Below are 226,001 nucleotides of genomic sequence, written 5' to 3' on the forward strand. Positions count from 1 at the left end.
CCAGCCGAGGTTCAGCCCGTAGTTCAGCGAGGCGCGGGCGAAGTCGGCGATGGAATCGTCAAGGTTGTACATGCCCATGAACACGCCGGCCGAAGGGGCCTCGTAGACCTCGCGCTCGATGGTGGTGCCGTCCTCGCCGACGAATTTCATCGTCAGTTTGCCCTTGCCGGGAAAGCGGAAATCGGTGGCCTTGTACTGGTCGCCGAAGGCATGGCGGCCGACCACGATCGGCTGCGTCCAGCCCGGCACGAGGCGCGGCACGTTGCGGCAGATGATCGGCTGGCGGAAGATCACGCCGCCGAGGATGTTGCGGATGGTGCCGTTAGGCGATTTCCACATCTGCTTCAGGCCGAATTCCTCGACCCGCTGCTCGTCCGGCGTGATGGTGGCGCATTTGACGCCCACGCCGTACTTCTTGATCGCATGAGCCGCGTCGATCGTGATCTGGTCGTTGGTGCGGTCGCGTTCCTCGATGCCGAGATCGTAGTATTTCAGATCGATGTCGAGATAGGGCAGGATCAGCTTCTGCTTGATGAAATCCCAGATGATCCGGGTCATCTCGTCGCCGTCAAGCTCTACCACCGGGTTCGCGACTTTGATCTTCGACATGCGGGCCTCTTGGGTTGGGGTTGGGGATTCGGACTGGGGTGTTCATAACGGAAACCGAGGCCGCGGGAAAGGTGGTATGCGATGGCATACCGAAAATGTCGCGGGCCATCAGGGGCCGAAGTAGGCCTCGGTGCGGGCGCGGACCCAGGCCCAGAGGTCGGGGGCGCCGCGGGCGACCCTGGTTCCGACCCGGGACTCGAGTTGTTCGGCGGTGACGGAATAGGTCGCCCAGGTGCCGCCGCCACTGGCGATGTTGTGCATCACCGGCTGCACCCGGTCGAGCGCCTTGGCGAACACCGCGTCGGGGGTGGCCGCGGCCTCGAACTCCTCCCACAGCGCGCGCAGGTCGCGGGCAAGGTCGGGCGGCAGCAGGCCGAAGATGCGGTCGGCGGCGCGGGCCTCGGCGGCGGCGGTGCCGGGCGAGCCGTGGGCGGAGCCGTTCTGCGCATGGATCGGCACGTCGCCGGTGTCGATCTCGACCAGATCATGCAGGATCAGCATGCGGATCACCCGGTTGATGTCGACCCCTGGTGCTGCGTGGTCTGCCAGCACCAGCGCGTAAAGCGCCAGATGCCAGGAATGCTCGCCCGAATTCTCGCGCCGCGACCCGTCGCAGAGCGTGGTGGCGCGCAGCACGGACTTCAGCTTGTCGGCCTCGGTCAGGAAGGCGAACTGGGCGGCAAGCCGGTCGGTCACGCCTTGCGCACCCGGGCGGCGGCCAGCCTGTCGTCGAGGAAGCGGCGGGCGCGGCGTTCCGAGATCCGCACCTTGACACTGGTCATGAAGGCTTCCTGCGTGGTGGACGAGGTGGCGATCAGGATCTTCGAGACCTGATCGACCAGCGTGTCGTCGCCAAGTTCGTCCATCGCCGCGATCACGTCGCGGGCCAGCGCATCGGCAAGGTCTTCGGCGATGCCCATGGCGCGCTACCGCGTGACCTCGGTCAGCCGCCGCTTCACATAGTCGGAAACGGTGCCGATCATCGGCTTCATGTGCGCCTCGTCATCCTTGAAGAAGTGGTCGGCACCTTCGATCTGGGTATGGGTGATCGTGATACCCTTCTGTTCGTGCAGCTTGTTCACCAGGCCGACGGTGTCCTTCGGCTGCGCCACGCGGTCGGCGGTGCCGTTGATGATCAGCCCCGAAGCCGGGCAGGGCGCGAGGAAGCTGAAATCATACATGTTGGCGGGCGGCGCGACCGAGATGAAGCCGGTGATTTCCGGGCGGCGCATCAGCAGTTGCATCCCGATCCAGGCCCCGAAGGAAAAGCCCGCGACCCAGCAATGCTTGGCGTTCTGGTTCATCGACTGCAGGTAATCCAGCGCCGAGGCGGCGTCGGACAACTCGCCGATGCCCATGTCGTATTCGCCCTGGCTGCGCCCGACGCCGCGGAAGTTGAACCGAAGCACGGTGAAGCCAAGGTTGTAGAAAGCATAGTGCAGGTTGTAGACGACCTTGTTGTTCATCGTGCCGCCGAATTGCGGATGGGGGTGCAGCACGATGGCAATGGGGGCGTCGCGGTCCTTTTGCGGATGGTAGCGGCCTTCGAGCCGACCCTCTGGGCCTGCGAAAATAACTTCGGGCATGGCGCCTGTCTCTTTCCTTCCGGGCGATTTGGTGACAAATTCGCTCGGACAACTTAGAACACTTCCAAACGCGGCTTTTGCCGCATGGACTCGTCGTGAGTTAAGCGGCCTGCTGCTTGACGTCAATGGAATTGGAGATCGCAGCCATGAAACTCTCGACCAAGGGGCGTTATGCCGTGGTGGCGCTGGCCGATCTGGCGCTGGCGCAAAAGCCGGCGGGCAGCGAAGAATTGGTATCGTTGTCGGAAGTGTCCAAGCGGCAGGACATTTCGCTTCCCTATCTGGAGCAGTTGTTCGTCAAGCTGCGCCGCGCCGGGCTGGTCGAGGCGGTGCGGGGGCCGGGCGGTGGCTACCGGCTGGCGCGCAGCCCCGACGCGATAAGGCTGAGCGAGGTTATGGAAGCGGTGGAGGAAACCGTGTCTGCCATGCACTCCGGGGCCGGGGCCACGGGGGGCGTGTCGGGCACGCGGGCGCAATCTTTGTCGAACCGGCTGTGGGAGGGGCTGTCGGCGCATGTCTATGTTTTCCTGCACCAGACCCGGCTGTCGGACGTGATCCGCAACGAGATGCGGCCCTGCCCGGCAGTGCCTGCGCTGTTCCGGGTGGTGGACGACGAATGAGCCGGGGGCGACCATCGGACTTGCCGACGGGGTTTCCGCGCGGCCAGGGACCGAGTGGATGTTTGGGCCAAGATGAAAGCGGCAGGGGGGCAGGGTCTTGAGGCTGCGCGCCTATCTGGACTGGAACGCCACCGCGCCGTTGCGCCCCGAGGCGCGGGCGGCGATGCTTGCAGCGATGGATGTTGCGGGCAATCCGTCTTCGATCCATGCCGAGGGGCGGGCGGCGAAGGGCCTGATCGAACGGGCGCGGGCGCAGGTGGCGGCGGCGCTGGGGGCGGAAGGGGCCGACATCGTCTTCACCTCGGGCGCGACCGAGGCGGCGGCGCTGGCCTGCGCCGGGCGCGGGCTGGCCTGCGCCGGTGTGGAGCACGAGGCAGTGCTGGCCTGGTGCGACGATGCGCTTGCGGTGGATGGTGCGGGCGCGGTGACGGTGCCCGACCCGGGGCGCGCGGCGCTGCAACTGGCCAATTCGGAAACCGGGGTGATGCAGGTCTTGCCCGCGGGCTTGGCGGTCTGCGATCTGACGCAGGCCTTCGGCAAGGTGCCCTTTGCCTTCAACTGGCTCGGCTGCGACATGGGCCTTGTGTCGGCGCACAAACTCGGCGGGCCGAAGGGCGTGGGCGCGCTGGTGCTGCGCCGGGGCTTGGACGTGGCGGCGCAGATTAGGGGCGGCGGGCAGGAGATGGGGCGGCGCGCGGGCACCGAAAACCTGATCGGCATCGCCGGATTCGGGGCGGCGGCCGAGGCGGCTGCGCGCGATCTGGCCGATGGCGTCTGGGACAATGTGGCGCAACTTAGAAATATTCTAGAAAGCGCATTGTCGAGCGCGGCAAATAAGACTATTTCTGTCGGGAACACCGGCGCCCGCCTGCCGAACACGACTTGCCTGGTGACTCCGGGCTGGAAGGGCGAGACGCAGGTGATGCAGATGGACCTTGCGGGATTTGCAGTCTCGGCCGGGTCGGCCTGTTCATCGGGCAAGGTGCGCGCCAGTCGCGCGCTGCGTGCGATGGGGTTTGACGAAGGGGCGGCGGCCTCGGCGATCCGGGTATCGCTGGGACCGGCCACCACCCAGGACGACGTGCTGCGCTTTGCCGAAGCGTGGTTGGCGCAAGCCCGGAAGTTCGGGGAGCGCGTATCAGGATGACAGCGGGAACACCCCGGAAAAGCGGAGACGGAGCACAGATGGCAGCCCTAGACACCGAGGTTCGCGACGGCGTTGACCGCGAGACGATCGAGACCGTTCAGGCGATGGCCGGCAAGTACAAGTACGGCTGGGAAACCGACATCGAGATGGACTATGCCCCCAAGGGCCTGTCGGAAGACATCGTGCGCCTGATTTCCGGCAAGAACGACGAACCCGAATGGCTGCTGGAATGGCGGTTGGCCGCCTACCGGCGCTGGCTGAAGCTGGAAGAGCCGCGTTGGGCGATGCTCAACTATCCCGAGATCGACTACCAGGACCAGTATTACTACGCCAGCCCCAAGAGCATGGACTCCAAGCCGAAAAGCCTGGACGAGGTTGACCCCAAGCTGCTGGCCACCTATGCCAAGCTGGGGATTCCGCTGGAAGAACAGAAGCTTCTGGCCGGTGTCGAAGGGGCGGAACTGCCGCGCCGGGTGGCGGTCGATGCGGTGTTCGATTCGGTTTCGGTCGGCACCACCTTCAAGGCCGAACTGGCGAAGGCCGGGGTGATCTTCTGCTCGATCTCGGAGGCGGTGCGCGAACACCCCGAACTGGTGCGCAGGTATCTGGGCACCGTGGTGCCGCAATCGGACAACTTCTTCGCCACGCTGAACTCGGCCGTCTTCACCGACGGGTCTTTCGTCTACATTCCCGAAGGCGTGCGCTGCCCGATGGAGCTTTCGACCTATTTCCGCATCAACGCCGAAAACACCGGCCAGTTCGAGCGCACCCTGATCATCGCCGACAAGGGCGCCTATGTAAGCTATCTGGAAGGCTGCACCGCGCCAAAGCGCGACACCAACCAGCTTCATGCCGCAGTGGTCGAAATCGTGATCCTCGACGATGCCGAGGTGAAATATTCGACCGTGCAGAACTGGTATCCCGGCGACGAGAACGGCGTCGGCGGCATCTACAACTTTGTCACCAAGCGCGCCGACTGCCGGGGCGACCGGGCCAAGGTGATGTGGACGCAGGTCGAGACCGGCTCGGCCATCACCTGGAAATATCCAAGCTGCATCCTGCGAGGCGACGACAGCCAGGGCGAGTTCTACTCCATCGCCATTGCCAACAATGCCCAGCAGGCCGACACCGGCACCAAGATGATCCACCTTGGCAAGAACACCAAGAGCCGGATCGTCTCGAAGGGCATCAGCGCGGGCAGGGCGCAGAACACCTATCGCGGGCTGGTGTCGATGCACCCGCGCGCGACCAACAGCCGCAACTACACCCAATGCGACAGCCTGCTGATCGGTGACAAATGCGGCGCCCATACCGTGCCCTATATCGAGGTTCGGAACAATTCGAGCCGGGTCGAGCACGAGGCGACCACCTCCAAGGTCGATGACGACCAGCTGTTCTACTGCCGCTCGCGCGGGATGAACGAGGAAGAGGCGGTGGCGCTGGTGGTCAACGGCTTCTGCCGGGACGTGCTGCAGGCCCTGCCGATGGAGTTTGCGATGGAGGCGCAGGCGCTGGTGGCAATCTCGCTGGAAGGCTCGGTCGGCTGAGCCGGCCCTCGGGTGGAGCATGTGATGGAATCCGGGACCAAGGGTCTGTTGGCATTGCTGGCGGCGCGGCTGGTGCCTCTGCGCCCGCTGCGCATCGTCGATGTCGGGGCGAACCCGATCGACACGCCGGTCTATGCCGATCTGGCGGCAGCGGGTCTGGCCGAGGTCTGGGGCTTCGAGCCGAACCCGCAGGCCTTTGCCCGGCTGATGGCCGACAAGCCGGACCATGCGCAGTTCCTGCCGATGGCGGTGGGCATTCCCGGCCGGGTGGTGCTGAACGCCTACCCAGCGTCGGAGATGTCGTCCGTCTACAAGCTCAGCCGCCGCAGCACCGCCTATCTGGGCCAGTTCCGCCGCCACATCGGCACCGAAACGGAAATACCGCTGAGGATGCATGCGCTGGACGACATCGACCTCTTGCCCGCCATCGACCTGCTGAAGGTCGATGCCCAGGGGGCCGAGCGCGACGTGATCGCGGGCGGGCGCGACCGGCTGGCGCGCGCAGTGGCGGTGGTGGCCGAGATGCGCTTTTACCGGCTGTATGACGGCGAGCCGATGTTGCACGAGCTTGACGCCGAACTGCGCGCACAAGGGTTCGTGCTGCACCGCTTCCTGCATCAGAAGGCGCGGATGCTGCCGCATTCGCAGGGCGCGCGGGTCAACCGCAAGACCCTTGCCAGCCAGTTGATCGACGGCGACGCGGTATATATCCGGTCGCTGGAGGACAAGGCTGACTGGAGCGACACGCAGCTCAAGCATCTGGCGCTGCTGGCATCGGGGATCTTCGGCAGTCACGATCTGGCGTTATTCTGCCTGGATCAGTTGATCCAGCGCAAGTCGATCGACGCGGAAACGGCGGCCGACTATGTCGATCTCTTGCCCGACAAGTTGCGCGCCTAGCAGGCATTCATCGGCCACCGCAGGGCGGGCGGCCATCCGGGACCGAACAGGAAAGACGAAAACATGTTGAAGATCAGCAACCTGCACGTGAAACTTGAAACCGAGGACAAGGCGATCCTGAAGGGGGTCGACCTCACGATCGGCTCTGGCGAGGTTCATGCCATCATGGGGCCGAACGGGTCGGGCAAATCGACCCTTTCCTATGTGCTTGCCGGGCGCGAAGGCTACACCGTCACCGACGGCTCGGCGCTGCTGGGCGGCGTGGACCTGCTGGGGATGGACCCCGAGGCGCGGGCGGCGGCGGGCCTGTTTCTGGCCTTCCAGTATCCGGTGGAGATTCCTGGCGTCGGCAACATGACCTTCCTGCGCACGGCGGTGAACGCGCAGCGCAAGGCGCGCGGCGAAGAGGAAATGTCGGCGGCCGACTTCCTCAAGGTGGTGCGCGCCAAGGCCAAGGCGCTGCAGATCGACGCCGACATGATGAAGCGTCCGGTCAACGTGGGCTTCTCGGGCGGCGAGAAGAAGCGCAACGAGATCCTGCAGATGGCGATGCTTGAACCGAAGATGTGCATTCTGGACGAGACCGATTCCGGGCTGGATGTCGATGCGATGAAGCTGGTGGCCGACGGCGTGAACGCTTTGCGCGACAAGGGCCGGTCTTTCCTGGTCATCACGCATTATCAACGGCTTCTGGACCATATCGCACCTGATGTGGTGCATATCATGGCAGCGGGCCGCATCGTGCGCAGCGGCGGGCCGGAACTGGCGCTGGAGGTCGAGAAGAACGGCTATGCCGACATCCTGTCGGAGGGGGTGTGATGGCGCTGGCGCAGGCACGGCAGGATGCGCTGGCCGCCCGCATCGGCGGCCTTGATCTGCCAGCAGGCGGCTGGTCCGGTGCGACACGCGCCGAGGCGCTGGCCCGGCTGGGCGCCATGGGGCTGCCGGGGCGGCGCGACGAATACTGGCGCTACACCGATGCCGCCACCCTGACCGCCCCCGAATCCAGCCCCGCCGCGCTGTTCGACTACGCCGATGAACCGATGGTTTTTTCCGGGCTTGACCGGCTGAAGCTGGTGTTCGTCGATGGCGTGTTCGATGCAGCCGCGTCGGACGATCCGGCACTGGCGGGGGTCGAGATCAGCCTGCTGTCGCAGGTGGCGGGGGCCGACATTCACTGGGCGCAGGGGCTTTTCGGCGTGCTGGAGGCGCGGGGGCAGACCCCTGTGCAGCGCCCGTTCGCCACGCTGGCCACCGCCTTTGCCACCGAAGGCGTGCTGATCCGCGTCACCGGGCGGGCGGCGAAGCCTGTAAGTCTGGTTTACCTCCACAAATCAACCACATCCGACGCGATCCTGCACCATTGCATCAAGGTCGAGGCCGGGGCGGAGTTGACGCTGCTGGAAAACGGCCCCGCCGCCGCCCGCCTGACCTCGGTGATGGAGGTCGAGGTGGCCGAGGGCGGCCGCTTCCACCACATCCGCTCGCAGGGGCGCGACCATGAACGCCGGGCCGCGACGCATGTCTTTGCCCGGCTGGCGGCGGAGGCGCTGTTCAAGTCGTTCACCGTGACCGTCAACGGCGCGCTGACGCGCAACGAGATGGTGATCGAACTGGCCGGCGACGACGCGGTGGCGCATGTGGCCGGTGCCGTGGCGGGCGACGGCGCGTTTCATCAGGACGACACGGTGTTCATCACCCATGTCGGCCAGCGTTGCGAAAGCCGGCAGGTGTTCAAGAAGGTGCTGAAGAACGGCGCGGTCGGGGTCTTTCAGGGCAAGATCCTGGTGAAGCAGGGCGCGCAGAAGACAGACGGCTACCAGACCAGCCAGGCGCTGCTGCTGGACGGGGACAGCACGTTCCTTGCCAAGCCGGAACTGGAAATCTATGCCGACGACGTGAAATGCAGCCACGGCTCGACCTCGGGCGCGATCGACGACACGGCGCTGTTCTACCTGCGCTCGCGCGGGGTGCCGCTGGTGGCGGCGCAGGCGCTGCTGGTTCTGGCGTTTCTGGCCGAGGCGCTGGCCGAGATCGACGATGCGGCGATTGCCGAGGATGTCCGGCTGCGGCTGGAAAACTGGCTGGCCCGGCACGGAGGCGCGCGCGCGGCATGACGATCACCGGCGACATCCTGCAAACCTATCGGCGGCCGCGCGCGGTGATCCTGCGCAAGCTGGCGGCCGGACAGCGCGAGGATCGCGCGCTGGCAACCCTGATGGCGGCCTGCGTGCTGAACTTCGTCGCGCAATGGCCCGCCCTGTCGCGGGCGGCCCATCTTGACCCCGACACGCCGCTCGACGCGCGGCTGGGCGGGGCGCTGATGGGGGCGGTGTTTCTGGTGCCGCTGATCGCCTATGCGATTGCGGGCATCAGCCACCTTGTCGCCCGTGCCTTCGGCGGCAAGGGCACGCCCTATGGCGCGCGTCTGGCGCTGTTCTGGTCGATGCTGGCGATCAGCCCGCTGCTGCTGCTGCACGGTCTGGTCGAGGGAATGATGGGCAGCGGCGGCGTGTCGCTGCTGCTTGGGCTGGGGGTGCTGGCCGCTTTCCTGTATCTTTGGTCGCAGGCCCTGATGGCCGTGGAGAGCTGAGCGATGGAACTGACCTTGGCATCCTTCTGGCAACTGGTGCGCCACACCCTGCAAAAGCCGCGTCAGGCGGCAAGCTATGTGATGTCGCTGGGCGTGCCGATGGCCGCCCGCTGGGCCGGCATGTGGCTGATGGCGGCGGCGTCCGCGCTGATCATGTTCGTCAGCTTCAGCCTGATGCCGATTTCCCTGCCGCCGATGGTTGCGGCCATCGTGGCCAACCCGCTGCAACTGGCGGCGGTGCAGGTGGCGGGCCTGATCGGCACTGTGCTGGCGATCCATTTCTTCGGGCGGCTGTTCGGTGGCACCGGCAGTCTGGCCGATGCGCTGCTGCTGGTGGTCTGGTTGCAGGTCATCCTGCTGGGAATGCAGCTGGTGCAGCTGGCGACCGACATCCTGCTGCCGCCGCTGGCCGGGGTGGTCGCGATCATGAGCATGTTGCTGTCGCCATGGCTGCTGACCAATTTCGTGGCCGAATTGCACGGTTTCCGGTCGCTGTTCCTGGTGTTTCTCGGCATCATCGCGGCCACCTTCCTGTTGATGGTCGGGCTGGCCTTCCTTATGGCGCTGGTGATGGCGCCGGGCCAGGTGGGGATATGACCGATGTATGACGTTGCAGCGGTTCGCCGCGATTTCCCCATCCTGTCGCGACAGGTCAACGGCAAGCCGCTGGTCTATCTGGACAATGGCGCTTCGGCGCAGAAGCCGCAGGTGGTAATAGATGCGGTGACGCAGGCGTATTCGATGGAATATGCCAACGTTCACCGTGGCTTGCACTACCTTTCCAACCTTGCGACCGACAGGTTCGAAGCGGTGCGCGGCACGGTCGCGCGCTTTCTGAACGCCCCGTCCGAGGATCACATCGTCTTCACCTCGGGCACCACCGAGGGCATCAACCTGGTGGCCTATGCCTGGGCCGCGCCGCGCCTGCAACCGGGCGACGAGATCGTGCTGTCGATCATGGAGCATCACGCAAACATCGTGCCCTGGCATTTCCTGCGCGAACGGCAGGGCGTGGTGCTGAAATGGGTCGAGGTCGATGCCAACGGCGATCTGGACCCGCAGGCGGTGCTGGATGCCATCGGGCCGCGCACGCGGCTGGTGGCCATCACCCAGATGTCGAACGTGCTGGGCACCGTGGTCGATGTCGCGGCCATCTGTGCGGGCGCGCATGACAGGGGCGTGCCGGTGCTGGTCGATGGCAGCCAGGGGGCGGTGCACATGGCGGTGGACGTGGCGGCGATGGGCTGCGACTTCTATGCCATCACCGGACACAAGCTATACGGGCCAAGCGGTTCCGGGGCGATCTTCATCCGCCCGGAACGGATGGCCGAAATGCGCCCCTTCCTTGGCGGCGGCGACATGATCCGCGAGGTCACGCGCGACACCGTGACCTACAACGACCCGCCGATGAAGTTCGAGGCGGGCACGCCGGGCATCGTGCAGCAGATCGGCATGGGCGTCGCGCTCGACTACATGATGGGCCTGGGCATGGACAACATCGCGGCCCATGAGCGCAGCCTTCGCGATTACGCCCGCGCCCGGCTGGACGGGCTGAAATGGCTGTCGGTTCAGGGCCGGTCGGCGGGCAAGGGCGCGATCTTTTCCTTCACGCTCGACGGGGCGGCACACGCGCACGACATCTCGACCGTGCTGGACAAGAAGGGCGTTGCGGTGCGGGCGGGCACCCATTGCGCCATGCCGCTGATGGCGCACATGGGGGTCGGCGCCACCTGCCGCGCCTCGTTCGGTCTATACAACACCACCGCCGAGGTCGACGTGCTGATCGACGCGCTGGAACTTTGCCACGACCTGTTCGGCTGACCGCCCGCACCGGGAGAAACCCGCGCATTTGCCGTTGCGGTGTGCCCGGCCATTGGCTATAGACCGCGACAGGCACCCGTAGCTCAGCTGGATAGAGCGCTGCCCTCCGAAGGCAGAGGCCACACGTTCGAATCGTGTCGGGTGCACCAGACATCAATCGTTCGACGGACCGCCGACCCTCGCGGGGCGGGCGGTCTGTTCAACCCGGAGCGTCTGTCGGGCGGCGGCGAACTGCGTCGGCCGCGTTGCGTCGGCAAGGCGCCGGGTCCGGGATTCACGCCCTTTTCCCAATTATGAATCTATGATCTTGTAATCCTGACACTGGTTCCGGGCCTGCAGGGGCCGGCCGCAGAAAGCGCAGGGCGACAGATGAACGACGTGGACCAATCGGGCGCGCGCCCGGATTTCCTGTCAGGCGGCGGCGAGATGGCGGCCCTGGTGCGGGCCTTCGACTGGTCGGCCACCAGCCTCGGCCCGCTTGCGGACTGGCCGGTGGAGGTCAAGTCCGTCGTCGCCATGATGATGCGCTCGCCGCTGCCGATGGTCGCGCTGTTCGGTGAAGTCGGCACCATGATCTACAACGACAGCTATTCCGACTTTGCCGGGGCGCGCCATCCCAGGCTTCTGGGGTCCGAGGTGCGCAAGGGCTGGCCCGAGGTGGCGGATTTCAACGATCATGTGATCCGGACCGTCTATTGCGCGGGCCAGACCCTGTCGTTCAAGGATCAGGGGCGGAATGCCGGTGCCGGTGTCGGTCACCGACAGCATGACATACTGGCCGGGTGTCACGTCGAAGGTCGTCTGGGCATAGGTATCGTCGAGACAGGCGTTGCCGACCTCGATCGTCAGGCTGCCCTGCCCCTCCATCGCATCGCGGGCGTTGATCGCCAGGTTGAGCAGCGCATTCTCGACATTGCCCGGATCGACGAGGGTGTTCCACAAGCCGCCCGCCACGACGGTCTCGACCTCGATGGCCTCGCCAAGCGCGCGCCGCAGGATCTCGTCCATGCTGCGGACCAGCCTGCCAAGGTTGACCACCTTGGGTGCCAGCGGCTGGCGCCGCGCGAAGGCCAGCAGTTGCGAGGCAAGCCGGGCACCGCCGGTCACCGCCTCCATCGCGTTGGAGATGCGGCGCTCGGCCTTTTCGTTGCCGGCGATTTCCCGCATCAGCAGTTGCAGGTTGCCGCTGATCACCTGCAACAGGTTGTTGAAGTCATGCGCGACGCCGCCGGTCAGCTGCCCGATCGCCTCCAGCTTCTGCACCTGGCGCAGCGTGGCCTGGCTGCTGGCCAGCGCGGCGGCGGCTATACCCGCGAGGCCCTGGCGCGGAAAGTGCGCCAGCAACTTGCGGGCGCGGCGCCAGGGGGGGCTGTCGAGCCTAGGCCGGTTGCGCCCAAGCCTGCCGGGCTGACGCTGCTCTTGTGCGAGGATGACGTTCTGATCCGCATGGCGACGGCGGACATGCTGGAAGACCTCGGCCACCGGGTGATCGCCACCGGCACGGCAAGGTCGGCGCTCGATGCCCTGTCGAAAGATGAAATCGACATCCTGATCACCGACATCGGCCTGCCCGACATGCCCGGCACCAGCCTCGCCGCCCTTGCGCGCACGCAGTTCCCCGGGCTTGCGGTGATCTTTGCCACGGGACACGCCAAGGTCGAGGGCTTCCCGCCCGACGATTCGACCGGGATCGTGCAGAAACCCTACGACAGCAGCTTTCTGGCGGAGGTGATCGCAACCCTGCGGCGGGGGCAGGGCCCGGGCGCGTGAAACGCAATCCGCACCGGTCCGCCTTGCGCCGGGCCGGTGCGGTGTCAGGCTTCGGGTCGCAGGTCAGGCTGCCTTGGAAACCGCCGCCTTGTTGACAGAGCCATCCGCGAGCTTGACCAGCGCGGTGTCGGTCGCGGTTTCTTCCGCAAGCGTTTCCTGCAGCAGCATCGCCGCCTCTTTCATCCCGAGCACCTTTGCCCAGCCGTTCAGCGCGCGGTAGCGGGCGATTTCGTAATGTTCCACCGCCTGCGCCGCCGCGATCAGCCCCGCGTCGAGCGCGGGCGAGCCTTCGAAGGATGCCATCACTTCTTCGCCTTCCTCGAGGATGCCGTCGATCGCCGGGCAGGTCTTGCCCTGCGCGCGCTTGCCGATCAGTTCGAACACCTGCTGGAGGCGCTCGATCTGGCCGTCGGTTTCCATGCGGTGCTTCTCGAACGCCGCCCCCAGTTCGGCAGATTGCGCGGCCCGGGCCATCTTGGGCAGGGCCTTGAGGATCTTGCGCTCGGCATACAGGATGTCTCGCAGGGTGTCGTGGAACAGGTCTTCGATCGATCTGGTTTTCATGGGTTGCTCCGTCCATTGCCGTTTCGGGCCATTGTCGCCGTTTCGGGCCGTTGCCGTTTCGGAAGCCGGCCGAAACCGGTCCGGATGCTGAACCAGCCGGCCCTGCAAATGTTCCGGCCGCCGCGCGATTGTCTCCTGCCACCCCGGACGGCCGCGCCGGATCGGCAGGGTCTTGCCGCGCCACCGCAAGATGCGGCCCGCGCAGGGAACCTTAGCCTTCGGACCGGGTTCAGGTGTCACATCGCTCATCAGGCTGCACGGCCCTTGTTCCGGGACAGGTTCATGAAAATCCACATCGGTTTCGACATTGTCATCGAACGGCGTTTTGCCACCACCGTCTTGCTGGCCCTGCTGCCGCGCCCCGAGGAAGAATGGCGCATCGAGGCCTCTGGCGGCATCCGGCTTTCTCCGGACAGCCCGGCCCGGCCGTTCTCCGACGCTTTCGGGAACCGCCGTGTGCGGGTGGCCGAAGGCGTCGGACCGATGCGCCTGCAATGGGAGGCGATGGTCCATGACGACGGGCAGCCCGATGCCGTCGACCCCCTGGCGCTGCCCACGCCGATCTTCGATCTGCCGCAGGAGACGCTGCAGTATCTGGCCCCCAGCCGCTACTGCCAGTCCGATCTGCTGACGCCGGATGCGTGGGCGCTGTTCGGCCATGTGCCCGACGGCTGGGCGCGGGTGCAGGCGGTCTGCGATTTCGTGCACCGGCACATCACCTTCGGCTACGGCCACGCGGACATGAGCAAGACCGCGCTCGACGTGTTTCGCGATGGCCGTGGCGTGTGCCGCGACTTTGCGCATCTGACGATTGCCTTCTGCCGCGCGCTGAACCTGCCCGCCCGCTATGTCAGCGGCTACCTTGGCGACATCGGCGTGCCCCATGGCGGGCCGGGCGACTTCTGCGCCTGGGTCGAGGTCTTCATCGGCGGCGCATGGCGCACCATCGATGCGCGCTACAACATGCCCCGCATCGGCCGGGTTGCGATGGTGCATGGCCGCGACGCGGTGGATGTGCCGATGCTCACCTCGTTCGGGGCGATGGACCTGAGCCATTTCAGCGTGTGGTGCGACGAGGTGATCGAAAATGAAGAAAGCGGCGCCGGTCGCCGCTTCGCCGCGCAATGAAGGCCCGGTGCGCGGCCCGTTGTCCTGCCGCCCGCCGCACACGCCAGGGAACAAACTGCCCCCCGACAGGTTGATCCCTGCGCAGTGCGCCCCCGCCGCGCGATGCGCCCCTCCGAAGGGCCCCCCCGACGCCCTCTCCGCCGTGAAAGGCCAACCCATGAAGAAGCCTCCCCAACCGTCCGATCTGACCGACCTGATCTCTGCCCAGGGCGCCGGCGGAGAAATCCATCAGCACGCCGGAGAGTCGGACGAGCGTCTGACCACCGCGCAGGGCGTGGTGATCGCGGACAACCAGAACTCGCTGCGCGTCGGCGCGCCCGGCCCGACGCTGCTGGAGGACTTCGTCCTGCGCGAGAAGATTTTCCATTTCGACCATGAGCGCATCCCGGAGCGCGTCGTCCATGCCCGTGGCTACGGTGCGCACGGCACGTTCGAATGCAGCCGCGCGCTGACCGATGTGACCCGCGCCGCCCCCTTTGCCATGGTCGGCAAGCAGACCGAGGTCTTCGTGCGGTTTTCGACCGTGGTCGGCAGCAAGGGCTCGCCCGACCTGCCGCGCGACGTGCGCGGCTTTGCGGTGAAATTCTACACCGACGAGGGCAACTGGGATCTGGTCGGCAACAACATCCCGGTGTTCTTCATCCAGGACGCGATCAAGTTCCCCGATCTGGTTCACGCCGTGAAGCCAGAGCCGGACCGCGATTTTCCGCAGGCGGCCAGCGCGCATGACAACTTCTGGGATTTCATCTCGCTGACGCCCGAATCGATGCACATGATCATGTGGGTCATGTCCGACCGCGCCATTCCACGCTCTTTCACCACGATGGAAGGCTTCGGGGTCCACACCTTCCGCTTCGTGAATGCGGCAGGCGGGTCGACCTTCGTCAAGTTCCACTGGAAGCCGAAGATGGGCCTGCAATCGGTGGTATGGGACGAGGCGCTGAAGACCAACGGCGCCGACCCCGACCGCCACCGCCGCGACCTGTGGGACGCGATCGACCGGGGCGATTTTCCGGCGTGGGATCTGGGCGTGCAGCTGTTCGACCAGGCCTTTGCCGACAGCTTTGCCTTCGACGTGCTCGACCCGACCAAGCTCATACCGGAAGAGGACTGCCCGGTGGAAATCGTCGGCACCCTGACGCTGGACCGCGCGGTGGACAACTTCTTTGCCGAAACCGAACAGGTGGCGTTCTGCACCCAGAACGTCGTGCCGGGGATCGATTTCAGCGATGACCCACTGCTGCAGGGGCGCAACTTCTCCTATCTCGACACGCAGTTGAAACGGCTTGGGTCGCCCAACTTCACCAGGATTCCGGTCAATGCGCCGAAGGGCTGCCCCGTCCACAACTACCAGCAGGACGGCCACATGCAGACCAGTGCCCGCAAGGGCCGGGTGAACTATGAACCAAACGGCTGGGGCGAGGGGCCGCGCGCGCATCCGCTGGAAGGCTATGTCAGCTTCAAGGCCCCGGTGACCGGCGAAAAGGCGCGGCTGCGACCGGAAAGCTTTGCCGACCACTACAGCCAGGCGCGCCAGTTCTACACCAGCCAGACGCCGGTGGAACAGGGCCACATCCGCGCGGCCATCGTGTTCGAGCTGTCGAAATGCGCCGAACCCGGCATTCGTGCCCGGATCGTGTCGCACCTGCTGAACATCGACGACGCCCTTGCCCAGGATGTGGCCGACCGTCTGGGCCTGACCGCGATGCCGGCACCCGCCCCCGCCGCGCAGCCGACCCGGATGGACCTGCCACCGTCGGATGCGCTGAGCATCCAGCTCAACCCGCCCGCAAGCTTCAAGGGCCGGACGATCGGTGTTCTGGCCAGCGACGGCATCGACGCGGGGCTGCTGGCGGAACTGCGCGAGGCGACTGCCGAGGCGGGCGTGGTGATGAAGATCATCGCACCGAAGATCGGCGGCGTCACCGACAGCGACGGCACCCTTCATCCGGCCGACGAACGGCTGGGCGGTGCGCCCTCGGTGCTGTTCGATGCGGTGGCGATCCTGCCGGGGGACGACATGCTTGCCACCAGCAAGCCCGCGCAGGACTTCCTGTCGGATGCCTACGCGCATTGCAAGTTCATCGGCTGCAATGACGCAAGCAACGCGCTGTTCGACGCCTGCGGGCTGGCAGAGGCGGACGACAAGGGGCTGTGGGTGCTGAGCACCTCGACCTCGATCCAGGCATTCCTGACCGCCTGCACCGCGCTGCGGTTCTGGCCGCGCGAGGCGACCCTGAGCACCTGAAAGCAGAGGCCGCGCGGGCACGTCCCGCGCGGCCGTTCCGTCTGAATGCCCCATGGTCTTGAGTCCGGTCGCGCGCGGCCGGACCCGGGCGATCCCCCTTCCCGCGATCCAGAAAGACCCCATGTTCAACCAAGTTCGACGAGCCGTCACGAGGGCCACGAAGCTGTCCCGCGCGGGCAAGCTGATTGCCGCCACACTGGTGATGCGCGACGCCGTCGCGGCCAGCGTAAAACCACCGCGCAAGAAGCGGGCGGCCGTGCCCAAGCCGCGCAAGGCCACGACCGCCAAGGCAAGGGCATTGCCTGCACCGGCCAAACCGCGTGCGACTCTGGGCGAAACCGTGCGCCGCATCTCGGCAGGCGGAATGCCCGCCATTGCCGCCAAGACGGCGACCAAGGCGGCGGTGGCGCGGGGGGCGTCATTCCGGCTGGGCAGCTTTTCCGGCGAGTCCGGCAAGCGCAGCTACAAGCTTTACATTCCGGCGCGACCGGCCGGGGCGGCGGGGCAGGGCGCCCTGATGCCGCTGGTGGTGATGCTGCACGGCTGCACCCAGACGCCCGACGATTTCGCCACCGGAACCGGGATGAACCGGCTGGCCGATGCGCAGGGATTCATGGTGGTGTATCCGGCGCAGCCGAGGGGAGCGAACAACAACCGGTGCTGGAACTGGTTCAAGCCCGCCGATCAGGGACGCGATCAGGGCGAACCCGCGCTGATTGCGGGCATCACGCGCAAGATTCTGCACGACCATCCTGCCGACCCGAAGCGGGTCTATGTCGCGGGCCTGTCGGCGGGCGGAGCCGCGGCCGCCATCCTGGCCCATGCCTACCCCGACCTGTTCGCGGCGGCCGGCGTGCATTCGGGTGTGCCGATCGGCGCGGCGGGCGATGCGACACAGGCGTTCCTGGCAATGCGGGCCGGGTCGCCGGGCAGCAGACTCGGCGTGGCGATGCCGACGATCATCTTTCACGGCGATGCCGACAGCGTGGTGCATCCGCGCAACGGCCGCGCGCTGGCGGCCCGGTCGCTGGCAACCTTTCCCCGGCTGAAGGAAACGGTCCGGCCGGGTCGCAGGGCGGATGGCCGCGCCTTCAGCCAGACCACGCACAGCGCGGCCAGCGGCAAGTCCTTTTGCGAATACTGGGCGGTGCAGGATGCGGGCCACGCCTGGTCGGGCGGTGCGGCAGCGGGCAGCTTCACCGACCCGGCCGGCCCCGACGCCTCGGGCGAGATGCTCCGGTTCTTCCTGCAGCATCGGCTGGGCCAGAAGGTCTGATTGCGAACAAGCGTTCGGTAACCGCTTCCGGGCGCAAGGCCGGCCATGCGGCTTGGCCCGCCATCCCGCTTCGCCTGACCCGTCACCGGTCGCCTCAACCGGGTCGCGCGCACCCGATTGCAAGAAAGGCGGGAACATGGCGCGGACAAGACGGTTGTTCGGGTGTCGTCAATCATGCAGCAGCCAAATGAACCGATACCCTGCCCTTTCCCGGAACACGTCGCTGAACGGAACGCTGGCGCGTGGGCTCGCATTGGCCATGGTGGCCGGCCTTGCCGTGGTGCCCCTGTTCACCGCCATCGCTGCGGCGGCGGTTCTGGTGGCCCAGTCGGTGCTGGCGCTGGTGTGCAACGGACACCAGTTCCGCAAGACCGCTGCCGCGCCCCGGGCGACCCGGCCGGGGGCGATGGCGGCCTCGGGCATCAAGCTGTCGGTGCATGTGCCCGCGCACAAGGAACCGGCCCCGGTGCTGATCGCCACCCTTGCCAGCCTGCGGCACCAGCCCGGCGCCCCGCCGCACGAGATCGTCGTGATTGTCAACAACACCTCCGATCCCGCCCTCTGGCAGCCGGTGCAGGCGTGGTGCGCCGGGGCGGGCCCTCAGTTCCGCTTTCTGCGGCGCGACGGCGTGACGGGGGCGAAGGCCGGGGCGCTGAACATCGCGCTGGCCGCCACCGACCCCGCCACCAGCCATGTCGTGGTCGTGGATGCCGACTATCAGGTAACCCCCGGTTTCCTCGCCACCGTTGCTTCCGAACTGGCCAGGACGAAAGCCGACTTCATCCAGTTTCCGCAAGCCTACCGCCACCTGACCCCCGCCACCGAGGGCCTGTCGTTCGAGCTTGCCGACTATTTCAACCGCCATGCCCGCGCCGCCAACCTTGCCCATGCCATGCTGCTGACCGGCACGCTGAGCGTGATCAGCCGCCCGGCCCTGACCGCGGTCGGCGGCTGGCCCGGCGAAAGCTGCACCGAAGACGCCGCCCTTGGCTGCGGCCTGATCGCCGCAGGATACACGGGCGTCTTCATCGACCGGGTGGTCGGGCGCGGCCTGATGCCGCTGGATCTGGCGGGCCTGCACACCCAACGCCACCGCTGGGCGGCCGGCAATGCGCGGGTGCTGGTTGCGACGGCGTGGCGCTGGACCGCGGCCGGCCGACGGGCGGCATCGCCGCTGCACAGGTCGCTGGTGGTGTCGCAGCTTGCGGCATGGCTCAATCTTGGCGCTCTGGCCTGTGCGCTGCTGGTTGCGGGGCTGGTGCAGACCGGGCTGGGCCTGTCGCCCGCGCAAGGCTTTGACGCGCCCGCGGCCACCATCACCCTTTCGGTCGGCACTCTTGCGCTGATCCTGTGCGGGGCGGTGGTGCCGCTGCTGCGGCCGGATGATCTGCGCACCCGCTGGCCGGTGCGGTTCGGGGCGCTGCTGTCGCGCGTGGCTATGCTGCCGGTGTCGGCCGGCGCCACCCTGTCGGGGCTTTCGACGCGGCCACAGGCCTTTCGCGTGACGCCCAAGCATGTCGTCCGGTCACGCAGGGACCGGGTCAACGTGCCGCTGTTGGTGGCAGGGATTGCCGCCGTCCTGGTCATGGCGCTGGGGCTTTGGCAGCGGGACGGGGCGGCGGTCTGCGCCGGGGCGCTGTTGCTGCTGCCGCCGGCCTGCGCCCGGTTCCCGCGCCGGTCGCTGGCAACCTATGCCGAAACTGTCGCCGCGAAGGAGCGTTGAGATGGATATGCCGGTCTGCATCGTGATTCCCACCTTCAACCGCGCGCACTGCATCGCGCAGGCGGTCACGGCGGCGCTGGACCAGTCGCACCCCGATGCGGTGGTGCTGGTGGTGGACGACGGCTCCACCGATGCCACGGCGGCGGTGCTGGCGCGGTTCCTGGATCATCCGCGACTGTGCTACCTGCGTCTTGCCGCCAACCTTGGCACGGCGGGCGCCAAGAATGCGGGCATCCTGCTGGCCGGCGACCGGGCGGTAACCTTCCACGATTCCGACGACATTCCGCACCGTGACAAGGTGCTGCGCCAGTCGCGGGTGCTGAATGCGAAGGACATCGCGGCCGACCCCCACCTGAACTGGGCACTGGCGCACCAGGTGGCGGGCAGCACCCTGCGGATGGGCGCGGTGCTGACCCATCATGATCTGGTGCTGCCAGACGGGCGGCGGGTCGAGATCCGCCGCGCCATCTCGCTGATCGACGATGTGTTCCCGAACCTGCAACTGGGGCCGACGGTGCCCGGCGACTGGATGCATGTCAATTCCGGCCTGTTCCACCCCGAGGTGTTCCGCCGTCTTGGCGGGTTCTCCGACTGCATCGAGGAAGACCGCGAGTTCCGCAACCGTCTGATCCTTGGCGGCGAGATCGTCCGGGTGATCGACGAGATCCTGCTGACCAAGATCGAAACGCCGGATTCGCTGACCCAGTCGCCCGCGACCGACTATCAAAGCGCCCGGCGGGCCGCAGACCGCCTGCGCGTCTGGCAGAAGGTCGATCACTGGCTGCTGACCCGCGAGGTGACCCCCGAGCCGATCGACCTGCCGGGGCTGGAGTTCACCGCGATCTCGCGCCCCGACCTTCTTGCTCCGTCGGGTGCCCTTGCCACCCCGGCAACCCGTCACCGGCTGGCCGCGATGTTCGGCGCCGAGATGCGGCGGGCAGGCTGATGCGGACGGAATTGCGCTTCATCGACCCCTGCGCGCCGCACGCCTATGCCCGGGATGCCGACCTCCGCGGTCTGGGCGGCACCGAGGCGACGCTGCTGCGCATCGCCGTCGCCCTTGCCGGGAACGGCGCGGTGACGGTGGAACAGGCGGCGCGGCACAGCCCGGCCATGCGCGGCGAGATCGCCTTCCTGCCGATGGATCTGACCCGGCAGGCGGGCAGCACGATCATCGTCATCAACTCGTGGAAGGTGGCGCTGATCTGCGCCCGCCGCAACCCCGGCGCCCGGATCTGGGTCTGGCAGCATGTGTTTCCCGGCAGGCACAACCGGGTTCTGGCGCCCGACATGGCGGCGGCGGGGATCGGGATCATCTGCGTCTCGGAAAGCCATGCCGCGATGGTGCGGGCCCTTCTGGGCGGGCAGGTGGAGGTTCTGGCGATTCCCAACCCTATTGCCGACGACCTGCACCCCGATGCCACGCCGCGCGACCCCGACCTGCTGTTCTTCGCCAGTTCGCCGCACAAGGGGCTGGATCAGGTGCTGGCGGCCTTTGCCACCCTGCGCGAAACGCTGCCCGGCCTGCGGCTGGAACTGGCCGACCCCGGCTATCTGGTCTGCGACAGCGGGGTCATGCCGCCCGGCGTGGTGGTGCTTGGCACGCTGAGCCGCGCAGAGGTCATTGCCCGGATGCGCAGGGCGCTCTGCCTGTTCTATCCGCAGTGGCGGTTCGAGGAAACCTTCGGGCTGGTGATTGCCGAGGCGAATGCCGTGGGTTGCCCCGCGCTGGTGCACCGCGGCCTCGGCGCGAATGACGAGGTGACATGGGACGCCTCGCAACGGATCGACGCCACCAGCCCGCACCAGATCGCCGCCCGGATCGCCGCATGGCGCAGCGCCCCGCCGCTTGTCTCGCTCTGGCCGCGGTTCCGGTTCTCGGCGGTGCTGGCGCAGTGGGTGGCGCTGCTGGCGCCGGGTGCGTCGGCATCCCCTTTCGCGTCTGCGCCCGCAAGACCGGCGCCCGCCCGTCATCTGTCGGAGGCCAGCGCATGACCCGGACCGCAGCACCGCTGCCGACCCGTTGCACGATGACCCGCTTCGGCACCGAGGCCGGGTGGGAGGCCGCCATCGTCATCCCCGCCAGGGACGAAGACCGGCGCATCACGCGCTGTCTGGCGGCGGCGGCCCGGGCGATCGACCATGGCCTGCGCGAGGCCGGCATCGTCGTCGTCGTCAACAACAGCCGCGACGGCACGGCTTCCCGCGTCGCGGACTGGGCCGCGCTGCATCCGTCGCACGCGCTGGTCCTGCTCGATTGCGAATTCGGCGAAAGCCATGCAGGCGTCGGGGCCTCGCGGCGGCTGGGGCTCGATCTGGCGTGCCGGACGGTCGCGCCCGACGGCGTCTTGCTGACCACCGACGCGGATACCTGCGTCCACCCCGACTGGGTCGCGCAGAACCTGGCCGAATTGCAGGGCGCCGACCTGATCTGCGGCACCGTGCTGGGCGACCCCGACGAGGCCGCCCTGCTGCCGAAGGAAATCGCGGCGCATGGCAGCGCCGAGGGCGACTATGTGGCGGCGTCGGTTGCCCTTGCCGCCATGCTAGACCCGCTGGCGCATGATCCGGACCCGGCGCATCACAATCCGGCCGGCGCCAGCCTGGCCTTTCCGCGCCGCGTCTACACGGCGGTCGGCGGAATGCCGGTGATGCGGGTTGGCGAGGACCGCGCCTTTGCCGAAGCGGTCGAGGCGATGGACTTCCGGTTGCGCTTTTCGCGGCGGGCGATCGTGGAAACCTCGTGCCGCATGACCGGGCGCACCGATGGCGGGATGGCGGGGGCGCTGCGTTCCCGCGCCCGCGATGCCGATCCGTTTGCCGATGAATGGCTGGAACCGGCGGCCACCTTTGCCCTGCGCCACAGCCTGCGCGGCAGGTTGCGCGACGCCTGGCCCAACTTGCGCGCGCTGCGCGACGGGCTTGCCGCGCTGCTGGGCGACGCCGAGGCCGACCGTCTGGCAGAGGCGGCCCGGCCGCGCCAGTTCGGCATGTTCTTCGCCGGAATCGAGGCATCTGCCCCGGCGCTTGCCCGTGTCCGCCTGCGCCTGAGCGATTGCCGCCGCGAACTGCCGCGCCTGCGGGCGCTTCTGTCGGCGGCCCGCGAGGCCCGCATCCGATACCCGGCGGCGGCGCAACCCGTGTTGCGTCCTGCCAGAACCTGCGGTGGCTCATGACCCTTTCCCCCCCGACCGACGGCAAGCTGATGGAAACGGCGGTGTTGCAGGGCATCCGCGAACGTGCGGCTGCCGCCGACCGGGGCGAGGCCACGCTGGCGGCCGACCTTTCGGCGCTTCATGCGGCGGGGATGCTGGCGGCGGTGGTCGGACACACTTCGGTCGGCGGCGATACCCTGGCCGGCGCGCGGCTGCTGCGCCGGATCGGCCGGGTCAGCCTGCCGGTCGGCAGGATCGTCGAGGGCCATGCCAATGCGCTGCGGCTGATCGGGCTTTACGGCAGCCATGGCCAACGCCGTCAGGCGGCCGATGCCACCGCCCTTGGCGCGGTCTTCGGGGTCTGGGGGGCAGAGGGCAAGGAGCCCGTGGTGATCGCCGGAACCTCGGGGGCGCAGGTCACGCTGCGCGGCGCCAAGCACTTCTGTTCCGGGCTGGGCCTGCTGACCCATGCCGTGGTGCCGGTGCAGACCGGGGATGGCCCGCAGCTGCTGCTGGCCGACGTGCGCGACCCGGCGCGTGCCGATGCCTCGGTCTGGCAGGTCAGCGGGATGCGGGCCACCGCATCGGGGCGCTATGATCTGACCGGGGTTGCCGCGCAAAGGCTGGGCTCCCCGGGCGACTACCTGCGCGAGCCGCATTTCGAGGGCGGAATCTGGCGCTACTGCGCGCTGCACTGCGGCGGGCTGGAGGCGCTGGCCGAAGCGGTGCGCCAGCACATCCTGGCCCGCGGGCAGGGCGGCGATTCCGATCAGACCGGGCGGCTGGCGCAGCTGGTGATCCTGTGCCATGGCGCGCGGCTCTGGGTCGAGGCGGCCGCTCTGGCGGTCGAAAGCGGTCGCAACGTGGCCGCGGCGGTGGCGCAGGGGCTGCTGGCCCGCGAAGCGGTCGAGCAGGCCTGTCTGTCGGGCATGGCGCTGGCCGAACGCGCGCTCGGCACCGCCGCCTTCGGGGCCTCGGGCGAGGCGGACCGCGTGCGGCGCGATCTGGCGTTCTTCCTGCGGCAGGCCAATCTGGATGGCAAGCGCGCGGCGGCGGTGCGGCACCTGCTGGCCGACCCGGCAATGATCGGAGACATGTGGTGAGAACGCCCGTCCTGATGGCCGCGCAAGATGCGCCCGAGGTGTCGCTGGACGACCTGTCGGGCGGGGGCGACGTGGTCGTTCTGGCGCCGCATCCCGATGACGAGACGCTGGGCTGCGGCGGGGCCATCGCCGCGCTGGCCGCACGGGGCCGGCGCTGCCAGGTGATCGTCGTGACCGACGGGGCCCGTTCGCATCCGGCATCGCGGGCCTGGCCCGGCGAGCGTCTGGCCCGGCTGCGAGCCGACGAGGTTCGCCGGGCGGTGACGATCCTGACCGGCGGTCGCGGCCCCGCGCCGATCCTGCTGGGCTATCCCGACGGCGCCGCCCCGGATGGTGACGCCGCCGCCGAGGCAGCCGCGGTCGCCATCCTGCCGCTGATCAGCCCGTCGACCACGGCGCTCTGGTCAACCTGGGCGGGCGATCCGCATCACGATCATGGCCGCACCGCCCGCATCGCAGCACGGATCTGCCGGCACCGGCCGGACCTTTTGCCTTGGTCCTATCCAATCTGGGGCCGCTTCACCGATGCTGCGGACGGCTTCGACCCCAAGTCCCTGATGCAGTTTGCCACAGCCCCCTGGCAGGCCCGCAAGGCCGGGGCGGTCGCCGCCCATGCGTCGCAGATGACCGGGCTGATCAGCGACGATCCGGGCGGTTTCCGCATGATCGACGCGCATCAGCACCATTTCATCACCGCCCCCGAACTGTTCCTGAAAGGGCTTTAGCCATGCCGAATGCAGCGATCCATTTCGACTCCCTCTACCGCGCCAACCCCGACCCCTGGGACTACCAGACCAGCGCCTACGAGGCGCGCAAGTATGATGCGACCCTCGGGGCGCTGACCCGCCCCCGCTATCCCTCCGCGCTGGAGGCCGGGTGTTCGATCGGCGTGCTCAGCGCCCGCCTCGCCGCCCGCTGCGATCGTCTGGTCGCGGTCGATTTCTCGGCCCGGGCCGTCGCACGGGCGGCGGACCGGCTGGCGCCGTTTTCGGGCGCCGCAGCGATGCGCGCGACCCTGCCGCAGGATTGGCCGGTCGGCAGCTATGACCTGATCATGCTGTCCGAAATGATCTATTACCTGTCGTCCCAGGACATCGTGACCCTTGCGGCACGGGTGGCCCGCGATGCGCTGCCGGGGGCCGAATGCGTGCTGGTGCACTGGCAGGGCAATACCCAGACCGAGATCAGACCCGATGCCGCCCGCCACCTGTTCTGCCAGTCGCTTGCCGCCCTGCGGGAATTCGTCATCACCGATCATCCGACCACCGGCGAATACAACCACCGCACGCTTCTGTTCGCGCAGGCATAGCCGCCCGGCCTCAGCCGGAAACGGCTGTGGCGTTCAGCCCGACAGCCCGGTCAGCCGATACAGCCAGGTTTCCGAGACCGGCCGGCCATGCTGCCGGATGACCGCGCTCAGTTCCGCCAGATCGTCCTGCGGCTCTACCAGGAACGACAGCCGCAGGCCGCCGATCCCGCTGTTGAGGCCAAGCGCAACGGCGTGGACCCTGGCACCCCGCGCCGTGACCTCGGGCGCGAAAGCCTGGATGTCGCCGGCGGCGAAAGCGGTTCCGGGCGGTCTTTCGTCGGCGCTGCGGGCAAAATCGACCACGATCTGGCGCCATCCCCGACCGTTGGACCCCGATTGGCTGGTCACCGCCTGCAGCAGGCCAAGCCCCGAGGCGGGCTGCTGCGACCATACGAGGTCATAGCCGAACACCGCCTGCACCCCGGCCTTCAGCGTGGCAGAGGGCCGCCAGTAGGCCACGATGTTGTCGTGGTATTCACTGTCCGTCGGAATCTCGATCAGTTCGACCCGGCCCTGCGGCCATTCCGCATGGGGTTCCACCCAGCAGCTCGGGCGCAGGTGATAGTCGGCGCCCATGTCCTGATACATGGTCCAGTCGCGCGCCCGTTGCGACAGCCCGAAGCCGCTGACCCTGCCATCCGCCCCCGGTCCGAAAGAAGACACCTGCAGTCGCGCGGGGTTGGCCAGCGGCCGCCACTGCCATTCGCCGCTTTCGGTGCAGATCGACAGACCGTCGGAATCGTGGACCCGCTGGCGGTAATCGTCCACGGCGCGCCGTTCCAGCGGCGCATACCAGTACATCGAGGTCAGCGGCGCAAGCCCGAGATGATCAAGATCGACCCGCGGAAAAAGCGTCACGTTGACGCCCATCCGCGTGGCTTTCGGCGCGCCTTCGGGGGCGTCGATGCCGGTGCGGACGGTGAACATGTAGGCGCCCGTGACCGACGGGCCGTCAAGCAGCGCATGGATGATGATCTCGCGCGCCGCGTAATCGGGACGTTCCACCCAAAGCTCGGTGAAGGCGGGAAACTCCTCGCCCGCCGGATCGGCGGTCCGCACGGCCAGCCCGCGCGCCGACAGGCCATAGGCGCTGCCTGCGGCCAGCGCGCGGAAGTAGCTGGCCCCCTGAAACACCAGAAACTCGCGCGCTACCGTGGTGTCGCCAAGATGCCCCAGAATGCGCGCGCCGGAAAAGCCGATGTCACCCGCCGTGACAGGCGGTGGCGACATGCCGAAGAAGCTGAACAGCGACGGATCATAGGCAAGGGGCCGGATCACGCCATCCTCGACGGCATTCAGCACCATGTCTCCGGTCTGGATATAGCCGCGATGCATCGGCTGCATCTCGAAGCCGGACGGGTTGTCGCGCCAAAGCCCGCGATGGTTGTTGAACTCGATGCGCCGGTATCCGTCATAGTCCAGCGCCTCGAGCCCCGGCGGCAGCGACCGGCTCCGGGCGAGGAATGGCGCGCGGGAGAGGGCCTCGGCCCGGGCGGTGACCATGGTGCGCAGGTCGGCCGTGGCGCTTGTGGCCCGGGCTTGCACCCGCTCCGGCAGGGCGGTGAAGGCGGCCGCTGTCAGGCCCCGGGCCGCGACGCCCGCTGAAAGTCCGGCGAGAAATGAACGCCTCATCATGATCGAATGTCCCGGTCACCCCGTGCGCCCCCGGATGACCCGTGCGCACCGGGAGAAACGGCTGTTCCGCCGATTGGTTCCAGCCTGGCCGAAATTGCCGCAGGCAGCGGTCAATCGCGACGCCATTTCAGCCCGCCGACGTTATTCCGGGAACATTTGGCGTTTCCGGGAGTCTTTCCTGCATCACATAACGGAGGACCATCCTGTGAAACACATCCTTTTGACGACCGCGCTCGTCGCTTTCGCCACCGTTCCGGCATTTGCGCAGACCGCCGCCCCGGCTGAAGGCCAGACAGCGCCCGCACCGGCAGAAATGGCTGCCACCGGCGGCGGGATGACCGACGGCAACGTCTACATCACCCAGTCCGGCGAGGCTACGGTGTTCGGCAGCGAGTTCATCGGCAAGAGCGTCTATGTGACCGAAAGCTCCGGCTGGGGCACGTCGATCGATGCGGTGCCCGCCGACTGGGACAACATCGCCAAGGTCCAGGACATCCTGATGACGGCAGACGGCGAGATCCGGGGCGTGCTGGTCGATGTCGGCGGCTTTCTGGGCCTTGGCGCGCGGTCGGTCGCGCTCGACATGAAGGCGCTCGATATCGTCTATGACCGCACGGCGGACGATTTCTATGTCGTGTTCACCTCGAATCGCGAAGCACTGGAAGGCGCCCCCGCCTATGATCAGGCTGCCGATACCGCCGGGCGCCGCGACCGCTGGGACATGCCGCGCAACACCGGCACCGCGGGCCAGGCGGCCAGCGGCGGTCTGTCCGACGTTCAGCCGGGCGATCCGGCACCCCAGGGCGGCTTGTCCGACAACCAGCCGCCGGTTGTGGCCGACAACGGCCAGACCGGCGCCGCCAGCACCCCGATGGCGGCTGACGGCAACGGCGTCACGATCGCGCCGATGGACGGCTATGCCGATGCCGACCGTGCCGTGCTGACGGCCGAAGACGTGCAGGACGCCAACGTCTATGATGCCAACAATGCCGACATCGCCTCGGTGTCCGAGGTGCTGCTGACGGCCGACGGTCAGATCGACCGGGTGATCATCGATGTGGGCGGGTTTCTTGGCATGGGTGCAAAGCCCGTCGCCATTCCCTTTGCAGACCTTACCCTGTGGCAGAACGCCGACCAGAATGATCTGCGGATTTACCTTCCGATGACGCGCGAACAGATGGAAGCCCTGCCGACCCACGAAAGCTGACCGGCACCCGCCAGAGGCTGAAACTGCGGCCCGCTCCTTTCGAGGAGCGGGCCTTTTTCATTCCGAACCCCTCACGGCTGGGGATCGCCAGCATCCTCTGCCGCGACCGGCGGGCCCTTGGCCCCGGCGGCCGCCAGCGCCTGTTGCAGGTTGAGCGCGGCATCGGCAATGCCCGCGGGCACGGGTTCTGCCGCGATGGCTTTCAGCAGCGCCGCCGCCAGGGCCCGAAGATCGGCGTCGGGCGTTTCGGGGTGGTCATTGGCGTGGTCCGATGCGGGCATTCCGCCTCCTGTAAGGTAGATGGCCGGTCACGGCACAGGCCGCGACGGAACCAGAACGGTCAGGCTTACGTTGACCCGTGCAGCAGTCAGGATTGGTGGCGACCGGATGGATCAGATGACCGACAACCCGGTAATCCCGGACGTGATGAAAGTGGTTCCCGCCCTTCGCATCTATGCCAGGTCTCTTTGCCGCAATGCCGCAGACGCCGACGACCTGGTTCAGGATACTCTGGTGAAAGCGTTGGCGAACATACACAGATTCGTTCCCGGCACCAACCTGCGTGCGTGGCTGTTTACCATAATGCGCAACACTTTCCTGACAAGAATCAAAAAGCAGAAACGCGAGCCGACCGGGGATGCAGACTGCGTCTCGGGGCTCAGGTCGGTGGAGCCGACACAGGAATGGACCGTGTTCGGACGCCAGCTGATGGCCGCCGTCGATCGCCTGCCCGCGCAATACCGCGAGATGATCATCCTGGTGGTGATGCTGGGAGAGAGCTATCAGGACGCGGCTGAGTTGTGCGGCTGCGCCGTCGGCACGGTGAAAAGCCGCGTCAACCGCGCACGCGGCCTGCTGATCGAGGATCTGGGCGCCGACGCCCTGTGACGGCGCCCGCGTGTCGCGCGCGAACCAAAGAGCTACAGGATCGGGCGCTGTTCCTCGCGGTGGTCGGCCTGCCCTGCCGCGCGGGCGAGCCTGTCGGGGTCGGGCACGGACAGGCGCCCACCCGACCAGTTCGCCAGCCCTTCTGCGCGCAGTCGTGCCACCGTCTTGTTGGTGTGGACCAGCGACAGGCCCAGCGCATCGGCCATGTCCTGCTGGCGATAGGGCAGCGGAACCGAGCCATCGCGCATGAGGCCCACCGCCGACAACTTGCGATACATCCGCAGCAACGCCCAGGACAGGCGCTCCATCGCGTCGCGCTGGCCGAGGGTGGCAATCGTCTCGCCCAGGAAATGCTCTTCTACCGCGGCGATCCAGGTCAGGTCGTAGGCCCGTTCCGCCTGATCGCGAAAGACTTCCCAAAGGCGCGCGCGCTCGAAGGTGCACAGCACCATCGGCGTCGTCGCCTGGACGGTATGCTTCATCTCGCCCATCAGGCTTGACTGCAACCCGATGAAATCACCGGGAAACACGAAGTTGATCACCTGCCGCCGACCATCCGGCAGCAGCATCGAACGCGTGCCGAGGCCCGACAGGACGGTATAGAGCAGGGGCGAGCGTTCGCCCTCGTGCAGCACGATGCCGTTGCGGTCGACCTGCGTCTCGGCGCTCTTGAAGCTGCGCATGAAGGCCAGATCTTCCGGGGAGAAGGGTATGAACAGCGGCATTTTCCGCAGCGGGCAGTTGGCGCAGTCCGTCATCAGCTTCGACATTTTTTCTTTCCCGCTATGTCACAGTTGAATGCGCCGCCGCGCCTCGCATGGCAAGGATTGGTTTGCGAGTTTGTGGGGATAAGCAATGTTCCAGCGTATCTATCTGATTGTCGAGGCAATGGGCCCCGTGGCCGAAGACCTGCGGATGAGCATCGAGGAAGTCGATGACTCTGCCGCAAGTCTGGTGGCCAGAACGCCCGACGCCGCGCTGGCGCTGGTCGGCGACAACCGGATATCGGTCGCGTTCGTACATGCCGATCCGGCGCGCTTTGCCGCCACGGCGCTGGAGCCGGTGCTTGCCGCACAGGGCACGCGGATCATCTTCATGGGCAATGCCGCCGAAGAAAGCAGGGCGCCGGGCCGACTGATCATGCAGCGCCCGTTCTCGTCCGAAACGGTTGCCGAGATCGTGCGTCCGCTTCTGCAATCGCGGGTGGCCTGAACGCGGGTCGCACAGGGCGTGACGCCCGGCTGGCGGGCCTGCTTCTGAAACGGAACGCCGCGCGGACCCTGTCTGCGCGGCGTTCCTGCATGAAACGCGGGCGCCGTCAGCCCACCAGGGATTCGGTGGAGGCAAAGAACATCGCCTGGCTGACCGCCGAGCAGACCTGATCCTCGGTGAAGGGCTTGGTGATCAGGAAGGCCGGTTCGGGCCGTTCGCCCGACAGGAAACGCTCGGGGAAGGCGGTGATGAAGATCACCGGAATGCCGGGAAAGCGGGCGAGGATGTCGTTCACGGCGTCGATGCCGGACGAACTGTCGGCCAGATGGATGTCGGCGAGGATGAGGTCCGGCCGGTCGCGCATCGCCAGTTTGACCGCCTCGTCGCGGGTGCGGGCGGTTCCGGTCACGCGGTGGCCGATGCCCTTGACGATATCGACGATGTCCATCGCGATGATCGCGTCATCCTCGATCACCATCACCCGGCCTTCGACCGAATCTTCCATTTCGCGCAGGGCGGCGGCAATCAGGAGGCCCACGTCGTCGGTGGTCCGGTCGATGATCGCGGCGATGTCGTCGGGCGAGAAGCCTTCGATCACATGCAGCAGAAGCGCCTCGCGCGACTGCGGCGTAAGGTGCATCATGTGCGACTGCGCACTGGCCGACAGACGGTTGTCGGGGTCGCCCAGGGGTGCGCCGACGCTTTGCCACACCAGGTGAAAGGCGCGAAACAGCGCGACCTTGGGGGAAACATCGGCATCAAGCGCCTGCTCGTCGTGCAGGATCGCCTCGAGCGTGGCCGCCGCATACCTGTCACCGCTGTCCTGGCTGCCGGTCAGGGCGCGGCCGTAGCGGCGCAGGTAGGGCAGGGCGGCGCGGATCGCGGCAGCTTTGGACGTGTGCATGGGCAGGCTCCGGTTTTTTGACATTCCCGTGGAACAAACTCTCTGGCGTCGCGTTTGGTTCCAAGACAAAGTGCGCAAGGTAGAAAATGTCGGGTGACATGACAAAGAAGATAAAGCGCGATGAAGAATCGCAGGGATCGAGACCGGCGCGCTCGGCATTGGCGAAGGAAATAGACGCGAACCTCAAGCGCGTCTATGCCGCAACGCTCAACGAAGAGGTGCCCGAACGGTTTCGCGCCCTGCTCGCGCAATTGCGGGAAAAGGAGGGCAAGCCGTGAGCGCCTCCGGCGCCGATCCGCGGGACGAAATCGTTATCCACATTCCGGCCCTGCGGGCATTCGCAATTTCCCTGACGCGCAATCCGACTGCTGCAGACGATCTGGTACAGGATACCATCGTCAAGGCCTGGAGCAAGATCGACAGGTTCACGGCCGGAACCGACCTCAGGGCCTGGCTCTTCACCATTCTGCGCAACACGTTCTTTTCCGACCGCCGCAAGGTCCGCCGCGAGGTGCCCGATCCCGACGGGCTGCACGCGGCCACGCTCAGCGTCAAGCCGGATCACGACTCGCGCATTGCCTTCAGCGAGTTTCTCAAGGCCTTCAACGTCCTGTCGCCCGAGCACCGCGAGGTGCTGATCCTGGTCGGGGCGAATGGCTATTCCTATGCCGAGGCGGCCGACATGATGGGCGTGGCCACCGGGACGGTGAAAAGCCGCGCGAACCGGGCACGGTCGCGGCTGTGCGAATTGCTGGGCATGTCCGGCACGGATGACGATCAGGCGCGGGCCGATGGCGCGACTTTTGCGGTGGTGCTTCGCTCGGGGCTGTCGTTGGCATGACGCCGGATGCGCCGCGCGGGCCGCTGCTCGGGCGCCTCGGGTTCAGATTGATGGTTGCCGTGGGGGTGGCGCTGACGCCGCTGGCGGTGGTTGCGTATTTTCAGGCCAGCGCGGTCGAGGGCGAGGCGCAGGCGCGCGCGCGGGCGGCGCTGTTCGGTGAAACGCTGCGGGCCGCGGCACCCCGGGTCGAGGCGATCACGCGGACCCGCGGGCTCGCCTCGGCGCTGGCGATGCGGCTGCCCGACGTGCTGGGCGACCCGGTTCGCTGTGGCGACGCGATGCGACAGCTTCTTGCGGCAGAGAAGAACCTGAGCTTTGCCGGGTTCATCGACACCGAAGGCCGGATGACCTGCACCTCAAACGGCGGGTCGGCCGATTTTTCGGAAAGCCCGCGCTTCAAGGCGCTTCTGGCCGACCCGAAAGAGACGATGACCGTCAACCCGCGCGGACCGATGAGCGGGGTATCGGTGCTGTTGGTCACCAACCCGGTCCGCGACCCGGCCGGAGGTCTGCTTGGCTTCCTGTCGCTGTCGATGCCGCATCAGGAGATGCAGCCGATCGCCGGCGGCGGCAGGGGCATCGATCATCTGCCGCTGGATCTGGTGACGTTCAACGGCGAAGGCGTGCCGCTGACCACGACGCTCGATCTTGCCACGGTGGAGACGCGCCTGCCGGTCGGCCGGCCGCTGGCCTCGCTGACGGGCGGGGTGCCGCTGATCTTCAACGGCACCATCGGCAGCGGGGCCGATCGCCTGTTCGCCGTGGTGCCGATCGTGCCGGAGGTGCTTTACGTTCTCAGTTCCTGGGCGCCGATCACCTCGCAGACCATGACCTTTGACGGGCTGGTGCCGCTCTGGGCCTTTCCGGCCGCGATGTGGCTGGCCAGCCTGCTGGTGGCCTGGCTCGCGGCCGAACGGCAGACAATGCGCCACATCCGCGCCCTGCGCCGGTCGATCACGGCCTTTGCCGACGGCAACCGGATGGTGAAGCCGCCGTCAATGCTCCATGCCCCCAACGAACTGCGGGACGTGGGCGATGCCTATGAACGTCTGGTCGAAAGCGTGCTGCATGACGAGGCGAGGCTGGAAGACACCATCCACCAGAAAGAGGTGCTGCTGCGCGAGGTGCATCACCGCGTGAAGAACAACCTGCAACTCATTGCATCCATAATGAATATCCAGATGCGCAAGGCGTTTAGCCCCGAGGCCAAGCTGCTGGTGAAGGGTCTGCACGACCGGGTGATGAGCCTTGCGACCGTGCACCGCGAGCTTTACCAGACCAGCGGCCTTACCGATGTCAGCGCGGACGAGCTGCTGTCCACCATCGTGGCGCAGGTGTTGCGGATGGGCAGCGCCCCCGACCGCCAGATCGAGACCTCGGCCAGTTTCGACCCGATCCGGCTGACACCCGACCAGGCGGTGCCGCTGTCGCTGATCCTGACCGAGGCGCTGACCAACGTGCTGAAACATGCGGGCAAGGATGCCGACGGCCGGATCCGGCTTTCGGTGACGCTGCGCAGCGGCGGCGAAGGGCGCGCCATCCTGCGGGTGTCGAACAGCCTGCGCGACCTGCCGTCGAACGCCACGCCCGTGCCGGACATGGACAGCACCAACCTCGGCGAGCAGCTTCTGGCCGCCTTTGCGACGCAGCTTGGCGGCGACCTGTCCTTCACGCGCGCCGATGGCCAGTTCATCGTGACGCTCGATTTTCCGCTGCGGTCGCTGACCGAAGGCGAAGACCGCTTCACCGACGGCTGACCCCGGCCCGGCCGCACCGCCAGGCCCGGGGTCGGGGCGCTCTGGCTGCGCCGGGGCACGGCACCACCGGGGCAGCGTGGCACCGGCGAACGCCTGCCGGGCAAGCCCTCCGCCCCCCTTGGACCAGGGAACTTTTCGTGCCTGCCTGCGTTTTGTCGGCGATCCCGGGCCGAATGCACGCCCCGGGCCATGCAAGATGGAGACGACTCTGATGGCAGACATCGAAGACGACATGGCGAAACTTCTGACCCAGGTGGTCGATGCCGAAGACGGCTACCGCGAGGGCGCCGAACTTGCCAAGACGCCGGACATGAAGGCCATGTTCGAGACACTGCGCAGCACCCACGCCGATCACATCATTGGCCTGAAGGCCGAGATGCGGGCGCTCGGGCTTGCCGCAGACGACGACACCTCGGCGCTGGCCGTCGTGCACAAGGCCATCCTGAACATCCGGTCGGTCTTCTCGGGTCTGGATCACGATGTTGTGCCTGGCCTGATCGACGGCGAGCGGCGCATCATCGAATCCTATGACGACCTGATCGCCAGGGTCGGCGCGGGGCAGACCCTGCGTCAGGTTCTCGAATCCCAGCGCAACGCGCTGAACGAGCGGATCGCGAACCTTCAGGCATTCGGTCAGGCCGGATAACCGCCCGAGGGCACAACCACCGGGTCGGTCCGACGGCACGGCCCGGTTTCCTTCCCCGTTTCCCCTCACCACCACCGTCATCCATGGGAGAGCAGAATGTTCATCGAAATCCTCATCGCCCTGATAATCTTCGGTCTTCTGGGCAGCATCACCTACTACGGTTTCCGCGAGTCCAATCAGTCCGCCGAACGCCTTGCAAAGCACAGGCGCGAAGCCGAAGGCGGGCAGCCGCAGCATCCGGCCCCGAATCCCGCCCCGACTACGGCCCCGTCCATGAGTTCGGCCCCGACTCCGGCCCCGAATCCATCCATGGCTCCGGCGGTCAACCCGGCACAACAGCCCGCGCAGGATCCGGTGCGGAACCCGGTCCAGTAACAGCGGCACCGCGCCGCAACCCGGCGCCAGAGCCTTGCGGCAACCCCGCGCGATGCCCATCGCGCGGGGTTTTTCGTGGGCACCGGCGCGCCCCGGCCTGTGCATCCGGCCGGAGCCGCCCTCTGCCCGCATCGCGGACGGCCGCGCGCCGGGCCGCGCGCGCGGGTCACGGCCTGCGGCGCGTGGCCGGCCGGGCAGCACCCGCCAGCGCCGCCACAGGCAAGGCGCTGCCCGCACCGGGGCAAATCCGCGCCCCGAAGACCGAATTTGCCGCACTGCGGCGGATTCCGGCCGCCGGGCATTGCCGGCCCCGGGTCCGGTCCGCTAGGACCGACTCTCCGCAGGCCGATGCCGACCCGACATCGGGCCTTCGGACAAGCGAGTGGTCCCGTGAGCGATATCGGCTTTTCCATCTTCCTGCTGTCGGTCATCGCCATCCTCGGCCTGCTGATCGGCGCGGTGCGCTTCAGGGGGGTGGGGCTGGGGATCGGCGGCGTGCTGTTCGGCGGCATCCTGGTCGGGCATGTCGTCCACCGCGGCGGCTGGGCGGTCGATCACGAGGCGCTGCGGTTCATCAAGGAATTCGGGCTGATCCTGTTTGTCTATGCGATCGGCAATCAGGTCGGACCGGGATTCTTTGCCTCGCTGCGCCGGGTCGGGTTCAGGCTCAACGCCCTTGCCGCCGCGATCGTGCTGATGGGCGCGCTGACCACGCTGGCGCTGCATTTCGGCCTCGGGGTCGCGCCGGAAATCCTGCTGGGGGTCTACTCGGGAGCCGTGACCAATACGCCGTCGCTTGCCGCCGGGCAGCAGATCATGGCCGAGCTTGGTCAGTCGGCCGCCAGCACCGGCACGCTGGCGCTGGGATATGCCATGGCCTATCCCTTCGGGATCGTGGGCATCCTTCTGTCGATGTGGCTGATCCGGGTCGGGTTCGGCATCCGGATCGAGGCCGAGGCGGCGGCGGAAAGGGTGGCGGACGAGGGCGGGCATGGCGGGTTGCTGGCGGCCAATGCGGCTGTCTGCAATGCCGTTCTCGACGGCATGACCTGCGCCGATCTGGCCGGGCTTGTCGGCGACACGGTGATCTGCTCGCGGCTCAAGTCGGGGGGCGTGCTGCGGGTGCCGGGCCCCGGGGTGCGCCTTGCGATGGGCGACGTGCTGCATCTGGTCGGGTCCGATCCGGCAGCCTTGCAGCGCGCGGTGCGGCTGATCGGGCAAGAGGTGGCGGACTCGCTGTCCACCCGGGGCACCGGCTTCCGGTCGGAACGCGTGGTGGTCACCAGCGACGCAATCCTGGGCAGGCGGATCTCGGATCTCATGGCGCAGTCGCAGGGCAGCGTGGTGATCTCGCGGCTGCACCGCGCCGGGGTCGAGCTGGTGGCGCGCCCCGCCGCCGTGCTGCAGTTCGGCGACATCCTCAACATCGTCGGCCCCCGGGAGGAGATCGAGCGGCTTGCGGTGCGGGTCGGCAACGTGCCGTCCCGGCTCAACCAGGTGCAGATGCTGCCGATCTTCATCGGGATCTGCCTTGGCGTGCTGCTGGGGTCGCTGCCGATCGTGCTGCCGGGCATCCCGGCGCCGCTGCGGCTGGGGCTGGCGGGCGGGCCGCTGATCGTGGCGATCCTGCTGGCGCGTCTGGGCAGTCTGGGGCGGCTGCACTGGTTCATGCCGCCCAGCGCCAATCTGGCCCTTCGCGAACTGGGGATCGTGCTGTTCCTGGCCGTGGTCGGGTTCCAGTCCGGCGCGACCTTCGTGGCGACACTGCTGGATGGCGGCGTGGTCTGGATGGGCTATGGCGTGGCGATCACCCTGATCCCGCTGCTGAGCGTGGGCATCTTCGCGCGCCGGGTGCTGGGAATGAACTACCTCAGCCTGTGCGGGCTGCTGGCCGGCGCCACGACCAACCCGCCCGCGCTTGCCTTTGCCAATGCCGCGCACCCCGACTCGGATGCACCGGCGCAGGCCTATGCCGCGGTTTACCCGCTGGTGATGTTCCTGCGCATCCTCTCGCCCCAGATCCTGGCGATCATCCTGCTGATGGGGGCATAGGGCGCAGCGCCGCCCCGCACCGCGCGACCGGCGCGCAACACCGCCGGACGGCCAGCAACACCGCGCGACCGGCACGCATCGCGGCAAGGAAGATCGGGCGGGTGCCCCGCAGCGCGCTTTGCCCGGCGCGGCCGATGGGCTACCATTCCTGCGACCATGCACTGCGGCACCCCGGCAGACATCGGCCGGACAGCCCGTCCTTCGATGGCAGATATGCACCGGCAGGGGAGGTGCGGTTGATCTGGGTCAAAACGTCCGGTCCGCCAACCGGGCAGGATCGCGGCAAGCCGCATCGAACCGGAAGGCCAGGATGACCCCCGATCCGCGTTCCCCTGCGCACAGCGACCCGGTCGGCCAGCCCCCCGCCGCCGCGCGCGCGGTCGTGTTCCGGACCGAAGGGGTGACCAAGGTCTATGCCAGCGGCAAGGTGACGGTGCGCGCCCTCGACGGGGTCGATCTGGTGCTTTACGCGGGCGAGCTGACGGTTCTGCTCGGCCCCTCGGGCAGCGGCAAGTCGACCCTGCTGAACATCCTCGGCGGGCTTGACCATGCCACCGCAGGCCGCGTGTGGTTCCGCGACACCGAGCTGACCACGCTGGGGGACCGCGCGCTGACCCGCTACCGGCGCGACCATGTCGGCTTCGTGTTCCAGTTCTACAACCTGGTGCCCAGCCTGACCGCGCGCGAGAACGTGCAGCTGGTCACCGATGTCGCCCGCGACCCGATGCCCGCGGAAGAGGCGCTGGACCTCGTGGGCCTCGGCCCGCGGATGGACCATTTCCCAGCGGAAATGTCGGGCGGCGAGCAGCAGCGGGTGGCCATTGCCCGCGCCATCGCCAAGCGCCCGGAGATCCTTCTGTGCGACGAACCCACCGGCGCGCTGGACAGCAAGACCGGCGTGCAGGTGCTGGAGGCGCTGCAGCAGATCAACGACCGCTTCGGCACCACCACGGTGGTGATCACCCATAACGCCGAGATCCGGCGCATGGCGCATCGGGTGATCCGGTTCCAGGATGGCCGGATCGTGCAGGTCGAGGTCAACGCCGAACGCCTGGCCCCCGGCCAGATCGTGTGGTGAGGGCCATGGATGCCATCGACCGCAAGCTGATCCGCGACTTCCGCAGGCTCTGGGCGCAGGCGCTGGCGATCGCTCTGGTGCTGGCCTGCGGGGTGGCGATCCTGCTGACCTCGCTGGGGATGTATCGCGCGCTGGACGAAACCCGAACCGCCTATTACGAGCGCAACCGCTTTGCCGATGTCTTTGCCGCCGCGCGCCGTGCGCCGCTGGGGCTCCTGCGCGAGATCGGGGCGATCGACGGGGTGCAGACGGTCGTGGCGCGGGTGGCGGGCGATGTCATCCTGGATGTGCCGGGGCTGGCAGAGGCTGCGGTCGGGCGCGTGCTGTCGCTGCCCGAAACCGGCGCGCCGGTGCTGAACGTGCCGATCCTGCTTACCGGCCGCCTGCCGGAAACCGCGGCCGAGGTCGCGGTCAACCGGCCCTTCGCGCTTGCCAACCGCCTGCTGCCCGGCGACCGCATCGCGGCCAACCTGAACGGGCAGAAGCGGGTGCTGACCATCACCGGAACCCTGTTGTCGCCGGAATTCATCTATACCGTGGGGCCGGGGGCCCTGATGCCCGACAACCGCCGCTTCGGCATCCTGTGGATGCCGCGCGATGCGGCGGCGGCGGCGTTCGACATGTCGGGCGCCTTCAACGACCTGGCGCTGAAGCTGGACCGGCACACCCGGCTTGCCCCGGTGCTAGAGGCGGTGGACGATCTGCTTGCCCCCCATGGCGGGCTGGGCGCCCATGGGCGCGACCGGCACCTGTCGAACAGCTTTCTCGATGCCGAGATCAAGCAGTTGCGCAGCATGGCACTGGTGCTGCCGCCGGTGTTCTTTGCCATCTCGGCCTTTCTGGTCGCGATGGTGATGGGCCGCATCGTGGCGCTGGAGCGCAGCGAGATCGGGCTGCTGAAGGCACTGGGCTATTCCGATCTGGAAATCTGCATCCATTACCTGATGCTGGCGGGCCTGATCGCCCTGACGGGCACCCTGATCGGCTGGCTGGCCGGGACGTGGCTGGCGCGCGGCCTGTCGCGGGAATATGCCGATTTCTTCGACTTTCCGTTCCTGATCTTTCGCGTCCCGTCCTGGGTCTATGGCGCGTCGGGCGGCCTTGCGCTGGTCGCCACCACGCTGGGCGCCGCCCGGAGCGCGCTGGTCGCCGCGCGCCTGGCCCCGGCCGTGGCCATGCAGCCGCCGGCCCCGCCGCGGTTCCGCCGGACCTGGATCGACATCGCGATGGCGCGGGCGCGGCTGGCGCAGCCCACCGTGATGATCCTGCGCAGCGTGACCCGCTGGCCGGGGCGGTCGGCGCTGACGGCGCTGGGCCTTTCGCTGGCGGTTGCGGCGGTGATGGCCGCGTCGTTCATGCGCGATGCGCTGGACGAGATCGTCGATGCGGCGTTCTACCAGTCGAACCGGCAGGACGCGATTCTGGTCTTTGCCCGGGACGTGCCGCTTTCGGTGCTGGCCGAGGTGGCGCGCCTGCCGGGGGTCAGGCAGGTCGAAGGCCAGCAGGTCCATGCCGCGATCCTGCGCAACGGGCGGTTCGAGAAGCACGTCTCGGTCGAGGGCCGGTTTCCCGGCGCCGACCTCAGCCGGGTAATCGCACGCGACGGGCGCGCGCTGGATGCGCCGCCCGGCGGCATCCTGCTGTCGGACGTGCTGGCCGCGCAGCTTCACCTGACGGTGGGCGACACGGTCGAGGCCGAATTCCTGACCGGCAGGCGCGGCACCCACCAGATGCGGGTGACCGGCCTCGTGACCCAGTATTTCGGACTCGGCGCCTATGTCGATCTGGAAGACCTGAACCGGCTGTTCGGGCAGTCGCCGCAGCTGTCGCTGGCCAACGTCACGCTGGACGGGGCGCGGATTGACGACCTGCACCTGGCCCTCAAGTCGGTGCCCGGACTGGCCGCGATGAACATGCTGACCGAAACCCGCCGCTCTTTCGAGGCCACCATCAGCCGCAACGTCACCATCATGACGACGGTCTATGTCACCATCGCGCTGCTGATCACCATCGGGGTGGCCTACAACGGCGCGCGCATCCAGCTTTCGGAACGCGCGCGCGAACTGGCGTCGCTGCGCATCCTGGGGTTTTCGCGCTGGCAGGTGTCGTACATCCTGATCGGGGAAACCATGCTGCTGGCCGTGCTGGCCCAGCCGCCGGGCTGGCTGCTGGGGCGGGCACTGGCCTGGTCGATGACCAGCGGCTTTTCCAGCGATCTCTACCGCCTGCCGCTGGTGCTGGAACCTGCCACATTTGCGGTGGCGAGCCTTGTGGTGCTGGCCGCGGCGCTGGGGTCGGCGCTGGTCGTGCGGCGCAGGCTCGACAGGCTCGATCTGGTGGCCGTGATGAAAACGAGGGAGTGATCCGATGCCGACGAAGCCGCGCACCATCCTGGTCCTTGCCATCGGCGCCGCGCTGCTGGGCGGGCTGATCCATGTCGGGTTCCGCAGCGACCCGGTGCCGGTCGATCTGCACCGGGTGGCGCGCGGACCGATGCAGGTGACCGTCGATGTCGAGGGCCGCACCCGCATCCGCGACATCTACGAGATCGCGGCTCCGATTTCCGGCGTTGCCCGCCGGTCGCCGGTCGCGGTCGGTGACCCGGTGATCCGCGGCCAGACCGTGGTGGCGGTGGTCGAGCCCATCGCCCCCGGCCTGCTGGACGCCCGCAGCCGTATGCAGGCCGATGCCGCCATCAAGGAGGCCGAGGCGGCCCTGCAGGTGGCCGAGACCGACCTGACCCGGCTGGAGCAGGAACGCACCCACCGTCAGACGCAGTTCGAGCGCACCCGCACCCTGGTCACGCGCGGCGTCAGCAGCCTGACCCAGCTTGAAGACGCCGCGCAGGATCTGGCGATTGCCGAAACCGCAGTCGAGAATGCGCGTGCCCGCGTCGGCATGGCGCACGGCGCGCTGGCCCGGGCGGCGGCGGCGGTGATCGAACCCGACGGCGGCCCGCTGGCCGGACCCGCCGCCTGCTGCGTGACGCTGACGGCGCCGGTGGACGGCGTGGTGCTGGCGGTCGACACGATCAGCGCCCGCCCGGTCGCTGCCGGGGCGCGGCTGGCCACGGTCGGAGATCCGGCCGATCTGGTGATCGTGGCGGACCTGCTGTCGTCCGATGCCGTCCGCCTGCCTGCCCGTGCCGGGGCGGTGGTGGAACGCTGGGGCGGCGAGCCCGCGCTGAGCGCGCTGCTGCACCATGTCGAGCCGACCGCCCGCACCCATGTCTCGGCCCTGGGGATCGAGGAGCAGCGGGTGGATGCGCTGTTCGACATGACCTCGCCGCCGCAGGACCGGCCGGGGCTGGGCGACGGATTTTCGGTGTTCCTGCGCATCATCGAATGGCAGGGCGACCATGTGCTTCAGGTGCCGCTTTCGGCCACGTTCCGCGATGGCGGGGCGTGGTCGGTGTTCGTGGTGGCCGAGGGCCGGGCCTGGCTGCGCCCCGTGACCCTCGGGCGGCGCAACGCCCGCTTTGCCGCGGTGACCGGCGGGCTGACCGAAGGCGATCTGGTCGTGACGCATCCCGGCGACGCGCTTGCGGATGGTGTCCGCGTGGCCGAACGCGACGCCGGCTAGGGCGGCCAGGGCGCCCGACCGCGATGCTCAGCCCTTCAGCCGGTCGTGCATCCTCGCCGCCATGTCCCGATTCATCGCGACCAGTTTTCCGGTTCTGGCCGCATACTGATCAAGGGCGCGCAGCAGGTATTGGGCCTGGATCTGCCAGACCTGTGCCGGCGATCGGCAATGCAGAAGGGCCTGCCCGGCCGCTGTGTCCTCGCGGATGCGGTCGGCGGCAAAGCTGGTGATTTCGCAGCCGATCTGCGTCAGGCCGTCAAGCCATTCGGCGTTCATCTCTCCGATCGGCGCCATGAACTTCAGCGAGAGTGCATGGTCGGGGGCCGGGATGGCGGTCCGGCGTGAAGCTGCCTCGTCAAGCATCGGTTTTCTCCTTGTTGGCGGATACGGCTTTTCTCCTGATCGCGGACGGGTGCGGGCGCAGTCTAGCCCGTGCGCCACCCGAAAGGGTTGATCAGGATCAAACGGCGCACGTCAGGGCAGAGTGGTCCGCACGGCCATGCGCGCCATCTGCATCAGGGCGGCAAGCCTTGCGGCACATTTGCCTGCGATACTGAATGCATTGGCGCGGGCGCGGACCGGGCGTAAGCTTGGGCCTGGCAAGGGCCGGTCGGGCCGTTGGGTTCGGCCAGGCGGATCGGGGGGGCGAGATGCGGAGAATATCAGGATTGGTCGTGGCGGCGGGGCTGCTGGCAGGGCAGACCGCGGCACAGGATGCCGACAAGGGGCGGGATCTGTATCTGCGGCATTGTGCAAGCTGCCATGGCGAGGCGGGGCAGGGCAACGGCCCGATGGCACCGACGCTGACGCTTCAACCCCCCGACCTGACCGCGCTGACCGAGCGGAACAACGGGGTCTTCCCGACGGTGCGGGTGGTGATGCGGATCGACGGGCGCGAACCGCTGGTGGCGCACGGCAGCCCGATGCCGGTCTATGGCCCGTTCTTCGAAGGCATCTTTGCGGCGATGAAGGCCCCCGACGGAATGCCGATCATCACCAGCCAGCCGGTCGTCGATCTGGTCGCCTGGCTGGAAAGCGTGCAGAAGTGACCCCCCGGCCGGGCTGACCACCCGGGCCGGGCCCCCTGACCGAACGCGCCGCGGCTCCTGCCCGCCGGGCCGGTCCGGCAGCCCGCCGGGCCGGGACGCCTTCGGGCAATCAGTCCAGGGCGTCGGTGGTGACGACCGCGCCGGGCAGGACTGCGGCAAGCGCGGCCCGGGCGGCGGCGGCGGTGGCCTCGGGGGTGCGGCTGGCGTCGATCTGCGTCCAGTCGGGCGCGGCGGGTTGCCCTGCCAGTTGTGCGCGCACCACCGGGGCATCGGCGTCGGACGCATCGCCCTGGCGCGCCCCGACCCGCGCCAGCAGCGTGGCCTCGGGTGCCGCCAGCCACAGGCCATGAAACGGCAGGCCGAGGGACTGCGCAAGGCTGCGGGCCGCCGCGCGCTGTTCGGGGTCAAGGAAGGTGGCATCCAGCACCACGCTCTGCCGCGCCGACAGGATCGTGCGGGCGCGCGCCAGCATCGCCGCATAGACCGCCGCGCGGGCCCCGGGGTCATACTGCGGCGCTGCATCCCCGGCCTTGCGCAGGGTATCGCTGCGCAGGTGGACAGCCCCGGGGCAGGCGCCGGCCAGCGGGGCGACCCCGCGTGCCAGCACGGTCTTGCCGGTGCCCGACACCCCGCCGATGGCAATCAGGCAGGGCCGGGCAGGCGCCAGGGCGGCGACAGCCTCGGCCAGATAGCGGCGGGCCTCGGGCGTGCCGGTGCCTGCGGCTTGGGTGGCGCGGTCGGTCTGCAGCGTCACCATCGCCCGGATCGCCGCCCGCACCGCCAGAAACAGCGGCAGGGTGACAAGCCCCGCATCCTGCCTGCCCCCCGCGTGCAGCAGCCAGGCCGACAGCACCCCGTTGGCCTGCGCACGCAGGTCGCGGTGCCACAGGTCCATCACGAGAAACGCCAGATCATACAGCACGTCGCAGGTGCCCAGCGTTTCGTCGAACTCCAGCGCATCGAACAGCACGGGCTGGCCGTCCAGCAGCACGATGTTGCGCAGGTGCAGATCGCCATGCACCCGTCGCACGTCACCGGCGCCGGTGCGGGCGCGCAGCGTCGGGCGCAGCGTCTCCAGCGACCCGCGCGCCGCGTCGAGGAAGGCCGCAATCGCCCCTTCCCCCACCTCCGCCCCGAAACCGGCGAACACCCGCGCCAGTTCGGCAAGAATGTCCTCGATCAACCGATCCCCCGGTAGGTCGCGCTTTGGTGCCTGCGCATGATAGGCGGCGATCACCCGGCCCAGGTCGGCCACGATGGCATCGGTCAGCCCGCCCCGTTCGGCAATCGCGGTCAACTCGCACTCGGCCGGAAAGCGGTGCATCCGCAACGCCCATTCGACCGCCTCGCCTTCGCCCGCAATGCCCAGCCGACCGCCCTTGTCGCGGGTGATCGCCACCACGTCGCGGTAGATCATCGGTGCCGCGTCGCGGTTCAGCGCCAGTTCGCGCCGCAGCATCGCCTCGCGCCGGGCCAGCGTGGAAAGGTCCATGTAATCATAGCGCACCGCCCGCTTGATCTTGATCGCATCGGTGCCACTCAGAAAGACATGCGCGCCATGGGTTTCGATGTGGCTGACCGGCGCGCCGCCCGGCCACGCGGCCGCCGACTGCAGAAAGGCGGTCACCTCGGACTGGGTGTCGGGGGCTTGGGGCTGCATGGCTGACGGCTCCGCTTGCTGGGGTGACGCAGCCCATTCTGGCCCCGGCGACCCCGGCGCGACATGGTCTTTTCGGCGCTGCGACGAAAAAACCCCGGCAAGGGGCTTTCGGGCCGCCGCGCCCCGTCAACCCTCCGCCCTGCCGGACCGGGTTTCTGCGGCGCCGATAGGGTGCTAGACTTGGCGCGACTGAGGGGTTAGAACGCTCTTCGTTAGCGCTAACATCATCCTGCGGGATGCAAGTGCGGAGAGAGAGCCATGGTTTCGCGCGTCATCCCGGTCGATCCCTTCGATCTGGTCATCTTCGGGGGCACCGGCGATCTTGCGCAGCGCAAGATCCTTCCCGGCCTCTACCGCCGTTACCGGGCCGGCCAGATGACCGACGACTGCACCATCATCGGCGCCGCGCGCAGCGAGCTTGACAGTGCGGCGTTCCGCGATCAGGTGCGCGCCTCGATCCACCAATACGTCAAGGCCGACAAGCACGATGATGCGCTGATCGCGGCCTTCCTCGACCGCATCCAGTATGTCGCCATCGACGCCACGGGCGAGGGTGGCTGGGCCACGCTGAAGGCCCTGCTGCGCGAGGGCATGGTGCATGTGTTCTATTTCTCGGTGGCCCCCAGCCTGTTCGGCGATCTGGCGGAACGGCTGCACGCGCATGGCATCGCGCATGGCGAAAGCCGGATCGTGGTGGAAAAGCCGTTCGGGCGCGACCTGGCCTCGGCGCGGGCGCTGAACGGCGTGCTGGCCCAGCATTTCCGCGAGGATCAGATCTACCGGATCGACCATTACCTCGGCAAGGAAACCGTGCAGAACCTGATGGCGGTGCGCTTTGCCAACATCCTGTTCGAGCCGCTGTGGAAATCGGAATACGTCGATCACGTCCAGATCACCGTGGCCGAAACCGTGGGGGTGGACGGGCGCGGCGCCTATTATGACAAGTCGGGCGCAATGCGCGACATGGTGCAGAACCACATGATGCAGCTTCTGTGCCTGATCGCGATGGAGCCGCCCTATCACTTCGACCCCAACGCGGTTCGCGACGAAAAGCTGAAGGTGATCCGGGCGCTGGACGCGGTGCGCCCAGAGGACATCGTGCGCGGCCAGTATCTCGCCGGGGGCGGGCAGGCGGGGTATATCGAGCACAGCGAAAACCCCTCCAGCCGGACCGAAAGCTACATCGCGCTGAAGCTGTCGATCTCCAACTGGCGCTGGAAGGGCACGCCCTTCTACCTGCGCACCGGCAAGCGCCTGCGGGCGCGCGAATCGGAAATCGTCATCACCTTCCGCGAGCCGCCGCATTCGATCTTCGACGATGCCGAAGGCTGGCGCGAAAACGTGCTGGTGATCCGGCTGCAACCCAACGAGGGCATGAACCTGAAGGTCATGATCAAGGAACCGGGGCCGGGCGGAATGCGGCTGGTGCAGGTGCCGCTCGACATGTCCTTCGCCGAGGCGCTGGGCGAGGACGGGGCCGACATCCCCGACGCTTACGAGCGGCTGATCATGGATGTGGTGCGCGGCAACCAGACGCTGTTCATGCGCGGCGACGAGGTCGAGGCCGCCTGGGCCTGGACAGACCCCGTCATCGCCGGATGGGAATCCCGCGGCGACCGGCCGCACACCTACGACCCCGGAACCTCGGGGCCGGAAGATGCGTTGATGCTGCTGCACCGTGACGGGCGGCGCTGGCGCGAGATCCGCGAATGACCTTTCTCGAATATCCCGACCGCGAACTGATGATGCTGGCGCTGGCCGATACCATCGCGGGCCAGCTTGGCGATTTTCTGCGCCGCGACGGCCGGGCGAGTTTCTGCGTGCCGGGCGGCACCACGCCGGGGCCGATCTTCGACACCCTGTCGGGAGTCGATCTCGACTGGGGCAATGTCGCGGTGTTCCTTGGCGACGAACGCTGGGTGCCCGAGGACAGCCCGCGATCGAATACCCGGATGCTGCGCGACCGCCTGCTGCGCGGCCATGCCCGGGCGGCGCAGCTCATCCCGCTGCGGACCGATGCCGCCACGCCCGAGGAAAGCCTTGACGCGCTGGCGCAGGGTCTGGCGCCCCATCTTCCGATCTCGGTGCTGCTGCTGGGCATGGGGGAAGACATGCACACCGCGAGCCTCTTTCCCGGCGCCGACCGGCTGGCCGAGGCGCTGGCGGGCAATGCCCCGACCCTGATGGCGATGCGCGCCGAAGGCGCGGGCGAGCCCCGCGTCACCCTGACCGCCCCGGTGCTGCGCGATGCGATGATCACCCACATCCTGATCACCGGGCCCGGCAAACGCGCGGCACTGGAACGCGCTCAGGGGTTGACGCCGCTCGACGCTCCGGTGAAAGCGGTGCTGGCAAACGCAACGGTGCATTGGGCGGAGTGACGGGCATGACGACGGTTTCAGGCGACGGCGATGCGGTCTGGGCGGCGCTGGCGGCGCGGCACGACGCGGTGAAGGAACGCCCGATCCTCGACCTGTTCGCCGACCCCGGCCGCGCACAGGCGTTTTCAGCGCGGCTGGATGACTTGCTGTTCGATTTTTCAAAGACGAACATCGACGCCGAAACCCTTGACCTGCTTGTGCAACTGGCAGAAGGCGCCGGGGTTGCAAGCCACCGCGAGGCGATGTTCGCCGGCGCGAAGATCAACCAGACCGAAGGCCGCTCGGTCCTCCACACCGCGCTGCGCAACCTTGACGCGTCGGTCGTGGTCGACGGCCAGGACGTGATGCCCGAGGTTCGCACCACCCACGCAAGGATGCAGACCTTCGCCGCCGATGTCCGCGAGGGCAGGGTGGTCGGGCAGGGCGGGGCGATCAGCGATGTCGTCAACATCGGCATCGGCGGCTCCGATCTTGGGCCGGCGATGGCCGTTACTGCGCTGGCACCCTACGGCGACGGGCCGCGCTGCCATTTCGTCTCGAATGTCGATGGCGCGCATGTCCATGACGTGTTGCGCGGGCTGAATCCGGAAACCACGCTGGTCCTCGTCGCCTCCAAGACCTTCACCACCATCGAGACCATGACCAATGCGGCGACCGCCCGGTCCTGGATGGCGGGCCGGGTGGGCGACCCCGCGGCCCAGTTCGCCGCCGTCTCGACCGCCGCCGACAAGACCGCCGCCTTCGGCATCCCGCCCGAACGGGTGTTCGGCTTCGGCGACTGGGTCGGCGGGCGCTATTCGGTCTGGGGGCCGGTCGGGCTGTCGCTGATGATCGCAATCGGGCCGGATGCGTTCGACGACTTCCTGCGCGGCGGGGCCGAGATCGACGCGCATTTCCGCAGCGCGCCGTTCGGGCAGAACCTGCCGGTGCTGCTGGCGCTGGTCGGCCTCTGGCACAACCAGATCTGCGGCCATGCCACCCGCGCCGTGCTGCCCTACGACCAGCGCCTGTCGCGCCTGCCCGCCTATCTGCAACAGCTTGAGATGGAATCGAACGGCAAGCGCGTCGGCATGGATGGCCGCGATCTTGCGCGGCATTCCGGCCCGGTGGTCTGGGGCGAGCCGGGCACCAACGGCCAGCACGCCTTCTATCAGCTGATCCACCAGGGCACCCGCCCCGTGCCCTGCGAGTTCCTGCTGGCGCGCGAGGGGCACGAGCCCGATCTTGCACACCAGCACCGCCTGCTGATCGCCAACTGTCTTGCGCAATCCGAGGCGCTGCTGCGCGGCCGCTCTCTGGCCGAGGCCACCGAACTGATGGCGGCCAGGGGCCTGAACGGGGCCGAGTGCGACCGGCAGGCGCGGCACCGCGTGTTCCCCGGCAACCGGCCGTCGACCACGCTGCTCTATCCGAAACTGACGCCCGCCGTGCTGGGCCGGATCATCGCGCTCTACGAACACCGGGTGTTCGTCGAGGGCGTTATCCTCGGGCTGAACTCCTTCGACCAGTGGGGGGTGGAACTGGGCAAGGAACTGGCGGTCGCGCTGTTGCCGATCCTCGAAGGCCAGGCATCCGCGGCGGGCAAGGACGGCTCGACGCAGATGCTGCTCGACTACCTGACCGCTTCCGCCTGATCCGACCTTTTCAGGACGGGCGCGCGGGACCGCAGGGCACCGCCGCCTGCCCCCGGCCTCGATGGCCGGGGGCAGGCGGGCTGCTTGCGGGTCAGGCGAGCGCCGCCACCACGATCACCTCGACCTTGTAGCCCGGCGCCGCCAGCTTCGCCTCGCCGGTGGCACGCGCCGGGGTGTGGCCGGGGGCGACCCAGGCATCCCAGACCGCGTTCATCTCGCCGAACGTCTTGATGTCCGCCAGCCAGATCTGCGCCGACAGGATGCGGGTCTTGTCGGTCCCCGCCTCCGCCAGCAGGCGCTCGACCTCGGCCAGGCAGGCGCGGGTCTGCTCGGTGACCGAGGTGTCGGGCGTGCCGACCTGGCCCGACAGATAGACGGTGCCGTTGTAAATCACGGCGTCGCTCATGCGGGCGCCGGTGCCGATGCGGGTGATCTGGGTCATGGGGAAACTCCTTCGGGATGCGATGCCCTGTCCTAGCGCCTTGACGGGGCAGGGGAAAGGGGGGCTCAGGCCAGCCCCGGCAAGGCACCGGCCAGCGCCTGCCACTCCGGCCCCGCCGCCGAAATCCGCACCACCGCCGCGCCCGCCGCGTCGAAGCCTTCGATGGCCGGCGACGGGCCGTTCCGGTCGGGGCGGTCCACCAGCCAGACCCCGGCCAGATGGTCGGTGCGCAGGTGCAGGTTGAACAGCGGGTCGAGCACGTTGATCCAGGGCCCGGTCGGCACGATGTTGGCCACCCGCCCCTCGAATATCTGGAGGCAGCCGGCATTGCCGCTGGCGATCTGCACCGTGATCCCGTCGGCGGCCACCGCACTCAGCACCTGCGTCACGGCCGCGGGGTCCAGCGGCCGCGCCAGTCCGGGCCCGGCAAGCCGGTAGGCCGCAGGGCGCGTCAGCCCCAGCCCGGCCAGCAGGGAGTCGAAGTCCTGCGCCGTGGCGTCCTTCCAGCCGTCGCGCAGCATCCGGGCAGCATCGGGGGCGGCCCCGGGCATCACGGCCACCGAAGCTTCGGCGCTGAACCCGTCGCCCTGATCGGGCAGGCGCAGCGCCGCCACCAGCGCGTCGAACGCCGCCACGTCGCTTTCCGGCGTCAGATGCACCTTGTGGACCGCCTCGCCCGCGGCGTCGAACACCTGGAGGCTGCGCTTGGTCCCGCGCGCATTCGGTTCCACCACGGCAAATCCATGCCGCCAATGCGCCGGAAACAGGCGCAGACTGACTTCGGCTCCCGTCACCGTCCCGGCATCCTGCCCGATCCGGCAGTCGGGATACTGCCCGGTACGCTCCTGCACGCAGGACTCGTTGCGCGTCAGCGCCAGCGCCTGCCCCAGTGCCGCCACCAGCGGCATCAGCCGGTCGGGGGCGGCGTCGATCCGGGTGATCAGCGGGCCGACATGCGCCGCCAGCAGCGCGGCCTCGGGGATGCCGTGGCTGACCGCGAAATCACGGGCGCGGGGGCGGTGCGCCTTGGCACGGGCACGGCGGATCTCTTCAGGGGTCATCGGCGCGGTCCTTTCCCGGGGTCGGTCTTGCTCCGGGGTAGCCGCAGGCGCGTCGCCGCGCAAGCCACGGCGGGGCACCCGGCCGGATGCCGCATCAGTTCGGGGTCTGGTGAAGGATTGGAGCGGGTGAAGGGAATCGAACCCTCGTCGTAAGCTTGGGAAGCTTCTGCTCTGCCATTGAGCTACACCCGCCAAGGCGGCCAGCGCCTGCGATATCCGTCATTTAACCTGCCTGTTTCGCTGGGGCAAGAGCAATTGCGCGCAAGAGAAGGGGGCCGCCTTGCGGCGACCCCCGGTCGGACCGGCTGTGGGGACAGGGCCCGGCCCGACCATGACACGCGTGCGGCGCGGTGGAGCCCCCCGCCGCGCGCGGATCACATGGCGGGCAGAAGCACGGTGTCGATGACGTGGATCACGCCGTTCGACTGTTTCACGTCTGCGATGGTGACGTTGGCCACGTTGCCCATGCCGTCCTTGATCATGATGACGCCGTCCTTCTCCATCGCGGTGAACTCGCAGCCGCCCACGGTCTTGACCGGATGCATCCCCGCGTCATCGGCGACCATCTTGGAAATGGCATCCGACAGCGCATTGGCCGCAACCACATGGCAGGTCAGGATCTTCGTCAGCTGATCCTTGTTTTCCGGCTTCAGCAGGGTTTCCACGGTGCCTGCGGGCAGCTTGGCGAAGGCGGCGTTGGTCGGCGCGAAGACGGTGAAGGGGCCTTCCCCGGACAGCGTTTCCGCCAGACCGGCGGCCTGCACGGCGGCGACCAGCGTGGTGTGGTCGGCCGAGTTCACCGCGTTTTCGACAATGGTCTTGTCTTCATACATCGCCGCGCCGCCGACCATCGGGTTTGCGGCGAAGGCAGCGGTGCCCAGCAGGGCAAGCGTGGCGGACAGGGTGGCGATACGGGTCATGGTCATGGCGGTTCTCCGGTTCCGGCAGGGCCATTCCCCGCCGCACAGTCGGAGTTACGGGGGTTTCGGGCGGGAAGTTTCAGCCCACCGCCGCGCTCACGGCCATGTTACCCCGAGGTGAGGATGCCCGTCACCAGCACCGGCCCGGTCGGCGTGCCGGTGGGCGAGCCGCCCGCCGGTTCCAGCGTGACGGCCAGCACCATGCCGGGGGCCGAAGCCTCGGGCAACGCGAGGCTCAGCCCCTCGGCCCCGATCACCCCCAGCGACCGCGGCGCGGCCTCGCCCGCAATCAGCCACAGCTCGTAGTCGCGCCCCGAGATCGGGCCGGGGCCTGTGGTGCGGGTCAGGGTCAGCGCGCCGCCGGTGATGCGCGCGTCAAAGGTCAGGGTCTGGGCCTCGCCTGACAGGGTGGCGACCAGCGCCGGTTCCGGCTGGAAGGTCGGCGTAACCAGCACCACCGCCAGACCGATCCCCGCCCCCGCCGCCAGCCCGCCGATGAAGCGCGGCCAGAAGCGGCGGCGCGCCACCGATGCCCCGAACAGCCGCGCCTCGATCCGCGGCAGAATCTCGGGGGCGGGCACTTCGGGGAAACCGTCGTTCAGACCGGCCAGCCGTTCCTCCCAGCCCGCGACCAGCGCGGCAAAGGCCGGGTCGCGCTTGGCGCGGATCTCGGCCTGCAGGCGGGCGTCATGCGGCAGCACGCCCAGCACATACTCGGCTGCCAGCAGGCCGGGGTCCTGCGGATCGTCGGAGGGGTCGCGCGCGTCGGTCATGACTCCAGACACTCCTTCAGCCGCAGCAGGCTGCGGCGCAGCCACGTGCGCATGGTGTTCAGCGGCACGTCGAAGCGTTCGGCCAGTTGCTGATAGCTGAGGCCCGAAAGGTAGGCGCCGCGCACTGCCTCGGCCCGGTCGGGTTCAAGCTGGCCCATGCAGGTCACCACCCGCTGCGCCTCGCCGCGCGCGATCAGGCCCGCCAGCGCGCCGGGGCGGGCATCGGGCATGGCGTCGATCTCGTCGCCACCGTCTTCCGGCGCGGGGCGGGCGCGCAGCCGGTCGATGGCATGGTTGCGCGCCACGGCAATCGCCCAGGTCATCGCCCGGCCCTTTTCGGGGTCGTAGCGGGCGGCACGCAGCCAGATCCGGGTGAACACTTCCTGCAACGCATCCTCTGCCTCTGCCTTGTTGCCAAGGATACGCAGCAGCGTGCCGAACAGTTTCGCGGAACCCGCAGCATAGAACGCCCGGAACGCGGCACGGTCCTGCACGGCGATGCGGGTCAGCAGGGAGGCCAGCGGGTCGTCATCCATCGGTGGGATCGGTCTTTTCCTTGCGCCTGTGATCACATGCCAGGCCGGGGGCAGGGGGGCCGCAAGCCCTAGCGCCGCCGCCTGCGGCCGCCCTCGCCGCCGGTGCCGTGCGGGTTGAAGCTGACATCGGGCAAGCTCAGCGTGGCCAGCAGTTCGGGGAACGGGTCGGTGGCATGGGGTATCGCGTTGGCATTGACGAAATGTTCCTGAAAGCGCGGGGCCAGCGCGGTTTCGACCTTGTGGATCTGCTTCACCGTTTCCTCGATCGCCCGCCGCGCCGCCACCGAACAGAGCGCAATCCGCGCGCCCGTGCCCGCCGCATTGCCCGCCGAGGTCACATGATCCAGCGGCGCATCCGGGATCATTCCCAGCACCATCGCGTGTTTCGGGCTGATATGCGCGCCGAATGCCCCGGCGAGGACGATCCGGTCGACGCGGTCGATCCCGATCTCGTCCATCAGCAGCCGCGCGCCGGCGTAGAGCGCCGACTTGGCAAGCTGGATGGCGCGGATGTCGCCTTGCGTGACCATGATGCGCGGCCCGCCTGCGGGGGTCGCGTCGTGCAGCAGGTAGGCATGGGTCCGCCCCGTGGGCTCGCACCGTTCGGTGCCGGTCTGTTCGGCCGACCCGATCAGCCCCGAGGCATCGACCAGCCCGGCCATGCGCATCTCGGCCACCGCCTCGATGATGCCGGACCCGCAGATGCCGGTGATTCCGCTGCCAGACGTGGCTTCGGCAAACCCTTCGTCTGTGGACCACAGGTCCGACCCGATGACGCGGAAGCGGGCGATCTTGGTCACGGGGTCGATTTCCACCCGCTCGATGGTGCCGGGGGCGGCGCGCTGGCCGGAGCTGATCTGCGCCCCCTCGAAGGCCGGGCCGGTGGGCGAGGAACAGGCCAGCACCTTTTCCTCCGACCCCAGCAGGATCTCGGCATTGGTGCCGACATCGACGATCAGCACCATGTCCTTCGACTTGTCGGGTTCTTCCGACAGCGCCACGGCGGCACAGTCGGCCCCGACATGCCCGGCGATGCATGGCAATATGTAGACCCGCGCCGCCCGGTTCACCGACGCAAGGTCCAGATCGCGGGCATCGAGCGACAGGCTGCCCGAGGTCGCCAGCGCGAACGGCGCCTGACCAAGTTCCACCGGGTCGATGCCCAGGAGCAGGTGGTGCATCACCGGGTTGCAGACGAACACGATCTCGTAGATCGCCGCCGCGTCGATGCCCGCTTCGGCCGCGATGCTGACGGCCAGCCCGTCAAGGCTCGCGCGCACCGCCCGGGTCATCTCCACGTCGCCGCCGGGGTTCATCATGGCATAGCTCACGCGGCTCATCAGATCCTCGCCAAAGCGGATCTGCGGGTTCATCACCCCGGCCGAGGCCAGCACTGCCCCGTCGCGCAGGTCGCACAGATGCGCCGCGATGGTGGTGGACCCCAGATCGACCGCCAGCCCGTAAAGATGCCCGTCATGAAACCCCGGCCAGAGGTCGAGGATGCGCGGGCGCGGGTCGTGGTGGCCCTGATGCAGCGCCACCGTCACCGACCATGCGCCCTTGCGCAGCGCAGGTTGCAGGCGGCGCAGGATGGCAAGGTCGGCCTCGACATCCGCCACCTGCCACTGGTCGCGCAGGGCCTGCGACAGCCGTTCGAAATCGCCCGAAGGCTCGTGCATGTCGGGTTCGGCGACCTCGACGTAAAGCAGCCGGGTCGCGGGGTCCATCACCATGTCGCGCTGGGTGGCGGACTTGCGGATCACCTGCTTGTGGACCTGGCTTTCGGGCGGCACGTCGATCACCACGTCGCCCTGCACCCTTGCCTGACACCCAAGCCGCCGCCCGTCGATCAGCCCGCGGATCGACTTGTAGCGCGCCTCGACCGCGTTCCATTCCGACAGCGCATCAGGCCCGACCGTGACGCCATGCTTGGAAAAGGCGCCATAGCCCGGCGTGATCTGGCAGCGCGAACAGATGCCGCGCCCGCCGCAGACCGAGTCGAGATCGACCCCAAGCTGCCGCGCCGCCGTCAGCACCGGCGTGCCAAGCGCAAACCGCCCGCGCTTTCCCGAGGGGGTGAAAATGACCAGCGCATCGTCCGTCATGGCAACCTCTTGTCCTGTCCGCCCGGTCGTTTGTAGGGCGTGCGGGGCAGGGAGCAATGCCTGTCAGCGGCAGGTGACGGTCAGCCACCGCCCCCCGGCGCATCAAGCCAGGCCAGAATCGCCGCGCGGTCGCCGTCCAGCGTCGGCGCCGGGCCGCGCGCCGCCGCTTCGGGCAGGGTGGACATCTTGATCGGATTACCCGCAGCGGTGAAGGCGGGGCCGCCGGGGCGTGGCGTGACCGGCAGCACCATGTTCCGCGCGACGACCTGCGGATCGGCCAGCGCCTCGGCCATGTTCTGCACCCGGCCGGTCGGCACCCCCGCCTCCTGCAGCACCGCAATCCAGTGGTCGCGGGGGGCGCCCAACGTCCGGGTCTCGATCAGCCGCTTGATCAGCGCATGATGCTCGCAGCGCGCGGCGTTGCTGGCAAAGCGCGGATCGCCCGCCAGACCGTCCAGCCCCAGCGCGGCGCAGCATTTCGCCCAGAGCGCGTCGTTCCCGGCGGCAATCACGAAAAACCCGTCGGCGGCGCGGTAGGTCGAGAACGGCGTGATCGTCGGATGCCGCGAGCCGCTGGGGCCGGGTGGCACGCCGGTCGCGGTGGTGATCGCCAGCGCATGTTCCTGGATGGCGATCTGCGCATCCAGCATGGCCACGTCGACCTTGGCGCCGCGCCCGGTCGCCTGCCGCTGCAGCAGCGCCGCCAGCACGCCCTGCACCAGATACATCCCCGCAGCGATGTCGCCGATCGAGGCGCCCACCCGCACCGGCGGCCCGCCCGCCTCGCCCGTGATCGACATCACGCCGCCGCGCGCCTGCACCACCATGTCATAGGCGGGCCTGCCCGCATCCGGCCCGGTATGGCCAAAGCCCGAGACGGCGCCATAGATCAGACGGGGATGGCTGTGCTGCAGGCTGTCCCAGCCATAGCCCAGCCGCTCCATCACGCCGGGGCGGAAGTTTTCCAGCAGAACGTCGGCCCGATCCAGCAGCCGCCCGAAGATCGCGCGGTCGGCGGCGGCGGCCAGATCAAGTGCAATCGACTGCTTGCCCGCGTTGAGCGCCGCGAAATAGGCGCTTTCGCCCTGCACGAAGGGCGGGAAGGCGCGGGTGTCGTCGCCCGCGCCGGGGCGTTCGACCTTGATGATGCGCGCGCCGAGGTCGCCCAGCGTGGTCGAGGCGAAGGGGCCGGCCAGCACATGGGTCAGGTCAAGCACGGTGATGGCGTCAAGGGGTCTGGTCATGGCGGCTCCGCGGTTGTGGCAGGCGGATCAGACATCAGGCGCGCGGCTTCGGCAAGCCCCGTGACCGGCCCCGATTTTTCTACGAAAAATCTGAATTTTCGTAGAAAATTCGGCGCCTCAGACCAGCAGTCTGACTCCGCCGCCGTGGCAGATCACGATCCACTGATCGCCGGTTTCCAGCAGGCGGAACCCGCGCTGCCGCACTTCCTCGACAAACCGCTCGCAGCCGATCTCGCGCGCAATCCAGTGGACGTTGCGCCGGATCACCCCGCCCTTGCGCACGGCCTGCGCGGCAAAGACCTCGGCGATCCACGAGTCGGGTGTGCTGTGCAGGCATAGGTTTTCCATGCCCGATCCTGCCCCGCGCCTGGTTAAGGCCGGGTTAAGCCGACCCTGAAACTCACCCCCGCGCCCGGCCCGCGCGCCCGCCGGACCGGCCGCCGCGCCCGCCCGCCGCCGCCGCCTCGGCCGAGGCCTCTGCGAAGGTGCGCCCGCCCTCGACCGCTTCCAGCACCCGCGCAAAGCGGATCCATTCGCCGCCGTTGGCATCGTGGTTCATCAGGAAATTGGCGGCGCGGATCGCCTCCATCTCCACCTGGCGGACCGGGTTCATGATCGCGCTGGTCATGCCCGCGCCGATCGCCATCGGCAGGAAGGCCGCGTTGATGCCGTGGCGGTGCGGCAGCCCGAAGCTGATGTTGGACGCCCCGCAGGTGGTGTTGACCCCAAGCTCGTCGCGCAGGCGGCGCACCAGCGTGAACACCTGCTGTCCGGCCGAGCCCATCGCGCCGATCGGCATTACCAGCGGATCGACCACGATGTCATGCGCCGGAATGCCGAAGTCGGCGGCGCGCTCCACGATCTTCTTCGCCACCGCAAAGCGCACGTCGGGGTCTTCGCTGATCCCGGTATCGTCGTTGGAAATCGCCACAACCGGCACGTTGTATTTCTTCACCAGCGGCAGGACGAGCTCCATCCGCTCTTCCTCGCCCGTTACCGAGTTCAGCAGCGGGCGGCCTTCGCAGGCCTGCAACCCCGCCTCCAGCGCGCCCGGAACCGAGCTGTCGATGCAGAGCGGCACATCGACCACGGCCTGAATGCGCTGGATCAGCTCGCGCATCAGCGGCGGCTCGACAAAGTTGTTGTCGGCATAGCGCGGATCGGTTGCCATCTTGTTGGTGAATACCGCGCCCGAGTTCACGTCCAGCACCATCGCGCCGCAGGCCACCTGTTCCAGTGCGTCGCGCAGCACGGTCGTGAAATCGCCGGCCTCAAGCTCGGCCGCCAGCTTCTTGCGCCCGGTGGGGTTGATGCGTTCACCGATCACGCAGAACGGCTCGTCAAAGCCGATGATGACGGTTTTCGTCTTGGATTCGATAACGGTACGGGTCATTCTTCAACCTATCTTCAAAAGTTCGCAGGCACGCCGGACGCGCCGCCATTCTCGATGGCCCAGGTGGCATTGGCCTTGATGCCACCCAGGGGGAAGAAATGCACGGATTCGATGCCGAAGCGCGGATGGCGCGCCTTGTGTGCCGCCAGCGCCTCGATCATCTCGGTCGGCTCGTAGGGCGACAGCAGTTTCGTCACGTCCATCGCGCGCTTCTGCAGCACGCGCAGCGACTTGCCGACGCCGCAGGCGATTGCGAACCTGATCAGGGTCTGCAGCTTGGCCGGCCCGGCCAGCCCGATGTGGATCGGCAGGCGGATGCCCTCGGCGGCCAGGCGGTCGGCCCAGGCGATCACCGGGGCGGCCTCGAAGCAGAACTGGGTCACGATTGCCATCTCGGCATCCGAGCGGTCGGCGAACGCCTGCTTCCACTTCAGTGCCTGCATCACCACCCGGTCGCCGCCGTCCTTGTCGATGTCGCGGTTGCCTTCGGGGTGGCCCGCGACGTGCAGCCGCCTGAAGCCGTCGAACAGCCCGCTTTCGATCAACTGCATCGAGGAATCGAACTCCCCCGCCGGGGTGTTGACGCCGCCGCCCAGCAGCAGGCCCTCGGTCACGTCGGCCTCGCCGCGATAGCGGGCGATCCAGTCGGCCAGCGTGGCGCGGTCGGGGATGATGCGCGCCGGGAAATGCGGCATCACGGCAAAGCCTTCGCCCTTCAGACGGCGGGCGGTCGCCACCATGTCGGCAATCGGCGTGCCCTCGATATGGGCGATGTAGACGCGGGTTCCCGCGGGCAGCAGGTCGCGGAAATCGGTGACCTTCTCGGCGGTGCGCGGCATCACCTCGATGGAATAGCCGCGCAGCAGCGCCTCCACCGCGGCAGAGCCGGTGTCGGCCTCGGGTGCCTCGCGGCGGAAGTTGAAAAGCGCCATGATGGTCTCCAGCGGGTTCATGAAGGGGGGGGCGAGTGGTCAGGCCCGGCCGTCGGCGTCGATCAGCGCCTTCAGACCCGGGGCGTCGAAGGCGGCTTCCAGCCGGGCCGCCTCGGCGGCGGCAATGGCATCGGGCTCGCCCTCGACCGTGTAGGGGGCGGCCTTGCGCCATTCGGCCATGTAGGCATCGGCATCCCTGGCGCCGACCTTCATCGCGACGCGGTCGATCGCCTGCTCGAAGCGCTCGCTCAGCTTGACCTTCGATCCGGTCCGCCCCTTGCCGACGATGACCTGCGCGGGAATGTCGCGCCAATAGACGATGGTGACCTCTGGCATTCCTGATTCCCTCCGCTTCCTGCCTGTCTACATAGCGCCCCCCAACGGCAGCCGATGCCGGATTTCGACATGGCGCACGCTTCAAGCGACCCCGGTCCCGGCACCTGTCGCAGCGGGCCGCCGCCGCCCGCCGGCGCCATGGCCGATCGCCGGAAAACCCGCCCGCCAGATCACCGGTCCCGCGCCCCGGAGAGCCCTTGCCGCGGCCCTCATCACCGCTTGCGGAGGGGGGCGGCTGGGACTACTCTGGCCCCAACAGCAAATGGAGGGCGTGTTGATGACGCCCGAGCGTCCCAGGGGTGCGGACGCGATCCCGAGGCGTGCAGGCGACATCCAACCTGCCTTCCGCCCGGTCGAGCCGTCCGAGCGCCCCGTCGAACCCGGTCAGGGGCAGCTTTACGCCGCCCTTGACCTTGGCACGAACAGTTGCCGGATGCTGATTGCCCAGCCGCGGGGCAGTCAGTTTCAGGTCATAGACAGTTTTTCCAAGACGGTGCAGCTTGGCGTCGGGCTGGAGGCGTCGGGGCGGCTCAGCCGGTCGTCGATGGTGCGGACCGTGCAGGCCTTGCGCATCTGCCAGAAGAAGATTGAGAAGCACGGCGTGGTGCGGATGCGGCTGGTGGCGACCGAAGCCTGCCGCCGCGCCCGCAATGCCCGCGACTTCATCCGCCAGGTGCGGCGCGAAACCGGCCTTGCGCTCGAGGTGATCGCCCCCGAGGAGGAAGCCCGGCTGGCGGTGATCTCCTGCGCGCCGCTGGTAAACGCCCGCACCGAACAGTTGCTGGTGGTCGACATCGGCGGCGGGTCGACCGAACTGGTGTGGATCGACCTGTCGGATGTGGCCCCAGAGGACCGTCCGAAGGCGATCATGCGGCTGCACGCCGGTTTCACACCGACCGGCGACGCGCCCGCCGCGCGGGTGGTGGACTGGATCTCGGTGCCGCTGGGGGTGGCAACGCTGAAGGACCAGTTCAGCGATGTCGAGGACGACGCCGCCCGCTTTGCCCTGATGAGCTGGCATTTCGAGGAAAACCTTGCCAGCTTTTCGCCCTACAACGCCGAAAACCCGCGCGAGGGGTTCCAGATCATCGGCACCTCTGGCACAGTGACCACCGTGGCCGCCTCGTTCCTCGGCCTGCGCCGCTATGACCGGACCAAGGTCGACGGGTTGCACATGTCGTCGGACCAGATCGACATGGTGATCCGCGATTACCTGTCGCTTGGCCCCGAAGGGCGGCGCACCGACCCGCGCATCGGGCGCGACCGCCATGCGCTGATCATGTCGGGGGCGGCGATCCTTCAGGCCCTGATGCGGATCTGGCCCACCGACCGGCTTTCGGTCGCGGACCGGGGGCTGCGAGAAGGGCTATTGTATGCACAGATGAGCGCGGATGGCGTTCTGGAAGACGGACCTTACGAATGACCGACAAACCCACCCCCGTCAAAGGCGCCTCCGGGCGCGGCCAGCGCGAGTTGCGCGTGCGGGTCAAGACCGCCAAGGGGCGCAAGCTGTCCTCGACGCTGTGGCTCGAACGGCAGCTGAACGACCCCTATGTGGCGCGCGCCAGGAAGGAGGGTTACCGCGGCCGCGCCGCCTTCAAGATCATGGAACTCGACGACAAGTACGGTTTCCTGAAACCCGGCGCCCGGGTGGTTGATCTGGGCTGTGCGCCGGGCGGGTGGTGCCAGGTCGCGGTGCCCCGGGTCAATGCGCTGGGGGACCGCAAGAACAAGCCGCAGGGCAGCGTGCTGGGGGTGGACCTGCAAGAGGTCGAGCCTATCGCGGGCGCGCAGATCCATGTGCTTGATTTTCTGGAAGAAGGCGCAGATGCGCAGGTCAAGGACTGGCTCGGCGGGTCTGCCGACGTGGTGCTTTCCGACATGGCCGCCGCCGCCTCGGGGCACAAGGGCACCGACCACATCCGCATCATCGCGCTGGTCGAGGCGGCGCTCGACTTCGCCTTCGACGTGCTGGAGGAGGGCGGCACCTTCGTGGCCAAGGTGCTGGCCGGGGGGGCCGAGATCGGGATGCAGACCCGGCTGAAGAAGAACTTCCGCAAGGTCGCCAACGTCAAGCCGGCCGCCAGCCGTGCCGACAGTTCGGAAAAGTTCGTGGTGGCAATGGGGTTCCGCGGCAGGGACCGGGGCGACGCCCCCGACCTGCCCGACGACCTGCCCGATGGCCTGCCCGACGACACTCCGGCCGCCTGAACCCGCGCCCGACCCGGCGCTAACCGGTCGGAAAGAAAATAGGGGCACCTTGCGGTGCCCCCTGATCGTTCCCGAAAAATACAGTCAGTTGCCTGGTCGGCGTCAGCCGCCCCAGTGGCGCACCGGCCCGCAGTCCATGTGGACGAAGTTCGAGCGCGAATAGCGTCCGACCCCGCCCGACGAACAGGCCTCTGCCGCCTTCGCCATCTGCCCGACCGACCGCGACTTCAGCCGCAGGTCCGCCGCCTGGCCCTTCATGTGCAGCGAGTTCCGCGCCACACCGCCGGATTTGGAGCGCAGCATGGCGTTGGTCTGCGGGCTGCGATAGCCCGACAGCAGCGTGAAAGGCTCCGACACATCCATCAGACGATGCGACGCCGCCATGATGTCAACCGTGCGCGGATCCATCTTCACGGTCGCACCCGACCGCCAGTCGCGCATGAAGTGATTGATTTCCTTCAGGACTTCCGGGATGTATTCCCCTTCGATCCAGTAGATCGTGTCAAGGCTTTCGCCGGTCCTTCCCGAGTACATCCGGACCCGGCGGATGTCGCCTGCCCCCCTGAGAATCCCGAACGCGTTGGAGCAGGTTGGCGCCGCGATGACGGCCGTTGCCGCAAAGATGCCTAGAAGCCCGCGCCGCGAGATTCCCGAAGTCATGTTCATTGTCATTGTGAGCGCCTGTCCCGTCGCTGGTATTCTACCGCTTGTGCTGCGGTTTCTTCCACTCGTCTCAACTGTCCCAGTGTTATGCCACAGGAAGAATCGAAGCCCAAGCGCGGATTCCGCACACCCCGCCAGTTGACACGCAATAGGCAAAAAATTGCTGAAAGCCGGCGACGTTGCGGAATTGCTCGGCGGCAACCGGCCTCGTGGCCGAAATGCGACAATATGCCGGTATCTGGCAGGGTTGTGAGTGGACAGGGGTGCGGGAATCATCGACTTTGACTATTGCGCGACAGAAGTGCTTACCCCGAGGATCGAATGAATTTGTTTGCATCACCCATGACGCGAGCCCAGGGGCTGGCCACATTGCTTCTCGCGTTCCTGATCCTCGGCGGCCTGACCGCCCCCTCCCGGGCCCAGGTCACCCCGTTCAGCCAGGCGCTGACCGAGGCGTCGGCCAGGGATGACGCCATCGCGGGTTTCTACCGCGACAACGGCTATGCCACGCTCTGGACCGGGGCCGCCGACGCGGAGAGGCGGGCGGCGTTCCTGTCGGCGCTGGCCACCGCGGGCGACCATGGCCTGCCGGTGCAGCGTTATGATGCGGGCGCGCTGATGGCCGCCTTCCATGCCGCGCGCACCGAAGGCGACCGCGGGCGGCTGGAGGTCGCGATGTCGCGCGCCTATCTCGATTACGCCCGCGACCTTCAGACCGGCGTGCTGGTGCCCGCCAAGGTGGATGCCGGGATCGTGCGCGAGGTGCCACTGCGCGACCGCCGCGCCAATCTGGATGCCATCGCCGCCGGCACGCCCTCGGCCGTGCTGAAGGCGCTGGCCCCGAAAGCGCCGGAATACGCGCGGCTGATGAAGGCCAAGCTGACGCTGGAACGCCTGCCCGCCACCGGCGGCTGGGGAGCGCCGGTGTCGGCCGAAAGCCTGAAGCCCGGCCAGACCGGGGCAGGGGTGGTGCAGCTGCGCGACCGCCTGATCGCCATGGGCTACCTCGGGCGCAGCGCGACCATGACCTATGACGCCAGCCTGCAAAAGGCGGTGCAGGACTTCCAGATCGACCACGGGCTTGAATCCGACGGGGTGGCCTCGCCCGCCACGCTGGCCGAGATCAACATCGAGCCCGAGGCGCGGCTGCGTTCGGTCGTGGTGGCGATGGAGCGCGAACGCTGGATGAACATCGACCGCGGCCGCCGCCACATCTGGGTCAACCTGACCGATTTCAGCACGAAGATCATCGACAACGGCAAGGTGACCTTCACCACCCGGTCGGTGATCGGCAAGGACGTGCCCGACCAGCGCAGCCCCGAATTCTCGGACCAGATGGCTTACATGGTGGTCAACCCGTCGTGGAGCGTGCCGCGCTCGATCACCACCAAGGAATACCTGCCGCTGATGCAGCGCATTCCGGGGGCGGCGGGCCATCTGCAGATCATCGACCGGGCCGGCCGCGTCGTGCCGCGCGGCGCCGTCAACTTCGGCGCCTATACCGCGCGCACCTTCCCCTACGCCATGCGCCAGCCGCCCTCGGACGGCAACGCGCTGGGGCTGGTGAAGTTCATGTTCCCCAACAAATACAACATCTACCTGCACGACACGCCGTCGAAATCGCTGTTCGCGCGCGACGTTCGGGCCTTCAGCCATGGCTGCATCCGGCTGGGCGACCCGTTCGACTTCGCCTATGCGCTGCTGGCGAAACAGACCGACGACCCGCAGGGCGAGTTCAAGCGCCATCTCGACGCCGGACGCGAGGTCAACCTCAAACTGGTCGAGCCGGTGCCGGTGCATCTGGTCTATTTCACCGCCTGGACCACCGCCAAGGGCCGGATGAACTACCGCCGCGATGTCTATGGCCGCGATGGCCGGATTTTCGAGGCGCTGCAGCAGGCCGGGGTGGTGCTGCGCGGCGTTCAGGGCTAGATCTGGCGGCGGGCGGCAGCGGGCCGCCCCAACCGCCGGAGCCGGTGATGAGCCATTCGATTGCAGAGATTGCGGCAGCCCTTGGTGCCGAGGCCGCAGGCAACCTGTCCTTGCGCGTCGAGGGCGCGGCAGAGCCTGCCACGGCGGGGCGCGACGCGCTGGCGCTGGCGCTCGACCCGAAATATGCCCCCGGTCTGGCACAGGGCCGGGCCCGCGCCGCGCTCTTGTGGCAGGGGGCCGACTGGCGGGCGCTTGGGCTTGAAGCCGCGATCTTCGCCCCGCGCGCCCGGCTGGCGATGGCGGGCCTGACGCGCCTGATGGACCCGGGCCCCGACATCGCGCCGGGCATTCACGCGCTGGCGCTGATCGACCCGACCGCCGAAATCGGGGCAGGGGCCGCGATTGCCCCCTTCGTGACCATCGGCGCCAATGTCGTCCTCGGACCGGGGGCGCGGATTGCGAGCCATGTCTCCATCGCCGCCGGGGCGCGGATCGGGGCCGATGCGCTGATCCTTCAGGGCGCGCGGATCGGGGCGCGGGTGGTGATCGGCGACCGCTTCATCTGCCAGCCCGGCGCGGTGATCGGCGCCGACGGCTTTTCCTTCGTCACCCCCGAGAAATCCGGCGTCGAGGAAATCCGCGAGTCGCTGGGCGCGCGCGACGACATCCGCGCCCAAAGCTGGACCCGGATCCACTCGCTGGGCGCCGTGACCATCGGCGACGATGTCGAAATCGGTGCCAACAGCTGCATCGACCGCGGCACGATCCGCGACACCAGCATCGGGTCGGGGACCAAGCTCGACAATCTGGTGCATGTCGGCCACAACGTGCAGATCGGCCGCGACTGCCTGCTCTGCGGGCAGGTCGGCATCGCAGGCTCGGCCCGGATCGGCGACCGCGTGGTAATGGCCGGGCAATGCGGCGTCAACGACAACATCTTCGTCGGGGATGACGTGATCGCGGGCGGGGCCACCAAGATCTTCACCAACGCGCCCGCAGGCCGGGTGCTGCTGGGCTATCCGGCGGTGAAGATGCAGACCCATATCGAGATGCAGAAGGCCCTGCGCCGCCTGCCGCGTCTTGCCGCAGCGATGGCGGCCCTTCAGAAAGCTGTTTCAAACCCCGGCAATGTTGACTAGATCAACAGCGAACCGGATCAGGGGGTTGCCATGGGGCAAAGCGTGCAGGACAGGGTTATCGCGATCATCGCCGAACAGGCGGTGCTCGACGTGTCGGACGTGACGATGGACAGCACGCTGGAAAGCCTGGGGATCGACAGCCTCGGTCTGGTGGAATCGATCTTCGCCATCGAGGAGGCCTTCGACATCTCGGTGCCGTTCAACGCCAACGAACCCTCGCAGTCGGATTTCGACATTTCGTCGGTGGCCACCATCGTCGCCGCGATCGAGGCGCTGGTCGCCGCCCGCGGGTGACCGGGGCATGAACCGCGTCGTCATCACCGGGGCGGGCACCATCAATGCGCTGGCGCATGGTGTGGCGGGCACCCTGCTGGCCTTCCGCGAAGGCCGCTGCGGCATCACCGAGCTGGATATCCGCGACAAGGACCGCCTCTCGATCCAGATCGGCGGCCAGGTCCACAGCTGGGACCCCGAGGCCCACTTCAACCGCCAGCAGATCGTGCTCTACGACAAGTTCACCCAGTTCACCCTGCTCGCCGCGCGCGAGGCGGTGGCGCAATCGGGGCTGAACTTCGACGGGCGGCTGGGGTATGAGGCGGGCGTGGTGCTGGGCACCGCCGGCGGCGGCGTAAACACCTGGGACGACAACTATCGCGCCGTCTATGAAGAGGGCAAGAACCGCGTCCACCCCTTCGTCGTGCCCAAGCTGATGAACAACGCCGCCTGTTCGCACCTGACGATGGAATTCAACCTGAAAGGCCCCAGCTTCACCGTGGCCACCGCCTGCGCCAGTTCAAACCATGCGATGGGGCAGGCGTTCCACATGATCCGGTCGGGCATGACCAAGGCGATGCTGACCGGCGGTTCGGAATCGATGCTGTGCTTTGGCGGCATCAAGGCCTGGGAAGGCTTGCGCGTCATGTCGAAAGACGCCTGCCGCCCGTTCAGCCTGAACCGCAACGGCATGGTGCAGGGCGAGGGCGCTGCGGTCTTCGTGTTCGAGGATTACGAACACGCCCGCGCCCGCGGGGCGGAAATGCTGGCAGAGGTGGTCGGGTTCGCCATGACCTCGGATGCCTCCGACATCGTGATGCCGTCGAAACAGGGGGCGGCAAGGGCGATTGCCGGGGCGCTGCGCGATGCGCGGCTCAACCCCGAGCAGGTCGGCTACATCAATGCCCACGGCACCGGCACCTCGGCCAACGACAAGACGGAATGCGCCGCCGTGGCCGATGTGTTCGGCCCCCATGCCGACCGGCTGATGATGTCCTCGACCAAGTCGATGCACGGCCACCTGATCGGCGGCACCGGCGCGGTGGAACTGCTGGCCTGCATCATGGCGCTGCGTGACCGGGTGATCGCCCCCACCATCGGCTATGAAGAACCCGACCCGGAATGCGCGCTCGACGTGGTGCCGAACGTGGCGCGCGATGCCGATGTTTCGGTGGTGCTGAGCAACGCCTTCGCCTTTGGCGGGCTGAACGCGGTGCTGGCGCTGCGGCGCATCTGACCCCGCGCGGACCCGGCACCCGAAAACCCCGCGCGGGACGCGCAAACGAAAACCCCGCGCGGGACGCGCAAACGAAAACCCCCGCGCGGGACGCGCAAACGAAAACCCCCGCGCGGGCAGCGCAAACGGAAACGCCGCGCGGATCGCGCGGCGTTCTGCTGCCCGGAGGCCCTGTATCAGTTGCCGGCCGGTGCCGGGGTGCCTGCATCCTCTGCCGCGGACAGCGCCGCCGCATTCGACGCCGCAACCGCGTCATAGCCCGCGGTGAAGCCCTTCAGCGACAGGTCAAGCGCCACCTTCTGGTCGGGCGCAATCACCGGCACGATGGAGATCGTGGCCTTCACGCCCTTCTTGAACGCCACGACCTCATCCGCAGAAAACCCGACCCGCGACACGCAGCCATCGCTCGAACACCAGGTGAAGGGATAGACCTTCGCCTTGCCGGTATCGACCTGGATGGTCAGTTGCTCGGTCAGAAGCGTTTCCAGCGGCGCGATGATCGTCGCCCCCGCCGCGGCCGCCTGGCCCTCGGGCAGCGCGAACAGGCTGATCTCGGCCACCGGGTTGCCCTTGCCGTCCTTCAGCAGTTGATACATCTGGCAGGGGTCGGACCCGTCTTCGGCCCGCACGCAACGCTGGTCCCAATCGCCGAAGGTGGCGGCTACATAGATGCTGCCCGGTCCGTCGGCGGCGGGGGCACCGGCCTCCTGACCCATCGACAGCCCGCCCGGAACGGCAGGCGCGGGGGCCGGAGCCTCGGCCGCGGGGGCCGGGCTTTCCTGCGCCATCGCGCCCGATCCGAGCCCGAGGCAGAGCGTCACCGCCAGAAGTCTGGTCAAGTCATTCATCGACATTCGTCCGTGGTCCTCAAATGGTGTCGGGGGCGATTTATCATGACGGCGCACCGGAGTCAGGTGCCAAATGCACCCCGTTTCCCCGCCCGCGGCAATTTCCCGCTGCTCCGGACCTGCGGCATGACACAAAGGAAAAGGGCCAGCATGACTGGCCCTTCCAAATGGTCTTTGCTCCCTGTCGGCCTGGCCGACTTCATTGCACAGAACGCTACGGCGTAAAATCGCGGGCGTCAATCGAAAATCGTGCGCTGCCCCCGGCTGAAAAGGTGAAAAAAAACCGCGCCTTTTCAAGGGCGCGGCCAGTCTGACAGGGAGGAAGTAACACCCGGCCACAACAGATGCGTCCGGATGACGTCAACACTGGCACATGCAGGTTAACATTGTATCCTGCCCGCGCGCGGCAGGGACGGAGAGCATCGTGAACGAACAGGACAGCATCTTTGTCGGCGGCGGCGGCGAGGGCCATGCCGCGCCGCAGCGCCTGCTCTTGAAATACGGCAACCGCCACGGGCTGGTGGCCGGGGCCACCGGCACCGGCAAGACCGTGACGCTGCAGATCCTGGCCGAAGGCTTCTCGGCGGCGGGGGTGCCGGTCTTCCTGTCCGACGTGAAGGGCGATCTGGCGGGCCTCGCGGCCGCAGGCTCGGCCGACCACAAGCTGCACGGCGCCTTCACCCGGCGCGCCGCGACCATCGGGCTTGACCTCGGCTATGCCGCCTCTCCGGTCACCTTCTGGGATATCTTCGGCCGCCAGGGCCACCCGGTCCGCGCCACGGTGTCGGAAATGGGGCCGCTGCTGCTGTCGCGGCTGCTCGATCTGACCGAACCGCAGGAGGGCGTGCTGAACGTCGCTTTCCGTCTGGCCGAAGAAGAGGCCTTGCCGCTGCTCGACCTGAAAGACCTGCAGGCCATGCTGGTGTTCATCGCCGAAAATGCGGCTGCCATTTCCGCCCGCTACGGCCTCGTCTCCCCCGCCTCGATCGGCGCGATCCAGCGCCGCCTGCTGGTGCTGGAGAATCAGGGCGGGGCGGCGCTGTTCGGCGAACCCGCCCTCGATCTGGCCGACCTGATGCGGCTTGCCCCCGATGGCCGGGGCATGGTCAACATCCTCGCCGCCGAGGCCCTGATGGCCGCGCCCCGCCTCTACGCCACCTTCCTGCTGTGGCTGCTGTCAGAACTCTTCGAGGAACTGCCCGAGGTCGGCGACCCCGACAAGCCGAAACTGGTGTTCTTCTTCGACGAGGCGCACCTGCTGTTCGACGATGCCCCCAAGGCGCTGGTCGCCAAGGTCGAACAGGTCGCCCGCCTGATCCGTTCCAAGGGCGTCGGGGTCTATTTCGTGACGCAGAACCCCGCCGACGTGCCCGAAACCATCCTCGGCCAGCTTGGCAACCGCATCCAGCACGCCCTGCGCGCCTTCACCGCCCGCGACCAGAAGGACCTGCGGCTGGCGGCCCAGACCTACCGCGACAACCCGGCCTTCGCCACCGAAGACGCGATCCGCGAGGTCGGCACCGGCGAGGCTGTGACCTCGCTGCTGGAAGACAAGGGCATCCCCGGCATGGTGCAGCGCACCCTGATCCGCCCGCCTTCGTCGCAGCTTGGCCCCATCGAGCCCGCCCTGCGCGCCGCCCTGATCGCGGCCTCCCCGCTGCGCGACAAGTATGAAACGGCGGTCGACCGCGACTCGGCCCACGAACGCCTGCGCGCCCGGGCAGAGGCCGCCGCCCGCGAGGCGGCCCGCAACGAACAGCGGGAGTCCGACCAAGAGTTCGGCAATGCCCGCCGCTACGACGGCGGCCCGTTGCGCACGCCCCCGAACCCCCGCAGCAGCAGCCGGTCCGACAGCGTCGGCGAGGCTTTCGCGAAAAGCTTCGCCCGCCAGCTTGGCACAAGGTCAGGTCAGGCGCTGGTGCGCGGCGTGCTGGGGTCGCTGTTCCGGAAGCGATGATCCCAAGGGCAGCCGCACCGGACCAGCGGGCCAACGTCTTTCCATTCTTCTGTTCTCAAATATCCCGGGGGTGCGGGGGCAGAGCCCCCGCTCTTTCCCCTGAACTTCGACCTCACAGCGGCCGGATCTTCAGCTTGACCAGCCGGTTTTCCTTGCGCGCCGCGACCTCGAAACGGAAACCGTGGAAGCTGAACACCTGGCCTTCGGTCGGAATGGTCTGGGCCTCGTGAATCACCAGCCCGGCCACGGTGTTGGCCTCGTCGTCGGGCAGGTTCCAGTCCATCGCGCGGTTCAGGTCGCGGATCGTCATCGCGCCATCCACCAGATAGTCGCCGCTTTCCGACGGTTTCAGCGCGCTTTCCTGATCGGGGTCGAACTCGTCGGTGATCTCGCCGACGATCTCCTCCAGAATGTCCTCCAGCGTGATCAGCCCGCGCAGCGCGCCGTATTCGTCGACCACCAGCGCGAAATGGGTGCGCCGCTTCAGGAACTGGCGCATCTGTTCATCCAGCGGCGTGGTCTCGGGCACGAAATAGGGCGTCATCGCGATACTCACGATGTCCAGGTCGCGGATCGATTCGCGGGTGCCGTCAACGGCCCGGATCAGCCGGTCGACCTCGCGCAGCAGGTCCTTGGCGTGGACGACGCCGAGGATGTTCTCGTCATTGCCGCGATAGACCGGGATGCGGGTATGGGGCGAGCGCAGCGCCTGGGTGATGATCTGGTCGGGGGTGCGATCGGCGTCGATCATCTCGATCTGGCTGCGGTGGCGCATGATCTCCTCGACCGTGCGGTGTTGCAGGTCCAGCGCCCCCAGCAGCCGGTCGCGGTCTTCCTTCTCCACCGCGCCTTCCGAATGGCCCAGCGCGATCGCACCCACGATCTCCTCGCGCAGCGCAAGGAAATGGCTGTCGGGGTCGGTCCGCACGCCGAAAACCCACAGGATGCCGCGCACCAGCGTCCGCACCATGGTGATCACCGGCGCAAACAGCACGATCAGCACCCGGATGATCGGGGCCACGCGCGAGGCGACGGTTTCGGCATGGGTGATGGCAAAGGTCTTGGGCAGCACCTCGCCGAAGATCAGCACGAGCGTCGTCATGCCCAGCGTGGCCAGTGCCACCCCCGAATCGCCGAACACCCGCGTCAGCAGCGCCGTCGCCAGCGAGGCCGCGAGGATGTTGACCACGTTGTTGCCCAGCAGCAGCGCGCCGATCATCCGCTCGTTGTCCTCGGTCACCTTCAGCGCCACGGCGGCCCCGGGCGACCCCTTGTCGGCCTGCGCGCGCAGCTTGCCCCGGCTCGCCGCCGTCAGGGCGGTTTCGGACCCCGAGAAAAAGGCCGACAGCACAAGCAGGCCAAGGATGGCGGCGGTTGTCAGCCAGAAGGCAGTGTCGAAGGCGGTCGTTTCCATGGGTCCAATCCGGTTGAGGCAGCGTCAGGTCGGCTCAGCCCTTTCGGGCCAGCGGGTGGTGGTCGAGCACCAGCGTCTTCAGGTGGTCTTCCAGCACATGCGTATAGATCTCGGTCGTCGAGACATCGGCGTGGCCCAGCAGGGTCTGGATCACCAGCAGATCGGCCCCGCCCGCCAGCAGGTGCGTGGCAAAGGCATGGCGCAGGCTGTGCGGCGTGACCAGCGCGGGCGAGATGCCGGCCAGCACCGCGATCTGCTTGATCAGAACATAGAAATACTCGCGCGTGATGTGCCCCGAGGCGCCGAGGCCGGGAAACAGGAACCGCGACGGCGCCTTGCCCGCCCGGCGTGCCTCGTCCTGGCTTGCGTCACGCGTCGGCAGCCAGTCGGCCAGCGCCTCGCGCGCCGGGGGCGACAGCGGCACCAGCCGCTCCTTGCCGCCCTTGCCGCGCACCAGAATCATTGCCGGGTCGCCGCGGGCTGCCGCTACTGGCAGTTCCACCAGTTCCGACACCCGCATTCCGGTGGCATAGAGCAGTTCCAGCAGACAGCGGTTGCGTTGCTGGTCGGCGGCATTGCGGCCCTTGTCGCGCGCGGCCGCCAGCAGGCGGTCCACCTCGGCGATGCCCAGCGACTTCGGCAGGCGCCGCTCGCGCCCCGGCCCCTTCAGGCGCAGCGCGGGGTTGGCGTCGCACCAGCCTTCCTCCAGCGCAAAGCGGTAAAGCTGGCGGATCGCAGACAGCCGCCGCGCCCGGGTCGCCTTGGCCAGCCCCTGCGCCTCGCAATGGATCAGATAGTCCTCGACCGCCGCCCGGTCCACCGCCGCAAAGCCCGACCCGCGCGCCCGCAACCAGGCGCCGAAATCCGCCAGATCGCGCCCGTAGGCCAGCAGGGTGTTGCGTGCCGCATCCAGATCGGCGGCCTGCGCGGCCAGAAAGGTCGAGATCCAGCGATCGGTCTCGGCTGCGGTCATCCGCGCCGCTCCAGCAGCAGCAGTTCCAGCGCGGTGCGCCGCGCTGCCTCCTCCAGCCCGACATGGCGCAGCAGCGCCAGCCCTTCGGTCACGCCGCGCAGATTGCCCTGCACGCCGCCTGCGATGCTGTCCATCGCCAGCAGCAGCGCCTCGCCCAGCCGGTTTTCCTCCAGCAGCGCCAGCGCCTCGGCCGACGGGGCAGGGGCCAGAAAGGCCGGCGCGATCGCCCGGCCCATGCTGTCGATCGGTGTCACTCCCTCGACCGAGCCGCGCGCGATGCCGATCAGGAAAGCCTCGGTCGTGCCGGTCGGCTTCCGCGACACCGCCGCCTGCTCGTAACGGTCCGACAGCAGCGCGATGCGGAAGGCCAGCGCCCCCGCGACATCGGGCAGCCGCATCGCCAGCAGCGGCTCGGCATAAAGCGCGGCGAAGGGCACCTCAAGCTCGGCCTCGGTCATGCGGTCCCAGACGGCGGGCAGGGCCTGCGCCACCGCCGCCGCATCCTTGCGCGCCAGTGCCGCGTCGAAGGTCTGGAACGCCTCGATGCGGTCCCACACCCCGCCCGACGCCGCGGGCTGACGCGAGGTGTAAAGCCCCAGCAACTGGTTGGGCGAGATCACCCCGGCCCGCGCCAGCCGCTCGGCCGCCTCGACCTGCGCCTTCCAGCCCGCCTGTTCGCGCAGCTCGGCATGTGAAAAGGCCAGCGGCAGCCCCTGCGTCGGCAGCGGTTCACCGATCGCCTCGAACAGTCGCCAGACCAGCGGGGTCGGGCGCGCGGGGTTGGGCAGGGCCGGGTCTTCCTCGTAAAGATCAGGGTCGAGAAACCGCGACAGCAGCGCGTCCTCCTCGGGCGTGACGAACCCCAGCGCCTGCGCCGTGCGCAGCGTCAGGGCCGAGGCGTTCCAGTCGCCCGCCCGCGCCAGACAGAACACCCGCGCCGTGAAGGTCGGCGCCAGATCGGGCGACCCGCGCATCGCCTCGCAGGCGGCATCCTCGGTTCCGGTCAGCAGCGCCACGTCGAAGCTGCGGCGGAACAGATCCACGGTCCGCGCGCCAGAGGCTTCCAGCAGCGCCGCCGCCTGTTCCAGCGCGCCCATCTCCAGCAGCTTGTCGATCCGCGCCAGCAGCAGCACGCCACGCCCGGCCGCATCGGCAGGGGCCTCGGCCTCGGCCAGCAGCAGCGTGATCAGCAGCGCCTGCAACGTCGGCAGGGTGTCGGTGCGCTCGGCGGTGATGCGTGCCGCGATTTCCGCGGTGCGTCCCAGCCCCCACAGCGCGCGGGGCAGGCCGGTCACCTGCGGCGGAAGCAGGCCCAGCGCATCGGGCGACGGCCCGTCCAGCGGCGACACCGCGATGCTCTCGGGCAGCGCCCCGCCCGCCACGGCAGGCTCCTCGGGCGCCGGATAGGCCGCGGTCTGGGCCGGTTCGGTCACCGACTTCGAAAGCCAGTCGATGGCCGACAGCGGCTCCTGCGCCGCGGCCGCCCCGGCAAGCACGGCAAGCAGCGTCGCCAGCACGGGGCCAGCGACGGGGGGGGCCATGCGCGGGACCGCCGTATGCGGGGCCATCATGCGCGGGCCCGGGCGCGGGGCCATGATCGTGGCCATGCGCGCGTCAGTTCGCATCCAGCAGCACCGGTTGCGTGACGACCGACTGCTGCGGCGCCAGATCGCCCAGATAGGCATACCCGGCAAGGGCGATGAAGCCGAACACCCCCAGAACCAGTGCCGCCTTGATGATCCGTCCCATGTGCCCGATATCCTTCCACTGCCGCCCGTTTCTTGCCGCCCGCCGCGCACCGCCCCCGTCCCCGGGGTGCGGCCCCGACGCACGGAGCCCTGCGCGCGATTATATATGGCATTCGCGCCGAGTTCACGCCATTCAGGGAAGAAAGATCACGACCGGGCGGCAGATCGCCGGGACTGTGACATCGGGGGACGATGCCGCCTCGCGCGGCTGCAAGGATAGTGCCGCAAAGATGGGACGGCTGAAGAAAACGGTTGTGCTGGTGGGCATGATGGGCGCGGGCAAGACCGCCGTGGGCACGCAACTGGCAAGGATGCTTGGCGTTCCCTTCCTTGATTCGGATGAGGAGATCGTGCGCGCCGCGCAACGCTCGATCCCCGAAATCTTCGAACGCGACGGCGAGCCGTTCTTCCGCGCCCGCGAAAGCGAGGTGCTGGCCCGGCTGGTCGCGGGGCCGCCCTGCGTGCTTTCGACCGGCGGGGGCGCGTTTCTGTCGCAGGCCAACCGCAGCGCCATTGCCGGGGCCGGCGTGTCGGTCTGGCTGCGGGCCGAGCTTGACCTGCTGTGGCAAAGGGTGCGGCACAAGTCCTCGCGCCCCCTGCTGCGCACGCCCAACCCGCGCGAGACCCTGCGCGGCCTTTACGAGGCGCGGGTGCCGATCTATGCGATGGCCGACCTGACGGTGGATGCCGAACACGATCTGTCGATCGAGGACATGGCGACGCGGGTGATCGCGGCACTGCAGACGCGGGCGGATGTGCTGGAAGGAAGATCCTGAATGGGAACCGATATCGTCGATGTGGAGCTTGGGTCGCGCCGCTATCAGGTGCGGATCGGCGCGGGCCTGATCGACCGGGCCGGGGCCGAGGTGGCGCCGCTGCTGAAGCGCCGCCGCGTGGCGGTGGTGACCGACGAAACCGTCGCCAGCCACCACCTGATGCGGCTTTCCGCCGCATTCGAGGCGGAAGGCATCGCGATGACCGCGCTGGCGCTGCCGCCGGGCGAACAGACGAAGGGGTGGGAGCAGTTCGCCCGCTGCGTCGAATGGCTGCTGGAACAGAAGATCGAGCGCCGCGACATGGTGGTGGCGTTCGGCGGCGGCGTGGTTGGCGATCTGGTGGGCTTTGCCGCCGCCGTGCTGCGGCGCGGCGTGCGATTCGTGCAGATTCCCACCACGCTGCTGGCGCAGGTCGACAGTTCGGTCGGCGGCAAGACCGGGATCAACACGGCGCAGGGCAAGAACCTGGTCGGCGCCTTCCACCAGCCCAGCCTGGTCCTTGCCGACATCGGCGTGCTGGAAACCCTGCCGCCGCGCGATTTCCGCGCGGGCTATGGCGAGGTCGTGAAATACGGCCTGCTGGGCGACGCCGCCTTCTTCGACTGGCTGGAAGGCAACGCAGGCGCATTGGCGGCCGACGCCACCCTGCGCCAGCGCGCCGTGCTGCGCTCGGTGCAGATGAAGGCCGAGATCGTGGCGCGCGACGAACACGAGGAGGGCGACCGCGCCTTGCTGAACCTCGGGCATACCTTCTGCCACGCGCTGGAAAGCGCCACCGGCTATTCCGACCGGCTGCTGCACGGCGAGGGCGTGGCGATCGGCTGCGCGCTGGCGTTCGAGCTGTCGCAGCGGCTGGGCCTTTGCGCGCAGGAAACGCCGGGCCGGGTGCGCGCCCATCTGCGCGCCATGGGGCTGCGCGTCGATCTGGCCGACATTCCGGGCGACCTGCCGGGGGCAGGGGCGCTGCTGGCGCTGATGGCGCAGGACAAGAAGGTGGTGGACGGCAAGCTGCGCTTCATCCTGGCGCGCGGCATCGGCGAGGCGTTCGTGGCGGACGACGTGCCCGGCGACATGGTGCACGCGGTGCTGGAGGATGCGCTGCGCACCCGCCACTGACGCTCCGCGATATTTCTACGAAATATCCGGCCGCCCTGCGGGCATCCCGCACGACCCGTTGCTTTCGGTCAGCCACCGCGTAAGCTTGCGCGGGTTCATTCTGACCAGAGGCACGTCATGCGGTCGATTTCCGGACTCCTTCTCTACAATTCCGACGGTGCCCGCCTCGGCCAGCCCTGGCAGGTGCTGCGGCAGGACAGGGCCAATTTCCACCGCTTCCGCATCCGCCAGGAAGGCGACGAATCCGACCCGTTCTTCGGCGACGCCAACAACCGCGCCGCAATGGAACGGATGGTGATGAACGGCCGCATCGAGCGGTCGGCGGCGCGCCGCATCGTGGCGGGCGGCGCTGTGGTGCGGGTGCAGATCTTCGGGCAGGGCGGGCGCGGCACGTCGGTGCTGGTCGAGGTGTTGAACTAGCCCCGCCAGCGCGCCAGCACCAGCCGCACCGCATAGGCGGGCAGGGCGAAGGCTTCGCGCAGGACCATCCGCAACCGCTGCCGCGGCCCCAGACGCGGCCCGTCCGCCCGGCCGGGCGCCGAGGCGCGGGCGGCCACACCCAGCATCCGCGCCGTCAGCAGGGCGCGCGGCACATGGTAGCCATCGGTCACGATCGTCACCGGCCCGACCGGCCCCTTTGGCAACATCGCCAGCGCGAAGCCCAGGTTTTCCAGCGTGCTGGCCGAGCGCAACTCGCGCAGCACCGCCCCGGGCGGCACCCCGGCGGCAATGCAGATCGCGGCCGCCACCTCTGCCTCGGCGGGAGGATGCCGCCCGGTCCCTCCGGTCGTGATCAGCAGCGTGGCGCCCCGGTCACGAAAGCAGCGCGCGCCATGTTCGGCCCGCCTGCGCAAGGTCGGGCTGGCCACGCCCCCGGCCCAGACCGCGGCCCCCAGCACGATCACCACCCCGCCGCTTGCGTCCGGCCGATCCTGGATCATGGGCGATCTTGTCCTTCGCAGGGGGTCACCGGCCGCAGCATGGAAAGCTACAGCATTGCAGGCATTCGATTTTCCGGATTCTGGCTGGGGCGGGAGGGATCGAACCTCCGAATGTCGGTACCAAAAACCGATGCCTTACCGCTTGGCGACGCCCCAACTGAGCGGGTGTTTAGCGAAGCCTTCCGGGGGCTGCAAGAGGCATTTCACGCAAAATCGCACCGCCATCGCACCCGCCCGCCGCACCGCTTGCCGGGCACCGGACCCTGCGCTAGGGATGCCGCATGGAATGCTTTGACACCGTGATCCTCGGGGCAGGGGCCGCAGGCATGTTCTGCGCCATCGAGGCCGGACGCCGCGGCCGCCGCGTGCTGGTGATCGACCACGCCGCCGCCGCGGGCGAGAAGATCCGCATCTCGGGCGGCGGGCGCTGCAACTTCACCAACCTCGGCACCGCGCCCGACAGCTTCCTGTCGCGCAACCCGCGCTTCGCACTTTCCGCCCTCAAACGCTTCACGCCGGCGGATTTCATCGCCCGGCTGGATGCGGCGGGCATCGCCTGGCATGAAAAGACCCTCGGCCAGCTGTTCTGCGACGGCCCGGCCAGCCAGATCGTGACGCTGCTGCTGCGCGACATGGACCGTGCGGGGGTGACCCTTTGGCTCGGCACCGCGCCGGGTGCGGTGCGGCGCACGGCAACCGGGTTCGAGGTTGACACCACGCGCGGGCCGGTGGCGGCAGCCTCGGTGGTGGTGGCGACCGGCGGCAAGTCGATCCCCAGGATGGGTGCCACCGGCCACGGCTACCAGATTGCCGAAAACTTCGGCCTGCGGCTGGTGCCGCAACGCCCCGGCCTCGTGCCGCTGACCTTTGCCGAGCAGGATCTGGCCGCGCTGAAACCGCTGGCCGGGCTGGCCGTCGCGGGCCGCGCCTCGGCGGGCGGGGCCGCGTTCGACGAGGCGGTGCTGTTCACCCATCGCGGCCTGTCGGGGCCCGCCATCCTGCAGATCAGCAACTACTGGCGCGAGGGCGAAGCCCTCACCGTCGATCTGGCCCGCGGCCAGGATGCCGCCGCCACCTTGCGCCGGGCGCGCAGTCAGAACGGCCGCATTGCGGTCCGCACGGCACTGACACAATTGCTGCCGGAAAAGCTCGCGCGCCACATCGAGACGCTGTCGGGGGTGCAGGGCAATCTGGCCGACCAGTCCAACGCCACGCTCGACCGGCTGGCAGGTCTGGTCCACAACCTGACGCTGCGCCCGGTCGGCACCGAAGGCTACCGCACCGCCGAGGTGACGCTCGGCGGCGTCGAGACCGGCGACCTCGACGCCCGCACGCTGCAAGCCCGCGCGGTGCCGGGGCTATACTTCATCGGCGAGGTGGTGGACGTGACCGGCTGGCTCGGCGGCTACAACTTCCAATGGGCCTGGTCGTCAGGCTGGGCGGCCGGGCAGGTCGCCTGAAACGATGCGGGGGATACCCCCCTGACGGCATTCCATAAAGCCGATAATCAATATTATGTAATCGCAATCCACACTCACGACCTGCGCCGAACCGGGCGCAGGTCGCAGGAGCCGCCTTTTTCGCTTTCACCTTTGTCCAAATATCCTCGCCGAAGGCCAGAGAGGTTTTTCCCCGACCGCCCATTCAGGAAATGCACCCCGGATCAATGTGTTGTCAGACCTTCTTCAGATCCGGCCTTCCGGCGCCGCAACCCGCCGCCGGGCCGCGCCAAGGATTTTGAACAAAATCCTTGCAAAAATCTTGCAAGATTTTTGGCCCTCATACCACCGCCCGTTCCAGGAACGGCCGCCCGGCAAGCACGCGGCCGACGCCCAGATCCGACAGGTCGAGGCTTTGCCAGCCGCCGGTCAGGATATGCTCGGCCACGCCACGGCCCACGGCGGGCGACTGCTGCAGCCCGTGTCCGGAAAACCCGTTCATCAGGAAAAGGTTGGGCCGTGCCGGATGCGGCCCGAGGATCGCGTTCTGGTCCAGCGTGTTGTAGGCGTAATGCCCGACCCAGTGGCGCACCACCTTGACCGCGTCGAACCCCGGCGCGCGTGCGTAGAGCTGTTCCCAGATCACGTCCTCGAACAGGTGCAGGTCGGGCTCGAAATCATCCGGCGCACAGGGGCCGTCGTCCTGCGGCACAGTGGCGGTGATCCAATGGTTCTGTTCCGGGCGCATGTAGAACCCGGCATCGACCAGCAGCGGCGCATCGGGGTGGCGGGCGTTCGGCGCGTCGATCACGAAGACGGTGCGCTTGCGCGGCTCGACCGGCAGTTCAAGCCCCGCCATCGCCATCACGGCCGCCGCCCGGGTTCCCGCCGCATTGACCGCCACGCCGCAGGGCACCCGGCCACCCTGCCCCAGCAGCACCGCGCCGACCCGGTCGCCGGTGAGTTCCAGCCCGGTGACCTCGTCGCGGACGAACCGGACCCCTTGCGCCCGCGCCGCCATGCGCAGGCCGTTCAGCAGCCCCATGTTGTCGAACCAGCCCTCGTCGCGCGGCCCGAACGACCCCGCCACCAGATCCCCGACCTCCAGCCAGGGAAACCGCCGCTGCAACGCCGCGGGGTCCAGCATCTCGGTCGCGGCCCCGAGGCTGCGCTGCATCGCCGCCACCTCGGACAGCACCGCCGCCCCTTCGGCCGTGCCGGTCAGGAACAGATAGCCGTTTTCGCGGAACCCCAGCGACCCCGCCTCGGGCAGCCCAAGCTCCTGCGCGAAATTGCGGATGAAGCCGATCCCGAAGCGCGAGATCGCCACGTTGACCGGCGTGGTGAACTGCGACCGGATCGAGGCGACCGACAGCGCGGTCGAGGCGCGGGCATAGCTCGGGTCACGCTCCACCACCAGTACCCGCAGCCCCGGCTGCATCTTCGTCAGCCAGAAGGCGCAGGACGCCCCCATCGCCGCACCACCGATCACCGCCACGTCCACCGCCGCCTGTTCCGCCATCATTCGTCCTTTCGCGCGCATCTACCGCAGGCAATGCCCGCCCCGGATGCGCCTTCTTCCTCGACAAGTGCCCTGCCGCTTCGGTAATACAAGAATTGGGATGAGGAAAGCCGCGCGACCGGGCGTGCAGCGGGCAGTCGCATTGTCCGGTATGCATGGCAGGTGCCTGCGCGACAAACTGCGCGTGCATGGCACGGCAAGCGGGGACACGTGTCAGAGGTCTTGCAGCGTCTTGGACGCATTGCCCAGTCGCATTCGGTCGATCAGGTCTGGGATCTGGCGGTCGAGTATTTCCGCACCCTGGGCTTTTCCCGGGTAAACTACGGCTACACCCGCTTCCGCACCGAAAAGTCGATCGGCGATCCCGACGACGCGCTCTACCTCAGCACCAACACGCCCGATTATGCCAGGCTCTACTTCCATAACGGCTTCTACGCCCGCACGCCGATGTACCGCTGGGTCACCCGCCACGTCGGCACCTGCACCTGGCGCTGGGTGCAGGAAGCCTACGAGGCAGGCACCCTGCCCCCGGACGAGGCCGACGCGGTCCGCACCAACCTCGCCATGGGCGTGGTGGCCGGGATCTCGGTCAGCTTTCCCGAAACCTCGCCGCGCTCCAAGGGCGCGCTGGGGCTGATTGCCGACATCGGCCTCGATCATGACGATGTCGATGCGATTCTCGCCCGCCATGGCGAGGAACTGATGGCCGTGGCCGACATGATGCATCTCAAGATCACCCAGTTGCCGCTGACCACCCGCCGCCGCAACCTGACCGACCGGCAGCGCGAGGCGCTGGAATGGGTGGCCGACGGCAAGACCTCGCAGGACATCGCCCTGCTGATGGGGGTTTCGACCGCCATGGTCGAGAAACACCTGCGGCTGGCACGTGAGGCGCTGGATGTCGAAACCACGGCGCAGGCGGTGGCCAAGGGTGCCCTTCTGAACAAGATTTTCCTCGGCTCCGACCCGCTGCGCGTCACCGGCTGACCCGTCTGCCCCCCGGGCCCTGCGGCAAAAACCGCAAGGTAAGGAATCCCTGACTTTGCTGACGTAGCGTAAGGTGGCACGTTCGGGAAGTTCCGTGAGTGGTGGCAATTGCCGAAGTGGAACAGCAGACGGGAGGGTCGCATTACCGGCCTGACCGCCTGCGCCGGAGCCCGGCACCGGGGTCCGGCGGTGACCGGCCGACGGGGCGCATAGTCCGCCTCTCCGGTCGTTTCGAGTTCTGCGCCGCATCCTCATCCCCAATGACGCGTCGCGTTCTGGAACGGTGCAGCCCCTCAGGGCTGCACCGTTTTCCTGTTGCACCGGCCCGAATCGCCGCTCGTCCAGAGCCGCTAGGCCCGGATCACGCCGGCAAGCAGCGTGACCGAGACCATCGCCAGCCAGACCGACGCAACCCGCTTGATCAGGACCAGCCGACGACTGCCGCCACCCCCGATCCGGGTCAACACCCCCGACATGCCCCAGATCACCGCCACCACGATCACCATGAGGCCGAACAGCCCGAGTTTCACCCCGAACTGCTGGGCATCGGGCGCCGGAAGCAGAACCAGGCCGAACACCAGCGCCTTCGGATTCAGGACCGTGGTCAGGTAGACCCTTCGCGCGGTCACCTCGTGGACGCCGTCGCCATCACCCGGCCGACCCCACAGCCTGACCGCAAGAAACATGACCCAGGCCGCAGCCGCAAGCTTCAGGACCACCGCGACGGACGGCCATTGCGAAAGGATCTGCGCCCCCAGATAGACAAGCGGCAGGATGGTGGTCAGATAGCCCAGCAGTTCCGCCGGCAGCAGACGCATGACACGGCCAGGGCCGCCCTGCGCCCCTGCGACACCCATCAGGGTGTTGGTCGGGCCGGGGGCCAGAAGCATCGCCAGAACGGCACCGGAATAGGCGACCAGAGACATTTCACCTCACCTGATGTCAGCCCGATCCTTGCAGGACCGACCGGCGCGATCAATCGCTGACGCGGCATCACCCGGTCACGAAAGCCTGATCGTAAATGCTCGGGCACCCCGAGGGGTCGGTCGTCCCGCACCCGTTCAGCCGTCTCGGCATCACGTTAAACGACGAAGGCCCGGGCGCAAACCCGGGCCTTCGCCTTTTCTGCCGGAAAGATCAGCCGGCCAGGGTCTTGGCGACCTCGGCGGCGAAATCTTCCTTTTCCTTCTCGATGCCTTCGCCCACGGCCATGCGAACGAAGCCCACGACCTCGACGCCCGCATCCTTGGCGGCCTGCGCCACGGTGATCTCGGGGTTCAGCACGAACTTCTGGCCCAGCAGGGTGTTTTCCTCGAGGAACTTCTTCATCCGGCCGGGGATGATGTTGTTCTCGATCACCGCATCGGGCTTCGGCTTGGCAGAGGCCGCGTTTTCCTCATGCGCCTTCTGGATCTGCACGGCACGCTCGCGCTCGACCACGGCCGGGTCAAGGTCGGCTTCCGACAGGGCCAGCGGGCTGGTCGCGGCGATGTGCATGGCGATCTGCTTGGCAATGCCGTTGTCGGTGCCGTTCACCGCCACCAGCACGCCGATCTTGCCCATGCCGTCTGCCGCCGCGTTGTGGGTGTAGGCCGCGACGAAATCGCCCGACACCGAGGCCATGCGGCGCAGCGTCATGTTCTCGCCGATCAGCGCAATGGTCTCGTTCAGCGTCAGCTCGACGGTCTTGCCGTTCAGGTCGGCCGCCTTCAGCGCCTCGATGTTCGAAACCCCGAGCGCCGCGGTGGTGAAATTGCGCACCAGCGCCTGGAAGTCGCCGTTCTTCGCCACGAAGTCGGTTTCCGAGTTCACCTCGACCGCCACGCCCTTGCCATCCGCCACGGCCACGCCCACCAGGCCCTCGGCCGCGACGCGGCCCGACTTCTTGGCGGCCTTGGCCAGACCCTTGGTGCGCAGCCAGTCAACCGCGGCTTCCATGTCGCCATCGGTTTCGACCAGCGCCTTCTTCACGTCCATCATGCCTGCGCCGGTCGATTCGCGCAGTTCCTTCACCATCTGAGCGGTGATAGCCATCGGGGCTCTCCTGAGTTTATACGGAATGACCCGGCGGGGCTTACCCCCGCCGGGCGACAATCGGATGACAAGGCTCAGGCCTCGGCGATGGCGTCTTCTTCGGGCGCCACGTCCAGCGCGCCAAGGTCGATGCCCGCGGCACCCATCTGGGCGGTCATGCCGTCCAGCGCCGCACGCGAGATCAGGTCGCAGTAAAGCGCGATGGCGCGGGCCGCGTCGTCATTGCCCGGAATCACGTGGGTCACGCCCTTGGGCGAGCAGTTGGTGTCAACCACGCCGATCACCGGAATGCCCAGCTTCTGCGCTTCGAGGATCGCCAGATCCTCCTTGCCCACGTCGATGATGAAGATCAGGTCGGGGGTGCCGCCCATCTCGCGGATGCCGCCAAGCGAGGCTTGCAGCTTGCCCTGCTCGCGTTCCATGTGCAGGCGCTCTTTCTTGGTCAGGCCCTCGGCACCGTGCGCCATCAGCTCGTCCAGCTGCTTCAGCCGGTTGATCGACTGCGAAACGGTCTTCCAGTTGGTCAGCGTGCCACCAAGCCAGCGGTGGTTCATGTAGAACTGCGCGCAACGCTCGGCCGCCTCGGCAACCGGCTTCTGCGCCTGGCGCTTGGTGCCGACGAACAGGATGCGCCCGCCCTTGGCGACCGTGTCGCGCACGATCTTCAGCGCGGTGTCCAGCATCGGCACCGTCTGCGTCAGGTCGAGGATGTGAATGCCGTTGCGGTCGCCGTAGATGTATTCGCCCATCTTCGGGTTCCAGCGGGCGGTCTGGTGGCCGTAGTGCACGCCTGCTTCAAGCAGTTGGCGCATAGTAAACTCTGGCAGAGCCATGTCTGTTGTCCTTTTCCGGTTTCATGCCTCGGCGGAGCCACTCAGAACTCTCGTTCCAACCGGCGGACCTTCGGGGATGTCTCCCCCGAAAGGCCCAAGCCCCGCCTGTGAAGTGCGGCGCGTCTAGCCCACGCGGTGCGGGAATGCAAGGCCCGCAGGTGGTGTGGCGGAAAGGTCGAAGGGATTCTGGCCTTCGGCGAGGATATTTGGGCCAAGATGAATCCGCATCCGTTTTCATCTTGGCAAAAATATCCCCCGCGGAGCGTCCGCACGCGGTCCCTTGCGCAGGCGCCGGGGCTGCGCGAAACAAGGTGCATGACTCAAACACCCGATATCCTGTGCATCGGTTCGGTCCTGTGGGACATCATCGGCCGAACGCCCGCCGCACTGCGGCCGGGGTCGGACGTGCCGGGGCGCATCACCCGGTTGCCGGGCGGGGTGGCGCTGAACATCGCGATGACCCTGCGGCGCTTCGGCCTGACGCCCGCCCTGCTGAGTGCCGTGGGCAGCGACGGCGAGGGCTGCGATCTGGTGGCCGCCTGCGCGCGGATGGGATTGATCACCGATCACCTCTGCCGGCCCGAAGACCTGCCGACCGACCGCTACATGGCGATCGAGGGCGCGGGCGGGCTGATGGCCGCAGTTGCCGATGCCCGGTCGCTGGAGGCGGCAGGCGACCGCATTCTGGCGCCGCTTTTTGACGGGCCTCTGGCGGATGCGGACGCGCCTTGGAGCGGTATGATCGCGCTCGACGGCAACCTGACGGCGGCCCTGCTGGGGTTCATCGCGGGGTCGGCGCTGTTCGCGCGGGCCGACCTGCGGGTGGCCCCGGCCAGCCCCGGCAAGGCCGCGCGGCTGATGCCGCTGCTGGCCCATCCGCGCGCCACGCTCTACCTCAACCGCGCGGAGGCGGGCGTGCTGTGCGCGGCGCGGTTCCGCACGGCACCGGAGGCCGCCGCCGCCCTGCTGACCCGCGGCGCGGTGCGGGTTCTGGTGACCGATGGCAGCCGCGCCTGCGCCGACGGCCTGCGCGGCTGCGGCGTGATCACCGCCACGCCGCCCGCCGTGCCGGTGGCCCGCATCACCGGTGCGGGCGACACCTTCATGGCGGCGCATCTGGTGGCCGAGCGGCGGGGCGCCTCGCGCACCGATGCCCTGACCGCCGCGCTGCGCGCCGCCGCCGACCATGTTTCAGGAGAGATTGCCTCATGATGCCGCCCCTTGCCTTTTCGCCCGAGGTTGCCACCGCCCGCGCCCATGACCTGCCGATCGTGGCGCTGGAATCCACCATCATCACCCACGGGATGCCGTTCCCGCAGAATGTCGAGACCGCCCGCGCCGTCGAGGCCGAGGTGCGGGCCGCAGGGGCGGTGCCCGCCACCATCGCGGTGATGAACGGGCGGCTGCACATCGGGCTGACCGGGGCGGAACTGGATGCGCTGGGGCGCGCGGAGCATGTGATGAAGCTCAGCCGCGCCGATCTGGCGGCCTGCCTTGCCATGGGGCGCATGGGGGCGACGACGGTAGCCGCCACGATGATCGCCGCCGAACTGGCGGGAATCGCGGTCTTTGCCACCGGCGGCATCGGCGGCGTGCATCGCGGCGCCGAGACCACGTTCGACATTTCCGCCGACCTGCGCGAACTGGCGCACAGCCGGGTGACGGTGGTCGCGGCCGGGGCCAAGGCGCTTCTCGACCTGCCCAAGACCCTGGAAGTGCTGGAAACCCTTGGCGTGCCGGTGATCGCCGTCGGGCAGGACGACTTTCCCGCCTTCTGGTCGCGCGGCTCGGGTCTGCGCGCGCCGCTGCGGATGGACAGCGCGGCCGAGATCGCCGCCGCCCACCTGATGCGCGCCGCCCTTGGCCTGCCCGGTGGCCAGCTGGTCGCCAATCCGATCCCGCCGACGGACGAGATAGCGCGCGCCGAGATCGACCCGGCCATCGAGGCGGCCCTGGCCGAGGCCGCGGACCGGGGCATCGCCGCCAAGGACGTGACGCCCTTCCTGCTCGACCGGATCTTCGCGCTGACCGACGGGCGCTCGCTGGCCGCCAACATCGCGCTGGTGCGGAACAATGCGCGCCTTGGTGCGGCCATCGCCCGCGAAATCGCCGAAGCGCGGGCGCGGCAGGCATGAGCATCGTCATGCGCCCGTCATGCCGCCGATAAAGGATGCCGGATCAGGGGGCGGCCATTGAATGCCGCACCTGCATTGCATAAGATCATGACTTCCCAGCAAGGATCACGAAATGGAACATCCGCCCCATCCCCAGCACCACCGCCGCAGGGGTCCGCTGGCCGGGCTGCGGGCCAGTTTCCTGACCGGGCTGGTGGTGGTGCTGCCCGTCGGGCTGACCATCTACCTGATCTGGACCGTGGTCGGCTGGATCGACAGCTGGGTGCTGCCGCTGGTGCCCGCCGCCTATCAGCCTGACGAGCTGCTGCGCCAGATATTCGGCCCCGACACCCGCGTCGGGCTGCGCGGCGTGGGCGTCGTGGTGTTTCTGGTGTTCACCATCATGGTCGGCTGGGTGGCCAAGGGCCTGATCGGCCGGTCGCTGATCGGCTGGGGCGAAGGGCTGGTCGACCGGATGCCGGTGGTCCGTTCGATCTACAACGGGCTGAAGCAGATCGCGGAAACCGTGTTTGCCCAGACAGAGACCAATTTCGAGAAGGCCTGCATCGTGCAGTTCCCCCGCCCCGGGGTCTGGGCGATCGGCTTCATCTCGACCAGGGCCAAGGGCGAGATCGCGCAGCGCGTGCCGGTGGCGGGCGAGGTGCTGACCGTGTTCGTGCCGACCACGCCGAACCCGACCTCGGGCTTCCTGATCTTCGCGCCGGCCGCCGATGTGATCATGCTCGACATGTCGCTGGAGGATGCGGCCAAGCTGATCATCTCGGCCGGGCTGGTCTATCCCAACCCGAAAGACCCCAGCCAGCCGCTCGTTCTGGTCAGGTAATCTCCCGGCCGGGGCGGTGGTGCCTCCGGCGGGGATATTTGGGCAAAGATGAAAGCCGCAGCGTCAGAGCGCGGTCCAGCCGCCATCGACCGAGATCGTGGTGCCGGTGATCTGGTCGGCGTGGGGGCTGCACAGGAAGACCACGGTGCCGCCCATCTGCGCGGTGGTGGCGAACTGGCGCGACGGCTGGCGGGCCAGCATGACCTCGCGGATCACCGTTTCACGGTCCATGCCATGCGCGGCCATCTGGTCGGGAATCTGCGCCTCGACCAGTGGGGTAAGCACATAGCCCGGACAGACCGCGTTGCAGGTGATGCCCTGCCCCGCCATTTCCAGCGCCGTGACCTTGGTCAGCCCGACCAGCCCGTGCTTGGCCGCGACATAGGCCGACTTGTAGGGGCTGGCGGTCAGCCCGTGCGCCGAGGCGATGTTGACGATCCGCCCCCAGCCGCGTGCCCGCATTCCCGGCAGGGCGGCGGCGCTGGTGTGGAAGGCCGAGGTCAGGTTGATCGCCAGAATCGCGTTCCACTTGTCGGCCGGAAAATCCTCGATCGCGGCGACATGCTGGATGCCCGCGTTGTTCACCAGGATGTCGCAGCCGCCCGCCTGTTCCACCAGCGCGCGGCAGGCATCGCCCTGCGCCATGTCGGCTGCGATGTAGCGGGCCGTCACGCCATGGTCGGCGCCGATGCGGGCAGCCAGCGCGTGATCCTCGGGCCGGTCGGTGAACGAGTTCAGAACCACCGAGGCCCCGGCGCGCGCCAGTTCCAGGGCAATGCCCAGCCCGATGCCGGAGTTCGATCCGGTGATGATCGCTGTCTTGCCAGTCAGGGTCATGCCTGCCTCCCGTGTAATGCCGCATGTGCAGCTTTAGCGCAAAGGCGGCGCGGTGGCGATAGTTTCCGGTCGGGTGAAGGACGCGCCGCAACCCCCGGCAGAAAAGCAAAAAAAACGCCCGCGCGAAGCGGGCGTCAAGTTATTGAGGCAGGTTTCATACAGGCAAGAAACCTATCGAGCAGTGTTCTTCTTATACGCGCTCCGATGCCGCCGGCCAAGTTAAAAGTTTGAAGCCGCACGCAACTGGCCGTAGGATTCAGGTCAGGAAACACAGGCTTGGACAGGAATGTTGCCAGAATGAGACATGATTTATTCGCATCGCTGCGGGCGGCGGCCCTGGCGGCCCTGCTGGCGGTTCCGGCGGCGGCCGAGCCGCAGCACGGCATAGCTATGTATGGCGACCCTGCCCTGCCACCTGATTTTGTGTCCCTGCCTCATGCCAACCCCGATGCGCCCAAGGGCGGGCGCATCGTTTTCGGAGAATCGGGCGGGTTTGATTCGCTCAACCCCTTCATCATCAAGGGCAACGCACCGCCCGGGCTTTCGGCGCTGACGGTCGAGACGTTGCTGGGCCGATCCTATGACGAACCCTTCACGCTTTACGGTCTGCTGGCCGAATCGGTCGAGACCGATGCCGCCCGGACCTGGGTCGAATTCACCCTGAACGAGGCAGCCCGATTCTCGGATGGCAGCCCCGTCACGGTCGGGGACGTGATCTGGTCGTTCGAGAAACTCGGGCTTGAGGGCAGCCCGCGCTATGCCACCGCCTGGCAGAAGATCGCCACCACCGAGCAGACCGGCCCGCGCAGCGTGCGCTTCACCTTCAACACCCAGGACCGCGAACTGCCGCTGATCCTCGGCCTGCGCCCGATCCTGCAGAAGGCGCCTTGGGAGGGGCGCGATTTCACCGCCTCTAGCCTCACCGCGCCGATCGGGTCCGGCCCCTACACGGTGGGCCGCTTCGAGCCGGGGCGCTTCATCAGCTATGTGAAGAACCCCGACTGGTGGGGACGCGATCTGCCCTTCAACCGCGGCCAGCACAACCTTGCCGAGGTCCGCTACGAGTTCTTCGGCGACGGCGGCGTGGTGTTCGAGGCGTTCAAGGCGGGCGAGATCACCTCGTTCCGCGAGGCAAATGCCGCGAAATGGCTGACCAACTACAATTTCCCCGCGGTGGCATCGGGCGAGATCGTGAAATCCGAGATCCCGCACGGACGCCCCTCGGGGATAGAGGGGCTGGTCTTCAACACCCGCCGCGCGCTCTTTGCCGACTGGCGCGTGCGTGAGGCCCTGATCCAGGCCTTCAACTTCGAACTGATCAACACCACCCTGACCGGCGGCACCCAGCCGCGCATCACCTCTTATTTCTCGAACTCGGTGCTGGGCATGACCCCCGGCGCCCCGGCCGAGGGCCGCGTGGCCGACCTGCTGGCGCCCTTTGCCGCCGAACTGCCGCCCGGCGCGCTGGAAGGCTACAGCCTGCCGGTATCCGACGGCACCGAAGCCAACCGCAAGGGCATCCGCACCGCCACCGCGCTGCTGGTCGAGGCGGGCTGGACGGTGCAGGACGGCATCCTGAAGAACGCCGCGGGCACGCCCTTCGCCTTCGAGATCCTGCTGGTGCAGGGCGCCGACGACATGGCCTCGGTCGCCAGCATCTACATCGAGGCGCTGAAACGGCTGGGGATCAAGGCCCACCTCACCCAGGTCGACTCGGCGCAATACAAGGAACGCACCAACGCCTACGACTTCGACATGACCCATCACATCCGCGCCCTGTCGCTCAGCCCCGGCAACGAACAGATGCTCTACTGGGGCTCGGCCGGGGTCACGGAACCCGGCACGCGCAACTGGATGGGCATGAACTCTCCCGCCGCCGAGGCGATGATCCGCACCCTGCTGAACTCGACCAGCCACGAGGATTTTGTCGCCGCGACACAGGCGCTGGACCGTGTGCTGACAACGGGTAGATATGTCATCCCGATGTGGTATTCTCCGGTTTCACGGCTGGCGCACAGCAAACACCTGAAATACCCCACGCGCCTGCCGATCTACGGGGACTGGCTGGGGTTCCAGCCGGACGTCTGGTGGCACGAGGACTGAAAACGAGCAGGTAAGACCATGAAAACACTGATGATGCTGGCCATCCTGGCCACACTCGCGGGGTGCAACACCATCGACGGTGTCGGGCGCGACATCTCGGGCGGGGCAAACCGGGTCGGCGCCTGGTTCTGACCCCGGCGCGGCAGACGACCTGAAAGGCCGGGCGCAGGCCCGGCCTTTCGCATGGCGGTGGCGTGCTGCGGCGCCTAACCGCCGATCCCGCAGCGCGAAAAAACTTTGACCCTGCGCGAAGATGCCGTCTTTCTGCTGCCCCGTTCCGCTCTACCATAAGCAGAACATAGCGGAGAACCCCATGCTCGACCAGGACAGCCCCGCCGTCGGGCGTTTCGACAAGTCCTTCCTGATCCACATGATCAAGGACTTCTTCATCGTCCTCTCGATTGTCACCGTGCTGGAGTTCTCGCTCAAGGCCGCGCTGGTCTATTACAAGTTCAGCGTGAACGGCAGCCGCGATTCGGCGGTGGTGGCCGATGCGCTTGCCGAAAACGTCCGCTCGATCATGCGCAACGAAGGCGGGCCGGTCGCGGCGCGCACCATGTATCCGATCTTGGACAAGAACTGGTCCGACCTCGGCTACACCGTGGCGATCGAGCCGTCCGAGGTCACGATCCGCTCGATCGAGGCCGGTTTCGACTTCACGCCGCGCGGCATTCCGGCCGAGCCCTGGCCCGAAGGCCAGTTCCGCTCGGCCACGGTCGAGATCACCGCCGAAACCTATTGCCTTGGCTGCCACAGCGAGGCCGAGGTCGGGCAGGTGCTGGGCGTGGTGACGGTGCGCAACTACCTCGCCCGCGACTTCGCGCTGTGGCTCAATGACGTGCAACTGAGCGGCGCGCTGGCCGTCGCCAAGATCGTGCTGCATTCGGTGCTGCTGTTCCTGATCCTGCGGGCGCGGCTGGAACCCCTGCTGCGCCTGCGCTCCGTCGTCAGCAATCTGGCCCGCGCCTATGGCAGCCTGACCCAGCGGGCCGAGATCCGCAGCGCCGACGAGTTCGGCGTGCTGGCGCGTGATCTCAACCTTTTCCTCGACCGGATCGGCACGCTGGTCAGCGAGCTTGATCTGGTGCTCTCCCGGGTGATCCGGGTCAACGACGACATCGTGTCGGTGCAGGGCGACTTGCGCGACCGGATCGACCGGGTGGTGACAAGGGCGCGGCGGCTGGAACGCGACGCCATGCTGACCGCCAAGCGCGAGCCCCGCCTGTCGAAGGCATGGTTCGACGCGATCCGCGAGTCGGTGTCCGCCCTCGACGCGGCCCTCGTCCGCGCCGGCGACGCACCGCAGGCTACCGGCCTGCTCGACAGCCTGCGCGCCGTGGTCAGCGATGCCGAAACCCAGCTGGCGGGCAGCGAACGGCTGTTCGAGGGTCTGGCCGAACTCGGTGACCAGACCGAGGCGCTCAAGGACGTGATTGCCGAGATGACCCGCCTCGAAGAGCGGATGAAAAGCATCGTGGAAGTCGGCACCCAACTCGTCGCCCAGCTCCGCCCCGCCCCGGCGACATGACCCCGCCCGACGGCGCGACCCCGCCCCGGAGGCGTGCCCCCCGGCGACGTGGCCCCACACCCGGAGGCGCGCGACCCTGCCCCGGCGACGTGACTCCGCCCCGGCGACGTGACCCCACCCGGCAACGTGACCCCGCCCGGCGACGTGGCCCCGCCGCGGCGGATTGCGCCGGTCACCAGCCCCGAGGCCCCGCTTCCGTCCCGCCCGGCCCCAAACCCCGCCGCCGCCCGCCCGCCGGCCCCGAACCAGTTCGGCGGCCCCTGCGGTCGCCTCATGCTGCCGTTCCTGCCCGACCCTGACCGCCCCCTTCCCCGGCCGCCCCGAACCGCTCCCGTCCCGGTTCCACCGTCGCCCCCCCCAACCGACGCACGCCCCACCCTTCGCCCCACCCGCTGCCCGCCTGCTGCCCGCCCGCTACCCAGCTTCCGACACCCGTCCCCGCACCCACTCGCCCGGCCCGGGACCGGAACAACGGCCCCTCCGATCAACTCCCGACCCTGACCGCCTTCTTCCCGGTCCCGAACCGCTTCGGTCCCGGGTCCCCTGTCGCCCCCCGACCAGCCCCCGCTCCACCCTTCGCCCCGCCCGCTGCCCGGCTTCCGACACCCGTCCCCGCACCCCTGCCCGCCCGGCCCGCGACCGATCGGCGGCGCGTCTGCCGCCCCTCGACCCGACCTGCCACCCCGACCCGAACCGCCTCTCGGCACCCGTGCAACGCCGCTGCACCCTCCGGCCCCGCACCCCTCCGCCAAACCTTGCCAACAGGTAAACGGCCTCGGCATATTCTTGCCAAACCAATAGCTTGTCCGACTTTTCACGCGTGAAAACCGCCGCAAACGCGCCTTCGTCACCCCCGGACTTGCAACGGCGGCGCGGCAGGGGTATGCGGGCGGGATGCTGTCGCTCCTTGATCTCGGCCCTCCCGCCCCCTGTCCCGCGCCGTTCAATCTGGCAGCCCATGTGCTGGCCCGTGCGAACCTGCATCCCGACAAGACCGCCCTCCAGATCATCGCCCCCGGGTCCGCGCAAGACTGGACCTACGGCCGCCTTGCCGCCGCCGTGCGGGGTTGCGGCGCGGGATTGCTGGCAGCCGGCCTTCGCCCCGGCGACCGGATCCTGCTGCGGCTGGGAAACACGGTGGATTTCCCGGTGGTGTTTCTCGGCGCGATTGCGGCGGGGTTGGTTCCGGTCCCGACCTCGGCCCAGCTGACGGTGCCCGAGGTCACGCGGATGTCCGCCATCGTCGCCCCCGCCCTGATCGTGGCCGCCGAAGGGCTGGCCCTGCCCGCCGCCGCGCCTTGCCCCGTCCTGCCCGCAGCGGCCCTGCTGGCGATGGAACAGGGCCCCGCCTGCGACTGGGCGACCGGCGACCCCGATCGGCTGGCCTACATCGTCTTCACCTCGGGCACCTCCGGCACGCCGCAGGCCGTCGCCCATGCCCACCGCGCCGTCTGGGCCCGCCGGATGATGCACCAGGGCTGGGAAGGGCTGACCCCCGACGACCGCCTGCTGCACGCCGGGGCGTTCAACTGGACCTACACGCTGGGCACCGGCCTGCTCGACCCGTGGACGGTGGGGGCCACCGCCCTGATCCCGGCCGAAGGCGTGCCGCCCGCCGACCTGCCCCTGCTGATGCGGCGCCACGGCGCGACGATCTTCGCCGCGGCCCCCGGCGTCTTCCGCCAGATGCTGCGCCACCCGCTGCCCGCCCTGCCCGCCCTCCGCCACGGCTTGTCGGCCGGCGAGTCGCTGCCCGCCGCCCTGCGCGAAGCCTGGGTGGCCGCCACCGGCACAGCGGTTCACGAGGCGCTCGGCCTGTCGGAATGCTCCACCTTCATCTCGGCCGCGCCCGGCCACCCTGCCCCGGCAGGCAGCACCGGCTATCCGCAACCGGGGCGGCGGGTGGCGGTGCTGGGGCCTGACGGGCCGGTCCCCCGCGGCAGCCCGGGCGTGCTGGCGGTGGATGGCGGCGATCCGGGGCTGTTCCTGGGTTATCTCGACGACGGCGAAGCCACGGCCGCGCGGTTTCGCGACGGCTGGTTCCTGACCGGCGACAGCGTCTCGATGGCCGAAGACGGGGCGATCACCTATCTCGGCCGCGACGACGACATGATGAACGCGGGCGGCTTCCGCGTCTCGCCGCTGGAGGTGGAAGCGGCAATGGCCCTCTGTCCCGGCATCCTCGACTGCGCCGCGGCCGAGGTCGAGGTGAAGCCCGGCGCCACGGTGATCGCGCTGTTCTACGTCGCGGCGGAACCGCTTGACGACGCGGCCATTTCCGCCTTTGCCGCCACCTGCCTTGCCCGCTGGAAGCAGCCGCGCCTGTTTGTGTCGGTGCCGGGCCTGCCGCGCGGCCCCAACCACAAGCTGTTGCGCCGCGCCCTGCGGCAGGGCCATGCGGCTGCACGCCAGCAGCAGGAATGAACTGCGCCGGGGTTTCTGTGCGTTTGCGCACCGTTGACCCCTCCATGCCAAGCCTTGCGCTTGCCCCCGGCTTTGGGTGTTATGCCCCAGTCCCCCAGCTTCGGTGCCGCCCATGATCACGCTCGACATTTTTTCCGACCCGGTCTGCCCGTGGTGCTACATCGGCAAGGCGCTGCTTGACCGGGCGCTGGAGGCCAATCCCGAACATGCGTTCGCCATCGAATGGCACCCCTTCCAGCTGAACCCGCAGATGCCGCGCGAGGGCACCGACCGCGCCGCCTATCTGGAGGCAAAGTTCGGCGGCAAGCGGCAGGCGGTGGAGATCTATGCAAGGGTCGAACAGGCCGCGCAGGCGGCCGGGCTGGAGATCGACTTCGCCGCGATGAAATGGATGCCGAACACGCGGGACGCGCACCGGATGATCCACTGGGCGGGGCTGGAGGGGCGGCAGGCGGCGATGGTGTCGGCGCTGTTCCGCGCCTTCTTCCGCGAAGGGCGCGACATCGGCCGCGCCGAAACCCTTGTGGCGCTGGCCGACCAGGCCGGGATGGATGCGGCCCTTGCCGCCCGCCTGCTGGCCACCGACGCCGACCGGGATGACATCACTGCCCGCGACGCCCATGCCCGCCAGCGCGGCATCTCGGCGGTGCCGACCTTTCTCATCGCCAATCAATATGTGCTTTCGGGGGCGCAGCCGACTGCACTCTGGGGGCAGGTGATTGCGGAACTGGCCGACCGCCCGTCCTGACCCGCCCGAAACCCCCAGCCCGCAAGGCCCCTTTCCCATGACCAGACCGCGCCTGTCCTCGACCGAATTCATCGCGCTGATCGCGATGCTGTTCGCCACCATCGCCTTTTCGATCGACGCGATGCTGCCCGCCCTGCCCGAGATCACCCGGGAACTGACCCCGCTGATCCCGAACCGGGCGCAGCTTATCATCACCAGCTTCGTGCTGGGCATGGGGATCGGCACGCTGGTGGTCGGGCCGATCTCGGATTCGGTCGGGCGCAAGCCGGTGATCCTGGGCGGTGCGCTGCTCTATTGCGCGGGAGCGCTGGCAGCCTGGGCGGCGCCGACGCTGGAAACCATGCTGCTGGCGCGCCTGGTGCAGGGGCTGGGCGCCGCCGGGCCGCGCATCGTGTCGCTGGCGCTGGTGCGCGACCTTTACAAGGGGCGCGAAATGGCCCGTGTCGTCAGTTTCGCGATGATGATCTTCACCCTGGTGCCGGCCGTCGCCCCGCTGGTCGGCACGGTGATCATCGCGGGCTTCGGCTGGCGCGGCATCTTCCCGGCCTTCATCGCGTTTTCAGCGGTTTCCATGCTGTGGTTCATGCTGCGCCAGCCCGAAACCCTGCCCCCCGAAACCCGTCGTCCGCTGAGCGCGCGCCCGCTGTGGCTGGCGCTGCGCGAGGTGATGACGCACCGCGTGGTGCTGACGGCCATTGCGGTGCAGACGCTGGTCTTCGGCTGCCTGTTCGGCACCCTGTCCTCGACGCAGCAGATCTTTGACGTTTCCTTCGGGCGCGGCGCCGGTTTTCCCTTCTGGTTCGCGCTGATCGCGGTGCTTGCGGGATCTGCCAGCTTTCTCAACGCGGTGTTGGTGGTGCGTCTGGGAATGCGCCGCCTGATCACCGTCACGCTGGCGGCGCAGATCGGGATGTCGGCGCTGATGGCGGTCATGACCTGGGGCGGTTACTGGCCGCCGGCCCTGGCCTTTCCGGCCTATATTGCCTGGACGACGGGCGTTTTCTTCATGGCGGGGATGACGCTGGGCAACCTGAACGCGCTGGCGCTGGAACCGATGGGGCATATCGCTGGCCTTGCAGCCTCGGTCAGTGGCGCAATTGCCACCGTGCTGGGCGTGGCGCTGGCCGCGCCGCTGGGTCTGGCCTTCGACGGCACGCCGGTGCCGCTGGCCTTCGGCGTGGCGGTGCTGGCGGCGCTCGGGTTCGGGCTGATGCGCACGATCCCGCGCTAAGCCCTTCTTCTGTTTTCAAATATCCCCGCCGGAGGCTCCGGCGGTGCAGCCGACCCGGCTCCGGGCGCTCAGCCCTTCGGCCGCACCACCTTCTCGGCCAGATCGCGGGCGATGGCGAAGGCGCCCTTGATCCGGTCGGCCTCGGTTTTCCAGTCGCGGGTCAGCACGATCTTGTTGCCGGTGATCTTCGCGGTCTTGCCCTGGGCCTGCACAAACTCCACCAGCCCGGCCGGGTTGGCGAACTTGTCGTCGTGAAACTGCACCGTGGCGCCGCGGGGCCCCGCGTCGATGCGCGCGATGCCCGCGCGCTTGCACATCGACTTGATCCGCATCACCAGCAGCAGGGTGTTGACCTCTTTCGGCAGCGGGCCGAAGCGGTCGATCAACTCGGCGGCAAAGCCTTCCAGTTCCACCTTGGTGGTCAGCGTCGACAGGCGGCGGTAAAGCCCCAGCCGCACGTCGAGGTCGGTCACGAAGTCTTCCGGGATCAGCACCGGCACGCCGAGGTTCAGTTGCGGCGCCCAGTGCTCGCCCGGCTCGTTCACCCCGGCAAGCTCGCCCGACTTGATCCGGGCGATGGTCTCCTCCAGCATCGACTGGTAAAGCTCATACCCCACCTCCTTGATATGCCCCGACTGTTCCTCGCCCAGAAGGTTGCCCGCGCCGCGCAGGTCAAGGTCGTGCGCGGCGAGGTTGAACCCGGCGCCGAGGCTGTCGAGCGAGCCCAGCAGCCGCAGCCGTTTCTGCGCCTGCGGCGTCAGGGGGCTGCGCGGCTTGGTGGTCAGGAAGCAATAGGCGCGGGTCTTGGCCCGCCCGACCCGGCCGCGGATCTGGTAAAGCTGGCTCAGCCCGAACATGTCGGCGCGGTGGATGATCATCGTGTTGGCGGTCGGGATGTCGAGCCCGGATTCGACGATGGTGGTCGCCAGCAGCACGTCGTGCTTGCCGTCGTAGAAGGCGTTCATCCGCTCGTCCAGATCGCCCGCGGCAAGCTGGCCGTGCGCGATGACATAGGTGACCTCGGGCACATGGGTGCGCAGGAACTCCTCGATCTCGGGCAGGTCGCTGATGCGGGGCACGACATAGAACGACTGCCCGCCGCGGAAGCGTTCGCGCAGCAGCGCCTCGCGCAGGGTCACGGTGTCGAATTCCGAAATGTAGGTGCGGATCGCCAGCCGGTCCACCGGCGGCGTGGCGATGATCGACAGATCCCGCACCCCGGTCAGCGACAGTTGCAGCGTGCGCGGAATCGGTGTCGCTGTCAGCGTCAGCACATGCACTTCCGAGCGCATCTCCTTCAGCCGCTCCTTGTGGGTGACGCCGAAATGCTGTTCCTCGTCAATGACAAGCAGGCCGAGGCTCTTGAACCGGATGCCCTTGGCAAGCAGCGCATGGGTGCCGATGCAGATGTCCACCGTGCCATCGGCGAGGCCGGCCCGCGTCGCCGCCGCGTCCTTGGCCGAGACGAAGCGCGACAGCGGGCGCACCTCGATCGGGAAGCCGCGGAAGCGTTCGGCAAAGCTGCGGTGGTGCTGGCGTGCCAGCAGCGTCGTCGGGCAGACCACGGCGACCTGCATCCCCGCCAGTGCCGCCACGAAGGCCGCGCGCATCGCCACCTCGGTCTTGCCGAAGCCCACGTCGCCGACGATCAGCCGGTCCATCGGGCTGCCCGCCTCGAGATCGGCCACCACATCGGCAATCGCGGCAAGCTGGTCGTCGGTTTCCTGATAGGGGAAGCGGGCGGCGAAGGCTTCCCACATCGCATGGGGCGCTTCCAGAATGGGCGCGTGGCGCAGGTGGCGCTCGGCCGCGATCCGCATCAGGCGTTCGGCAATCTCGCGGATGCGGTCCTTGAGCTTGGCCTTCTTAGCCTGCCACGCCCCGCCGCCCAAGCGGTCGAGCAGGCCCTCCTCGTGGCCGTAGCGTGACAGCAGCTCGATGTTCTCGACCGGCAGGTAAAGCCTGGCACCTTCGGCATATTCCAGCGCGACGCAGGCGTGCGGCGCGCCCAATGCGGTGATGGTTTCCAGCCCGGTGTAGCGGCCCACGCCATGCTCGACATGCACCACCAGATCGCCGGGGGTCAGGCTGTTGACCTCGGCCAGGAAGTTCTCGGCCTTGCGGCGCTTGCGCGGCTTGGCCACCAGCCGGTCGCCCAGCACGTCCTGTTCCGAGATCACCGCAAGGCCGGGGGCGACAAAGCCCTGATCCAGCGCCCAGATCGCAAGGTAAAGCCCGCCACGCCCCTCTGGCACCTCGCGCAGGTCGCGGATCGGCACGGCACCACGCACGCCCTGATCCTGCATCAGCCCTTGCAGCCGTTCGCGCGCGCCTTCGGACCAACTGGCAATCACCACCTGCCGGTCTTCGCGCAACACGCGAAGATGATCGGCCAAGGCACCGAACAGGCTGATGTTTTCCTGCTGGCGTTCGGCCGCGAAACCGCGCCCGATCCGCCCACCCGCATCCAGCACGCCCGGCCCGGGGGCCTGCGGCAGGGGCGAAAGCTGCACGACGCGGTGCGCGGCAATCGCCGCTTCCCAGTCGGCATCGTCCAGATAGAGCAGGTGTGGCGCGCAGGGCTTGTAAACGGTGTCGAGCCGCCCCTTGGCGGTCATCGCCTCGCGCCGGGCGTCGTACTGGTCCTCGATGCCTTCCCAGCGTGACAGGCGGGCGGCGGTGATCTGCTCATCCAGCATCACGCTCGCATCGGGCAGGTAGTCGAACAGGGTTTCGAGCCGCTCGTGAAAGAACGGCAGCCAGTGTTCCAGCCCCTGATGCTTGCGCCCGGCGCTGACCGCCTCGTAAAGCGGGTCGTCCGCCCCCGCCGCGCCGAACTCGATGCGGTAGGTCTGGCGGAACCGGGTGATCGCGGCCTCGTCCAGTATGACTTCAGACACCGGGGCGAAATCGACCGACTTCAGCTTTTCGGTGGTGCGCTGGGTCACCGGGTCGAAGCGGCGCGCGCCATCCAGCACGTCGCCGAAGAAGTCGAGCCGCACCGGCCCGCCCGCGCCCGGAGCAAAGACATCGACGATGCCGCCGCGAATGGCGAAATCGCCGGGTTCGGTGACGGTGGCGGCGGGCGAAAACCCCATGCGCGTCAGGAACTGGCGCAGGGCGGCCTCGTCCACCCGGTCACCCACCCGGGCGCTGAAGGCCGCGCCGCGCAGCACGTCGCGCGCGGGCAGGCGCTGGGTCGCGGCCGACATCGTGGTCAGCAGCACGAAGGCCCCCGGCACGCCCTGCGCCAGCGCCGCCAGCGTTGCCATGCGGCGCGCACAGATGTCGGGATTGGGCGAGACGCGATCATAGGGCAGACAGTCCCAGCCCGGCAGTTCCAGCACCGCCACCTCGGGCGCCATGACCGCCAGCGCGGCGCGCATCGCCGCCAGCCGCTTGTCGTCGCGCGCGACATGGATCACCGGGGCACCGCGCGCGAGTTCGCGCGCCAGCAACCGTGCGTCATAGCCTTCGGGCGCACCCCCCAGCAGGATGCGGGGCCGGCGGGGGCGGTGGCGGGCCGGGTCACAGCGCGCCGACCCGCAGGTTCTGCAACATGCCCCACATCGCGGTGACGAAGATCGCGAACATGCCGATGCCCTGGATCGCCATGCGATGCCGAAGCAGCCGACGGTGCAGCGCCGGCCCCTCGTTCTCGCCCTCCGCAATGCGCCGGGCGGTGCGCAGCGACAGCATCCCGACAAGGCTGAGCGGCAGCAGCAGGCACAGCACCGCCTGCGCGAATTCGACACCATAGTAGAAGCCCAGCATCCCCAGCACCGTCAGCCCGAACGCAACCAGCCCCACCAGCCACAGCCCGGAAACCTGCGCGATGTAAAGCAACCGCCGCACGTTGATGCGCACCATGTGCTGCAGGTCGGCCTCGGCCTCGCCCCCGCTGCGGCGGGCGCGCATCACCAAGTCGTAAGGCACGCCCAGCACCCAATGGCTTGCCGTAGACCAAAGCACGGCAAGCGCGATCCAGTACCAAAGGTTGGAGAACGACCGCATGTCGATCAGTTCGAAAACGGTTTCATACCACTGCACAGTGCCAGCCCCTGCCCTTGTTGCCCGGTCGGTTGCGGGCTTGCGGCATTCCTACCCTTGAGATGCGCGCTTTTCCATGGCAGGCAGACACCAATCGCGCAAGCTTGAAAAAGCGGCCCGCGCCCGGCCGAAGCCGTCGGCCGACCCCGATCCGCCCCAGCGTCCTGCCCCTTCAGTCCGGAACCCGACATGCGCCCGACCCAAGCCGCCTTCCCCGCCGCCCGCTTCCGCCGTACCCGCCGCACCGACGCGCTGCGCCGCCTGACGCAGGAGAACACCCTGACCTGCGGCGACCTGATCTGGCCGCTGTTCGTGCGCGACGGCGTGGGGCTGCGCGAGCCGGTGGCCTCGATGCCCGGCGTGGCGCGGCTGTCGATCGACCTGGTGGTTGCGGCTGCGGAAGAGGCGGCGACCCTGGGGATTCCGGCGATCTGCCTGTTCCCCTATACCGACCCCGCCCTGCGCACCGAAGGCTGCGAGGAGGCGTGGAACCCCGAGAACCTCGCCAACCGGGCGATCCGGGCGATCAAGGCGGCGGTGCCCGACATCGCGGTGATGACGGATGTGGCGCTCGACCCCTACAACGCCAACGGCCATGACGGTCTGGTGCGCGACGGCATCATCCTGAACGACGAGACGGTCGAGGCGCTGGTGCGGATGAGCCTGGCGCAGGCCGAGGCGGGGGCCGACATCCTTGGCCCGTCCGACATGATGGATGGCCGGATCGGGGCGATGCGCGACGGGCTGGAAGCGGCGGGCCACAAGGACGTGACGATCCTTTCCTATTCGGCCAAGTATGCCAGCGCCTTCTACGGGCCGTTCCGCGATGCGGTGGGCGCCTCGGGGCGGCTGGTGGGCGACAAGAAGACCTACCAGATGAACCCCGGCAACAGCGACGAGGCGCTGCGCCTGATCGAACGCGACCTGCGCGAGGGCGCCGACATGGTGATGGTGAAACCGGGGATGCCCTATCTCGACATCTGCCGCCGGGTGAAGGACGCGTTCGGCGTGCCGACCTATGCCTATCAGGTCTCGGGCGAATACGCGATGATCCGGGGTGCGGCGGACCGCGGCTGGATCGACGGCGAAAAGGCGATGCTGGAAAGCCTTCTGTGCTTCAAGCGCGCGGGCTGCGACGGCATCCTGACCTATTTCGCCCCCGAAGCGGCACGGCTGCTGGGCCGGGGCTGAACCGTGGCCGGACGGGGGCCGGACGGGGGCCGGACGGGGGCCGGACCGGGGTCAGACGGGGGGCGGCAAAACCCTGCCCATGTCCGAAGGGCGAAGATGACATGCCCGGCGATCTGGGCTATATATGGTGCAAGGGAGCCGCAGAGCCCCCTCCATTCGCGTCCCTTGGCAGGGCCGCAGCCATGAGGCAGCAGAGGGCAGTGACATGACGGCAGTCAACAGGCGGGTCTTTCTTGGCATGACGGGGTCGGCGCTGGCATTGACCGGCTGCGGCAACGGCGTCGGCGGCGACGGATCGCAGACCATCGACGGGCGGGTGGACGCGACGCGCGACTACCTGTTCGGGCGCTATCCGGGCACTCGTGAGTTGTCGCAAAAGGCATTCGGCGTGCTTTACATGCCGCTGGTCACCGAAGCCGGGTTCTTCATCGGCGGGTCCTACGGTCGCGGCGCGCTGCGGATACAGGATGTCACGGTGGACTATTACTCGGTCACCCGCGCCTCTTACGGCCTGCAGATCGGGGCGCAGCAATATGCCCACGCGCTGTTCTTCATGACCGAGGCGGCGCTGAGCGATTTCCGCCGCGGCAACGGCTGGGCCGCCGGGGCCGATGTGCGCTATGCCACGCCGGACCAGGGCGGCAGCATCGGCAAGGAAACCACCGAGATCGACCCGGTGATTGCACTGGTGTTCGGCCAGTCGGGGCTGATCGCCGGGGCGACGCTCTCGGGCGTGAAGTATACCCGCATCATTCCCTGACGCCTGCCTGACACTCTGACCTGCCACAAGCGCCACGGACGACATCGGCCGTGGCGCCGGGCTTGACCGTTTTCACCGACGGGCCTACACTTATTTTTTTATATCTGCGATTCATGGTTCACTACAATTTTAACTCCTGGTTTCTTGCAAGGAGACAGCGATGGGACTCATCGAGAATTACATTGATGATCTGGGCAACGTGAAGGATCTTTATGACCAGAACTGGGTCATCCCCTTCGGCTCGGCCTACACGATGGCACATGCCAAGTTCAAGGAAACGCTCAAGTCCCAGGAAGAATGGGACAAGATGAAGGTCGAGCTGTTCCTGACGGCCGCAACCATCGGGTTTGGCGCGGGCATGGGGGCAATGTTCGGCAAGGCCGCCGTCGGCTCGGTGGTGGTCGATGGCGCGCTGAGCTTCGTGTGCAACCGCAACATGACGCGGACCTTCAACGCGATGGCGTCGATCTCGTCCTCGGTGCCGGGCACCTTCATCGTGCAGCAGGTGTGGGATACCGTGTCCTCGAAGGTCGGCGACGCGGCCAAGGCGCAGGTGATCGGCCTTTTCCAGACGCCCGCGCCAAACAGCGGCATCCAGGAACCGCAGGTGATCCAGAACGACCTGAAGATCTACGTTCTTAAGGCCAAGACCGCCGCACATGCGGTCGCGGCCGACCTCCGCGACAACAGGGCGATCTCGCAGGCCGAAAAGGACGATTTCGCGACCAAGATGCGCGCGGCGCCGTTCTTTGCCAAGGCGCCGACCCGCGACCTGGTCGGAAACCGGCAGGACGCTGCCAACATCATCGAGCTTGGCTTCTACATGGTGATGGTGATGGACAGCGACTACATGACCGAACAGACCGTCTGGCAGCAGGGCGCGCGCGACGGCATCCGCACCCGGAAGCTGGGTCCGGTGACCCTGCCGACCACAGATTCCAAGTATGGCAAGGCCCCGCCGATGAAGTTCAGCTACGGCCCGGGCTATGCCAACACCACCTCGACCCATGTGAGCTACGCCAGCCCCGGCAGCCGGATCCTCGACCGGATCAACGACCTTTACATGGGCAAGTTCAAGAAGGAGTTCTTCCCCAACGGGCTGTTCGACTTCGAGACCTATGGCCGGGCGGAGGTTACCCGGGCCGAGGACACGATGTCGAAGCTGAACGAGCTGGTGCTGGGGATGAAGTTCTGACCCCTAGCGCAGGCGCCTGATCAGGCTTGATGTATCCCAGCGGTTGCCGCCCATGGTCTGCACGTCCTTGTAGAACTGGTCGATCAGGGCGGTGACCGGCAGGGCGGCGCCAATCTCGTTGGCGGTGGCAAGACAGATGCCCAGATCCTTGCGCATCCAGTCCACCGCGAAGCCGAAATCGAAGCGGTCGTCGAGCATGGTCTGGTGGCGGTTGGCCATCTGCCACGACCCGGCGGCCCCCTGGGAGATGACCTCGACCACGGCCCGGCCGTCAAGCCCGGCCTTTTCACCGAAGGCCAGCGCCTCGGCCAGCCCCTGCACAAGACCCGCGATGCAGATCTGGTTCATCATCTTGGCCAGTTGCCCCGAACCGGAGTCGCCCAGTCGGCGGCAGATCCGGGCATAGGCGGCGATCACCGGCTCGGCGCGGTCGTAATCTTCCAGCGTGCCGCCGCACATCACCGACAGGGCGCCGTTTTCCGCCCCGGCCTGCCCGCCCGAAACCGGCGCATCGACGAAGCCGAGGCCAAGGGCCGCCGCATGGGCCGCCATCTCGCGCGTGACCTGCGCCGACACCGTGGTGTGGTCGATGAACACCGCGCCGGGGGCCATGCCGGCAAAGGCGCCGTCCGGGCCGGTGCAGACGGCGCGCAGGTCGTCGTCATTGCCGACGCAGGCCAGAACGAACTCGGCCCCGTGGGCGGCGCGGGCGGGGGTAGCGGCGCTGGCACCGCCATGTTTTGCAACCCAGGCCTCGGCCCTGGCCGGGGTGCGGTTGTAAACCGTCACCTCGTGCCCCCTGGCGGCCAGATGCCCGGCCATCGGGAAGCCCATCACCCCCAGCCCCAGAAACGCCAGCTTCGTCATCCGTCTTCTCCTGCAATTGCCCCGACGCGCGTGATCGACTAGGAAGCCATCTGTCCTCTGGCGTCAAGAACGGGCCCCTTTTCATGTTCATAACCTTCCGCTGGTTGCTGCGACTGTTCACCGGGCTGGTCGTGCTTTCGGTGCTGGCGCTTGGGGTGGCATACTACTTCCTTGGGCGGTCGCTGCCCGAATATGCCGAGGCATTTCGTCTGCCCGGCATCTCGGCCCCGGTCGAGATCGTGCGCAACAACGACAACGTGCCCCATATCTTTGGCGCCACCGATGCGGATGTGTTCTTTGCGCTGGGCTTCGCCCATGCCCAGGACCGGCTGTGGCAGATGACCATGCTGCGGCGCACCGCGCAGGGCCGTCTGTCAGAGGTGTTCGGCGCGCGCACCGTGAAGATCGACGAGCTGCTGCGGCGGTTCGATCTTTACAACCTGTCGCTGCAATCGGTCGAGGCCCAGGACGCCCCGACCCGCACCGCGCTGGAAGCCTATGCCCGCGGCGTCAACGCCTGGATCGGGCAGGTCAACGCCGAGGCGCGCGGCCGGGGCGCGCCGGAGTTCTTCTTCTTCTCCAACGAGATCGCGGTTTGGCAGCCCGCCGACAGCATCGCGATCATCAAGCTGATGGCGCTGCAGCTTTCATCGCATCTGGAGGACGAGGTGCTGCGGGCGCGGATGTCGCTGATCCTGCCCGACAGCCGGTTGCGCGACATATTGCCCGACGATCCGGGCGGCGGCGTGACCGCCCTGCCCGATTACGCCCAGCTGGTGCCCGGCGTCAGCCCCGGCTATGCGCCGCTGCGCATCGCCGACGACCCGCTGTCGCCGTTTCCGCGCCGCGGGTTTGCCGGGGCGTCGAATGCCTGGGCGGCGACTCCGGCACGGTCGGCCGCGGGCGGCACGCTGCTGGCCAACGATCCGCACCTGGGCTTTGCCGCGCCGACCGTGTGGTATCTGGCGCGGCTGGAACTGGCCTCGGGCGGGGTGATCGGGGCGACGCTTCCGGGGGTTCCGGCCGTGATGCTGGGCCGGTCCGAGGCGCTGGGCTGGGGGCTGACTTCGTCCTACCTCGACGATCAGGATCTGTTCATCGAGGAGTTGAACCCCGCCAACCCGGAGGAATACCGCACCCCCGACGGCTGGAAGCCCTTCGAGACCCGCCGGTCCATCCTGACGGTGAAGGATTCCGATCCGGTCACGCTGACGCTGCGGTGGTCCGACAACGGGCCGGTGCTGCCGGGGTCGCATTATGATCTCGGCTCGGTTACCCCGCCCGGCCATGTCGCCGCGCTGTCCTGGACGGCGCTGAGCGCCGAGGACACCACGATGACGGCGGCGCTGCGGCTGATGCAGGCGAAATCGGTGGCGGACGCGATCGAGGCGGGCAGCCTGTTCGTGGCGCCCTCGCAGAACCTGATGCTGGCCGATGCGGGCGGCATCGCGCTGCAGACCATCGGCGCGATGCCGTCGCGCGATGCGGGGCACCAGAGCAAGGGCCGGATGCCGAGCCCCGGCTGGCTGGCACAAAACCGCTGGCAGGGGATGCTGCCCTATACCGACAACCCGCGCGTCGTGAACCCCACGACCGGCATCCTTGGCAACACCAACAACAAGACGGTGGACCGCCCCTTCCCGCTGCATGTCAGCTTCGAATGGGGCGACACCCAGCGCATCCAGCGCTGGCTGACGCTGATGAAGACGCGCGAGGTCCATACCCGCGAAAGCTTCATCGAGGCGCAGCTTGACACCGTCAGCTTCACCGCGCGGGCGCTGCTGCCGCTTATCGCCGCCGATCTGTGGTTCGGCGGCGAGGCCGCCCCGGCGGGCACCCCCGAACGCCAGCGCCAGCGCGCGCTGGAGATTCTGGCCGAATGGAACGGCGAGATGAACGAACATCTGCCCGAACCGCTGATCTACATGGCATGGATGCGCGCCTTGCAGGACCGGCTGGTGCGCGACGAGATCGGCCCGATGGCCGACATGTTCAACCATGTCGAACCCGTGTTCGTCGAACGGGTGTTCCGCAACACCGACGGCGCGGGGGTGTGGTGCGACGTGATCCAGTCGGCGGCGATCGAGACCTGCACCGATCTCGCCCGGCTGGCGCTGGACCAGGCGCTGCTGACCCTTTCGGAAACCTACGGCAGCAGCATCGAAAGCTGGCGCTGGGGCGACGCGCATCAGGCAACCCATGACCACCCGGTTCTGGGCAACGTGCCGGTGCTGCGCTATTTCGTAAACATCCGGCAATCGACCAGCGGCAGCGACCAGACCCTGCTGCGCGGCCGCACCAAGGGCACCGAGCCCGAGCCGTTCCTGAACGTGCATGGCGCGGGCTATCGCGGGGTCTACGACTTTGCAGACCCCGACAGTTCGGTATTCATCCTGTCGACCGGGCAGTCCGGGCATCCGCTGAGCCGCCACTACGACGATCTGGGCGAGTTGTGGCGGCGGGGCGAATACATCCCGATGTCGCTCGACCCCGAACTGGCGCGGGCGGCGGCGGTGGGGATTACCGTGCTGACCCCGCAGTAGCGCCGTGATCATCGCCACCCCGCGCCTGCTGCTGCGCCCCGCCCGGCCGGACGATCTGGCGGGGCTCCATGCCGTGATGTCGGACCCGCGGGCGATGCGCTACTGGTCCTGCCCGGCGCATGGCGACATCGGGCAGACGCGGGCCTTCCTGCAAGGCATGATCGACGCCCCGCGCGACCAGTCCTGCGACTTCATCGTGGAGCATCGGGGGCGGGTGATCGGCAAGGCCGGGGCGTGGCGCTACCCGGAACTGGGGTTCATCCTGCATCCGGAGATGTGGGGTCAGGGACTGGCGCGCGAGGCGCTGAGCGCGATCATCACCCGGCTTTTCGCCACCACCACCCTGCCCCGGCTGACCGCCGAGGCCGACCAGCGCAACGCCGCCTCGCTCGGGTTGCTGGGTGCCCTGGGCTTCCACGAAACCGGCCGCGCTGCCAACACGCTGCTCTGGGGCGATGAATGGTGCGACTCCGTCTATCTGGCGCTGGAACGCGGGCATTGGCCGCCCCCGCCCGGTGCGGGCCCGGCGGCCCCCGGTCACAACTCGCGGTAGCGTTTTTCCTGCCGCGCGGTCCAGCTCACCTCGATCCGGTAGCCGGTCTCCTGCTGTTCTTCGGCCTGCACCACGCCTTCGGCATGGAGCCAGGCGCGGCGGCGGCCATCCTCGAAGCCGAGGGTCAGGCTGCGGTCGGTCTTTTCCTCGTCGAGCACCAGCGACACGGCGTCCAGCAGCCCTTCCAGCCCCTCGCCGGTCAGCGCCGACAGGGTCACCACCCCGTCGCGCCCGGCGGCCTGGGTCAGCAGCGCGTCGCGCGTCCCCGCATCGACCAGATCGAGCTTGTTCCACACCTCGATCTGCGGCGTTGCGGCCTTGACGCCAAGGCTGGTCAGGATGTCGGCCACGTCGGCCGCCTGTTCGGCGGTCTCGGGATGCGCGATGTCGCGGACATGCACGATCAGGTCAGCCTCCAGCACCTCTTCCAGCGTGGCGCGGAACGCGGCGACCAGCTGCGTCGGCAGGTCAGAGATGAAGCCCACGGTATCGGACAGGATGACCTTGCGCCCCGAGGGCAGCACCACGCCGCGCATCGTGGGATCGAGCGTGGCGAACAGCATGTCCTTGGCCAGCACCTCGGCACCGGTCATGCGGTTGAACAGCGTCGATTTTCCGGCGTTGGTGTAGCCAACCAGCGCCACCACCGGATAGGGGATGCGGCGGCGGGCGGCACGGTGCAGCTCGCGCGTCTTGACCACCTTTTCCAGCTGGCGCTTGATGCGCAGCACCTGGTCGTCGATGGCGCGGCGGTCGGCCTCGATCTGGGTCTCGCCGGGGCCGCCGACAAAGCCGAAGCCGCCGCGCTGCCGTTCGAGGTGGGTCCAGGCCCGAACCAGCCGGGTGCGCTGATACGACAGCGCCGCCAGTTCGACCTGCAACCGGCCCTCGTTGGTGCGGGCGCGGTCGGCAAAGATTTCCAGGATCAGCCCGGTCCGGTCCAGCAGCTTGACGCCCCATTCCTTTTCCAGATTGCGCTGCTGCACCGGGCTGACCGGCCCGTCAACCAGCACCAACCCGACCTCAAGCCCGGCAAGGCGTTCCTTCAGTTCCTCGACCTTGCCCGAACCGAACAGCGTGGCGGGCTGCATCCGCCCGACGCGCACCACTTCAGACCCCGCAACCACCATGTCGGGAAGGGCGGCGGCCAGCGCCACCGCCTCGGCCAGCCCGTGTTCGGGCAACCGGCGCTGCCGGTCGGATTTCAGATCGGGATGCAGCACATAGGCGCGCATCGGCTCGGCACGGGTGTCATGACCCGACGGGGCGTCGAAGTGAAGCGCGCCCTCCTCGGTGTCATCCCCTTCGTCGGGAAGATCGGAGATCAGTCTTCCCCCTCGTACAGGTTGATCGGCCCGCCCGGCATGATCGTCGAGATGGCGTGTTTGTAAACCAGTTGCGACTGGCCGTCACGGCGCAGCAGCACGCAGAAATTGTCGAACCAGGTGATGACGCCCTGAAGCTTCACCCCGTTGATCAGGAAAATAGTGACCGGGACTTTTGCCTTCCGGACATGGTTCAGAAAGGCGTCCTGCAAATTCTGTTTATCGGCAGCCATTGTTTTATTGCCTTTTTTTGTCGCGCGTCGCGTGCGCATTGCCCCCGGTCTTTGCCGAAGGTGTATCAAAACACTATGAAACGGCTTTGGCGGAGATTCCAGCCCAAAAAACAGTCCGTTACGGACCTAACTTTTGCCGGTCTGGCGCCGCCAGCCATCGGGGGCGAAAAACGCCAGCAGCGCCAGCGTTTCCAGCCGTCCCAGAACCATGGCGAAGGCGAGGATCAGCTTGGCGAGGGTGCCGAGTTCGGCAAAGCTGACAGGGGTTTCGGTGGCAAGACCCGCCAGCGGCCCGGTGGTCGTCAGCGCCGAAAGGGTCAGCACCATGCCGGTCTCGAACGGGATGCCGATCAGCCCCAGCGCGCCGTTGATCAGCGCGATCGACATCGCGAACAGCATGAAGAAGATCCAGGCGACATAGGCGCCTTCCCGACGCATCCGCCGGGCGGCCTCTCCCGCGCCGCCGATCGAAGTCGGGTGGATGATGCGTTCCAGCTCGCGCTCGCCATGGCGGAACAGGGCATAGACCCGCAGAAGCTTGACCCCGCCCGCCGTGGTGGCGGCGCCACCGCCCAGGATGGTCAGCGCCAGCAACACCAGCCCTGGCGTTTCCAGCCCCGACCAGAGCCGCGTCGCCGTCCAGTCCTGCGACACGAAGCCGGTGGTGGTCAGGAACGACAGCGTGGTGAACAGCGTGCCCCAGATCACCCGCAGCAGCGACGGCACGTTGGCCGCATCTTCGACCACGATGGCCCCGATCCAGCTGCGCAGCACCAGCAGGAAGGTCACGATCAGCACGATCACCGTCGCCATCCACACCTCGGGGTCGGACCGGAAGGGCCCGGTGGAATTGACCAGCCCCGCCCCCGGCAGCGTGCGGCGCGAGATCGCAAGGCACAGGAACAGGAAGATCAGCATCTCGCCCAGAAGGCCCGAGGTCTGCAACCCCTGCCCCGGCGTGATGCCGCTGGTGGAAAGGGTCGACATGGCATGGCTCAGCGCGACGAGGCCGGGCTCGCCCGCCGTCAGCAGCGCGACCCACAGCACCAGCGTCAGCCCGGCATAGGCTGGCAGCAGCGCAAGCGCGTGCCGCGCCAGCCTTTCGGCCGGGTCGGCAATGTGCGAGATTTCGCCCGCCCCGGTTGCCGCCCGGCCGGGCGGGCGACCCGAGATCACTTCGGCCCCGCCAAGGTTCAGCGGCGCCAGCACCGCCACCGCCATCACCAGCACGAAATAGCCGCCAAGCCAGCCCACCATCGCCCGCCACAGATGCAGCGACGGCGCCAGCCTGCCCGGCGTCTCGTAAAGCGTGGCCCCCGTGGTGGTGAAGCACGACAGCATCTCGAACCAGGCGTTCAGAAAGCTGGTGTCTTGCACCGCCTGCTGGAAGGGCAGCGCCATCACCACCGGCATGACGAGATAGGCGCCCAGCAGCGAGGCAAGCTGGCTGCGCGCCATGTTGCGCGTCCGCCGCCCCGCGGTCGCAATCGCCAGCATCGCGGCCAGCACCAGCAGCACCGTGGCGCTGTAGAAGAACGCCCGCGCAACCGGGTAGTTTCCCAGCATGAAGGCGTGGCTGGCCGGCAGATACATCGTCACCGCCCCGATCCCGATCAGGATCACCAGCAGCGGCATCTTGAGCAGGCGCGCCATCACCGCCTCAGAAGAAATCGACCGAGACCTGAAGCAGGCGCTCGACCTCGGGCACATCCTTGGCCATGGCGAACAGCGCGATCACGTCGCCCTCCTCCAGCCGCATGTCGCCGGTGGGTTTGAAGACACGATCGCCCTTCATCAGCGCGCCGACCAGCACGCCTTCGGGAAAGTTGATGTCGCGGATCAGGCGGCCGGCCAGCGGCGAGGTTGAAAGCACTTGCGCCTCGATCACCTCGGCCTCGGCATCGCCGATCGAATAGATCGCCCGCACCCGGCCGTGCCGGATATGGCGCAGGATCGACGACACCGTGGTGGCGCGCGGGTTGATGTAGGCGTCGATGTCGAGCGGCCCCATCAGCGGCACCAGCGTCGGGTCGTTGACCAGCGCGATGGCCATCGGGCAGCCGGCCTGCTTGGCGCGCACGGCGACCAGCAGGTTGGTCTTGTCGTCGTCGGTCACCGCCAGCACCGCGTCGGCGCGGTCGATGCTGGCTTCCATCAGCAGGTCCATGTCCATGCCGTCGCCGTTCAGCACGATGGTCCGGGTCAGCCCGTCGGCGGCGCGTTCGGCGGTGCCGCGGTCCTTTTCGATGATCTTGGCGCGCACCCGGTCGGTGCGGGCCTCCAGCGCGCGGGCGACGCCAAGGCCGACGTTGCCGCCGCCGATGATCACCACGCGTTCCTGTTTCTTCGTGCTCTTGCCAAAGATTTCCAGCGTGCGGTTCAGGTCTTCGCTGTGGCTGAAGACATAGATCTGGTCCTGCGCGAACAGCTGGTCGCCCGGGTCGGGCGCAAACAGCCGCCCCTCGCGCCGCACCCCGACCACGATGGCGCGCAGGGTGGAAAACAGCTCGTTCAACTGGCGCAGGGGGGTGTTAAGCACCGGGCAATCCTCGCCCAGCGCAAGGCCCAGCAGTTGCGCCCGCCCGCCCATGAAGCTTTCGGTGTCGAAGGTCGCGGGGGCGGCCAGCCGTTGCAGGGCGGCCTCGGCCACCTCGCGTTCGGGGCTGATCACCACGTCGATCGGCAGATGGTCGCGGCGGTAAAGGTCGGCGTAGATCGCGTCGAGGTAGCTTTGCGCCCGCAGCCGCGCGATCTTGCGCGGCACGGCAAAGATCGAATGCGCCACCTGGCAGGTCACCATGTTGACCTCGTCGGAATGGGTGGCGGCAATGATCATGTCGGCGTCGCGCGCCCCGGCCCGTTCCAGCACGTCGGGATAGGAGGCGAAGCCGACCACCCCCTTCACATCCAGTGTGTCGGTGGCACGGCGCACCAGATCGGCGTTGTAGTCGACCACCGTCACCTCGTTGCGCTCGCCGGAAAGGTGCCGGGCGATCTGCCAGCCCACCTGCCCCGCGCCGCAAATGATCACCTTCATGTTCCGGCCTCCGTGGCTGCGGTTGCCCGCCCCCTGTTCCTTGGCAGATGCGGCGGGCAGGGTCAATCGGCGCAGGTCGGGGGGTCAGTCCAGCCCGTCCTCGTCGTCATCCTCCAGCCGGGCCATGCGGCCGCCGGCCTTGGCCGTGGTCACCACCCCCAGCGATTTCAGCTTGCGGTGCAGCGCGCTGCGTTCCATGCCGACGAAGCTGGCGGTGCGGCTGATGTTGCCGCCGAAGCGGTTGATCTGGGTCAGCAGGTATTCCTTCTCGAACAGCTCGCGCGCCTCGCGCAGCGGCAGCGTTGCCATCGCCCCGCCAAGGACCAGCCGCCCCTCGGCATCGCCCGCCACCTCGCGCCCCGGCAATTCGCGTGCCTCGACCGGGCCCGCGCCCTCGCCCAGGATCAGCACCCGCTCGATCACGTTGCGCAACTGGCGCACGTTGCCGGGCCATTGCATCGTCTGCAGCATCGCCTCGGCCTCGGGGGTCAGCTCGCGCATCGGCAACCCCTGCGTGCGGTGGAACATCTCGACGAAATGCCGGGTCAGCTCGGGGATGTCCTCGCGCCGGTCCTCCAGCGAGGGCACGGCGATCGGCACCACGTTCAGGCGGTCGTACAGTTCCTGCCGGAAGCGCCCGGCCCCGATCTCGCCGCGCAGGTCGCGGGTGGTCGAGGATATCACCCGCAGATCGACCCGCACCTTGTCGCCCCCCCCCAGCCGGGTGAACTGCTGTTCCACCAGCACGCGCAGGATCTTCGACTGGGTGCCCAGCGGCATGTCGGCCACCTCGTCGAAATAGACCACGCCGCCATGCGCCTGTTCCAGCAAGCCGGGCTCGACCCCGCGTTCCGGGGTTTCGCGGCCGAACAGCACCTCCTCCATGCGTTCCGGCTCGATGGTGGCCGAGGATACCGAGACGAAGGGCGCCGAGGCCCGGTTCGACTGCGCATGGATGAAGCGCGCGGCCATTTCCTTGCCCGACCCGGCGGGCCCTGCCAGCATCACCCGACCGTTCGACCTGGTGACCTTTTCCAGTTGCGCCTTCAGCGCCTTGAACGCGGTCGAAGACCCCAGCATTTCCGACGCGGTAACGTCGCGCCGCCGCAGGTCGCTGTTTTCGCGCCGCAGCCGCGAGGTTTCCATCGCGCGCGACACCACCACCATCAACTGGTCGATGTTGAACGGCTTTTCGATGAAGTCGTAGGCCCCCTGCTTGATCGCGGCCACCGCGATCTCGATGTTGCCGTGGCCGGAAATGATCACCACCGGCACGTCGGGGTTGTCGCGCTTGACGGTCTTGAGGATGTCGATCCCGTCCATCCGGCTGTCCTTCAGCCAGATGTCGAGGATCATCAGCGCCGGCGGCTCGGCGTTGATCTCGGCCATGCAGTCGTCGGAATTGCCTGCCAGACGGACCGGATAGCCTTCGTCCTTCAGTATGTCCCCGATCAGTTCCCGGATATCGCGTTCGTCATCGACGATCAGAATGCTGCTCATCTTCCCCCCTGGGCGGCCGTGGCCATGTTCCTGCCATTGCGCGGGCGCGCGGCCCGCACTGTCCGGGGCAGACGGATCTCTGCCATCGCCCCGGCATGGTCGTTTCCTTCAAAGACGGCGGCATCGGACAATGCCAGCGCGCCGCCGTGTTCCTCGATGATCTTCTTGACGATCGGCAGGCCCAGCCCGGTGCCCTTGGCGCGCGTTGTCACATAGGGCTCGAACAGGCGCGCGCGGTCGGGCGGCAGGCCGGTGCCATTGTCGGCGATGCGGATGGTGACCAGTTCGGGGCCGGCCTCCAGGCTGATGCGGATTTCGGGCGCAAACCCATCAGGCGCGCCCTTTTCGACAAGCGATTCAATCGCTTCCCCGGCGTTCTTGATCAGGTTCGTCAGCGCCTGAGAGATCATCGTGGCGTCGATGTCCAGCAGCAGCGGGTCTGGCGGCAGGTCGGCCTGCACGCGAATGCCGGGCAGGCCCGCATCCTGCAACACCACCGCATCGCGCAGGATCTTGACCAGATCCTGTTCGCGCCGGTCGGGTTCGGGCATCCGGGCGAACTTGGAGAACTCGTCAACGATGCGGCGCAGGTCGTTGGTCTGGCGGATGATCACGTCGGCATACTGGTCAAGGTCGTCGGCCTGATCGCCCACCAGCGGGCGGAACTTGCGCTTGATGCGCTCGGCCGAAAGCTGGATCGGGGTCAGCGGGTTCTTGATCTCGTGCGCGATGCGGCGCGCCACGTCGCCCCAGGCCGCCATCCGCTGCGCCGACACGAGGTCGGTCACGTCGTCGAAGGCCACGACATAGCCTTCCAGCCGCCCCGACGCGGTGCGCCGCACCGACATGCGGACCAGCAGGCTTTCCATCCGGCCCTTGCGGGTCAGGCGCAGCTCTTCCTGTACTGCACCGCCATGCCCGTCCTGCAGCCGGTTGAACAGGTGGGCAAACTCCGGCACGGCGATGGCAAGGTCCATGTCCTGCCAGTTGGTATTGACATCCAGCAACCGCTCCGCCGCGCGGTTGACGAAATCGACGCGGCCCTCGGCATCAAGCCCGATCACCCCGGCCGTCACCGATGACAGCACCGAATCAAACAGCCGCCGCCGCCCCTCGGTCTGGCGGTTGTTGTCGAGCAATGCGTCGCGCTGGCCCTTCAACTGCCGGGTCATCTGGTTGAACAGGCGGCCCAGCATGGCAATCTCGTCATCGCCGTCCTCCTCGATCACCTGCACGTCAAGATCGCCGCCGCCGACCCTTTGTGCCGCCCCGGCCAGCCTCCCCACCGGCTTTGACAGCCGTTCCGCGAACCACAGCCCCAGCCAGATCGCGGCAAGGATCAGGATCAGCGCGAAGCCCAGATACAGCAGCCCGAACTCGAACAGCAGCCGCCCGCGTTCGGCCTCCAGCTGATGGTAAAGCGCCACGGTCTCGCGCGTTTCGTCCAGCAGGCTGAGGATCGAGCCGTCGACCGTGCGCGAGACATAAAGATAGCGGTCGGCAAAGGCATCCAGATGCACCAGCGCGCGGAACTCGTTGTTCGCCCAGTCCTGGATGACAACCGTCTCGCCCGACTTCGCGCGTGCGATGTCCGCGGCCGAGGGCTGCTCGAAATCGAACAGGTAGGATTTCTCGCCCCGGGTGCGCAGCGTGCCGCTGCCGTCGATCAGGAAAGCCTCGCGCAGGCCGCGCTGGATGGCGGCCTGCCCTTGCGTCAGCAGGGGGCGCATCTGGTTATCGGCCAGAAAGAAGGTCGATTGCTTGGCGACGTTGAGATAGGCCGAGAAAGCCTCGGCATCCTCGGTCAGGTCGCGGCGGTGCTCGCCCTCATACGCCTGCGCTGCGGACAGCGAGTTGCCGACCACCTGCCGCACCCGGTCGGAAAACCAGCCCTCCAGTCCGACATTCACCGTCAGCACGGCAAAGACCGCAACCAGCACCGTCGGCAGCAGCGCCACCAGCGCGAACACCCCCGACAGCCGCAGGTGCAGGCGCGACCCGGCCGACTGGCGGCGGCGGTCGGCCACCATCCGCGCCACGCGCCGCAGCACCAGCGCCGCAACCACCAGCACATAGACGAAATCGGCCAGCAGGATCAGCCGCAGCGACGGCGAACCGGCGCCCTGGTTGAACGGGCCGAGCGCCAGGAAGGTCGCAATTGTCAGCACCGGGCCCAGCAGCACGAGGCCCAGCGTCATTGCCGTCTGGAACCGCCGCTGCCGGCGCAGGCGCGACAACCTCAGCCATGTGTTGCTGCGCAGCGCGCTTGCCACCCGAAACCGCCCTTTATCCGGGGCTGCATCGCAGGCCCACCACAATGGAAAGTAGGCGCACGTCAGGCCGAACCCAACAGACACGCCCTCTGTGGCGGTTTTACATCAGCTTGCGGCGGCGAGTCACGCGAATATCGAGGTCGGTGATCTTCTTGCGCAAGGTATTGCGGTTGATTCCCAGCAGGTCGGCACATTTGGCCTGATTGCCCGCCGTGGCGTCCAGTGCGATCTCGATCAACGGGCCTTCCACCTCGCGCAGGATGCGCTGATAGACGCCGGGCGGCGGCAGCGCGCCGCCGTGCAGGTCGAAATACCGCTTGAGATGCCGCGCCACCGAGCCCGACAGCTTTTCACCCTCGCCGCCGCCGCCGCGCAGCGGTTCCAGCGCTGGCTGGCTGCCCAGCGCCGATTCGACCTCGGCGCGCGAAATCTCGGGTTCGGCAGAGGTCACCATCAGGCGGCGCAGCGTGTTTTCAAGCTGGCGCACGTTGCCGGGCCAGCCATAGGCGCGCACCAGATCGCGGGCCTCGTTCGACAGGCGGCGGATCGAGCCGAAGTCGCGCTCGCTCCGCGCCAGGAAATGGTCGGCCAGCAGCGGGATGTCGTCGACCCGGTCGCGCAGGCTGGGCACATGCAGCGTCACGCCGCCCAGCCGGTAGAACAGATCCTGCCGGAAGCTGCCCGCATCCATCCGGGCGGCAAGGTCGGTCTGGCTGGTCGCCATGATGCGCGGCGCCGATGACCCCAGCGCGTCGAGCATCCGCACGATGCGGGCCTGCGTCTCGTCGTCGTAGTCCGCGACCTCGTCGAACACGAGGCTGCCGCCCTTGGCGCGGGCCAGCAGCGTGGCGGGCCCGTCCATCCCCTGCAGGTCGCCCGCCTGCGCCACCACGAAGGGCTGGCTGCGCCGGTCGGAAAAGTCGTGGATCGCGCGGGCGATCAGCGACTTGCCGGTGCCCGATTCGCCGGTGACCAGCACCGCGAGGTCGGTGTTCATCACCCGCGCCACCAGCCGGTAAAGCGCCTGCATCGCGGCGGTGCGGCCAACCAGCGGCAGATCGTCGACCGGTTCGCGCGGCGGGGCGGCGCGGGCCGGGGCGCGGCGCTTGAGGTCCAGCGCGCGGGCCGAGCGTTTCATCAGGTCTGGCAGATCGAACGGCTTGGGCAGATAGTCGTAGGCCTCGGCCTCGGCGGCCTGGATCGCCGTCATGATGGTGTTCTGCGCCGAGATCACGATCACCGGCAGGCCGGGACGCAGCTTGCCGATGCGGGGCAGCGCCTCCAGCCCGTTGCCGTCGGGCATGACCACATCCGAGATCACCAGATCGCCCTTGCCCTCTTCGACCCAGCGCATCAGCGTCATCAGCGACGACGTGGCATGGACCTTGCAGCCCGCCCGCGTCAGCGCCTGCGTCAGGACCGTGCGGATTGTCCGGTCGTCGTCCGCCACCAGAACCGTGCCATCCATCAGCCTGTCTCCTTGTCATTGCGCACCCTGTCCCGGGGTGCGACGGGCAGCGAGACGCGAAACACGGTGCGTCCTGGCACCGAGTCGACCGCTATCCAGCCGTCGTGGTCCGTCACGATCTTCGACACCAGCGCGAGGCCCAGCCCCGTGCCGTTTTCGCGCCCCGAAACGAAGGGCTCGAATATCTGGGCGGCGATGGCAGGGGGCAGGCCCGGGCCATCGTCGATGATCTCTATCTGCAGGGGCAAGGGGTTGCCCGGCCCGTCCTTCAGCCGCAGCCGCAGCGCGAGGTCATAGAAGGTGCGCAGCCGGATGATGCCGCCCTGCACCCCCGCCGCCTCGGCCGCGTTCTTTATCAGGTTCAGGAACACCTGCATCAGCTGGTCGGGGTCGGCAAAGGTGGGGGGCAAGGACGGATCGTAATCCTCGATGATCGTCATCCGCGCGGCAAAGCCGACCAGTGCGGACTTGCGCGCCCGGTCGAGCGCGTCGTGGATGTTCACCGCGCGGCGGTCCGGCGGGCGCAGGTTGCCGAACTGTTCGACCTGTTCCAGCAGCTTCACGATTCGGCGGGTTTCCTCCACGATCAGGTCGGTCAGCTCGCGGTCCTCGGGCCCCGCGTTCATCGAGATCAGCTGCGCCGCCCCCGAGATGCCGGCCAGCGGGTTCTTGATCTCGTGCGCCAGCATCTCGGCCATGCCGATCGCCGACCGCGCGGCACGCTTGCCGCTCATCGCGCGGCCCAGCCGGTCGGCAATCTCGCGCGGCGAGATCAGCAGCATGATGATGTCGGGGTTGTCGTTCATCGGCGCGATCTGGATGTTGCACTGCATCGGCGGACGCTCGCCGGTCGTGACATCGACATCGTTGATGAACAGCGCCGACTGGTTGGCGCGCGCCCGGCTCAACGCCTCGTCCAGCGGCGCGTCGATCAGCAGCCGGTCGAAGGCGGGCAGGCCCTTCAGGCTGCGGCAGGAGGCGTTGAGGAACTGCTCTGCCGCCGGATTGGCCTCGACGATCAGGCCGGCCGCGTCGATCAGCAGGGCCGGCACCGGCAGGCTGGCCCAGATCACGCCCGGCACCGGATAGGGTTGACGATAGGTCATGCCGCGGCCCTTTCCTGCGCGCCGAAGGCGAGGCGCAGGGCGGCGATCACCTGCGCGGGCACCTCGTCGCGCAGGATCGCGGCGCGATGCGCCTCCAGGCCCGCGGTTTCCAGATACCAGCCAAGGTGCTTGCGCGCGACCTTCAGCCCCAGCGCGGTGCCGTAGAAATCCAGCATCGCCTCGTAATGCCCGATCACCAGATCGGCCAGCGCATCGCCCTGAGGCACCTCGGGTTCGGGCGTGCCGTAAAGCGCCGCCGCAATCTGCGCCAAGAGCCAGGGCCGCCCCTGCGCGCCGCGCCCCACCATCACCCCGTCGGCGCCCGAAGCCGCCAGCGCCTGCATCGCCCGGAGCGGCCCCGTGATGTCGCCATTGGCGATCACCGGAATGCGCAGTGCGCGCTTGACCGCGCCGATCGCCGCCCAGTCGGCGCTGCCGGTGTAGAACTGGCAGCGGGTGCGGCCGTGAATCGTCACCATCGCAACCCCGGCCGCCTCTGCCCGCCGTGCCAGCTCGGGCGCATTCATCAGGCCATCATCCCAGCCCAGCCGGGTTTTCAGCGTGACCGGCACCGACACCGCCGCCACCACGGCGTCGATCAGAGTCAGCGCATGGTCGAGATCCTTCATCAGCGCCGACCCGGACCAGCCGTTGGTCACCTTGCGCGCCGGGCAGCCCATGTTGATGTCGATCACCCGCGCGCCCTGCGATTCGACGAAGCGGGCGGCCTCGGCCATCCAGTGCGGCTCGCGCCCGGCAAGCTGGACGGCGGTCGCCGCCTGATCGAAGCCGAGTTCCGCCCGCGCCCGCGCCATCGGGCTGGCCTGCACCACCTCTTGCGAGGCCACCATTTCCGAAACCACCAGCCCCGCGCCGAAGCTTGCAACCAGCCTGCGGAACGGCAGATCGGTGATCCCGGCCAGCGGTGCCAGCAGGACCGGGGGGGCGATGGTCAGATCGGCCAGTTGAAGGGGCAAGTGCCTAATCCTTGTGCGTCTTGGCTCAGGTAAAGCTGAATCCGGGGGAAGACAAATCAACTCGGGCGATTCGCTGTCTGAAAAATGCGCTGTGCCCAAAATTTAATCGCCCTGCCGGAAGCCGCGTCATCTGGCGACAGGCAGCGCGATTGCACAGGCCCGGCGCTTGGCCTAAGGACATGCCCAAAGAGGACGAAAGCCGTATGACAACAGCCGCGATCATCGTTGCCGCCGGGCGGGGCAGCCGCGCCGGGGGTGCCGTGCCGAAGCAATGGCAGATGCTGGCCGGGCGCCCGGTGCTGGCCCATACGCTGGCCGCCTTCGAGGACATGCCGCGCGTGCTGGTGATCCACCCCGACGACCGCGACCGCGCCGAGGCTTTGGGCAGCGACGCGCTGCTGGTCGAGGGGGGGGCCTCGCGCGCGGCCTCGGTCGCGGCCGCGCTGGAGGCGCTGGCGGGCAGCGGCGTCACGCGCGTGCTGATCCATGACGGCGCGCGGCCGCTGGTGACGCGGGCGGTGATTGCCCGGCTGATCGGCGCACTGGACGCGGCACCGGGGGCGGCGCCGGCGCTGGCGGTGACCGATGCGCTGTGGCGCGGCGCGGGCGGCGTGGTTTCGGGCACCCAGGACCGGGAAGGGCTTTACCGCGCCCAGACACCGCAGGCGTTCCACTATGACGCCATTCTTGCCGCGCACCGCGCCCATCCCGGCGGCGCGGCCGATGATGTCGAGGTGGCGCGCGCCGCGGGCCTTGACGTGGCAATCGTCGAGGGCGACGAAGACAACCTCAAGCTCACCTTCCCCGGCGATTTCGCCCGGGCCGAGCGTTTGATTCAGGAAAGGTTCCGCATGGATATCCGGCTTGGCAACGGTTTCGACGTTCATGCCTTCTGCCCGGGCGACCATGTCTGGCTCTGCGGGGTGCAGGTGCCGCATGGCAAGGGGCTCCTGGGCCACTCCGACGCCGATGTGGGAATGCACGCGCTGACCGACGCGATCTACGGCGCGCTGGCCGAAGGCGACATCGGCACCCATTTCCCGCCCTCCGACCCGCAGTGGAAGGGGGCGGCCTCGCACATCTTCCTTTCCCACGCCATGGGCCGGATCGCCGCGCGCGGCTACCGGCTGGGCAATGCCGACGTGACGCTGATCTGCGAGCGCCCGAAGATCGGGCCGCAGGCCGACGCGATGCGCGCCGCTCTGGCGGCGATCATGGGGATCGAGGTCGGGCGTATCAGCGTCAAGGCCACCACCTCGGAACGGCTGGGCTTCACCGGGCGCGAAGAGGGCATCGCGGCGCTGGCCACCGTCACGCTGGTCGCGGCGGGGCCCGCATGACGGTCAGCCGGGCGGTCAGCATCTTTTTCGGCGCGGGGCTGCTGCGCCCGGCCCCCGGCACCTGGGGCTCGGCGGTCGCGGTGGCGCTGGGGCTGGTGATCCACGGCATCGGCAGCTTCCCGCTGCTGGCGATGGCGACGCTGGCCGCCACCGGCTGGGGCTTCTGGGCAGTGGAAAGGGAACTGGCCGACCGCCCCGGCGCCGACCCGTCGGAAGTGGTGATCGACGAGGTGGCGGGGCAATGGCTGGCGCTGCTGGCGCCGTCGTTCGGGTTCTGGATGATGGGGCTCGACTCCTGGAACTTCCCATATCCCGGCTGGCTTGGCGCCTTCCTGTTCTTCCGGCTGTTCGACATCTGGAAACCCTGGATCATCGGCCGGGCCGACCGGCGCGGCGATGCGGCGGGGGTGATGCTGGATGACCTCTGGGCCGGGCTGTTCGCCGGGATCGCCACGATGATCGCGGCCGGCGTCGCGCATGGGGTGCTGATGTGACCGCCGCCGCCGTGCTCGACGCTGCCCGCCGCAAGGGCCTGCGCATCGCCACGGCGGAAAGCTGCACCGGCGGGCTGGTCTCGGCGGCGCTGACCGACGTGGCGGGATCGTCGGACGTGTTCGAGCGCGGCTTCGTCACCTATTCCAACGCGGCCAAGGTCGAGATGCTGGGGGTTCGGCCGGAAACCCTGGCGGCGGTGGGCGCGGTGTCGGAGGAGGTGGCGCGCGAGATGGCCGCAGGGGCGCTCAGCCACTCGCAGGCGGGGCTGGCGGTCTCGGTGACCGGCATCGCCGGGCCGGGCGGGTCGGAATTCAAGCCCGAGGGGCGGGTGTGCTTTGGCCTCGCGCAGGGCGACCGGGTGACAGCCGAGACGGTGGAGTTCGGCGCGCTGGGCCGCGACGCGGTGCGGCGGGCGGCGGTGGCCCATGCGCTGGGGCTGGTGGCGCGGGCGCTGCAGGTGGATTTTTCGTAGAAAAATCGGGGTGGAAAGAAAAATCCTTGAAGCAAGGATTTTGCCGTGCCCGGCGCCGGGTTGCGGCCGGGCAGGACGGGCCTGGCCGCGGCGGCGGAGCCTCCGGCGGGGATATTTGGGCAAAGGTGAAAGCGAAAGCGCGGTGGAGGCGTCAGGCGGGGGCTTTTCCTGGGCCGTAGAGGTCGGCGGCGCGGCGTTCGAAGGCGCGGACCACGCGCTGCATCGCCTCGTTGAAGACCACGCCGATGATGCCCTGCAGGATGGCGTTGCGGAATTCGAAATCGACGAAGAAATCGACCTTGCAGCCGGCCGGGCTGCCGTCGGGTGCCGCGTTTTCGTGGAACGACCAGGTCGAGCGCATGTATTTGAACGGGCCGTCGAGGTATTCGGTGTCGATGCGTTTCGTTTCCGGCCACAGCGTGACGCGGCTGCCGAAGCGTTCGCGGAACACCTTGAAGGAAATCACCAGATCCGCCTCCATCACTTCGCCGCCGCCCGCCACAGGCATGCGCGAGCGGATGCGGGCTGCTGCCGTCCATGGCAGGAAGGCAGGGTATGCGGCGACATCGGCGACCAGATCGTACATCTGCTGCGCCGTGTAGGGCATGACGCGGTTTTCCGTGTGGGTGGGCATCGGGGCGGGGTTTCTCTGGCGGTTGGGGCGATGGCGGGCGGGGGTGACTCGCGCTGCGGTATTGGGTAAAGCGGAGGCGGAAATCAAGGGGATGCCATGCCGACGAGACCTTATGTCATAGATCAGATGATCTCGGCCAAGTCCATCGCCGCGCGGGTCGAGGCGCTGGCGCGCGAGATCACCGCCCATTTCGCGGGCACCGACAAGCTGGTGGTGGTGGGTCTGTTGCGCGGGTCGTTCGTTTTCATCGCCGATCTGGTGCGCGAGCTCGACCTGCCGGTCGAGGTCGATTTCCTCGAGGCGTCGAGTTACGGCAACAGCACGGAATCGTCGCGCGAGGTGCGGATCCTGAAGGATCTGCGGGGCGAGATTGCCGGGCGCGACGTGCTGGTGGTCGAGGATATCGTGGATACCGGCTTTACCCTGAGCCATGTGCTGCGGCTGCTGCGGACGCGCGAGCCGGCCCGGATCGAGGTCTGCGCCCTGCTCGACAAGCCGACGCGGCGCGAGGTCGACATCCGCGCCACCTGGACCGGCTTCGTGATACCCGATGAATTCGTGGTGGGCTATGGCATCGACTTTGCGCAGCGCAACCGCAACCTGCCCTATATCGGCAAGGTGCGCTTCACCGATGCGGGGTAGGCGATGAACCCGATCTGGCTCTTGCGGATGCGACGCTGGCTGAGCCATCCGCCCTCGGCCGCGCGGTGAAGCTGGTGCTGGGGGTGGTGGCGCTGTGTCTGGCGCTGTGGGGGATCGAGGCGTTGTTCGGCTGGCCCGAGGCGCTGACGCTGGAGGGCGGCGGTCGGCACTACCGGCCCTGAGCGGGCGGCATGGGGTTGGATAACGGCGGGCATCGGGCTAAGCTTTGAGCGGTGCGTGTGCAGAAGGACCGGCGGATGAAGACCCTGAGCCTTGCCCTTGCGGCGCTTGCCCTTGCCGCTGCGGCCGCCTGGGTGCTGACCGCGCCGCTGCGGCTGCCTGCGGGCGCGCTGGACGGGCTGGCTGGCGATGCGCGGCGCGGAGCGGCGGTCTTTGCGGCGGCGGGCTGTGCCTCTTGCCACATGGCCCCCGGCGCGGTGGGTGACGCACGGCTGGTGCTGGCGGGCGGGCAGCGGTTTCCCTCGGCCTTCGGGACGTTCGTGGCGCCCAACATTTCCTCTGATCCGGTGCAGGGCATCGGCGGCTGGTCGCTGGCGGACCTTGGAAATGCGGTGCTGCGCGGCGTGTCGCCCGGGGGGCAGCATTACTACCCGGCCTTCCCCTATGCCTCTTACAGCCGGATGGTGCCGGGCGATCTGGCCGACCTGAAGGCGTATCTCGACACCCTGCCCGCCGATGCCAGCCCCAGCCTGCCGCACGAGGTGGACTTTCCCTTCGACATCCGCCGCAGTCTGGGGGGCTGGAAGCGGCTCTTCCTGCGCGACGGATGGGTGGTGGAGGGCGACCTGACGGAAACCCAGCAGCGCGGGCGCTACATCGTCGAGGCGCTGGCGCATTGCGGCGAATGCCACACGCCGCGCAATGCGCTGGGGGGGATGCAGACCGGGAACTGGCTGGCCGGGGCGCCCGATCCTTCGGGCAAGGGGCGGGTGCCCGACATCACGCCGGGCGGGCTGACATGGTCCGAGGCCGAGATTGCCGAATACCTGACCTCGGGCTTTACGCCCGAATATGACAGCGTCGGCGGCCTGATGGCGCATGTGGTGGAAAACATGGGGCAGCTGCCCGAAAGCGACCGGACGGCGGTGGCGGCCTACCTCAAGCTGGTTCCGTCACGCCCCTGAAGCCCCTACCCCGCCACGGCGCGCAGCAGGCGGGCGCGGGCGGGCGGGATGGCCCGGATCTCCAGCCCCGTGAAGACATGCAGCGTGTCGAGGTCGCGGTCCACCACCGCATGATCCGACACCCAGCCGCCCATCAGCAGATAGGTGCGCAGCAAGGGCGGCATCCCCAGCATGGCGCGCCTGGCATCGGGGTGGAACTGGCGCAGCTTGGCCGCGAAGCGGAAGACGTTCGGCGCCTTGACGCGCGGCAGCCAGCGTTTCGGGGCCAGGTGGGCATCCTTCAAGAGCCCGAAGGCGTCGTGGTAGGCTGCGGCATCGGTGCCGTGGAAGGACGAGCAGCCAAACAGCATCTCGACCCCCGCCGCATCGACATAGGCGGTCATCGCGCCCCAGGCGACGCGCAGGATGTCGGGGTCGTGCCAGTCGGGGTGGATGCAGAAGCGGCCCATCTCGACCATCGGCCCGTCGAATTGTGCCAGAGCCGACAGGTTGTAGAACTGCGCCGAATAGCTGCGCCCGATCTCGCCGCCCCCGGTCAGGGGGAGCAGCCGGAAGCAGCACACCAGCGTGCCGGTCCTGACCTCTTCGACCAGGATGTGGTGGCAGATGGCGTCGAAGGCGTCGGCGTCGCGGTCCGAGGGCATCGAGGCGTCGGGGTCGCGCCGCGCGATGAAAGCCAGATGGCGCAATTCCTGCGCGCGGCGGATGTCGTCGGCGGACGAGGCGGTGCGGGCGGCGTAACGACCTTTGCGAAGCGACAGCATCGTTTTTCCTTGCGCCTTGGCGGACCCGGGCCGCCGCCCTAGATAATGTGTCCGAATGATGTGACACGCAAGCCGTGACGGCAGTGTGACGCGGAACGTCGCAGAGGCAACACGAAGGGGCACGACACCATGACCGGCAAGATCAGCAAGACCGATGCGGAATGGCGGGCGCAACTGTCCGACCTCGCCTACAAGGTCACCCGCGGGCATGGCACCGAGCGGGCGTTCACCCATGACACCTTTCCGAAAGCGCCTGGCATCTACCGCTGTGTGTGCTGCGATGCGCCGCTGTTCGATCAGGCGACCAAGTTCGACTCGGGCACCGGCTGGCCCAGCTTCTTTGCCCCGCTCGACCCGCAGGCGGTGGGCGAGACCGTGGACCGCAGCTGGCTCATGCGCCGCACCGAGGTGCATTGCGCAACCTGCGACGCGCATCTGGGCCATGTCTTTCCCGATGGCCCGGCCCCGACCGGGCTGCGCTACTGCATGAACGGGGTGGCGCTGGTGTTCGAGGGCGCAAACGACGCCAACGACCGCAGCGACTGACCGTGGCGGGCCGCCCGTGGCGGGCCGTCTCAGTCCACCACGTCGGCGGCGCGCAACTGGCCGAGGTTCGAAAGCAGCTGCCCGATGAAGCTGACGCCGCGGATGTTGGTCTCGGTCACACGGCGCGACAGGGCGATGACGCGGCCATCCTCCAGCCCGAAGCGTTCGACGTTGCTGACCACGCCACCCTCGTCAAAGCTGATCGCCACCACCTGGCGGTCGATCTCCTGCGGCGCGCGGCCGCCCGCATGTTTCCAGCGGCTTTGCACGTAATACCAGCCGGTGTCGTTCAGCAGTGCCGCAGCCGAGGGGCGCCCCACCACCGCCGCCACCGACTCGCGGGTATCGACACCGACCTCGATCAGCGCCAGCTCGACATCGCTGGGGGTATAGCCGTGGTTGCGATAGACGGGGGAGCAGGCGATCAGGGCCAGCAGGGTCAGGCCCGCCGCCATCGTGCGCAGCAGCCGTCGTGCGCTGCCGCTGCCATCTCTGCTTGCCAAAGCCATCTCCGCCCTCTTGCCATGCTGGACCAAGCCCCGTATCCGGATGCCTGTCGGAAGCCGCGTCTCCGGCTTTGCCTCCGGCTTACAGAAGGACGGCCCCGTGTTCAAGAAAGGAACGCGTGACCGGCATCTTGTGCCGCGCCGTGACCGCGAGGACGCGCCCACCCCAAGGAGTTCCGGGATGACAGATCGCCGCACGCCACCCGCCAGCACCCCCGCGCTGCCCCTTTCCCTGCCCTTCCGGGTGGCGGCGCTGGGGTCGCGCAAGACGACCCGCTTCGACCTTGCGCCCGATGCCGCGACCCGGGCTGCCGTGGCGCTGGCGCTGGGCATCACCGCGGTGCCCGCGCTGCGCTTCAAGGGCGAGATTCGCCCCTGCGGCCGTCACGACTACGAACTTGAGGCGCAATTGACCGCGACGGTGGAGCAGCCTTGCTCGGTCACCCTCGTGCCGGTGGTCAGCAAGCTGACCGAAACGGTGCGGCGGCGCTATCTGGCCGATCTGGCGCTGCCCGAGGGCGACGAGGTCGAAATGCCCGAGGACGACAGCGCCGACCCGCTCCCCGAGGTGATCGACGCAGGCGCCGTGGCGCTGGAGGCGCTGGTGCTGGCGCTGCCGCTTTACCCGCGCAGCCCCGGTGCGGCGCTGGAGGAGGCGGTGTTTGCCCCGCCCGGAACGGCACCGCTGCGCGACAAGGACCTGCGCCCCTTTGCCGGTCTGGCCGGGCTGCGCGGGCTGGCGTCCGGGGGCACGGACGAAGACGACGGCAACGGCGGGCCGGGGGCTGCTGCCTGAGCCTGCAACTGCCCAGAAAAGGGGCTTGCGCCGCGCCAGAATCGCAGTATGGTCCGCGCCTCGTTTACAGTGTGGATCTGACGCGCGCCCATCCGGGGCAACGGCCCGATCCCGAAGGAAAATCAGGGGCTTGCCCCCGCAAAACCCCGAGGTAGAGATATGGCCGTTCCGCAGAACCGAGTCACCAAGTCCAAACGCAACATGCGCCGCGCGCATGACGCCCTTGTCGGGTCGAACCCCGCCGAATGCCCGAATTGCGGCGAACTGAAGCGCCCGCACCATGTTTGCGGCGCCTGCGGCCACTATGATGCCCGCGAAGTCGTCGCCGTGAACGCCGAAGTCGAACTGGACGAGGACGCGGCGTAAGCCGCGTTCCGGACGCTGCAACGTCATGTCGAACGACATCATCCCTTCGGCAAAGGGTGCGCAGCGCATCGTCATTTCGGTTGATGCGATGGGCGGAGACCAGGGGCCTGCGGCAGTTGTCGCGGGCCTTGCCGTTTCGGCCGAGAAGAACCCGGAAATCGGGTTCATCCTGCACGGCGACAAGGACGAACTGTCGCGGCTGATTGGCAAGCGCCGCGGCCTGGCCGAGGTCTGCGAGATTCGCCACGCCCCGCGGGTGGTGACCATGAACGACAAGCCGAGTCAGGTGATGCGCCATGGCGAAGGCACGTCGATGTGGTCCTGCATCGACAGCGTGAAGAAGGGCGAGGCGACCGTGGCCGTGTCGTGCGGCAACACCGGCGCGCTGATGGCGCTGTCGATGATCCGCCTGCGCAAGCTGCCGGGCGTGAACCGCCCCGCCATCGCCTGCCTGTGGCCCTCGCGCAACCCCGGCGGCTTCAACGTGATGCTGGACGTTGGCGCCGACATCAAGGCCGATGCCGAGGATTTCCTGCAATATGCCACGATGGGCGCCTCCTACGCGCGCAACGGGCTGGCGCTGGAACGGCCGCGCGTCGGGCTGCTGAACGTCGGAACCGAGGAACACAAGGGCCGGGCCGAACTGAAGCTGGCGCATGACCTGATAGCGGCCACCGCCGAGGTCGGCGGTTTCGAGTTCATCGGCTTTGTCGAGGGCGGCGACATTCCGGGCAACCGCTGCGACGTGATCGTGACCGACGGTTTCACCGGCAACATCGCGCTGAAGACCGGCGAAGGCACCGCCAAGCTGATCGCGGATTTCCTGAAAGAGGCGTTCAACGCCACCTTCCTGTCGAAGATCGCGGCGCTGCTGGCGCTGACCTCGCTGAAACGGCTGCAAAAGCGCATCGACCCGCGCCGGGTGAACGGCGGGGTGTTTCTTGGCCTGAATGGCACGGTAGTGAAATCGCACGGCTCTGCCGATGCCACCGGCGTGTCCGCAGCGATCAAGCTGGCCTTCCAGCTTGCGAAATCCGGTTTCAACGACCGGCTTGCAGCGCGGGTTGCATCCGCGGGCCGCGCAGGGCACGATGCCCCGGAGGACCGCGCCATCAACGGTAACACTGAATGAAAACACGCGCCGTAGTCCGGGGCGTCGGGCATTACCTGCCCGACCGGATCGTCCCCAACTCAGAACTTGAAGCCCGGATCGACACGTCCGACGAATGGATCCGCTCCCGCTCGGGGATCGAGCGGCGGCATTTCGTGGCCGAGGGCCAGACCACGTCGGATCTCGCAACCCGTGCGGCCCGCGCAGCCCTGGCCGATGCCGGGATGCAGCCCGACGATCTGGATGCGATCATCCTTGCCACATCGACCGCCGATCTGACCTTTCCCGCCGCCGCGACCATGGTTCAGGGCAATCTGGGCATGACGCGCGGCTTTGCCTTCGACGTGCAGGCGGTCTGCGCCGGATTCGTCTTCGCGCTGGCCAATGCCAATGCGATGATCCTGTCTGGTCAGGCAAAGCGGGTGCTGGTGATCGGGGCTGAAACCTTCAGCCGCCTGATGGACTGGACCGACCGTTCGACCTGCGTGCTGTTCGGCGACGGTGCCGGTGCGCTGGTGCTGGAGGCCGGCGAGGGTGACGGCACCACCGCCGACCGCGGCATCCTGTCCACGGACCTGCATTCCGACGGCCGCTACCGCGACCTGCTTTACGTCGATGGCGGCGCCTCGACCGGGACGACCGGCCACCTGCGGATGCACGGGCGCGAAGTGTTCCGCCATGCCGTTGAAAAACTGGCACAAACCGCCCATACCGCGCTGGAGAACGTCGGGCTGACCGGCGCCGATGTCGACTGGATCGTGCCGCATCAGGCCAATTTGCGCATCATCACTGCCACGGCGCAGCGGATGCATGTGCCGATGGACCGCGTGGTTCTGACGGTGCAGGACCATGGCAATACCTCGGCAGCCTCGATTCCGCTGGCGCTTTCGGTCGGGCGCGACCGCGGCCAGATCAAGCAGGGCGATCTGCTGGTGGCCGAGGCGATCGGGGGCGGTCTGGCCTGGGGATCGGTGGTCTTGCGCTGGTAGGGGCAAGTGCCCGAAATGGCGGCTTTCCGCCACTCTGAACAACCGCGGCCAAGTGGTTGATATTGACTCGGAAAATCAAACACATCATCCTGCCTGGAAACACCGGGGGGACAAGATGAGTGAAAAGACGCTGACGCGGATGGATCTGAGCGAAGCGGTGTTCCGCGAGGTTGGCCTCTCGCGCAACGAATCCGCGCAACTGGTCGAATCGGTGCTGCAACACATGTCCGACGCGCTGGCCTCGGGCGAGACGGTGAAGATTTCATCGTTCGGCACCTTTTCGGTGCGCGACAAGTCGGCCCGGGTCGGGCGCAACCCCAAGACCGGCGACGAGGTGCCGATCAGCCCGCGCCGCGTGCTGACCTTCCGGCCCTCGCACCTGATGAAGGACCGCGTCGCCGCCGGGACGAAACGCTGAGCGGGGGAGAGCGGTTGGAAAAGTCAGCAGACGCCTTCCGCACCATCAGCGAGGTTGCCGAGTTTCTGGAAACACCGGCCCATGTGCTGCGATTTTGGGAAAGCCGTTTTCCGCAGATTCGCCCGGTCAAGCGTGCCGGCGGGCGCCGCTATTACCGCCCGGCCGATGTGGCGCTTCTGGCGGGCATCCGGCGCCTGCTGCACGACGAGGGCATGACGATCCGGGGCGTGCAGAAGGTGCTGCGCGAACAGGGCGTGCGCCACGTCGCCGGGCTTTCCGAGGCCGAGGCGCTGGCGGCAGAGGCGCTCGACGGCGAATTCACCGACCTCGCGCCAGAGGACGACAGCGACGCCCCGGCAGCCGCCGACAATGTGGTACGCCTGCCCATGGCAGAGCCGGACCGACCGGCCCAGGGCAGCCCGGCAGCAGGGCCCGCCCCCGAGGTGGCCGCTTCGGCAAAGCCGCCCGCCGCCCTGTCGCCCGAAGCTGCCCCGACCGCAATCGCCGTGCCCGAGGCCGCCCCGCCGCCCCTGCCCGCCCCGCCGCGCGACGCGCCGCCTGCCCCGCAGGCAGCAGAGACAGGGCTGCAATCCGGCACGGCCGGGTCGCCCGCCCCACTATTGCCCCGCGCCGAATCCGCCGGGGCGCCGCCGGAACCGGTCTGGCCGGTCGCAGCGACCGCCGATCCGGCCGCGCCGGACACCCGGGATGCCGATCCGGCGGCGCAGGTTGCGGAAAGCGTCGGCCCGGCAGACCCGGTCGCCGCGTTCTCCGAAACGAGGGCGCCGGTCGATGCGGCGGAACCGCCCGCGATGGCAGGGCCGATCATTGCGCCCCCCGCCGAATCGCTCCCGTCCGAATCGCCCCATGCTGAATTGCCCCGTGCCGAATTGCCCGCCGCCGATTCTCCCGTCGCGGCGCAGGGCGCAGCAGCGCAGCCCGCGATCCGGCTGCCCGCGTCGTTGCGGCGCAGGGCCGCTGCGGGCGATGCCGCGCAGGCGCTGGCCCCGCATCGCGACAGCCTGCGCCACCTGCACGACCGGCTGGTTGCCCTGCGCAGCCGCATGTCGCAGCCTGGCCGGGCGGGCCGGTCCTGAGCCTGGGGACCGATGCGCTTTCCCGCTTGCCCCCGCCCGGAATTTCGTTATGTAACCCCCAGTGTCGGGCCGTGGCGCAGCCTGGTTAGCGCGTCCGTCTGGGGGGCGGAAGGTCGAGAGTTCAAATCTCTCCGGCCCGACCACTACCGAACCGCCCGCCTTCCCTCGGGAAGCGCGGGCGGTTCCGTTTCAGGCCCTTGCCGCAACAGGATGATCCGCCATGGCTGATGAAATGGGCGTGCTGCCCGCGCAGGCGATCCGCGCGCTGATCGACGCGGGTGCAGTTGCGGCGGCCCCCGCCGTGCTGCCCGAACAGATCCAGCCCGCGAGCCTCGACCTGCGGCTGGGGGCAGTGGCCTATCGGGTGCGGGCGTCGTTTCTGGCCGGGCAAGGGCAAGGCGTCGCCGCCCGCATCGCCGAATTCGAGATGCACCAGATTGATCTTTCCCGCGGGGCGGTGCTGGAAAAAGGCTGCGTCTATGTGATTCCGCTGATGGAAAGCCTGGTGCTCCCGCCGGGCATCACGGCGGTGGCCAATGCCAAATCCTCGACCGGGCGGCTGGACCTGCTGACGCGGACGATCACCGATGGCGGGGTGGAATTCGACCGGATTCCTGCGGGTTACAGAGGCCCGCTTTATGCCGAGGTCTGCCCCCGCAGCTTTTCGGTGCTGGTGCGGCCGGGCATGAGGCTGAACCAGATCCGCTTCCGGCAGGGGCAGGCGGTGCTGTCGGACGGGGAACTCGCCGCCCTGAATGCTGCCGAGCCGCTGGTATCGGGCACGGCGGTGATTTCGGACGGGCTCGGGTTCTCGGTCGATCTGCGGCCCCGTACGGGCGATCTGGTCGGCTACCGCGCCAAGCCGCACACCGGGGTGATTGATCTGGACCGGATCGGCCACTACCCGGCGGGCGAGTTCTGGGAGGAGGTGCGGACACGCGAAGGGCGCATCATCCTCGACCCCGGCGCCTTCTACATTCTGGTATCGCGCGAGGCGGTCACCATCCCGCCCGACTATGCCGCCGAGATGGCGCCCTATCTGGCGATGGTCGGCGAATTCCGGGTGCACTACGCCGGCTTCTTCGACCCTGGTTTCGGCCATTCTGCCGCAGGCGGTGCCGGGTCGCGCGGCGTGCTGGAGGTGCGCTGCCACGAGGCGCCCTTCGTGCTGGAACATGGCCAGGTGGTGGGACGGCTGGTCTATGAACGGATGCTGGCGCGGCCCGACACGCTGTATGGCGCCGGCATCGCGTCGAACTATCAGGGACAGGGGCTGAAGCTTTCCAAGCACTTCCGCCCGGTCTGAACCTACCGCCCCAGACGGCGGGTGATGCGGGCGGCCTGCCGGGCGCGCTTGGCGGTTTCGCGGGCCTTGTTGGCCTGCAACGCTTCCGCCGAGGTCAGCTTGACCCCCGGCTTAGGTGCGGTCTTGCCCCTGCTGACCAGATCGACGCCCTTGCGGATGCCGATGTTCACCGCCTTGCGGACGAAGATGTTGGTGATCATGCTGATGATGCGGCTGAAATCCACGGTGGTGCCCCCTAGTCCTCGAACAGTTCGCTCTGACCGCTGGCGGATTCTTCCTCGTCGGCGTCCGGCCCGCGCATTGTGCCCGGAAGCGGGCGATTGTCCAGCAGTCCCGCAGCGCGCAGGTCTTTCAATCCGGGCAGGTCGCGTGCCGATTCCAGCCCGAAGTGGTCGAGAAAGCCTTCTGTCACCACAAAGGTCACCGGGCGGCCCGGCGTCATGCGGCGGCGGCCAAAGCGGACCCATTCCAGTTCCAGCAACTGGTCCACCGTGCCGCGCGAGACGGCAACGCCGCGGATCTCCTCGATCTCGGCGCGGGTGACGGGCTGGTGATAGGCGATGATCGCCAGCGTCTCGATCGCGGCGCGCGACAGCTTGCGGGTTTCGACCACCTCTTTCTGCATCAGGTGGCCAAGGTCGGGCGCAGTGCGGAAGGCATAGGCGTCGCCGATCCGGTTCAGGCTGACCCCCCGCCCCTCGTAGCGGCGGCGCAGATTGGCCAGCGCCTCGGCCGCGTCGCAACCGTGCGGCAGGCGGGCGGTCAGGGCGGCCAGCGTCAGCGGGTCGGCGCTGGCGAACAGGATCGCCTCGACCATGCGCTCCTGCTCGGCCATTGGCGGTGCGGCGAACAGGCTGGGTTCGGAGGGTTCGGCCATCACGCGTCCTTCCGCCGCAGCTGGATCGGCGCGAAGGTCTCGCCCTGCCGCAGATCGACCTGCCCCCGCTTGGCCATTTCAAGCACGGCGGCGAAATGGGCGGCGGTGGCCGAGCGGCGGCGCTGCGGATGGACTTCCCACCCCGGCGGCAGATAGCTGACCAGATCGGCCCAGCCCACCATGGTGCCCAAGAGGCCCCGCAACCGCTCCAGCGCCTGTTCCATGGTGAAGACGTTGTTCCGGTCGAGCACGAAGGGGCGGAAGTCGTCCTTGGTGCGGATGCGGGCATAGGCGCGCATCAGGTCCAGCAGGGTGGCCGACAGGGTGACCTTGCGGTGTCGCGTCACATCCTCGGGCAGGCCGCGGGCAAAGAAGTCGCGGCCCTTCTGGTCGCGTGCCATCAGTTGCGCCGCAGCCTCGCGCATCGCGGCCAGCCGTTCGAGTTGAAACGCCAGATGCGCCGCCAGATCCTCGGCCGAGGGGCCTTCGTCGCTGGGGTCCGGCGGCAGCAGCAGCCGCGATTTCAGGTAGGCGAGCCAGGCCGCCATCACCAGATAATCCGCCGCAAGCTCGATGCGCAACGCCTTGGCCTGATTGACGAAAAGCAGATACTGGTCGGCCAGTTGCAGGATGGATATGCGCCGCAGGTCGACCTTCTGGGTGCGCGACAGCATCAAGAGCAGGTCGAGCGGCCCCTCGAAGCCGTCAACATCGACAATCAGCGCCTCGGCCGCCAGCCGGTCCGACACGCTGATCCGTTCGGGCACGGCTTCCCAGCCGTCAGACATGGCAGGCCCCGGCGGCAAGGCCGGAAAGCTCGGCCTCCAGCCCGGCAAGGTCGGCGGGTTCGGGGGGGTGGCGGGCGGCAAGGGCGGCGTCGGCGCGGGCTTGCGCGGCGGCGGTCATTGTGCCTGCGGCCGCCGCCACCGCCACCCGCTCGGACAGATCGCCGTTGCATTCCAGCACCACGTCGCAGCCCGCGGCAATGGCCGCCGCCGCGCGTTCGGCTTTGGTGCCGGGCAGCGCCTGCATTCCGATGTCATCGCTCATCAGCAGGCCGCCAAAGCCGATGCTGTCGCGGATCACCTTGATCATCGCGGCCGAACAGGTGGCGGGCGCATCGTCGAAGGCCGAGAACACAATATGCGCGGTCATCGCCAGTGGCAGCGCGCGCAGCGCGCGGAACGGCACGAAATCGGTCGCCTCCAGCACCTCGGCGCTGGCGGTGACGGTCGGCAGGTCGTGATGCGTATCGGCATTGGCCCGACCGTGGCCGGGCATGTGCTTGATCACCGGCAACACGCCGCCAGCCAGATGGGCCGCCGCCACCGCGCGGGCAAGACCGGCCACGGCATAAGGGTCGTCGCTGTAACAGCGGTTCCTCAGGAACGGATGCGTCACCGCCGACAGCACATCGGCGCAGGGCGCGCAGTTGCCGTCGATGCCAACCGCGAGCAGTTCCGCCGCGATGATGCGGTAGCGCAGCCACAGCGCGCGTTCGGCCGCCTCAAGCGCCCGGTCCGGGGCAAGCGCCATCACCTGCGCCACCATGTCCAGCGGCGCGGGCCAGTCGCGCCAGTGCGGCGGGCGCAGGCGCTGCACCCGCCCGCCTTCCTGATCGACGAACACCGGCGCGTCGCGCCCGACCGAGGCGCGCAGATCGCCCGTCAGACGGCGCACCTGATCCGGGTTTTCGATATTGCGGGCGAACAGGATGAAGCCGAACGGGTCGGCGTCGCGGTGGAAGTCGCGTTCAGAGGCCGCAAGCGTCAGCCCGTCGCAGCCGAAGATCGCCGCCCCCTGCGCAAGGCTCATCGCACCGAAACCGGGATGCAGGCGGCGTTTTCCGACAGCAGGGCAGAGCAGAAGCGGCGCGCGTCGTCCTCGCCCGCGAAACCCTCGGCGCGCAGGCGGAAGAAGGTCCGCCCGCCGCTTTGTGCCGACTGTACGACGCGGGCCTTGCCTGTCATCAATTCACCGAACTGCCCGGCGAGCCGGTCCCATTCGCGCCGCGCGCCTTCGGCATCGTCAAACGCGCCAAGCTGCACCAGACGGGTGCCCGATTTCAGCGTGGCCGGGTCGATCTCGGTCACGGCCACGGCGACCGGGGCCGCTGCGGCCACCTGGGTCAGCGCCGGGCGGGCCTTCGGCAGCGGCGAGCGCGCCATGCCGCCGCCTGCATCGGTCGGCACCTCGACATCGCCCACCTCGGGCACATCCGTCAGCGGGGCGACGCCGGCGGCAATCTGATCGGCCAGCGCCACCGGGTCTGCGCCCGCTTCTGCCGGGGCTGCCGCTGCCGTGACGGGTTCCGGCGCGGGTTGCGCGGTCACCAGCACTTGGGGCGCTTCCGGCGCGGTCGCGGCCAGCCCGGGTGCGTCGTCGAGCGAAAGTTCGACCGGGCGCGGCGCCAGCACCATGGTTTCGGCCGGCGGCGAAGCCGCCCCGACCGCCGCCACCGCATTGACCGACAGGCCCTGATGCGCCGCCACGTTGCCGCCCGGCTCTTTCGGGGCGACCCGCATCGGCCCTTCAAGCGCGCGCACCACCGGAACCCCGGTCACGTCGCGCACCGCCAGCTTGTAGCCCCAGACCGCCAGACCCAGCACCAGCACAACCGACAGCACCGCCCCGGCCAGATTGACCATGCGCTGCATCTGCGCGGCACGGGGGCCGGGCGGGGCTGCGTAGCTACCCTCGAAATCGTCAAAATCCACGTCCGCCATGCTCTGCCCCACTGCGCCGAGCGGTTGCCCGCTTGCGCTGTCTCGCCTGTTCACGCCGGACGGGTGATTGTTCTTCAGCGCATTTCCTCGACCGGAGTGACGCCCAAGATACCCAAACCAGCGGAAATCACAACGCCAGAGGCTCGCGCAAGGCCGATTTTCGCTTGGGTTGTGGCCGGATCTTCCTGAACAAAGCGCAAACCGGGCTCGTCGTTGCCCCGGTTCCACAGCCCGTGCAGGTCCGAGGCCAGTTCATAAAGATAGAACGCCACACGATGCGGCTCATTGCCCCGCGCCGCGATCTCGACCAGACGCGGCCATTCGGCGATCTTGCGCGCCAGGGCCAGTTCGGCCGGATGGTCGAGCTTGCCCAGATCGGCCGCCGCCAGCGCGGCATCATCGACCGCAACCCCGGCCTCGCGCGCCTTGCGCAACACCGAATTGATCCGGGCGTTGGCGTATTGCACATAGAACACCGGGTTGTCCTTCGACTGTTCCAGCACCTTGTCGAAATCGAAATCCAGTGTCGCGTCGTTCTTGCGGGTCAACATCACGAAGCGGGTGACATCGGCCCCCACCATCTCGACCACGTCGCGCAGGGTGACGAAGGTGCCCGCGCGCTTGCTCATCTTGAACGGCTCGCCGTTGCGCCAAAGTTTCACCAGCTGGATCAGCTTGATGTCCAGCGGCACCCGGCCGTTCGACAGCGCCGAGACCGCCGCCTTCATCCGCTTGACATAGCCGCCGTGGTCGGCGCCGAAAATGTCGATCAGCTGATCGAAGCCGCGCTGCACCTTGTCGAAGTGATAGGCGATGTCGGGGGCGAAATAGGTCCAGGTGCCATCGGATTTCATCACCGGCCGGTCCACGTCGTCGCCATGCGCGGTAGAACGGAACAGGGTCTGCTGCCGCGGTTCCCAGTCTTCCAGCGTCTTGCCCTTCGGGGGTTCCAGCGTGCCTTCGTAGATCAGGCCCATGCCGCGCAGCGTCTCGATCGCCGCCTCGATCTTGCCGGTGCCGTATAGCGCCTTTTCCGACGAGAACACGTCCATCTGCACGCCGAGCGACGCCAGATCCTCGCGGATCATGGTCATCATCATGCCGGTGGCAAACTCGCGGATGTCGGCCAGCCACACCGCCTCGTCCTTGTCGAGCAGGCTGTCGCCATACCTGGCCTTCAGCGCCTCGCCCACCGGAATCAGGTAGTCGCCGGGGTAAAGCCCCTCGCGGATTTCCGGGCTCAGCCCGTTGGCCTCGCGGTAGCGTTCATAGGCCGAGCGTGCCAGCACATCGACCTGCGCGCCGCCGTCGTTGATATAGTATTCCCGCGTGACATCATGGCCCGTGAAGGACAACAGCCGCGCCAGCGCGTCGCCCACAACCGCCCCGCGGACATGGCCGACGTGCATCGGCCCGGTCGGGTTTGCCGAGACGAATTCGACGTTGACCCGCAGCCCCTGCCCGATGTTCGACCGGCCATACCGCACGCCCTGCCCCAGCACCGCCGCCACCATCCCCTGCCACACCGCATCGTGCAGCCGCAGGTTCAGAAAGCCGGGGCCCGCCACCTCGACCCCGGCGATGCGCGGATCGGCGGCCAGCCGCGCCGCCAGCGCCTCGGCAATCGCGCGGGGCGGCTGGCCTGCGGGCTTGGCCAGCACCATTGCGGCATTGGTCGCCATGTCGCCGTGCCCCGCATCGCGCGGCGGTTCCACCGCGACGGCGGTCAGGTCGAGCCCGGCGGGCAGCGCGCCGCACCCCACCATGTCGCCGATGGCGGCGATCACGAGGCTGCGGATATCGGTAAAGAGGTTCATCATTCACGTCCTGTCTGTCGGCTTTGGGTCTGCCAGAGCCGCGCAGGCAGGTCAATGGCGCGCCCGTCCTGCCGGGCGCGCGCATCGCGTCATTGCCGGTTGTGTCGCCAGTCCTCCAGCGCGGGATTTGCGGTTTCGGGCGGGGTTTCGGCCGCAGGCGGCGGCGCGATCACCGGGCGGGTGCGAAAGTAATGCGCCTCGCGCGCCCCGAAGTAGAAGCTGACCACCGCCCCCAGCAGCCACCAGAGCGGTTCCGGCACATGGTTCAGCCCGACCATCCGGTTGGCAAAGCCCGGCGGGTCAACCATGGCATAGCCGAACAGCCCCAGCGTGCCGAAGGCCAGCAACGGGCGCGGCAGGCGGTTCAGCCCGTTCACCAGCCGGTCGAACCAGCTTTGCGACGGCAGCGCAAACTCCAACCCCAGTTGCTTCAATGCCTGCGCCTGCGCCTCGGCCGAAAGCTCCATGCCGCGGGTGGCGTTGGGGGTGAAGACCTCGGCCACCCCGCGCACTGCGGAGCCAAGGGCCGTGACCGCCTGCCCGCCGCCAAGCATCTGCCCGATCATGCCCATTTTGCCACCCGCGCGCGGTGCTGCGCCTCGGTCAGGTGATAGCGTGGCGCCATGAACTCCTCGGCGCGGGTGATCCAGCCACCCTTGCCGCCATCCCGCCTGCGGGCATATTTCCGGCTGGCGGGGCGGGCATCGGCGATGGCGTAATAGTAGTTGCGCCGGGCGATGGCATAGGCATCGGCCAGATGGGTCGGCGCCGCCTCGGCTGCCGCCTGCGCCGCGCGGATGGTCAGCGGCCCGATCACCCCGTCGGGGTCGCAGGGAAAGCCCATGTCGGTCAGCAGCCGTTGCAGCACCTTCACCGCATTCGAGCCGGCATTCACATACATGTCGAACAGCGACGCCTGCAGCACCTCGGGCAGGGCCGCGATCCTTGGCGCATTGAAATAGTGTTCGACGAAGATCCGCGCCGCCTGCGCCCGGGTCAGGCGTTTTACGTCCTCGACTGTCACCGCGCCGTCGCCTGTGACATCCAGTCCCAGCCGCCGCATCGTCGCCAGCGTGACGCCGTATTTGGTCGCCCCGCCCGGATCGTCGGGGTCGTTGACGTAGCCGCCTTCGCGCGCGACGATCTCTTCGGCAATGGTCTGAACGGATTTCATGATGTGCCCCGCATGGTTTCCCTGCGGGACAGGCTGGCGTCAGCCGGTTAATTCCGGCGCAATCAACCGTTCGGCGGCGCGTCCGGCTGCTGATAGACGCCCTGATCCTTCAGCGCGTCCATCACTTCCTTGGGCATGTAGGTTTCGTCATGCTTGGCAAGGATCTCGCTGGCCTGAAACACCCCGTCCACCAGCTTGCCGGTGCCGATCATGCCGGTGCCTTCGGAAAAGAGGTCGGGCAGCACCCCGGAAAAGGAAACCGGCACGGTCGCCGCGCCGTCGGTCACCCGGAAGGTCACGGTTTCGCCCTGCCCGCGCACGACGCTGCCTTCCTCGACCAGACCGCCCAGCCGGAACACCTCGTTCGCCTCCGGCGGTTCGTCGCGCACCTGGATCGGCGCGCGGAAGAAGTTGATCCCGTCGCGCATCGCATAGCCGATCAGCGCGGTCGATCCCGCCAGCGCCACAAAGGCCAGTGCGATCACCTGAATCCGCCGCTGTTTCTTCAGACCCTTCATCTTTCCCCCTCCGGCGTCACGGGAATACCGGCGCCAGCATCAGCCCCGCCGTTTCCTCGAGCCCCAGCATCAGATTGGCGTTCTGGATCGCCTGACCCGAACTGCCCTTGCACAGGTTGTCCAGCACCGTGACAACCATCGCCCGCCCCGGCACCCGGTCACCGATCACGCCGACATGCACATAGTTGGAGCCCCGGATGTCGCGTGTCGAGGGCAATGCGCCAAACGCCAGCACCTCGACAAAGGGTTCCAGCGTGTAGCGCGCCGCCAGCGTGGCATGAACCTCTGCCGGATCGCCTTTCACATAGACCGACGCAAGGATGCCCCGGTTCATCGGCAGCAGATGCGGGGTGAAGCGCACCTGCACCGGGCGCCCGGCCAACTTGCTGAATTCCTGATCGAATTCGCCCAGGTGGCGATGCTTGCCCCCGGCCGAATAGGCATGTGTGCCCTCGCTCAGCTCGGCGTGCAGCAGGCTTTCCTTCAGGCTCCGCCCTGCCCCCGAAACCCCGGCCTTGAGGTCGATCAAGATGTCGTCAAGGTCGATCACCCCGGCCTCGATCAGCGGGCGCAGCGCGAACTGACCGGCGGCGGCATTGCAGCCCGTGCCCGCCACCAGACGCGCGGCGCGGATGTCGTCGCGGTAGAATTCGGTCAGACCGTAAACCGCCTCGGCCTGCAATTCGGGGGCGACATGCGGCTGGCCATACCATTTCTGATACTCCGCCGGGTCGCGCAGCCGGAAATCGGCGGAAAGATCGACCACCTTCTGGTCGGACGGCAGCGCCGCAATCACCGCCTGGCTGGTGGCATGGGGCAGCGCGCAGAACGCGAGATCGACATGGGCAAAGTCGATCTCCTCGATCCGGCACAGCTTCGGCAGGTTCAGGTGGCGCAGGAACGGGAACACATCCTCCATCGCCATCCCGGCCTTGCGGTCGCCCGACAGCGCCACAATCTGCATCGCGGGATGGGTGGCGATCAGGCGCACCAGTTCGGCGCCGGTATAGCCAGACGCACCAAGTATGGCGATTTTCTTTTTCATTTCAGGGCCTTCCAGACGTATCTTCCAGTTTCAGGCGGCGTCAAAGCTGATCCGGCAGTTTCAGGCGGCGTCAAAGCTGATCCGGCGTCGCAGGAACTGCGTGGCCTTGTTCGACACCGAGGCCGGATCGCCCGTGGTCAGGAACTTCGACTCGGTGCCGGACCCCAGAAACTCGGGCCTGCGTGTCAGATAGTCGGCAAGGCTTTCGGCCACAAGATTGGCCTGCGAATAGACCTTTACCTTTTCCCCCAGCGCCTCGGCGAAAACCGTCTGCATCAACGGGTAATGGGTGCAGCCCAGCACGGCGGCCTGCGGATGCGGCATCCGGCGCTTCAGCGCCTCGACATGGGCTCGCACCAGCGTTTCGGCCAGCATCTCGTCGCCCTGCTCTATGGCATCGACCACGCCGCCGCAGGGCTGCGCCTCGACATCCACCCCGATGGCACGGAACGCGAGTTCCCGCTGGAAGGCGCGGCTTGCCACCGTGGCGGGGGTGGCGAACAGCGCAACATGCTTGACCGACACCTCGCGCGGCGGCGAGTTGTCGCCCCATTGCCGCTCGGTCAGCGCCTCGATCAGCGGCACGAACACGCCCAGCACCCGCTTGCCCGGCGGCACCCAGGTTTCCTGCATCCGTTTCAGCGCGGCCGCACTGGCGGTATTGCACGCCAGGATCACCAGATCGCAGCCTTCTTCCCACAACCGTTCGGTCGCGGCACAGGTCAGCGCGAAAATGTCGTCAGGGGTTCGCACGCCATAGGGCGCATGGGCGTTGTCGCCCAGATAGACGAACGGCACCTCCGGCAGCCGCCGCGCCAACGCATCCAGCACCGTGAGGCCGCCCAGCCCCGAATCGAACACCCCGACCGCCATCTGCCCACCCCTCCCTTACCGGGATTTGTACTTCGCCTCGAACTCGTAGCCCAGATCATAGGATTTCATCGGCGCGGGCGAAAGCTCATAGGTGGCCTGGCGCAGAAACTCCATCATCGCCTTGGGGTCGGATTTCAGCGGCTGCAACCGGGCCGAGGCGATGGGCGCGCCCACCACCACCTGCACCGGCTCGTCCACCCGCGCCTTGAACTCCTTGATCAAGAGGCCAAGCCGCAGCGTCGAATGCATGTGGCTGGCCACCTGGAACAGCCGGCTGTTGTGGCCGGTGAAGAACACCGGCACCACGGTCGCATCCGACCGGGCGATCATCTTGGCGGTGAAGTTGCGCCAGCCCGGGTCCATCGGGTGCGAGAAGGGCCTGGCGCTGGTTGACACCGTGCCGCCCGGAAACACCCCGATCGCTCCGCCATCGGCCAGATAGGCCAATGATTTCGCCCGGGTTTCCAGGTTCAGCTTCACCGCCTCGCGCGTGTCGTCAAACGAGATCGGCAGCACGACCCGGTTCAGATCCTCGGCCCGGCGGAACACCGAATTGGCGAGAATGCGAAAATCGCCCCGCACCCGCGACAGAAGGTGCCCCATCATCAGCCCGTCGAGGATGCCGTAAGGGTGGTTCGCAATCACCACCAGCGGCCCGTTGGCCGGGATGTTGGACAGGCTGCCCCCCACCACGTCGAGGCTGAGCCCATAGCGTTGCACGATCACGTCCCAGAAGTTCAGCCCGCGCGCCACGTCGGCCTCATAGCCCCGCGCCCGGCGCATCAGCGACAAGCGGCCCGTCACGTTTTCCAGCACCCGGATCAGCGCGCGACCGCCACGGGTCTGCGCCGACGAGGCATAGCTGATCTCGCGTGTGACATCCTTGCTGGTCATGCGGCGGCCCTTCCCGATGCGGCTTGCCTTAGCGCCAAACGCCAAGTCTGACCAGCAAAGATCAAGAGATTGCGACAGTCCTGCGACAGTCGCGTCAAGGTCACCTTGCCGCCATGGCCTGCGGCGCCCCGCCCGCCCGCAGGGCTGCCAGCAACTCGGTCCGGCGCGCGGCGGCCCGTGCGGCATTGGCCGCCATCACCGGTCCGAACCCGCGGATCGTCAGCGGCAGTTCCGCCAGTTCCACGGCAAGCGCCCGATTGGCGGGCGTCAGCAGCGGCCGGATCGCTGCCATGTCGGCCTCGTATTGCGCGATCAGCCCGCGCTCCATCCGGCGCTCGGCAGTTTGCCCGAACGGGTCGGCGAAGGTGCCGCGCAGCGGCTTCAGCGCGGCCAGCACGCGAAACACCGGCAGCATCCACGGCCCGAAGGCGCGCTTCTTCGGGCGGTGGCCGTCCTTGCCGGGCAGGAACGGCGGCGCCAGATGGAAGGTCGGACGGAACGGCCCGTCAAACTCGGCCCGCGCCTTTTCGACCGATTGCAGATGCAGCCGGGCAACTTCGTATTCATCCTTGTAGCTCAAGAGCTTGTGGTAGCCTTTTGCCACTTGCGGCCGCAGGCTTTCGGGCGTCGCCGCCACCAGTGCCAGATAGCGCTCCGCCAGTGCCGCATTCTGATAGGCGCGCAGGTGCGCTGCACGAAACGCCACCGGGTCGGGGGCGGCAGGCTGCGCCGGGGTCAGCACCGCCGCGACCTGATCGGGGTGCAGCACCGCCCAGCGGCCAAGCTGGAACGCCCGCGTGCTGGCTTCCGCCCCGCTGCCGTTCAGCACGATGGCGCGCAAGATCGCTTCAAGGCTCAGCGGCACGAAACCCCTTTGCCACGCCGCGCCGAACACGATCATGTTGGAATAGAGGCTGTCGCCCAAGGTCGCCCGCGCCAGGTCTGACGCATCGAAGAACGTCACCCGGTCTTGCAGCCGTGCCTGAAGTGCCACTTGCAACCTGTCGGACGGAATGCGGAATTCGGTATTGCGGGTGAAGTCGCCGGTGACGATGTCGTGCGAGTTCACCACCGCGCCGGTGCGCCCCGTGGTCATCAGGCCAAGGGTCTTCGCCCCCGCCGTCACCACCAGATCGCCGCCGATCACGCAATCGGCCTCGCCCACCGCCACGCGGATCGCGCTGATGTCCTCGGGCGTCTCGGCAATCCGGCAATGGATGTGCACCGCGCCGCCCTTCTGCGCCAGACCCGCCATTTCCATCATCCCGGCGCCCTTGCCGTCGATGTGCGCCGCCATCGCAAGGATCGCGCCGACCGTCACAACCCCGGTGCCGCCCACCCCGGTGACCACGATGGTGTGCGTGCCCCGGATGGTTGGCAGAACCGGCAGCGGCAGGTCAGGCAGGGTGATCGCGGCCGTGGCGGCCTTGCGGGGCTTTGCGCCGTCAAGGGTTACGAACGACGGGCAAAACCCTGACAGGCAAGAGAAATCCTTGTTGCATGACGACTGGTCGATGGCCCGCTTGCGGCCCAGTTCGGTTTCCACCGGCACGATGGACACGCAATTAGACTGCACGCCGCAATCGCCGCAGCCCTCGCAGATGTCCGTGTTGATGAAAACCCGGCGGTCAGGGTCGGGGAAGGTGCCGCGCTTGCGGCGTCGGCGCTTTTCGGCGGCACAGGTCTGCACATAGACAATGGCCGACACGCCCTTGATCCTGCTGTAATCTTCCTGAACCTGCATCAGCGCGTCGCGGGTTTGCAGCGCCACCCCGGGCGGGAAGGCCGTCAGGTCCAGCCCTTCCTTGGGGTCATGGACCACCGCGACATGCGCCACCCCCATCGCCCGCAACTCGCGCACGATCCGGTCGGCGGTCAGCCCGCCCTCGTTGCCCTGACCGCCGGTCATCGCAACGGCGTCGTTGAACAGGATCTTGTAGGTGATCGTGGTCCCCGCCGCCAGCGCCGCCCGGATCGCCTGCACCCCGGAATGGTTGTAGGTTCCATCGCCAAGGTTCTGGAAAACATGCGAAGTCTTCGAGAACGGCGCCTCGCCGATCCAGTTGGCACCCTCGCCGCCCATCTGGGTGAAGCCGGTGGTAGACCGATCCATCCACTGCACCATGTAGTGGCAGCCGATGCCCGCATAGGCGCGGCTGCCCTCGGGCACCTTGGTGGAACTGTTGTGCGGGCAGCCCGAACAGAAATAGGGCAGCCGCGCGGCCATGTCTTTCGCATTGTCGGCCCGCCGCGCATCGGCCAGCCGGGCGAGGCCCGCGGTCACGGCGTCGGTGGCGCGGCCCTCCTCCAGCAGGATGCCGCCGATTTTCTCTGCAATCTGAATGGGGTCGAGCGCAAACCTCGTCGGAAACAGCTCCTCGCCACGGTCGTTCTGCCAGCCATAGACGCGCCGCCCGCGCCGGTCGTGGAAAATCGCCTCCTTGGCCTGCACCTCGATCAGCTTGCGCTTTTCCTCGACTACCACGATCAGGTCCAGCCCTTCGGCCCAGGCGTGGAAACCCTTGAAATCCATCGGCCAGACCTGCCCGACCTTGTAGGTGGTGATCCCCAGCCGCTCCGCCTCGGCCGCGTCGATGCCCAAGAGCGACAGCGCGTGAACGAGGTCGAGCCAGTTCTTCCCCGCCGCCACGAGGCCGATCTTCGCCCCTGGCTTGCCCCAGACCCGGCGGTCCATGCCATTGGCACGGCTGAACGCCTCGGCGGCAAAGCGCTTGTGGTCGATCATCCGGGCTTCCTGCGCCACCGGCGTGTCGATCAGCCGGATGTTCAGCCCGCCCGGCGGCATCGCGAAATCAGGCTGCACGAAACGCATCCGGTGCGGGTCGCCGTTCACCACCGCCGTCGCCTCGACCGTGTCCTTCATGGTCTTCAGCCCGACCCAGACCCCGGCAAAGCGGCTGAGCGCCCAGCCGTATAGCCCGTAATCCAGCACCTCCTGCACGCCGGCCGGGCTGACGATCGGCATGTAGGCATCGACCATCGCCCAGTCGGACTGGTGCAGAGTGGTGGAGGATTCGCCGGTATGGTCGTCGCCCATCGCCATCAGCACGCCGCCAAAGCGGCTGGACCCGGCCATGTTGGCGTGGCGCATCACGTCGCCCGAGCGGTCCACCCCCGGCCCCTTGCCGTACCAGAGCGCGAACACCCCGTCGAACCGCCCCTCGCCCCGCAGTTCGGCCTGCTGGCTGCCCCAGATCGCGGTGGCGGCCAGATCCTCGTTCAGCCCCGGCTGGAACAGCACGTCGGCCGGTTCCAGCACGGCCTTCGCGCGCGCCATCGTCATGTCCACCGCGCCCAGCGGCGAGCCGCGATAGCCGGTGCAATAGCCCGCCGTGTGCAGCCCCGCCGCCTTGTCGCGGGCCTGCTGCATCAGCATCAGCCGCACCAGCGCCTGCGTGCCGTTCAGAAGAACCGGAGATTTCGCCAGATCGAAGCGGTCGGACAAAGATATATCCTGCCTGCTCATTGGGCACCTCCCCTTGCTTTCAGAGCCGTTGGTGCATGATAGGTCAAAATGACTGACCTACAAAGCACAAAATAACCCATGATCCATTTGCAACTCTGCTATGCAGAACATAGATAACCGCTGCGGGGGATCACCCTTTGATGCGAAGAGCGGTATGATGGACTGGGACAAGCTGAGGATCTTTCACGCGGTGGCCGATGCGGGCAGCCTGACCCATGCGGGCGATTCGCTGCATCTGTCGCAGTCTGCGGTCAGCCGCCAGATCCGCTCGCTCGAGGAAAGCCTGAACGTCACGCTGTTCCACCGCCATGCCCGCGGCCTGATCCTGACGGAACAGGGCGAACTGCTGTTCGACGCCACGGCATCCATGGTCAAGCGCCTGGAAGCCGCCGCCGCCCGCATCCGCGACTCGGAAGACGAGGTGTTCGGCGAACTCAAGGTCACCACCACCACCGGCTTCGGCACCCTGTGGCTGGCGCCGCGGCTGACCACGCTCTACAAGAAATACCCGGCGCTGAAGATCGACCTCATGCTGGAGGAACGCGTGCTCGACCTGCCGATGCGCGAAGCCGACGTGGCGATCCGCATGAAGGAGCCGAGCCAGGCCGACCTGATCCGCAAGCGGCTGATGAACATCCGGATGCGGCTTTACGCCTCTCCCGAATATCTGGCCGAACATGGCACGCCCGAAAGCATGGACGATTTCGCCCATCACCGGCTGATCTGCCAGCACCCGGGCACGGCGCAGGTGATGGCCGGGGCGCAACTGGTGGCCGAGCTGATGAGCCACGACATTCCGTCAACCCTGACGGTGAACAACTATTTCGGCGTGCTGCAGGGCGTGCTGAACCACATCGGCATCGGCGTGCTGCCCGACTATCTGACCGAAGATTTTCCCAAGCTTGTCCGCGTGCTGCCCGAGGTCGAATCCGGCGACGTGCCGGTGTTTCTGGCCTACCCAGAAGAGCTGCGCCATTCCAAGCGGGTGTCGGCCTTCCGCGAGTTCGTGACGGAAGAAATCTTCAACTACCGCAAACGCCAGCAATCCTGACCCGAACGGGCCGACAGCGGCAATCGGAATGCAAGGGAATGTCAGCCATGCATATCGCGCATGTCGGCCATGCTGCGCCTGCGACGAGTTGCACCTTGTGCCGTCGCATCTGTCCGCCTAAGTCCCAACTTGAAGGTGAGACTGGTTTACCTGTCATGCCTTCATACCTCCCTGTTGGACTTGGCCGAGCTTTCAGCTCGGCCTTTTTTTGGCTTGGGCCCTTTTTGGTCCTGTTTGCCCGAAATCACGGCAGAACCGCAGGGCATTGCCCATTGGCCGCGCAGCCGCCGGGCTGTAGCGCGTCAACCAGCATGTCCGTGACCGTCAACCACGTTGGCCGGTTTTAGGCCGCTGGGTTGGCGTATCTGGAATTGTTTTTCGCTCAGCCTTCTCCTTTGTCCTTGTTGTCGGCGATGGTTGTCGTTGGCGGTCTGCTCAGCGCCTCTTTGTTGGAGGCGGCCGCGCGCTGGCGGAAGCTTTCGGCATTCATCTCCAGGATCGCTGCGTGATGAACCAGCCGGTCGATGGCGGCGACGGTCATCGCCTTGTCCGGGAAGATCTGGTCCCAGCCGCTGAAGGGCTGGTTGGCGGCGATGGCGATGCTGCGGTATTCGTAGCGCCGGGCGATCAGTTCGAAGAGCACGCCGGTTTCGGCCTGATCCTTGTGGGCGTAGGTGATGTCGTCGAGGATGATCAGGTCGAACTTGTCGAGCTTGGCGAGCGCGGCTTCGAGCACCAGATCGCGGCGGGCGGCCTGAAGTCGCTGCACCAGATCGCTGGTGCGGGTATAGAACACGCGGTGTCCCCGCTCGATCAGGGCATGGCCTATCGCGCAGAGAATGTGCGTTTTGCCCGTGCCGGAATTGCCGATGGCGATCAGATTGCCGCCACCCTCCAGCCAGTCGCCGGCCGCCAGAGCTTCCACCCGGGCACGCGGCAGGGTTGGCAGCGCCTTGAAGTCGAAGGTCGCCAGCGTCTTGCCAGCCGGTAGCTGTGCCTCGTTCATGTGGCGCTGAATGCGGCGCATGTCGCGCTCGGCCAGTTCGTATTCCGCGAGGACAGCCAGAAAGCGGGCAGCGGGCCAGCCTTCGGCATCGGCGCGGGTGGCGATGTCGGCCCAAAGCTTGTGGAAGCTGGGCAGGCGCAGCGCGGTCAGCATGCTGGGCAGCGTGTGGATGTCGATCTCGCGGGAGGTCATGCGCAGGCTCCCAGAAGGGCATCGAAGCTGTCGAGCGAGGGATGGGCGACGGTGACATCTGTCGGCAGCGCCGTTTGCTTCGGGCTCAGGCGGAGCATCAGCAGGTCAGGGTCCGGCACCCGGCCGGCGTCGAGATCGTCCGTCAGGAGATGCGCCAGTTCCGCCTCGCAGGCCCGGTCGTGGGCGATGAACAGCAGGTCGACCATGCGGCGGCAGGCGTCGCGGCGGGGCAGATCACGCTGCAGCACCTGCCAGGCTGCAGCGTATTCGGTTCGCGGGAACAGGCTGTCGCGGTAGATCGAACTCCACAGGGCTTGCGGTTTGCGCCGCAGCGCGTGGATGACGTGATGGTAGTTGATGACATGCACGCGATGGCCGTCGCCGCGACCACGCGCCCTTGTATGGCTGACGACCAGGGTGCTGCCGAGAAAGGCCTCAAGGCGATCGTCGTAAAGGTGGACCCGCAAGCGCTGCCCGATCAGCTGCGACGGGGCGCTGTAGAAGATGCTCTTGACCAGAAAGCCGCTGGTGCGGGTGACCGGAACCACGGTCTCTGTAAAGTCGGTGGTGCGCCGGCGCGGCAGGGGCTTCAGATGCGCCCGTTCCACCTGCGTGGCCGCCGCCCGCTGCCGGTTGCGCCGTGCCACCAGAATGTCGATGAAGCGCCGGTAGTCCTCGATGCTGGCGAAGTCGCGGCTGCCGCGCAGGATCAGCGCCTGTTCGATGGCTTTCTTGAGGTGCCGGTTCTGGGATTCCACCGCGCCGTTCTCATGAGCCTCGCCGCGGTTGTTGCGACTGGCCTCCATGCCGTAATGGCCGACGAAGGCATTGTAGCGCGTGGTGATATCCTGGCGCTGGTCAGCCGTCAGGTTGCGGAAAGCGGCCGAGAGGCTGTCGGTGCGATGCTCCTGTGGTGCCCCGCCGAGCGACCAGAGCGCCTGCTGCAGGTTCTCGGCCAAGGCCGTGAAGCTCTCCCCGCCCAGGACCACCCCGACATGCTCCCACCGGCTGTAGACCATGACGAAGTGGTAAAGCAGATGCGGGAATAGCTGGCCCGCGATCGTCACCTCCAGCTCCTCGGCATGAGTGAAGTCAGACTGGGCCATGCGGCCCGGCTCCGGCGTCTGGCGGAAGATGATGTCGCGCTCGGGTCCGTTCAGCGCCCGCCACTGCCGCACCCGCCGTTCCAGGGTGCGCCGGATGCGGTCATCGGGGAAGGCCAGCGGGTGCAGGCCCTGAAGGTGGCGCAGCAGGGTGACGGCCTGCAAAGTGCTGTCCCTCTCCAGCAAAGGAAGGATGTCGCCCTCCCAAAAGCCTTCGAGGGGATCGGCCACCGTGCGCCCGTGAACGATCTTGCGGTTCGAGGGCAGCGTCGGATTGGCATCGAACCGTCGGGCCGTGCGCTCACTGAACCCGGCGCGGGCGGCCGACGTGCGCTGACTGTGATATCGGAGGTCGGACATGTATAATCTCAATTGCTGGTCGTTGATGGGTTTGTAGGCCAACCCGGATCCTCCGTTTGACGGCAGAGGAACCCGGCTTACCAACCCGCAGCGACCAGCACCTTCCCCGAAATCAATCAAGCCGGTGGGGCTGCCCTCCAGACGGGCATGCCCGTCTTCCGTTCAGCCCCACCGGCCAAGGTGGTTGTCGGCACCGGCCAAGATGGTTGTCGCGCAACACGCCGGGCTTTGGTTCGGGTCGTGCAGGGCGGCCGCGGGGAATCAAAAACAAGACCGGCGCAGGAAACCCGCGCCGGCCACGTCAGAAAGACAATTCAGAAACTCAGGAGTTGGCGCGTTGAACCCGCGCCAGATATTCTGCGGCGCCATCGCGCGACAGGGTCGATTTCGGGCCACCTTCGCGGGCCCGACGCTCTGCAACCCTCGCGCCGACGAAGGCCATGACCGCAACGAAACCCAACGTACCGAAGTTCAGAAATGCAAGTGCCTGATCCATGGTGTCCTCCTGTTCTGGATACAGTTTCTACGCCACGGGATTTTAATCGGATCACAAGGATTCAGCTTTTTTCGCAGGCTGCTTCAATAGACCAGCACGATGACCGCCAGGAAGTAGATCAGCATCCCGATCCAGCCGAACCCGGCCGCGATCAGCGAGGTCACGAACAGCAGCAGCAGCACGCAGCCGACCAGAACGGCCTGGCGGCGCGGCGGCAGCGCCCTCAGGCGGGCCTCGGCGCTCTTGCCATCGGGCGACCGCCACAGCCGCTCCAGCAGCGCCGCGGCGATGGCCCGCAACCAATCCCAGATGCCCGCCAGCAAGGTCAACTCCCCGCCCTCCGCTTCCGTCCTCACCCGATGTCACAATCGGGTAACACGGGGAAAGGCATCGGGGCAACAGCGCCGACAAGACTGGGGCCTTTTCCCATGCGCCCCTTTCGATTAAGACCGCCCAACGGATGGGCGCCAAAGGGAACGGATGATGTCAGAACCAACGATCGACGCAGAGCTTGTCGCGGCCCACGGGCTGAAGCCCGATGAATACCAGCGCATCCTGCAGATCATCGGCCGCACCCCCAGCTTCACCGAGCTTGGCATCTTCTCGGCGATGTGGAACGAGCATTGCTCCTACAAGTCGTCGAAGAAATGGCTGCGCACCCTGCCCACCACCGGCCCGCAGGTGATCTGCGGCCCGGGCGAAAACGCGGGCGTGGTGGATATCGGCGACGGGCAGGCGATCATCTTCAAGATGGAAAGCCACAACCACCCCTCCTACATCGAGCCGCATCAGGGCGCGGCCACCGGGGTGGGGGGCATCCTGCGCGATGTGTTCACCATGGGCGCGCGCCCCATCGCCGCAATGAACGCGCTCAGCTTCGGAGAGCCGTCCCATCCCAAGACCGCGCATCTGGTCAAGGGCGTGGTCGAGGGCGTCGGCGGCTACGGCAACGCCTTCGGCGTGCCCACCATCGGCGGCGAGGTGCGCTTCCACCGCAGCTACAACGGCAACTGCCTGGTCAACGCCTTTGCGGCGGGCCTCGCCGATGCCGACAAGATCTTCTACTCGGTGGCCTCGGGCGTGGGGATGCCGGTGGTCTACCTCGGCGCCAAGACCGGGCGCGACGGCGTCGGCGGCGCCACCATGGCCTCGGCCGAATTCGACGACACCATCGAGGACAAGCGCCCCACCGTGCAGGTCGGAGACCCCTTCACCGAAAAGCGCCTGCTGGAGGCCTGCCTGGAACTGATGGCCTCGGGCGCCGTGATCTCGATCCAGGACATGGGGGCGGCCGGCCTCACCTGTTCGGCGGTGGAAATGGGCGACAAGGGCGGCCTTGGCATCCGCTTGCAGCTTGACGACGTGCCGCAGCGCGAAACCCGGATGACCGCCTACGAGATGATGCTGTCGGAATCCCAGGAACGGATGCTGATGGTCCTGAAGCCCGAGATGGAGGCCGAAGCCCGCGCGATCTTCGTGAAATGGGATCTCGATTTTGCCATCGTCGGCGAAACCATCCCCGAAGACCGCTTCCTGATCCTGCACGGCAACGAGGTGAAGGCCGACCTGCCGCTGTCGAAACTCGCCTCCTCCGCCCCGGAATACGACCGGCCATGGGTCGAAACCCCCGCCGCCGCGCCGCTGGGCGATGTGCCCGCCATCGACGCGATCGACGCCCTGCGTGCGCTGATCGGGTCGCCCAGCTACGCCCACAAGGCCTGGGTGTGGGAACAATACGACAGCATGGTGATGGCCGACACCGTGGTGGCCCCCGGCCTCGGGGCCGGCGTGGTGCGGGTGCACGGCACGCCCAAGGCGCTTGCCTTCACCAGCGACGTGACCCCGCGCTACGTCAAGGCAAACCCCTACGAGGGCGGCAAGCAGGCGGTGGCCGAAGCCTGGCGCAACCTCTGCGCCGTCGGCGCCCTCCCCCTTGCCACCACCGACAACCTGAACTTCGGCAACCCCGAAAAGCCCGAGATCATGGGCCAGCTGGTCGGCGCCATCAAGGGCATCGGCGAGGCCTGCATCGCGCTCGACATGCCGATCGTGTCGGGCAACGTCTCGCTCTACAACGAAACCGACGGCACCGGCATCCTGCCCACCCCCACCATCGGCGCGGTCGGCCTGCTGACCAGCCTCGATGACCTGATCGCGGGCCACCCCGCCGCGGGCGACGCCGCCCTGGTGATCGGCACGACCCATGGCCATCTCGGCCAGTCCGCCCTGCTGGCCGAGGCGTTCGGCATCGAGGCGGGCGACGCCCCCCCGGTCGATCTCGCGGCCGAGCGTCGCCACGGCGACTTCCTGCGCGCCCACCGCTGCCACATCCGTGCCGCCACCGACCTGTCGGACGGCGGTCTGGCCCTGGCCGCCTTCGAGATGGCCGAAGCCGCGGGCCTCGGCCTGACGCTCGCGGCAGACGACATCGCCACCCTCTACGGCGAAGACCAGGCGCGCTACCTCGTGGCCTGCGCCCCGTCCGAGGCCGAGGCCCTGCAGGCCGCAGGCCGCGCCGCGGGCGTTCCCGTCGCAATCGTGGGCAGCTTTGGCGGCGATGCCGTCCGATTGGGCAGCAGCCACGCCGCCCTGGCCGAACTTTCCGCCCTCTACCGCAGCGCCTTCGCCGCCGCCCTGACCTGACCTTGCGAACGGACTGCCCCGGGGTTACATCTTGGGGCAGACCGCAGAACAGGATGCCCGACCATGGCCATGGAAGCCCGCGACATCGAAAACCTGATCCGGGAAACCTTCCCCAACGCCCGGATCACCATCACCGACCTCGCCGGTGACGGCAACCACTGGGCGGCCGAAGTGATCGACGAAAGCTTCAAGGGCCTGAACCGCGTCCAGCAGCAGCGCGCCGTCTATGCGAGCCTCAAGGGCAAGATGGACGGGGCGCATGGCGAACTCCACGCCCTCGCGCTGACCACCAAGGCCCCCGAATAACCGACCCTGCGCTGCCCCCGACCGCAGCCCCCACCCAACCGCGCCACAACCCCGAGGACACCAGATGAGCACCGCCGAAGACCAGATCCGTGACACCGTGACCAAGAACGACGTCGTGCTCTTCATGAAGGGCACGAAGGCCATGCCGCAATGCGGCTTCTCCAGCCGCGTCGCGGGCGTGCTGAACTTCATGGGCGTCGATTTTGCCGACGTCAACGTGCTGGCCGACGCCGACATCCGCCAGGGCATCAAGGACTTCTCCGACTGGCCGACCATCCCGCAGCTTTACGTCAAGGGCGAATTCGTCGGCGGCTGCGACATCGTCACCGAGATGACCCTGTCGGGCGAACTCGATGCCCTGTTCGAGGCCAAGGGCGTCACCTACGACAAGGCCGCCGCCGACAAGATCCGCGAAGCCAACGCCTGACCACCCGCACCGTCGCCCGGAAATTTCACACCTTCGCTTTGCGCTTTCACCTTTGCGCAAATATCCTCGGGGGGAAGGCCCGGATGCAATCCGGGCCTGCGGGGGGCAGACAGCCCCCCTTCCGCCCGGCGCCCCGCAGACAGGCCGATCAACGGCGGGCAGGGCCGTAGCTCCGCGGGCAGGCCGAGGGGTATGCGCCCCGCACGCAGGCCGGAGCGCCCGGATCGGCCCTTCGGCGTCAGGCCTCCGCACGCTCCTCCACCGCTGCCGCCATTGCCTCGGCACGGGCGGCGATTTCTGCCAGCGCCTCAGTGACCTCGGCCGGAATCACCGGCACCTCGATGCGCAGCGGCGCGGGCAGCGGGCGGGCCTCGACCTCGGCCATGCGTGCCTTCAGCACGCGCAGCTCGTCCTCCAGCGCCGCCGTCTTGTCGGCCAGCATCAGCCCCGCCATCAGCAGCATCCGCCCCTCGGGCACCCGCCCCATCTGCGCCACCAGCGGCTGCGCCTCGATGTCGAGCATCGCGGCGGCAGATCGCAGGAAGTGCTCTTCGCCGGTCTGGCAGGCAACCTGAAAGGTCCGTCCGCCGATGGTGATGTCAAGCTCGGGCATCGTCGGGAACCTCCTTGGTCTGCGGGGCCGCCCCGGTCGGCGGCATCTCGATCAGCGGCGCGAGTTCGGCCAGTATCTCATCCAGTTCGGCGGTTTCCGACAGCCGGGTGGCGCGCAGCGCCTCAAGCTCGGCAAGCATCGCCTTGTTGATCATCTGCGGGTCGGCCTGACCGCCGGTCTGCGCCTCGCGCAGCACGCGCAGCTGTTCGCGCAACTGCACCGTGGTCTTGCGCATCCGCTGCAGGTCCAGCCCCTGCACGTCCAGCTGCCGCGTCATCCTTGCCACCTGCGCCTCAAGCCGCGCCACGGCCTGTGCCTCGCGTTCCTTCACCGCGCGCAGCCGCGCCGAAAGCTGGGCGTTGGCGGTGCGTTCCTCGTCCAGCGCCGCCTGAAGCCCCTCGTCCACGCCAGCGGGGCCTGCAACCGTCGCTGTGGCCTCGGCCGCCGCTGCCGGTTCGGCCGCCATCCGGTCCAGCCCCTTGCCGATCCGCTCGAGCGCGGCGGTGATCCGGCGCTCCAGCTCTGAAATATCGCTCATCTTCTGCCCCTTCCGGTTCCAGCCCCGCCCCGGCGCGGCGAATCGGCCTTTTTCCCGATGTTCCCTGATCTTATCCCAAAGCAAACGGCAAATGCGCCCCCCTTTCCGCCCGGCCCCGCCCCGGTCCGCTTGATCTTGCCGCCCGGGCTGATATGCACCTGCCGGAAACCCCGACACCGACCCCCGACCCCCGACCCCCGACCCCAGCAGACGAAGGACAAGACCTTGGACATTGCAAGCCTGCGCGCCCAGCACCCCGATCATTGGACCAAAGCCTGCGCCATCCGCACCCTGACGCTCGATGCGGTCGCCGCCGCGAACTCGGGTCATTCCGGAATGCCGATGGGGATGGCCGACGTGGCGACCGTGCTGTGGGAAAAGCACCTGAGCTTCGACGCCGCCGCCCCCGACTGGCCGAACCGCGACCGCTTCATCCTGTCGGCGGGGCATGGCTCGATGCTGCTCTATGCGCTGCTGCACCTGACCGGCTTTGCCGACATGACGCTGGCGCAGGTCAAGAACTTCCGCCAGTGGGGCGCCATCACCGCAGGCCACCCCGAATACGGCCACGCCAAGGGCATCGAGACCACGACCGGCCCGCTGGGCCAGGGCATCGCCAATGCCGTGGGCTTTGCCATGGCCGAGGAATCGCTGCGCGCCCGCTGGGGCTCGAAGGTCATCGACCATTACACCTATGTCATCGCGGGCGACGGCTGCCTGATGGAAGGCATCAGCCAGGAGGCGATCGGCCTTGCGGGCAAGCATCAGCTTTCGCGCCTGATCGTGCTGTGGGACAACAACGGCATCACAATCGACGGCAAGGTGGCGCTGTCGGATGTCACCGACCAGAGCGCCCGTTTCGCCGCCTCGGGGTGGAACGTGTTTTCCTGCGACGGCCATGACCCCGCCGACATCGACCGCGCCATCACCGCCGCCAAGGCCTCGCCCCGCCCGGCCTTTGTCGCCTGCAAGACCCATATCGCGCTGGGGTCATCGGCGCAGGACACGTCGAAAGGCCACGGCGCGCTGACCGACGCCAAGCTGGTCGCCGACACCAAGGCCGCCTATGGCTGGCCCCATGCCGCCTTCGAGATTCCGGCCGATGTCAAATCGGCGTGGGAGGCGATCGGCGCCCGCGGTGCCGCCGCCCGCACCGCATGGGAGGCGCGGCTGGCCGCCCTGCCCGCCGCAAAGCAGGCCGAGTTCCGCCGCATCTTCGCGGGCGACGCCCCGGCGAAACTTTCCGGCGTGATCCGCGCGCTGAAGAAATCGGCCGTGGAAACCGCCCCCAAGGTCGCCACCCGCCGCGCCTCGGAACTGGTGCTGGAAGCCGTCAACCCGGTGATGGGCGAAACCATCGGCGGTTCCGCCGACCTGACCGGGTCGAACAACACCAAGACCGCCGACCTTGGCGTGTTCGACCCGCTGAACCGCAAGGGCCGCTACGTCTATTACGGCATCCGCGAACACGGCATGGCGGCGGCGATGAACGGCATGGCGCTCCATGGCGGGGTGCGGCCCTATGGCGGTACCTTCATGTGCTTCACCGATTACGCCCGCCCGTCGATGCGGCTTTCGGCGCTGATGGGCATTCCGGTGGTTTATGTCATGACGCATGATTCCATCGGTCTGGGCGAGGATGGCCCGACCCACCAGCCGGTCGAACACCTGGCGATCAGCCGCGCCACGCCCAACACATGGGTGTTCCGCCCCGCCGATCTGGTCGAAACCGCCGAGGCCTGGGAATGTGCGCTGACCGCGAAAACCACGCCCTCGGTGCTGGCGCTCAGCCGCCAGAACCTTTCCGCCGTGCGCAAGACCCACACCAACCAGAACCTGACCGCCAAGGGCGCCTATGTGCTGGCCGAGGCGACCGGCAAGCGGCTGGCGATCCTGATCGCCTCCGGGTCCGAGGTCGAGATTGCGCTGAAGGCCCGTGACCTGCTGGAGGCGCAGGGCATCGGCACCCGCGTCGTCTCGATGCCCTGCATGGAGCTGTTTGCCGAACAGGACGAGGCGTATCGCAAGAAGGTGCTGCCCGCTGGCGCGGTGCGTGTCGCCATCGAGGCCGGCGTGCGGCAGGGCTGGGACCGCTGGCTGCTGGGCGAGCGCGGCCGCGACGGCAAATGCGATTTCGTCGGCATGTCCGGCTTTGGCGCATCGGCCCCGGCCGAACGGCTTTATGCCGAATTCGGCATTACCGCCGAGGCGGCGGCCGAGAAGGTCAAGGCGCTGCTCTGACTTCATCTCAAACATGAAGAAACCGCCGCAACCCCTTGTTGCGGCGGCATCAATGTTCGGATTGCGCCTTGTCGCGACGGAATAATCGGCGGGCCAGCCCAAGGATCGGCCCGACCACCCACTTGGCCACCGGGATCAGCGCGAGGCCAAGTATCAGCCCGAACACGCCATCCAGTGCGGCCTTGGTGATCCACTCCACCGTCGCCACCGCTTGCGGCACCATCTGCCCGGCCAGCGCCGCCCAGTCGTGGATGTGGTGCCCGAGCCAGCCGAACCCCAGCACCTCCATCCCGTGGATCACGATCGACCCGCCGACCCACAGCATCGCCGCCGTGCCGACCGTTGACAGCAGGGTCAAGAACCCCGGCATCGCCTTCACCAGCCCGCGCCCGAAGGCGCGGGTCGGCCGGTAGCGCCCCCGCAAGCTCATGTGCAGCCCCAGATCGTCGGCCTTCACGATCAGCGCCACCCCGCCATAGACCACGGCGGTGATGCCGATGCCCACGACGGCCAGCGTCACCGCCTCCATTACCAGACTGCCCGGCGGAATCGCCGCCAGCGCAATGGTCATGATTTCCGCCGACAGGATGAAATCGGTCTTGATCGCTCCGGCGACCTTGCTTTCCTCCAGATGTGCCGGGTCTTCGACAGCGGCCTCGACGCCATGGTCATCGGGCGGATAAAGCTTGTGGGCGATCTTCTCTGCGCCCTCGAAACACAGGTATGACCCGCCGATCATCAGAAGCGGCGTGATCGCCTGCGGCGCGAAGTTCGACAGCACCAGCGCGGCCGGCAGCAGGATCACCAGCTTGTTGCGCAGCGACCCCTTGGTGATGCGCCAGATGATCGGCAGTTCGCGGTCGGCGTCAAAGCCGTGGACGTATTTCGGCGTCACCGCGGCGTCGTCGATCACCACGCCCGCCGCCTTGGCCCCGGCCTTGGCCGCCCCCGCCGCCACATCGTCGATCGAGGCCGCAGCCACCTTGGCAATCGCCGCCACATCATCCAGCAGCGCCAGCAAACCGCTCATCGAACATTCCTCATCTGTTGTGCGGCCACCCTAGCCGAACTGCATTGCAGCGGAAACGGCAAAACCCCGGGGCGGCCGCGCCAAGCCGCCTTCTCTCTGCCGCAGACCTGCACTATCGTCGGCACCGAACGGCCCCTCCCCCCGGCCAGCATCCGAGGTTTCGTGTCCAACCGCACCACGCTCATCCTGGCCGGCCTGATCCTTGGCTGCGTTGCGCTGGACGCGATGGCCTTCGGCGGGCAGGGTTTCCTGTTTCTGGCGCGCAAGATGACCGAACTGGTCGAATATCTGGCGTTCTGGCGTTGATCCGGGCATTGCCCGGTTGAAATCCGGCGGGTTCCGCGAAAGGTGTCCGCATCAGGCGCGGCCGGATTCGGCCCATTGAGCAAGGAGTTTGCAATGACCGTCAAAGTGGCAATCAACGGCTTCGGCCGCATCGGGCGCAACGTGCTGCGCGCCATCATCGAATCGGGGCGCACCGACATCGAGGTGGTGGCGATCAACGATCTGGGTCCGGTGGAAACCAACGCCCACCTGCTGCGCTTCGATTCGGTGCATGGCCGCTTCCCCGCCACGGTGACCACCACCGCCACCACGATCGACGTAGGCCGCGGCCCGATCGAGGTTTCCGCGATCCGCAACCCGGCCGAGCTGCCCTGGGGCCATATCGACATCGTGCTGGAATGCACCGGCATCTTCACCGACAAGGACAAGGCGCAAATCCACCTCCAGAACGGCGCGCGCCGCGTGCTGGTCTCGGCGCCCTCGACCGGGGCCGACAAGACCATCGTCTATGGCGTCAACCACGACACCCTGACCGCCGCCGACCTGATCGTGTCGAACGCCTCCTGCACCACCAACTGCCTTGCTCCGGTGGCGCAGGTGCTGCATCAGGCCGTGGGCATCACCCGCGGCTTCATGACCACGATCCACAGCTACACCGGCGACCAGCCGACGCTCGACACGATGCACAAGGATCTGTATCGCGCCCGCGCCGCAGCCCTGTCGATGATCCCGACCTCCACCGGGGCGGCCAAGGCGGTGGGTCTGGTGCTGCCCGAACTGAAGGGCAAGCTTGACGGCGTGGCGATCCGGGTGCCGACGCCCAACGTCTCGGTCGTCGATCTGGTGTTCGAGGCGTCGCGCACCACCACGGTCGAGGAGATCAATGACGCTATCCGCACCGCCGCGAATGGCCGCCTGAAGGGCATCCTGGGCTTCACCGACCAGCCCAATGTCAGCACCGATTTCAACCACGACCCACATTCCTCGATCTTCCACATGGATCAGACCAAGGTGATGGATGGCACGATGGTGCGGATCCTGAGCTGGTACGACAACGAATGGGGCTTCTCCAACCGCATGGCCGACACCGCCGTGGCGATGGGCAAGCTGATCTGAACCCGCCGGGCAGGCGGGGCCACCCTCGCCTGCCCGCCACCGCCGTGCAAGCCATGCACCCAGCGCATGACGGCAGGCGCCCACGACGGGTTGTTAGCGCAACCATGACGCATACATTCCGGACAGAGGCTGCGGAAACCTTCTCCGCACCACCTGCCGAAAGGACGCGCCGTGAAATCCCTGATCGAAACCCTGCTTACCGCCGCCCGAAACCGGACCCGCTACCGCCGGACCCGTTACGCGCTGGCTCGCCTGCCGCTGGACACCAGGCTCGACCTCGACATCTACGAAGGCGACATCGACCGCATCGCCCGCAAGGCTGTCTGGGGGTGAGGCGTTCCGGACCTTCCGGGGGAACGTCCGGAACGCCGAAAGCACGGCTTCAAGGGCCGGGCCGGGAGAGGCGCGAACAGAAAACCTCTGAACCGAATGCACGACCGGGCCAAAACCCCTCCGCCGCAGCCTTCAGGCGTAACGTTCCACCAGTGCTTCCTGCACCGCCGGCGTGACGAACTTCGACACGTCGCCGCCAAGCCGGGCAATCTCCTTCACCAGCTTCGAGGCGATCGCCTGCCGCCGCACGTCGGCCATCAGGAACACCGTCTCGATGCTGGCATCCAGCGCGCGGTTCATGCCCACCATCTGGAATTCGTATTCGAAATCTGCCACCGCACGCAGGCCGCGCAGGATGATCCCGGCGCCGACATCGCGGGCGCAGTCGATCAGCAGGTTCTCGAACGGATGCACCACGATCTCGCCGCCGGTCTTCGCGACGATCCCGGCGCATTCGGCCTCGACCATGGCGACGCGCTGCTCCAGCGGGAACAGCGGGCCCTTGTCGCGGTTGATCGCCACCCCGATCACCAGCCGGTCCACCAGCGCCATGGCACGCTGGATGATATCCACATGCCCCAGGGTGACCGGATCGAAGGTTCCGGGATAAAGACCGATGCGCATGGGCGTCCCCGCTGTTGCTTGCCGGCGCACGCAACAATATCGCGCCGGGCAATGCAAGCCTGATCTGCGCCGCCCGCTGCGGTTCAGAATCCCTTGATCATGCCTTCCAGTGCGCCCATTTCCATCTCAAGCTCCGACAGCCGTGCCTTTACCACGTCGCCGATCGAGATCACCCCCACCATGGCGTCGCCGTCCATCACCGGCATGTGGCGGAACCGGCCGTCGGTCATGCGCTGCATCACCTGAACCGCCGGGTCCTGGCGGGCACAGGCGACGATCCGCGCCGTCATGATCGATTCTACCGGCTGGGTCAGGACCGACGGCCCCTTGCGCCCCAGTTCGCGCACGATGTCGCGTTCCGACAGGATGCCGTCGACCTGCCTGCCATCGGCCGTCACGATCAGCGCCCCGATCCGCCGCGCCGACAGCAGCGCCACGGCAGCCGCCACCGTGGTGCCGGGGGCCACCGTGACCACCGCGCTGTCCGACTTCGAGTTCAGGATCTGTTGAACAAGCATCGCATTCCTCCCTGACTGCGGCGTGCCGCCCGGCTCCGGCCTCCGGGGCAATCGAATGTGACAAGCGTCAGCCCCATGCGACATTCTGTCAAGTCAAAGCTTCCAGACGGGCCACCTCGCGCCGTATCCCCTGCAACAGCAGGTCGGCAAATCGGGTCAGCCGCTCCAGCCGGCCATCATCGGCGTGCCGGATCAGCCAGAAGGTGCGGGTGAGCGCGATCTCGCCCTCCAGCACCTTCACCAGTTCGGGGGCCGAGGGCATGGCGAAATCATGCACGATGCCCAACCCGGCGCCATGGCGCAGCCAGTTCAGCTGCACCGAAACCGAGTTCGAGGCCAGCGGCACCGGCCCCGCGCCGATCCCGGTCAGATAGTCCAGTTCCTTGTCGAAGATCATGTCGGCGATGTAGCCGACCATGCGGTGCCCTGCCAGATCCTCGCGCGTGCGCAGCGGTGCGGCCTGCGCCAGATAGGCGCGGCTCGCCGCCAGATGGAGCCGGTAATCGGTCACCTTCTGCACGGTCAGGCGACCCGCCTCGGGGCGGCTGACGGCAATCGCCATGTCGGCCTCGCGCTTCGACAGGTTGAAGACGCGCGGCAGGGCGACGATCTGCACCTCCAGCCCCGGATTGGCATCGCAGATCGCGGCCAGCACCTGCGGCAGCAGGTAGTTGGCGCAGCCGTCCGGCGCGCCGATCCGCACCTGGCCCGACAACGCGCCGGGCGTGCCGCGCAGCGCCTCCTCGGCCCCCGCCATCGCCTGTTCGGCGCGTTCGGCATGGGTCAGCAGGCGCTGGCCGTCCTCGGTCAGCAGATACCCCTGCGGCGAACGGGTGAACAGCCGCGCCGCCAGCGCCTCCTCCAGCCGGGAAACACGGCGCCCCAGCGTCGCCGGGTCAAGCCGCAGCGCCTTGCCGGCACCCGACAGGCTTTCGGCCCGCGCCACTGCCAGAAACAACCGCAGGTCGTCCCAATCCATGCCATACCTGCAATTCTGCAAAACGCTTTTGGAAACTTGCCCCTTTATCGGGCAATTTTGCAAGCCTATCCTGCGGCCAGCAAATCGGGAGGATTCCATGAAAGATCTCAGCCACTGGATCAACGGCCGTCACGTCGCGGGCACCTCGGGGCGTTTCGCCGACGTGTTCAACCCGGCCACCGGCGAGGTGCAGGCGCGTGTGCCGCTGGCCTCGAAGGCCGAGCTTGACGTGGCGGTGGCCGACGCCGCAGCGGCGCAGGTGAAATGGGGCGCCACCAACCCGCAGAAACGCGGCCGGGTGATGATGGCGCTGGTAGGCCTGATCAACCGCGACATGGACAAGCTTGCCGAGGCGCTGAGCCGCGAACACGGCAAGACGCTGCCCGACGCCAAGGGCGACATCCAGCGCGGGCTGGAGGTGATCGAATACTGCATCAACGCGGCACAGATGCTGAAGGGCGAATTCACCGACAGCGCCGGCCCCGGCATCGACATGTATTCGATGCGCCAACCGCTGGGCGTGGCGGCGGGCATCACGCCGTTCAACTTCCCCGCGATGATCCCGCTGTGGAAGATGGGCCCGGCGCTGGCCTGCGGCAACGCCTTCATCCTCAAACCGTCCGAGCGCGACCCCTCGGTGCCGCTGATGCTGGCCGAGCTGTTCCAGGAGGCGGGCCTGCCCGACGGCGTGCTGCAGGTGATCAACGGCGACAAGGAGGCGGTCGATGCCATCCTCGACAACCCGACCGTCGCCGCGATCGGCTTTGTCGGCTCGACCCCGATCGCGGAATACATCTATGGCCGCGGCTGTTCCAACGGCAAGCGGGTCCAGTGTTTCGGCGGGGCCAAGAACCACATGATCATCATGCCGGATGCCGATCTGGATCAGGCCGCCGATGCGCTGGTGGGGGCCGGCTACGGGGCGGCGGGCGAACGCTGCATGGCGATCTCGGTCGCGGTGCCGGTGGGGGCGGCCACGGCGGATGCCCTGATCGCCAAGCTGATCCCGCGGATCGAAAAGCTGAAGGTCGGCCCCTTCACCGCCGGCAATGATGTCGATTACGGCCCGGTGGTTACGGCCGCCGCCAAGGCCAACATCCTGCGGCTGGTGCAGTCAGGCGTCGATCAGGGCGCGACGCTGGTGGTCGATGGCCGCGACTTCAGCCTGCAGGGCTACGAGAGCGGCTATTTCGTCGGCCCGCACCTGTTCGACCACGTCACGACCGACATGGATATCTATCGCAAGGAAATCTTCGGGCCGGTGCTGTCCACCGTCCGGGCCGAGACCTACGAGCAGGCGCTGGGTTATGCGATGGATCATGAATACGGCAACGGCACCGCGATCTTCACCCGCGACGGCGACACGGCGCGCGATTTCGCCAACCGGGTCAACGTGGGCATGATCGGGATCAACGTGCCGATTCCGGTGCCGCTGGCTTACCACACCTTCGGTGGCTGGAAGAAATCCGGCTTCGGTGACCTCAATCAGCACGGGCCGGATGCGTTCCGTTTCTATACCCGGACCAAGACGATCACCTCGCGCTGGCCGAGCGGGATCAAGGAAGGCTCCGCCTTCAACTTCAAGGCGATGGACTGACGGTGCGGGGCGGGATTTTAACGCGTGAAATCCCGCCCAACCACTTGATCCCGCCACTTTTTCCGTTTCCTGTTAACGATACGTCAACCAATCGAGGCCGTCATGGATTTCGCCCTGAGCGAGGAACAGCACGCCATTTTCGACATGGCGCACGCCTTCGGGCAAAGCCACATCGCGCCCCATGCAAGGGCATGGGAGGCGGCGGGCACCATTCCCAGGGCGCTGTGGCCCGAGGTGGCGGCGCTGGGGCTGGGCGGGCTTTACGTTTCCGAAGACCATGGCGGCACCGGGCTGACCCGGCTTGACGCGACGCTGGTGTTCGAGGCGCTGAGCATGGCCTGCCCGGCGGTCGCGGCGTTCCTGTCGATCCACAACATGTGCGGTGGGATGATCGACAAGTTCGCCAGCCCCGAAACCAAAGCCGCCCGCCTGCCCGCCCTCTGCGCGATGGAGGCGGTCTATTCCTATTGCCTGACCGAACCGGGGTCAGGCTCGGATGCCGCCGCCCTGCGGACAAGGGCCGAGCGGACCAATGACGGCTGGAGCCTGACCGGCACCAAGGCCTTCATCTCGGGCGGCGGCTATTCGGATGCCTATATCGTGATGGCGCGCAGCGGCGGCGAGGGCGCCAAGGGCATCTCGGCGCTGATCGTCGATGACGGCGCGCCGGGCCTTTCCTTCGGCGGGCTGGAGGACAAGATGGGCTGGCGGGCGCAGCCGACCCGGGCGGTGCAGCTTGACGCCTGCGCCGTGCCTGCGGGCAACCTGCTGGGCGAGGAGGGGCGCGGCTTTGCCTATGCCATGGCGGGGCTGGACGGCGGGCGGCTGAACATCGCGGCCTGCGCGCTTGGGGCGGCGCAGGCGGCGCTGAATGCCACCATGACCTACATGCACGAGCGCAAGGCGTTCGGCCGCAGCCTCGACGGCTTTCAGGCGTTGCAGTTCCGGCTGGCGGACATGGAGGTGCGGCTGCAATCGTCGCGCATCTTCCTGCGGCAGGCGGCGTGGAAGCTGGATCAGGGCGCGGCGGATGCCACCAGGTTCTGCGCCATGGCCAAGCTTTACGTCACCGACGCGGCGTTCGAAGTCGCCAACCAATGCCTGCAACTGCACGGCGGCTACGGCTACCTGGCCGATTACGGGATCGAGAAGATCGTGCGCGACCTGCGGGTGCACCAGATCCTTGAAGGCACCAACGAAATCATGCGCCTGATCATCTCGCGCCAGATGCTGGCCGACCGGGTATGAGCGAAACATGGGCATGAGCGACATCGAGATCCGCATCGCGGGCCGCGCCGGGCGCATCACCCTGAACCGCCCCGCCGCACTGAACGCGCTGAGCGAGCCGATGTGTGCCGCGCTGGATGCAGCACTGGTCGGCTGGCAGGATGACCCGGCGGTGGAACTGGTGGTGATCGACGCGGCGGGGCCGCGCGCCTTCTGCGCCGGGGGCGACATTGCCGAGCTTTACGCGCGCGGCATCGCGGGCGATCACGCCCACGGGCAGGCGTTCTGGCGCGACGAATACCGCATGAACGCCCGGATTGCCGAATATCCCAAGCCGGTGGTCACCCTGATGCAGGGTTTCACCATGGGCGGCGGCGTGGGGGTCGGCTGCCATGCCAGCCACCGCATCGTCGGGGATTCGACGCAGATCGCCATGCCGGAATGCGGCATCGGCCTTGTGCCCGATGTCGGCGGCAGTTTTCTGCTGGCGCGCGGGCCGGGGCGGATGGGGGCCTGGCTTGGGACGACGGGCACGCGGATGGGGCCGGGCGACGCAATCTACGCCGGGTTTGCCGATGTGTTCGTGCCCGAGGCCGACTGGCCCGCGCTGACGGCGGCGCTGGAAGCGGGCGGCATTGCGGCGCTGGACGGTTTGGTGCGCCCTGCCCCGGCCGGCCGCCTGCCCGGGTTGCAGGCCGAAATCGACCGCAGTTTCGCCGCCCCCACGCTGGCGGAAATCATCGCCGGTCTGGCGGCGGACAGCAGCGATTTCGCGGCGGAAACCCGCAAGGCGCTGGCGCGCGTCTCGCCGCTGGCCGCCGCCTGCGCGCTGGAAATGCAGCAGCGGCTCGGCCCGGCACCCGACCTGCGGCGGGCGCTGGAACTGGAATACCGCTTCACCCACCGCGCGCAGGCGATGGGCGATTTTCTCGAAGGCATCCGCGCCGCGATCATCGACAAGGACCGCAGGCCGCGCTGGCGCCATGCCGATGTCGCCGCAGTGACCCCGGCCGAGATTGCCGCTATGCTGGCACCGCTTGGCCCCGAGGGCCTGAGCTTTGCCGATTGACCCGCATTACAGGAGCAAACCCATGCAGATCGCCTTCATCGGCCTTGGCAACATGGGCGGCCCGATGGCCGCCAACCTCGCCCGCGCCGGGCATGTGGTGACCGGGTTCGACACCTTCGCCCCGATGCCCGCCGGCGTGACCGCGGCCGCAACCGCCGCCGAGGCGGCGCGCACCGCCGAGGTCGTGATCACCATGCTGCCCAACGGCACCATCCTGCGCGCCGTGGCGAAAGAGGTGATTCCGGCGATGCGGCCGGGCGCGGTGCTGTGCGACTGCTCGACCGTCGATGTCGAAAGCGCGGTGTGGGTGGCGGGGGCGGCCGCGGCGGCGGGGCTGGGTGCGCTGGATGCGCCGGTGTCGGGCGGGGTCGGCGGCGCGGCGGCGGGCACGCTGACCTTCATGGCGGGCGGACCGGATGCGGCCTTCGCCACCGTGGCGCCGCTGTTTGACGTGATGGGGCAGAAGGCGGTGCATTGCGGCAAGGCGGGGGCCGGGCAGGCCGCCAAGATCTGCAACAACATGATCCTCGGCGCCACGATGATCGCCACCTGCGAGGCGTTCGCGCTGGCCGACAAGCTGGGGCTGGACCGGGCGCGGATGTTCGACGTGGTCTCGACCTCGTCAGGGTCGAGCTGGTCGATGAACGCCTATTGCCCGGCACCCGGAATCGGCCCGAAGTCGCCCGCCGACAACGGCTACCGCCCCGGATTCGCGGCGGAACTGATGCTGAAGGACCTGCGGTTGGCGCAGCAGGCCGCCGAGTCGGTGGATGCCGACACGCCGATGGGCGCGCTGGCGGCCGAGCTTTACACGTCCTTCGTGGAACGCGAGGGCGGGCGCGGGATGGACTTTTCGGCCATGCTGCCACGCTTTGAAAAGCGCGGGCGCGGCTGATGGCCTGGGTGGCCGAGGCGGGGCTGAACGGCCTGCCAGACCGCGCGCGGCAGGCGCTGGACGCCCTGCCCCGCCAGACCCTGCCGCGCGGCACCCCGATGTTCCACCCCGGCGACGTGGCGCAGGGGTTCACCGTGGTGCTGTCGGGCCGGATCGAGGTGTTCCTGACCGGCCCCACCGGGCGCGAGATCCTGCTCTACGCGATCGAGCCGGGGCAAAGCTGCGTGCAGAGCACGCTCGGCCTGCTGGGCGGCGAGACCTATTCCGGCGAGGCGATCGCCGCCACCGACTGCACGCTGGTGCTGATTCCCAAGGCGCTGTTCATGATGCTGATGAACGAGGCGGCCCCGTTCCGCACCTACGTGTTCCAGGCCTTCGCGGCGCGGATGCAGGCGATGACGCTACTGCTGGAACGGGTGGCGTTCCAGCGGGTCGAATGCCGCCTCGCGGGCGCGCTGCTCGATCTGGCCGAGGCCGATACCGTGCTGGCGACACAGGCCGAGCTTGCCGCCCGCATCGGTTCGGCGCGCGAGGTGGTGTCGCGCCGCCTCGACAGTTTCGCGCGGCGCGGCTGGGTCGAGACCGACCGCGGCCGCGTCCGCCTCACCGCCCCCGCCGCCCTGCGCCGCCTGGCCGAAGCCGACGGCCCGGCCTGAACGTGACCAGATCACAGACGACCGACCCCGACCCCGCTAAAGTGCGATCACAGTCCCCGGCACCCGGGGCAAGGAAATAGGATCGCTCCCATGTTCAAGACCAATGTCGGCGGCATCGACCGCACCCTGCGCATCGTGGTCGGCCTCGCCCTGCTGGCCGGGTTCTTCCTCGACAGCACCGCCAGCTACCGCCTGCTTTACCTTATCGGCATCGTGCCGCTGGCGACCGGGCTGATGTCCACCTGCCCGCTCTATTCCATCCTCGGGATGAACACCTGCCCGAAACCCTGACGCCCGCTCTTGCCGCAGGGTCAGCGCCTCCGGCGGGGATATTTTCGCCAAGATGAAAGCCGCACCCTCACGGTTTCTTTTTGGTCCAAATACCCCCGCCGGAGGCTCCCACGGCTACACCACGCGCAGCCCCGTCAGGCAAATCCGCGACAGCGCCGCCGAGCGGGGGCTCGATGCCCCCCGAGGCGGCCCCTACTCCGCCGCCAGCCGCCGGGGTTTCAGCATGTCGGCCAAGTAGCGCCCGGTGTGGCTGCGCTCGACCTTCGCCACCTTTTCCGGCGTGCCCACGGCCACGATCTCGCCGCCGCCGTCGCCGCCTTCGGGGCCGATGTCGATGATCCAGTCGGCGGTCTTCACCACATCCAGATTGTGTTCGATCACCACCACCGTGTTGCCCTGCTCGACCAGTTCGTGCAGCACTTCCAGCAGTTTCTTCACATCCTCGAAATGCAGCCCGGTGGTCGGCTCGTCGAGGATGTAGAGCGTGCGTCCCGTGGCGCGCCGCGCCAGTTCCTTCGACAGTTTCACCCGCTGGGCCTCGCCGCCCGAAAGCGTCGTGGCCTGCTGGCCGACCTTGATGTAGCCAAGGCCCACCTGCACCAGCGCGTCCATCTTCTCGCGGATGCCGGGCACCGCCTGGAAGAAGCCCTGCGCCTCTTCAACCGTCATGTCCAGGACATCCGCGATGCTCTTGTTCTTGAACTTGACCTCCAGCGTCTCGCGGTTGTAGCGCGCGCCCTTGCAGGTTTCGCAGGTCACATAGACATCGGGCAGGAAGTGCATCTCGATTTTGATGACGCCGTCGCCCTGGCAGGCCTCGCAGCGCCCGCCCTTGACGTTGAAGCTGAACCGCCCCGGCGCATAGCCGCGCGCCTTCGATTCCGGCAGGCCCGCGAACCAGTCGCGGATCGGGGTGAAGGCGCCGGTATAGGTGGCGGGGTTCGATCGTGGCGTGCGGCCGATGGCGCGCTGGTCGATGTCGATCACCTTGTCGAGGTGTTCGAAGCCCTTGATCGTCTCGCAGGGCGCCGGGGTTTCGTGCGCGCCGTTCAGGCGGCTGGCGGCGGTCTTGTAGAGCGTCTCGATGGTCAGCGTCGACTTGCCGCCCCCCGACACGCCGGTGACGCAGACGAACATGCCCAGCGGAAACTCGGCAGTGACGTTCTGCAGGTTGTTGCCGGTGGCGCCCACCACCACCAGTTTCTTGCCGTTGCCCTTGCGGCGCACCCGCGGCACCGCGATCTCGCGCGCGCCCGAGAGGTATTGCCCGGTCAGGCTGGCCGGATCGGCGGCGACCTGCGACGGCGTGCCGTGGCTGACCACCTGCCCGCCATGCACCCCCGCCCCCGGCCCGATGTCGAACACGTAATCCGCCTCGCGGATCGCATCCTCGTCATGTTCCACTACCAGAACGGTGTTGCCCTGATCGCGCAGGTTCTTCAGCGTGGTCAGCAGCCGGTCGTTGTCGCGCTGGTGCAGGCCGATCGAGGGTTCATCGAGCACATAGAGCACGCCGGTCAGGCCCGAACCGATCTGGCTTGCCAGCCGGATGCGCTGGCTTTCGCCGCCCGACAGCGTGCCCGCATTGCGCGACAGTGTCAGGTAGTTGAGCCCGACGTTGACGAGGAAGCCCAGCCGCTCGCGGATCTCCTTCAGGATCGCCCGGGCGATCTCGTTCTTCTGGGGCCCAAGGCTTTCGGGCACCGTGCCGATCCAGACGAAGGCTTCGGCAATCGACATCCGCACCACTTGGCCGACGTGCAGACCGGCGATCTTGACCGCCAGCGCCTCGGGCTTCAGGCGGTAGCCGTGGCAGGTGCCGCAGGGGCGGTTGTTCTGGAACCGCTCCATCTCCTCGCGCGACCAGGCGGAATCCGTCTCGCGGTAGCGCCGCTCCATGTTCGGAATCACGCCCTCGAACACCCGCGTCACCTGATGGATGCGCCCGCCCTCGTCGAAGCGGAACAGGATTTCCTGGTCGCCCGAGCCGTGGAGGAACACCTGCTGCACGTCGAACGGCAGGTCTTTCCACTTGGTCTTCTTGTCAAAGGCGTAGTGCTTTGCGATGGCGTCGATGGTCTGGGTGAAATAGGGCGATTTCGATTTCGCCCAGGGCGCCAGCGCGCCCTGCAGCAGGGTCAGCCCCTGATCGGGCACCACGAGGCGTTCGTCGAAGAACAGCTCGACCCCCAGCCCGTCGCAGGCCGGACAGGCGCCGAACGGGGCGTTGAACGAGAACAGCCGGGGTTCGATTTCGGAAATGGTGAAGCCCGAGACCGGGCAGGCGAACTTTTCGGAATAGGTGTGGCGCACCGGGTCGCCCTCACCCTCGCCCGGCGCGGTTTCCAGAATCGCGATGCCGTCGGCCAGATCGAGCGCGGTGCGGAAGCTGTCGGCCAGCCGGGTCTGGATGCCCTCGCGCACCACGATGCGGTCGACCACCACGTCGATGTCGTGCCGGAACTTCTTGTCGAGCACCGGCGGGTCGTCAAGGTCGTGAAACGCGCCGTTGACCTTGACGCGCTGGAAGCCCTGCTTGCGCAGGTCGAGGAATTCCTTGCGGTATTCGCCCTTGCGGTCGCGGATGATCGGGGCCAGCAGGTAGGCCCGCGTGCCTTCAGGCATCGCCATCACGCCATCGACCATGTCCTGCACCTGCTGGGCGGTGATCGGCAGGCCGGTGGTCGGGCTGAACGGCGTGCCGACGCGGGCGAAGAGCAGCCGCAGGTAGTCGTAGATCTCGGTCACCGTGCCGACGGTGGAGCGCGGGTTCTTCGAGGTGGTCTTCTGTTCGATGGAAATCGCGGGCGAGAGGCCCGAGATGTGGTCGACATCGGGCTTGCCCATCATGTCGAGGAACTGGCGGGCATAGGCCGACAGGCTTTCGACGTAGCGTCTTTGCCCCTCGGCATAGATGGTGTCGAACGCCAGCGAGGACTTGCCCGACCCCGACAGCCCGGTGATCACCACCAGCCGGTCGCGCGGAATGTCGACGTCTATGTTCTTGAGGTTGTGTTCGCGCGCGCCGCGCACCTCGATGAACTTCTGCTCGGCCATGGCCCGCCCCTTGATCGTGATTCAGAAGACATAGGCGAGGCCCGCTGAGTCTCCAACCGAAAAACGTGAACAATAAATGAACATTACCGCCGATGGGCAAAAATAGGCGGAAGGGGGCTTGGGGGGCTGTGGCGCGGCGTCTACACATTCTATTTTTTGAATGTCAAAGGAGCCGGATGGCTTGAAGGATGCGGCCGGGCGGGCCACATGCCGTGGGCACGAAGTTGCACAGGAGTGTGGTGATGCTGTCCTTTCTTCGCCCCGGCGGTCGGCCGGACCGGCTGACGATTCCCGAGGCGGTGAAGCGGGTGGCCGATGGCAGCCTGACGCTGGTCGACGTGCGCGACATTTCGGAACTGAAGGCCGGCGGCAAGGCCAAGGGGGCGCTGCATGTGCCGCTGATGCTGCTGGCGGCCAGGGCCGACCCGCGACACCCCGAACATCTGTCGGCGCTGTCGCCTGCGGGGGCTGTGGCGGTCTACTGCGCCTCGGGCGCGCGGAGCGGCATGGCGGTGCGGCTGCTGGAAAAGCTGGGATATGCCGAGGTGCACAATCTGGGCGGGCTGGCGGACTGGCGCAACGGTGGCGGCGCGGTGGTGAAGGCCTAGCGTCGGCGGGCGCGAATTGCCGCTCAGGCGCGGCGGGCAGGACTTGCCGCTCAGGCGCGGCGGGCAGGACTTGCCGCCCGGGCGCGGCGGGCGCGAATTGCCGCTCAGGCGCGGCGGGCGGCTTGCCAAAGGTGCAGGGAGATGCCCAGCAGCGACAGCGCGATGGTGAACAGCGCGACGCCGGCGATGCCCCAATGCACGACCACCGTGGCCAGCAGGGGCGTGCCGCTGGTGGTGCCGACATTGCCAAGCTGCGCCACCGCACCCGCCGCCCGGGCGCGGTCCTCTCGGCCGGGGTTCAGTTGCGGGATGGCGGCGAAGGACGCGCCCTGCACCAGCCCCAGCGCGCCCGCCAGCGCCAGCGCGGCGGCGACCATCGCCGGCCCCTGCCCCCAGGCCAGCCACAGCGCCAGCGCCGCAAGCGCCGATGCGGCAAAGCCCCAGATCACCACCGTCACCGCCCCTGCCCGGCCCAGCAGCCAGACCCCCAGCGTCAGCGATGCGGCAATCGCCGTCAGCGGCATCGCCGCCGCGACCAGCGCCTGATGCGGCGCGCCGACCAGCGGCGGCAGCAGGGTCAGCAGGGCGACAAAGATCAGCGTGTAGCAGACAAACCCCATCGCCGGGGCGGCGATGCGGGGCGAGGCGTAGATCTGGCCGTGCTGGCGGATCAGGTCGGCCAGCGACGGGCGGGGGACCGGCATCGGGCGGTCGTCGGGCAGCAAGAGCCACAGGGCTCCGGCGAAACCCGCCATGCAGGCGGCATGGGCGAGGAACAGCGCGCCCGCGCCCTGCGCCTCGGCCAGTGGGCGGCCCAGCCACGCGGTCAGCGCGAAGGACACGGCGAAGAAGGTCGACCACAGCGTCATCGCCAGACCCTGATGGCGCGGCGGGGTCAGTTGCGCGATCAGCACCGGGGCGGCGACCACGATGGCGAGATGCGAGGCACCCTCCAGCAGCCGCAGCGCCAGCATCAGCGGCAGCGGCGGCAGCGCGGCCTGCACCGCCGACAACAGCGCACCCCCGGCCAGCGCCAGCACCAGCACCCGCCGATACCCCGGCCGGGCCACCAGCAGGCCCGCCGTGGTGCCGAACACCAGCCCGACAAAGCCCACCGCCGAGACCAGCAGCCCCTGCGCCGTCACCCCGGCATCGGCGTAAAGCAGCGCGATCCGGTCGAAGATCACCCCGACCTTGGCGAATTGCGCGGCAGACCCGAGCCCCGCGCCCCACAGCGCCAGCACCAGCAGCACGGTGCGCGCGGGCGAAGGGGATGGCGGGGACGGGGCCGGGGTCACGCCTTGCGGGCCAGCGCCCAGGCCCCGATGGGGAAAGCCTCGTCGTTGGTCAGGTCGTCGGTTTCGGGCAGGTGTTCGGGCGGCCACGGGCGTTCGAGGTTGCGCAGGGCGGCGGCGCGGTTGCCCCATTGCGCGGCGCGGATGCCGTCTTCGGGAAAGCCCGCCTCGATCAAGAGGTTGGTCAGCCCGCGCGCCGACCAGCGCGAACAGTCGTGCGGGGCGGCGTGGAACGGCAGGAAGAACGGCGTCGCCACCCAGAAATGCCCGCCCGGACGCAGCATTGCCAGCACGTTGCGGGTGGCGGCATAGGGCCGGTCAAGATGTTCCCAGACCTGATTGGCCAGAATGATGTCGAAGGTCCGGGGCGCCCCTGCGGCGTCGCGGAACACGTCCTTGCAGGGGTCGTGCTTCGGGAAATAGAACGCCTCGTAGCTGCGAAAACCGATCCCCTGCCCCCAGCGGCCGGAAATCTCGGCGGCGTCGAGCGTTTCCGGGGCCAGTTCCTTCAGCCAGCGGCGGCTGGTTTTCTGCATCACGATCCGGTTGAGACTGGCCATGCGCCCTCTTAGAAATGCAGCGCGCGCCCGTAGGCATCCAGCACCGATTCATGCATCATTTCCGAAAGCGTCGGGTGCGGGAAGACGGTTTCCATCAGCTCGGCCTCGGTGGTTTCCAGCGTGCGGCCGATCACATAGCCCTGGATCAGCTCGGTCACCTCGGCTCCGATCATGTGGGCGCCGAGCAATTCGCCGGTGCCCGCGTCGAACACGGTCTTGATGAAGCCTTCGGTTTCCCCCAGCGCGATTGCCTTGCCGTTGCCGATGAAGGGGAAGCGGCCGACGCGGACCTTGTGCCCGGCCTCGATCGCCTTCGCCTCGGTGAGGCCGACGCTGGCGACCTGCGGATGGCAGTAGGTGCAGCCCGCGATGGAACCCGGCTTGATCGGGTGCGGATGGCCGCCCGCGATCAGTTCGGCCACCATGACGCCCTCGTGGCTGGCCTTGTGCGCCAGCCACGGCCCGCCCGCGAGGTCGCCGATGGCATAGAGCCCCTCAACCCCGGTGCGGCAGTATTGGTCGGTGACGACGTGGGTGCGGTCGATCTTGACGCCAAGGGCTTCGAGCCCGAGGTTTTCGACGTTGCCGACGATGCCGACGGCGGAAATCACGGTGTCGAAGTCCATCGTCTGGGTCTTGCCGCCGGTCTCGATATGGGCGGTCACGCGGCCCGGCGCGCGGTCGAGCTTCTTCACCGCCGCCTGTTCCATGATCTTCATGCCCTGCTTCACGAAGGATTTCTTCGCAAAGGCGCTGACCTCGGCATCCTCGACCGGCAGCACGCGGTCCATCACCTCGACTACGGTGGTGTCGGCGCCCAGCGTGTTGAAGAAGCTGGCAAATTCGATGCCGATGGCACCCGAGCCGATCACCAGCAGCTTTTTCGGCATCCGTTTGGGCTGCAGGGCGTGGCGGTATGTCCAGACCAGATCGCCGTCGGCCTCCAGCCCCGGGAGTTCGCGGGCCCGCGCGCCGGTGGCGAGAACGATGTTCTTCGCGGTCAGGTCTTCGCGGCCCTTGGCGGTGGTGACGGTGACGCGGCCCTTTTCGGGCACGGTGGCCTCGCCCATCACCACGGCGATCCTGTTCTTCTTCATCAGGTGGCCGATGCCGCCCGAAAGCTGCCTGGCCACCCCGCGCGAGCGGGCGACGACTGCATCAAGATCGAACGACAAGCCGTTGGCAGACAATCCGAATTCCTTGGCGCGGTGCATCAGGTGGAACACCTCGGCCGAGCGCAGCAGCGCCTTGGTCGGGATGCAGCCCCAGTTCAGGCAGATGCCGCCGAGGTTTTCACGCTCAACGATGACGACCGAAAGGCCAAGCTGGGCCGCCCGGATCGCGGCGACATAGCCTCCGGGGCCTGCGCCGATCACGATCAGGTCAAAGCTTCTGGCGGCCATCATTTCCTCCCTGGAAAAAGTAGTTTGCCATTAAACCATTCCGCAGGCCCGCGCAACGCGGGCTGCGCCGCGGGGTCATGCAGCAGGCGCATGGCTCAGCCCTGCAAGGCGCGGACCACGGACGCATAGCCGCCCTGATCCAGAAAGGCGGTCTCCTCCGGGGTCGATGGGCGCCCCAATGCGGCGTTGCGGAACGGGAAGCGGCCGAAGCGGGCGATGATCCGGGCATGGGCGCGGGCGTGGAGCAGGTTTTCGGCGCCGGTCTCGGGCATCCGAGTGGAGAACAGATCGACCGAAAGCGCCTGATCGGCCGGGTCTTCGGAGTGTTCGAACGGCAGGTAGAAGAACTGGCGTTCGGGTTCGGGTGCGGCCATGTCCCAGCCCGCATCGAGCGCGTGGCGCGCGGCGGCGCGGGCGCGGGTGTCGGTGGCGAAGGCCTGCCCCGTGTCGCGGAACATGTTGCGCGGCAGCTGGTCGGTCAGGATCAGGTAGGCGAGGCTGCCGACCGCGCCATCGACCCAATGCTCCAGCCCGCCTTCGGCCGCGGCGTTCCACAATTCCTCGAACCGGTCGCGGCACAGCATGTCCATCGCCTCGCCCCCGGCATACCAGCCCCTGGGGCCGACTTCCTCCAGCCAGAACTCGAGCACGGAAACAGGGTCGTCGGCCATAGGGGACTCCAAGGGTCAGGGGGCGCGGGGTCAAGCCTGACAGGGTTTGGCCCGTGCGGCAATCCTTAGCGCGGATGGGTGGGGGCCGGGGTGTCCTGCCCCTTTTCCTCCATCATCGCGCCCACCGCCAGCGACGAGGCGGCGGGCGACAGACCGGCAAAGGCGCCGGTATCGGCGGACGCGGGGGCAGAACGGCGGGTCATGCGCCAAAGGGCATAGACGCCGAGCAGCGCAAACAGGATGCCGATGAACAGGAAAAACCCGCCCGGCCCCACCTGCCCCATGATCCAGCCGGTGACAAGCGGCCCGGCAATCGCCCCCAGCCCGTTCATGAACAGAAGGCCGGCCGAGGCGGCGGCCATTTCCTGACGGCCGAGGAAGTCGTTGGTATAGGCGATCAGCAGCGAGTAAAGCGGGTTGGTCACGCCGCCCAGCAGCACCGAGGCCACCAGCAGCCCCCAGAACGGCGGCGCCAGCGCCACGGTGCCCAGCATCGCCGCAGCCCCCACGACCGACAGACCGCAGATCAGCGTGCGGCGGTCCATCCGGTCGGACATCCAGCCGATCGGGTATTGCAGCACCAGCCCGCCGCCATACATCGCGCCGATGAAGATCGAGATGTCGCGCACGCTCAGCCCTTCCAGCGTGCCCCAGACCGAGGCCATGCCGAACATCGCGGAAAAGATGCCCCCCGTTAGGAACATCCCCACCACGCCCAGCGGCGAGATGCGGTAGAGCGCGCGGAACGACAGCGGGCGGGTGTCCTCGAACAGCGGGGCCTGCTGGGTGACGGTCAGCAGGATCGGGGTGAAGGCCAGCGACACCAGCACCGAGGAGATGACGAACAGCACGAAGCCCGACGGTTCGGCCACGTTCAGGAGCGCCTGGCTGGTGATGATGCCGATCATCTGCACGATCATGTAAAGCGACAGCGCCTGGCCGCGGGTTTCGTTGGTGGCGGTGTTGTTCAGCCAGCTTTCGGCGGTGACATAGACGCCGGCAAAGCAGAAACCGATCAGGATCCGCATCACCGCCCAGGCCGTCCAGTCGGGCAGCACCGGGTAGAGCACCAGCACCGCCGAGATCAGCGAACCGAGGGCTGCGAACACCCGTACATGGCCGACCCGGGAAATCATGCCGGGGGCCATGCGCGTGCCGAACAGGAAGCCGAGGAAATAGGCCGACATCACCACCGACATCTGGAAGGTGGTGAAGCCCTCGATCGCGCCGCGGATGCCCAGAAGCGAGCCCTGCACGCCGTTGCCGACCATCAGCAGCATCACCCCCAGCAGCAAGGGCCAGGTGGTGGCCAGAACCTTCAGCATCGCGGGACTCCTGTATCGTGGGGCAGAATATCATGGGCCGCGCCGGGGGGCGCGCGCGATTGGCGACGTGTCGGCGCCGGTCAGCGATCGGGAATCAGGAGCGAGGCATCGCCGTAGGAGAAGAAGCGGTAACCCTGCGCCACGGCGTGGGCATAGATCGCCAGCACCCGTTCAGTGCCCATCAGCGCCGAAACCAGCATCAGCAGCGTCGATTTCGGCAGATGGAAATTGGTCATCAGCGCGTCGGTCACCCGGAAGCGGTAACCTGGATAGATGAAGATGTCGGTGCTGCCCTGCCAGGGGTGCAGGGTGCCATCGGGGGTGGCGGCCGATTCGATCAGCCGCAGCGCGGTGGTGCCGACCGGGATGATGCGCCCGCCCGCCGCGCGGGTCGCGTTGATCTCGGCTGCGGCCTGCGGCGTGACCTCGCCCCATTCGGAGTGCATCCGGTGGGTGGTGACATCTTCGACCTTGACCGGCAGGAAGGTGCCAGCGCCGACATGGAGCGTGACCTCGGTGAAGGCCACGCCGCGCGCGGCAAGGTCGGCCAGCAGCGCGGCATCGAAGTGCAGCGAGGCGGTGGGGGCGGCAACCGCGCCGGAATGGCGGGCGAACACGGTCTGGTAGTCGGTGTCGTCCTGCGCGTCGGGCGCGCGTTTGGCGGCGATGTAGGGCGGCAGCGGCATCCGTCCGGCTTCGGCCAGTGCGGCGTCGAAGGCGTCGCCCGACAGGTTGAAGGCCAGATGCAGGTCATCGTCGCCCCTGGCTGTGACGGTGGCGGTCAGGGCATCGGAAAACCGGATCACCTCGCCCGCCTGCACCTTGCGCAAGGGCTTGGCCATGGCGCGCCAGTCGCCGCCCGCGCCCGGCTCCATCAGGGTGATCTCGATCCGCGCGGTGGCGGGGCCCTGTGCGGTCTGCCGGTCGCGCTGCCCTGTCAGGCGGGCGGGGATGACGCGGGTGTTGTTCAGCACCAGCCGGTCACCGGCGCGCAAGAGGCCCGGCAGGTCGGCCACCGACAGGTCGCGGGTGGCCCCGGCTTCCGCCAGCAGCAGCCGGGCCGCGGTTCGCGGGATGGCGGGCCGGGTGGCGATCAGTGCCTCCGGCAAGGCAAAGTCGAAATCGTCGAGCGTCATCCCCCGGCCCCCGGCCCGCGCGTGCCCAGCACCGGGGCGGGGCTGCGAAAGATGTCGCGGAACATGCCCGGCGTCAGGATCGACAGCGGGTTGACCGAGACCTGCGGCGCCCCGGCGGTGCCCTGCAGGCTGTAGTTGAAGCCGAACAGCCCCTCGCCGCGCCGGGTGAACACCGCGCCGAGGCCGTTCAGCAGATAGATCGGTGACACGACACCCTGCATGTTCAAACGCTTGCTTCCGACCTGATAGACCCCGGCCATCGACACGCCCAGCGACGCGCCGATTGCGGCGCCCCTCGTGATCTCGATTGCGGCGGGCGTCAAGCGGAACTCGGCGTCGGCGTTGGAAAACAGCAGCCCTTCGCCGTTCAACTGTTCGAGAAGGCCCACCACCGAGACCGCCGACAGCAGTTCGGCCATCACCGGGGCGTTGCGCACCCTTACGTTGACCACATCGGCGCGGCCGTTGTAATGCCCGGCCTCGCCGGTGGGGGCCAGTTGCAGATCGAGGCTGCCGCCGCGGGCATTGGCAAAGATGCCCGCCGCCGCCAGCACCCCGCCCGCATCGTCGGATTTCAGCCGCACCGCCGTGCCGTTCTGCATCTGCACCACGGTGCCCGCCACCCGGGTCCTGTCGTTGACCTGCGCGGTGAAGCTGCCGTTGAAGCCGCCGCGCGGGGTGAAGCTGCCGCGAAACCCGGTGAGCGCAATGCCGTCCGACACGATCAGGCGGTCGAGCACCACGTTCAGCGGGCCGCCCTTGCCGCCGCCGCCGCCACGTCCGGCCTTGAAGCGGCGCAGGTCGATCTGGCCGCCGGTCAGTGCCACGTCGGCCGCCCGGCCCGCGCCGCGCCCGGTCAGGGTGGCGGTGGCATCCAGCCAGCCGCCGAGGCGCAGCCGCGACAGCCGTGCGAGGTCGAGCCCGCCGCCGGGGCGCAGGCTGATGGTGCCCGCCAGATCGAGCCCCGCGCCGGACAGGCTCAGCCGGTCGATGGCGGCGGGAGCGCCAGCGTCGCCTCAAGCTCCAGTCGGCCGGTCTGGGTGGGCGACTTGGACCAGCCGAGGTCGGGCAGGCGCAGCCCGATGCCCGCCAGATCGGAGGTCAGCAGCAGCTTGCCCTGCGTGCCGCGTTGCAGGTCGATGGCGATGGCGGCCGGACCTTCACCGCTGATCGTGCCATCGGGCAGGCCCAGCCCGAAATCGGCCGCAGCCGCCTGCGACAGCGTGACCGTGCCCGCGACCTGGGCGCGGCCCTGCGCTTCAGGGCCCAGCGACTGGTCATAGGTCACATCGAACGGCACCTTGCCAAGGCGGCCGGGGCCCGCGATGCGCAAGGCGGCGGGGTCGGCGGTCAGGGTCATCGCGGCGGCAGTCAGCACCCGGCCCGGCACCAGCGCATCCGAGGTCAGATCGTGCAGCGTGCCGGTGACGCGGAAATCGACGTCGGCGGACATCACCTTCTTGGCCAGCGGCAGGCGCAGCACGGTTTCCAGCACGGCGCGGCCCTGCCCCATCTCGACCGACCGCCCGGCCTTGGTCATGAAGCGGAACGGCGGCTCGTCCAGCAGCGACAGGGCGGCGGTCACGCTGCTGTCGGTCAGTAGCCGGATCACCGCCTGCGCGGGGAGCTGCGTGATGTCGGGCACCGAGAAGACCGAGCCCGCCACGTCGATCGGCCCGCCCAGCGGCGGGATCACCTGCCCCTGTTCCACCACCATGGTGTAGGCGTTGCCCTCGATGGTGGAATAGCCGCTGGCCTTCTGCACCGGCGGCAGGGTCTTCAGCACCCGGACATCGACCTCCTTGAACTCGTAGCCCAGCGACAGGCGCGGCTCGGCGCCCGGCGAAAGGCGGATCGCGGCCTGCACGTCGAACAGCTCGCCCTCGGTCAGGTTCTCGACCAGCCAGGCGCGGGTGCGCGGCACCAGCGCCATCGGCCACAGCGCCAGCAGCCGGTCATGGCGGATCGCGTCGAGCCCGAGATCGAGCGACAGCCGCCAGCCTTCGGGGTCGGCGCTGACGCGGCCCTTGCCGATCAGGTGCCGCCCGGCCTCGACCAGCGCCACCTGCCCGATGTCGAGGCTGAAGGGGTCGAGCTTCAGGCGCACATCGACCGCGCCCTCGGAAAAGCGCAGGGGTTCGACGAACAGCCCATCGGGGTCCACCATCACCTGCGTCAGGCGCATCTGGCCCAGCCAGGCATCGGGGTTGCCGCGCACCGCGTCGGGCAGGTAGGCGTGGCCGGTGGCGGCCAGCCGCAGCGACCGGCTCTGCACCGTGAGGTCGGACAGGATGATGCGCCCGGCCGCCGGGTCGAAGCCGAAGGTCATCCCGGCCTGCTCGAAGGCGATGGGGGCGGTTTCGGCGCGGGGGCGCAGCGCACCCGCCGCCACGGTCAGCGCCCCGTCGAAGCCGGTCAGCCGCCCGCCCGCGTCAAGCGTGGTCGAGAGCCGCCCCGAGATCGGCGCATCGAGCACGCCCAGCCATTCCAGCACCCCGGCCTGCGCCGCGATGTCGGCGGCGGCGACCCGGTCCACCGTCGCGGTGATCCGCGCCGCAGCACTGCCCTTCGCGGTGACGAAGGTCAGAAGCGCCTGCGCCGGGGCCTGCCCGCCGCCGACCAGCGACAGGCCCAGCTCGGCCGCAAGCTCGGTGTCGCGGTTCAGGATCGTCAGGCGGCCGTCGCCCACCTCCCACACGCGGCGGGCGCGCTGGTCTTCCAGCGTCAGGGTCAGCGCCTCGGCCTCGATCCGGCGCAGGTGCGAAAAGACCGGCAGCGCCACCACCTCTTCGGCGGCGTCGAGCACGGCGGCAAAGCTGTCGAGATGCGCGAAGCTGAGGTTGCCGCCCGAGCCCAGGTCGATACGGCCATCGGCATCGCGCCGCAGCTTCAGCCTTGCCCCGACCAGCGTCAGGCTGCGGGCGCGCACCTGGCCGGAAAGCAGCGCCCCGGCGTCGATGGCAACACGCACCTCGGGCAGGGTCAGCAGCGCCTCGGCGCCGGGTCGGGCAAGGCGCAGGTCTTCCAGCCGGAAGCGCGGCACCCAGTCGCGGCCGACCGTGACCTCGATCGCCCCCATCGACAGCGCGGCGCCCCCCATGCCGGGACCGAGCGCGCGGTTGACACGCGACTCGAGCTCGACCACCGTCCAGACCGGCAGGCGCAGCGGCTTGCCGGTCAGGCCCATGACGCCGAAGACCAGCGCGAAGGCCATGAACACCAGCGACAGCAGCAGCCACAGCCCCGAACGCCCGCGCCGGGGGGCGCGGCGCGGCTTTGCCTGAACGGGCACGGGCGGGGTTTCGGTCATCGGTGGTGTTTGCACCCTTTCTGGTCTCTGATGCGACGGGTTGCCTTTATCTTTGCCGGAAGACAACTAGTGTTCCCCACCTGACACAGGATTCCCATTGAGGGCCTGATGTGCCATATTCGGGGCATGAGACGCGATGACATTTGCCTTTACCTTGGCCCCGCCGACCGTGCTGAGCTTCAAGCTCTGATCACCAACCGCAACACTGCGCGCAAGCTCGTCTGGCGTTCCGAGATCGTGCTGGCGACAGCGGACGGTCACGGCACTTTTGAGATCATGCGGCGCGCACGCACTTCGAAGCCCACGGTCTGGCGCTGGCAGGCTCGGTATCTCGATGAGGGTGTGGACGGCCTCAAGCGCGACAAGACAAGGCCCTCGCGCGTGCCGCCATTGCCCATGGAAACAAGGCTGAAGGTGATCACCAAGACGGTGCAGGAGACGCCGCCCAACGCCACCCACTGGAGCCGCGCCCTGATGGCCGAAGCCATGGGGATTTCGCCGTCGAGTGTGGGTCGCATATGGGCCGAAGCTGGCTTGAAGCCGCATCTCACGAAGGGGTTCAAGGTCTCGAATGACCCGCTGTTCGAGGAAAAGGTCACGGATATCGTCGGTCTCTACCTTGATCCACCGGATCGGGCTGTGGTTCTGTGTGTTGATGAGAAGTCGCAGATCCAGGCGTTGGATCGGACGCAACCCGGTCTGCCGCTCAAGAAGGGGCGCGCAGCTACCATGACACACGATTATAAGCGGCACGGCACGACCACGCTGTTCGCCGCGCTGGATGTGAAATCCGGCAAGGTCATCGGCGATTGCATGCCCCGCCATCGCGCCAAGGAGTTCCTGAAATTTCTGCGGCAGATCGACAAGGCCGTGCCCGCGCGTCGTCACGTGCACCTGGTGCTCGACAACTACGCCACCCACAAGACGCCCGAGGTGAAAGCATGGCTGGACAAGCACCCGCGCTTCAAGCTGCACTTCACGCCCACCAGCGCCTCATGGCTGAACCTGGTCGAACGCTTCTTCGCCGAAATCACATCGAGGCGCATCCGACGTGGCAGCTATTCCAGCGTCGATGACCTGAAGACCGCGATCTACGACTATCTGGCGCAGCACAACGAGAAGCCGAAGCCCTTCAGGTGGACCAAAACCGCCGAGGACATCCTCACCCGAGAACGCCGCGCGCTCGACAAACTCGACGAAATTCGCGGAAACAGGTAGGAAGTGTCAGACTCAGAACACTAGAACTCCAAGGCTAACCACTCTCTGCGCAAGGAGCCGCCCATGACCGATGCCCCACTTGATGCCGGACACGACGCCCCCGACTTCACCCTGCCCCGCGACGGCGGCGGCACGGTCACCCTGTCTGCCCTGCGCCCGGGCATGGTGGTGCTGTATTTCTACCCCAAGGACGACACCCCCGGCTGCACCACCGAGGCGCTGGATTTCACCGCCAGCGCGCCCGCCTTCGCCGCGCTGGGCGCCACCGTGATCGGCGTATCGAAAGACAGCATCAAGGCGCATGACAAGTTCGTGAAGAAGCACGCACTCGGCATCGCGCTGGTGTCGGACGAGGCGGGAACGGTGTGCGAGGATTACGGCACCTGGGTCGAGAAAAGCATGTATGGCAAGACCTATATGGGCATCGAGCGCAGCACGGTGCTGATCGACGGCACGGGCAAGGTGGCGCGGGTCTGGCGCAAGGTCACGGTCAAGGGCCACGTCGAAGAGGTGCTGGCGGCGGTATCGGCCCTGTCCCCGGCCTGACGCCGGACCCTGGTGCTGCCGGGCCGGGTTCCGATTGTTCACCCCCCGGCGCAGCCGGGACAGAAGGCCCGGCGGGGGGGGGCACAACCAAAGGTAGATCGGCAGTTTTACGCCGATTTTGCCCGCAAACGGCACGGCCCGGGACACGACCGGTCAAATTTGTTGCGATGCGTTCCCCCGCTGGCTAATCAGGCGGAGGGGACGGGCCCGGGGCATCCAGCTGACCCGGCCGAAGTTCCTGCCCGGAAATAACGGACGGAACCCGCCAGTGATCAATCGCCTCGCCTACAGGATAAACACCGTTCTGGAACGCCGGTTCCCTGAACAGCGGCTGTTCCTGAAATCCGATGCCACCACCCGCTTCATCCGTCTGCGCCCCGCCACCCAGGTGATCGCCCTTGCAGGCAGCACCTGCATCGTCGCCTGGACCATCCTCGCCACCGCGATCCTGCTGATGGACAGCATCGGCGCCGGTTCCGCCCGCGACCAGACGCAGCGCCAGCAGGCGCTGTACGAATCCCGGCTTTCGGCACTGTCGTCAGACCGCGACCACCGGGCCGAGGAGGCACTGCGCGCGCAGGAACGGTTCAACCTCGCGCTGGCCGAGGTCAGCGCCATGCAGTCCCGGCTGCTGGAATCGGAAGACCAGCGCAAGGAACTGGAAACCGGGATCGACGTGATCCAGAACACCCTGCGCCGCACCATCCGCGAACGCGACGCAGCGCGCGAGGATGCCGACCGGCTGACCCTGGCGCTGAACCCCGAGGGCGGCAACGGCCGCAGCAGCGACGGGCGCGCCCATGATGCCGAGGCGACGATCCGCATCCTGACCGGGGCACTGGGCACCACCGCCCGCCAGCGCGACACCATGGCCGAGGCCGCGCAGCTGGCACGCGACGATACCGCCCGGGTGCTGCTGGAAAAGCGGGTGATCGAGCAGCGAAACGACGCCATCTTCAGCCGGCTGGAAGAAGCGGTGGCGGTCTCGATGGAGCCGCTGGACAAGATGTTCCGCGATGCGGGCATGTCGTCGGATGCGCTGCTGGAACAGGTGCGCAAGGGCTATTCCGGCCAGGGCGGCCCGCTGATGCCGCTGTCGCTGTCGACCAGCGGCGTGCCTGCGATCGGCGGTCGCGACGAGGCCCGCGCCAAGGAAATCCTGACCGGACTCGACCGGATGAACCTCTATCGCATGGCGGCCGAAAAGGCACCCTTTGCGATTCCGATCAAGGCGGCGTTCCGCTTCACCTCGCCCTTCGGCTATCGCAACGACCCCAAGGGGGCGGGCACCCGGATGCACACCGGCACCGATTTCGCCGGCCCCTACGGCACGCCGATCTTCACCACCGGCGACGGGGTGGTGACCCAGGCCGGCTGGGAGAACGGCTACGGCCGGATGATCACCGTCAAGCATGCCTTCGGAATCGAGACCCGCTACGCCCATCTGTCGCAAATCCGCGTCGACGTGGGACAAAGGGTATCGCGCGGCGACCGGATCGGTGATATGGGCAATTCAGGCCGGTCTACTGGCACTCATCTTCACTACGAGGTCCGGATCGGCGGCACGCCTGTGAACCCGATGACCTTCATCAAGGCAGCGAGAGATGTTTTCTAAAAGCAGAATCAACGAACCCGGCCCCAAAGGCCCGGAAAACGACAAGCCGAAAGCGCCAGACATGACCGCGAGCAAGCCCTCGATGGAATATACCCCCACGCCGTCCAAGGCCAAGCCGTCGGCATCGGTGCTGTCATCGGACCTGACGGTGGTCGGCAACATGCGGACCACCGGCGACATCCAGGTGGAAGGCACCGTCGAAGGCGACATCCGCGCCCATCTGCTGACCGTGGGCGAAAGCGCCACGATCCGCGGCGAGATCGTGGCGGATGACATCGTGGTCAACGGCCGGGTGATCGGGCGGGTGCGCGGGCTCAAGGTGCGGCTGACCTCGACCGCCCGGGTCGAAGGCGACATCATCCACAAGACCATCGCGATCGAATCCGGCGCGCATTTCGAAGGCTCGGTGCAGCGTCAGGACGACCCGCTGTCGTCGGGCAAGTCGCTGCCGCCGCCGGCCGCGATGCCCAAGGTTCCCGACGCGATCTGACCCGCGCAAGGCCACCTTTCCAGGGGCGCCCGGCATGGCCCGGTGCCCCTTTTCCTTGCGGTTTCTTCTTGGCAAAAATACCCATCCGCCCGCGGGGCCGGGCCCCCGCTCAGGTCAGCGCGCGCCGGTAGATGTGCCAGGTTGCGTGCCCCAGCAGCGGCAACACCACGAACAGCCCCAGAAACCACGGCACCATCCCCGCAAACAGCAGCACCGCCACCAGCAGGCCCCAGCCGGGCAGCACCACCGGGTTGGCCCGCACCGTGGCGACCGAGGTGATCATCGCGGTGACGAAGTCGATCTCGCGGTCAAGCAGCAAGGGCAGGCTGACCACGGTCAGCGCGAACAGAAGCGCCGCGATCACCGCCCCCACGGCGGTGCCGACCGCCAGCATCGTCAGCCCGGTCGGGGTCAGGAACACCGCCAGCGACGAGGTGACATTGGTCATCACCGCCATGCCCATGAACAGCGCGAAGATCATGTGGGCGAGGAAGTTCCAGAACAGGAAGAACACCACGATCACCGCCGCGATCGACGGAATCTGGCGGTCCTTCTGGCGGAAGATCACCCCCAGCACGCCGCGCCAGTCCAGCGCCTGCCCCGCTTCGATGCGGCGACTGACCTCGTAAATGCGGATTTCGCGGAGAATGGGCGCTGATTTCGCGCGATCGTGGGCACGCGTTTCGCGCCATTCTGGGCAGTCATTTCACGGGATCGTGGGCAGGCTGGCCGACGCTTTCATGGAGTCAGGCTTGAACGATTTGGTCAAGCTTTTTTGTGACGGCGGAGCGCCTGCGCAGGCTTTCACCTGAGAGGGTGAGGCGGTGTGCGTTGTGAACGAGGCGGTCGAGGATGGCATCTGCGAGCGTTGGGTCGCCGATGGCTTCGTGCCACTGGTCAACGGGGAGTTGGCTTGTGACGATGGTGGAAGCGCGGCCGTGGCGGTCTTCGAGGATTTCCAGCAGGTCACGGCGCTCCGGGGCGGTGAGGACGGCGAGGCCCCAATCGTCAATGATCAGCACATCCATGCGGGCGATGGTTTTGAGGATGCGTTCATGGCGGCCATCGCCACGGGCCAGAGCAAGGGCCTCGAACATGCGCGGCGCACGTTGATAGAGGACGGGCCGCCCATCCCGGCACGCCTTGTGGCCAAGGGCGCAGGCGATCCAGCTTTTGCCCAAACCGGTCGGCCCGGTTATCAGCAGGTTCTCGTGCCGGGCGATCCAGCCGCCATCGGCAAGATGCGCCATGACACTGCGGTCAAGACCACGTGGGCTGCGCAGGTCCAGATCCTCGACGCTGGCATCTTGGCGCAGAGCCGCAAACTTGAGCCGGGAGGCCAGTTTCTTGGTGTCGCGCTCTGCAGCCTCGCGGTCGACCAGCAGGCCGAGACGCTCTTCGAACGAGAGGGCGTCGAAGGCGGTTGACCTGCGTTGTTCTTCGAGCGCCGATGCAATGCCGGTCAGGCCGAGCGCCAACAGTCGGTCGTGGGTGGGATGGGTCAGCATTTTAGTCCTTTCTCAATGGTAATAGCTGCCGCCACGAATGTTGGCGTGCTGGAGGGGGGCGACCTCTTCGGAGCCTTCCAGGAAGGCGCGATCGAGGCCGGTCTTGAGGATCGAACGAATGGAGGTGACGGTGCGGGCCCGGATGGTCACACCCCGCTGGCAGGCCGCATCAACGCGCTCCGGCCCATAGGTTTTGACCAAGGCCAGCACACCCAGGCAGGTGCGGAACCCCTGTTCAGGATGGGGGCGGTCAGCCATCACCATCTCGCAAAAGGCGGCGACGGCGGGGCCGGTCTTGGTTGCCTGCGCCAGCATTCTGGCCGGGGTCCATTCGGCAAAGCGACGATGGGCCGATGGCATATGGTCGGCCACGGTGACATGGCTGCGCCGCCCCGGGGTGCGCACGTGGCTCGCAACCCTCTGACCACGATGGAATATCTCGACCGTCTGGCCGCTTGTGCGAACATCGACCTCTTGTTTGATCAGCGCGAAGGGCACGGAATACCATGAGCTGTCGACCTCAACGTGATAGTCGGGTGCCACGCGGGCGCGCTTCCAGCGGGCGAAGACATAAGGTTCGGGCGGTAGGGGCTGAAGATTGGGCCGATCCAAAGTGGCAAACAGATCGGCGCGGCTGGCGCCATAGCCGCGCATCACGCGCATGTTCAACTCGTCCAGCAGCCGCCGGATCGCCACGTTCAACTCGGCCAATGAGAAGAACCGGTGGTTCCGCAGCCGCGCCAGAATCCAGCGTTGTGCCACTTGGACAGCCACTTCCACCTTCGCCTTGTCCCGGGGTTTGCGCGGCCGGGCGGGCAGAACGGCGGTGCCATAATGCGCCGCCATCTCGGCATAGGTCCGGTTCAGCCCCGGATCAAACCGGTCTGCCTTGATCACGGCGGACTTCAGATTGTCCGGAACCACCGCCTTTGGCACGCCGCCCAGAAAGGCGAACATCCGGATATGCGCGAGGATCCAATCTTCCAACCCCTCCGATGCCACCGCCTCGGCATAGGTGTGATTCGATGCCCCCATTGCCGCCACGAACAGCTTCATGGCCCGCGCTTCGCCGGTCGTGGGGTCGATCACGTCGATGGTGTCGCCGGCAAAGTCGACGAACACCTTCTCGCCGCCCACATGTGTCTGGCGCATCGTCGGGCGCACCCGACCCTTCCAAGCCTCGTAATGCGTGCAAAACCAAGTATAGGCAAAACCCCCGGGGTGCGCGGCACGGTATTCTTCCCAGAGCAGCATCCGCGTCACCCCAGGGCGGCGCAACTCGCGGTCAATCTCCGCCCAGTCGGGCACAAGCCGCTCCGCGTCCGGCACCGTGGGCGGGGCTGGAAACAAAAGAAGTTCAAGGCTGTCGTCATCGATCCCCTCCGGCAAGGGCCACGTGAGCCCGGCATGACGCGCCCGTTGGGTGTAGCTTCCGACGCTCCCCTTGCTCAGACCGAGGGAAGCGGCAATGGACCGCTCGCTCAGGCCTTGCCCAAGCTTCAATCGCAAAACATCTCGTATCCGGCGCATGTTCAATCGTCCTGTCGGCATCAAGCCACCCCTTCATTCCTGAAGGCGCAACTATCCTCAATTTGCCGACCAGACCTGCCCGCGATCCCGCGAAATCAGTGCCCAGCTTCACGCGAAATGACTGCCCATGATCCCGTGAAATCGATGCCCACCATCAAGCGAAACACGCATCGTAAAGCCCGCAGGCGATGAACGGCCCGAGGATCGGGAAGCCGGCGGCGGCAGGCAGGCTCCACCACAGCTGGCCGCCGACCGTCACGGCATGGACGATCAGCCAGCCGCCCGCCACATAGACCGCGCTGAAGAACAGCCCGTAAAGCGGCGCGTGCCGGAAATCGGCCCAGGCGGCGCCGACTGCGCCCGCCAGATCGTCCCATGTCAAGGTGTTGATGACAGGCACCGCCGAGGGCGGCCCGGTGGTGGTTTCGTCCATTGCGCATCCTCCCGTTGCCGGATCAGGCTACGGGGTGGCGACGGTCTGGGCAAGCGGCGTGATCAGCCTTCGGCGTTGGCCTCGGCGCGGCTTTTCCCGGCCACGTCCATCGCCAGCGTTGCCGCCATGAACTTGTCGAGATCGCCGTTCAGCACGCCGTCGGTGTCTGAAGTTTCGACCCCGGTGCGCAGGTCCTTGACCATCTGGTAGGGTTGCAGGACGTAGGACCGGATCTGGTTGCCCCAGCCGGCATCGCCCTTGCTTTCGTGCTGGGCGTTGATCGCGGCGCTGCGCCTGTCGAGTTCAAGCTGGTAAAGCCGCGCGCGCAGCGCCGCCATGCAGTTGGCGCGGTTCTGGTGCTGCGACTTTTCCGAGCTGGTGACGACGATGTTGGTCGGCAGGTGGGTGATCCGCACCGCCGAGTCGGTGGTGTTGACGTGCTGGCCCCCCGCCCCGGACGAGCGGTAGGTGTCGATCCGGATGTCGCGGTCGGGGATGTCGATCTCGATGTTGTCGTCAATTGCGGGGTAAACCCAGACGGAACTGAACGAGGTGTGCCGCCGCGCCGCGGAGTCGTAGGGCGAGATGCGGACAAGCCGGTGCACGCCGCTTTCAGATTTCAGCCAGCCATAGGCGTTGGGGCCGCTGATCTTGTAGGATGCCGACTTGATGCCCGCCTCCTCGCCGTCGCTCATCGACTGCAATTCGACCTTGTAGCCCTTCCGTTCCGCCCAGCGGACATACATCCGCGCCAGCATCGAGGCCCAGTCGCAGGATTCGGTGCCGCCGGCGCCCGCGTTGACCTCAAGGAAAGTGTCGTTGCCGTCAGCCTCGCCATCCAGCAGCGCCTCAAGCTCCTTGGCGCGGGAGGTTTCGACCAGCGCCTTCAGTGCGGCCTCGGCCTCGGCCACGATCTCGGCGTCGCCCTCGGCCTCGCCCATCCCGATCAGCTCGACATTGTCGCTGAGGCCGGAGTCGATCATCCGGTAGGTCGAAAGCTCGTCCATCAGCGACTGGCGTTCGCGCATCAGTTTCTGCGCGCGGGCCGGGTCGGACCACAGGTTGCCATCCTCGATCAGCGCGTTGAACTCCTCCAGCCGGTGCGGAGCGGTCTCGAGATCCATCCGCTGCGCCAGAAGCGCAAGGGATTTGCGGATCGCCTCCACATGATACTGGGTTTCGGTGCGCATCGTCTGGCCTCCGTGACGGGAAAAGACGCCGTCTGGCGACGGCGTCTTGATATACGCACCCTGCCCCCGCGCCGCAAGCGGCACCGGGCTGTCAGAACAGGAAGTTGTCGGCCGAAAGCTGGGCAATCGTCACGCCCTGAAGTGCGATCGAACTGTCTTCGGCGGCCAGCGAGACAACGGTGTTGCCGCCGAGGTGGCCCTCGGTCGCCCCGGGCCGTTCGTCGATGCGGAAGATGTTGCCGCCCTTTCCGACGATCCCGATCCGGCTGGCGCCCTATAGCCCAGGCTGAGGCGGGTCGCTGACCGAGGAAAACGGGCCCCATGCGTTCAAACAGGTGGGGGAATCGGCAAAGCCTGTCCGGTTCCTTTCGGAATCGCACCGGATTTTGCCATTTCAGGTTGAAAGCGCCGCGCCGGATGCCCGCTTAATACAGGCCGCCGGAACTGAGCGTGCCGAAGTCGGCCTTTTTCGGAATCACCTTGGTCTTGCCGCTGGCGGTGGTGACGGTGGCGGCGCCTTCGCCGCCTTCGCCGCTTTCGCCGCTTTCGCCATAGGCGAACAGCGGCAGGTTGGCCCCCATGGCAAAGCCGCCGTCCACCACCATGCCGGCCAGACCGATGAACGGGTCTTCGCCCTCGCGGAAGTATTCTGCCACCACGTTCTCGCCGCTGGCGCCTTCGCCCAGGCGCGCGCCGGAGAAGCGGTCGATGTTCACGAAGAATCCGCCCGGCGGCACCTTGAAGCGCGTGCCGCCGTATTTCTGGATCGCCACCTTCATGAAATCCTCGAACACCGGGCCGCAGAAACCGCCGCCCGAGGCGGTGCCCATGCTGCGCGGCTGGTCGTAGCCGATATAGCAGCCCGCCACGATGTTGGAGGAATAACCGATGAACCACACGTCCTTGGCGTCGTTGGTGGTGCCGGTCTTGCCCGCGATGGGAACGGGCAGGTTGATGCCCTTTCCGGTGCCGCGCTGCACCACGCCCTCCATCATCGAGGTCAGCTGATAGGCGGTGATCGCATCCATCACCCGCTCGCGGTTCGACACGATCTGCGGGGTGGTGCCGGGGGTCAGGCTTGCCAGACCGCAGTCTTCGCACTTGCGCTGGTCATGGCGATAGACGGTCTTGCCGAAACGGTCCTGCACGCGGTCAACCAGCGTCGGTTCGACCCGCTCGCCGCCGTTGGCGAACATCGCATAGGCTGCGACCATCTTGAATAGCGTGGTTTCCTCGGACCCCAGCGCGTTGGCGAGGAACGCGCCCATCCGGTCATAGACCCCGAAGCGTTCGGCATAGGCGGCCACGGTATCCATGCCGATTTCCTGCGCGATCCGCACCGTCATCAGGTTGCGCGACTGCTCGATCCCGGTGCGCAGGGGGGCCGGGCCGTAGAACTTGTTCGAGGCGTTCTTCGGCGTCCAAAGGCCCTGCGGCGTCATCACCTCGATCGGGGCGTCGATCACGATGGTGGCGGGGGAAAAGCCGCTGTCCAGCGCCGCGGCATAGACGAAGGGCTTGAACGACGACCCCGGCTGGCGCGTCGCCTGCGTGGCGCGGTTGAAGACCGAATCCTCGTAGGAATAGCCGCCCTGCATCGCCAGAACCCGGCCCGAGTTCACGTCCATCGCCATGAAGCCGCCCTGAACCTCGGGCACCTGGCGCAGCGACCAGCGCTTGAAGCTGCCGTCCTCGTTGGTGACGGCGCGCACCAGCACGGCGTCGCCAACCGACACCAGATCGCCGGCCTTCCTGGCCTTCGGCCCCAGCCGCCCGTCAGCCTGGCGCTTGCGCGCCCAGCTCACGTCTTCGGCCGGGATGAAATGGCCGTCCTCGTCCTCGGCCTCGCCTTCGATGCCGATCCGGGCCGCAGTCTCGCCCACTTCAAGCACCACCGCCGGATGCCAGCCCGCCACGTCGCGCGGCAGCTTCAGGTCGGCAAGGGCGGCGCGCCAGTCGGCTTCGGAGGTCAGCCTGTCGGGGGCGATCACCTGCCTTGTGCCGCGCCAGATGCCCTGGCCGCGATCGAACTTTTCCAGCCCGGTGCGCAGGGCCTTCGCGGCCTCGGCCTGAAGGTCGGGATCGACGGTGGCGCGGATCGTCAGGCCGCCGCCGAAGAATTCGGCCTCGCCGAAGGTGCCCGACAGCTGGCGGCGGATCTCGTCGGTGAAATAGTCGCGTGGCGGCAGGGCATCGCGGAAGGCCGGGTAATCGCCGTTCTGCACCGAACGCAGCGGCTCTTCCTTCGCGGCGAGATACGTCGCCTCGTCGATATAGCCGTTCTGCCACATCTCGCGCAGCACGTAGTTGCGCCGTTCGGTGACGCGGGCCTTGGCGCGGACCGGGTGATACTGGCTGGGCGCCTGGGGCATAGCGGCCAGCATCGCGGCCTCGGCGGGCGACAGGTCGGCCAGATTCTTGTTGAAATAGGTCTGCGCCGCCGCCGCCACTCCGTAGGAGTTCTGACCGAGGAATATCTCGTTCAGGTAAAGTTCAAGGATCTTCGGCTTGCTCAGCGTTTCCTCGATGCGGGTGGCAAGGATGATCTCCTTGATCTTGCGCTCGCCGGTGCGGTCGCCCGACAGAAGGAAGTTCTTCATCACCTGCTGGGTGATGGTGGACGCGCCGCGCACGGTCTGCCCGCGCGAGCGGATGGCCTCGATCGCGGCGGCGGCGATGCCGCGCGCGTCATAGCCGTGGTGGGTGTAGAAGTTCTTGTCCTCGGCGCTGATGAAGGCGTTCTTCACCAGATCTGGAATGTCCTCGATCGGGGCGAACAGCCGCCGTTCCTGCGCGAATTCGTCGATCATCCGGCCTTCGCCGTTGTAGATCCGGCTGATGGTCGGGGGGGTGTATTGCGCCAGGCTGTCGTGGCTCGGCAGGTCGCGCGAATACATCCAGAAGATCGCGCCGATGGTCAGCGCGCCGAACAGCAGGCCCAGCGTGATTGTGGTGAAGATGGCCCCGAAAAAGGACCCGACGAACCTGACCACTGCTGAACTCCCGCGCTGCTGACCCATTCTATATCGCCTGCCGCCCCGAAGGTCAAAAGGCCGCAAGCCGCGAAACGGCGCAAACCTGCCCAACGCACGGCAACTTGACCGCGCTCAGCGGCGCAGGGCCCGCAGCGCCGCATCCTCGGCCGCCCAGGCCTTGAGCCCGTCGCGCAGCGCCAGCGCCATCCGCGCCCGCCACGCCGGATCGGTCAGCCGCGCCAGATCGCGCGCCGACGACATGAACCCAAGTTCCAGCAGCACCGACGGGATGTCGGGCGATTTCAGCACCGAGAAGCCGGCCGACTGGCGCGGGTGGCGGTGCATCTTCACCGCCGATGCCTTCATCGCCGCCTCCAGCGCGATGGTCAGGCGTTCGGTGCGGGGCGCGGTTTCGGTGCGCGCCATGTCCATCAGGATGCCCGCCACCAGATCGTCCTGCCCGGTCAGGTCGACCCCGGCCAGCAGGTCGTCGCGGTCGTGGCGTTCGGCAAGGGTCGCCGCCGCCTCGTCGCTGGCCTCGTCGGACAGGGTGTAAAGCGTGGCGCCCACCGCCTCGCCTTCCGCCAGCGCATCGGCGTGCAGCGACAGGAACAGCCCCGCCCCCGCCGCCCGGGCGACCGAGATGCGGGTTTCCAGCGGCACGAAGATGTCCTCCTCGCGGGTCATCACCACGTGAAAGCCGCCATCGCGCAGCAGCAGTTCCTTGAACTCGCGCGCGAAGGTCAGCACCAGGTCGGCTTCCTTCAGCCCGTCGCGTTCCGCGCCCGGGTCGATGCCGCCATGGCCGGGGTCGAGCACCACCACCAGCGGCCCGTCGCCCGGCGCCTGCCGCTGCTGCGTCACGGCGGGTTCGGGCAGCGCCCAGCCTGCGGGCTCCGGCTCGGCGGCCTTCGCCGCGAAAGCGGCCGGGTCGGCCGGGTCGAGCCGCAGCGTGACACGGGTTGCCCCGTTCGTGGTCATGCTTGCCGCGCCGACCAGATAGGGGCCGTCAAGCTCCAGCACCAGCCGCGACCAGCCCGGCCGGAACGCCCCGGCGCGCAGGTCAAGCACCCGGTCGCTGTTGCGCGCAAGGTCCGGCAGGCCCGCCCAGTCGACCTCGCGGAAATCCAGCACCAGACGCGGCGGGCTGTCGAGCAGCCGCACCCGCCACGGCACCGGCTGGCTGAGCGCCAGATCCAGCGCGATGCCCCGCCTGCTGTCCTCCAGCCGCGATGCCGCCGCGTCGAACCGCGCCAGCGCCGAAAGCTCCTGCGCCGCGGCGCCGCCCAGCATCAGCCACAGCGCCAGCACGCCCCCGATTATCCGCCCCATCCTGCCCCGCCTTTTCATCTTGGCGCAAATATCCCCGCCGGAGGCATCAAAGTAAACGCCCCCCGGGGCGTTTGCCCTGCCGCGGCCGCCGATTCCCGGCATCACATTGCAGGGATCGGCCGCGGCCCGCCTTGCCACCCGCCGCCGCCGCCCCCTAAGCTGCCACCAACGCCCTACCCCGGCCGATCTGCGCTTGACCGACAGCCCGAACCCCGGCACAGACACGGGAAACCGGCACCGGCCCATCTGGCCGCCCTTGCAACGGAGCATGACCCCCATGACGCTATTCCCCCCGGTGCGCTGCCTGCCCGGCCTTGCCGCCGCCCTGATGCTGTCGGGTGCCGCCATGGCGCAGGACGCGGGCTCCATGACCGAGGCCGAACGCACCGCCTTCCGGGCCGAGGTGCGCGCCTATCTGATGGAAAACCCCGAGGTGCTGATGGAAGCCATCGCCGTGCTGGAACAGCGCCAGCAGGAAGATGCGGTCGCCAATGATCTGGCCCTGCTGGAAACCAATGCCGACGAGATTCTCAACGATCCGAACAGCTGGGTCGGCGGCAATCTCGACGGCGACATCACGCTGGTCGAATTCGTCGACTACCGCTGCGGCTATTGCCGCAAGGCGCATGACGAGGTTGCCGAACTGGTGAAATCGGATGGCAACATCCGCTTCGTGCTGAAGGAATACCCGATCCTGGGCGAACAGTCGGTGCTGTCGTCGCGCTTTGCCATCGCGGTGCGGCAACTGGCGGGCGACGACGCCTACGCCCGCGCCCATCAGGCGCTGATCACCTTTCGCGGCGACGTGAGCACCGAGGCGCTGGATCGGCTGGCGGGCGAACTGGGTCTGGACGGGAAGGCGATTCTGGCGCGGATGGATTCGCCCGAAGTCACCGCGGTGCTCGACGCCAACCAGAGCCTCGGCGGGCGGCTGGAGATCAACGGGACGCCGACCTTCATCATCGACCGGACCATGGTGCGCGGTTATGTGCCGCTGGACGGGATGCGCTCGATCGTCGAAGGCCAGCGCAAGGGCTGAGGTGCGGCGCCGGGGCGGCTTGCCGCCCCGGTTGCCGTCACGTTGGCCTGCGCATCACGACGCCGCAATGCTTTGCGCCGCCGCCACGGCCGCAAGCTCAGCGGCCTTCTTCTCGACCTGTTCCACGATGTGGTCGATCATCTGGTCGTTGCCAAGCTTGTGCACCTGCTTGCCCGCCAGATAGACCATGCCCGACCCGTTGCCGCCGCCGGTGAACCCGATGTCGGTCATCAGCGCCTCGCCCGGCCCGTTGACCACGCAGCCGATGATCGACAGGCTCATCGAGGTGGTGACATGGGCCAGCCGGTCCTCCAGCGCCGCGACGGTCTTGATCACGTCGAACCCCTGCCGCGCGCAGGACGGGCACGAGATGATGGTGACGCCGCGATGGCGCAGGCCCAGCGATTTCAGGATCTCGAAGCCGACCTTGACCTCCTGCACCGGGTCGGCCGACAGCGAGACCCGGATGGTGTCGCCGATGCCGTTCCACAACAGGTTGCCCAGCCCGATCGCCGATTTCACCGTGCCGGACTGCAAGCCCCCGGCTTCGGTGATGCCAAGGTGGATCGGCGCGTCGGTCGCGTCGGCCAGCTGGTTGTAGGCTGCGGCGGCCATGAACACGTCGGACGCCTTGACCGAGATCTTGAACTCGTGAAAATCGTTGTCCTGCAGGATCTTGATGTGGTCCATGCCGGATTCGACCATCGCATCCGGGCAGGGCTCGCCATACTTGTCGAGCAGGTGCTTTTCCAGCGACCCGGCGTTGACGCCGATGCGGATCGAACAGCCGTGATCCTTGGCGGCCTTGATCACCTCGCGCACCCGGCGGGCATCGCCGATGTTGCCGGGGTTGATGCGCAGGCAGGCGGCGCCGGCCTCGGCGGCCTCGATGGCGCGCTTGTAGTGGAAATGGATGTCGGCCACGATCGGCACCGGGCTTTCGGCCACGATCAGCTTCAGCGCGCGGGTGCTGTCTTCATCGGGGGTCGAGATCCGCACGATGTCGGCCCCGGCGGCGGCACAGCGTTGCACCTGTTCCAGCGTGGCCGCGACATCCGAGGTGATGGTGTTGGTCATGGTCTGCACCGAGATCGGCGCATCGCCCCCCACGGCAACGCGGCCCACCATGATCTGGCGCGACTTGCGGCGATAGATGTTGCGCCACGGGCGCACGTCATTCAGCGACATTTCAGATCCTCAAAGCCCGGATGGCACGCGCGCAACATAGCGCCGCCGCCGCCAAAGGGCAACGCGACGCTTAGTCAGCGACGGCCGGAACCGCAATGTCGGCCTGCGCCACGGCAACAAGGCGGGCCAGATCGGCGTCGCGGTCAAGGTTGGCGACGGCGTATTTCGCGGTCAGCGCCTCGGGCGACAGGGCGACGTTCTTGACCACCTGCGCACCGGGGGCGGCCGGGCCGTAGGTCTGGCCGTTCACCGCGAAGTAGATCGAGCCGGAATTGCCCGAGCGCAGCACCGCCGCCTCTTCCATCTGCGGCACGGCGTAGCGTTCGCCCGCGTCGAGGATCTTCTCGAACAGCACGGTGCCATCGGCCGAGGACACCCGCACCCAGGACGGGCGCACGGCCAGGATATGCACGCCAGGGGCGACAGTGGCCACCACCTGCGGCGGGGTGGCATCCGGGGCGGCTTCGGTGGCGACCAGCGTCTGGGCCGCCGCGACCAGCGTGCCGCTGCTGCGCGGATTGATCGCGGCAATCGGGCCGTCGCGCGACACCATCACCGGCACGTCCAGCGCGTGCGGACGATACAGCCTGTCCATCAGTTCCGACCCGTCGGCGGTGGCTACCGGTGCTGCCGGGTCGCTGCCCGGCGCCGCGGGGGCCGAGCGCACCAGCGGCGCCTGACCGCGTACATTGCCCAGCGGGTCGATCTCGGCCACGACGCGCGGCGCCTGATCGACCGGCGAGACCTGCACGCGCTGCACCTGCTGCAGCACCGACCAGCCGCCGTAGCCGATCGCCCCGATCAGTGCCAGCAGCACCACCAGCGAACCAACCGCCCCCGGTTCAACCCGGGCAAACAGGCTTTCGCCGCGCGGCACAAAGCTCGCGTTGGGGTCGGCCAGCGGGTCGCGGTATTCGGCGGCAGAGCGGGTGCGGACCGCGGCGATGCGCGCGGGCGAGGCCGCAGCCGACATGCCATGCGCCACGGCGAAATTGGCTTCGGCGCAGAAGCGGGTGAAGGCCCAGTCAGGCTCCATCCCCAGATAGCGTGCATAGGACCGGACATAGCCCGCGACGAAGCCCTGTGTTTCGAATGCGGACACGTCGCAGTTCTCGATCGCGGCGATGTAGGTCGCCTTGATCTTCAGTTCGCGCTGCACATCCAGCAGGGATTTGCCGAGCGTCGCACGCTCGCCGCGCATCACGTCGCCGAGGCGAAGCTCGAAGTCGTCAAAGCCTTTCGGCTTGTCGACGACTGGCGTCGAAGGTTTTTTCCTCCGTCCGATCATTCACCCTGCCCCGTGCTGCCCCTCAGGCCCGAGTCGGTTCCGCGCCGACTCATTGGCCTTCTATTGCGGTCAAAGCTAGCACAGGGCAAGGCGTTGTGCATCCGCAGAAGCGGTCAGGCAGACGCCTCGGCGCGATTCAGCGCACAGTGACCCCAAAGAACGTCCATGGCCTTTACGAGGTGGTCGATCTGCTTCGAATCATGCACCGGCGAGGGCGTGAACCGCAGCCGTTCGGTGCCGCGCGGCACGGTGGGGAAGTTGATCGGCTGGGCATAGATGCCGAACATGTCGAGCAGCATGTCGGACACCATCTTGCAATGGATGGGGTCTCCGACATGCACGGGCACAATATGCGACCCGTGGTCGATGATCGGGACCCCCAGCCCCTTGAGCCGCATCTTGAGCACGCGGGCGTTCAACTGCTGGGCATCGCGCAGGGACTGGTCGGTCTTCAGGTGCCGGACCGAGGCCGCCGCACCGGCCGCGATTGCGGGGGGCAGCGAGGTGGTGAAGATGAAGCCGGGGGCATAGCTGCGCACCGCGTCGCACATCTTCGCAGATGCAGCAATATAGCCGCCGAACACGCCATAGGCCTTGCCCAGCGTGCCGTTGATGATGTCGATCCGGTCCATCAGCCCGTCACGCTCGGCCACGCCGCCGCCGCGCGGGCCATACATGCCGACGGCATGGACCTCGTCGATGTAGGTCAGCGCGCCGAACTCGTCGGCAAGGTCGCAGACCTCCTCGATCGGGCCGAAATCGCCGTCCATCGAATAGATCGACTCGAAGGCGATCAGGATCGGACGGCCCTTCTCGATGCCTTCCAGGATGCGGCGCAGGTCGGCCATGTCATTGTGCTTGAAGATGTGCCGCTCGTTCCCGCCGCGCCGGATGCCCTGGATCATCGAGGCGTGGTTCAGCTGGTCGGAAATGGTCACGAGGCCGGGAAACAGCGCAGGCAGCGTGGACAGCGTGGCGTCATTGGCGATGTAGGCCGAGCTGAAGACCAGCGCCGCTTCCTTGTGGTGCAGGTCGGCCAGTTCGGCCTCAAGCCGCTTGTGATAGACCGTGGTGCCGGAAATGTTGCGGGTGCCGCCCGACCCGGCCCCGGTGGCGTCCAGCGCCTCGTGCATCGCGGCCAGCACCGCCGGATGCTGCCCCATGCCGAGATAGTCGTTGCCGCACCAGACCGTTATGTCCGCCTCCGTTCCGTCGGGCTTGCGCCAGACGGCCGACGGAAAGGCACCCTTGCGCCGCTCGATGTCGATGAAGGTGCGGTAGCGCCCTTCCTCGTGCAACCGGTTCAGCGCGGTGTCGAGTGCCGTAGCGTATTCCATGTCTGTCTCCTTGGCTGCAGGCCCCGAATTGGCCTTGCTTTTGATCAACCCTAGCGGGGACCGTTCGCGTGCTGCCTTGATATCAATCAAATGCCATATCCGACACGGGGCATTTTGCCGCCCTGCGGCGCAGCATCAATTGACAATGGCCAGCGCGCAGTCGTCGGCCTTGGCACCCTTGGCGGCACAGGCGGCCAGCGCCGCCGCAGGCGCATCGGGGCCCGACGCGATGCCCCAGAGCCCGGTCGACAGCGAGACCGCCATCGCCCGCGGCCCCGACCCCTTGTAGGCCTTGCGGAACCCCTCGGTCGCATCGGACGAAAGTTGCAGCGGGCGCGCGACCCAGCCTGCCGGGCGGATCAGCGCCACCACGACGCAGCGCGCCGCGCCCTTGCGCTTGGCATCGCAACCCGCCAGCGCAGCCGCGGATGCGGCCTCGGTGCTGTGGTGGTTGGCGGCGGCCACAGTGGCGTCGAACATCAGCCCGTCCTCGGGCGACACCGCGATGGCGCCGTAATAGGGCTGCTGCGCGCCGACCACGGCCAGGATCTTCGCGTCGGCCTCGGTCAGGAACGGCTGGGCGATCATCCGCACTTCCGCCCCCTTGGCCTCGAACAGCATCGCCTGCGCGCCCTTGCCGTCGATCGGCCCCGCGCTGGCCGCACCCGCCGCCAGCAGCACCAGTCCGCACACACCTGAAACCCGCATCATGCTCTCCTGTCCGCTACCCGGGGCCTATTTACCCTGACCGGTCGGCACTGGACAGGGGGGCTGTGGCTGATACGCTCCGCGCCGGATCACAAAAAGGAGAATGACATGTCGCTGGATGCCGTGCTGGCCCGCATCGACGAAACCCTGCCGGAGGCCTCCGTGCGCCTGCTCGACCTGCTGCGCATCCCGTCGATCTCCACCGATCCGGCGTTCAAGGCCGACTGCGACCGCGCGGCGGACTGGCTGGTGGCCGATCTCGCGACGCTGGGGTTCAGCGCCGCCAAGCGCCCGACGCCGGGCCACCCGATGGTGGTGGCGCAGGCCGGCGACGGGGCGGCGGCGGGCCCGCACCTGCTGTTCTACGGCCATTACGACGTGCAGCCGGTCGATCCGCTGGCGTTGTGGACCCGCGACCCGTTCGACCCGGTGGTGGAGGACACGCCGAAAGGCCCCGTGATCCGGGCGCGCGGCGCCTCCGACGACAAGGGCCAGCTGATGACGTTTCTCGAAGCCTGCCGGGCCTGGAAGGCGGTGCACGGCACCCTGCCCGGCCGCCTCACGATCTTTCTGGAAGGCGAGGAGGAATCGGGGTCGCCCTCGCTGATCCCCTTCATGCAGGAAAACGCGGCGGAACTGACCGCCGACATCGCGCTGATCTGCGACACCGGCCTCTTCGAATCGACCTCCCCCGCCATCGTCACCATGCTGCGCGGCCTGCTGGGCGAGGAGATCACCGTCCACGGGCCGAACAAGGATCTGCATTCCGGCATGTACGGCGGTGCGGCGATCAACCCGATCCGGGTGCTGGCGCGCATCATCGCCGGGCTGCACGACGCCACCGGGCGCATCACCGTGCCGGGCTTCTACGACGGCGTGACCGAACTACCCGACGAAATCCGCGCGCAATGGCAGAACCTGTCGTTCGACCACGCGAAATTCCTCGGCGATGTCGGCCTGTCGGTGCCCGCAGGCGAGGCTGACCGCACGCCGCTGGAAATGATCTGGTCGCGCCCGACCTGCGAGGTCAACGGCATCTGGGGTGGATACACCGGCGACGGCTTCAAGACCGTGCTGCCGTCGCAGGCCCATGCCAAGATCAGCTTCCGGCTGGTCGGCGGCCAGAATCCCGACACGATCCGCGAGGCGTTCCGCGATTTCGTCCGCGCCCAACTGCCCGCCGACTGCACGGTCGATTTCCACGGCCACGGCAACAGCCCGGCCGGGCAGATGTCGATCGACCACCCGGCGTTCGAGGCGACCCGCCATGCGCTGTCGGAAGAATGGGGCCGCGCGGCCTCCTACGTCGGCTGCGGCGGCTCGATCCCGATTGCAGGGTATTTCAAGACCTACCTCGGAATGGACGCCATGCTGGTCGGCTTCGGCAAGGACGACGACCAGATCCATTCCCCGAATGAGAAATACGACATGGAAAGCTTCCACAAGGGCATCCGCTCCTGGGCACGCATTCTCGACCGGCTTGTGGGGTAACGGGGGCCTCCGGCGGGATGTTCGGGCAGGCGGCGTGCGTGCTGTGGTTTCTCGTTGGCCCAAATACCCTCCCGCCGAAGGCGCCCTTCCTGCCGACAAGGGTCCCGGCCTCGGCATCGGAGCCTCCGGCGGGGATATTTTTGCAAAGATGAATGGAACCGCGATGAGTCTTGAGATCACTTCTGTCCGCCCGGAAGACGAGGCCGCGTGGCGCGGTCTCTGGGCGCAGTATCTCGACTTCTATGATGTCGCCCTGCCCGGGGAGGTGACGGACCGCACCTGGGCGCGGCTGCTTGATCCGGCCTCGCCGCTGGCGGGGCGGCTGGCCTGGCGCGACGGGCAGTGCCTTGGATTCGCGCTGCACCATCCGCACCTCTCGACCTGGGTGCTGGGTGAGGATTGCTATCTGGAGGACCTGTTCGTGGCGGAAGCGGCGCGGGGGCGAGGTGTCGGCAGGGCGCTGATCGAGGATCTGCAGGCCCTGGCACGGGCACGGGGCTGGCACCGGCTGTATTGGCACACCGGCGAAGGCAACGCACGGGCGCGCGCGCTCTATGACGGATTTGTGGCGTCGGACGGCCATCTGCGCTATCGCCTGACGCTGTAGCGTGACCGAGGGGCGGGACCAATTCTTCTTAGAAGAATTGCGGTCAGGCCCGCAGCGCCATGCGCGCCAGCTTGGCGGCCAGCAGCAGCCACGGCAGCCCGTGCATCGCCATGTCGGCCATGTCCACCGGGCGCACCAGCGTGCCCGCCGCCAGCATCTTCAGCTTTTCCCAGATATGCGGTTCGGGAAAGAACGGCGCCAGACCCAGCGTCAGGGCGACGATCATCACGAGGGTCAGCGGAATCTGGTCAAGGTAATGCATGGCGCGCTCCGGTTCGGGTCACCATGGCTATGCCACATATTCAGAACATGCAATGTGATAATGGCGCGGTTGACGGGGCTCGAACCCGCGACCCCCGGCGTGACAGGCCGGTACTCTAACCAACTGAGCTACAACCGCGCTTTTACGTTCGGGCGATGCGGGCGGGCGATGGCGCGGTTGACGGGGCTCGAACCCGCGACCCCCGGCGTGACAGGCCGGTACTCTAACCAACTGAGCTACAACCGCGCTTTTCGCCGCCCGGATCATCGCCCGAACGTGTGGAGGGTATTACGCACCCCCGCCGGGGACGTCAAGCGCAAGTCGGCGGAAATATCGCGCGGCCTTCAACGTTCCGGTGCGGGGATGAAATCGGCGTCGTCGCCAGGCGGCAGGCGGAAGCGGCCATGCGCCCAGTCGCCCGCGCGCCACGCCTCTTTCGCGGCCTCGATGCGTTCCTTGCTGGAGGCGACGAAGTTCCACCAGATATGGCGCGGCCCCTCCATCGTGGCCCCACCCAGCAGCATCAGCCGGGCCCCCTGCGGGCCTGCGCGCAGCGACAGCCGGTCGCCGGGGCGGAACACCAGCATCCGCCCGGCGCCGAAGGTGTCGCCCGCCACGCTGATCTCGCCGGTCAGGATGTAGGCGCCGCGATCTTCCTGCCCGTCGGGCAGCGGGATGGCGGCGTGGGGTGCCAGGATCGCATCGGCATAGAACATCTCGGAGGGGGTGGCGACCGGCGCGCGTTCGCCCCAGGCCTCGCCCAGGATCAGCCGCACCCGCTTGCCCTCTCCTTCCAAAAGCGGCAGGCTGGCGGCATCGGCATGGACGAAGGCGGCCGGGTCGTCTTCGCGGGCGTCGGGCAGCGCAACCCAGGTCTGAAGGCCGAACAGCCGGTGCGGGGCGGCGCGCTGCGGCCCGTCCATCCGCTCGGAATGGGTGATGCCGCGCCCGGCCAGCATCCAGTTCACCGCCCCCGGCTCGATCCACTGGTCGGTGCCGAGGCTGTCGCGGTGGTGGATGCTGCCCTGCATCAGGTAGGTGACCGTCGCCAGCCCGATGTGGGGGTGCGGACGCACGTCGATGCCCTGCCCCGTCAGGAATTCGGCGGGGCCCATCTGGTCGAAGAAGATGAATGGCCCCACCATCTGCCGGGCCGAGGAGGGCAGCGCCCGGCGGACCTCGAAACCACCCAGGTCGCGGGCGCGGGGCACGACTTCGGCGGCGATGGCGTCGATCGCATCGCCAAGCGGAATGTCGGGGTCAAGCGCGGGGTTCCAGCTCATCGGCGTCTCCTGTTCATGTTCAAAGGTAGGCGGCCAGCGGCGGGCCGCCAATGCGCATTGGCGCCGCCCGGCTGTGCGGCAGGGCACAGTGGCCTGGCATTGGCGCCGGATGCCGGGGGGCGCCCCTGCCCTGCCGGCTGTGTTGCGGTTTGTGAACCAGCGTTCGCATTGGCACGCGGTCTTCGGGGACGCCACGGCAGTTGTGCCACCGGCCCCCTTGGCCTATAGATTGCAGGGCCATGAGGCACGGTGCGGGCGCGTGGGCGGCGCACCGGGTGACCGAAGGCCGCGTGCCGCCGGGCGGCGCGATCATGGAGACGTGCGACCCTGATCAGCCAAGCCCCGCCGCCGCCCCTGCGCACCAGACTGACCCGGACCCTGCTGGCACTGGCCATCGGAGCCTTCGGCGGGGGCGTGTTCCAGATCCTCGGCCTGCCGCTGCCCTGGATGCTGGGGGCGCTGACCGCGTCGATGATTGCCGCGATGCTGAATGCGCCGATCCTGCCGCCGTCGCGCCTGCGCCCGACCGTGGTCGTGGTGATCGGCGTGCTGCTGGGGGCCGGATTCAGCCCGGCGCTGCTGTCGCAGGCGGCAGGCTGGGCGCTGTCGCTGGCGATGCTGGTGGTCTATCTTGTGGTGACGGCGGCGCTTGTGGTTCCCTACTACCGGCGGGTCGGCGGCTTCGACCCGACCACCGCCTTCTTCTCCGCCATGCCGGGTGGCGTCAACGAGATGGCGATGATCGGGCAGGAGATGGGCGGCGACGAACGCAGGATCATCCTGGCCCATGCCGCGCGCATCGTCATCACCATCGCGCTGATCGCGCTGTGGTTCCGGCTGATCCAGGGCTATTCCGTAGGCAGCGCCACCTCGATGGGGGTCGGCTTTGCCGACATCGACGCGCGCGATCTGGCGGTGCTGGCGGTGTGCGGCGTGCTGGGGGCTGCATTGGGCATCGGCCTCCGGCTGCCCGCGCCGACGCTGGTCGGGCCGATGTTCGTCAGTGCCGCCGCCCATGTCGCGGGCCTGTCGCAGGCCGCGCCGCCGCGCGAGCTGGTGGTGATGGCGCAGATCCTGCTTGGCACGGTGATGGGCTGCCGTTTCCTGGGCATCGGGCCGCGCGTCGTGGGGCGGGCGCTGCTGCTGAGCCTTGGCGCGACGCTGCTGAGCCTTGGCGTGACGCTGGCCTTCGCGCTGCTGTTCCACCGCCTGTTCGGCCAGTCGATCGAGCAGGTCATGCTGGCCTACGCCCCGGGCGGCGTGACCGAGATGAGCCTTGTGGCGCTCGCGATGCAGGCCGAGGTCGCCTATGTCGCCACGCACCATGTTGTGCGGATCGTGCTGCTGGTCGGGTTTGCGCCACTGGTGCTGCGCCGGATCGGACGCAGGCCGAAGTAAGGCGCGATGGTGGGTCGTGACGGGTTCGAACCGCCGACATTCTCGGTGTAAACGAGACGCTCTACCAACTGAGCTAACGACCCCTGCCGCCTTCTAGACCGACGGCCGGGTCGCCCGCAAGGGGCGACCTGCGACAGGGGCCGAACCGGTGGAAGCACGCACCGGCCTTCCCGCGCCGCGGAGGTCAGCCGTTCGGACCAGCGAAAAAGGGCACAGCCTGCGCCGTGCCCTTTGAATGATGGTGGGTGATAAGGGATTTGAACCCCTGACATCTTCGATGTGAACGAAGCGCTCTACCACTGAGCTAATCACCCGTGGGGGGCGTATTAGCCTTAGTCTTCGGCCTCTGCAAGGGTCTCTTTCGCGACTTTCTTGCCGGGGCCCTTGCGGGCGCCCGCAGCACCGTTGCGGTGCAGCTTGATCACCAGCAGCTCGCCCTCGCCGCGGTCCATCTGGCGGTTGACCTTGGCGCGGCCCAGCGGCGGCAGGTTCAGGTCGTCACCGGCCGAAAGCGCGGCGCCGAGCGTGGCCAGCGTGGCCTCGACGATTTCGCGCACGCCCTTCTTCTTGCCGCCGGTTGCCTGCACCACCCGGTCGATCAGATCCTTCAGCTTCAGCGTGGGGGCCTTTTCCTGCGGCGCGACCCCGGATTCGGCCGGGGGGGTCGCATCCTGGTCATCCGCAACGGGCGCGCCCGGTTCGGCGGCGGCGCGACTGGCGGCGGTCTTGGCGGACCCTGCCTTGGCGGATCGGGCGGCGGTCTTGGAAGCGGGCATTCTGGATGTTTCCCCGTTGTTGCTGGTTCGGATACAATCTTACGCCAGTATTTCCCGCCGCGGAACTGGCAAACGCGGGAACAGCCTCGGAATCCCGCTATTGCCGGTTCTGCGGCAGGCCGTCAGAGATGTCGTAGTAGTCGCCCTTGTCATCGACGAAGATGTGCAGCGCAAGCCTCGTGCCGGTCGGCCCGTCGAACGCCCCCATCGCGACCCCGATCCAGTCGAGATGCGGCGGGTCGAAGAACAGCGAGGCGCCACAGGTTGCACAGAAGCCGCGCCGCACCTTGGGCGACGACTGGAACCACGTCAGGTTTTCCGCCCCGGCCAGGTGCAGCGCGGCACGCGGCACGTCGGTCGAAGCCTCGAAATGGCCCGAATGCTTGCGGCAGATCGTGCAATGGCAGGCGGTCGGCGGCGGCAGGTCGCCGTCGATCTCGAATCGAATGGCGCCGCAAAGGCAGGATCCCTTGTGCATGGCAGGCACACTCCCGTGGCTGGGGCGGGCCGGGTGTGCGCCCGCCCCGCCGGTCATGAAAAAGGGCGCGCCGAGGCGCGCCCTTCCGGCCGGGCGTGGCCCGCGTGTCAGTGTGCCGTCTGCTGCGCCGCGGCCCCCCCGGCCAGCAGGCGGGCGGCGGCGGCGGCCTCTTCGGCCGCCTCGTCCCACTCCACCGGCTCGGGCTGGCGCACCAGCGCGTATTTCAGCACCTCGCGCACGTTCGACACCGGGATGATCTGCATCCCCTGCTTCACGTTGTCGGGGATCTCGGTCAGATCCTTGGCGTTTTCTTCCGGGATCAGCACGGTCTTGATGCCGCCCCGTAGTGCCGCCAGCAGCTTTTCCTTCAGCCCGCCGATCGCCAGCGCGTTGCCGCGCAGCGTCACCTCGCCGGTCATCGCGATGTCCTTGCGCACCGGGATGCCGGTCAGCACCGAGACGATCGAGGTCACCATGGCAAGGCCGGCCGACGGCCCGTCCTTCGGGGTTGCCCCTTCGGGAACGTGCACGTGGATGTCGATGGTCTCGAACTTCGGCGGCTTCACCCCGATTTCCGGGCTGATCGAGCGCACGAAGGACGCGGCCGCCTCGATCGATTCCTTCATCACGTCGCCCAGCTTGCCGGTGGTCTTCATCCGGCCCTTGCCGGGCAGGCGCAGCGCCTCGATCTGCAACAGATCGCCGCCCACGCTCGTCCAGGCCAGCCCGGTGACCACGCCGACCTGATCGGTCGCCTCGGCGAGGCCGTAGCGGAACCGCTTGACGCCGAGATAGCCTTCCAGCGCCTCGGGGGTCACCTCGACCGACCTGGACTGGCCCTTGACGATCTGCGTCACCGCCTTGCGGGCGAGCTTGGCGATTTCACGTTCAAGGTTCCGCACCCCGGCCTCGCGGGTGTAGGTGCGGATCATCTCGGTCAAGGCCGCGTCGGTCACGCCGAATTCGGTCTTCTTCAGGGCGTGGTTGGCGATCTGCTTGGGGATCAGGTGACCCTTGGCAATCTCGCGCTTCTCGTCCTCGGTGTAACCCGACAGCGGAATGATCTCCATCCGGTCGAGCAGGGGCCCCGGCATGTTGTAGCTGTTGGCGGTGGTCAGGAACATCACGTTGGACAGGTCGTATTCCACTTCAAGATAGTGGTCCACGAAGGTCGCGTTCTGTTCCGGGTCCAGCACCTCGAGCATCGCACTTGCCGGGTCGCCGCGGAAGTCCTGCCCCATCTTGTCGATTTCGTCGAGCAGGATCAGCGGGTTGGTGGTCTTGGCCTTCTTCAGCGCCTGGATGATCTTGCCGGGCATCGAGCCGATGTAGGTCCGCCGGTGGCCGCGAATCTCGGATTCGTCGCGCACGCCGCCAAGGCTGATGCGGATGAACTCGCGCCCCGTGGCCTTCGCCACCGACCGCCCGAGCGAGGTCTTGCCGACGCCCGGAGGGCCGACGAGGCACAGGATCGGGCCCTTCATCTTCTGGCTGCGCGCCTGCACCGCCAGATATTCGACGATGCGTTCCTTGACCTTTTCCAGCCCGTAGTGGTCGGCATCCAGCACGGCCTGCGCGCGCCCCAGATCCTTCTTCATGCGGCTTTTCACGCCCCACGGCACGCCCAGCAGCCAGTCGAGGTAGTTGCGCACCACGGTGGCTTCCGCGCTCATCGGCGACATGGATTTCAGCTTCTTGACCTCGGCCTCGGCCTTGTCGCGCGCTTCCTTTGAAAGCTGGGTCTTGCGGATCCGCTCTTCCAGCTCGGCAATCTCGGACTGCGCGTCATCGCCGTCGCCCAGCTCGCGCTGGATCGCCTTCATCTGTTCGTTCAGGTAGTATTCGCGCTGGGTGCGCTCCATCTGCGTCTTGACGCGCGACTTGATCTTCTTCTCGACCTGCAGCACCGACATTTCGCCCTGCATGTGGCCATAGACCTTTTCCAGCCGCTCGGCCACGTTCAGCGTTTCCAGCAGCGCCTGCTTGACCGCCACGTCGACGCCAAGGTGGCCCGAGACGAGGTCGGCCAGCCGGGCAGGCTCGCGCGCTTCCGAAACGGCGGAAAGCGCCTCTTCGGGGATGTTCTTCTTGATCTTGGCGTAGCGTTCGAATTCCTCGGCGACGGCGCGCAGCAGCGCCTCGGTCACCGAGGCATCGCCCGGCACCTCGGTCAGCGCCACAGCCGACGCTTCGAAGAACTGCTCGTTGGGCAGGAAGTCACTGATGCGCACCCGCGTCTTGCCTTCGACCAGCACCTTGACGGTGCCGTCCGGCAGCTTGAGCAGTTGCAGCACATTGGCCAGCACGCCCGAGCGGTAGATGCCTTCGGTGCTGGGATCGTCCACCGTGGGGTCGATCTGCGACGACAGCAGGATCCGGCGATCCTCGGCCATCACTTCTTCAAGCGCGCGCACGGATTTTTCGCGCCCGACAAACAGCGGCACGATCATGTGCGGGAACACCACGATATCGCGCAGCGGCAGCACGGGGTAGCTGGGAGAGAGGAGGTCGCTCATGCTTGTTCCTTGGTCTGGGCAGAAAGGCACCGGCCCCGGTCATCGGCAGCACTTGGCCTTCCCCTGCGTTCAGTAGTCATATCTGGTGGTGCGGGAAGTGGCTGTCAACCAGAAGGATGTCACAAGATAATGCGCCTGTGCCCGGCGGGGGGCAAGCAGGGAATGCGCGGGGCCCCGCCAGCCCGCCCGGACCGCGCCGGATGCGCGGAATGCAGCAGAGCGAAGGCGGAAAGGACGGTCCGCCCGCCGTGCAAAGCGGAAAACTCTTCGAAGAGTTTTCCAAAATCCTTCGAAGGATTTTGACCGCCCTGCATCTAAAGCGGCTCGATGTCGCCCTGCGCGCGCGCCGCGTGGAACTCGGCCGCGAAAGATTGCAGCCGCCCCCCGGCAATAGCGTCGCGCAATCCGGCCATCAGGTCCTGATAGTATTGCAGGTTGTGCCAGGTCATCAGCATCGAGGCGATGATCTCCTGCGACTTGAAGACATGGTGCAGATAGGCCCGGCTGTAGCTGCGGCAGGCCGGGCAGGCGCAGGCCTCGTCCAGCGGGCGCGGGTCGTCGATGTGGCGGGCGTTCTTGATGTTGACCACGCCAGCCCTGGTGAACGCCTGCCCTGTGCGCCCCGACCGCGACGGCAGCACGCAGTCCATCATGTCGATGCCGCGCTGCACCGCGCCCACGATGTCGTCGGGCTTGCCCACCCCCATCAGATAGCGCGGCCGGTCCTCGGGCAGCATGTCGGTGGCATAGTCGAGCACCGAGAACATCATCTCCTGCCCCTCGCCCACCGCCAGCCCGCCCACGGCATAGCCGTCAAACCCGATGTCGCGCAGCCTTTCGGCACTTTCTGCGCGCTGGTCGGGGAAGACCGAGCCCTGCTGGATGCCGAACAGCGCATGGCCCGGCCGGTCGCCGAACGCATCGCGCGACCGCTGCGCCCAGCGCATCGAAAGCACCATCGACTTGCGTGCCGTGGCCTCGTCGGCCGGATAGGGCGTGCATTCGTCGAAGCACATCACGATGTCGCTGCCCAGCAGGCGCTGGATTTCCATGCTGCGCTCAGGCGTCAGATGGTGCAGCGAGCCGTCGATGTGCGACTTGAACTTCACCCCGTCCTCGGTCAGCTTGCGCAGCCCGGCCAGGCTCATCACCTGATAGCCCCCGGAATCGGTCAGGATCGGGCGGTTCCAGTTCATGAAGCGGTGCAGGCCGCCCAGACGGGCGATGCGCTCCGCGGTGGGGCGCAGCATCAGGTGATAGGTGTTGCCGAGCAGGATGTCGGCCCCGGTCTCGCGCACCGACCCCGGCAGCATCGCCTTGACGGTGGCCGCGGTGCCCACCGGCATGAAGGCGGGCGTGCGGATCTCGCCGCGCGGGGTCTTGATCGCCCCGCAGCGGGCGCGCCCGTCGCGCGCCGCGATCTGAAAAGACATGCCCTGTGCCATCGCCATCCCCGCCATCCCGTAAGGTTGCCCTTCATAGGCGGTTTGCAGCGATTGCCAAGGCGGGATCGCGCGATTCAGGCACGGACCGGCGGCCGGGCCGGGTGTGCCAAAATCCTTCAAAGGATTTTGCAAGAGTTTTCGGGAAAACTCTTGGCTCCCGGCCCCGCCGGTGACCGCGACCGGCAGGTGCCGGGCCTAACGCCCGGTCAGCCGGTTGCCGAAGGCCGCCAGCCACGACGGCGGCCCGCCGTTCCGCGTCTCGCGCGCATCGGCCATGTTCAGCAGCCGGTACATGCCGCGCACCCCCAGCCAGCGCAACGGTTCCGGTTCCCAGCGCCGCACCCGGCGATTGACCCAGGGCAGCCGCGCCAGATCGGTGTCGCGGTCCAGCGCCAGGTCGGCCAGCGTGCGCCCCGCAAGGTTGGAGGTCGAGACCCCGACCCCGACATAGCCCCCCGCCCAGCCGATCCCCGTTGCCGGCATCAAGCCCCACCGTGGCGCACCAGTCGCGCGGCACGCCCAGCACGCCGCACCAGGCATGGTCGATCCGGGCTTTCGCCGCCGCCGGGAAATGGCGGTGCAGGATCGCGGTCAGGCGGCGGATGGTCTCGGGGTCCGGCACCCCGCTGCGGTCGATGCCCGAGCCGTAGCGGTAGGGCACGCCGCGCGCACCGACCGTGATGCGCCCGTCGCGGGTGCGCTGGCAATAGCAGTAGGCATTGGCGAAATCGCCCACAATCTCATGCCCCTGCCAGCCGATCTGCGCCCAGGTCGCCGCGTCCAGCGGTTCGGTCACGATCTGCGCCGAATTCAGCGGCAGCCAGTCGCGGCGGGTGCCGGGCAGCGTGGCGGTGAAGCCTTCGGTGGCGCGCAGGATGATCCGGGCACGGATGCTGCCGCGGTCGGTGGTCACCCGGCCCGGCGCGATCTCTGTGACCGTGGTGCCCTCGACGATCCGCACCCCCAGCCCTTCAACGGCGCGGGCCAGACCCCGCACCAGTTTCGCGGGCTGGATGCGGGCGACATTGGCGACCCGCATCGCCCCCAGCGTGCCGGGCACCGCGATCCGTGCCCGCGCCGCGTCGGCGTCGAGCAGGCTCACCCGGTCGCCCTCGCCCCAGTGCTGCCGCTCTGCCGCCTCGGCCTTCAGACGCGCCAGTTGTGCCGGATTGGTCGCCAGCATCAGCTCGTCGGTGCGCAGGATGTCGGCGTCGATGCCGTGGGCCTCGACCACCCGGATCACCTCGTCCACCGTGCCGCCCATCGCGGCCACCATGGCCCGCACGCCCGCCTCGGTGCCGGTGGACAGATAGCGCCGGTGGTTCCAGGCAAAGCCGCCCGTCAGCCAGCCGCCATTGCGCCCCGAGGCGCCGAAGCCCGCGAAGTCCTTTTCCACCACCAGCACCTTCAGCGCCGGATCGGCCTGTTTCAGGTACCAGGCGGTCCAGAGCCCGGTATACCCCGCCCCCACGATGCAGACCTCGGCGCTCGTGTCGCCGTCAAGCGAAGGGCGGGGGACAGGCAGGCCGCCCATGTCGGCATACCAGAAGGACACGTCACCGACCCGGGCCGGGGCGGCAGAGGGGTTCGGCGCTGGCATCGGTGGCTCCCGGGCGGCGGGGGCGGTGTCGCCCCCTGCCCGCCCTGCGTGCCGCAATCGCGGCCCTGCTGCAACCGGATTTGCCCAGTTGCCCGCGCGGGTCAGATCGCCGCCACCGCCTCGTCGCCGTCATGCGCCCTGTTCCAGCGGATCGAGGACCACAGCGACACCCCGATCAGCGCCGCCCCGCCCAGCCCGGTGATCACCTCGGGTATATGCACCAGCGTCTGGACATACATGATCACCGACAGGATCAGGATGGCATAGAATGCCCCGTGTTCCAGATAGCGGTATTGCGCCAGCGTGCCGCGTTCCACCAGCATGATGGTCATCGACCGCACATACATCGCGCCGATTCCCAGACCGATGGCGATGACGAACAGGTTCTGGCTGAGCGCGAAGGCCCCGATCACCCCGTCGAACGAGAACGAGGCGTCCAGCACCTCCAGATACAGGAACGCCCCCAGGCCGCCCTTGGCAGCCCCGGTCAGCGTTTCCTGCGAGGCGTCCAGAAAGCCGCCCACCACCTCGACCAGCAGGAAGGTCAGCAGCCCGTAGATCGCGGCGTTGATGAAAACCTGCGATTCGGCACCTTCCAGCAGCCGCGAGAAGCCAAGGATCAGGCACAGCACGAAGGCGATCTCGACCCCCTTGATGTTGGCGAACTGCGACATCCGCCGCTCAAGCGCGCCGATCCAGTGCACGTCCTTGTCGTGATCGAAGAAGTAGCTGAGGCCGACCATCATCAGGAAGGTGCCGCCGAAGGCCGCGATCGGCAGATGCGCCTCCTTCATGATGCGGGCATATTCCTCGGGCTGGGCTGCGGCCAGCACCATGGCGTCGATCGGCCCGATGTTGGCGGCCACCACGACGATCAGCAGCGGGAAGACGATCCGCATCCCGAACACCGCGATCAGGATGCCCCAGGTCAGGAACCGCCGCTGCCATTCCGGCGTCATGTCCTTGAGCTTGTTGGCGTTGACGATGGCGTTGTCGAAGGACAGCGATATCTCCAGCACCGCCAGCACGCAGCAGATGAAGAAGATCGTCGCCATCCCGGATACCGTGCCGGTCGTCTGCCAGCCGAGCAGGCCCCCGAGCGCAAGGCCGACGGCGGTGACGATGAATGCCCAGTTGAAATAGCGCAGCGTCGGCTTCAGTGCGGGTGCGTCGGTCATGCCCGGCACCCCGCCTGACGGATACCGACCTGAGTGACGCGCCACGCGGGCGTGGGGCAGGCATGGGGCAAGGGGGGCATCTGGGGGCTTCCGGGCGACCTGTTCGTTTCTGCAGTGCCGACATCGTCAGAGCGTCGCCTGCTCTGGCCAGAGGGGCCCGGTCACCGTATTCCGCCCCGGGGTCGTGCCGCCGGATCACGCATGAGGTAATGCAGAATTTCCCGCCTTGCAAGGCCGGGGCAGCGCCTCAGGCGCGCATCAGCCGGACCGCGGCAACCGCCGCGTCGGCGACATCCAGAAGCCGCGCCAGATAGTGTTCGCGGGCGGCGAAGGCCCGGCTGCCCTGCCCGGTGAAACCGTCCTCCAGCGCGTCGATCAGCCGGTTCAGGCGGCGCTGGTGGATGCCGAGCCGCAGCTGCACCGGGTCGGCCAGCACGCCCGCGAAAGCCGTTGCCGCCGCCCCTGTCATCACCAGCCCCACCAGCGCCGCGCCCCCCAGCAGCGGCGACGCCGCAACCGGAAAAACCCCATACCACATCGACCCGATCCCGGCGCCCAGCGGAAAGGCCGCGATGGCCGCCTGATGCGCCAGCACGGCGGCCAGCGTCGGCGCCAGCGACACCATGCCCGGCGTCACCGCATGAAAGGCCAGCGCCCCCGCCCCCAGCGTGCCGAGGGCGGTCGTCATCTCGGCCACCGCCGAGCGCGTGCCGGTATAGTCGCCCAGCGTGCGCGAGACCTGCGCCTGAAGGCCCGCCAGCGCCTCGGGTCCGGCGCGCGCCGCGACCACCGCCCGCAATGCGGGTTGCGCCAGCATCGCCTCGGTCAGCGCGTCGCGGGTCCGGGTGCCCTGCGGCAGTTCCAGCAGGTCGGTCAGGATCAGGCTTTCCACCCGGCGCGCAACCTCGGTTTCCAGCAGGATGGGCTTGCTGCCCAGCCAGTCGGCGGCGCGGGTCAGGCGGGCGCGGCGCAGGCCCCAGGCCCCTATCCGGCTGAGCACCAGCACCGGCGCCAGCGCCAGATTGACCGGCGCGCGCAGCACGTCGCCGCCAAGGGCTGCACGGTGCAGCGCCAGACTGCCGCCAAGACCGAAATGGCGCCGCACGAAGTCCGGAACCCGGGCGCGGCGGTCGGCGAAATAGGCGGCTGCTGCGGCCTGCATCGCGGCCTCAAGCGCCGCAGGGTCTGCGGCGACCGGCGCGGCCGCCTGTCGTGCGTCGCCGTGCGCGCGTGCCTGATCCATGATTCTGCCCTGCCCCGATCACCGTTTTCCTTGCTCACAGATGGGCGCGGGCGCAACCGCGCGCAAGACGCCTGCCCGGCCCGACGCTGCGGATCCGTTGCCACAGGCGGCTGTGCGCCGCGCCGGGGCGTGCTAGATGGCAAGGCTGAAAGCGGAGGCGCCATGCTCTTGTCCCTGACCGGCCTTGCCAAAAGCTACCCCACGGGCGAAGGCCCGCTGCGGGTGCTGGATGGCGTCGACCTGACCCTTGCCCCGGGCGAAAGCCTGGCGCTGACCGGCGAATCCGGCAGCGGAAAAAGCACGCTGCTGCATCTGGTGGCGGGGCTCGACCGGGCCGATGCCGGGCAATTGGTGATCGAAGGGCAGGACATGACGGCGGCGGGCGATGCCGCCTGGGCCGCGCTGCGCCGGGGCACGGTGGGGCTGGTGTTCCAGCAGTTCAACCTGATCCCCTCGCTGAACGTCGCGGCCAACCTTGCGTTTCAGGCCCGGCTGGCGGGGCGGCATGACGCCGCCCGGCAGGCGGCGCTGGCGGAGGCGCTGGGGCTGGAGAAGCTGCTCGCGCGCTACCCCGAGCAGCTTTCGGGCGGCCAGCAGCAGCGGGTCGCGATCGGGCGCACGCTGGCCGCCCGGCCCCGTCTCGTGCTGGCCGACGAGCCGACCGGCAACCTTGACGAGGCGACCGCCGACGCGGTGATGGACCTGCTGTTGCGGCTGGTGGCGCAGACCGGGGCGGGGCTGCTGATGGTCACCCACTCGCCCCGGCTGGCGGGTCGGCTGGACCGGCGGGTGCATCTGACCGCCGGGCGGGTGGGCTGATGCGGCGGGCGGGGCTGGCGGCACTGCTGTCGCACTGGCGCAGGCATCCCCTGCAACTGGCGATGCTGCTTCTGGGGCTGGCACTGGCGACCGCGCTCTGGTCAGGGGTGCAGGCGATCAACGCCGAGGCGCGCGCGAGCTACGACCGGGCGGCGGGGGCGCTGGGGCAGGACGCCATGGCGCGGATCGTGGCACGCGGTGGCGGCACGGTGGCAGAGGCCGATTATGTCGCGCTGCGCCGTGCGGGCTGGCCGGTCTCGCCGGTGGTCGAGGGGCGGCTGATGCCCTCGGGGCTGCGCCTGATCGGAATTGAACCCCTGACCCTGCCGCGATCCGCGCAGCGCGTCCCGGTGCTGGAGGGCGGCGACGCGGCGGCCTTCCTGTCCGGCCCCGGCCTGCTGTTCGCCAGCGCCGAGACAGCCGCCGGGCTGGACGGCGCGGGCCTGCCGCCGTTGCGGGTTGCCGAAGACTTGCCGCCAGGCACCGCGCTGGCCGACATCGGCGTGGCGCAGCGCCTGCTGCGGCTGGAGGGGCGGCTGTCGCACCTGCTCCTGCCCGATGCGCCGCATCCCGACCCGGCCACCCTGCCCGCCGGGCTGGTGCTGCACACCCCCGCGCCGGCGGAAGACCTTGCCCGCCTGACCGACAGCTTCCATCTGAACCTGACCGCCTTCGGCCTGCTGGCCTTCGCGGTCGGGCTGTTCATCGTGCATTCCGCCATCGGCCTTGCGTTCGAGCAGCGCCGCCCGGTGTTCCGCACCCTGCGCGCGCTGGGGATTCCGGCGCGCACGCTGACCGGGCTCTTGCTGGCGGAACTGCTGGTGCTGGCGCTGGTGGCGGGGGTGCTGGGCGTGGTGCTGGGTTACGGCGTGGCGGCGCTTCTGCTGCCCGATGTGGCCGCCACCCTGCGCGGGCTTTACGGCGCCGAGGTGCCGGGCACGCTCAGCCTGCGCCCGTCGTGGTGGCTGGCGGGGCTTGGGATCGCGGTGCTGGGCACGCTGGTCGCGGCGGCGCAAAGCCTGTGGCGGGTGTGGCGGCTGCCGCTGCTGGCGCCCGCACAGCCGCGCGCCTGGGCGCGGGCCTCGGCGGCGGGGCTGCGCTGGCAGGCCGGGCTGGGGCTGGCACTGCTGGCGGGCGCGCTGGCGCTGGGGCTGGCGGGGCGCGGGCTCTGGGCCGGTTTCGGGGTGCTGGGCGGGCTCTTACTCGGGGCGGCGCTGCTGCTGCCGGTGTTCCTTACGGCGGTGACATGGGCGGGCGAGCGGCTGTCGCGCGGCGTGCTGACGCAATGGTTCTGGGCCGACACCCGCCAGCAACTGCCCGGCCTGTCGCTGGCGCTGATGGCGCTGTTGCTGGCCCTGGCGGCGAATGTCGGCGTCGGCACGATGGTCGCAAGCTTCCGGCTGACCTTCACCGGCTGGCTGGACCAGCGGCTGGCCTCCGAGCTTTACATCACCGCCCGCGACCCGGCCGAGGCGGCGGCGATGGCGGACTGGCTGGGCCCGCGCTCCGACGCGGTGCTGCCGATCTGGAACGCCGAAACCCTGATCCTTGGCGCGAAGGGCGAGGTTTACGGCGTCACCGACCACGCCACCTACCGCGACAACTGGCCCCTGCTGCAAGCGGTGCCCGACGTATGGCAGGCGGTGGCCGAGGGGCGCGCCCTGCTGGTCAACGAGCAACTGGCGCGCCGGGCGGGGCTGGCGATGGGCGACGCGGTGCCCCTGCCCGGCGGCGCGCTGCCGGTGGCGGGCATCTATTCCGACTACGGCAACCCGCAGCCGCAGGTGATCGTTTCAACCGAGACCCTGACCGCGCGTTTCCCCGACACCCCGCGCCTGCGCTTTGCCGTGCGGGTCGCGCCTGCGGAAGCCGGGGCACTGGCCGCCGACCTGCGCGCCGCGTTCGACCTGCCCGAAACGGCGGTGATCGATCAGGCCACCATCAAGGCCTTCTCGCTGCGCATCTTCGAGCGCACCTTCGCCGTGACCGCCGCGCTGAACGTGCTGACGCTGGGGGTTGCGGGGCTTGCGATGTTCGCCAGCCTGATGACCCTGGCGGGGATGCGCCTGCCGCAACTGGCGCCGGTCTGGGCGATGGGGCTGACGCGGGCGCGGCTGGCGGGTCTCGACCTTGCGCGCACCCTGCTGCTGGCAATGCTGGTGCTGGCGGCGGCGCTGCCCCTGGGGCTGGCGCTGGCCTGGGTGCTGCTGGCGGTGGTCAATGTAGCGGCCTTCGGCTGGCGGTTGCCGATGCGGGTGTTTCCGGCCGACTGGCTGCTGCTGGGGGGGCTGGCGCTGCTGGCCGCCCTTGTGGCGGCGGCGATTCCGGTGCTGCGGCTGGCACGCACGCCGCCGGGCGATCTGGTGAAGGTGTTCACGAATGAACGTTAGGATATTGCTCGCAGCCCTGCTGCTCGCCACCCCCGCCGAGCCGCAGGGTTTTGCGGGCCTCGGCGGCGATGCCGAAGGCTTCGCCATCCCCGAGCGCCGCGCGCTGGACTTCCCCGCCGACCACGGCCCGCACCCCGATTTCCGCATCGAGTGGTGGTATCTGACCGCCACGCTGACCGGCCCCGACGGCACCGAGTATGGCGCGCAGTGGACGCTGTTCCGCTCGGCCTTCGCGCCGGGTGAAGGCGTTGGCTGGGCCAGCCCGCAGCTCTGGATGGGCCATGCCGCCGTCACCACGCCCGACGCGCATTTCGTGGCCGAACGGCTGGCGCGCGGCGGCATCGGGCAGGCCGGGGTGACGGCCGCGCCGTTTGCCGCGTGGATCGACGACTGGCAGATGACCGGACGGGCGCCGGAAGGGGCCGACGAACTGTCGGCGCTCGACCTTGCCGCCACGGGCCCCGGCTTTTCCTATGCGCTGAGCCTCGATGCCATCGGCCCGCTGGTGGCACAGGGCGAGGCCGGCTATTCGGTGAAATCGGCCGCCGGGCAGGCCAGCCACTACTATTCGCAGCCGTTCTACCGGGTCGGCGGCAGCCTGACGCTGGGGGACCGGCTTATCCCGGTTACCGGGCAGGCCTGGCTTGACCGCGAGTGGTCGTCGCAACCGCTGGCGGCCGACCAGACCGGCTGGGACTGGATCTCGCTGATGTTCGACGACGGCGCGCGGCTGATGGGGTTCCGCCTGCGTGACGCCGGGGAAGGCTACACCAGCGCCACCTGGATCGACCCCGACGGCACCCCGACCCCGATGCCACCCGGCGCGCTTCGGCTGACCCCGCTGCGGCAGGAAACGGTGGCCGGGCGCGATGTGCCGGTGGACTGGCGGGTGGAACTGCCCGCGCGCGCGCTCGATGTGACGCTGACCGCGCTGAACCCGCAGGCGTGGATGGCCACCTCGGTGCCCTATTGGGAAGGCCCGGTCCGCATCGGCGGCAGCCATCCGGGGCGCGGGTATCTGGAGATGACGGGATATGACTGACCGGGGCCTGTTGTCCGCGCAGCCCGACCCGTGACCACATCACCCGCCGACACTGCCGGGGCGGTTCGCCAGCCGGGCGCGCGCGGTGGTGCCGTCGGTCTCGCGCCACCCGGACCTGTGCGCCGTGCTCCGTAAGATTCTCTCTCCAGCCGTCGCCGGGCGACAGGGTGACGGTGCAGACCGGCGAGCCCCCCACCCCCATCCCCAGTGCAGACCGCCGGGCGGACCCTCAGGACCGCGGGGGGCGCCTGCGCACGGGCCTGCGCGCCGTGCTGGCGCGAAACGCCGCATTCACCCGCTCTGGCCCCAGCGTCAGCGCCATGCGGCGCAGCGCGAAGCGGACATGCGCCATCTCCTCGTAATAGGAAATGAAGGTGTAGTTGACCCCCGCCCCGGCAACCGCCCCCAGCACCGGCAGGGTCTGCGAGGCCAGCTTCTGCCCGATCACCGCGGCAAACCGCGGAGCCACCGCCGAAATCGCCGCCTTGACCGTGGCGCCGTTGATCGCGATGCGCGAGCCGAAGAAGGTGGTCTCCACCCCGTCATCCTCGGCCAGCGGTCCGCCGCTGCCGAACACGCGGATGCATTCCAGCCGGATCTCGTCGTCCTGCGGGTCGAAGCCGTGCATCACCGCAACCTTGCGGATGGCACCGAACATCGTGGTCACCGTGACCGGCAGTTCGACCAGCGCCGCGGGCAGGCCGCCGAAACCGCCCGCCGCCCCGGTGGCCGTCACGGCGACCCGGTTCGCCCAGGGGCCGAGACGCGGCATCCGCGGGTCGTCGGACAGTGTCGCCGCCCGATCGTAGGACCAGTGCAGCGCCTGCGCCGTGACCTCCTCGATCCGGTCCTTGGCGGCGTCGGGCAGCCGTTCCAGCAGGTTCTCGGCCTTGCCACCGAAATACATGATGGTCTTCATCAGCAGACCCGAGGCCCGCCGGTACCGCGTCGCAATGCCCGCGATCTCGGTCTCTGCCGCGTCGGTCCAGGGCTGAACCCCGGGTGAAGATGCGCTTGCCGCCATGGTAGTTCCCCTTGTGCCGCACAGCTTCAACGTCGGCATGTCGGGCCCCGGTTTCAAGGGCGCGGCGGCTCAGCCCTGCGCCTTGACCACCGGCCCCCTGATGCCCGCCCAGGCGCCCTGCACCAGTTCCAGCCCCAGCACGCGGTCGGGGTTGGTGGGCGGCGGCATCACCACGCCGTCAAGCTTGCTGAACCCGAAGCGTCGGTAATAGGGCGCGTCGCCGACCAGCAGCACCCGTTCCCAGCCGAGCCTGCGCGCCTCTGCCAGGCTTTCGGTGATCAGCAGCCCCCCCAGCCCCTCGCCCTGCCGGGTCGGATGCACCGCGATCGGCCCAAGCAGCAGGATGTCCTGATCGGCAACCTCGGCCGGCCAGTAGCGGATCGCGGCGGCCAGCGTGCCGTCCTCGTCGCGCAGCACCCCGCACAGCGGCGCCACCGTCGCCACCCCGTCGCGCAGCCGGTAGGACGACAGCGCCGTGCGACCCGGCGCGAAGCACAGGTCATACAGGGCCTCGACCTCCCACCAGTCGGCCTCGGCTTCCTCTTCCAGATGATACAAGGGCGTGTTCCAGTTCCCGGGGCCGAATCTTCTGGAATCGCGGGTAACACGCGGATACGTCAGGTTCAAACCGGAATGAGGCCCGCATGTTCTACCGCCCCGAAGACGGCCACGGCCTGCCCCACAACCCGTTCAACGCGATCGTCACGCCGCGCCCGATCGGCTGGATATCGACGCGCGGGCCATTGGGCGACAACCTCGCCCCCTACTCGTTCTTCAACGCCGTGGCCTGTGCGCCGCCGCAGGTGATGTTCGCCTCCACCGGCGTCAAGGACAGCCTTGCCAACATCCGCCAGACCGGGGTGTTCTGCGTCAATCTGGTGGGGGCAGAGTTCACGAACGCGATGAACGCCACCTCGGCCGCCCTGCCCCCCGGTCATGACGAATTCAGCCATGCGGGCCTCGCGCGGGTGGAGTGCGCCACCATCCCCTGCGCCCGGGTGGCCCATGCCCCGGCGGCACTGGAATGCCGCCTGACGCAGGAAATCGCGCTGGAGGGCAGCGACAACCGGCTTATCCTCGGCCGGGTGACCGGCGTTCACATCCGCGACGACTGCCTGACCGACGGCCGCTACGACACTGCCCGCGCCGCCCACCTCGCCCGCCTGGGCTACATGGATTACACGGTGGTCCGCGACACCTTCACGCTGGCGCGGCCGGGGGAATAGGCGCCTGCCCCGCCACCCCGCCCCTGCCCGTTTCTTCTTGGCCCAAATACCCATCTGCCCCCGATGCCGCGCATTGGCCGCCGGGGGTGCGGCAAATGCTTGCACGGCGGGGCCGGGGGGTGCTCTCGGCCGCTTCCGCCCTTTCCCCGGGCCGCATCCGCCCCTAATCTGCCCGGCGCAACAGCAAGAGGGTGGCAATGGATACGATGATCGGGGTGATCGGCGGGTCGGGGGTCTACCAGATCGACGGGCTCGAAGGCGCAAGCTGGGTCAGGGTGAAAACCCCCTGGGGCGCGCCGTCGGACGAGGTTCTGGTGGGGCGGCTGGGCGGCGTGCCGATCGCCTTCCTGCCGCGCCATGGCCGCGGGCATGTGCACAGCCCGACCTCGGTGCCCTACCGCGCCAACATCGACGCGCTGAAGCGGCTGGGGGTCACCGACGTGATCGCGGTCTCGGCCTGCGGCAGCCTGCGGCCCGACTATGCGCCGGGCGATTTCGTGATCGTCGACCAGTTCATCGACCGCACCTTCGCGCGCGAGAAGTCGTTCTTCGGGCCGGGGATGGTGGCGCATGTCTCGCTGGCGCACCCGACCTGCCCGCGCCTCGGCGCCGCCTGCCATGAGGCCGCGCAGGCCGTTGGCGTCACCGTCCACAAGGGCGGCACCTACATCGCGATGGAGGGGCCGCAGTTTTCAACGCTGGCGGAGTCGCGGCTCTACCGCAGCTGGGGGGCCGACGTGATCGGCATGACCGGGATGCCCGAGGCGAAACTCGCCCGCGAGGCCGAGCTTTGCTACGCCTCGGTCGCCATGGTCACCGATTTCGACTGCTGGCACGAGGATCACGGCGCGGTCGATGTTGCGCAGATCATCCAGACGCTGACCGCCAATGCCGCCGCCGCGCGCAACCTCGTGGCGCGGCTGCCCGCCCTGCTGGGGCCCGCCCGCGCCCCCTGCCCGCATGGCTGCGACCGCGCGCTGGACCATGCCATCATGACCGCCCCCGACCTGCGCGACGCGGCGCTTGCAGCGAAACTCGATGCGGTCGCCGGCCGCCTGTTGAAGGCTTGAGACCCATGGCAAAGACCGTCAAGGACTACATCCGCACCATCGTCGACTTCCCGCATGAAGGGATCCTGTTCCGCGATGTCACCACCCTGTTCGCTGATGCGCGCGGCTTCCGCATGGCGATCGACCAGTTGCTGACGCCTTACGCCGGAATGCGCATCGACCGCGTCGCCGGGCTGGAGGCGCGGGGCTTCATCCTCGGCGGGGCGGTGGCGCACCAGCTTTCCACCGGCTTCGTGCCGATCCGCAAGAAGGGCAAGCTGCCCGGCCGCACGCTCGCGCAGGACTACAAGCTGGAATATGGCGAGGCAGTGGTCGAAGTGCATGACGACGCGATGCAGCCCGGCGAGAAGGTGCTGCTGGTAGACGACCTCCTGGCCACCGGCGGCACCGCCGAGGCGGGCATCCGGCTGATCGAACGGCTGGGGGCCGAGGTGATCGGCTGCGCCTTCGTGGTCGATCTGCCCGACCTCGGCGGCCGCGCCCGGCTGGAAGGGCTGGGCATGGAGGTCCATGCCCTCTGCGCCTTTGACGGGCTCTGATGCGGGGGCTGTGACCCGGTGCCCGGTAACCATTTGTTAGCCGAATCGTCTTAACCCTGTTCCTGTCCAGACGCTACCCACGGATGGACAGGGCGCTGCTTGCAACACGTGACCCACCCAACCCCACCCCGCCGGTACACCCCGGCGGGGTTTCTGTTTGGCAGGGTGGTTCCCGGTCTGCGCCGCCGGTTCGGGCGGATGCGCAGGAGCCTCCGGCGGGGATATTTTCAAACAGAAGAAAGGCAAGGCTGTCGCTTGCCGCCGCCTTGCGCATTCACCTTGCCCAAATATCCCCGCCGGAGGCTCCGGCGGTGCCGCAAGCCCGCCACCGGGTCACTGCGCCCGCAGCACCGCCCCCGGATTCATGATGCCCATCGGGTCGAGCGCCGCCTTGATTGCCCGCATCGCGGCCAGCTTCGCCGGGTCGGCGTAGCGTTCCAGATCGGACACCTTCAGCCGCCCGATGCCGTGCTCGGCGCTGACCGAGCCGCCCATCGCGTGCACCATGTCATGCACCAGCGACTTGATCGCGCCGCGCTGGGGATCATGGTCGGCGCGGGTCTCGCCTGCCGGGGGGAACACGTTGTAGTGCAGGTTACCGTCGCCGAGGTGGCCGAAGCAGTTGATCCGCCAGCGCCCCAGCGTGGCGAGCGCAGGCCCCGCGGCGCGCAGGAAATCGGGCACGGCGCCGAGTGGCAGCGAGATGTCGTGGCTCGACACCGCGCCGATCCGGCGGTTGGCCTCGGGCAGGCTTTCGCGCAGGGTCCAGAAGGCGGCGCGCTGCGCGGCGGAGGTGGCGATCACCCCGTCCAGCACCAGACCGGCCTCGGCGGCCTCGGCGTAAAGGGCTTCGAGCGCGGCAAGCGGGTCCAGCCCTTCGGGCAGGCCAAGCTCGATCAGCACCATCCAGTCGGGGGGGGTGGCGAAGGGCTGGCGCACCTCGGGCATGGTCTCGGACAGGAAGTCGAGCCCGGTGCGGCCGATCAGCTCGAACGCCGAGACGAGCCCGCCCAGCCGGTCGCCCGCCAGCGCCAGCAGCGCCAGCGCCGCCGCGGGGTCGGGCACCGCCAGCATCGCCGTGCCCTCGGCGGCGGGCTGCGGCACCAGCTTCAGGCTGGCGGCGGTGATCACCCCCAGCGTGCCCTCCGACCCGATCAGCAGGTTCTTCAGGTCATAGCCGGTGTTGTCCTTGCGCAGCCGCTTCAGCCCGTGCCAGATCGCGCCGTCGGGCAGCACCGCCTCCAGCCCGAGACAAAGGTCGCGCGCGTTGCCGTAGCGCAGCACGTTGACGCCGCCCGCATTCGCGGCAAGGTTGCCGCCGATCCGGCACGAGCCTTGAGAGGCGAGCGTCAGCGGAAAGAGCCGCCCCGCCGCCAACGCATGGGCCTGCACCTCGGCCAGCACCATGCCGGCCTCGACGATCAGCACGTTCTCCTCCGGGTAGACCGCCCGCAGCGCCGCCATCCGGTCCAGCGTCAGCAGCAGTGGCGCGGGGCCCTCGGGCATCACCTGCCCGCCCACCAGCCCGGTGCCGCCGCCCAGCGGCACCACGCCGACGCGCGCGGCGGCGCAGGCGCGCACCACGGTCGCCACCTCGTCCACCGTGCGCGGCAACGCCACCGCCGCCCCCTGCCCGACCCAGCGGCCGCGCGGCTCGGTCAGATGGCGCGGTTCTGGCGGGCGCAGGGTGCCTTCGGGCAGGCGCGCGGCAAGGTCGGCCAGAAAGGCCGGATCGGCGGGGTTCAGCATCGGGGCCTCCGTTTGGCCCTGCTTAGCGCGCGGGCGGCAAGGGGGCTAGCGCAGATAGTCGGGCTCCAGCACCAGGATGGTCGGGCGGCGCGGCAGGTCGGCCAGCGACAACTCGATCTCGGACGACTCGAGCCGGACCACCTCGAACTCGGCGCTCATTCCGACCAGAAACTGATCCAGCGAGGCGCCGGAAAACCAGTGCATCGGCAGAACGACCGAGGACCGCAGGCGGCGCACCACGTTCATCATCGTGGGCAGGTTCATCGTGTAGCCGCCGTCCACCGGCACCATCAGCACATCCATCCGGCCAAGGGCCGCGTATTGCGCCGCGTCGGGCTCGTGGTGAAGGTGCCCGAGATGGCCGATGCAGAGCCCGGCCACCTCGAACACGAAGATCGAGTTGCCGTCCTTGCGCACCCCGTCGCCAAAACGCGAGCGCACGTCGGTCGCCACGTTGCGCACCAGCATCTCGCCCAGGTCCAGCTCATGCTCGGCGCGACCGCCGAATTCGTCCCAGCCGCGCAGCACATGCGGGATGCGCGGGTCGGGGCGGGCGGTCCAGTGGGTGGAATGGGCGTTGTTCATCGTCACGACATCGGGCACCACGTCGATGCTGCCAAGATAGCCGGTATAGTCGGTGGCGGCCACCAGCCCGCCCGGGGTTTCCAGCATGAAGGTCGCGTGGTCGATGAACCTGATCCGCACCCGGCCCTCGGCCAGCGGCGCACCGAACGACGCGCGGTGGATCACCTCCAGCCCCGGCGCCTGCGCAAGCGCGATGCAATGGCTGGGGATACGCTCTTGCGCGGCGGCGGGAAGGCCAAGGCCGGTGGCAAGCATCAGGGGCAGGACGGTTCGCGGCATCATCGGGCACCTCCGGTCAGGAAGGGTAGCACCCCCGCCCGGTTTGGCCCATCACGGACGCGTGTGGTCAGCCGACATCGGTCCGGCCGCGCCGGTCGCTGCGCAGGTTGGCGTAAAGCACATGGTTGCGCCAGCGCCCCGCAATCTGCAGATAGCTTTGCGCCACGCCTTCATACTTGAAGCCGCATTTCTCCAGCACCCCGCGCGAGGCGGCGTTTTCCGGCAGGCACGCGGCCTCGATCCGGCTGAGGTCGAGCACGGTGAAGGCGTGATGCACCACCGCCAGGATCGCCTCGCGCATGTAGCCGTGGCGGGCATGGGCCGCGCCCATCCAGTAGCCCAGCGTGCCCGCCTGTGCGGGCCCCCGGCGGATGTGGTCAAGCGTGATCGCCCCCAAGAGCGCGCCGTCCCCGCGCCGGATCAGCAGCAGCGGCAAGGCCGTGCCCTGCGCCTGCGCCCGGTTGGCCCAGTAGACCCGGTTGGTGAAGGCCTTGCGGCTGAGGTGGTCTTCCAACCACAGCGGCTCCCACGGTTTCAGGAAAGCCTCGCTTTGCGCGCGCAGGCCCGACCAGGGGTGAAAGTCGCCGTGCTGGGGCAACCGCAGCGTCATGCGCTCGGTCTCGACCCTCAGCTTGCGGCGCAGGCCCAGCATCAGGCGGCAAGCGCCTTGCGCACCGCATCCAGCCCCGGCGCCTCGGCCACCGGACCATACAGCGCCATCGCCACCGGCGCCTGCACCATCTCGGCGGCATAGGTGCGGACGTGCTCGGTGGTCACGGCGTCGATCTTCGCCACCGCCTCGTCGACATCAGGCACCCGGCCCCAGATCGACAGCAGCCGCGCCAGCCGTTCGGCGCGGCTTGACGGGCTTTCCAGCCCCATCAGCAGGCCCGCCTTCAGCTGCGCCCGCGCCCGCGCCACCTCGGCCTCCGACATGTCGCCCGCGGCGCGTTTCAGCTCGTCCACCGTCAACTGTGTGAGGTCGCCGATCTCCTCGGCCGAGGTGCCGGCGTAGATGGTGATCTGGCCGGTATCCTCATACGCCCCGGACTGGGCGAAGATCGAATAGCACAGCCCCCGCTCCTCGCGGATCTTCTGGAACAGGCGCGAGGACATGCCGCCCCCCATCGCCATGGCATAGACCTGTGCGGCATAGACATCGGGGGCGCGGTAGCTTGGCGCCTCGAAGGCCAGCGCCATGTGCACCTGCTCCAGCGCCTTGATCTCGCGCTTTTCGGCGCCGGTAAAGCGGGCGGGCTGGATCAGGCTGCCACCGACCGGCTTCAGCCCGCCGAACAGCTCGGTCGCCTGCGCCAGAAGCGCGTCATGGTCCACCCCCCCCGCCGCCGACAGGATCATCTGGTCGGGGCCGTAATGTTCCCTGACGAAGCGCACGAGGTCGGCGCGCTTGAAGCCCGAAACCCGCTCCGACGGCCCGAGGATGCTGCGCCCGAACGGCTGGTCGGGGTAGCTCGCCTCTTGCAGCCAGTCGAAGATGATGTCGTCGGGCGTGTCAAGCGCCTGCCCGATTTCCTGCAGGATCACATGGCGTTCGACCTCGATTTCCTTGCGGTCGAACACCGGGTTCAGCACGATGTCGGCAATCACGTCCAGCGCCATGCCGACATCGGCGGTCAGCACGCGGGCGTAATAGGCCGTCATCTCGCGGCTGGTGTAGGCGTTGATGTAGCCGCCGACATCCTCGATTTCCTCGGCGATGCGCAGGGCGGACCGGCGCTTGGTGCCCTTGAACGCCATGTGTTCCAGAAAATGCGCGATGCCGTTCTGTTCCACCCGTTCATGGCGCCCGCCGGCCGTGACCCAGATGCCGACCGAGGCCGATTTCAGCCCCGGCATGTCTTCGGTCACGATGCGAAAGCCGTTGGGCAGGGTATCAAGGCGAAGCGTCAACGGCCGGTCCTTTCAAGAATGAGGCTTTCGATCGCCCCCAGATCATTGGCCACGCGCGTCATGCGCTCTGGCCGGTCAAAGAGGTCGGCCATGCGCTCGGGCAGGCCAGGGCGGGCGCCCATCGCGGCCTCGACCGCGTCGGGAAACTTGGCGGGGTGGGCGGTGGCAAGGGTGATCATCGGCACGTCGCCTTGATGGTCGCCCGCGACCTTGACGGCAACCGCCGAATGGGGGCAGAGCACCTCGCCCGTATCGGCAAAGACCTGGGCGATGGTGGCGCGGGTTTCATCCTCGGAGCAGCGGCCCGAGGCGAAACCGGCGCGCAACGCCTGCAAGGCCCCCTGCGAGATGCGAAAGCCCCCCGCCTTCAGCTCGGCCATCAGCTGCGCCACCGCCGACCCGTCACGCCCGTAGGCATCGAACAGCGCGCGTTCGAAGTTCGACGACACCTGGATGTCCATCGACGGGCTGATCGACGGCTTGACGCCGTTGGTGGCATAGGCGCCCGTGGTCAGGGCGCGGTGCAGGATGTCGTTCTGGTTGGTGGCGATCACCAGTTCGGCAATCGGCAGGCCCATGGCGCGCGCGATGTGGCCCGCGAAGATGTCGCCGAAATTGCCGGTGGGCACGGTGAAGCTGACCGGCCGGTGCGGCGCGCCCAGCGACACGGCGGAACTGAAGTAATACACCACCTGCGCCAGCACCCGCGCCCAGTTGATGCTGTTGACTCCGGCCAGCCGCACCCCGTCGCGGAAGGCGAAGTCGTTGAACATGTCCTTCACGCGGGCCTGACAATCGTCAAAATCGCCGTCCATCGCCAGCGCATGGACGTTGGATTCGGTCGGCGTCGTCATCTGGCGGCGCTGCACGTCCGACACCCGGCCATGCGGGAACAGGATGAACACGTCGACCGCATCCAGCCCGCGGAACGCCTCGATCGCCGCCGACCCGGTATCGCCCGAGGTCGCGCCGACGATCGTCACCCGCTCGCCGCTTTTCGCCAGCGCCGCCTGCATCATCTGCCCGATCAGCTGCATGGCGAAATCCTTGAACGCCAGCGTCGGGCCGTGGAACAGCTCCAGCAGGAAATGGTTCGCGCCGATCTGCACCAGCGGCGCGCGGGCGGCATGGCCGAACCCGGCATAGGCCCGTGCGATCAGGCCGCGGAACTCGTCCTCGGCAAAGGTGTCGCGCACGAAGGGCCACATCACCGCGAAGGCGGTTTCCTCGTAGGATTTTCCGGCCAGCGCGGCAATCGCGGCGGGGCTCATCACCGGCACGGCATCGGGCACGTAAAGCCCGCCGTCGCGGGCCAGACCCGTCATCATCGCTTCGCCGAAAGCCAGGGTCGGGGCCGTGCCCCGTGTCGAGATATACTGCATCGCGCCCATCCGTCAGTGCGTCCGCCGCCTGATACGCCAGAGCAGCAGCACTGTCATCCCCAGCCACACCACCGCAAGCGAAAACCATGTGATCGCATAGGTCAAATGGTCATTGGGGATGCCCGAGGTATCGACCGGCAGCGGGTCTATGTCGTCGCCGGTCGGCACGCGCGCCACCACCAGCAGGGGCTCGGTGCCCAGGGCTGCGGCCATCGCGGGCACGTCGCGGGCGAACCACAGGTTGCGCCCGGCGTCGGGGGCGGGGGTGAAGCTGTCAACCTCGTCGGGCCAGTGCAGGTTGCCGGTGACCTGCGCGATGGTCACGCTGCGCGGCAGGCCCTTCTCGACCTCGGGCACGAAGCCGCGATCCACCAGCACCCGCCGCCCGGTGTCGGTCAGGAACACCGCGATCACCCGCACGCCCGCGCCGATCTGCTTGCGCGAGGCCAGCACCTCCAGCCCCTCGCCGGTAAACGCGCCCGTCATGGTCACCGGCAGATAGCGTTGGGCCACCGGGTCGGGGTCGCGCGGCAGATCGACCGGGGCGGCGGCGATATGGGCCGCGATGTCGGCCAGCACCGCCTCTTTCCACGCCAGCCGCTGCACCTGCCAGACCCCCAGCGCAATCAGGATGGCAGCCCCGGCAAGGCCGAACAGCACGGGCAGAAGATAGCGTTTCATGCGGGCCTTCCGTCACGGGTCGGGGACAATGCGAAAGCGCGGACCCGACGGCCCGCGCTTGCCTCGGATTTCCGGCCGGGGCAAGTGCCGCCGGCGCGCGGCCTATTGCCCCCAGACGTAGATCGAGGCGAACAGGAACAGCCAGACCACATCGACGAAATGCCAGTACCACGCCGCCGCCTCGAAGCCGATATGCTTTTCGGGGGTGAAATGCCCCTTCATCGCCCGCACCAGACAGACCGCAAGGAAGATGGTGCCGACCACCACGTGAAAGCCGTGGAACCCGGTCGCCATGAAGAAGTTCGCGCCGTAGATGTTGCCCGCGAAGCCGAAGGCGGCATGGCTGTATTCATAGGCCTGGAACGCGGTGAACAGCACGCCCAGCACGATGGCCAGCGCCAGCCCGTTCACCAGATCCTTGCGGTTGTTCTCGTGCACCAGCGCATGGTGCGCCCAGGTCGCGGCCATGCCCGAACACAGCAGGATCAGCGTGTTGATCAGCGGCAGGTGCCAGGGGTCGAAGGTCTCGATTCCGGCCGGGGGGAAGATGCCGTCCACCAGCGGCGACATCTCGCCCATCGGGTAGAGCGCGTGCTTGAAGAAGCTCCAGAACCAGGCCGCGAAGAACATCACCTCCGACATGATGAACATGATGAAGCCGTAGCGCAGCCCGATCCGAACCACCGGCGTGTGGTCGCCGACCTGGCTTTCATGCACCATCTCGGACCACCAGGCGAACATCACATACAGAACCAGCACAAAGCCGATCAGCCCCAGCCATGGCCCCGAGCCATGCATCCACTTGACCGCCCCGAAGAACATGGTGAAGGCCCCGACCGCCCCTAGGAACGGCCAGATCGACGGCGGCAGGATGTGGTAATCGTGGTTCTTTGCATGTGCCATGGTCCGGTTCCCTCGTTTTTTCTTGTCAGTTTACCA

General features: G+C 68.0%; 214 protein-coding genes, 8 tRNA genes and 2 pseudogenes (2 of these 224 only partly in view). 106 read left to right on the plus strand and 118 right to left on the minus strand.

Going from position 1 to position 226,001, the window contains the following annotated elements:
• The 4 genes from RNZ50_11910 to RNZ50_11925 form a co-directional block, all read right to left on the minus strand.
• Positions 1-609: the 5' portion of an NADP-dependent isocitrate dehydrogenase gene (locus tag RNZ50_11910; GenBank protein MDT8855707.1), read on the minus strand. The gene continues 606 nt to the left of window position 1, outside the view; only the first 609 of its 1,215 coding nucleotides appear in the window; the start codon lies at positions 607-609; the stop codon falls past the left edge of the window.
• Positions 610-717: 108 nt separating this feature from the next.
• Complete coding sequence (locus RNZ50_11915) at positions 718-1,305, minus strand: HD domain-containing protein (GenBank protein ID MDT8855708.1); 588 nt, start codon at positions 1,303-1,305, stop codon at positions 718-720.
• On the minus strand, positions 1,302-1,529 hold the full coding sequence (locus tag RNZ50_11920; protein MDT8855709.1) for a hypothetical protein: 228 nt from the start codon (positions 1,527-1,529) through the stop codon (positions 1,302-1,304). Before RNZ50_11920 ends, RNZ50_11915 begins: the two co-directional genes overlap by 4 nt.
• A 6-nt stretch (positions 1,530-1,535) precedes the next feature.
• A complete protein-coding gene (locus tag RNZ50_11925) occupies positions 1,536-2,195 on the minus strand; it encodes an alpha/beta hydrolase (protein MDT8855710.1) in 660 nt (219 codons plus the stop codon).
• A gap of 146 nt (positions 2,196-2,341) precedes the next feature.
• Here RNZ50_11925 and RNZ50_11930 point away from each other — a divergent pair, with 146 nt between their 5' ends.
• From RNZ50_11930 to RNZ50_11975, 10 genes are all read left to right on the plus strand, one after another.
• Complete coding sequence (locus RNZ50_11930) at positions 2,342-2,815, plus strand: Rrf2 family transcriptional regulator (GenBank protein ID MDT8855711.1); 474 nt, start codon at positions 2,342-2,344, stop codon at positions 2,813-2,815.
• 97 nt (positions 2,816-2,912) lie between these two features.
• Positions 2,913-3,962: an aminotransferase class V-fold PLP-dependent enzyme gene (locus tag RNZ50_11935; GenBank protein ID MDT8855712.1), complete on the plus strand. Its 1,050-nt coding sequence runs from the start codon at positions 2,913-2,915 to the stop codon at positions 3,960-3,962.
• Between the two features lie 38 nt (positions 3,963-4,000).
• Complete coding sequence (sufB, locus tag RNZ50_11940; GenBank protein MDT8855713.1) at positions 4,001-5,509, plus strand: Fe-S cluster assembly protein SufB; 1,509 nt, start codon at positions 4,001-4,003, stop codon at positions 5,507-5,509.
• 24 nt (positions 5,510-5,533) lie between these two features.
• Positions 5,534-6,409, plus strand: coding sequence for an FkbM family methyltransferase (locus RNZ50_11945; protein ID MDT8855714.1), 876 nt, complete (start codon positions 5,534-5,536; stop codon positions 6,407-6,409).
• Between the two features lie 63 nt (positions 6,410-6,472).
• Positions 6,473-7,228: a Fe-S cluster assembly ATPase SufC gene (sufC, locus tag RNZ50_11950; GenBank protein ID MDT8855715.1), complete on the plus strand. Its 756-nt coding sequence runs from the start codon at positions 6,473-6,475 to the stop codon at positions 7,226-7,228.
• Positions 7,228-8,526, plus strand: coding sequence for a SufD family Fe-S cluster assembly protein (locus tag RNZ50_11955; protein MDT8855716.1), 1,299 nt, complete (start codon positions 7,228-7,230; stop codon positions 8,524-8,526). The genes sufC and RNZ50_11955 overlap by 1 nt, the downstream gene beginning before the upstream one ends.
• Positions 8,523-9,002 (plus strand): YIP1 family protein, encoded by a 480-nt coding sequence (locus tag RNZ50_11960; GenBank protein ID MDT8855717.1) that lies wholly within the window; start codon positions 8,523-8,525, stop codon positions 9,000-9,002. Before RNZ50_11955 ends, RNZ50_11960 begins: the two co-directional genes overlap by 4 nt.
• Positions 9,003-9,005: 3 nt before the next feature.
• Positions 9,006-9,599, plus strand: coding sequence for a Yip1 family protein (locus RNZ50_11965; GenBank protein ID MDT8855718.1), 594 nt, complete (start codon positions 9,006-9,008; stop codon positions 9,597-9,599).
• A gap of 3 nt (positions 9,600-9,602) precedes the next feature.
• Positions 9,603-10,823, plus strand: a complete 1,221-nt coding sequence (locus RNZ50_11970) for a cysteine desulfurase (protein MDT8855719.1) — start codon at positions 9,603-9,605, stop codon at positions 10,821-10,823.
• Between the two features lie 72 nt (positions 10,824-10,895).
• A tRNA-Arg gene (locus tag RNZ50_11975) sits at positions 10,896-10,972 on the plus strand.
• A gap of 262 nt (positions 10,973-11,234) precedes the next feature.
• On the opposite strand, the gene RNZ50_11980 is transcribed toward RNZ50_11975, so the two are convergent.
• Positions 11,235-12,167 carry a histidine kinase dimerization/phospho-acceptor domain-containing protein gene (locus tag RNZ50_11980; GenBank protein ID MDT8855720.1) on the minus strand — a complete coding sequence of 311 codons (933 nt, stop codon included), beginning with the start codon at positions 12,165-12,167 and terminating at the stop codon, positions 11,235-11,237.
• Here RNZ50_11980 and RNZ50_11985 point away from each other — a divergent pair.
• Positions 12,156-12,593 (plus strand): response regulator, encoded by a 438-nt coding sequence (locus RNZ50_11985; GenBank protein MDT8855721.1) that lies wholly within the window; start codon positions 12,156-12,158, stop codon positions 12,591-12,593. The two genes, RNZ50_11980 and RNZ50_11985, sit on opposite strands and share 12 nt — an antisense overlap.
• Positions 12,594-12,656: 63 nt before the next feature.
• Here the strand turns inward: RNZ50_11985 and RNZ50_11990 are convergent, their stop codons facing one another.
• Entirely contained in the window at positions 12,657-13,157 is a 501-nt protein-coding gene (locus tag RNZ50_11990; protein MDT8855722.1) for a ferritin-like domain-containing protein, read from the minus strand.
• A 282-nt stretch (positions 13,158-13,439) separates the two neighbouring features.
• Here RNZ50_11990 and RNZ50_11995 point away from each other — a divergent pair, with 282 nt between their 5' ends.
• From RNZ50_11995 to RNZ50_12040, 10 genes are all read left to right on the plus strand, one after another.
• Positions 13,440-14,285 (plus strand): transglutaminase family protein, encoded by an 846-nt coding sequence (locus tag RNZ50_11995; protein ID MDT8855723.1) that lies wholly within the window; start codon positions 13,440-13,442, stop codon positions 14,283-14,285.
• Between the two features lie 157 nt (positions 14,286-14,442).
• Positions 14,443-16,533: a catalase gene (locus tag RNZ50_12000; protein MDT8855724.1), complete on the plus strand. Its 2,091-nt coding sequence runs from the start codon at positions 14,443-14,445 to the stop codon at positions 16,531-16,533.
• A gap of 121 nt (positions 16,534-16,654) precedes the next feature.
• Positions 16,655-17,809, plus strand: coding sequence for a PHB depolymerase family esterase (locus tag RNZ50_12005; protein MDT8855725.1), 1,155 nt, complete (start codon positions 16,655-16,657; stop codon positions 17,807-17,809).
• A gap of 187 nt (positions 17,810-17,996) precedes the next feature.
• Positions 17,997-19,532 (plus strand): glycosyltransferase family 2 protein, encoded by a 1,536-nt coding sequence (locus RNZ50_12010; GenBank protein MDT8855726.1) that lies wholly within the window; start codon positions 17,997-17,999, stop codon positions 19,530-19,532.
• A 1-nt stretch (position 19,533) separates the two neighbouring features.
• Positions 19,534-20,478: a glycosyltransferase gene (locus RNZ50_12015; GenBank protein ID MDT8855727.1), complete on the plus strand. Its 945-nt coding sequence runs from the start codon at positions 19,534-19,536 to the stop codon at positions 20,476-20,478.
• Complete coding sequence (locus tag RNZ50_12020) at positions 20,478-21,527, plus strand: glycosyltransferase (protein ID MDT8855728.1); 1,050 nt, start codon at positions 20,478-20,480, stop codon at positions 21,525-21,527. The genes RNZ50_12015 and RNZ50_12020 overlap by 1 nt, the downstream gene beginning before the upstream one ends.
• Positions 21,524-22,708 (plus strand): glycosyltransferase family A protein, encoded by a 1,185-nt coding sequence (locus tag RNZ50_12025; GenBank protein ID MDT8855729.1) that lies wholly within the window; start codon positions 21,524-21,526, stop codon positions 22,706-22,708. Before RNZ50_12020 ends, RNZ50_12025 begins: the two co-directional genes overlap by 4 nt.
• Positions 22,705-23,790, plus strand: a complete 1,086-nt coding sequence (locus RNZ50_12030) for a hypothetical protein (protein ID MDT8855730.1) — start codon at positions 22,705-22,707, stop codon at positions 23,788-23,790. The genes RNZ50_12025 and RNZ50_12030 overlap by 4 nt, the downstream gene beginning before the upstream one ends.
• A complete protein-coding gene (locus tag RNZ50_12035) occupies positions 23,787-24,515 on the plus strand; it encodes a PIG-L deacetylase family protein (GenBank protein MDT8855731.1) in 729 nt (242 codons plus the stop codon). Before RNZ50_12030 ends, RNZ50_12035 begins: the two co-directional genes overlap by 4 nt.
• Positions 24,516-24,517: 2 nt before the next feature.
• Positions 24,518-25,099 (plus strand): SAM-dependent methyltransferase, encoded by a 582-nt coding sequence (locus tag RNZ50_12040; protein MDT8855732.1) that lies wholly within the window; start codon positions 24,518-24,520, stop codon positions 25,097-25,099.
• 33 nt (positions 25,100-25,132) lie between these two features.
• Here the strand turns inward: RNZ50_12040 and RNZ50_12045 are convergent, their stop codons facing one another.
• Positions 25,133-26,734 carry a glucan biosynthesis protein G gene (locus tag RNZ50_12045; GenBank protein ID MDT8855733.1) on the minus strand — a complete coding sequence of 534 codons (1,602 nt, stop codon included), beginning with the start codon at positions 26,732-26,734 and terminating at the stop codon, positions 25,133-25,135.
• A 205-nt stretch (positions 26,735-26,939) separates the two neighbouring features.
• On the opposite strand from RNZ50_12045, the gene RNZ50_12050 reads away from it, so the two are divergent.
• A complete protein-coding gene (locus tag RNZ50_12050; GenBank protein MDT8855734.1) occupies positions 26,940-27,941 on the plus strand; it encodes a PRC-barrel domain-containing protein in 1,002 nt (333 codons plus the stop codon).
• Positions 27,942-28,012: 71 nt separating this feature from the next.
• On the opposite strand, the gene RNZ50_12055 is transcribed toward RNZ50_12050, so the two are convergent.
• On the minus strand, positions 28,013-28,222 hold the full coding sequence (locus RNZ50_12055; GenBank protein ID MDT8855735.1) for a hypothetical protein: 210 nt from the start codon (positions 28,220-28,222) through the stop codon (positions 28,013-28,015).
• A gap of 115 nt (positions 28,223-28,337) precedes the next feature.
• On the opposite strand from RNZ50_12055, the gene RNZ50_12060 reads away from it, so the two are divergent.
• Complete coding sequence (locus RNZ50_12060) at positions 28,338-28,829, plus strand: sigma-70 family RNA polymerase sigma factor (protein ID MDT8855736.1); 492 nt, start codon at positions 28,338-28,340, stop codon at positions 28,827-28,829.
• Positions 28,830-28,861: 32 nt separating this feature from the next.
• Here RNZ50_12060 and RNZ50_12065 read toward each other — a convergent pair whose 3' ends face one another.
• A complete protein-coding gene (locus tag RNZ50_12065; protein MDT8855737.1) occupies positions 28,862-29,599 on the minus strand; it encodes a Crp/Fnr family transcriptional regulator in 738 nt (245 codons plus the stop codon).
• Positions 29,600-29,684: 85 nt separating this feature from the next.
• Between RNZ50_12065 and RNZ50_12070 the strand changes: the two genes are divergently transcribed.
• Entirely contained in the window at positions 29,685-30,041 is a 357-nt protein-coding gene (locus RNZ50_12070; protein MDT8855738.1) for a hypothetical protein, read from the plus strand.
• 106 nt (positions 30,042-30,147) lie between these two features.
• On the opposite strand, the gene RNZ50_12075 is transcribed toward RNZ50_12070, so the two are convergent.
• Complete coding sequence (locus RNZ50_12075) at positions 30,148-30,945, minus strand: response regulator (protein MDT8855739.1); 798 nt, start codon at positions 30,943-30,945, stop codon at positions 30,148-30,150.
• A 98-nt stretch (positions 30,946-31,043) separates the two neighbouring features.
• On the opposite strand from RNZ50_12075, the gene RNZ50_12080 reads away from it, so the two are divergent.
• The 9 genes from RNZ50_12080 (at position 31,044) to RNZ50_12120 (ending at position 41,276) form a co-directional block, all read left to right on the plus strand.
• Positions 31,044-31,223, plus strand: a complete 180-nt coding sequence (locus RNZ50_12080; GenBank protein MDT8855740.1) for a NepR family anti-sigma factor — start codon at positions 31,044-31,046, stop codon at positions 31,221-31,223.
• Entirely contained in the window at positions 31,220-31,786 is a 567-nt protein-coding gene (locus RNZ50_12085; protein ID MDT8855741.1) for an RNA polymerase sigma factor, read from the plus strand. The genes RNZ50_12080 and RNZ50_12085 overlap by 4 nt, the downstream gene beginning before the upstream one ends.
• A 50-nt stretch (positions 31,787-31,836) precedes the next feature.
• Positions 31,837-33,543: a histidine kinase dimerization/phosphoacceptor domain -containing protein gene (locus tag RNZ50_12090; GenBank protein ID MDT8855742.1), complete on the plus strand. Its 1,707-nt coding sequence runs from the start codon at positions 31,837-31,839 to the stop codon at positions 33,541-33,543.
• A 211-nt stretch (positions 33,544-33,754) separates the two neighbouring features.
• Positions 33,755-34,189 (plus strand): PA2169 family four-helix-bundle protein, encoded by a 435-nt coding sequence (locus tag RNZ50_12095; protein ID MDT8855743.1) that lies wholly within the window; start codon positions 33,755-33,757, stop codon positions 34,187-34,189.
• Positions 34,190-34,285: 96 nt separating this feature from the next.
• A complete protein-coding gene (locus RNZ50_12100; protein ID MDT8855744.1) occupies positions 34,286-34,564 on the plus strand; it encodes a hypothetical protein in 279 nt (92 codons plus the stop codon).
• 390 nt (positions 34,565-34,954) lie between these two features.
• Positions 34,955-36,616, plus strand: coding sequence for a putative transporter (locus tag RNZ50_12105; protein MDT8855745.1), 1,662 nt, complete (start codon positions 34,955-34,957; stop codon positions 36,614-36,616).
• Positions 36,617-36,926: 310 nt separating this feature from the next.
• Positions 36,927-37,694, plus strand: a complete 768-nt coding sequence (locus RNZ50_12110; GenBank protein ID MDT8855746.1) for an ABC transporter ATP-binding protein — start codon at positions 36,927-36,929, stop codon at positions 37,692-37,694.
• Between the two features lie 5 nt (positions 37,695-37,699).
• Positions 37,700-40,057, plus strand: a complete 2,358-nt coding sequence (locus RNZ50_12115) for an FtsX-like permease family protein (GenBank protein MDT8855747.1) — start codon at positions 37,700-37,702, stop codon at positions 40,055-40,057.
• A gap of 4 nt (positions 40,058-40,061) precedes the next feature.
• Positions 40,062-41,276 carry an HlyD family efflux transporter periplasmic adaptor subunit gene (locus tag RNZ50_12120; protein ID MDT8855748.1) on the plus strand — a complete coding sequence of 405 codons (1,215 nt, stop codon included), beginning with the start codon at positions 40,062-40,064 and terminating at the stop codon, positions 41,274-41,276.
• 27 nt (positions 41,277-41,303) lie between these two features.
• Here RNZ50_12120 and RNZ50_12125 read toward each other — a convergent pair whose 3' ends face one another.
• Positions 41,304-41,639: a phasin family protein gene (locus RNZ50_12125; protein ID MDT8855749.1), complete on the minus strand. Its 336-nt coding sequence runs from the start codon at positions 41,637-41,639 to the stop codon at positions 41,304-41,306.
• A gap of 287 nt (positions 41,640-41,926) precedes the next feature.
• On the opposite strand from RNZ50_12125, the gene RNZ50_12130 reads away from it, so the two are divergent.
• Positions 41,927-42,325 carry a cytochrome c gene (locus tag RNZ50_12130; GenBank protein ID MDT8855750.1) on the plus strand — a complete coding sequence of 133 codons (399 nt, stop codon included), beginning with the start codon at positions 41,927-41,929 and terminating at the stop codon, positions 42,323-42,325.
• Between the two features lie 109 nt (positions 42,326-42,434).
• Here RNZ50_12130 and RNZ50_12135 read toward each other — a convergent pair whose 3' ends face one another.
• Positions 42,435-43,985, minus strand: a complete 1,551-nt coding sequence (locus RNZ50_12135; protein MDT8855751.1) for an AAA family ATPase — start codon at positions 43,983-43,985, stop codon at positions 42,435-42,437.
• Positions 43,986-44,243: 258 nt separating this feature from the next.
• On the opposite strand from RNZ50_12135, the gene zwf reads away from it, so the two are divergent.
• The 3 genes from zwf to pgi are packed head-to-tail and all read left to right on the plus strand — an operon-like array spanning position 44,244 to position 48,000.
• Complete coding sequence (gene zwf / locus RNZ50_12140; protein ID MDT8855752.1) at positions 44,244-45,698, plus strand: glucose-6-phosphate dehydrogenase; 1,455 nt, start codon at positions 44,244-44,246, stop codon at positions 45,696-45,698.
• The gene (gene pgl, locus RNZ50_12145) at positions 45,695-46,366 is read left to right on the plus strand and encodes a 6-phosphogluconolactonase (protein MDT8855753.1); all 672 of its coding nucleotides are present in this window, start codon (positions 45,695-45,697) and stop codon (positions 46,364-46,366) included. Before zwf ends, pgl begins: the two co-directional genes overlap by 4 nt.
• 5 nt (positions 46,367-46,371) lie before the next feature.
• Positions 46,372-48,000: a glucose-6-phosphate isomerase gene (gene pgi, locus RNZ50_12150; GenBank protein MDT8855754.1), complete on the plus strand. Its 1,629-nt coding sequence runs from the start codon at positions 46,372-46,374 to the stop codon at positions 47,998-48,000.
• A gap of 91 nt (positions 48,001-48,091) precedes the next feature.
• Here the strand turns inward: pgi and RNZ50_12155 are convergent, their stop codons facing one another.
• The 12 genes from RNZ50_12155 to RNZ50_12210 all read right to left on the minus strand — a co-directional run bounded on the left by RNZ50_12155 (position 48,092) and on the right by RNZ50_12210 (position 57,742).
• Positions 48,092-48,442: a RidA family protein gene (locus RNZ50_12155; GenBank protein ID MDT8855755.1), complete on the minus strand. Its 351-nt coding sequence runs from the start codon at positions 48,440-48,442 to the stop codon at positions 48,092-48,094.
• A 65-nt stretch (positions 48,443-48,507) separates the two neighbouring features.
• Positions 48,508-49,503: a ChuX/HutX family heme-like substrate-binding protein gene (locus RNZ50_12160; protein MDT8855756.1), complete on the minus strand. Its 996-nt coding sequence runs from the start codon at positions 49,501-49,503 to the stop codon at positions 48,508-48,510.
• A gap of 118 nt (positions 49,504-49,621) precedes the next feature.
• A tRNA-Gly gene (locus RNZ50_12165) sits at positions 49,622-49,695 on the minus strand.
• Between the two features lie 182 nt (positions 49,696-49,877).
• Positions 49,878-50,429: a fasciclin domain-containing protein gene (locus RNZ50_12170; protein MDT8855757.1), complete on the minus strand. Its 552-nt coding sequence runs from the start codon at positions 50,427-50,429 to the stop codon at positions 49,878-49,880.
• Between the two features lie 101 nt (positions 50,430-50,530).
• Positions 50,531-51,196: an anti-sigma factor gene (locus RNZ50_12175; GenBank protein ID MDT8855758.1), complete on the minus strand. Its 666-nt coding sequence runs from the start codon at positions 51,194-51,196 to the stop codon at positions 50,531-50,533.
• On the minus strand, positions 51,193-51,732 hold the full coding sequence (locus RNZ50_12180; GenBank protein MDT8855759.1) for a sigma-70 family RNA polymerase sigma factor: 540 nt from the start codon (positions 51,730-51,732) through the stop codon (positions 51,193-51,195). Before RNZ50_12180 ends, RNZ50_12175 begins: the two co-directional genes overlap by 4 nt.
• A gap of 68 nt (positions 51,733-51,800) precedes the next feature.
• The gene (locus RNZ50_12185) at positions 51,801-53,837 is read right to left on the minus strand and encodes an ASKHA domain-containing protein (protein ID MDT8855760.1); all 2,037 of its coding nucleotides are present in this window, start codon (positions 53,835-53,837) and stop codon (positions 51,801-51,803) included.
• 80 nt (positions 53,838-53,917) lie between these two features.
• Positions 53,918-55,081 (minus strand): CoA transferase, encoded by a 1,164-nt coding sequence (locus RNZ50_12190; GenBank protein MDT8855761.1) that lies wholly within the window; start codon positions 55,079-55,081, stop codon positions 53,918-53,920.
• A gap of 117 nt (positions 55,082-55,198) precedes the next feature.
• Positions 55,199-55,429, minus strand: coding sequence for an N-(5'-phosphoribosyl)anthranilate isomerase (locus tag RNZ50_12195; GenBank protein MDT8855762.1), 231 nt, complete (start codon positions 55,427-55,429; stop codon positions 55,199-55,201).
• 52 nt (positions 55,430-55,481) lie between these two features.
• Complete coding sequence (locus RNZ50_12200) at positions 55,482-56,474, minus strand: methyltetrahydrofolate cobalamin methyltransferase (GenBank protein MDT8855763.1); 993 nt, start codon at positions 56,472-56,474, stop codon at positions 55,482-55,484.
• Positions 56,475-56,488: 14 nt separating this feature from the next.
• Entirely contained in the window at positions 56,489-57,406 is a 918-nt protein-coding gene (locus tag RNZ50_12205; protein ID MDT8855764.1) for a methylenetetrahydrofolate reductase, read from the minus strand.
• 39 nt (positions 57,407-57,445) lie between these two features.
• Positions 57,446-57,742 (minus strand): virulence factor, encoded by a 297-nt coding sequence (locus RNZ50_12210; GenBank protein ID MDT8855765.1) that lies wholly within the window; start codon positions 57,740-57,742, stop codon positions 57,446-57,448.
• 277 nt (positions 57,743-58,019) lie between these two features.
• On the opposite strand from RNZ50_12210, the gene RNZ50_12215 reads away from it, so the two are divergent.
• The gene (locus tag RNZ50_12215; GenBank protein MDT8855766.1) at positions 58,020-59,165 is read left to right on the plus strand and encodes a Ppx/GppA phosphatase family protein; all 1,146 of its coding nucleotides are present in this window, start codon (positions 58,020-58,022) and stop codon (positions 59,163-59,165) included.
• On the plus strand, positions 59,162-59,953 hold the full coding sequence (locus RNZ50_12220; protein MDT8855767.1) for an RlmE family RNA methyltransferase: 792 nt from the start codon (positions 59,162-59,164) through the stop codon (positions 59,951-59,953). The genes RNZ50_12215 and RNZ50_12220 overlap by 4 nt, the downstream gene beginning before the upstream one ends.
• A gap of 102 nt (positions 59,954-60,055) precedes the next feature.
• On the opposite strand, the gene RNZ50_12225 is transcribed toward RNZ50_12220, so the two are convergent.
• On the minus strand, positions 60,056-60,625 hold the full coding sequence (locus RNZ50_12225; GenBank protein ID MDT8855768.1) for a DUF882 domain-containing protein: 570 nt from the start codon (positions 60,623-60,625) through the stop codon (positions 60,056-60,058).
• Positions 60,626-60,958: 333 nt separating this feature from the next.
• Between RNZ50_12225 and RNZ50_12230 the strand changes: the two genes are divergently transcribed.
• From RNZ50_12230 to RNZ50_12245, 4 genes are read left to right on the plus strand one after another with little or no spacing between them, the layout of a single operon-like run.
• Positions 60,959-62,548, plus strand: a complete 1,590-nt coding sequence (locus tag RNZ50_12230; protein MDT8855769.1) for a L,D-transpeptidase family protein — start codon at positions 60,959-60,961, stop codon at positions 62,546-62,548.
• 47 nt (positions 62,549-62,595) lie between these two features.
• Complete coding sequence (lpxD, locus tag RNZ50_12235; protein ID MDT8855770.1) at positions 62,596-63,687, plus strand: UDP-3-O-(3-hydroxymyristoyl)glucosamine N-acyltransferase; 1,092 nt, start codon at positions 62,596-62,598, stop codon at positions 63,685-63,687.
• 30 nt (positions 63,688-63,717) lie between these two features.
• Positions 63,718-63,981: an acyl carrier protein gene (locus RNZ50_12240; protein MDT8855771.1), complete on the plus strand. Its 264-nt coding sequence runs from the start codon at positions 63,718-63,720 to the stop codon at positions 63,979-63,981.
• A gap of 7 nt (positions 63,982-63,988) precedes the next feature.
• Positions 63,989-65,197, plus strand: coding sequence for a beta-ketoacyl-[acyl-carrier-protein] synthase family protein (locus tag RNZ50_12245; protein ID MDT8855772.1), 1,209 nt, complete (start codon positions 63,989-63,991; stop codon positions 65,195-65,197).
• A 176-nt stretch (positions 65,198-65,373) separates the two neighbouring features.
• Here the strand turns inward: RNZ50_12245 and RNZ50_12250 are convergent, their stop codons facing one another.
• A complete protein-coding gene (locus RNZ50_12250) occupies positions 65,374-65,985 on the minus strand; it encodes an invasion associated locus B family protein (GenBank protein MDT8855773.1) in 612 nt (203 codons plus the stop codon).
• 484 nt (positions 65,986-66,469) lie between these two features.
• Between RNZ50_12250 and RNZ50_12255 the strand changes: the two genes are divergently transcribed.
• Positions 66,470-68,002: a DUF853 family protein gene (locus tag RNZ50_12255; GenBank protein MDT8855774.1), complete on the plus strand. Its 1,533-nt coding sequence runs from the start codon at positions 66,470-66,472 to the stop codon at positions 68,000-68,002.
• A 112-nt stretch (positions 68,003-68,114) separates the two neighbouring features.
• Here the strand turns inward: RNZ50_12255 and RNZ50_12260 are convergent, their stop codons facing one another.
• The 4 genes from RNZ50_12260 to RNZ50_12275 form a co-directional block, all read right to left on the minus strand.
• Positions 68,115-69,416: an HlyC/CorC family transporter gene (locus RNZ50_12260; protein ID MDT8855775.1), complete on the minus strand. Its 1,302-nt coding sequence runs from the start codon at positions 69,414-69,416 to the stop codon at positions 68,115-68,117.
• Between the two features lie 34 nt (positions 69,417-69,450).
• Positions 69,451-70,389 carry a tyrosine recombinase gene (locus RNZ50_12265; GenBank protein ID MDT8855776.1) on the minus strand — a complete coding sequence of 313 codons (939 nt, stop codon included), beginning with the start codon at positions 70,387-70,389 and terminating at the stop codon, positions 69,451-69,453.
• On the minus strand, positions 70,386-71,930 hold the full coding sequence (locus RNZ50_12270; GenBank protein ID MDT8855777.1) for a hypothetical protein: 1,545 nt from the start codon (positions 71,928-71,930) through the stop codon (positions 70,386-70,388). Before RNZ50_12270 ends, RNZ50_12265 begins: the two co-directional genes overlap by 4 nt.
• Before the next feature lie 73 nt (positions 71,931-72,003).
• Positions 72,004-72,138, minus strand: a complete 135-nt coding sequence (locus RNZ50_12275; GenBank protein ID MDT8855778.1) for a hypothetical protein — start codon at positions 72,136-72,138, stop codon at positions 72,004-72,006.
• Positions 72,139-72,313: 175 nt separating this feature from the next.
• On the opposite strand from RNZ50_12275, the gene RNZ50_12280 reads away from it, so the two are divergent.
• The 3 genes from RNZ50_12280 to RNZ50_12290 all read left to right on the plus strand — a co-directional run bounded on the left by RNZ50_12280 (position 72,314) and on the right by RNZ50_12290 (position 74,449).
• Complete coding sequence (locus tag RNZ50_12280; protein ID MDT8855779.1) at positions 72,314-72,913, plus strand: shikimate kinase; 600 nt, start codon at positions 72,314-72,316, stop codon at positions 72,911-72,913.
• Positions 72,914-74,029, plus strand: coding sequence for a 3-dehydroquinate synthase (gene aroB, locus RNZ50_12285; GenBank protein MDT8855780.1), 1,116 nt, complete (start codon positions 72,914-72,916; stop codon positions 74,027-74,029).
• A gap of 117 nt (positions 74,030-74,146) precedes the next feature.
• Complete coding sequence (locus RNZ50_12290; GenBank protein ID MDT8855781.1) at positions 74,147-74,449, plus strand: hypothetical protein; 303 nt, start codon at positions 74,147-74,149, stop codon at positions 74,447-74,449.
• Here RNZ50_12290 and RNZ50_12295 read toward each other — a convergent pair.
• On the minus strand, positions 74,446-74,970 hold the full coding sequence (locus RNZ50_12295) for a YdcF family protein (GenBank protein ID MDT8855782.1): 525 nt from the start codon (positions 74,968-74,970) through the stop codon (positions 74,446-74,448). The two genes, RNZ50_12290 and RNZ50_12295, sit on opposite strands and share 4 nt — an antisense overlap.
• Positions 74,971-75,051: 81 nt before the next feature.
• Positions 75,052-75,126, minus strand: a tRNA-Gln gene (locus RNZ50_12300).
• A 125-nt stretch (positions 75,127-75,251) separates the two neighbouring features.
• Between RNZ50_12300 and RNZ50_12305 the strand changes: the two genes are divergently transcribed.
• Positions 75,252-76,430: an NAD(P)/FAD-dependent oxidoreductase gene (locus RNZ50_12305; protein ID MDT8855783.1), complete on the plus strand. Its 1,179-nt coding sequence runs from the start codon at positions 75,252-75,254 to the stop codon at positions 76,428-76,430.
• A 319-nt stretch (positions 76,431-76,749) separates the two neighbouring features.
• On the opposite strand, the gene RNZ50_12310 is transcribed toward RNZ50_12305, so the two are convergent.
• Positions 76,750-77,931: an FAD-dependent oxidoreductase gene (locus RNZ50_12310; GenBank protein ID MDT8855784.1), complete on the minus strand. Its 1,182-nt coding sequence runs from the start codon at positions 77,929-77,931 to the stop codon at positions 76,750-76,752.
• Between the two features lie 210 nt (positions 77,932-78,141).
• Between RNZ50_12310 and RNZ50_12315 the strand changes: the two genes are divergently transcribed.
• On the plus strand, positions 78,142-78,918 hold the full coding sequence (locus RNZ50_12315) for an autoinducer binding domain-containing protein (GenBank protein ID MDT8855785.1): 777 nt from the start codon (positions 78,142-78,144) through the stop codon (positions 78,916-78,918).
• Positions 78,919-79,268: 350 nt separating this feature from the next.
• Here RNZ50_12315 and RNZ50_12320 read toward each other — a convergent pair whose 3' ends face one another.
• The 3 genes from RNZ50_12320 to rpsB all read right to left on the minus strand — a co-directional run bounded on the left by RNZ50_12320 (position 79,269) and on the right by rpsB (position 81,785).
• The gene (locus RNZ50_12320) at positions 79,269-79,844 is read right to left on the minus strand and encodes a hypothetical protein (GenBank protein ID MDT8855786.1); all 576 of its coding nucleotides are present in this window, start codon (positions 79,842-79,844) and stop codon (positions 79,269-79,271) included.
• 211 nt (positions 79,845-80,055) lie between these two features.
• Positions 80,056-80,952 carry a translation elongation factor Ts gene (gene tsf / locus RNZ50_12325; protein MDT8855787.1) on the minus strand — a complete coding sequence of 299 codons (897 nt, stop codon included), beginning with the start codon at positions 80,950-80,952 and terminating at the stop codon, positions 80,056-80,058.
• 74 nt (positions 80,953-81,026) lie between these two features.
• Entirely contained in the window at positions 81,027-81,785 is a 759-nt protein-coding gene (gene rpsB / locus RNZ50_12330) for a 30S ribosomal protein S2 (protein MDT8855788.1), read from the minus strand.
• 315 nt (positions 81,786-82,100) lie between these two features.
• Here rpsB and RNZ50_12335 point away from each other — a divergent pair, with 315 nt between their 5' ends.
• The 3 genes from RNZ50_12335 to RNZ50_12345 all read left to right on the plus strand — a co-directional run bounded on the left by RNZ50_12335 (position 82,101) and on the right by RNZ50_12345 (position 84,743).
• Positions 82,101-82,997 carry a PfkB family carbohydrate kinase gene (locus RNZ50_12335; GenBank protein MDT8855789.1) on the plus strand — a complete coding sequence of 299 codons (897 nt, stop codon included), beginning with the start codon at positions 82,101-82,103 and terminating at the stop codon, positions 82,995-82,997.
• Positions 82,994-83,920, plus strand: a complete 927-nt coding sequence (locus RNZ50_12340; GenBank protein MDT8855790.1) for a pseudouridine-5'-phosphate glycosidase — start codon at positions 82,994-82,996, stop codon at positions 83,918-83,920. The genes RNZ50_12335 and RNZ50_12340 overlap by 4 nt, the downstream gene beginning before the upstream one ends.
• Before the next feature lie 112 nt (positions 83,921-84,032).
• Positions 84,033-84,743, plus strand: a complete 711-nt coding sequence (locus RNZ50_12345) for a DUF502 domain-containing protein (GenBank protein MDT8855791.1) — start codon at positions 84,033-84,035, stop codon at positions 84,741-84,743.
• A 63-nt stretch (positions 84,744-84,806) separates the two neighbouring features.
• Here RNZ50_12345 and RNZ50_12350 read toward each other — a convergent pair whose 3' ends face one another.
• Positions 84,807-85,580: a 3-hydroxybutyrate dehydrogenase gene (locus tag RNZ50_12350; GenBank protein MDT8855792.1), complete on the minus strand. Its 774-nt coding sequence runs from the start codon at positions 85,578-85,580 to the stop codon at positions 84,807-84,809.
• Positions 85,581-85,877: 297 nt separating this feature from the next.
• On the opposite strand from RNZ50_12350, the gene RNZ50_12355 reads away from it, so the two are divergent.
• The 6 genes from RNZ50_12355 to RNZ50_12380 all read left to right on the plus strand — a co-directional run bounded on the left by RNZ50_12355 (position 85,878) and on the right by RNZ50_12380 (position 93,614).
• On the plus strand, positions 85,878-87,683 hold the full coding sequence (locus RNZ50_12355; protein MDT8855793.1) for an extracellular solute-binding protein: 1,806 nt from the start codon (positions 85,878-85,880) through the stop codon (positions 87,681-87,683).
• Between the two features lie 18 nt (positions 87,684-87,701).
• Positions 87,702-87,815, plus strand: coding sequence for an entericidin EcnA/B family protein (locus RNZ50_12360; GenBank protein ID MDT8855794.1), 114 nt, complete (start codon positions 87,702-87,704; stop codon positions 87,813-87,815).
• A gap of 181 nt (positions 87,816-87,996) precedes the next feature.
• On the plus strand, positions 87,997-89,211 hold the full coding sequence (locus tag RNZ50_12365) for a methyl-accepting chemotaxis protein (GenBank protein MDT8855795.1): 1,215 nt from the start codon (positions 87,997-87,999) through the stop codon (positions 89,209-89,211).
• Between the two features lie 894 nt (positions 89,212-90,105).
• The gene (locus tag RNZ50_12370) at positions 90,106-91,635 is read left to right on the plus strand and encodes a class I adenylate-forming enzyme family protein (protein ID MDT8855796.1); all 1,530 of its coding nucleotides are present in this window, start codon (positions 90,106-90,108) and stop codon (positions 91,633-91,635) included.
• Between the two features lie 112 nt (positions 91,636-91,747).
• Positions 91,748-92,383, plus strand: a complete 636-nt coding sequence (locus tag RNZ50_12375) for a DsbA family oxidoreductase (GenBank protein MDT8855797.1) — start codon at positions 91,748-91,750, stop codon at positions 92,381-92,383.
• Between the two features lie 37 nt (positions 92,384-92,420).
• A complete protein-coding gene (locus tag RNZ50_12380) occupies positions 92,421-93,614 on the plus strand; it encodes a multidrug effflux MFS transporter (GenBank protein MDT8855798.1) in 1,194 nt (397 codons plus the stop codon).
• A 68-nt stretch (positions 93,615-93,682) separates the two neighbouring features.
• Here RNZ50_12380 and mfd read toward each other — a convergent pair whose 3' ends face one another.
• Both mfd and RNZ50_12390 read right to left on the minus strand, forming a co-directional pair.
• Positions 93,683-97,072, minus strand: coding sequence for a transcription-repair coupling factor (gene mfd, locus RNZ50_12385; GenBank protein ID MDT8855799.1), 3,390 nt, complete (start codon positions 97,070-97,072; stop codon positions 93,683-93,685).
• A 70-nt stretch (positions 97,073-97,142) separates the two neighbouring features.
• Positions 97,143-97,664, minus strand: coding sequence for a component of SufBCD complex (locus RNZ50_12390; protein MDT8855800.1), 522 nt, complete (start codon positions 97,662-97,664; stop codon positions 97,143-97,145).
• Positions 97,665-97,853: 189 nt separating this feature from the next.
• Between RNZ50_12390 and hemB the strand changes: the two genes are divergently transcribed.
• The 3 genes from hemB to RNZ50_12405 all read left to right on the plus strand — a co-directional run bounded on the left by hemB (position 97,854) and on the right by RNZ50_12405 (position 100,810).
• Positions 97,854-98,855 carry a porphobilinogen synthase gene (gene hemB, locus RNZ50_12395; GenBank protein MDT8855801.1) on the plus strand — a complete coding sequence of 334 codons (1,002 nt, stop codon included), beginning with the start codon at positions 97,854-97,856 and terminating at the stop codon, positions 98,853-98,855.
• 205 nt (positions 98,856-99,060) lie between these two features.
• Positions 99,061-99,615 (plus strand): YSC84-related protein, encoded by a 555-nt coding sequence (locus RNZ50_12400; GenBank protein ID MDT8855802.1) that lies wholly within the window; start codon positions 99,061-99,063, stop codon positions 99,613-99,615.
• A 160-nt stretch (positions 99,616-99,775) separates the two neighbouring features.
• Positions 99,776-100,810, plus strand: a complete 1,035-nt coding sequence (locus RNZ50_12405) for a hypothetical protein (GenBank protein MDT8855803.1) — start codon at positions 99,776-99,778, stop codon at positions 100,808-100,810.
• Between the two features lie 3 nt (positions 100,811-100,813).
• Here RNZ50_12405 and RNZ50_12410 read toward each other — a convergent pair whose 3' ends face one another.
• Complete coding sequence (locus RNZ50_12410; GenBank protein MDT8855804.1) at positions 100,814-101,677, minus strand: NAD(P)-dependent oxidoreductase; 864 nt, start codon at positions 101,675-101,677, stop codon at positions 100,814-100,816.
• 83 nt (positions 101,678-101,760) lie between these two features.
• Here RNZ50_12410 and RNZ50_12415 point away from each other — a divergent pair, with 83 nt between their 5' ends.
• Complete coding sequence (locus tag RNZ50_12415) at positions 101,761-104,220, plus strand: penicillin acylase family protein (GenBank protein MDT8855805.1); 2,460 nt, start codon at positions 101,761-101,763, stop codon at positions 104,218-104,220.
• Between the two features lie 4 nt (positions 104,221-104,224).
• On the plus strand, positions 104,225-104,773 hold the full coding sequence (locus RNZ50_12420) for a GNAT family N-acetyltransferase (protein MDT8855806.1): 549 nt from the start codon (positions 104,225-104,227) through the stop codon (positions 104,771-104,773).
• On the opposite strand, the gene hflX is transcribed toward RNZ50_12420, so the two are convergent.
• The 9 genes from hflX to dusB all read right to left on the minus strand — a co-directional run bounded on the left by hflX (position 104,758) and on the right by dusB (position 116,692).
• Positions 104,758-106,008, minus strand: coding sequence for a GTPase HflX (gene hflX / locus RNZ50_12425; protein ID MDT8855807.1), 1,251 nt, complete (start codon positions 106,006-106,008; stop codon positions 104,758-104,760). The two genes, RNZ50_12420 and hflX, sit on opposite strands and share 16 nt — an antisense overlap.
• 89 nt (positions 106,009-106,097) lie before the next feature.
• A complete protein-coding gene (gene hfq, locus RNZ50_12430; GenBank protein ID MDT8855808.1) occupies positions 106,098-106,331 on the minus strand; it encodes an RNA chaperone Hfq in 234 nt (77 codons plus the stop codon).
• A 126-nt stretch (positions 106,332-106,457) separates the two neighbouring features.
• On the minus strand, positions 106,458-107,984 hold the full coding sequence (locus RNZ50_12435) for a potassium transporter TrkG (protein ID MDT8855809.1): 1,527 nt from the start codon (positions 107,982-107,984) through the stop codon (positions 106,458-106,460).
• Between the two features lie 7 nt (positions 107,985-107,991).
• Positions 107,992-109,368 (minus strand): Trk system potassium transporter TrkA, encoded by a 1,377-nt coding sequence (gene trkA, locus RNZ50_12440; GenBank protein MDT8855810.1) that lies wholly within the window; start codon positions 109,366-109,368, stop codon positions 107,992-107,994.
• Positions 109,369-109,452: 84 nt separating this feature from the next.
• Complete coding sequence (locus RNZ50_12445) at positions 109,453-110,868, minus strand: sigma-54 dependent transcriptional regulator (GenBank protein ID MDT8855811.1); 1,416 nt, start codon at positions 110,866-110,868, stop codon at positions 109,453-109,455.
• On the minus strand, positions 110,865-113,141 hold the full coding sequence (locus tag RNZ50_12450; GenBank protein ID MDT8855812.1) for a PAS domain-containing sensor histidine kinase: 2,277 nt from the start codon (positions 113,139-113,141) through the stop codon (positions 110,865-110,867). Before RNZ50_12450 ends, RNZ50_12445 begins: the two co-directional genes overlap by 4 nt.
• A 100-nt stretch (positions 113,142-113,241) precedes the next feature.
• Complete coding sequence (locus RNZ50_12455; GenBank protein ID MDT8855813.1) at positions 113,242-114,609, minus strand: response regulator; 1,368 nt, start codon at positions 114,607-114,609, stop codon at positions 113,242-113,244.
• Positions 114,609-115,715, minus strand: coding sequence for an ATP-binding protein (locus tag RNZ50_12460; protein MDT8855814.1), 1,107 nt, complete (start codon positions 115,713-115,715; stop codon positions 114,609-114,611). Before RNZ50_12460 ends, RNZ50_12455 begins: the two co-directional genes overlap by 1 nt.
• Positions 115,712-116,692 carry a tRNA dihydrouridine synthase DusB gene (gene dusB / locus RNZ50_12465; protein MDT8855815.1) on the minus strand — a complete coding sequence of 327 codons (981 nt, stop codon included), beginning with the start codon at positions 116,690-116,692 and terminating at the stop codon, positions 115,712-115,714. Before dusB ends, RNZ50_12460 begins: the two co-directional genes overlap by 4 nt.
• A 203-nt stretch (positions 116,693-116,895) precedes the next feature.
• Between dusB and RNZ50_12470 the strand changes: the two genes are divergently transcribed.
• Genes RNZ50_12470 through RNZ50_12480 form a run of 3 tightly spaced genes read left to right on the plus strand, consistent with a single transcriptional unit; the run spans position 116,896 to position 118,999 of the window.
• Entirely contained in the window at positions 116,896-118,032 is a 1,137-nt protein-coding gene (locus tag RNZ50_12470) for a bifunctional 2-C-methyl-D-erythritol 4-phosphate cytidylyltransferase/2-C-methyl-D-erythritol 2,4-cyclodiphosphate synthase (GenBank protein ID MDT8855816.1), read from the plus strand.
• Entirely contained in the window at positions 118,029-118,526 is a 498-nt protein-coding gene (locus RNZ50_12475) for a phosphatidylglycerophosphatase A (GenBank protein ID MDT8855817.1), read from the plus strand. Before RNZ50_12470 ends, RNZ50_12475 begins: the two co-directional genes overlap by 4 nt.
• Positions 118,523-118,999, plus strand: coding sequence for a CinA family protein (locus tag RNZ50_12480; GenBank protein ID MDT8855818.1), 477 nt, complete (start codon positions 118,523-118,525; stop codon positions 118,997-118,999). The genes RNZ50_12475 and RNZ50_12480 overlap by 4 nt, the downstream gene beginning before the upstream one ends.
• A gap of 151 nt (positions 119,000-119,150) precedes the next feature.
• On the opposite strand, the gene RNZ50_12485 is transcribed toward RNZ50_12480, so the two are convergent.
• The gene (locus tag RNZ50_12485) at positions 119,151-119,633 is read right to left on the minus strand and encodes a type II toxin-antitoxin system RatA family toxin (protein MDT8855819.1); all 483 of its coding nucleotides are present in this window, start codon (positions 119,631-119,633) and stop codon (positions 119,151-119,153) included.
• Positions 119,634-119,729: 96 nt separating this feature from the next.
• Here RNZ50_12485 and hpt point away from each other — a divergent pair, with 96 nt between their 5' ends.
• On the plus strand, positions 119,730-120,275 hold the full coding sequence (gene hpt / locus RNZ50_12490; GenBank protein MDT8855820.1) for a hypoxanthine phosphoribosyltransferase: 546 nt from the start codon (positions 119,730-119,732) through the stop codon (positions 120,273-120,275).
• Positions 120,276-120,532: 257 nt separating this feature from the next.
• Complete coding sequence (locus RNZ50_12495; protein MDT8855821.1) at positions 120,533-121,420, plus strand: cytochrome c; 888 nt, start codon at positions 120,533-120,535, stop codon at positions 121,418-121,420.
• A gap of 5 nt (positions 121,421-121,425) precedes the next feature.
• Here the strand turns inward: RNZ50_12495 and RNZ50_12500 are convergent, their stop codons facing one another.
• Complete coding sequence (locus RNZ50_12500; protein ID MDT8855822.1) at positions 121,426-122,184, minus strand: GNAT family N-acyltransferase; 759 nt, start codon at positions 122,182-122,184, stop codon at positions 121,426-121,428.
• Between the two features lie 129 nt (positions 122,185-122,313).
• Here RNZ50_12500 and msrB point away from each other — a divergent pair, with 129 nt between their 5' ends.
• On the plus strand, positions 122,314-122,730 hold the full coding sequence (msrB, locus tag RNZ50_12505) for a peptide-methionine (R)-S-oxide reductase MsrB (protein ID MDT8855823.1): 417 nt from the start codon (positions 122,314-122,316) through the stop codon (positions 122,728-122,730).
• A gap of 29 nt (positions 122,731-122,759) precedes the next feature.
• Here the strand turns inward: msrB and bamE are convergent, their stop codons facing one another.
• Positions 122,760-123,239, minus strand: a complete 480-nt coding sequence (bamE, locus tag RNZ50_12510) for an outer membrane protein assembly factor BamE (protein MDT8855824.1) — start codon at positions 123,237-123,239, stop codon at positions 122,760-122,762.
• A 178-nt stretch (positions 123,240-123,417) separates the two neighbouring features.
• Here bamE and RNZ50_12515 point away from each other — a divergent pair, with 178 nt between their 5' ends.
• From RNZ50_12515 to RNZ50_12550, 8 genes are all read left to right on the plus strand, one after another.
• Positions 123,418-124,032, plus strand: a complete 615-nt coding sequence (locus tag RNZ50_12515) for a YceD family protein (GenBank protein MDT8855825.1) — start codon at positions 123,418-123,420, stop codon at positions 124,030-124,032.
• A gap of 159 nt (positions 124,033-124,191) precedes the next feature.
• Positions 124,192-124,398, plus strand: coding sequence for a 50S ribosomal protein L32 (gene rpmF, locus RNZ50_12520; protein MDT8855826.1), 207 nt, complete (start codon positions 124,192-124,194; stop codon positions 124,396-124,398).
• A gap of 25 nt (positions 124,399-124,423) precedes the next feature.
• Entirely contained in the window at positions 124,424-125,530 is a 1,107-nt protein-coding gene (gene plsX, locus RNZ50_12525; protein ID MDT8855827.1) for a phosphate acyltransferase PlsX, read from the plus strand.
• A complete protein-coding gene (locus RNZ50_12530) occupies positions 125,527-126,498 on the plus strand; it encodes a beta-ketoacyl-ACP synthase III (protein MDT8855828.1) in 972 nt (323 codons plus the stop codon). Before plsX ends, RNZ50_12530 begins: the two co-directional genes overlap by 4 nt.
• A gap of 115 nt (positions 126,499-126,613) precedes the next feature.
• Positions 126,614-126,916 carry an integration host factor subunit alpha gene (ihfA, locus tag RNZ50_12535; protein MDT8855829.1) on the plus strand — a complete coding sequence of 101 codons (303 nt, stop codon included), beginning with the start codon at positions 126,614-126,616 and terminating at the stop codon, positions 126,914-126,916.
• Positions 126,917-126,930: 14 nt separating this feature from the next.
• Complete coding sequence (locus tag RNZ50_12540) at positions 126,931-128,013, plus strand: MerR family transcriptional regulator (GenBank protein ID MDT8855830.1); 1,083 nt, start codon at positions 126,931-126,933, stop codon at positions 128,011-128,013.
• A gap of 65 nt (positions 128,014-128,078) precedes the next feature.
• Positions 128,079-128,156, plus strand: a tRNA-Pro gene (locus RNZ50_12545).
• Between the two features lie 77 nt (positions 128,157-128,233).
• Positions 128,234-129,319, plus strand: coding sequence for a 2'-deoxycytidine 5'-triphosphate deaminase (locus RNZ50_12550; protein ID MDT8855831.1), 1,086 nt, complete (start codon positions 128,234-128,236; stop codon positions 129,317-129,319).
• Between the two features lie 2 nt (positions 129,320-129,321).
• Here RNZ50_12550 and RNZ50_12555 read toward each other — a convergent pair whose 3' ends face one another.
• The 13 genes from RNZ50_12555 to RNZ50_12615 form a co-directional block, all read right to left on the minus strand.
• Positions 129,322-129,543, minus strand: a complete 222-nt coding sequence (locus tag RNZ50_12555) for a hypothetical protein (protein MDT8855832.1) — start codon at positions 129,541-129,543, stop codon at positions 129,322-129,324.
• A gap of 11 nt (positions 129,544-129,554) precedes the next feature.
• Entirely contained in the window at positions 129,555-130,196 is a 642-nt protein-coding gene (scpB, locus tag RNZ50_12560; protein MDT8855833.1) for an SMC-Scp complex subunit ScpB, read from the minus strand.
• Positions 130,196-130,984, minus strand: a complete 789-nt coding sequence (locus RNZ50_12565; protein MDT8855834.1) for a ScpA family protein — start codon at positions 130,982-130,984, stop codon at positions 130,196-130,198. The genes scpB and RNZ50_12565 overlap by 1 nt, the downstream gene beginning before the upstream one ends.
• Entirely contained in the window at positions 130,977-132,011 is a 1,035-nt protein-coding gene (gene nagZ, locus RNZ50_12570; protein MDT8855835.1) for a beta-N-acetylhexosaminidase, read from the minus strand. The genes RNZ50_12565 and nagZ overlap by 8 nt, the downstream gene beginning before the upstream one ends.
• Complete coding sequence (locus RNZ50_12575) at positions 132,008-132,922, minus strand: SPOR domain-containing protein (protein MDT8855836.1); 915 nt, start codon at positions 132,920-132,922, stop codon at positions 132,008-132,010. Before RNZ50_12575 ends, nagZ begins: the two co-directional genes overlap by 4 nt.
• A 74-nt stretch (positions 132,923-132,996) precedes the next feature.
• Positions 132,997-134,739: an arginine--tRNA ligase gene (gene argS / locus RNZ50_12580; protein ID MDT8855837.1), complete on the minus strand. Its 1,743-nt coding sequence runs from the start codon at positions 134,737-134,739 to the stop codon at positions 132,997-132,999.
• Between the two features lie 89 nt (positions 134,740-134,828).
• On the minus strand, positions 134,829-135,311 hold the full coding sequence (locus RNZ50_12585) for a holin family protein (GenBank protein ID MDT8855838.1): 483 nt from the start codon (positions 135,309-135,311) through the stop codon (positions 134,829-134,831).
• Entirely contained in the window at positions 135,302-135,913 is a 612-nt protein-coding gene (locus tag RNZ50_12590; protein MDT8855839.1) for a holin-associated N-acetylmuramidase, read from the minus strand. The genes RNZ50_12585 and RNZ50_12590 overlap by 10 nt, the downstream gene beginning before the upstream one ends.
• A gap of 62 nt (positions 135,914-135,975) precedes the next feature.
• A complete protein-coding gene (gene ccmE, locus RNZ50_12595) occupies positions 135,976-136,431 on the minus strand; it encodes a cytochrome c maturation protein CcmE (GenBank protein ID MDT8855840.1) in 456 nt (151 codons plus the stop codon).
• A gap of 16 nt (positions 136,432-136,447) precedes the next feature.
• The gene (argC, locus tag RNZ50_12600) at positions 136,448-137,476 is read right to left on the minus strand and encodes an N-acetyl-gamma-glutamyl-phosphate reductase (GenBank protein MDT8855841.1); all 1,029 of its coding nucleotides are present in this window, start codon (positions 137,474-137,476) and stop codon (positions 136,448-136,450) included.
• Positions 137,477-137,536: 60 nt separating this feature from the next.
• Entirely contained in the window at positions 137,537-138,349 is an 813-nt protein-coding gene (gene murI, locus RNZ50_12605; GenBank protein MDT8855842.1) for a glutamate racemase, read from the minus strand.
• 15 nt (positions 138,350-138,364) lie between these two features.
• A complete protein-coding gene (locus RNZ50_12610; GenBank protein ID MDT8855843.1) occupies positions 138,365-139,243 on the minus strand; it encodes a lysophospholipid acyltransferase family protein in 879 nt (292 codons plus the stop codon).
• A gap of 100 nt (positions 139,244-139,343) precedes the next feature.
• Positions 139,344-142,730 carry an indolepyruvate ferredoxin oxidoreductase family protein gene (locus RNZ50_12615; GenBank protein MDT8855844.1) on the minus strand — a complete coding sequence of 1,129 codons (3,387 nt, stop codon included), beginning with the start codon at positions 142,728-142,730 and terminating at the stop codon, positions 139,344-139,346.
• A 157-nt stretch (positions 142,731-142,887) separates the two neighbouring features.
• Between RNZ50_12615 and RNZ50_12620 the strand changes: the two genes are divergently transcribed.
• Complete coding sequence (locus RNZ50_12620; protein MDT8855845.1) at positions 142,888-143,781, plus strand: LysR family transcriptional regulator; 894 nt, start codon at positions 142,888-142,890, stop codon at positions 143,779-143,781.
• A gap of 382 nt (positions 143,782-144,163) precedes the next feature.
• On the opposite strand, the gene istB (RNZ50_12625) is transcribed toward RNZ50_12620, so the two are convergent.
• The 4 genes from istB (RNZ50_12625) to RNZ50_12640 all read right to left on the minus strand — a co-directional run bounded on the left by istB (RNZ50_12625) (position 144,164) and on the right by RNZ50_12640 (position 147,267).
• On the minus strand, positions 144,164-144,979 hold the full coding sequence (gene istB / locus RNZ50_12625; protein ID MDT8855846.1) for an IS21-like element helper ATPase IstB: 816 nt from the start codon (positions 144,977-144,979) through the stop codon (positions 144,164-144,166).
• Positions 144,976-146,484, minus strand: coding sequence for an IS21 family transposase (gene istA, locus RNZ50_12630; GenBank protein ID MDT8855847.1), 1,509 nt, complete (start codon positions 146,482-146,484; stop codon positions 144,976-144,978). Before istA (RNZ50_12630) ends, istB (RNZ50_12625) begins: the two co-directional genes overlap by 4 nt.
• 280 nt (positions 146,485-146,764) lie before the next feature.
• On the minus strand, positions 146,765-146,938 hold the full coding sequence (locus RNZ50_12635; GenBank protein MDT8855848.1) for a hypothetical protein: 174 nt from the start codon (positions 146,936-146,938) through the stop codon (positions 146,765-146,767).
• Between the two features lie 83 nt (positions 146,939-147,021).
• The gene (locus tag RNZ50_12640) at positions 147,022-147,267 is read right to left on the minus strand and encodes a hypothetical protein (GenBank protein ID MDT8855849.1); all 246 of its coding nucleotides are present in this window, start codon (positions 147,265-147,267) and stop codon (positions 147,022-147,024) included.
• Between the two features lie 154 nt (positions 147,268-147,421).
• Here RNZ50_12640 and purL point away from each other — a divergent pair, with 154 nt between their 5' ends.
• The 3 genes from purL to grxD all read left to right on the plus strand — a co-directional run bounded on the left by purL (position 147,422) and on the right by grxD (position 150,314).
• Positions 147,422-149,581 carry a phosphoribosylformylglycinamidine synthase subunit PurL gene (gene purL / locus RNZ50_12645; GenBank protein MDT8855850.1) on the plus strand — a complete coding sequence of 720 codons (2,160 nt, stop codon included), beginning with the start codon at positions 147,422-147,424 and terminating at the stop codon, positions 149,579-149,581.
• A 63-nt stretch (positions 149,582-149,644) separates the two neighbouring features.
• Entirely contained in the window at positions 149,645-149,887 is a 243-nt protein-coding gene (locus RNZ50_12650; GenBank protein MDT8855851.1) for a BolA/IbaG family iron-sulfur metabolism protein, read from the plus strand.
• Positions 149,888-149,951: 64 nt separating this feature from the next.
• Positions 149,952-150,314 carry a Grx4 family monothiol glutaredoxin gene (gene grxD / locus RNZ50_12655; GenBank protein ID MDT8855852.1) on the plus strand — a complete coding sequence of 121 codons (363 nt, stop codon included), beginning with the start codon at positions 149,952-149,954 and terminating at the stop codon, positions 150,312-150,314.
• Between the two features lie 238 nt (positions 150,315-150,552).
• Here grxD and RNZ50_12660 read toward each other — a convergent pair whose 3' ends face one another.
• Entirely contained in the window at positions 150,553-150,927 is a 375-nt protein-coding gene (locus tag RNZ50_12660) for a cell division protein ZapA (GenBank protein ID MDT8855853.1), read from the minus strand.
• Entirely contained in the window at positions 150,914-151,465 is a 552-nt protein-coding gene (locus RNZ50_12665) for a hypothetical protein (protein ID MDT8855854.1), read from the minus strand. Before RNZ50_12665 ends, RNZ50_12660 begins: the two co-directional genes overlap by 14 nt.
• Before the next feature lie 225 nt (positions 151,466-151,690).
• Between RNZ50_12665 and tkt the strand changes: the two genes are divergently transcribed.
• On the plus strand, positions 151,691-153,706 hold the full coding sequence (gene tkt / locus RNZ50_12670) for a transketolase (protein ID MDT8855855.1): 2,016 nt from the start codon (positions 151,691-151,693) through the stop codon (positions 153,704-153,706).
• Between the two features lie 49 nt (positions 153,707-153,755).
• Here tkt and RNZ50_12675 read toward each other — a convergent pair whose 3' ends face one another.
• A complete protein-coding gene (locus RNZ50_12675) occupies positions 153,756-154,736 on the minus strand; it encodes a DUF808 domain-containing protein (GenBank protein ID MDT8855856.1) in 981 nt (326 codons plus the stop codon).
• Positions 154,737-154,898: 162 nt separating this feature from the next.
• Between RNZ50_12675 and RNZ50_12680 the strand changes: the two genes are divergently transcribed.
• The 3 genes from RNZ50_12680 to RNZ50_12690 all read left to right on the plus strand — a co-directional run bounded on the left by RNZ50_12680 (position 154,899) and on the right by RNZ50_12690 (position 156,470).
• Entirely contained in the window at positions 154,899-155,042 is a 144-nt protein-coding gene (locus RNZ50_12680; protein MDT8855857.1) for a hypothetical protein, read from the plus strand.
• Positions 155,043-155,135: 93 nt separating this feature from the next.
• Positions 155,136-156,137, plus strand: coding sequence for a type I glyceraldehyde-3-phosphate dehydrogenase (gap, locus tag RNZ50_12685; GenBank protein ID MDT8855858.1), 1,002 nt, complete (start codon positions 155,136-155,138; stop codon positions 156,135-156,137).
• Positions 156,138-156,308: 171 nt separating this feature from the next.
• Complete coding sequence (locus RNZ50_12690; GenBank protein MDT8855859.1) at positions 156,309-156,470, plus strand: hypothetical protein; 162 nt, start codon at positions 156,309-156,311, stop codon at positions 156,468-156,470.
• A gap of 132 nt (positions 156,471-156,602) precedes the next feature.
• Here RNZ50_12690 and coaD read toward each other — a convergent pair whose 3' ends face one another.
• The 3 genes from coaD to RNZ50_12705 form a co-directional block, all read right to left on the minus strand.
• Positions 156,603-157,094, minus strand: coding sequence for a pantetheine-phosphate adenylyltransferase (coaD, locus tag RNZ50_12695; protein MDT8855860.1), 492 nt, complete (start codon positions 157,092-157,094; stop codon positions 156,603-156,605).
• 83 nt (positions 157,095-157,177) lie between these two features.
• On the minus strand, positions 157,178-157,612 hold the full coding sequence (locus tag RNZ50_12700) for a CBS domain-containing protein (GenBank protein MDT8855861.1): 435 nt from the start codon (positions 157,610-157,612) through the stop codon (positions 157,178-157,180).
• 88 nt (positions 157,613-157,700) lie between these two features.
• A complete protein-coding gene (locus RNZ50_12705; GenBank protein ID MDT8855862.1) occupies positions 157,701-158,591 on the minus strand; it encodes a LysR family transcriptional regulator in 891 nt (296 codons plus the stop codon).
• A 97-nt stretch (positions 158,592-158,688) separates the two neighbouring features.
• Between RNZ50_12705 and RNZ50_12710 the strand changes: the two genes are divergently transcribed.
• From RNZ50_12710 to RNZ50_12735, 6 genes are all read left to right on the plus strand, one after another.
• On the plus strand, positions 158,689-160,188 hold the full coding sequence (locus RNZ50_12710) for a CoA-acylating methylmalonate-semialdehyde dehydrogenase (GenBank protein MDT8855863.1): 1,500 nt from the start codon (positions 158,689-158,691) through the stop codon (positions 160,186-160,188).
• A 102-nt stretch (positions 160,189-160,290) separates the two neighbouring features.
• Positions 160,291-161,436: an acyl-CoA dehydrogenase family protein gene (locus RNZ50_12715; GenBank protein MDT8855864.1), complete on the plus strand. Its 1,146-nt coding sequence runs from the start codon at positions 160,291-160,293 to the stop codon at positions 161,434-161,436.
• A gap of 13 nt (positions 161,437-161,449) precedes the next feature.
• Positions 161,450-162,484 (plus strand): enoyl-CoA hydratase/isomerase family protein, encoded by a 1,035-nt coding sequence (locus RNZ50_12720; protein ID MDT8855865.1) that lies wholly within the window; start codon positions 161,450-161,452, stop codon positions 162,482-162,484.
• Positions 162,485-162,506: 22 nt separating this feature from the next.
• Positions 162,507-163,379: a 3-hydroxyisobutyrate dehydrogenase gene (gene mmsB, locus RNZ50_12725; protein MDT8855866.1), complete on the plus strand. Its 873-nt coding sequence runs from the start codon at positions 162,507-162,509 to the stop codon at positions 163,377-163,379.
• Positions 163,379-164,035, plus strand: a complete 657-nt coding sequence (locus RNZ50_12730) for a Crp/Fnr family transcriptional regulator (protein MDT8855867.1) — start codon at positions 163,379-163,381, stop codon at positions 164,033-164,035. The genes mmsB and RNZ50_12730 overlap by 1 nt, the downstream gene beginning before the upstream one ends.
• Before the next feature lie 90 nt (positions 164,036-164,125).
• Complete coding sequence (locus RNZ50_12735) at positions 164,126-164,326, plus strand: DUF2892 domain-containing protein (GenBank protein MDT8855868.1); 201 nt, start codon at positions 164,126-164,128, stop codon at positions 164,324-164,326.
• Between the two features lie 192 nt (positions 164,327-164,518).
• Here RNZ50_12735 and uvrA read toward each other — a convergent pair whose 3' ends face one another.
• A complete protein-coding gene (gene uvrA / locus RNZ50_12740; protein ID MDT8855869.1) occupies positions 164,519-167,383 on the minus strand; it encodes an excinuclease ABC subunit UvrA in 2,865 nt (954 codons plus the stop codon).
• A gap of 242 nt (positions 167,384-167,625) precedes the next feature.
• Between uvrA and RNZ50_12745 the strand changes: the two genes are divergently transcribed.
• Complete coding sequence (locus RNZ50_12745; GenBank protein ID MDT8855870.1) at positions 167,626-167,991, plus strand: rhodanese-like domain-containing protein; 366 nt, start codon at positions 167,626-167,628, stop codon at positions 167,989-167,991.
• A 104-nt stretch (positions 167,992-168,095) separates the two neighbouring features.
• Here RNZ50_12745 and RNZ50_12750 read toward each other — a convergent pair whose 3' ends face one another.
• The 8 genes from RNZ50_12750 to RNZ50_12785 all read right to left on the minus strand — a co-directional run bounded on the left by RNZ50_12750 (position 168,096) and on the right by RNZ50_12785 (position 177,691).
• Entirely contained in the window at positions 168,096-169,289 is a 1,194-nt protein-coding gene (locus tag RNZ50_12750; GenBank protein ID MDT8855871.1) for an MFS transporter, read from the minus strand.
• On the minus strand, positions 169,286-169,846 hold the full coding sequence (locus RNZ50_12755; protein ID MDT8855872.1) for a methyltransferase domain-containing protein: 561 nt from the start codon (positions 169,844-169,846) through the stop codon (positions 169,286-169,288). The genes RNZ50_12750 and RNZ50_12755 overlap by 4 nt, the downstream gene beginning before the upstream one ends.
• An 8-nt stretch (positions 169,847-169,854) precedes the next feature.
• Positions 169,855-171,249: a dihydrolipoyl dehydrogenase gene (gene lpdA / locus RNZ50_12760; protein ID MDT8855873.1), complete on the minus strand. Its 1,395-nt coding sequence runs from the start codon at positions 171,247-171,249 to the stop codon at positions 169,855-169,857.
• 95 nt (positions 171,250-171,344) lie between these two features.
• Positions 171,345-171,920, minus strand: a complete 576-nt coding sequence (locus RNZ50_12765; protein ID MDT8855874.1) for a DUF924 family protein — start codon at positions 171,918-171,920, stop codon at positions 171,345-171,347.
• A gap of 65 nt (positions 171,921-171,985) precedes the next feature.
• Positions 171,986-173,245: an MFS transporter gene (locus tag RNZ50_12770; protein MDT8855875.1), complete on the minus strand. Its 1,260-nt coding sequence runs from the start codon at positions 173,243-173,245 to the stop codon at positions 171,986-171,988.
• 80 nt (positions 173,246-173,325) lie between these two features.
• Positions 173,326-174,381, minus strand: coding sequence for a tRNA preQ1(34) S-adenosylmethionine ribosyltransferase-isomerase QueA (queA, locus tag RNZ50_12775; protein ID MDT8855876.1), 1,056 nt, complete (start codon positions 174,379-174,381; stop codon positions 173,326-173,328).
• Positions 174,378-175,208, minus strand: coding sequence for a hypothetical protein (locus tag RNZ50_12780; GenBank protein MDT8855877.1), 831 nt, complete (start codon positions 175,206-175,208; stop codon positions 174,378-174,380). The genes queA and RNZ50_12780 overlap by 4 nt, the downstream gene beginning before the upstream one ends.
• A gap of 152 nt (positions 175,209-175,360) precedes the next feature.
• Entirely contained in the window at positions 175,361-177,691 is a 2,331-nt protein-coding gene (locus tag RNZ50_12785; GenBank protein MDT8855878.1) for a hypothetical protein, read from the minus strand.
• Between the two features lie 126 nt (positions 177,692-177,817).
• On the opposite strand from RNZ50_12785, the gene RNZ50_12790 reads away from it, so the two are divergent.
• The 4 genes from RNZ50_12790 to RNZ50_12805 all read left to right on the plus strand — a co-directional run bounded on the left by RNZ50_12790 (position 177,818) and on the right by RNZ50_12805 (position 181,560).
• Positions 177,818-178,909 (plus strand): IS630 family transposase, encoded by a 1,092-nt coding sequence (locus tag RNZ50_12790; protein ID MDT8855879.1) that lies wholly within the window; start codon positions 177,818-177,820, stop codon positions 178,907-178,909.
• Positions 178,910-178,972: 63 nt separating this feature from the next.
• A complete protein-coding gene (locus RNZ50_12795) occupies positions 178,973-179,455 on the plus strand; it encodes a peroxiredoxin (protein ID MDT8855880.1) in 483 nt (160 codons plus the stop codon).
• Positions 179,456-179,723: 268 nt separating this feature from the next.
• Positions 179,724-181,070, plus strand: a complete 1,347-nt coding sequence (locus tag RNZ50_12800; protein ID MDT8855881.1) for a DUF5930 domain-containing protein — start codon at positions 179,724-179,726, stop codon at positions 181,068-181,070.
• Positions 181,060-181,560, plus strand: a complete 501-nt coding sequence (locus RNZ50_12805; GenBank protein MDT8855882.1) for a polymer-forming cytoskeletal protein — start codon at positions 181,060-181,062, stop codon at positions 181,558-181,560. Before RNZ50_12800 ends, RNZ50_12805 begins: the two co-directional genes overlap by 11 nt.
• A gap of 109 nt (positions 181,561-181,669) precedes the next feature.
• Here RNZ50_12805 and RNZ50_12810 read toward each other — a convergent pair.
• From RNZ50_12810 to RNZ50_12840, 7 genes and pseudogenes are all read right to left on the minus strand, one after another.
• Positions 181,670-182,191, minus strand: a pseudogene (locus tag RNZ50_12810) (DUF2189 domain-containing protein).
• 115 nt (positions 182,192-182,306) lie between these two features.
• The gene (istB, locus tag RNZ50_12815) at positions 182,307-183,068 is read right to left on the minus strand and encodes an IS21-like element helper ATPase IstB (GenBank protein MDT8855883.1); all 762 of its coding nucleotides are present in this window, start codon (positions 183,066-183,068) and stop codon (positions 182,307-182,309) included.
• 12 nt (positions 183,069-183,080) lie between these two features.
• The gene (gene istA / locus RNZ50_12820; protein MDT8855884.1) at positions 183,081-184,619 is read right to left on the minus strand and encodes an IS21 family transposase; all 1,539 of its coding nucleotides are present in this window, start codon (positions 184,617-184,619) and stop codon (positions 183,081-183,083) included.
• A gap of 133 nt (positions 184,620-184,752) precedes the next feature.
• Entirely contained in the window at positions 184,753-185,031 is a 279-nt protein-coding gene (locus RNZ50_12825; GenBank protein ID MDT8855885.1) for a hypothetical protein, read from the minus strand.
• A gap of 62 nt (positions 185,032-185,093) precedes the next feature.
• Positions 185,094-186,221 carry a peptide chain release factor 2 gene (gene prfB / locus RNZ50_12830; GenBank protein ID MDT8855886.1) on the minus strand — a complete coding sequence of 376 codons (1,128 nt, stop codon included), beginning with the start codon at positions 186,219-186,221 and terminating at the stop codon, positions 185,094-185,096.
• Positions 186,222-186,646: 425 nt separating this feature from the next.
• Positions 186,647-189,214: a PBP1A family penicillin-binding protein gene (locus RNZ50_12835; protein MDT8855887.1), complete on the minus strand. Its 2,568-nt coding sequence runs from the start codon at positions 189,212-189,214 to the stop codon at positions 186,647-186,649.
• A 114-nt stretch (positions 189,215-189,328) separates the two neighbouring features.
• Positions 189,329-190,528, minus strand: coding sequence for an N-acetylmuramoyl-L-alanine amidase (locus RNZ50_12840; protein MDT8855888.1), 1,200 nt, complete (start codon positions 190,526-190,528; stop codon positions 189,329-189,331).
• Between the two features lie 277 nt (positions 190,529-190,805).
• On the opposite strand from RNZ50_12840, the gene RNZ50_12845 reads away from it, so the two are divergent.
• Positions 190,806-191,567, plus strand: a complete 762-nt coding sequence (locus tag RNZ50_12845) for a DsbA family protein (GenBank protein ID MDT8855889.1) — start codon at positions 190,806-190,808, stop codon at positions 191,565-191,567.
• Positions 191,568-191,621: 54 nt separating this feature from the next.
• Here RNZ50_12845 and ispG read toward each other — a convergent pair whose 3' ends face one another.
• From ispG to RNZ50_12865, 4 genes are all read right to left on the minus strand, one after another.
• Positions 191,622-192,755, minus strand: coding sequence for a flavodoxin-dependent (E)-4-hydroxy-3-methylbut-2-enyl-diphosphate synthase (gene ispG, locus RNZ50_12850; protein ID MDT8855890.1), 1,134 nt, complete (start codon positions 192,753-192,755; stop codon positions 191,622-191,624).
• Between the two features lie 70 nt (positions 192,756-192,825).
• Complete coding sequence (locus RNZ50_12855; protein MDT8855891.1) at positions 192,826-194,043, minus strand: DUF4115 domain-containing protein; 1,218 nt, start codon at positions 194,041-194,043, stop codon at positions 192,826-192,828.
• Between the two features lie 113 nt (positions 194,044-194,156).
• Positions 194,157-195,380 (minus strand): 5-aminolevulinate synthase, encoded by a 1,224-nt coding sequence (hemA, locus tag RNZ50_12860; protein MDT8855892.1) that lies wholly within the window; start codon positions 195,378-195,380, stop codon positions 194,157-194,159.
• Positions 195,381-195,515: 135 nt separating this feature from the next.
• Entirely contained in the window at positions 195,516-196,088 is a 573-nt protein-coding gene (locus RNZ50_12865; protein MDT8855893.1) for a 5-aminolevulic acid synthase, read from the minus strand.
• Between the two features lie 108 nt (positions 196,089-196,196).
• Here RNZ50_12865 and RNZ50_12870 point away from each other — a divergent pair, with 108 nt between their 5' ends.
• Both RNZ50_12870 and RNZ50_12875 read left to right on the plus strand, forming a co-directional pair.
• Entirely contained in the window at positions 196,197-197,579 is a 1,383-nt protein-coding gene (locus tag RNZ50_12870) for a M20/M25/M40 family metallo-hydrolase (protein MDT8855894.1), read from the plus strand.
• Between the two features lie 163 nt (positions 197,580-197,742).
• Entirely contained in the window at positions 197,743-198,186 is a 444-nt protein-coding gene (locus tag RNZ50_12875) for a GNAT family N-acetyltransferase (GenBank protein ID MDT8855895.1), read from the plus strand.
• A 43-nt stretch (positions 198,187-198,229) separates the two neighbouring features.
• Here RNZ50_12875 and RNZ50_12880 read toward each other — a convergent pair whose 3' ends face one another.
• From RNZ50_12880 to RNZ50_12895, 4 genes are all read right to left on the minus strand, one after another.
• Complete coding sequence (locus tag RNZ50_12880; GenBank protein ID MDT8855896.1) at positions 198,230-198,448, minus strand: RND transporter; 219 nt, start codon at positions 198,446-198,448, stop codon at positions 198,230-198,232.
• A 61-nt stretch (positions 198,449-198,509) separates the two neighbouring features.
• Positions 198,510-198,586 (minus strand) — tRNA-Asp (locus tag RNZ50_12885).
• A 31-nt stretch (positions 198,587-198,617) separates the two neighbouring features.
• A tRNA-Asp gene (locus RNZ50_12890) sits at positions 198,618-198,694 on the minus strand.
• A gap of 98 nt (positions 198,695-198,792) precedes the next feature.
• Positions 198,793-199,731 (minus strand): pirin family protein, encoded by a 939-nt coding sequence (locus RNZ50_12895; protein MDT8855897.1) that lies wholly within the window; start codon positions 199,729-199,731, stop codon positions 198,793-198,795.
• Between the two features lie 387 nt (positions 199,732-200,118).
• On the opposite strand from RNZ50_12895, the gene RNZ50_12900 reads away from it, so the two are divergent.
• A complete protein-coding gene (locus RNZ50_12900) occupies positions 200,119-201,129 on the plus strand; it encodes an AbrB family transcriptional regulator (protein ID MDT8855898.1) in 1,011 nt (336 codons plus the stop codon).
• A gap of 7 nt (positions 201,130-201,136) precedes the next feature.
• On the opposite strand, the gene RNZ50_12905 is transcribed toward RNZ50_12900, so the two are convergent.
• The 9 genes and pseudogenes from RNZ50_12905 to RNZ50_12945 form a co-directional block, all read right to left on the minus strand.
• Positions 201,137-201,212 (minus strand) — tRNA-Val (locus RNZ50_12905).
• A 156-nt stretch (positions 201,213-201,368) separates the two neighbouring features.
• Positions 201,369-201,443, minus strand: a tRNA-Val gene (locus tag RNZ50_12910).
• 18 nt (positions 201,444-201,461) lie between these two features.
• A complete protein-coding gene (locus RNZ50_12915; protein MDT8855899.1) occupies positions 201,462-201,905 on the minus strand; it encodes an HU family DNA-binding protein in 444 nt (147 codons plus the stop codon).
• A gap of 97 nt (positions 201,906-202,002) precedes the next feature.
• Positions 202,003-202,383: a GFA family protein gene (locus tag RNZ50_12920; GenBank protein MDT8855900.1), complete on the minus strand. Its 381-nt coding sequence runs from the start codon at positions 202,381-202,383 to the stop codon at positions 202,003-202,005.
• Between the two features lie 107 nt (positions 202,384-202,490).
• Entirely contained in the window at positions 202,491-204,899 is a 2,409-nt protein-coding gene (gene lon / locus RNZ50_12925) for an endopeptidase La (protein ID MDT8855901.1), read from the minus strand.
• A gap of 314 nt (positions 204,900-205,213) precedes the next feature.
• Positions 205,214-206,344: a tRNA guanosine(34) transglycosylase Tgt gene (gene tgt / locus RNZ50_12930; GenBank protein ID MDT8855902.1), complete on the minus strand. Its 1,131-nt coding sequence runs from the start codon at positions 206,342-206,344 to the stop codon at positions 205,214-205,216.
• Positions 206,345-206,539: 195 nt separating this feature from the next.
• A pseudogene (locus RNZ50_12935) lies at positions 206,540-207,944 on the minus strand (FAD-binding oxidoreductase).
• A 101-nt stretch (positions 207,945-208,045) separates the two neighbouring features.
• Entirely contained in the window at positions 208,046-209,122 is a 1,077-nt protein-coding gene (locus RNZ50_12940; protein ID MDT8855903.1) for a DUF475 domain-containing protein, read from the minus strand.
• A 247-nt stretch (positions 209,123-209,369) separates the two neighbouring features.
• A complete protein-coding gene (locus RNZ50_12945; protein MDT8855904.1) occupies positions 209,370-210,365 on the minus strand; it encodes a DUF6635 family protein in 996 nt (331 codons plus the stop codon).
• A gap of 162 nt (positions 210,366-210,527) precedes the next feature.
• Here RNZ50_12945 and RNZ50_12950 point away from each other — a divergent pair, with 162 nt between their 5' ends.
• Genes RNZ50_12950 through RNZ50_12960 form a run of 3 tightly spaced genes read left to right on the plus strand, consistent with a single transcriptional unit; the run spans position 210,528 to position 214,616 of the window.
• A complete protein-coding gene (locus tag RNZ50_12950; GenBank protein MDT8855905.1) occupies positions 210,528-211,184 on the plus strand; it encodes an ABC transporter ATP-binding protein in 657 nt (218 codons plus the stop codon).
• A complete protein-coding gene (locus RNZ50_12955; GenBank protein MDT8855906.1) occupies positions 211,184-213,574 on the plus strand; it encodes an FtsX-like permease family protein in 2,391 nt (796 codons plus the stop codon). The genes RNZ50_12950 and RNZ50_12955 overlap by 1 nt, the downstream gene beginning before the upstream one ends.
• Positions 213,564-214,616 carry a lipocalin-like domain-containing protein gene (locus RNZ50_12960; protein MDT8855907.1) on the plus strand — a complete coding sequence of 351 codons (1,053 nt, stop codon included), beginning with the start codon at positions 213,564-213,566 and terminating at the stop codon, positions 214,614-214,616. The genes RNZ50_12955 and RNZ50_12960 overlap by 11 nt, the downstream gene beginning before the upstream one ends.
• Positions 214,617-214,845: 229 nt before the next feature.
• Here RNZ50_12960 and RNZ50_12965 read toward each other — a convergent pair whose 3' ends face one another.
• Together RNZ50_12965 and RNZ50_12970 are read right to left on the minus strand one after the other, a co-directional pair.
• On the minus strand, positions 214,846-215,640 hold the full coding sequence (locus RNZ50_12965) for an EcsC family protein (protein MDT8855908.1): 795 nt from the start codon (positions 215,638-215,640) through the stop codon (positions 214,846-214,848).
• Positions 215,641-215,709: 69 nt separating this feature from the next.
• Positions 215,710-216,198: an N-acetyltransferase gene (locus RNZ50_12970; GenBank protein ID MDT8855909.1), complete on the minus strand. Its 489-nt coding sequence runs from the start codon at positions 216,196-216,198 to the stop codon at positions 215,710-215,712.
• A gap of 86 nt (positions 216,199-216,284) precedes the next feature.
• Here RNZ50_12970 and RNZ50_12975 point away from each other — a divergent pair, with 86 nt between their 5' ends.
• The 3 genes from RNZ50_12975 to RNZ50_12985 all read left to right on the plus strand — a co-directional run bounded on the left by RNZ50_12975 (position 216,285) and on the right by RNZ50_12985 (position 218,475).
• Positions 216,285-216,866 (plus strand): flavin reductase family protein, encoded by a 582-nt coding sequence (locus RNZ50_12975; GenBank protein ID MDT8855910.1) that lies wholly within the window; start codon positions 216,285-216,287, stop codon positions 216,864-216,866.
• Positions 216,867-217,063: 197 nt separating this feature from the next.
• Positions 217,064-217,936, plus strand: a complete 873-nt coding sequence (locus tag RNZ50_12980; protein MDT8855911.1) for an S-methyl-5'-thioadenosine phosphorylase — start codon at positions 217,064-217,066, stop codon at positions 217,934-217,936.
• A gap of 5 nt (positions 217,937-217,941) precedes the next feature.
• Positions 217,942-218,475, plus strand: coding sequence for an adenine phosphoribosyltransferase (locus tag RNZ50_12985; GenBank protein ID MDT8855912.1), 534 nt, complete (start codon positions 217,942-217,944; stop codon positions 218,473-218,475).
• A 333-nt stretch (positions 218,476-218,808) separates the two neighbouring features.
• Here the strand turns inward: RNZ50_12985 and RNZ50_12990 are convergent, their stop codons facing one another.
• The 8 genes from RNZ50_12990 to RNZ50_13025 form a co-directional block, all read right to left on the minus strand.
• Positions 218,809-220,224 carry an FAD-binding oxidoreductase gene (locus tag RNZ50_12990; protein ID MDT8855913.1) on the minus strand — a complete coding sequence of 472 codons (1,416 nt, stop codon included), beginning with the start codon at positions 220,222-220,224 and terminating at the stop codon, positions 218,809-218,811.
• Between the two features lie 45 nt (positions 220,225-220,269).
• Positions 220,270-221,088 (minus strand): MBL fold metallo-hydrolase, encoded by an 819-nt coding sequence (locus tag RNZ50_12995; GenBank protein MDT8855914.1) that lies wholly within the window; start codon positions 221,086-221,088, stop codon positions 220,270-220,272.
• 67 nt (positions 221,089-221,155) lie between these two features.
• The gene (locus tag RNZ50_13000) at positions 221,156-221,740 is read right to left on the minus strand and encodes a GNAT family protein (protein ID MDT8855915.1); all 585 of its coding nucleotides are present in this window, start codon (positions 221,738-221,740) and stop codon (positions 221,156-221,158) included.
• Positions 221,740-222,999: a pitrilysin family protein gene (locus RNZ50_13005; protein ID MDT8855916.1), complete on the minus strand. Its 1,260-nt coding sequence runs from the start codon at positions 222,997-222,999 to the stop codon at positions 221,740-221,742. The genes RNZ50_13000 and RNZ50_13005 overlap by 1 nt, the downstream gene beginning before the upstream one ends.
• Positions 222,996-224,381 carry a threonine synthase gene (thrC, locus tag RNZ50_13010; protein MDT8855917.1) on the minus strand — a complete coding sequence of 462 codons (1,386 nt, stop codon included), beginning with the start codon at positions 224,379-224,381 and terminating at the stop codon, positions 222,996-222,998. Before thrC ends, RNZ50_13005 begins: the two co-directional genes overlap by 4 nt.
• Before the next feature lie 12 nt (positions 224,382-224,393).
• Entirely contained in the window at positions 224,394-225,062 is a 669-nt protein-coding gene (locus tag RNZ50_13015) for an SURF1 family protein (GenBank protein MDT8855918.1), read from the minus strand.
• A gap of 102 nt (positions 225,063-225,164) precedes the next feature.
• Positions 225,165-225,965, minus strand: coding sequence for a cytochrome c oxidase subunit 3 (locus RNZ50_13020; protein MDT8855919.1), 801 nt, complete (start codon positions 225,963-225,965; stop codon positions 225,165-225,167).
• A gap of 25 nt (positions 225,966-225,990) precedes the next feature.
• Positions 225,991-226,001, minus strand: partial view of a cytochrome c oxidase assembly protein gene (locus RNZ50_13025; GenBank protein MDT8855920.1) — the 3' end only. It continues 556 nt past the right edge of the window; the window shows 11 of its 567 coding nt (coding positions 557-567); its start codon lies off the right edge, out of view — the gene reads right to left on this strand; its stop codon occupies positions 225,991-225,993.

It is taken from the genome of Paracoccaceae bacterium Fryx2 (assembly GCA_032334235.1).
Lineage (GTDB): Bacteria > Pseudomonadota > Alphaproteobacteria > Rhodobacterales > Rhodobacteraceae > JAVSGI01.

Coding starts and splice junctions, on each gene's coding strand:
- RNZ50_12585 (MDT8855838.1), bottom strand. CDS start 135,311: ATGGGCATGATCGGGCAGATGCTTGGCGGCGGGCAGGCGGTCACGGCC.
- RNZ50_11960 (MDT8855717.1), top strand. CDS start 8,523: ATGACGATCACCGGCGACATCCTGCAAACCTATCGGCGGCCGCGCGCG.
- RNZ50_12060 (MDT8855736.1), top strand. CDS start 28,338: ATGACCGACAACCCGGTAATCCCGGACGTGATGAAAGTGGTTCCCGCC.
- RNZ50_12620 (MDT8855845.1), top strand. CDS start 142,888: ATGGACTGGGACAAGCTGAGGATCTTTCACGCGGTGGCCGATGCGGGC.
- istA (MDT8855884.1), bottom strand. CDS start 184,619: ATGCCGACAGGACGATTGAACATGCGCCGGATACGAGATGTTTTGCGA.
- pgl (MDT8855753.1), top strand. CDS start 45,695: ATGACCTTTCTCGAATATCCCGACCGCGAACTGATGATGCTGGCGCTG.
- RNZ50_12990 (MDT8855913.1), bottom strand. CDS start 220,224: ATGCTGAACCCCGCCGATCCGGCCTTTCTGGCCGACCTTGCCGCGCGC.
- RNZ50_12495 (MDT8855821.1), top strand. CDS start 120,533: ATGAAGACCCTGAGCCTTGCCCTTGCGGCGCTTGCCCTTGCCGCTGCG.
- RNZ50_12170 (MDT8855757.1), bottom strand. CDS start 50,429: ATGACCATGACCCGTATCGCCACCCTGTCCGCCACGCTTGCCCTGCTG.
- ispG (MDT8855890.1), bottom strand. CDS start 192,755: ATGTCGCTGAATGACGTGCGCCCGTGGCGCAACATCTATCGCCGCAAG.
- istB (MDT8855846.1), bottom strand. CDS start 144,979: ATGACCTCCCGCGAGATCGACATCCACACGCTGCCCAGCATGCTGACC.
- RNZ50_12275 (MDT8855778.1), bottom strand. CDS start 72,138: ATGGGACGGATCATCAAGGCGGCACTGGTTCTGGGGGTGTTCGGCTTC.
- RNZ50_12875 (MDT8855895.1), top strand. CDS start 197,743: ATGAGTCTTGAGATCACTTCTGTCCGCCCGGAAGACGAGGCCGCGTGG.
- grxD (MDT8855852.1), top strand. CDS start 149,952: ATGAGCACCGCCGAAGACCAGATCCGTGACACCGTGACCAAGAACGAC.
- RNZ50_12995 (MDT8855914.1), bottom strand. CDS start 221,088: ATGCCGCGAACCGTCCTGCCCCTGATGCTTGCCACCGGCCTTGGCCTT.
- RNZ50_12715 (MDT8855864.1), top strand. CDS start 160,291: ATGGATTTCGCCCTGAGCGAGGAACAGCACGCCATTTTCGACATGGCG.
- RNZ50_12180 (MDT8855759.1), bottom strand. CDS start 51,732: ATGGATGACGACCCGCTGGCCTCCCTGCTGACCCGCATCGCCGTGCAG.
- RNZ50_12610 (MDT8855843.1), bottom strand. CDS start 139,243: ATGACCAGCAAGGATGTCACACGCGAGATCAGCTATGCCTCGTCGGCG.
- RNZ50_12720 (MDT8855865.1), top strand. CDS start 161,450: ATGAGCGACATCGAGATCCGCATCGCGGGCCGCGCCGGGCGCATCACC.
- RNZ50_12000 (MDT8855724.1), top strand. CDS start 14,443: ATGAAGAAGCCTCCCCAACCGTCCGATCTGACCGACCTGATCTCTGCC.
- lpdA (MDT8855873.1), bottom strand. CDS start 171,249: ATGGCCGCCAGAAGCTTTGACCTGATCGTGATCGGCGCAGGCCCCGGA.
- RNZ50_12565 (MDT8855834.1), bottom strand. CDS start 130,984: ATGTCTGACGGCTGGGAAGCCGTGCCCGAACGGATCAGCGTGTCGGAC.
- RNZ50_12015 (MDT8855727.1), top strand. CDS start 19,534: ATGGATATGCCGGTCTGCATCGTGATTCCCACCTTCAACCGCGCGCAC.
- scpB (MDT8855833.1), bottom strand. CDS start 130,196: ATGGCCGAACCCTCCGAACCCAGCCTGTTCGCCGCACCGCCAATGGCC.
- argC (MDT8855841.1), bottom strand. CDS start 137,476: ATGAAAAAGAAAATCGCCATACTTGGTGCGTCTGGCTATACCGGCGCC.
- RNZ50_12345 (MDT8855791.1), top strand. CDS start 84,033: ATGGAACATCCGCCCCATCCCCAGCACCACCGCCGCAGGGGTCCGCTG.
- RNZ50_12295 (MDT8855782.1), bottom strand. CDS start 74,970: ATGATCCAGGATCGGCCGGACGCAAGCGGCGGGGTGGTGATCGTGCTG.
- RNZ50_12855 (MDT8855891.1), bottom strand. CDS start 194,043: ATGATCGGACGGAGGAAAAAACCTTCGACGCCAGTCGTCGACAAGCCG.
- RNZ50_12335 (MDT8855789.1), top strand. CDS start 82,101: ATGACTCAAACACCCGATATCCTGTGCATCGGTTCGGTCCTGTGGGAC.
- RNZ50_12575 (MDT8855836.1), bottom strand. CDS start 132,922: ATGGCGGACGTGGATTTTGACGATTTCGAGGGTAGCTACGCAGCCCCG.
- RNZ50_12660 (MDT8855853.1), bottom strand. CDS start 150,927: ATGCCCGAGCTTGACATCACCATCGGCGGACGGACCTTTCAGGTTGCC.
- lon (MDT8855901.1), bottom strand. CDS start 204,899: ATGAGCGACCTCCTCTCTCCCAGCTACCCCGTGCTGCCGCTGCGCGAT.
- RNZ50_12485 (MDT8855819.1), bottom strand. CDS start 119,633: ATGCCCACCCACACGGAAAACCGCGTCATGCCCTACACGGCGCAGCAG.
- RNZ50_11920 (MDT8855709.1), bottom strand. CDS start 1,529: ATGGGCATCGCCGAAGACCTTGCCGATGCGCTGGCCCGCGACGTGATC.
- sufB (MDT8855713.1), top strand. CDS start 4,001: ATGGCAGCCCTAGACACCGAGGTTCGCGACGGCGTTGACCGCGAGACG.
- RNZ50_12710 (MDT8855863.1), top strand. CDS start 158,689: ATGAAAGATCTCAGCCACTGGATCAACGGCCGTCACGTCGCGGGCACC.
- RNZ50_12700 (MDT8855861.1), bottom strand. CDS start 157,612: ATGCTTGTTCAACAGATCCTGAACTCGAAGTCGGACAGCGCGGTGGTC.
- RNZ50_12225 (MDT8855768.1), bottom strand. CDS start 60,625: ATGACAATGAACATGACTTCGGGAATCTCGCGGCGCGGGCTTCTAGGC.
- RNZ50_12805 (MDT8855882.1), top strand. CDS start 181,060: ATGTTTTCTAAAAGCAGAATCAACGAACCCGGCCCCAAAGGCCCGGAA.
- RNZ50_12375 (MDT8855797.1), top strand. CDS start 91,748: ATGATCACGCTCGACATTTTTTCCGACCCGGTCTGCCCGTGGTGCTAC.
- RNZ50_12880 (MDT8855896.1), bottom strand. CDS start 198,448: ATGCATTACCTTGACCAGATTCCGCTGACCCTCGTGATGATCGTCGCC.
- RNZ50_12410 (MDT8855804.1), bottom strand. CDS start 101,677: ATGACGAAGCTGGCGTTTCTGGGGCTGGGGGTGATGGGCTTCCCGATG.
- hpt (MDT8855820.1), top strand. CDS start 119,730: ATGCCGACGAGACCTTATGTCATAGATCAGATGATCTCGGCCAAGTCC.
- RNZ50_11945 (MDT8855714.1), top strand. CDS start 5,534: ATGGAATCCGGGACCAAGGGTCTGTTGGCATTGCTGGCGGCGCGGCTG.
- RNZ50_12005 (MDT8855725.1), top strand. CDS start 16,655: ATGTTCAACCAAGTTCGACGAGCCGTCACGAGGGCCACGAAGCTGTCC.
- thrC (MDT8855917.1), bottom strand. CDS start 224,381: ATGCAGTATATCTCGACACGGGGCACGGCCCCGACCCTGGCTTTCGGC.
- RNZ50_13015 (MDT8855918.1), bottom strand. CDS start 225,062: ATGAAACGCTATCTTCTGCCCGTGCTGTTCGGCCTTGCCGGGGCTGCC.
- aroB (MDT8855780.1), top strand. CDS start 72,914: ATGGGAACCGATATCGTCGATGTGGAGCTTGGGTCGCGCCGCTATCAG.
- RNZ50_12840 (MDT8855888.1), bottom strand. CDS start 190,528: ATGGGGCGGATAATCGGGGGCGTGCTGGCGCTGTGGCTGATGCTGGGC.
- RNZ50_12360 (MDT8855794.1), top strand. CDS start 87,702: ATGAAAACACTGATGATGCTGGCCATCCTGGCCACACTCGCGGGGTGC.
- RNZ50_12455 (MDT8855813.1), bottom strand. CDS start 114,609: ATGGATGGCACGGTTCTGGTGGCGGACGACGACCGGACAATCCGCACG.
- RNZ50_12445 (MDT8855811.1), bottom strand. CDS start 110,868: ATGAGCAGCATTCTGATCGTCGATGACGAACGCGATATCCGGGAACTG.
- istB (MDT8855883.1), bottom strand. CDS start 183,068: ATGCTGACCCATCCCACCCACGACCGACTGTTGGCGCTCGGCCTGACC.
- RNZ50_12355 (MDT8855793.1), top strand. CDS start 85,878: ATGAGACATGATTTATTCGCATCGCTGCGGGCGGCGGCCCTGGCGGCC.
- hflX (MDT8855807.1), bottom strand. CDS start 106,008: ATGCGCGCCTATGTGCTGCATCCCGATCTGAAATCCGACCGGCAGCGC.
- RNZ50_12515 (MDT8855825.1), top strand. CDS start 123,418: ATGACAGATCGCCGCACGCCACCCGCCAGCACCCCCGCGCTGCCCCTT.
- RNZ50_12340 (MDT8855790.1), top strand. CDS start 82,994: ATGATGCCGCCCCTTGCCTTTTCGCCCGAGGTTGCCACCGCCCGCGCC.
- rpmF (MDT8855826.1), top strand. CDS start 124,192: ATGGCCGTTCCGCAGAACCGAGTCACCAAGTCCAAACGCAACATGCGC.
- RNZ50_12320 (MDT8855786.1), bottom strand. CDS start 79,844: ATGTCTCTGGTCGCCTATTCCGGTGCCGTTCTGGCGATGCTTCTGGCC.
- RNZ50_12290 (MDT8855781.1), top strand. CDS start 74,147: ATGCGGTCGATTTCCGGACTCCTTCTCTACAATTCCGACGGTGCCCGC.
- RNZ50_12400 (MDT8855802.1), top strand. CDS start 99,061: ATGACGGCAGTCAACAGGCGGGTCTTTCTTGGCATGACGGGGTCGGCG.
- RNZ50_12920 (MDT8855900.1), bottom strand. CDS start 202,383: ATGCACAAGGGATCCTGCCTTTGCGGCGCCATTCGATTCGAGATCGAC.
- RNZ50_12115 (MDT8855747.1), top strand. CDS start 37,700: ATGGATGCCATCGACCGCAAGCTGATCCGCGACTTCCGCAGGCTCTGG.
- RNZ50_12220 (MDT8855767.1), top strand. CDS start 59,162: ATGACCGACAAACCCACCCCCGTCAAAGGCGCCTCCGGGCGCGGCCAG.
- RNZ50_12380 (MDT8855798.1), top strand. CDS start 92,421: ATGACCAGACCGCGCCTGTCCTCGACCGAATTCATCGCGCTGATCGCG.
- RNZ50_12705 (MDT8855862.1), bottom strand. CDS start 158,591: ATGGATTGGGACGACCTGCGGTTGTTTCTGGCAGTGGCGCGGGCCGAA.
- RNZ50_12795 (MDT8855880.1), top strand. CDS start 178,973: ATGACCGATGCCCCACTTGATGCCGGACACGACGCCCCCGACTTCACC.
- RNZ50_12865 (MDT8855893.1), bottom strand. CDS start 196,088: ATGCGGGTTTCAGGTGTGTGCGGACTGGTGCTGCTGGCGGCGGGTGCG.
- RNZ50_12250 (MDT8855773.1), bottom strand. CDS start 65,985: ATGGCGCAGGAAAGCCCGGCCCCCGCGGCCGAGGCTCCGGCCCCCGCG.
- RNZ50_12245 (MDT8855772.1), top strand. CDS start 63,989: ATGAACCGCGTCGTCATCACCGGGGCGGGCACCATCAATGCGCTGGCG.
- RNZ50_12530 (MDT8855828.1), top strand. CDS start 125,527: ATGAAAACACGCGCCGTAGTCCGGGGCGTCGGGCATTACCTGCCCGAC.
- RNZ50_12765 (MDT8855874.1), bottom strand. CDS start 171,920: ATGGCCGACGACCCTGTTTCCGTGCTCGAGTTCTGGCTGGAGGAAGTC.
- RNZ50_12010 (MDT8855726.1), top strand. CDS start 17,997: ATGAACCGATACCCTGCCCTTTCCCGGAACACGTCGCTGAACGGAACG.
- RNZ50_12075 (MDT8855739.1), bottom strand. CDS start 30,945: ATGCACACGTCCAAAGCTGCCGCGATCCGCGCCGCCCTGCCCTACCTG.
- RNZ50_12030 (MDT8855730.1), top strand. CDS start 22,705: ATGACCCTTTCCCCCCCGACCGACGGCAAGCTGATGGAAACGGCGGTG.
- RNZ50_11995 (MDT8855723.1), top strand. CDS start 13,440: ATGAAAATCCACATCGGTTTCGACATTGTCATCGAACGGCGTTTTGCC.
- RNZ50_12985 (MDT8855912.1), top strand. CDS start 217,942: ATGGCAAAGACCGTCAAGGACTACATCCGCACCATCGTCGACTTCCCG.
- RNZ50_12125 (MDT8855749.1), bottom strand. CDS start 41,639: ATGCTTGACGAGGCAGCTTCACGCCGGACCGCCATCCCGGCCCCCGAC.
- RNZ50_12755 (MDT8855872.1), bottom strand. CDS start 169,846: ATGGCCAGTCTCAACCGGATCGTGATGCAGAAAACCAGCCGCCGCTGG.
- murI (MDT8855842.1), bottom strand. CDS start 138,349: ATGGCGGTCGGGGTGTTCGATTCGGGGCTGGGCGGCCTCACGGTGCTG.
- RNZ50_12665 (MDT8855854.1), bottom strand. CDS start 151,465: ATGAGCGATATTTCAGAGCTGGAGCGCCGGATCACCGCCGCGCTCGAG.
- purL (MDT8855850.1), top strand. CDS start 147,422: ATGTCAGAACCAACGATCGACGCAGAGCTTGTCGCGGCCCACGGGCTG.
- RNZ50_12550 (MDT8855831.1), top strand. CDS start 128,234: ATGGCTGATGAAATGGGCGTGCTGCCCGCGCAGGCGATCCGCGCGCTG.
- argS (MDT8855837.1), bottom strand. CDS start 134,739: ATGAACCTCTTTACCGATATCCGCAGCCTCGTGATCGCCGCCATCGGC.
- RNZ50_12745 (MDT8855870.1), top strand. CDS start 167,626: ATGCTGTCCTTTCTTCGCCCCGGCGGTCGGCCGGACCGGCTGACGATT.
- RNZ50_12825 (MDT8855885.1), bottom strand. CDS start 185,031: ATGGACGAAACCACCACCGGGCCGCCCTCGGCGGTGCCTGTCATCAAC.
- RNZ50_11965 (MDT8855718.1), top strand. CDS start 9,006: ATGGAACTGACCTTGGCATCCTTCTGGCAACTGGTGCGCCACACCCTG.
- RNZ50_12260 (MDT8855775.1), bottom strand. CDS start 69,416: ATGGAAACGACCGCCTTCGACACTGCCTTCTGGCTGACAACCGCCGCC.
- RNZ50_12270 (MDT8855777.1), bottom strand. CDS start 71,930: ATGGCCCCCCCCGTCGCTGGCCCCGTGCTGGCGACGCTGCTTGCCGTG.
- rpsB (MDT8855788.1), bottom strand. CDS start 81,785: ATGGCTCTGCCAGAGTTTACTATGCGCCAACTGCTTGAAGCAGGCGTG.
- coaD (MDT8855860.1), bottom strand. CDS start 157,094: ATGCGCATCGGTCTTTATCCCGGAACCTTCGATCCGGTCACCCTGGGG.
- RNZ50_12025 (MDT8855729.1), top strand. CDS start 21,524: ATGACCCGGACCGCAGCACCGCTGCCGACCCGTTGCACGATGACCCGC.
- RNZ50_12960 (MDT8855907.1), top strand. CDS start 213,564: ATGAACGTTAGGATATTGCTCGCAGCCCTGCTGCTCGCCACCCCCGCC.
- RNZ50_12155 (MDT8855755.1), bottom strand. CDS start 48,442: ATGACCCAGATCACCCGCATCGGCACCGGCGCCCGCATGAGCGACGCC.
- RNZ50_12190 (MDT8855761.1), bottom strand. CDS start 55,081: ATGACCAGACCCCTTGACGCCATCACCGTGCTTGACCTGACCCATGTG.
- nagZ (MDT8855835.1), bottom strand. CDS start 132,011: ATGAGCCTTGCGCAGGGGGCGGCGATCTTCGGCTGCGACGGGCTGACG.
- RNZ50_12200 (MDT8855763.1), bottom strand. CDS start 56,474: ATGACCCGTACCGTTATCGAATCCAAGACGAAAACCGTCATCATCGGC.
- mmsB (MDT8855866.1), top strand. CDS start 162,507: ATGCAGATCGCCTTCATCGGCCTTGGCAACATGGGCGGCCCGATGGCC.
- RNZ50_11925 (MDT8855710.1), bottom strand. CDS start 2,195: ATGCCCGAAGTTATTTTCGCAGGCCCAGAGGGTCGGCTCGAAGGCCGC.
- RNZ50_12895 (MDT8855897.1), bottom strand. CDS start 199,731: ATGAGCTGGAACCCCGCGCTTGACCCCGACATTCCGCTTGGCGATGCG.
- RNZ50_12040 (MDT8855732.1), top strand. CDS start 24,518: ATGCCGAATGCAGCGATCCATTTCGACTCCCTCTACCGCGCCAACCCC.
- RNZ50_13000 (MDT8855915.1), bottom strand. CDS start 221,740: ATGCTGGGCCTGCGCCGCAAGCTGAGGGTCGAGACCGAGCGCATGACG.
- RNZ50_12470 (MDT8855816.1), top strand. CDS start 116,896: ATGACAACAGCCGCGATCATCGTTGCCGCCGGGCGGGGCAGCCGCGCC.
- RNZ50_12405 (MDT8855803.1), top strand. CDS start 99,776: ATGGGACTCATCGAGAATTACATTGATGATCTGGGCAACGTGAAGGAT.
- RNZ50_11930 (MDT8855711.1), top strand. CDS start 2,342: ATGAAACTCTCGACCAAGGGGCGTTATGCCGTGGTGGCGCTGGCCGAT.
- RNZ50_12950 (MDT8855905.1), top strand. CDS start 210,528: ATGCTCTTGTCCCTGACCGGCCTTGCCAAAAGCTACCCCACGGGCGAA.
- RNZ50_12940 (MDT8855903.1), bottom strand. CDS start 209,122: ATGACCGACGCACCCGCACTGAAGCCGACGCTGCGCTATTTCAACTGG.
- RNZ50_12955 (MDT8855906.1), top strand. CDS start 211,184: ATGCGGCGGGCGGGGCTGGCGGCACTGCTGTCGCACTGGCGCAGGCAT.
- RNZ50_12095 (MDT8855743.1), top strand. CDS start 33,755: ATGGCAGACATCGAAGACGACATGGCGAAACTTCTGACCCAGGTGGTC.
- sufC (MDT8855715.1), top strand. CDS start 6,473: ATGTTGAAGATCAGCAACCTGCACGTGAAACTTGAAACCGAGGACAAG.
- msrB (MDT8855823.1), top strand. CDS start 122,314: ATGACCGGCAAGATCAGCAAGACCGATGCGGAATGGCGGGCGCAACTG.
- RNZ50_12945 (MDT8855904.1), bottom strand. CDS start 210,365: ATGGATCAGGCACGCGCGCACGGCGACGCACGACAGGCGGCCGCGCCG.
- RNZ50_11970 (MDT8855719.1), top strand. CDS start 9,603: ATGTATGACGTTGCAGCGGTTCGCCGCGATTTCCCCATCCTGTCGCGA.
- RNZ50_12845 (MDT8855889.1), top strand. CDS start 190,806: ATGACGCTATTCCCCCCGGTGCGCTGCCTGCCCGGCCTTGCCGCCGCC.
- queA (MDT8855876.1), bottom strand. CDS start 174,381: ATGACGCTCGACGATTTCGACTTTGCCTTGCCGGAGGCACTGATCGCC.
- RNZ50_12635 (MDT8855848.1), bottom strand. CDS start 146,938: ATGGATCAGGCACTTGCATTTCTGAACTTCGGTACGTTGGGTTTCGTT.
- RNZ50_12365 (MDT8855795.1), top strand. CDS start 87,997: ATGCTCGACCAGGACAGCCCCGCCGTCGGGCGTTTCGACAAGTCCTTC.
- RNZ50_12205 (MDT8855764.1), bottom strand. CDS start 57,406: ATGGCGCTTTTCAACTTCCGCCGCGAGGCACCCGAGGCCGACACCGGC.
- RNZ50_12185 (MDT8855760.1), bottom strand. CDS start 53,837: ATGACGGACGATGCGCTGGTCATTTTCACCCCCTCGGGAAAGCGCGGG.
- ccmE (MDT8855840.1), bottom strand. CDS start 136,431: ATGAAGGGTCTGAAGAAACAGCGGCGGATTCAGGTGATCGCACTGGCC.
- RNZ50_12790 (MDT8855879.1), top strand. CDS start 177,818: ATGAGACGCGATGACATTTGCCTTTACCTTGGCCCCGCCGACCGTGCT.
- hfq (MDT8855808.1), bottom strand. CDS start 106,331: ATGGCTGCCGATAAACAGAATTTGCAGGACGCCTTTCTGAACCATGTC.
- RNZ50_12870 (MDT8855894.1), top strand. CDS start 196,197: ATGTCGCTGGATGCCGTGCTGGCCCGCATCGACGAAACCCTGCCGGAG.
- gap (MDT8855858.1), top strand. CDS start 155,136: ATGACCGTCAAAGTGGCAATCAACGGCTTCGGCCGCATCGGGCGCAAC.
- RNZ50_12045 (MDT8855733.1), bottom strand. CDS start 26,734: ATGATGAGGCGTTCATTTCTCGCCGGACTTTCAGCGGGCGTCGCGGCC.
- RNZ50_12460 (MDT8855814.1), bottom strand. CDS start 115,715: ATGACCTATCGTCAACCCTATCCGGTGCCGGGCGTGATCTGGGCCAGC.
- RNZ50_12080 (MDT8855740.1), top strand. CDS start 31,044: ATGACAAAGAAGATAAAGCGCGATGAAGAATCGCAGGGATCGAGACCG.
- RNZ50_12370 (MDT8855796.1), top strand. CDS start 90,106: ATGCTGTCGCTCCTTGATCTCGGCCCTCCCGCCCCCTGTCCCGCGCCG.
- RNZ50_12975 (MDT8855910.1), top strand. CDS start 216,285: ATGTTCTACCGCCCCGAAGACGGCCACGGCCTGCCCCACAACCCGTTC.
- plsX (MDT8855827.1), top strand. CDS start 124,424: ATGTCGAACGACATCATCCCTTCGGCAAAGGGTGCGCAGCGCATCGTC.
- RNZ50_12735 (MDT8855868.1), top strand. CDS start 164,126: ATGTTCAAGACCAATGTCGGCGGCATCGACCGCACCCTGCGCATCGTG.
- RNZ50_12090 (MDT8855742.1), top strand. CDS start 31,837: ATGGTTGCCGTGGGGGTGGCGCTGACGCCGCTGGCGGTGGTTGCGTAT.
- RNZ50_12350 (MDT8855792.1), bottom strand. CDS start 85,580: ATGACCCTGACTGGCAAGACAGCGATCATCACCGGATCGAACTCCGGC.
- RNZ50_12265 (MDT8855776.1), bottom strand. CDS start 70,389: ATGACCGCAGCCGAGACCGATCGCTGGATCTCGACCTTTCTGGCCGCG.
- RNZ50_12500 (MDT8855822.1), bottom strand. CDS start 122,184: ATGCTGTCGCTTCGCAAAGGTCGTTACGCCGCCCGCACCGCCTCGTCC.
- RNZ50_12310 (MDT8855784.1), bottom strand. CDS start 77,931: ATGGCGGAACAGGCGGCGGTGGACGTGGCGGTGATCGGTGGTGCGGCG.
- RNZ50_12615 (MDT8855844.1), bottom strand. CDS start 142,730: ATGAGCAGGCAGGATATATCTTTGTCCGACCGCTTCGATCTGGCGAAA.
- ihfA (MDT8855829.1), top strand. CDS start 126,614: ATGAGTGAAAAGACGCTGACGCGGATGGATCTGAGCGAAGCGGTGTTC.
- RNZ50_12650 (MDT8855851.1), top strand. CDS start 149,645: ATGGCCATGGAAGCCCGCGACATCGAAAACCTGATCCGGGAAACCTTC.
- RNZ50_12980 (MDT8855911.1), top strand. CDS start 217,064: ATGGATACGATGATCGGGGTGATCGGCGGGTCGGGGGTCTACCAGATC.
- RNZ50_12915 (MDT8855899.1), bottom strand. CDS start 201,905: ATGCCCGCTTCCAAGACCGCCGCCCGATCCGCCAAGGCAGGGTCCGCC.
- RNZ50_12215 (MDT8855766.1), top strand. CDS start 58,020: ATGACGCCCGAGCGTCCCAGGGGTGCGGACGCGATCCCGAGGCGTGCA.
- RNZ50_12230 (MDT8855769.1), top strand. CDS start 60,959: ATGACGCGAGCCCAGGGGCTGGCCACATTGCTTCTCGCGTTCCTGATC.
- RNZ50_11990 (MDT8855722.1), bottom strand. CDS start 13,157: ATGAAAACCAGATCGATCGAAGACCTGTTCCACGACACCCTGCGAGAC.
- RNZ50_12590 (MDT8855839.1), bottom strand. CDS start 135,913: ATGAAATCCGTTCAGACCATTGCCGAAGAGATCGTCGCGCGCGAAGGC.
- pgi (MDT8855754.1), top strand. CDS start 46,372: ATGACGACGGTTTCAGGCGACGGCGATGCGGTCTGGGCGGCGCTGGCG.
- RNZ50_13020 (MDT8855919.1), bottom strand. CDS start 225,965: ATGGCACATGCAAAGAACCACGATTACCACATCCTGCCGCCGTCGATC.
- RNZ50_12435 (MDT8855809.1), bottom strand. CDS start 107,984: ATGGCGCGCCTGCTCAAGATGCCGCTGCTGGTGATCCTGATCGGGATC.
- RNZ50_12195 (MDT8855762.1), bottom strand. CDS start 55,429: ATGGAAAACCTATGCCTGCACAGCACACCCGACTCGTGGATCGCCGAG.
- RNZ50_12055 (MDT8855735.1), bottom strand. CDS start 28,222: ATGCCCGCATCGGACCACGCCAATGACCACCCCGAAACGCCCGACGCC.
- RNZ50_12065 (MDT8855737.1), bottom strand. CDS start 29,599: ATGTCGAAGCTGATGACGGACTGCGCCAACTGCCCGCTGCGGAAAATG.
- RNZ50_12130 (MDT8855750.1), top strand. CDS start 41,927: ATGCGGAGAATATCAGGATTGGTCGTGGCGGCGGGGCTGCTGGCAGGG.
- uvrA (MDT8855869.1), bottom strand. CDS start 167,383: ATGGCCGAGCAGAAGTTCATCGAGGTGCGCGGCGCGCGCGAACACAAC.
- RNZ50_12070 (MDT8855738.1), top strand. CDS start 29,685: ATGTTCCAGCGTATCTATCTGATTGTCGAGGCAATGGGCCCCGTGGCC.
- RNZ50_12675 (MDT8855856.1), bottom strand. CDS start 154,736: ATGAGCGGTTTGCTGGCGCTGCTGGATGATGTGGCGGCGATTGCCAAG.
- RNZ50_12475 (MDT8855817.1), top strand. CDS start 118,029: ATGACGGTCAGCCGGGCGGTCAGCATCTTTTTCGGCGCGGGGCTGCTG.
- tsf (MDT8855787.1), bottom strand. CDS start 80,952: ATGGCTATCACCGCTCAGATGGTGAAGGAACTGCGCGAATCGACCGGC.
- RNZ50_12100 (MDT8855744.1), top strand. CDS start 34,286: ATGTTCATCGAAATCCTCATCGCCCTGATAATCTTCGGTCTTCTGGGC.
- RNZ50_12415 (MDT8855805.1), top strand. CDS start 101,761: ATGTTCATAACCTTCCGCTGGTTGCTGCGACTGTTCACCGGGCTGGTC.
- RNZ50_12175 (MDT8855758.1), bottom strand. CDS start 51,196: ATGACCGACGCGCGCGACCCCTCCGACGATCCGCAGGACCCCGGCCTG.
- RNZ50_11955 (MDT8855716.1), top strand. CDS start 7,228: ATGGCGCTGGCGCAGGCACGGCAGGATGCGCTGGCCGCCCGCATCGGC.
- hemB (MDT8855801.1), top strand. CDS start 97,854: ATGCGCCCGACCCAAGCCGCCTTCCCCGCCGCCCGCTTCCGCCGTACC.
- zwf (MDT8855752.1), top strand. CDS start 44,244: ATGGTTTCGCGCGTCATCCCGGTCGATCCCTTCGATCTGGTCATCTTC.
- prfB (MDT8855886.1), bottom strand. CDS start 186,221: ATGCGCACCGAAACCCAGTATCATGTGGAGGCGATCCGCAAATCCCTT.
- RNZ50_12110 (MDT8855746.1), top strand. CDS start 36,927: ATGACCCCCGATCCGCGTTCCCCTGCGCACAGCGACCCGGTCGGCCAG.
- RNZ50_12240 (MDT8855771.1), top strand. CDS start 63,718: ATGGGGCAAAGCGTGCAGGACAGGGTTATCGCGATCATCGCCGAACAG.
- hemA (MDT8855892.1), bottom strand. CDS start 195,380: ATGGAATACGCTACGGCACTCGACACCGCGCTGAACCGGTTGCACGAG.
- RNZ50_12730 (MDT8855867.1), top strand. CDS start 163,379: ATGGCCTGGGTGGCCGAGGCGGGGCTGAACGGCCTGCCAGACCGCGCG.
- trkA (MDT8855810.1), bottom strand. CDS start 109,368: ATGAAGGTGATCATTTGCGGCGCGGGGCAGGTGGGCTGGCAGATCGCC.
- RNZ50_12305 (MDT8855783.1), top strand. CDS start 75,252: ATGGAATGCTTTGACACCGTGATCCTCGGGGCAGGGGCCGCAGGCATG.
- RNZ50_12135 (MDT8855751.1), bottom strand. CDS start 43,985: ATGCAGCCCCAAGCCCCCGACACCCAGTCCGAGGTGACCGCCTTTCTG.
- tgt (MDT8855902.1), bottom strand. CDS start 206,344: ATGGCACAGGGCATGTCTTTTCAGATCGCGGCGCGCGACGGGCGCGCC.
- RNZ50_12210 (MDT8855765.1), bottom strand. CDS start 57,742: ATGCCAGAGGTCACCATCGTCTATTGGCGCGACATTCCCGCGCAGGTC.
- RNZ50_12160 (MDT8855756.1), bottom strand. CDS start 49,503: ATGACCCCTGAAGAGATCCGCCGTGCCCGTGCCAAGGCGCACCGCCCC.
- bamE (MDT8855824.1), bottom strand. CDS start 123,239: ATGGCTTTGGCAAGCAGAGATGGCAGCGGCAGCGCACGACGGCTGCTG.
- RNZ50_12120 (MDT8855748.1), top strand. CDS start 40,062: ATGCCGACGAAGCCGCGCACCATCCTGGTCCTTGCCATCGGCGCCGCG.
- lpxD (MDT8855770.1), top strand. CDS start 62,596: ATGAGCCATTCGATTGCAGAGATTGCGGCAGCCCTTGGTGCCGAGGCC.
- RNZ50_12785 (MDT8855878.1), bottom strand. CDS start 177,691: ATGACCGAAACCCCGCCCGTGCCCGTTCAGGCAAAGCCGCGCCGCGCC.
- RNZ50_12965 (MDT8855908.1), bottom strand. CDS start 215,640: ATGGCGGCAAGCGCATCTTCACCCGGGGTTCAGCCCTGGACCGACGCG.
- RNZ50_12770 (MDT8855875.1), bottom strand. CDS start 173,245: ATGCTGAAGGTTCTGGCCACCACCTGGCCCTTGCTGCTGGGGGTGATG.
- RNZ50_12020 (MDT8855728.1), top strand. CDS start 20,478: ATGCGGACGGAATTGCGCTTCATCGACCCCTGCGCGCCGCACGCCTAT.